The 230,686-nt window shown below is 39.7% G+C and carries 195 protein-coding genes and 1 tRNA gene (1 of these 196 only partly in view); 122 read left to right on the plus strand and 74 right to left on the minus strand.

Annotation, left to right across the window (positions count from 1 at the left end; translation table 11 throughout):
• Positions 1-72: 72 nt before the first annotated feature.
• From BUA60_RS10880 to BUA60_RS10910, 7 genes are all read left to right on the plus strand, one after another.
• The gene (locus BUA60_RS10880) at positions 73-600 is read left to right on the plus strand and encodes a sigma-70 family RNA polymerase sigma factor (RefSeq protein WP_245802530.1); all 528 of its coding nucleotides are present in this window, start codon (positions 73-75) and stop codon (positions 598-600) included.
• A 116-nt stretch (positions 601-716) separates the two neighbouring features.
• Complete coding sequence (locus BUA60_RS10885; protein ID WP_072861813.1) at positions 717-1,412, plus strand: VOC family protein; 696 nt, start codon at positions 717-719, stop codon at positions 1,410-1,412.
• A 7-nt stretch (positions 1,413-1,419) separates the two neighbouring features.
• Complete coding sequence (locus BUA60_RS10890) at positions 1,420-1,617, plus strand: hypothetical protein (protein ID WP_072861814.1); 198 nt, start codon at positions 1,420-1,422, stop codon at positions 1,615-1,617.
• A 119-nt stretch (positions 1,618-1,736) separates the two neighbouring features.
• Positions 1,737-2,546 carry an amidohydrolase family protein gene (locus BUA60_RS10895; RefSeq protein ID WP_072861815.1) on the plus strand — a complete coding sequence of 270 codons (810 nt, stop codon included), beginning with the start codon at positions 1,737-1,739 and terminating at the stop codon, positions 2,544-2,546.
• A 307-nt stretch (positions 2,547-2,853) separates the two neighbouring features.
• On the plus strand, positions 2,854-5,031 hold the full coding sequence (locus tag BUA60_RS10900) for an amino acid permease (RefSeq protein WP_072861816.1): 2,178 nt from the start codon (positions 2,854-2,856) through the stop codon (positions 5,029-5,031).
• Between the two features lie 178 nt (positions 5,032-5,209).
• Complete coding sequence (locus BUA60_RS10905) at positions 5,210-5,632, plus strand: DoxX family protein (protein ID WP_072861817.1); 423 nt, start codon at positions 5,210-5,212, stop codon at positions 5,630-5,632.
• 61 nt (positions 5,633-5,693) lie between these two features.
• Positions 5,694-6,605 (plus strand): metallophosphoesterase, encoded by a 912-nt coding sequence (locus BUA60_RS10910; protein WP_072861818.1) that lies wholly within the window; start codon positions 5,694-5,696, stop codon positions 6,603-6,605.
• A 139-nt stretch (positions 6,606-6,744) separates the two neighbouring features.
• On the opposite strand, the gene BUA60_RS10915 is transcribed toward BUA60_RS10910, so the two are convergent.
• The gene (locus BUA60_RS10915; RefSeq protein WP_072861819.1) at positions 6,745-7,224 is read right to left on the minus strand and encodes a Dps family protein; all 480 of its coding nucleotides are present in this window, start codon (positions 7,222-7,224) and stop codon (positions 6,745-6,747) included.
• 305 nt (positions 7,225-7,529) lie between these two features.
• On the opposite strand from BUA60_RS10915, the gene BUA60_RS10920 reads away from it, so the two are divergent.
• From BUA60_RS10920 to BUA60_RS10935, 4 genes are all read left to right on the plus strand, one after another.
• Positions 7,530-8,774 carry an efflux RND transporter periplasmic adaptor subunit gene (locus BUA60_RS10920; RefSeq protein WP_072861820.1) on the plus strand — a complete coding sequence of 415 codons (1,245 nt, stop codon included), beginning with the start codon at positions 7,530-7,532 and terminating at the stop codon, positions 8,772-8,774.
• Positions 8,775-8,778: 4 nt separating this feature from the next.
• Positions 8,779-10,149 (plus strand): ABC transporter permease, encoded by a 1,371-nt coding sequence (locus BUA60_RS10925; protein ID WP_072861821.1) that lies wholly within the window; start codon positions 8,779-8,781, stop codon positions 10,147-10,149.
• Positions 10,150-10,215: 66 nt separating this feature from the next.
• The gene (locus tag BUA60_RS10930; RefSeq protein ID WP_072861822.1) at positions 10,216-11,676 is read left to right on the plus strand and encodes a TolC family protein; all 1,461 of its coding nucleotides are present in this window, start codon (positions 10,216-10,218) and stop codon (positions 11,674-11,676) included.
• 139 nt (positions 11,677-11,815) lie between these two features.
• Positions 11,816-12,754, plus strand: a complete 939-nt coding sequence (locus BUA60_RS10935; RefSeq protein WP_072861823.1) for a LysR substrate-binding domain-containing protein — start codon at positions 11,816-11,818, stop codon at positions 12,752-12,754.
• Here the strand turns inward: BUA60_RS10935 and BUA60_RS10940 are convergent, their stop codons facing one another.
• Together BUA60_RS10940 and BUA60_RS10945 are read right to left on the minus strand one after the other, a co-directional pair.
• Positions 12,755-13,150 (minus strand): lipocalin family protein, encoded by a 396-nt coding sequence (locus tag BUA60_RS10940; protein WP_072861824.1) that lies wholly within the window; start codon positions 13,148-13,150, stop codon positions 12,755-12,757.
• A gap of 146 nt (positions 13,151-13,296) precedes the next feature.
• On the minus strand, positions 13,297-13,494 hold the full coding sequence (locus BUA60_RS10945) for a hypothetical protein (protein ID WP_031443636.1): 198 nt from the start codon (positions 13,492-13,494) through the stop codon (positions 13,297-13,299).
• An 87-nt stretch (positions 13,495-13,581) separates the two neighbouring features.
• On the opposite strand from BUA60_RS10945, the gene BUA60_RS10950 reads away from it, so the two are divergent.
• Positions 13,582-14,910 (plus strand): D-alanyl-D-alanine carboxypeptidase/D-alanyl-D-alanine-endopeptidase, encoded by a 1,329-nt coding sequence (locus BUA60_RS10950; protein WP_245802531.1) that lies wholly within the window; start codon positions 13,582-13,584, stop codon positions 14,908-14,910.
• Here BUA60_RS10950 and BUA60_RS10955 read toward each other — a convergent pair.
• The 5 genes from BUA60_RS10955 to BUA60_RS10975 form a co-directional block, all read right to left on the minus strand.
• Positions 14,904-15,413 carry a peptide-methionine (S)-S-oxide reductase gene (locus BUA60_RS10955; protein WP_072861825.1) on the minus strand — a complete coding sequence of 170 codons (510 nt, stop codon included), beginning with the start codon at positions 15,411-15,413 and terminating at the stop codon, positions 14,904-14,906. The genes BUA60_RS10950 and BUA60_RS10955 overlap by 7 nt on opposite strands.
• 15 nt (positions 15,414-15,428) lie before the next feature.
• Complete coding sequence (nudK, locus tag BUA60_RS10960) at positions 15,429-16,019, minus strand: GDP-mannose pyrophosphatase NudK (protein WP_072861826.1); 591 nt, start codon at positions 16,017-16,019, stop codon at positions 15,429-15,431.
• A gap of 121 nt (positions 16,020-16,140) precedes the next feature.
• Positions 16,141-16,794, minus strand: coding sequence for a DUF2461 domain-containing protein (locus BUA60_RS10965; RefSeq protein ID WP_072861827.1), 654 nt, complete (start codon positions 16,792-16,794; stop codon positions 16,141-16,143).
• 48 nt (positions 16,795-16,842) lie between these two features.
• Positions 16,843-17,640 carry a TIGR00266 family protein gene (locus BUA60_RS10970; protein ID WP_072861828.1) on the minus strand — a complete coding sequence of 266 codons (798 nt, stop codon included), beginning with the start codon at positions 17,638-17,640 and terminating at the stop codon, positions 16,843-16,845.
• A 154-nt stretch (positions 17,641-17,794) separates the two neighbouring features.
• Complete coding sequence (locus BUA60_RS10975) at positions 17,795-18,250, minus strand: DUF4442 domain-containing protein (RefSeq protein WP_072861829.1); 456 nt, start codon at positions 18,248-18,250, stop codon at positions 17,795-17,797.
• A 267-nt stretch (positions 18,251-18,517) separates the two neighbouring features.
• On the opposite strand from BUA60_RS10975, the gene BUA60_RS10980 reads away from it, so the two are divergent.
• The 6 genes from BUA60_RS10980 to BUA60_RS11005 all read left to right on the plus strand — a co-directional run bounded on the left by BUA60_RS10980 (position 18,518) and on the right by BUA60_RS11005 (position 24,262).
• Positions 18,518-18,994 (plus strand): DUF4870 domain-containing protein, encoded by a 477-nt coding sequence (locus BUA60_RS10980; RefSeq protein WP_072861830.1) that lies wholly within the window; start codon positions 18,518-18,520, stop codon positions 18,992-18,994.
• 118 nt (positions 18,995-19,112) lie between these two features.
• Entirely contained in the window at positions 19,113-19,448 is a 336-nt protein-coding gene (locus BUA60_RS10985; RefSeq protein ID WP_072861831.1) for a PadR family transcriptional regulator, read from the plus strand.
• Between the two features lie 3 nt (positions 19,449-19,451).
• Complete coding sequence (locus BUA60_RS10990) at positions 19,452-21,203, plus strand: PspC domain-containing protein (protein WP_072861832.1); 1,752 nt, start codon at positions 19,452-19,454, stop codon at positions 21,201-21,203.
• 144 nt (positions 21,204-21,347) lie between these two features.
• Entirely contained in the window at positions 21,348-22,073 is a 726-nt protein-coding gene (locus tag BUA60_RS10995; RefSeq protein ID WP_072861833.1) for a head GIN domain-containing protein, read from the plus strand.
• A 123-nt stretch (positions 22,074-22,196) separates the two neighbouring features.
• Positions 22,197-23,207 carry a dipeptide epimerase gene (locus tag BUA60_RS11000; protein WP_072861834.1) on the plus strand — a complete coding sequence of 337 codons (1,011 nt, stop codon included), beginning with the start codon at positions 22,197-22,199 and terminating at the stop codon, positions 23,205-23,207.
• Positions 23,207-24,262 (plus strand): PLP-dependent aminotransferase family protein, encoded by a 1,056-nt coding sequence (locus BUA60_RS11005; protein ID WP_072861835.1) that lies wholly within the window; start codon positions 23,207-23,209, stop codon positions 24,260-24,262. The genes BUA60_RS11000 and BUA60_RS11005 overlap by 1 nt, the downstream gene beginning before the upstream one ends.
• A 61-nt stretch (positions 24,263-24,323) precedes the next feature.
• Here the strand turns inward: BUA60_RS11005 and BUA60_RS11010 are convergent, their stop codons facing one another.
• Entirely contained in the window at positions 24,324-25,805 is a 1,482-nt protein-coding gene (locus BUA60_RS11010; RefSeq protein ID WP_072862063.1) for a SusD/RagB family nutrient-binding outer membrane lipoprotein, read from the minus strand.
• 11 nt (positions 25,806-25,816) lie between these two features.
• On the minus strand, positions 25,817-28,939 hold the full coding sequence (locus BUA60_RS11015) for a SusC/RagA family TonB-linked outer membrane protein (protein ID WP_072861836.1): 3,123 nt from the start codon (positions 28,937-28,939) through the stop codon (positions 25,817-25,819).
• A gap of 250 nt (positions 28,940-29,189) precedes the next feature.
• On the opposite strand from BUA60_RS11015, the gene BUA60_RS11020 reads away from it, so the two are divergent.
• Positions 29,190-29,636, plus strand: a complete 447-nt coding sequence (locus tag BUA60_RS11020; RefSeq protein WP_072861837.1) for a hypothetical protein — start codon at positions 29,190-29,192, stop codon at positions 29,634-29,636.
• Positions 29,637-29,798: 162 nt separating this feature from the next.
• Here the strand turns inward: BUA60_RS11020 and trxB are convergent, their stop codons facing one another.
• Positions 29,799-30,767, minus strand: coding sequence for a thioredoxin-disulfide reductase (trxB, locus tag BUA60_RS11025; RefSeq protein WP_072861838.1), 969 nt, complete (start codon positions 30,765-30,767; stop codon positions 29,799-29,801).
• Between the two features lie 257 nt (positions 30,768-31,024).
• Positions 31,025-31,873, minus strand: a complete 849-nt coding sequence (locus BUA60_RS11030) for a universal stress protein (protein WP_072861839.1) — start codon at positions 31,871-31,873, stop codon at positions 31,025-31,027.
• Positions 31,874-32,202: 329 nt separating this feature from the next.
• Here BUA60_RS11030 and BUA60_RS11035 point away from each other — a divergent pair, with 329 nt between their 5' ends.
• The 3 genes from BUA60_RS11035 (at position 32,203) to BUA60_RS11045 (ending at position 33,874) form a co-directional block, all read left to right on the plus strand.
• Complete coding sequence (locus BUA60_RS11035; protein ID WP_072861840.1) at positions 32,203-33,096, plus strand: DnaJ C-terminal domain-containing protein; 894 nt, start codon at positions 32,203-32,205, stop codon at positions 33,094-33,096.
• A gap of 67 nt (positions 33,097-33,163) precedes the next feature.
• The gene (locus tag BUA60_RS11040; RefSeq protein WP_072861841.1) at positions 33,164-33,451 is read left to right on the plus strand and encodes a chaperone modulator CbpM; all 288 of its coding nucleotides are present in this window, start codon (positions 33,164-33,166) and stop codon (positions 33,449-33,451) included.
• 207 nt (positions 33,452-33,658) lie between these two features.
• On the plus strand, positions 33,659-33,874 hold the full coding sequence (locus tag BUA60_RS11045; RefSeq protein WP_072861842.1) for a hypothetical protein: 216 nt from the start codon (positions 33,659-33,661) through the stop codon (positions 33,872-33,874).
• Positions 33,875-33,937: 63 nt separating this feature from the next.
• Here the strand turns inward: BUA60_RS11045 and BUA60_RS11050 are convergent, their stop codons facing one another.
• The 8 genes from BUA60_RS11050 to BUA60_RS11085 all read right to left on the minus strand — a co-directional run bounded on the left by BUA60_RS11050 (position 33,938) and on the right by BUA60_RS11085 (position 47,412).
• Positions 33,938-34,981 carry a UDP-glucose--hexose-1-phosphate uridylyltransferase gene (locus tag BUA60_RS11050; protein ID WP_072861843.1) on the minus strand — a complete coding sequence of 348 codons (1,044 nt, stop codon included), beginning with the start codon at positions 34,979-34,981 and terminating at the stop codon, positions 33,938-33,940.
• A 5-nt stretch (positions 34,982-34,986) separates the two neighbouring features.
• On the minus strand, positions 34,987-36,117 hold the full coding sequence (gene galK / locus BUA60_RS11055; protein ID WP_072861844.1) for a galactokinase: 1,131 nt from the start codon (positions 36,115-36,117) through the stop codon (positions 34,987-34,989).
• 172 nt (positions 36,118-36,289) lie between these two features.
• A complete protein-coding gene (locus BUA60_RS11060; RefSeq protein WP_072861845.1) occupies positions 36,290-37,423 on the minus strand; it encodes a formylglycine-generating enzyme family protein in 1,134 nt (377 codons plus the stop codon).
• A 44-nt stretch (positions 37,424-37,467) separates the two neighbouring features.
• The gene (locus BUA60_RS11065) at positions 37,468-38,454 is read right to left on the minus strand and encodes a M28 family metallopeptidase (RefSeq protein ID WP_245802532.1); all 987 of its coding nucleotides are present in this window, start codon (positions 38,452-38,454) and stop codon (positions 37,468-37,470) included.
• Entirely contained in the window at positions 38,444-40,066 is a 1,623-nt protein-coding gene (locus BUA60_RS11070) for a beta-N-acetylhexosaminidase (protein ID WP_072861846.1), read from the minus strand. The genes BUA60_RS11065 and BUA60_RS11070 overlap by 11 nt, the downstream gene beginning before the upstream one ends.
• Before the next feature lie 96 nt (positions 40,067-40,162).
• Positions 40,163-41,719 (minus strand): arylsulfatase, encoded by a 1,557-nt coding sequence (locus BUA60_RS11075; protein WP_072861847.1) that lies wholly within the window; start codon positions 41,717-41,719, stop codon positions 40,163-40,165.
• Between the two features lie 157 nt (positions 41,720-41,876).
• Positions 41,877-43,274: a DUF3472 domain-containing protein gene (locus BUA60_RS11080; RefSeq protein ID WP_245802533.1), complete on the minus strand. Its 1,398-nt coding sequence runs from the start codon at positions 43,272-43,274 to the stop codon at positions 41,877-41,879.
• 46 nt (positions 43,275-43,320) lie between these two features.
• Positions 43,321-47,412: an ATP-binding protein gene (locus BUA60_RS11085; RefSeq protein ID WP_143153173.1), complete on the minus strand. Its 4,092-nt coding sequence runs from the start codon at positions 47,410-47,412 to the stop codon at positions 43,321-43,323.
• Between the two features lie 224 nt (positions 47,413-47,636).
• Here BUA60_RS11085 and BUA60_RS11090 point away from each other — a divergent pair, with 224 nt between their 5' ends.
• From BUA60_RS11090 to BUA60_RS11115, 6 genes are all read left to right on the plus strand, one after another.
• Complete coding sequence (locus tag BUA60_RS11090) at positions 47,637-49,001, plus strand: Gfo/Idh/MocA family protein (protein WP_072861849.1); 1,365 nt, start codon at positions 47,637-47,639, stop codon at positions 48,999-49,001.
• Between the two features lie 208 nt (positions 49,002-49,209).
• Positions 49,210-52,401 carry a SusC/RagA family TonB-linked outer membrane protein gene (locus tag BUA60_RS11095; protein ID WP_072861850.1) on the plus strand — a complete coding sequence of 1,064 codons (3,192 nt, stop codon included), beginning with the start codon at positions 49,210-49,212 and terminating at the stop codon, positions 52,399-52,401.
• A 10-nt stretch (positions 52,402-52,411) separates the two neighbouring features.
• Complete coding sequence (locus tag BUA60_RS11100; protein WP_072861851.1) at positions 52,412-53,956, plus strand: RagB/SusD family nutrient uptake outer membrane protein; 1,545 nt, start codon at positions 52,412-52,414, stop codon at positions 53,954-53,956.
• 31 nt (positions 53,957-53,987) lie between these two features.
• The gene (locus tag BUA60_RS11105; protein WP_072861852.1) at positions 53,988-54,632 is read left to right on the plus strand and encodes a fasciclin domain-containing protein; all 645 of its coding nucleotides are present in this window, start codon (positions 53,988-53,990) and stop codon (positions 54,630-54,632) included.
• 22 nt (positions 54,633-54,654) lie between these two features.
• Entirely contained in the window at positions 54,655-55,746 is a 1,092-nt protein-coding gene (locus BUA60_RS11110) for a DUF5007 domain-containing protein (protein ID WP_178346991.1), read from the plus strand.
• Positions 55,747-55,881: 135 nt separating this feature from the next.
• Positions 55,882-58,500: an alkaline phosphatase D family protein gene (locus BUA60_RS11115; protein WP_072862066.1), complete on the plus strand. Its 2,619-nt coding sequence runs from the start codon at positions 55,882-55,884 to the stop codon at positions 58,498-58,500.
• A gap of 102 nt (positions 58,501-58,602) precedes the next feature.
• Here the strand turns inward: BUA60_RS11115 and BUA60_RS11120 are convergent, their stop codons facing one another.
• Positions 58,603-59,919 carry a Gfo/Idh/MocA family protein gene (locus BUA60_RS11120; RefSeq protein WP_072861854.1) on the minus strand — a complete coding sequence of 439 codons (1,317 nt, stop codon included), beginning with the start codon at positions 59,917-59,919 and terminating at the stop codon, positions 58,603-58,605.
• A 209-nt stretch (positions 59,920-60,128) separates the two neighbouring features.
• A complete protein-coding gene (locus BUA60_RS11125; protein WP_072861855.1) occupies positions 60,129-60,638 on the minus strand; it encodes a hypothetical protein in 510 nt (169 codons plus the stop codon).
• Between the two features lie 189 nt (positions 60,639-60,827).
• Between BUA60_RS11125 and BUA60_RS11130 the strand changes: the two genes are divergently transcribed.
• Both BUA60_RS11130 and BUA60_RS11135 read left to right on the plus strand, forming a co-directional pair.
• Entirely contained in the window at positions 60,828-63,464 is a 2,637-nt protein-coding gene (locus BUA60_RS11130) for an MGH1-like glycoside hydrolase domain-containing protein (protein WP_072861856.1), read from the plus strand.
• A gap of 7 nt (positions 63,465-63,471) precedes the next feature.
• Positions 63,472-65,460, plus strand: coding sequence for an amylo-alpha-1,6-glucosidase (locus BUA60_RS11135; protein WP_072861857.1), 1,989 nt, complete (start codon positions 63,472-63,474; stop codon positions 65,458-65,460).
• 8 nt (positions 65,461-65,468) lie between these two features.
• On the opposite strand, the gene BUA60_RS11140 is transcribed toward BUA60_RS11135, so the two are convergent.
• Positions 65,469-65,726 (minus strand): heavy-metal-associated domain-containing protein, encoded by a 258-nt coding sequence (locus BUA60_RS11140; protein ID WP_072861858.1) that lies wholly within the window; start codon positions 65,724-65,726, stop codon positions 65,469-65,471.
• 141 nt (positions 65,727-65,867) lie between these two features.
• Positions 65,868-67,598 carry an APC family permease gene (locus tag BUA60_RS11145; RefSeq protein WP_072861859.1) on the minus strand — a complete coding sequence of 577 codons (1,731 nt, stop codon included), beginning with the start codon at positions 67,596-67,598 and terminating at the stop codon, positions 65,868-65,870.
• A 111-nt stretch (positions 67,599-67,709) separates the two neighbouring features.
• Between BUA60_RS11145 and BUA60_RS11150 the strand changes: the two genes are divergently transcribed.
• Both BUA60_RS11150 and BUA60_RS11155 read left to right on the plus strand, forming a co-directional pair.
• The gene (locus tag BUA60_RS11150) at positions 67,710-68,420 is read left to right on the plus strand and encodes a DUF1003 domain-containing protein (protein ID WP_072861860.1); all 711 of its coding nucleotides are present in this window, start codon (positions 67,710-67,712) and stop codon (positions 68,418-68,420) included.
• Positions 68,421-68,534: 114 nt separating this feature from the next.
• Entirely contained in the window at positions 68,535-69,911 is a 1,377-nt protein-coding gene (locus BUA60_RS11155) for a Gfo/Idh/MocA family oxidoreductase (RefSeq protein WP_072861861.1), read from the plus strand.
• A gap of 39 nt (positions 69,912-69,950) precedes the next feature.
• On the opposite strand, the gene BUA60_RS11160 is transcribed toward BUA60_RS11155, so the two are convergent.
• From BUA60_RS11160 to BUA60_RS11175, 4 genes are all read right to left on the minus strand, one after another.
• Complete coding sequence (locus BUA60_RS11160) at positions 69,951-70,625, minus strand: ABC transporter ATP-binding protein (protein WP_072861862.1); 675 nt, start codon at positions 70,623-70,625, stop codon at positions 69,951-69,953.
• 9 nt (positions 70,626-70,634) lie between these two features.
• On the minus strand, positions 70,635-71,897 hold the full coding sequence (locus tag BUA60_RS11165) for an ABC transporter permease (protein ID WP_072861863.1): 1,263 nt from the start codon (positions 71,895-71,897) through the stop codon (positions 70,635-70,637).
• Entirely contained in the window at positions 71,894-72,976 is a 1,083-nt protein-coding gene (locus BUA60_RS11170) for an efflux RND transporter periplasmic adaptor subunit (protein WP_072861864.1), read from the minus strand. Before BUA60_RS11170 ends, BUA60_RS11165 begins: the two co-directional genes overlap by 4 nt.
• Positions 72,977-73,341: 365 nt before the next feature.
• Positions 73,342-73,851 carry a nicotinate-nucleotide adenylyltransferase gene (locus BUA60_RS11175; RefSeq protein WP_072861865.1) on the minus strand — a complete coding sequence of 170 codons (510 nt, stop codon included), beginning with the start codon at positions 73,849-73,851 and terminating at the stop codon, positions 73,342-73,344.
• Between the two features lie 274 nt (positions 73,852-74,125).
• Here BUA60_RS11175 and BUA60_RS11180 point away from each other — a divergent pair, with 274 nt between their 5' ends.
• The 5 genes from BUA60_RS11180 to glk all read left to right on the plus strand — a co-directional run bounded on the left by BUA60_RS11180 (position 74,126) and on the right by glk (position 80,844).
• Positions 74,126-74,578 carry a pyridoxamine 5'-phosphate oxidase family protein gene (locus tag BUA60_RS11180; protein WP_072861866.1) on the plus strand — a complete coding sequence of 151 codons (453 nt, stop codon included), beginning with the start codon at positions 74,126-74,128 and terminating at the stop codon, positions 74,576-74,578.
• 102 nt (positions 74,579-74,680) lie between these two features.
• Positions 74,681-77,089, plus strand: a complete 2,409-nt coding sequence (gene ppsA, locus BUA60_RS11185; RefSeq protein ID WP_072861867.1) for a phosphoenolpyruvate synthase — start codon at positions 74,681-74,683, stop codon at positions 77,087-77,089.
• A gap of 445 nt (positions 77,090-77,534) precedes the next feature.
• The gene (locus BUA60_RS11190) at positions 77,535-78,524 is read left to right on the plus strand and encodes a 2-hydroxyacid dehydrogenase (protein WP_072861868.1); all 990 of its coding nucleotides are present in this window, start codon (positions 77,535-77,537) and stop codon (positions 78,522-78,524) included.
• A gap of 218 nt (positions 78,525-78,742) precedes the next feature.
• The gene (locus BUA60_RS11195) at positions 78,743-79,687 is read left to right on the plus strand and encodes a 1-phosphofructokinase family hexose kinase (RefSeq protein WP_072861869.1); all 945 of its coding nucleotides are present in this window, start codon (positions 78,743-78,745) and stop codon (positions 79,685-79,687) included.
• 80 nt (positions 79,688-79,767) lie between these two features.
• Positions 79,768-80,844 (plus strand): glucokinase, encoded by a 1,077-nt coding sequence (gene glk, locus BUA60_RS11200; RefSeq protein ID WP_084532568.1) that lies wholly within the window; start codon positions 79,768-79,770, stop codon positions 80,842-80,844.
• A gap of 101 nt (positions 80,845-80,945) precedes the next feature.
• Here glk and BUA60_RS11205 read toward each other — a convergent pair whose 3' ends face one another.
• Positions 80,946-81,806: a universal stress protein gene (locus BUA60_RS11205; protein ID WP_072861870.1), complete on the minus strand. Its 861-nt coding sequence runs from the start codon at positions 81,804-81,806 to the stop codon at positions 80,946-80,948.
• 247 nt (positions 81,807-82,053) lie between these two features.
• On the opposite strand from BUA60_RS11205, the gene pta reads away from it, so the two are divergent.
• Both pta and BUA60_RS11215 read left to right on the plus strand, forming a co-directional pair.
• Entirely contained in the window at positions 82,054-84,147 is a 2,094-nt protein-coding gene (pta, locus tag BUA60_RS11210; protein ID WP_072861871.1) for a phosphate acetyltransferase, read from the plus strand.
• Positions 84,148-84,171: 24 nt separating this feature from the next.
• Entirely contained in the window at positions 84,172-85,353 is a 1,182-nt protein-coding gene (locus BUA60_RS11215; RefSeq protein WP_072861872.1) for an acetate/propionate family kinase, read from the plus strand.
• Positions 85,354-85,464: 111 nt separating this feature from the next.
• Here the strand turns inward: BUA60_RS11215 and BUA60_RS11220 are convergent, their stop codons facing one another.
• A complete protein-coding gene (locus BUA60_RS11220) occupies positions 85,465-85,674 on the minus strand; it encodes a YgaP family membrane protein (protein WP_031443584.1) in 210 nt (69 codons plus the stop codon).
• Between the two features lie 286 nt (positions 85,675-85,960).
• On the opposite strand from BUA60_RS11220, the gene BUA60_RS11225 reads away from it, so the two are divergent.
• The 3 genes from BUA60_RS11225 (at position 85,961) to BUA60_RS11235 (ending at position 88,938) form a co-directional block, all read left to right on the plus strand.
• Positions 85,961-86,347, plus strand: a complete 387-nt coding sequence (locus tag BUA60_RS11225; protein ID WP_072861873.1) for a hypothetical protein — start codon at positions 85,961-85,963, stop codon at positions 86,345-86,347.
• A 5-nt stretch (positions 86,348-86,352) separates the two neighbouring features.
• Positions 86,353-88,035, plus strand: a complete 1,683-nt coding sequence (locus BUA60_RS11230) for an ABC1 kinase family protein (RefSeq protein WP_072861874.1) — start codon at positions 86,353-86,355, stop codon at positions 88,033-88,035.
• A 138-nt stretch (positions 88,036-88,173) separates the two neighbouring features.
• A complete protein-coding gene (locus BUA60_RS11235; protein WP_072861875.1) occupies positions 88,174-88,938 on the plus strand; it encodes an exodeoxyribonuclease III in 765 nt (254 codons plus the stop codon).
• Here BUA60_RS11235 and BUA60_RS11240 read toward each other — a convergent pair.
• The 4 genes from BUA60_RS11240 to BUA60_RS11255 all read right to left on the minus strand — a co-directional run bounded on the left by BUA60_RS11240 (position 88,935) and on the right by BUA60_RS11255 (position 91,169).
• Positions 88,935-89,300 (minus strand): hypothetical protein, encoded by a 366-nt coding sequence (locus BUA60_RS11240; protein WP_072861876.1) that lies wholly within the window; start codon positions 89,298-89,300, stop codon positions 88,935-88,937. The two genes, BUA60_RS11235 and BUA60_RS11240, sit on opposite strands and share 4 nt — an antisense overlap.
• Positions 89,301-89,348: 48 nt before the next feature.
• Positions 89,349-89,744, minus strand: coding sequence for a hypothetical protein (locus BUA60_RS11245; protein ID WP_072861877.1), 396 nt, complete (start codon positions 89,742-89,744; stop codon positions 89,349-89,351).
• Positions 89,745-89,771: 27 nt separating this feature from the next.
• The gene (locus BUA60_RS11250) at positions 89,772-90,539 is read right to left on the minus strand and encodes an RNA polymerase sigma factor (protein ID WP_072861878.1); all 768 of its coding nucleotides are present in this window, start codon (positions 90,537-90,539) and stop codon (positions 89,772-89,774) included.
• Between the two features lie 138 nt (positions 90,540-90,677).
• Positions 90,678-91,169 (minus strand): hypothetical protein, encoded by a 492-nt coding sequence (locus BUA60_RS11255; protein WP_072861879.1) that lies wholly within the window; start codon positions 91,167-91,169, stop codon positions 90,678-90,680.
• Between the two features lie 163 nt (positions 91,170-91,332).
• Between BUA60_RS11255 and BUA60_RS11260 the strand changes: the two genes are divergently transcribed.
• The 3 genes from BUA60_RS11260 to BUA60_RS11270 are packed head-to-tail and all read left to right on the plus strand — an operon-like array spanning position 91,333 to position 92,236.
• Positions 91,333-91,662, plus strand: a complete 330-nt coding sequence (locus BUA60_RS11260; protein WP_072861880.1) for a YtxH domain-containing protein — start codon at positions 91,333-91,335, stop codon at positions 91,660-91,662.
• A gap of 6 nt (positions 91,663-91,668) precedes the next feature.
• Positions 91,669-92,013: a hypothetical protein gene (locus tag BUA60_RS11265; RefSeq protein ID WP_072861881.1), complete on the plus strand. Its 345-nt coding sequence runs from the start codon at positions 91,669-91,671 to the stop codon at positions 92,011-92,013.
• Between the two features lie 4 nt (positions 92,014-92,017).
• Positions 92,018-92,236 (plus strand): DUF6327 family protein, encoded by a 219-nt coding sequence (locus BUA60_RS11270; protein ID WP_072861882.1) that lies wholly within the window; start codon positions 92,018-92,020, stop codon positions 92,234-92,236.
• 35 nt (positions 92,237-92,271) lie between these two features.
• Here the strand turns inward: BUA60_RS11270 and BUA60_RS11275 are convergent, their stop codons facing one another.
• Positions 92,272-93,339: a response regulator gene (locus tag BUA60_RS11275; RefSeq protein WP_072861883.1), complete on the minus strand. Its 1,068-nt coding sequence runs from the start codon at positions 93,337-93,339 to the stop codon at positions 92,272-92,274.
• Positions 93,317-96,070 (minus strand): PAS domain S-box protein, encoded by a 2,754-nt coding sequence (locus tag BUA60_RS11280; RefSeq protein WP_072861884.1) that lies wholly within the window; start codon positions 96,068-96,070, stop codon positions 93,317-93,319. Before BUA60_RS11280 ends, BUA60_RS11275 begins: the two co-directional genes overlap by 23 nt.
• 260 nt (positions 96,071-96,330) lie before the next feature.
• On the opposite strand from BUA60_RS11280, the gene BUA60_RS11285 reads away from it, so the two are divergent.
• Entirely contained in the window at positions 96,331-97,170 is an 840-nt protein-coding gene (locus tag BUA60_RS11285; protein WP_072862068.1) for a patatin-like phospholipase family protein, read from the plus strand.
• Positions 97,171-97,399: 229 nt separating this feature from the next.
• On the opposite strand, the gene BUA60_RS11290 is transcribed toward BUA60_RS11285, so the two are convergent.
• Positions 97,400-97,864 (minus strand): Hsp20/alpha crystallin family protein, encoded by a 465-nt coding sequence (locus BUA60_RS11290; RefSeq protein ID WP_072861885.1) that lies wholly within the window; start codon positions 97,862-97,864, stop codon positions 97,400-97,402.
• A gap of 221 nt (positions 97,865-98,085) precedes the next feature.
• On the opposite strand from BUA60_RS11290, the gene BUA60_RS11295 reads away from it, so the two are divergent.
• Complete coding sequence (locus BUA60_RS11295) at positions 98,086-100,596, plus strand: cation-translocating P-type ATPase (RefSeq protein WP_072862069.1); 2,511 nt, start codon at positions 98,086-98,088, stop codon at positions 100,594-100,596.
• Positions 100,597-100,624: 28 nt separating this feature from the next.
• Here the strand turns inward: BUA60_RS11295 and upp are convergent, their stop codons facing one another.
• The 6 genes from upp to BUA60_RS11325 form a co-directional block, all read right to left on the minus strand.
• Complete coding sequence (gene upp, locus BUA60_RS11300; protein ID WP_072861886.1) at positions 100,625-101,278, minus strand: uracil phosphoribosyltransferase; 654 nt, start codon at positions 101,276-101,278, stop codon at positions 100,625-100,627.
• Positions 101,279-101,376: 98 nt separating this feature from the next.
• Positions 101,377-103,941 carry an alpha-glucan family phosphorylase gene (gene glgP, locus BUA60_RS11305; RefSeq protein ID WP_072861887.1) on the minus strand — a complete coding sequence of 855 codons (2,565 nt, stop codon included), beginning with the start codon at positions 103,939-103,941 and terminating at the stop codon, positions 101,377-101,379.
• Between the two features lie 174 nt (positions 103,942-104,115).
• Positions 104,116-105,204, minus strand: a complete 1,089-nt coding sequence (locus tag BUA60_RS11310) for a site-2 protease family protein (protein WP_072861888.1) — start codon at positions 105,202-105,204, stop codon at positions 104,116-104,118.
• A 199-nt stretch (positions 105,205-105,403) separates the two neighbouring features.
• Positions 105,404-105,919 carry a hypothetical protein gene (locus BUA60_RS11315; RefSeq protein WP_072861889.1) on the minus strand — a complete coding sequence of 172 codons (516 nt, stop codon included), beginning with the start codon at positions 105,917-105,919 and terminating at the stop codon, positions 105,404-105,406.
• A gap of 3 nt (positions 105,920-105,922) precedes the next feature.
• Positions 105,923-106,684 carry an SDR family NAD(P)-dependent oxidoreductase gene (locus tag BUA60_RS11320; RefSeq protein WP_072861890.1) on the minus strand — a complete coding sequence of 254 codons (762 nt, stop codon included), beginning with the start codon at positions 106,682-106,684 and terminating at the stop codon, positions 105,923-105,925.
• A gap of 1 nt (position 106,685) precedes the next feature.
• The gene (locus BUA60_RS11325; RefSeq protein WP_072861891.1) at positions 106,686-107,324 is read right to left on the minus strand and encodes a WG repeat-containing protein; all 639 of its coding nucleotides are present in this window, start codon (positions 107,322-107,324) and stop codon (positions 106,686-106,688) included.
• 385 nt (positions 107,325-107,709) lie between these two features.
• Between BUA60_RS11325 and BUA60_RS11330 the strand changes: the two genes are divergently transcribed.
• The gene (locus BUA60_RS11330) at positions 107,710-108,534 is read left to right on the plus strand and encodes a universal stress protein (protein ID WP_072861892.1); all 825 of its coding nucleotides are present in this window, start codon (positions 107,710-107,712) and stop codon (positions 108,532-108,534) included.
• Positions 108,535-108,567: 33 nt separating this feature from the next.
• Here BUA60_RS11330 and BUA60_RS11335 read toward each other — a convergent pair whose 3' ends face one another.
• The gene (locus BUA60_RS11335; RefSeq protein WP_072861893.1) at positions 108,568-108,972 is read right to left on the minus strand and encodes a hypothetical protein; all 405 of its coding nucleotides are present in this window, start codon (positions 108,970-108,972) and stop codon (positions 108,568-108,570) included.
• 92 nt (positions 108,973-109,064) lie between these two features.
• On the opposite strand from BUA60_RS11335, the gene BUA60_RS11340 reads away from it, so the two are divergent.
• From BUA60_RS11340 to BUA60_RS11375, 8 genes are all read left to right on the plus strand, one after another.
• Entirely contained in the window at positions 109,065-110,576 is a 1,512-nt protein-coding gene (locus BUA60_RS11340; protein WP_072861894.1) for a sensor histidine kinase, read from the plus strand.
• Between the two features lie 7 nt (positions 110,577-110,583).
• On the plus strand, positions 110,584-111,636 hold the full coding sequence (locus tag BUA60_RS11345; RefSeq protein WP_072861895.1) for a response regulator: 1,053 nt from the start codon (positions 110,584-110,586) through the stop codon (positions 111,634-111,636).
• Between the two features lie 101 nt (positions 111,637-111,737).
• Positions 111,738-112,574: a universal stress protein gene (locus BUA60_RS11350; RefSeq protein WP_072861896.1), complete on the plus strand. Its 837-nt coding sequence runs from the start codon at positions 111,738-111,740 to the stop codon at positions 112,572-112,574.
• A gap of 97 nt (positions 112,575-112,671) precedes the next feature.
• A complete protein-coding gene (locus BUA60_RS11355; RefSeq protein WP_072861897.1) occupies positions 112,672-113,517 on the plus strand; it encodes a universal stress protein in 846 nt (281 codons plus the stop codon).
• 18 nt (positions 113,518-113,535) lie between these two features.
• A complete protein-coding gene (locus tag BUA60_RS11360; protein WP_072861898.1) occupies positions 113,536-114,399 on the plus strand; it encodes a universal stress protein in 864 nt (287 codons plus the stop codon).
• Positions 114,399-115,250: a universal stress protein gene (locus BUA60_RS11365; RefSeq protein ID WP_245802534.1), complete on the plus strand. Its 852-nt coding sequence runs from the start codon at positions 114,399-114,401 to the stop codon at positions 115,248-115,250. The genes BUA60_RS11360 and BUA60_RS11365 overlap by 1 nt, the downstream gene beginning before the upstream one ends.
• 166 nt (positions 115,251-115,416) lie before the next feature.
• Complete coding sequence (locus BUA60_RS11370) at positions 115,417-116,277, plus strand: universal stress protein (RefSeq protein WP_072861900.1); 861 nt, start codon at positions 115,417-115,419, stop codon at positions 116,275-116,277.
• 134 nt (positions 116,278-116,411) lie between these two features.
• Entirely contained in the window at positions 116,412-117,251 is an 840-nt protein-coding gene (locus BUA60_RS11375; RefSeq protein WP_072861901.1) for a universal stress protein, read from the plus strand.
• A 44-nt stretch (positions 117,252-117,295) separates the two neighbouring features.
• On the opposite strand, the gene trxA is transcribed toward BUA60_RS11375, so the two are convergent.
• Positions 117,296-117,595, minus strand: a complete 300-nt coding sequence (gene trxA, locus BUA60_RS11380; RefSeq protein WP_072861902.1) for a thioredoxin — start codon at positions 117,593-117,595, stop codon at positions 117,296-117,298.
• Between the two features lie 114 nt (positions 117,596-117,709).
• Here trxA and BUA60_RS11385 point away from each other — a divergent pair, with 114 nt between their 5' ends.
• The 10 genes from BUA60_RS11385 (at position 117,710) to BUA60_RS11430 (ending at position 126,167) form a co-directional block, all read left to right on the plus strand.
• Entirely contained in the window at positions 117,710-118,546 is an 837-nt protein-coding gene (locus BUA60_RS11385) for a universal stress protein (RefSeq protein WP_072861903.1), read from the plus strand.
• A 10-nt stretch (positions 118,547-118,556) separates the two neighbouring features.
• Positions 118,557-119,402, plus strand: a complete 846-nt coding sequence (locus BUA60_RS11390; protein ID WP_072861904.1) for a universal stress protein — start codon at positions 118,557-118,559, stop codon at positions 119,400-119,402.
• Between the two features lie 62 nt (positions 119,403-119,464).
• Positions 119,465-120,310 (plus strand): universal stress protein, encoded by an 846-nt coding sequence (locus BUA60_RS11395; protein ID WP_072861905.1) that lies wholly within the window; start codon positions 119,465-119,467, stop codon positions 120,308-120,310.
• Between the two features lie 12 nt (positions 120,311-120,322).
• A complete protein-coding gene (locus BUA60_RS11400) occupies positions 120,323-120,736 on the plus strand; it encodes a hypothetical protein (protein WP_072861906.1) in 414 nt (137 codons plus the stop codon).
• 71 nt (positions 120,737-120,807) lie between these two features.
• Positions 120,808-121,707 carry a mechanosensitive ion channel family protein gene (locus BUA60_RS11405; protein ID WP_072861907.1) on the plus strand — a complete coding sequence of 300 codons (900 nt, stop codon included), beginning with the start codon at positions 120,808-120,810 and terminating at the stop codon, positions 121,705-121,707.
• A gap of 1 nt (position 121,708) precedes the next feature.
• Positions 121,709-122,554, plus strand: a complete 846-nt coding sequence (locus BUA60_RS11410; RefSeq protein WP_072861908.1) for an ATP cone domain-containing protein — start codon at positions 121,709-121,711, stop codon at positions 122,552-122,554.
• Between the two features lie 3 nt (positions 122,555-122,557).
• Positions 122,558-123,934 (plus strand): MBL fold metallo-hydrolase RNA specificity domain-containing protein, encoded by a 1,377-nt coding sequence (locus tag BUA60_RS11415; RefSeq protein WP_072861909.1) that lies wholly within the window; start codon positions 122,558-122,560, stop codon positions 123,932-123,934.
• A 61-nt stretch (positions 123,935-123,995) separates the two neighbouring features.
• Complete coding sequence (locus BUA60_RS11420) at positions 123,996-124,424, plus strand: hypothetical protein (protein ID WP_084532569.1); 429 nt, start codon at positions 123,996-123,998, stop codon at positions 124,422-124,424.
• A gap of 98 nt (positions 124,425-124,522) precedes the next feature.
• Complete coding sequence (locus tag BUA60_RS11425) at positions 124,523-125,179, plus strand: hypothetical protein (RefSeq protein WP_072861910.1); 657 nt, start codon at positions 124,523-124,525, stop codon at positions 125,177-125,179.
• A complete protein-coding gene (locus BUA60_RS11430; RefSeq protein WP_072861911.1) occupies positions 125,160-126,167 on the plus strand; it encodes a 2-hydroxyacid dehydrogenase in 1,008 nt (335 codons plus the stop codon). The genes BUA60_RS11425 and BUA60_RS11430 overlap by 20 nt, the downstream gene beginning before the upstream one ends.
• Here the strand turns inward: BUA60_RS11430 and cls are convergent.
• The 3 genes from cls to BUA60_RS11445 form a co-directional block, all read right to left on the minus strand.
• Positions 126,162-127,574 (minus strand): cardiolipin synthase, encoded by a 1,413-nt coding sequence (cls, locus tag BUA60_RS11435; protein ID WP_072861912.1) that lies wholly within the window; start codon positions 127,572-127,574, stop codon positions 126,162-126,164. The two genes, BUA60_RS11430 and cls, sit on opposite strands and share 6 nt — an antisense overlap.
• Positions 127,575-127,835: 261 nt before the next feature.
• Positions 127,836-128,387 carry a hypothetical protein gene (locus BUA60_RS11440; RefSeq protein ID WP_072861913.1) on the minus strand — a complete coding sequence of 184 codons (552 nt, stop codon included), beginning with the start codon at positions 128,385-128,387 and terminating at the stop codon, positions 127,836-127,838.
• A gap of 436 nt (positions 128,388-128,823) precedes the next feature.
• Entirely contained in the window at positions 128,824-129,369 is a 546-nt protein-coding gene (locus BUA60_RS11445; protein WP_072861914.1) for a hypothetical protein, read from the minus strand.
• 270 nt (positions 129,370-129,639) lie between these two features.
• Here BUA60_RS11445 and BUA60_RS11450 point away from each other — a divergent pair, with 270 nt between their 5' ends.
• The 8 genes from BUA60_RS11450 to BUA60_RS11485 all read left to right on the plus strand — a co-directional run bounded on the left by BUA60_RS11450 (position 129,640) and on the right by BUA60_RS11485 (position 139,541).
• Positions 129,640-131,052, plus strand: a complete 1,413-nt coding sequence (locus tag BUA60_RS11450) for an alkaline phosphatase D family protein (RefSeq protein ID WP_084532585.1) — start codon at positions 129,640-129,642, stop codon at positions 131,050-131,052.
• A 62-nt stretch (positions 131,053-131,114) separates the two neighbouring features.
• Positions 131,115-132,008, plus strand: coding sequence for a sugar phosphate isomerase/epimerase family protein (locus tag BUA60_RS11455; protein ID WP_178346992.1), 894 nt, complete (start codon positions 131,115-131,117; stop codon positions 132,006-132,008).
• A gap of 432 nt (positions 132,009-132,440) precedes the next feature.
• Positions 132,441-133,739: a mechanosensitive ion channel family protein gene (locus tag BUA60_RS11460; protein WP_072861917.1), complete on the plus strand. Its 1,299-nt coding sequence runs from the start codon at positions 132,441-132,443 to the stop codon at positions 133,737-133,739.
• Positions 133,740-133,788: 49 nt separating this feature from the next.
• Entirely contained in the window at positions 133,789-134,394 is a 606-nt protein-coding gene (gene kefF / locus BUA60_RS11465; RefSeq protein ID WP_072861918.1) for a glutathione-regulated potassium-efflux system oxidoreductase KefF, read from the plus strand.
• Entirely contained in the window at positions 134,391-136,277 is a 1,887-nt protein-coding gene (locus BUA60_RS11470) for a monovalent cation:proton antiporter-2 (CPA2) family protein (protein WP_072861919.1), read from the plus strand. Before kefF ends, BUA60_RS11470 begins: the two co-directional genes overlap by 4 nt.
• 464 nt (positions 136,278-136,741) lie before the next feature.
• Positions 136,742-137,842 carry a Re/Si-specific NAD(P)(+) transhydrogenase subunit alpha gene (locus BUA60_RS11475; protein WP_072861920.1) on the plus strand — a complete coding sequence of 367 codons (1,101 nt, stop codon included), beginning with the start codon at positions 136,742-136,744 and terminating at the stop codon, positions 137,840-137,842.
• Positions 137,843-137,853: 11 nt separating this feature from the next.
• The gene (locus BUA60_RS11480) at positions 137,854-138,162 is read left to right on the plus strand and encodes an NAD(P) transhydrogenase subunit alpha part 2 (protein ID WP_072861921.1); all 309 of its coding nucleotides are present in this window, start codon (positions 137,854-137,856) and stop codon (positions 138,160-138,162) included.
• Positions 138,162-139,541 (plus strand): NAD(P)(+) transhydrogenase (Re/Si-specific) subunit beta, encoded by a 1,380-nt coding sequence (locus tag BUA60_RS11485; RefSeq protein ID WP_072861922.1) that lies wholly within the window; start codon positions 138,162-138,164, stop codon positions 139,539-139,541. Before BUA60_RS11480 ends, BUA60_RS11485 begins: the two co-directional genes overlap by 1 nt.
• 208 nt (positions 139,542-139,749) lie before the next feature.
• On the opposite strand, the gene BUA60_RS11490 is transcribed toward BUA60_RS11485, so the two are convergent.
• Positions 139,750-140,208: an Lrp/AsnC family transcriptional regulator gene (locus BUA60_RS11490; protein WP_072861923.1), complete on the minus strand. Its 459-nt coding sequence runs from the start codon at positions 140,206-140,208 to the stop codon at positions 139,750-139,752.
• An 865-nt stretch (positions 140,209-141,073) separates the two neighbouring features.
• Positions 141,074-141,226: a hypothetical protein gene (locus tag BUA60_RS23035; protein WP_178346993.1), complete on the minus strand. Its 153-nt coding sequence runs from the start codon at positions 141,224-141,226 to the stop codon at positions 141,074-141,076.
• Between the two features lie 521 nt (positions 141,227-141,747).
• On the opposite strand from BUA60_RS23035, the gene BUA60_RS11495 reads away from it, so the two are divergent.
• The 4 genes from BUA60_RS11495 to BUA60_RS11510 all read left to right on the plus strand — a co-directional run bounded on the left by BUA60_RS11495 (position 141,748) and on the right by BUA60_RS11510 (position 147,718).
• On the plus strand, positions 141,748-144,684 hold the full coding sequence (locus BUA60_RS11495; RefSeq protein WP_072862071.1) for a TonB-dependent receptor: 2,937 nt from the start codon (positions 141,748-141,750) through the stop codon (positions 144,682-144,684).
• A gap of 27 nt (positions 144,685-144,711) precedes the next feature.
• Positions 144,712-145,212 (plus strand): hypothetical protein, encoded by a 501-nt coding sequence (locus BUA60_RS11500; RefSeq protein WP_084532570.1) that lies wholly within the window; start codon positions 144,712-144,714, stop codon positions 145,210-145,212.
• Between the two features lie 35 nt (positions 145,213-145,247).
• Positions 145,248-146,441 (plus strand): pyridoxal phosphate-dependent aminotransferase, encoded by a 1,194-nt coding sequence (locus tag BUA60_RS11505; protein ID WP_072861924.1) that lies wholly within the window; start codon positions 145,248-145,250, stop codon positions 146,439-146,441.
• A gap of 125 nt (positions 146,442-146,566) precedes the next feature.
• Positions 146,567-147,718 carry an AEC family transporter gene (locus tag BUA60_RS11510; RefSeq protein WP_072861925.1) on the plus strand — a complete coding sequence of 384 codons (1,152 nt, stop codon included), beginning with the start codon at positions 146,567-146,569 and terminating at the stop codon, positions 147,716-147,718.
• A gap of 189 nt (positions 147,719-147,907) precedes the next feature.
• On the opposite strand, the gene BUA60_RS11515 is transcribed toward BUA60_RS11510, so the two are convergent.
• Positions 147,908-148,264, minus strand: coding sequence for a hypothetical protein (locus BUA60_RS11515; protein ID WP_072861926.1), 357 nt, complete (start codon positions 148,262-148,264; stop codon positions 147,908-147,910).
• A 542-nt stretch (positions 148,265-148,806) separates the two neighbouring features.
• Between BUA60_RS11515 and BUA60_RS11520 the strand changes: the two genes are divergently transcribed.
• The 4 genes from BUA60_RS11520 to BUA60_RS11535 all read left to right on the plus strand — a co-directional run bounded on the left by BUA60_RS11520 (position 148,807) and on the right by BUA60_RS11535 (position 153,037).
• Positions 148,807-149,034, plus strand: coding sequence for a hypothetical protein (locus BUA60_RS11520; protein WP_143153175.1), 228 nt, complete (start codon positions 148,807-148,809; stop codon positions 149,032-149,034).
• 257 nt (positions 149,035-149,291) lie between these two features.
• A complete protein-coding gene (locus BUA60_RS11525; protein ID WP_072861928.1) occupies positions 149,292-151,661 on the plus strand; it encodes a TonB-dependent receptor in 2,370 nt (789 codons plus the stop codon).
• 41 nt (positions 151,662-151,702) lie between these two features.
• The gene (locus BUA60_RS11530) at positions 151,703-152,494 is read left to right on the plus strand and encodes a DUF4625 domain-containing protein (protein WP_245802535.1); all 792 of its coding nucleotides are present in this window, start codon (positions 151,703-151,705) and stop codon (positions 152,492-152,494) included.
• 63 nt (positions 152,495-152,557) lie between these two features.
• Positions 152,558-153,037 carry a DUF4625 domain-containing protein gene (locus BUA60_RS11535; RefSeq protein WP_072861930.1) on the plus strand — a complete coding sequence of 160 codons (480 nt, stop codon included), beginning with the start codon at positions 152,558-152,560 and terminating at the stop codon, positions 153,035-153,037.
• 487 nt (positions 153,038-153,524) lie between these two features.
• Here the strand turns inward: BUA60_RS11535 and BUA60_RS11540 are convergent.
• From BUA60_RS11540 to BUA60_RS11555, 3 genes are all read right to left on the minus strand, one after another.
• Positions 153,525-153,602: transfer RNA gene (locus BUA60_RS11540), tRNA-Pro, on the minus strand.
• Positions 153,593-153,832, minus strand: coding sequence for a GIY-YIG nuclease family protein (locus BUA60_RS11545; RefSeq protein ID WP_072861931.1), 240 nt, complete (start codon positions 153,830-153,832; stop codon positions 153,593-153,595). The genes BUA60_RS11540 and BUA60_RS11545 overlap by 10 nt, the downstream gene beginning before the upstream one ends.
• 288 nt (positions 153,833-154,120) lie before the next feature.
• The gene (locus tag BUA60_RS11555) at positions 154,121-162,559 is read right to left on the minus strand and encodes a T9SS type B sorting domain-containing protein (protein WP_072861933.1); all 8,439 of its coding nucleotides are present in this window, start codon (positions 162,557-162,559) and stop codon (positions 154,121-154,123) included.
• A gap of 134 nt (positions 162,560-162,693) precedes the next feature.
• On the opposite strand from BUA60_RS11555, the gene BUA60_RS11560 reads away from it, so the two are divergent.
• Together BUA60_RS11560 and BUA60_RS11565 are read left to right on the plus strand one after the other, a co-directional pair.
• Positions 162,694-163,815: a PQQ-dependent sugar dehydrogenase gene (locus BUA60_RS11560; RefSeq protein WP_072861934.1), complete on the plus strand. Its 1,122-nt coding sequence runs from the start codon at positions 162,694-162,696 to the stop codon at positions 163,813-163,815.
• Between the two features lie 37 nt (positions 163,816-163,852).
• A complete protein-coding gene (locus BUA60_RS11565; RefSeq protein ID WP_072861935.1) occupies positions 163,853-164,257 on the plus strand; it encodes a c-type cytochrome in 405 nt (134 codons plus the stop codon).
• Between the two features lies 1 nt (position 164,258).
• Here BUA60_RS11565 and BUA60_RS11570 read toward each other — a convergent pair whose 3' ends face one another.
• Both BUA60_RS11570 and BUA60_RS11575 read right to left on the minus strand, forming a co-directional pair.
• Positions 164,259-165,074 (minus strand): N-acetylmuramic acid 6-phosphate etherase, encoded by an 816-nt coding sequence (locus BUA60_RS11570; RefSeq protein WP_072861936.1) that lies wholly within the window; start codon positions 165,072-165,074, stop codon positions 164,259-164,261.
• Between the two features lie 289 nt (positions 165,075-165,363).
• Positions 165,364-166,113 (minus strand): DeoR/GlpR family DNA-binding transcription regulator, encoded by a 750-nt coding sequence (locus tag BUA60_RS11575; RefSeq protein ID WP_072861937.1) that lies wholly within the window; start codon positions 166,111-166,113, stop codon positions 165,364-165,366.
• Between the two features lie 258 nt (positions 166,114-166,371).
• On the opposite strand from BUA60_RS11575, the gene BUA60_RS11580 reads away from it, so the two are divergent.
• The 10 genes from BUA60_RS11580 (at position 166,372) to acs (ending at position 181,170) form a co-directional block, all read left to right on the plus strand.
• Positions 166,372-169,281, plus strand: coding sequence for a SusC/RagA family TonB-linked outer membrane protein (locus BUA60_RS11580; protein ID WP_072862073.1), 2,910 nt, complete (start codon positions 166,372-166,374; stop codon positions 169,279-169,281).
• Positions 169,282-169,297: 16 nt separating this feature from the next.
• Positions 169,298-170,641 (plus strand): RagB/SusD family nutrient uptake outer membrane protein, encoded by a 1,344-nt coding sequence (locus BUA60_RS11585; protein ID WP_072861938.1) that lies wholly within the window; start codon positions 169,298-169,300, stop codon positions 170,639-170,641.
• Positions 170,642-170,720: 79 nt separating this feature from the next.
• On the plus strand, positions 170,721-172,232 hold the full coding sequence (locus BUA60_RS11590) for a glycoside hydrolase family 10-like protein (protein WP_072861939.1): 1,512 nt from the start codon (positions 170,721-170,723) through the stop codon (positions 172,230-172,232).
• 72 nt (positions 172,233-172,304) lie between these two features.
• Positions 172,305-173,579, plus strand: coding sequence for an MFS transporter (locus tag BUA60_RS11595; protein ID WP_072861940.1), 1,275 nt, complete (start codon positions 172,305-172,307; stop codon positions 173,577-173,579).
• On the plus strand, positions 173,572-175,134 hold the full coding sequence (locus BUA60_RS11600) for a glycoside hydrolase family 3 protein (protein ID WP_143153177.1): 1,563 nt from the start codon (positions 173,572-173,574) through the stop codon (positions 175,132-175,134). Before BUA60_RS11595 ends, BUA60_RS11600 begins: the two co-directional genes overlap by 8 nt.
• Before the next feature lie 5 nt (positions 175,135-175,139).
• Positions 175,140-175,802: a class I SAM-dependent methyltransferase gene (locus BUA60_RS11605; protein WP_072861941.1), complete on the plus strand. Its 663-nt coding sequence runs from the start codon at positions 175,140-175,142 to the stop codon at positions 175,800-175,802.
• Positions 175,803-175,846: 44 nt separating this feature from the next.
• On the plus strand, positions 175,847-176,923 hold the full coding sequence (locus BUA60_RS11610) for an anhydro-N-acetylmuramic acid kinase (protein ID WP_072861942.1): 1,077 nt from the start codon (positions 175,847-175,849) through the stop codon (positions 176,921-176,923).
• A gap of 78 nt (positions 176,924-177,001) precedes the next feature.
• Positions 177,002-177,262, plus strand: coding sequence for a DUF4212 domain-containing protein (locus tag BUA60_RS11615; RefSeq protein WP_072861943.1), 261 nt, complete (start codon positions 177,002-177,004; stop codon positions 177,260-177,262).
• A gap of 105 nt (positions 177,263-177,367) precedes the next feature.
• Positions 177,368-179,065 (plus strand): sodium:solute symporter family protein, encoded by a 1,698-nt coding sequence (locus BUA60_RS11620; RefSeq protein WP_072861944.1) that lies wholly within the window; start codon positions 177,368-177,370, stop codon positions 179,063-179,065.
• A 197-nt stretch (positions 179,066-179,262) separates the two neighbouring features.
• Positions 179,263-181,170 (plus strand): acetate--CoA ligase, encoded by a 1,908-nt coding sequence (acs, locus tag BUA60_RS11625; RefSeq protein ID WP_072861945.1) that lies wholly within the window; start codon positions 179,263-179,265, stop codon positions 181,168-181,170.
• A gap of 414 nt (positions 181,171-181,584) precedes the next feature.
• Here the strand turns inward: acs and BUA60_RS11630 are convergent, their stop codons facing one another.
• Positions 181,585-182,001 carry a response regulator gene (locus BUA60_RS11630; protein ID WP_072861946.1) on the minus strand — a complete coding sequence of 139 codons (417 nt, stop codon included), beginning with the start codon at positions 181,999-182,001 and terminating at the stop codon, positions 181,585-181,587.
• A 7-nt stretch (positions 182,002-182,008) separates the two neighbouring features.
• Entirely contained in the window at positions 182,009-184,651 is a 2,643-nt protein-coding gene (locus tag BUA60_RS11635) for a PAS domain-containing sensor histidine kinase (RefSeq protein ID WP_072861947.1), read from the minus strand.
• A 473-nt stretch (positions 184,652-185,124) separates the two neighbouring features.
• Here BUA60_RS11635 and BUA60_RS11640 point away from each other — a divergent pair, with 473 nt between their 5' ends.
• Entirely contained in the window at positions 185,125-186,426 is a 1,302-nt protein-coding gene (locus tag BUA60_RS11640; protein ID WP_072861948.1) for an APC family permease, read from the plus strand.
• 157 nt (positions 186,427-186,583) lie between these two features.
• Here BUA60_RS11640 and BUA60_RS11645 read toward each other — a convergent pair whose 3' ends face one another.
• A complete protein-coding gene (locus tag BUA60_RS11645) occupies positions 186,584-186,820 on the minus strand; it encodes a hypothetical protein (protein ID WP_072861949.1) in 237 nt (78 codons plus the stop codon).
• A 633-nt stretch (positions 186,821-187,453) separates the two neighbouring features.
• Positions 187,454-187,690, minus strand: coding sequence for a hypothetical protein (locus BUA60_RS11650; protein ID WP_072861950.1), 237 nt, complete (start codon positions 187,688-187,690; stop codon positions 187,454-187,456).
• A 526-nt stretch (positions 187,691-188,216) separates the two neighbouring features.
• On the opposite strand from BUA60_RS11650, the gene msrA reads away from it, so the two are divergent.
• The 3 genes from msrA (at position 188,217) to BUA60_RS11665 (ending at position 191,825) form a co-directional block, all read left to right on the plus strand.
• A complete protein-coding gene (gene msrA, locus BUA60_RS11655; protein ID WP_072861951.1) occupies positions 188,217-188,882 on the plus strand; it encodes a peptide-methionine (S)-S-oxide reductase MsrA in 666 nt (221 codons plus the stop codon).
• 222 nt (positions 188,883-189,104) lie between these two features.
• Complete coding sequence (locus tag BUA60_RS11660; protein ID WP_072862075.1) at positions 189,105-190,496, plus strand: 3-keto-disaccharide hydrolase; 1,392 nt, start codon at positions 189,105-189,107, stop codon at positions 190,494-190,496.
• Positions 190,497-191,825: a Gfo/Idh/MocA family oxidoreductase gene (locus BUA60_RS11665; RefSeq protein ID WP_072861952.1), complete on the plus strand. Its 1,329-nt coding sequence runs from the start codon at positions 190,497-190,499 to the stop codon at positions 191,823-191,825. It abuts the gene before it with no gap.
• Positions 191,826-191,899: 74 nt separating this feature from the next.
• Here the strand turns inward: BUA60_RS11665 and BUA60_RS11670 are convergent, their stop codons facing one another.
• From BUA60_RS11670 to BUA60_RS11680, 3 genes are read right to left on the minus strand one after another with little or no spacing between them, the layout of a single operon-like run.
• Positions 191,900-193,414, minus strand: coding sequence for an OmpH family outer membrane protein (locus tag BUA60_RS11670; RefSeq protein ID WP_143153178.1), 1,515 nt, complete (start codon positions 193,412-193,414; stop codon positions 191,900-191,902).
• Positions 193,415-193,452: 38 nt separating this feature from the next.
• The gene (locus BUA60_RS11675; protein ID WP_072861954.1) at positions 193,453-194,049 is read right to left on the minus strand and encodes a hypothetical protein; all 597 of its coding nucleotides are present in this window, start codon (positions 194,047-194,049) and stop codon (positions 193,453-193,455) included.
• Positions 194,033-194,575, minus strand: coding sequence for an RNA polymerase sigma factor (locus BUA60_RS11680; RefSeq protein WP_072862076.1), 543 nt, complete (start codon positions 194,573-194,575; stop codon positions 194,033-194,035). Before BUA60_RS11680 ends, BUA60_RS11675 begins: the two co-directional genes overlap by 17 nt.
• 142 nt (positions 194,576-194,717) lie before the next feature.
• Here BUA60_RS11680 and BUA60_RS11685 point away from each other — a divergent pair, with 142 nt between their 5' ends.
• From BUA60_RS11685 to BUA60_RS11715, 7 genes are all read left to right on the plus strand, one after another.
• On the plus strand, positions 194,718-195,626 hold the full coding sequence (locus tag BUA60_RS11685) for an aldose epimerase family protein (RefSeq protein WP_072861955.1): 909 nt from the start codon (positions 194,718-194,720) through the stop codon (positions 195,624-195,626).
• A 28-nt stretch (positions 195,627-195,654) separates the two neighbouring features.
• Positions 195,655-196,215 (plus strand): DUF2911 domain-containing protein, encoded by a 561-nt coding sequence (locus tag BUA60_RS11690; RefSeq protein WP_072861956.1) that lies wholly within the window; start codon positions 195,655-195,657, stop codon positions 196,213-196,215.
• 2 nt (positions 196,216-196,217) lie between these two features.
• Complete coding sequence (meaB, locus tag BUA60_RS11695; RefSeq protein ID WP_072861957.1) at positions 196,218-197,258, plus strand: methylmalonyl Co-A mutase-associated GTPase MeaB; 1,041 nt, start codon at positions 196,218-196,220, stop codon at positions 197,256-197,258.
• A gap of 198 nt (positions 197,259-197,456) precedes the next feature.
• Positions 197,457-198,170, plus strand: a complete 714-nt coding sequence (locus BUA60_RS11700) for a glycosyltransferase (protein WP_072861958.1) — start codon at positions 197,457-197,459, stop codon at positions 198,168-198,170.
• Positions 198,171-198,809: a lipid-A-disaccharide synthase N-terminal domain-containing protein gene (locus tag BUA60_RS11705; protein ID WP_072861959.1), complete on the plus strand. Its 639-nt coding sequence runs from the start codon at positions 198,171-198,173 to the stop codon at positions 198,807-198,809.
• Complete coding sequence (locus BUA60_RS11710; protein WP_245802536.1) at positions 198,790-200,433, plus strand: ArnT family glycosyltransferase; 1,644 nt, start codon at positions 198,790-198,792, stop codon at positions 200,431-200,433. The genes BUA60_RS11705 and BUA60_RS11710 overlap by 20 nt, the downstream gene beginning before the upstream one ends.
• A complete protein-coding gene (locus BUA60_RS11715) occupies positions 200,430-201,122 on the plus strand; it encodes a hypothetical protein (protein ID WP_245802537.1) in 693 nt (230 codons plus the stop codon). The genes BUA60_RS11710 and BUA60_RS11715 overlap by 4 nt, the downstream gene beginning before the upstream one ends.
• Positions 201,123-201,155: 33 nt before the next feature.
• On the opposite strand, the gene BUA60_RS11720 is transcribed toward BUA60_RS11715, so the two are convergent.
• The 3 genes from BUA60_RS11720 to BUA60_RS11730 all read right to left on the minus strand — a co-directional run bounded on the left by BUA60_RS11720 (position 201,156) and on the right by BUA60_RS11730 (position 203,418).
• Entirely contained in the window at positions 201,156-201,725 is a 570-nt protein-coding gene (locus BUA60_RS11720) for a phosphatase PAP2 family protein (RefSeq protein ID WP_072861962.1), read from the minus strand.
• Between the two features lie 3 nt (positions 201,726-201,728).
• The gene (locus BUA60_RS11725) at positions 201,729-201,956 is read right to left on the minus strand and encodes a hypothetical protein (protein ID WP_072861963.1); all 228 of its coding nucleotides are present in this window, start codon (positions 201,954-201,956) and stop codon (positions 201,729-201,731) included.
• 73 nt (positions 201,957-202,029) lie between these two features.
• Positions 202,030-203,418 carry an MATE family efflux transporter gene (locus BUA60_RS11730; protein WP_084532588.1) on the minus strand — a complete coding sequence of 463 codons (1,389 nt, stop codon included), beginning with the start codon at positions 203,416-203,418 and terminating at the stop codon, positions 202,030-202,032.
• Between the two features lie 501 nt (positions 203,419-203,919).
• Here BUA60_RS11730 and BUA60_RS11735 point away from each other — a divergent pair.
• The gene (locus tag BUA60_RS11735) at positions 203,920-206,526 is read left to right on the plus strand and encodes a PAS domain S-box protein (protein ID WP_072861965.1); all 2,607 of its coding nucleotides are present in this window, start codon (positions 203,920-203,922) and stop codon (positions 206,524-206,526) included.
• A 90-nt stretch (positions 206,527-206,616) separates the two neighbouring features.
• Here the strand turns inward: BUA60_RS11735 and mazG are convergent, their stop codons facing one another.
• A complete protein-coding gene (mazG, locus tag BUA60_RS11740) occupies positions 206,617-207,390 on the minus strand; it encodes a nucleoside triphosphate pyrophosphohydrolase (RefSeq protein WP_072861966.1) in 774 nt (257 codons plus the stop codon).
• A 287-nt stretch (positions 207,391-207,677) separates the two neighbouring features.
• On the opposite strand from mazG, the gene BUA60_RS11745 reads away from it, so the two are divergent.
• Positions 207,678-208,715: a DUF3500 domain-containing protein gene (locus tag BUA60_RS11745; protein WP_084532573.1), complete on the plus strand. Its 1,038-nt coding sequence runs from the start codon at positions 207,678-207,680 to the stop codon at positions 208,713-208,715.
• A 70-nt stretch (positions 208,716-208,785) separates the two neighbouring features.
• Positions 208,786-209,682 (plus strand): SMP-30/gluconolactonase/LRE family protein, encoded by an 897-nt coding sequence (locus BUA60_RS11750; protein WP_072861967.1) that lies wholly within the window; start codon positions 208,786-208,788, stop codon positions 209,680-209,682.
• Between the two features lie 54 nt (positions 209,683-209,736).
• Here the strand turns inward: BUA60_RS11750 and BUA60_RS11755 are convergent, their stop codons facing one another.
• Positions 209,737-211,947, minus strand: coding sequence for a DUF5916 domain-containing protein (locus BUA60_RS11755; protein WP_072861968.1), 2,211 nt, complete (start codon positions 211,945-211,947; stop codon positions 209,737-209,739).
• A 115-nt stretch (positions 211,948-212,062) separates the two neighbouring features.
• Between BUA60_RS11755 and BUA60_RS11760 the strand changes: the two genes are divergently transcribed.
• From BUA60_RS11760 to BUA60_RS11780, 6 genes are all read left to right on the plus strand, one after another.
• Entirely contained in the window at positions 212,063-213,313 is a 1,251-nt protein-coding gene (locus tag BUA60_RS11760) for a serine hydrolase domain-containing protein (RefSeq protein WP_072861969.1), read from the plus strand.
• An 11-nt stretch (positions 213,314-213,324) separates the two neighbouring features.
• Positions 213,325-213,465 carry a hypothetical protein gene (locus BUA60_RS23040; RefSeq protein ID WP_178346994.1) on the plus strand — a complete coding sequence of 47 codons (141 nt, stop codon included), beginning with the start codon at positions 213,325-213,327 and terminating at the stop codon, positions 213,463-213,465.
• Between the two features lie 114 nt (positions 213,466-213,579).
• Positions 213,580-214,200 carry an alpha/beta hydrolase gene (locus tag BUA60_RS11765; RefSeq protein ID WP_178346995.1) on the plus strand — a complete coding sequence of 207 codons (621 nt, stop codon included), beginning with the start codon at positions 213,580-213,582 and terminating at the stop codon, positions 214,198-214,200.
• 119 nt (positions 214,201-214,319) lie between these two features.
• Positions 214,320-214,970: a GDSL-type esterase/lipase family protein gene (locus tag BUA60_RS11770; protein ID WP_072861970.1), complete on the plus strand. Its 651-nt coding sequence runs from the start codon at positions 214,320-214,322 to the stop codon at positions 214,968-214,970.
• A 45-nt stretch (positions 214,971-215,015) separates the two neighbouring features.
• Positions 215,016-216,635, plus strand: coding sequence for a family 20 glycosylhydrolase (locus tag BUA60_RS11775; protein WP_072861971.1), 1,620 nt, complete (start codon positions 215,016-215,018; stop codon positions 216,633-216,635).
• Between the two features lie 112 nt (positions 216,636-216,747).
• Positions 216,748-218,253, plus strand: a complete 1,506-nt coding sequence (locus tag BUA60_RS11780) for a S10 family peptidase (RefSeq protein WP_072861972.1) — start codon at positions 216,748-216,750, stop codon at positions 218,251-218,253.
• Positions 218,254-218,332: 79 nt separating this feature from the next.
• Here BUA60_RS11780 and BUA60_RS11785 read toward each other — a convergent pair whose 3' ends face one another.
• The 4 genes from BUA60_RS11785 to ruvX form a co-directional block, all read right to left on the minus strand.
• The gene (locus BUA60_RS11785; protein ID WP_072861973.1) at positions 218,333-220,912 is read right to left on the minus strand and encodes a carboxylesterase family protein; all 2,580 of its coding nucleotides are present in this window, start codon (positions 220,910-220,912) and stop codon (positions 218,333-218,335) included.
• Between the two features lie 213 nt (positions 220,913-221,125).
• Positions 221,126-221,554 (minus strand): DUF5606 family protein, encoded by a 429-nt coding sequence (locus tag BUA60_RS11790; protein ID WP_072861974.1) that lies wholly within the window; start codon positions 221,552-221,554, stop codon positions 221,126-221,128.
• 57 nt (positions 221,555-221,611) lie between these two features.
• Positions 221,612-222,202, minus strand: a complete 591-nt coding sequence (def, locus tag BUA60_RS11795; RefSeq protein ID WP_072861975.1) for a peptide deformylase — start codon at positions 222,200-222,202, stop codon at positions 221,612-221,614.
• Between the two features lies 1 nt (position 222,203).
• Positions 222,204-222,617: a Holliday junction resolvase RuvX gene (ruvX, locus tag BUA60_RS11800; protein WP_072862078.1), complete on the minus strand. Its 414-nt coding sequence runs from the start codon at positions 222,615-222,617 to the stop codon at positions 222,204-222,206.
• A 102-nt stretch (positions 222,618-222,719) separates the two neighbouring features.
• On the opposite strand from ruvX, the gene BUA60_RS11805 reads away from it, so the two are divergent.
• From BUA60_RS11805 to BUA60_RS11815, 3 genes are read left to right on the plus strand one after another with little or no spacing between them, the layout of a single operon-like run.
• The gene (locus tag BUA60_RS11805; protein ID WP_072861976.1) at positions 222,720-223,535 is read left to right on the plus strand and encodes a 2,3,4,5-tetrahydropyridine-2,6-dicarboxylate N-succinyltransferase; all 816 of its coding nucleotides are present in this window, start codon (positions 222,720-222,722) and stop codon (positions 223,533-223,535) included.
• A gap of 10 nt (positions 223,536-223,545) precedes the next feature.
• On the plus strand, positions 223,546-223,926 hold the full coding sequence (locus BUA60_RS11810; protein WP_072861977.1) for an HAD family hydrolase: 381 nt from the start codon (positions 223,546-223,548) through the stop codon (positions 223,924-223,926).
• Positions 223,927-223,939: 13 nt separating this feature from the next.
• A complete protein-coding gene (locus BUA60_RS11815) occupies positions 223,940-224,524 on the plus strand; it encodes a LicD family protein (RefSeq protein ID WP_072861978.1) in 585 nt (194 codons plus the stop codon).
• On the opposite strand, the gene BUA60_RS23195 is transcribed toward BUA60_RS11815, so the two are convergent.
• On the minus strand, positions 224,521-225,159 hold the full coding sequence (locus tag BUA60_RS23195) for an FAD synthase family protein (RefSeq protein ID WP_218587922.1): 639 nt from the start codon (positions 225,157-225,159) through the stop codon (positions 224,521-224,523). The two genes, BUA60_RS11815 and BUA60_RS23195, sit on opposite strands and share 4 nt — an antisense overlap.
• A gap of 390 nt (positions 225,160-225,549) precedes the next feature.
• On the opposite strand from BUA60_RS23195, the gene BUA60_RS11825 reads away from it, so the two are divergent.
• Complete coding sequence (locus BUA60_RS11825; protein ID WP_072861979.1) at positions 225,550-226,344, plus strand: glycosyltransferase family 2 protein; 795 nt, start codon at positions 225,550-225,552, stop codon at positions 226,342-226,344.
• On the opposite strand, the gene BUA60_RS11830 is transcribed toward BUA60_RS11825, so the two are convergent.
• A complete protein-coding gene (locus BUA60_RS11830) occupies positions 226,323-227,150 on the minus strand; it encodes a glycosyltransferase family 2 protein (RefSeq protein WP_072861980.1) in 828 nt (275 codons plus the stop codon). The genes BUA60_RS11825 and BUA60_RS11830 overlap by 22 nt on opposite strands.
• A 64-nt stretch (positions 227,151-227,214) precedes the next feature.
• Here BUA60_RS11830 and BUA60_RS11835 point away from each other — a divergent pair, with 64 nt between their 5' ends.
• The 4 genes in view from BUA60_RS11835 to BUA60_RS11850 are tightly spaced (at most 18 nt apart) and all read left to right on the plus strand, a layout consistent with a single transcriptional unit that may run on beyond the window.
• Positions 227,215-228,123, plus strand: coding sequence for an ATP-grasp fold amidoligase family protein (locus BUA60_RS11835; RefSeq protein WP_072861981.1), 909 nt, complete (start codon positions 227,215-227,217; stop codon positions 228,121-228,123).
• An 18-nt stretch (positions 228,124-228,141) separates the two neighbouring features.
• Positions 228,142-228,828, plus strand: coding sequence for a phosphocholine cytidylyltransferase family protein (locus BUA60_RS11840; RefSeq protein ID WP_072861982.1), 687 nt, complete (start codon positions 228,142-228,144; stop codon positions 228,826-228,828).
• A complete protein-coding gene (locus BUA60_RS23435) occupies positions 228,825-230,648 on the plus strand; it encodes a CDP-glycerol glycerophosphotransferase family protein (RefSeq protein WP_072861983.1) in 1,824 nt (607 codons plus the stop codon). Before BUA60_RS11840 ends, BUA60_RS23435 begins: the two co-directional genes overlap by 4 nt.
• Positions 230,649-230,653: 5 nt before the next feature.
• Positions 230,654-230,686, plus strand: the start of a protein-coding gene (locus tag BUA60_RS11850) for an L-threonylcarbamoyladenylate synthase (RefSeq protein WP_072861984.1). 537 nt of this gene lie beyond the right edge of the window; only the first 33 of its 570 coding nucleotides appear in the window; it begins with the start codon at positions 230,654-230,656; its stop codon lies beyond the right edge, outside the window.

Below are 230,686 nucleotides of genomic sequence, written 5' to 3' on the forward strand. Positions count from 1 at the left end.
TGCGATTGCAATAAATGTGAATGTTGTTAAAAAAAGGTTGGTCTTTTAAGGCCAACCTTGTATATTATATGCATGAAGATTGAAACGGCAGACATTTGGAAAAAGCACCATACTGAAATCTACTTTTTTATTTTAAAAAAAGTGAGGGGTGAAGAAGCTACGAGGGAAATAATCCAGAATGTCTTCCTAAAGATCCATCAAAGCATTGCTTCCCTGAAAGATATTGCCAAAGTTAGGGCTTGGGTGTTTGCAATTGTTAGGAATGAAATAGCCAATCACTATAACCTAGCTCCCACTACCATACCCTTGGCTTCTCATGAATTTTCACCCAATAACGATAGCTATCAGGGTTTCTGTTGTTTTGATCGTTTTGTAACCAATTTGCCTGAGCCGTATAAGGAAGTGGTGGAATTGGTCTACTTGCAGGGCAAGACCCAAATCCAAGTGGCAGAGGTGCTGAACATTAGCCTGGCCAACGTTAAAGCAAGAATTAGACGGGCCAAATCACTTCTTATCCATAATTTTAATGCTTGCTGTAAATTTGAAATAAACAATGATGGCAAGCTCGTTGGGGATTCCAATTGCAGTATTTGTAATTAGAGCTCACTATTTTCGATGGTCTCTAATAATGGACGAATGTTCAAGATTTGTTATCTTAGACAAAGCACAGATTTGATTTATGAGCAAATTATTTTGCTGGCTAAGATTACTTAATAATGAAGATCCAGGAACTTACCTTATATACTACCAACATAGAGAGCCAATCCGAGTTTTACTCTCAAGTTTTGGGATTGAAAATAGTGAAGAAATCGCCGAAAATTATTTCTTTTCAAGTTGGCAAAACCCTACTCCATTTTAAATTTAAAAAAACAGCTACCCCATACCATTTCGCTATCAATATCCCAGCAAACAAAGAGGAAGAAGCATTGCATTGGCTTAAGTCCAGACGTTCTATATTGAAGGACGGCCAGGATGAAATTATCGATTTTAGGGCATGGAATGCCAAAGCCATCTACTTCTATGATCAGGATCTAAATATTGTAGAACTTATAGCCCGCAAAAACCTGAAAAATGAATCAGATCAAAAATTTGGACCGGAGCAATTTCTGGAAATATCCGAAATTGGAGTGCCTACAAGGGATATTGAAAATGTATTTAGTATCTTAAGTGGCGTTATGGAAATTGAGATCTATGACGGAGGGTTTGGAAATTTTTGTGCCATTGGGGATGAAACCGGTTTGTTCATCTGCATTAACAGGGACCATAAAAAATGGTACCCTACCAACGATAAAGCCTTTGCTTCCAACTTTGAACTAGTATTGCAGGAAAAAGGTAAACAGTACCATGTAGAGTTCAACAATGAAAGCATAAAGGTCGCTGGCCTTAATAATCCAAACACCCAGAAAAAATGATAGGCCAATGCGAAAAATAAACTATCCCCTGCTTTTAATTATTGCCAGTACCATACTGATCATTGTGAATTTCATCAACTCTTGGGATAAAATGGACTTTGGATTTTGGGGCCGGATTATATCATTGATACTGTTGATTCTTGCCATGGTAATTACAATTCGCGAAACCAAAAAGAATAAGGAAAAAAGAGGATATAAGAAGTAGGACAAATAATAAAAGGGCCAAATACATAACGAGTGATGAATACTAAAAAACAAACTGTTACCTATTAAACCCTTTGAAAAAAATAGCAAATATCCCTAAAAACATATAACTAAAATTTTATGATCATAGACGTCCACACACATATCAACAACTACCATGAAGACCGGGTAGTCTCCTTGGAAGAATGCCTAAACCTACTAACCGAAACCATGCAGGAAAATAAGGTAGATTATTCTTTGGTACTATCTTCCTATAAAGTAAACGAACATAGACCCAGTACCAAGAAGGTCGTGGAAGCTATTAGTGGACGGGATAATCTTGGCGTGGTTGCTGGCATCAGTTATTTAAATTACACGCACAGGGACTTAAGGGAAATAAGTGAATTTTTAGATGAGGGCCTAATCAAAGGCTTAAAACTTTACCCAGGCTATGAGCCCTTTTACCCCAATGACAAAAGGCTGCAGGTGGTCTATGATATGGCGGTAGAATACGACATTCCCGTGATGTTTCATTCCGGGGACACCTATTCCCCTACGGGAAGGATCAAATACTCCCATCCTATCCACATAGATGATGTAGCCGTAGATTTTCCTGATCTTAAAATAGTCATCTGCCATGTAGGCAATCCTTGGATCAAAGACTGCATGGAAGTAGTGTACAAGAACAAAAATGTCTACAGTGATGTCTCTGGTCTAGTATTGGGCAATTTCTCCTATAAATTTGAAAGATTCATGAAAAACGAATTGGAGGAAATGATTACCTATGCCGGGAATCCGCAGTATCTGTTATACGGTACCGACTGGCCCATTTCCAATATGCACTCCTATCTCAACTTTATGAAGCAATTGGAACTTCCCGAAGAAAAAAAGGAGCTAATCCTATGGAAGAATGCTGCCGATCTTTTTAAAATAGATGTGTCCAAACTTTAAACAAGGCTACTACTCTATTGTTATCTTAAATTCCAGCTTTTACATTCGTAGATCACAAACAAGCACTACATAACACACCACCGAAAACTACAGCGCATCAAAAATGTTAAAACCAAACGGCCGAATTTGTGCTAAATCAAAAATAAATGAATATCTTATAGGTAGGTAATCGCTTTAAGAGATTGCGCATACATAAACTGCCAATAATTTTATTCATTTCCCTAAAGTGCAAATGGCAAGTTCTAAATTGCTCAGATCTTAAAGGCTTTAAGTCAATTCATTTCAGCCCTTTTAATAGAAAATAGGTATGGCCAAGAAAACTTTTGGGACTTTTGCAGGGGTCTTTACACCTACCACCCTAACCATATTGGGTGTTATTATGTATATACGTCAACCTTGGGTAGTTGGCAATGCAGGGGTTATGGGAGCCTTGGGCATAGTTTTATTATCCGTTGCCATCACCTTAACAACGGCCCTTAGTCTTTCTTCCATTACCACCAACATTAGAATAGGCAGTGGTGGTGCCTTTAGTTTAATTTCACAGTCCTTGGGACTGGAAATTGGAGGAGCTATAGGAATTCCTTTTTATTTTGCCCAATCCATAGCTGTAGCCATGTATATTTTCGGTTTCAGGGAAGGTTTACAAACATTAACCCCGGACATTAATCCATTAATACTGGATTTGGCCATTTTTGCGGTGGTAATGGGCATTGCCTTTATCAGTACCAGTTTCGCTTTTAAAATTCAATTCGTAATATTGGGCATCATTGTTTTATCCCTGGTTTCCATCTACGGTGCCCTATTTGTAAATGAATTGAATTTTAATATTGAATGGATAGGACAATATCCTGGTTCTGTAGAAAATGATTTTAGCGGATCTTCCTTTTGGATTGTATTTGCAGTATTTTTCCCAGCGGTCACCGGGGTTATGGCGGGGGCAAACATGTCCGGCGATCTTACCAATCCAAGAAAAAGTATTCCTGTAGGTACCATATCTTCCGTAATAATTACCACTATAATCTATATCAGCTTAATTTTTGTTGCAGCCGTCATCGCCTCCCCAGATGAATTGGCCAAAAATTATAATGTTTTTATAGACAAGGCCCTTTTTGGACCCATTGTCCTAGCTGGACTTTTGGGTGCTACCCTCTCCTCTGCCCTAGGCTCGTTTGTGGGGGCGCCAAGGATATTATTGGCCTTGGGAGAAAAAAACATACTTCCAAAAAGCAAGGAACTTGCCAAAAAATCCAAAAAAGGGGAGCCCGTCAATGCCATGTTAATTACTGCAGGATTGGTACTATTTGGTATCTCGCTTCGAAATTTAAATACCATTGCCCCATTGCTTACCATGTTCTTCATGATCACCTATGCTATGGTAAATATAGTGGCCCTGGTAGAACAGACTTTGGGATTGCCCAGTTATAGGCCTACCCTGAAAATTCCGATAATTATCCCAGCAATCGGGGCCTTTGGATCTATTGCCATTATGTTTGTATTGAATGTGATCGTAGCCTTGTTTTCCTTGATTTTTATAGTGATCTTCTATCTCTATCTGGTTAAAATGAACATTAAATCGGCGGCAGGAGACTCCAGGAGCGGTCTGTTTACGGCCTTGGCAGAATGGGCCACCAAAAAGACAAATAGCCTAAGACAGGAACGGGAAGTAAGATCATGGCGGCCCGATTTGTTGATTCCGGTCACCATGCCCAAAGAACTTAGAAGTTCCTTTAAGCTAATCCATTCCATAATATACCCCAAAGGCTCCGTAAAGATATTGGCCCTTAGAAATGAAAATGAGACGGATCAGAGAAACATGGAAAACTTTCTTAAAAACGCTGTGAAGAAATTTAAGGAGAGTGACCTGTCCGTTTCCTATTCCGTAATAGATAACACAGATTTCAATACCACCGTAAATGTGAGTATGCAATCCTTAAATGCCGCTTTCTTTAAACCAAACATTATTTTCATCAGTATAGACACCGCCACCTCCAATTTGTCCTATTACAACAAACTAATAGCCGATACAAAGAAGAATAATTTTGGGATGATTATTTACATTCCCTTTGCCACGGCAAGTCTGGCCATTGAAAAAAGTATCAATTTGTGGATGACCAATATTCCGGCGGACTGGAAGGAAACCTTTAGTGTAAATAACAATAACCTATCTGCCTTGACCTCCCTTCTAATTTGCCGTAACTGGAAAGGCAACATTGATGTGCATATACTAAATAATAATCCCAATTTGATATTTGGAGAGAATGATATTGAAGATTTAAAGACGATGGTACGGTTCCCAAAACGAACCACCATCAAAATACACGAGGGAAATCTACTCGAAAACGTAGCCAAGGAAAAAAATGCGGATGTCAATATTTTTAATATAGAGCCTGGTGTGACCATTGATGACATGGTCAAAATTGTAAATGATTCCAGAATATCGGCCGTTTTTTGTTCCGATTCCGATTTTGAAAATGTATTGGTATAGAAAAACCGACCACACTTTTTACAATACTTCATACAGACATCAAGCTCCAAAATGGAACCAAAATTGTTTGCCCCGACGCTGCCAATAGCTGTCACAGTGCTTAAATTGAAACCTTGAATTCTTTCACATTTCACTAAAAATGAGTATCTTAGAATAGGTAACATTTAATACAACAATTATGGCAACAATTAAATCTTTAAACAAATGGGCCAATGCACATACTTATTATCCCTTGGATTTGTTAAGAGTTGCATTGGGAGTATTTCTTTTTATGAAAGGAGTGGATTTTATGTCCAATCATCAGCAAATGGCAGAAATCATTAAACCCTTTCAAGACATTCCGGGAGGTATGTTGATTATTCATTATGTTGCGCCGGCACATTTTGTTGGTGGCTTTTTAATTGTAATAGGCTTATTGACCCGCTGGGCAGTAGTGGCACAATTACCAATCCTTATTGGTGCAATATTGGTTAATTTTTTGGGGGAAATGAATAGCAGAAATCTAGTTCTGGCTTCCATCACCTTATTGGCATGTATATTCTTTATGTTCTATGGATCTGGCAAACATTCCGCAGATTACTATTTAAAAATGCAGAAATAGGGCATTTAACACCGTATTTAAATTATATTTAATCCTTAATTGTTTACGGTTAAACCATATTATGCCTTATACCTATTCATCTATAACATCATTAAAATCCGAAGTAAAAAATTGGATTTTAATAATATCAACTTTATTATTTATTTCCTGTAAGGAGAGCAACGGTGCGGACTCTAATATGGATGATGCACCATCGGAAGAAATTACTCCTATCTCTTTTACTGCTATTGGAGACGTCCCTTACAACAACGAACAGCGCGATGGCTTGATCGATATTATATCCAGGCACAATGCAATTGATCCTTCAGAATTTGTTATCCATGTCGGGGACATAAAGCCAGGTGCCGCTGAATGTGATGAAACGGTCTACCAAGATGTTTCGGGCATATTACAGACCTTCAAGGCGCCGACCTTTATCGTTTTGGGAGACAATGAATATAATGACTGCGCTGACCCACAACTAGGATTGGAATACTGGAACAAATACTTCCTTCATTTTAATGAAAATTGGACGTTTGAACCTACTGTCGTCTATCAGCCCGAACGTGCAGAAAACTTTAGTTGGACAGAGAGGAATGTTTTATTTATAGGAGTTAATCTCGTAGGAAGTCAAGTTCATGACTCCTTGGAATGGCAGAACAGGTTGATCCAAAATGGCCAATGGGTAAAAAAACTCTTGGAAGAACAAGTAAACAAGGTAGACGCCATGGTAGTTTTTGGCCATGCCAACATAGTGGAAGCCGGTCCTGATAAATTTAAACCCTTTACCGATTTGTTTCGCTCTGCCGCCCTTACTTTTGGAAAACCAATTCTAATGGTTCAGGGAGATGGGCATTTTTGGATTAAAAATAAACCTTGGCCAGAACAAAACATTACCAGGCTACAAATAGATGGACGGGACACGGCCGTAAAAATTACCGTAGATACCTCACTCGACTACCCCTTTTCCTTCGATAGACATTTTTTGGACTGAACCACTCAAAAAAAATCATCCCCAATAGGGATAGTTTTGGTATTTGATTGCCAAAACATTGTCCGTATTGGGGATGATCTGTAACCTAATAATCCAATTAAAGACTATTGGTTAGTATAAAAAGTTCGATTTCTTTGGATTAAATTTCCTCGGCCAACCAAGCCTTCATCATCCAGACGGTTTTTTCCTGTTCGGTGATAAACTCGCTCATCATAGCATTGGTACCCTCATCCGAGGCCTCGTCCGAAGCTTCCAAAATAGCCCTTTCTATTACCAATAACTGGCTAAGCGACTCCACTATTAAACGAATAGCATCTTCATCCTTTGTAATATTTTTACCTACCGGTACCTTGGAATTCTCTATATAATCTTCAAAAGTGTGTAAAGGAACCCCACCCAAAGTTAATATCCGCTCCGCAATTTCATCAACCTTTAGGTTGGCATCGGTATATAATTCCTCGAATTTCACATGAAGATCAAAAAATCTTTTCCCTTTTATATTCCAATGGATTCCCCTGAGGTTTTGATAGTAGCGTTGAAAATTTGCCAATAATTGATTTAAATCCTTACTTAACGATTTTGATTTGGTAACATCCAAACCTATACTGTTTAATTGCATAATGTGTCTTTTTAATTATACCCCTAAATTACGGTAATCACAACCATTATGAAGCATTACTATATTGATAGATTTTATGCATGTATAGTATTATATGATTGAAAAAAAGTAAGGTGTATCAATGGTACGATTCTTGATAATAATATTAATAATTTAACATAAAATTTTAAATAAAATCCAAAAACCATCTCATTTGCATAATTATTTATGATTAATTAAGAAAACAATAACAAAATATTCTGTTGAATATTGAGGTACTAGCTTAAATTTGATTTACTCCCCCCCTTTAACTAAACCACCTAATAATGAATAAAAAAAAACTACTCCTATTCGGTATACCCGTCGTTCTTATTCTTGTGGGTTATACCTTGTTCGGCAACACCGCCGATGAAGATGTAGCCATTACCACCAAAGTGGTAAAGGGCGATTTTGTAAATGAAGTAATTATTTCCGGAGAAGCCCAATCCACCAGTTTGAAAAAAATTAATGGTCCCGATGACATCCGGAAATTTAAATTACGTGATGTAAAAATTCAAGATCTTATTCCTGAAGGTTCCCTGGTTAAGGAGGGCGATTACGTAGGGCGCCTGGATCCCTCGGAGGTAAACGAGCAGATTTTGGACGCACAATTAAATCTGGAAACCGCACAATCCAAATACACCCAAGAACAGTTGGACACCACCCTCACCTTAAAACAGGAACGGACAGCTATAAAGGATCTGCTATTTGATATCCAAGAGAATAAGTTGGAGCTCAAGCAGTCCATCTATGAGCCACCCGCCACAATTAAAAAGTTGGAAATAAATATTGAGCGTCTGGAACGTGATCTAAAAGAGAAAACCGAGGATTATAAAATAAAGGAACAAAAAGCCATGGCCAAGATGGTGGAGGTTGGAACCGAAGTGTCCAAAATTAGCAAAATGTTGGAGGAACTTAGAAATCTTCAAAAATCCTTCACCATACATTCAGATGCCAATGGCATGGTAACTTACGCCAAAAATTGGGATGGCTCTAAAAGAAAAGTCGGATCATCGATTAGTATGTGGGACCCAGCAATTGCAACCTTGCCCGACCTAACCAAAATGGAATCCAAGACCTATGCCAATGAGGTAGACATTAGAAAGATAAAAAAAGACCTTCCTGTTATTATTGGTTTTGACGCATTTCCAGATGTAACCGTAAAAGGAACCATCACCAATGTAGCCAATGTGGGGGAAGAAAAAAGAGGTTCGGATATTAAACTATTTCAGGTACTGGTAAACTTTGATGAAAACAATGAAAATGTTAGACCTGGAATGACAACCTCCAACAGAATACTTATCCATAAGGAAGAGGAGGTCCTCATGGTCCCCTTGGAAGCTATATTCTCCCAAGATTCCATAAGTTTTGTCTACGCCAAATCCGGCTTATCCATTGATAAAAAAGAAATTGAGATGGGCGAATCCAACTTGGATGTAGTAATTATTAAAAAAGGTTTAAATGAGAATGATGTTGTTTATCTGAGCAAACCCGAAGGACTTGAAGAAAAAGATATTCTGTCTATAAACTAGATTCATGATAGACAAGATACTTTTAGAACAGATTGTCTCTAATTTCAGGGAAGCCATACGCGTGGTGACAATCAACAAGGTTAGAACTTTTTTAACGGCATTGGGAATCATATTTGGCGTTGCAGCAGTAATAACCATGCTGTCTATAGGGAATGGAGCCGAAAAGGAAATATTGGCGCAACTGGAGCTGGTAGGGGTTAACAATATTGTGGTAACCCCCATACCTGACGAGGAAGATGAAAACACCAGTGAAGAAGAGGAAGGCGCACAGGAAACTACCCGATTTTCAAAAGGATTGGATCTCTTGGATGTAGCAAGTATAGCTAATAACATTCCCACAATAAAGGCTATTAGTCCGGAGATAATCCTAGAAACTTATGTGATCAATAAAGGAAGGCAAAATTCCGTGAAATTAATAGGGGTCACCAATTCCTTTTTTGAGACTTCCAATATACATATAGGTAAAGGAAGTAATTTCTCCGATGAACATATTACAAATGCCGCTTCAGTATGTATCATAGGTGAAAAAGTGGAAAAGAAACTGTTCCCTGGTGAGAGTGCCATCGGCAAACAAATTAAGGTAAAGGACGTTTGGCTCAAGGTAATAGGAATAATAGAGGAAAAACTAATTTCTGAAAAAGCACAGGAAAACCTAGGTATTAGGGATTTGAATCAAGATATATATGTTCCCGTAAAGACCTTTTTGGTCAGATATAAGGATAGAAAGATCATTTCGGACGAACCCCTCGATTTTAGTGGAGGTGGTATGATCATTATTGGTGGTGCCAATAATGGCCCCAAAAAGAGAATACCTAGGGGCAATTACCATCAATTGGATAAATTAACGGTCCAGGTAAATAATTCCAATGAGCTAAAAGCAACTGCGGAAGTATTGAGCAAACTTCTTAAAAGAAAACACAACGATGTGTTGGATTTTGAAATTACCATTCCTATTCAACTGCTAAAACAGCAGCAAAAAACGAAACAGATATTCAATATTGTACTTAGTGTTATTGCCGGGATATCCCTTCTTATAGGTGGCATCGGAATCATGAATATTATGTTGGCCTCCGTTTTGGAACGTACAAAGGAAATAGGCATCATGAGGGCCATTGGCGCCACCAAACAAGATGTTATTTTACAGTTTTTGTCCGAGTCCGTCCTTATAAGTTTAGGTGGAGGTATAATAGGTATAGTATTGGGAATTGTTGCATCCTATGGATTGGAAATGGCAACGGGTATAGAAACCATCCTTTCCTTGAACTCCATAATCCTATCCTTTTTTGTAGCCACTTTTATAGGGCTTGCATTTGGAGTACTACCAGCAAAATCGGCCGCAAACAAAAATCCCATTGAAGCCATAAGACGTGAATAGAAATATTTTTTAGATAACACCTATAACAATTACCCTCCCCCATTTTATCAATCAAAATAGTCCAAAATGAAAAAATGTATTGTGTTGTTATTCCTATGTTCAAATCTTTTTGTCCTGGGACAGTCCAAAAAGCTAACACTAACCGAAGCCATAGAAATGGCGAAAAAAAACTCCCCGGAATACCAAGCCGTCCTAAACCAATCCCAAGGTAGCTATTGGAGGTACAGGACCTATATGGCCGAATTTTTGCCCCAGTTTAGATTAATTGCTACTGTTCCGGATTACTCCAATTCCATTCAAAGGATTACCAACGACGAGGGCCAGGATATTTTCGTAAATCAAAATCAATCTAGAATTGATGGGCAACTTGCCATCACCCAGCAAGTACCATTTACAGGGGGAGACTTTTCCTTAATTTCCCGATTACAAAGAGTGGATCGTTATGGTGACATTGAATCCAGTAATTACTCCCTAACACCATTCTCCATAAATTACTATCAGAATTCCCTATTCTTTAATCCGTACAAATGGGACAGGCAAATAGAACCGTTAAGGTATGAGGAATCCAAACGCGAATTCATAGAACGAATGGAAGATATTTCCTTAAGTAGTTGCCAACGTTATTTTAGTCTTTTAACCGCACAAATGAGATTAAGAAATTCCCAAAATAATTTGGCAACACAAGATACCTTATTGCAGATTGCCAAGGGAAGGTTTGAAATTGGAAAAATAGCAGAGAACGAATTGCTGCAAATGGAACTCGGACATCTAAATTCACAAAATGAAGTTACTACCAATACCATCTCCCTTAAAAGAACTTCCCAAAATTTGGCCCGCTATCTGGAACTGGAAACAGAGGATATAGAACTTTTTATACCGGAGAAATTGGTAGATTTTGAGGTTAGCGTAGAAACCGCCCTGGATGAGGCTACCAACAACCGAAAATCCGTTATAGAGTTTAGAAGGAGACGTTTGGAAGCGGAAAGAAACCTTGCCCAAATAAAGGGTACCAATAGGTTGGAAATTAATGTCAATGCCAATTTTGGGCTAAACAAACGTGCAGATGAATATGACGATCTGTTCCAAGATTTTGATAGACAACAGAATGTATCCGTATCCCTAGGTATTCCCATTTTCGATTGGGGCGTATCCAAATCCAAAAGAAAAATGGGCGAGGCCGATCTTGGTCTGGTAGAAACAAATATTGAACAAGAACAACAAGCCTTTGAACAGGAAATTTACCTGCATATATTAAACTGGTCCAGCAAAAGGGATTTTCTGGCAACTTCGGAAAAAGCAAAAGAGATTGCCATAAAACGCTATCAAATTACTAAAGAAAGATATATACTGGGAAAAATTACAATTACGGACCTAAATCTGGCGCAACAGGAAAAAGACAAGGCAGAACTGGAATACCTCAATTCCTTACAAAATTTCTGGACGGATTACTATACGTTGAGAAAACTGACACTCTACGATTTTATCAATAACAAAAAAATTGAAGCTGAGAACATTATTATAGATTGAAAGCCCCATGATAATAAGTTACTGACCTAACAACCATAATTTGGAAAAATGGGCCGGTAAAAAGAATTTATAAGTAAGGGTAGATCTGCTTAGGTTTTGATAATAGTTTTCCTAATTTTATGACTTTAAATAATACTTCATGACCATTACACAATTGCAATATGTACTAGCCGTTGCCGAGTACCAAAATTTTACCTTAGCGGCCGAAAAGAGCTTTGTTACCCAACCTACTTTGAGTATGCAGGTCCAAAAATTGGAAGACGAGCTGGACATATTAATTTTCGACAGAGGCAAAAAGCCCATTACCATAACAGAAGTGGGCGCCAAAATAGTGGCCCAAGCAAAAAATATTGTCAATGAGGCCAACCGTATAAAAGATATTGTGGATCAGGAAAAGGGTTTTATAGGCGGTGAATTTACCCTTGGAATCATCCCTACCATTATGCCCACCTTATTGCCCATGTTCCTGAGGACCTTCATAAAAAAATACCCCAAGGTAAACCTGATCATTAAGGAGCAAAACACGGAAAATCTGATCCGTAACCTGCAAGATGGGCATATAGACGCCGCTATTGCCGCAACGCCGTTGGAAATAGAATTTATTAAGGAACGCCCGCTATATTACGAACCATTTGTGGGGTATGTACCTCCCAATCATAGACTGGGACAAACATCTGAATTGGTACCCGAAGATTTGGAAATTTCGGATGTGCTGCTATTACGGGACGGGCATTGTTTTAGGGATGGAGTAATAAACTTGTGCAACGCCTCAAAAAACTATCAGGAAGAGCATTTTCAATTGCAAAGCGGTAGTTTTGAAACATTGATCAACCTTTCCAATGAAGGATTGGGCATGACCCTCCTACCTTTCCTGAACACTATTGAACTGGATGATAAAAAGAAACAGAACCTTAAATTCTTTAAAAATCCGTCTCCTGCACGGGAAGTAAGTCTAATTTACCACAAAAGCGAGCTCAAAATACAAATTACAGAGGCATTATATGACGTTATTGCCAGTGTAGTAAGAGGTGCCATTGCTTTTCAGGATGTAAAAATTATAAGTCCGTTGAACAAATAATTATTCCATTTTTCGATATTTATAGGAACACTCTTCAATACAGCCAACATTGGACAAAATAAGTCGTCCTTCAGAAAAGCTCATATTAAAATTGGTCTCTATGGCATTGTTTTCACAATGATATCGTAAAGTCAATACACTTTCATTTGTACTGTAAATTCCATTTACAATCCCACCACAAGCCTTTTCATTGTGGGTATAGGAACCATTGGACTTAAATTCAAATATTGGTCCGTTCATTACTGTGGTCCAATTTTCAACAATATCGCCAGGGCTGATTTTGGTGGCTTCCAATTGCCATTTTCCTAAAAGTTCATTTGTAATTAAGGGTAAGGTATCCTCATCCTTCCCACAACTTAGAAGGAATAGGATACATAGGTAGGTTAATTGCTTCATTATATATAATATTGGGGGTCCGCCATTATATACGGTTGAATTAGCCTAAATAGTTGTTTTTAAAGTTAAAGAAGTCTTAAAAAAACAAAGTTGCCCAAAAATTCATAAGCAAAAAAAACCACCTTATATATGAAGGTGGCTTATATCTATGCTTTCAAATAAAGAAGGCTTTGTTGTAGTTCTGGTTTGTCATTAATAAATTGCTTTAACCAGAGTTTTAATTCTTCTATTTCAAATGGTAATAGTCTAGTCACTGCTTTTTCTAGTTCTTTGCAAAATAACTTTGTATCAAAACTAACCTTTTGCAGTACGGTTTTGGTGTACTCTAACATAGCTCTTGCCATATTTCAAAATAATTTTAGGTTGCTTGGACTAAGATAACCAATAAAAGGTATATATTATTGCCGTCTTTCCGTTAAATAATAGATAAAATGATGTTAAAGTCGATGAACGTACATTTTCAACAGCTTTTTTTAAATAAAAAAAGGACTCTTGGACAACTGATTTTGGTTGGGGCCTCAATAAGTTTAATAGGGTGCAAAACACTGAATAACAGTAAACTAAACAAGACCATTAACCAAAAGATAAGCTCTCGAACAACCAATAATTACTTTCAGGGTATATTAATTTATGATCCTGTAAAAAAGGATACCGTGTATAGCCATAATAGCCAAAAATATTTTACTCCGGCAAGTAATACCAAGATAATTACATTGTATACTTCCCTTAAAACCCTGCCAGAAAAGATCCCTTCCCTAAAATATATTGTTAAAAATGATACCCTCTATATGGAAGGTACTGGTGACCCAACTTTGTTGCATCCTTATTTTGGTGACAGTACCGCAATAAAATTTGCCATGAACTATAAGAACGTATCCCTTTATCTAAATAATTTTGAGGAAAGCAGGTATGGTCCAGGTTGGGCCTGGGAGGATTATGACTTATATTTTAGTCCTGAAAGAAATGGTTTACCCTTATACGGCAATGTTGTAACCATTACCAATAATGATAGTTTGGCAGTAAGCCCTACCTATTTTAAAAACCAAGTTGTGCCGATTAGTTATGGGGTAAATCGGGAATTGTACAGCAATACCTTTTATTATGATCCTCAGAGAAGGGATACCTTGGAGAGTCCGTTTATGATAGACAGCACCCTGACAAAAAGCCTCCTCGAAGAAGCCCTCCTTAAAAAGGTGAATGTTGTACAGAAAATGCCGAATGACGAAAAACAAATATTGTACAGTGTTGCTTCAGATTCCCTATATAAAAGAATGATGGAAGTGAGTGATAATTTTCTCGCGGAACAATTATTAATCTTAAGCTCCTCTACCCTTTCGGATACCCTGAACAGTGCAAAAGCCAGAAATTATATATTGGACAATTATTTACAGGAACTTGAGCAACCACCAAGATGGGTAGATGGTTCCGGACTTTCCCGATATAATTTGTTTACTCCTGGAACTATGGTCTATGTATTAAATAAAATGTACCAAGAAATACCAAGGGAACGCTTGTTCAATTTTTTCCCCGTTGGAGGCCTCAGCGGGACTTTAAAGGGAAGGTTTAATGGTGATGACCGCCCCTATATTTACGCCAAAACCGGATCACTTGGCAATAATTATTGCCTTAGTGGATATCTAATAACGCGGTCTGGAAAAACTTTAATATTTAGTTTTATGAACAACCATTTTACCAAAAGCAATAGTGAAGTAAAACAGCATATGGAGTCTATTTTTGAAATGATCAGGGACAATTATTGATCCAAGACCTTGACATGATCTACCTGGTCCGCAAATTTCAACAATAACAACTTAAGCTTTGGGGCAATATGTGTTGTGCAAAACGGCTTGTATGGATTTTTGAAGTAATAATTTTGAAACGCCTTATCGGAAATTTTAAATTCTTTGAACGGCAGGACTTTGGTTATTAAGGGACTTTTAAAATTCTCTTGAAATTTTTGTAGTGCCAAGGCGCACCTTTCAGCATCCACAGTTTCAAAAGTATAAATGGCAGAGCGATATTTTTTACGCATGCTATGGTTGGAAGTAGATTTATGGGTGTAAAGGTGTATCAAAATTAAATCTTCCAGACTTATGTTAATGGGATCATAACGAACAATTACAGCTTCGGAAAAGGAAGACTCCTCCCCCTCGGAAGCTACAAAACCCTGTTCCACACTTATTATCCCCTTTAAAGAGTTATAGACGGCTTCGGTACACCAGTGGCAGCCACCACCAAAGGCAATTCTATGAATAGTTTCCATAATGGGTTGGTCGCTTTAGTTGATGGAAAATAACCCATTAATTTTAGCGTATTGCAGTAACATTATGGTCTTGGCATCTTTTATTTCACCTGTATGTATCATTTCCATAGCTTTTTCAAAGTCCAACTCCAAGACTTCAATATTTTCTGTCTCCTCCTCGGCCCCTCCCCCATCGCCTATCTTCATTTTTTCTTCATATGACCCAATAAAGAAATAAAGGATCTCGGTAACCGAGCCGGGCGACATATAGGACTCAAAAACTTTCTCTACTTTTTCCAATTTATAACCGGTTTCTTCCTCGGTTTCTTTTTTTATACAGTCTTCAGGATGGTCACCATCCAGGAGTCCGGCACAAACTTCTATCATCATCCCGGAGTCATTGCCATTTATATAGGTAGGCATCCGAAACTGTCTGGTAAGTATAACCGTTTTGTTCTTTTTGTTGTACAGTAAAATGGCAGCACCGTTTCCCCGATCATAGGCCTCTCGGGATTGGGTCTCCCAGCTACCGTCATCCCTCTGATATTCAAAGGTTAACTTTTCAAGTTTATACCAGTTATCGGACAACAACTCCTTTTTTATGTTTCTTACTTTTTTGTTGTTCATTTATGGGAAGTTCATGTTTTCATACAAATCTAGGCATTTTTAGACCCTGGGAAACGGCAAAAATTAAGATGGATGGCGCCAAAAGAATTTATATTTACTTGAGGTAAGATATAAACCTACCTTATACCGTAACCGCATTGTTCAAATACCTCCTAAAGGGGAGCATTTCCATATAAACAGAGAGTATTTTCTCCTTAAAATCATCTTCTAATATTTCCTTTTGTGAAAGGGGATGCATAACGGCGAAGGTTTTATGCCGTAACAATTCCACATGCGGATGATCTTTAGAAAATCCTTTGGGAGCATTCTTTAGTGTCTCATCCACCACCAATTCCCCAAAAGTGTCCTTAAAGGATTTTTTATTCAGAATCTTTTTAAACTCTTCTCCGTCGTAGTCAATAGCTTCGCGAATACTGCGCAAGGTTTTGGGATCTGGTCTCCAAAATCCGCCGGCCAACATGGACTTGCCAAGACCTATCTCAATATAAAAATCGGCCGTATTGGGCGCCTTGTCCAACCCTGCTCCAAAATGGTCCTTATAGATAGGTTTGTTGGGGTGGAACATCAGATTATTATTAATTCTATTTATTCCCTTCTTCCCCGGTGTGCTGTAATATTCGTTGTCAACAGCCCCAAGTGCCACATCCAATTCATTCAACCATTCTATATAATCATCCCTTACCTCCTTGTACCATTTTCGGTTTCCATCCATCCATTCCTTGGAATTGTTCCGGTTAAGCTCAGTTAGAAATTGAAAAAGGGATTTAAAATTCATTAGTCGGTTTATGTGATTAAAGATAACTATTAGAGGTTCTTGGTTAAATTAAAATCGGTTATCCCCGTCCAATAGATCACCCAAGCCGCCTAAAATACTTCCTTCACCCTTGTCTTTTCCTCCTCGCGGAATGGACGCCAAGACCCTACCCGCCAATCTGCTAAAGGGTAGTGATTGAATATACACGGTACCGGGTCCACGGAGGGTGGCATAAAAAAGCCCTTCTCCCCCAAAGATGGTGTTTTTGATTCCCCCTATAAATTCAATATCATAGTCCACCTCCTTGGTAAAGCCTATGATACAGCCTGTATCCACTTTTAAGGTTTCTCCAGGACCTAGTACCTTTTTCGCCGTAGTTCCTCCCGCATGCACAAAGGCCATTCCGTCTCCCTCCAATTTTTGCATGATAAATCCTTCCCCTCCAAATAGTCCTCGACCCAATCTCTTTGAAAATTCAATTCCCACGGAAACACCTTTTGCCGCACACAAAAAAGCATCCTTCTGACAAATGAATTTCCCCTGAAATTCACTAAGGTCTATCGGAATAATTTTTCCGGGATAAGGCGAGGCAAAGCTTACCTGCTTTTTACCATTTCCTATGTTTAAAAATGCCGTCATAAATAGACTTTCGCCCGTTAGCAATCGTTTTCCTGCCGAGAATAATTTTCCTAGGACTCCCGTATCCTGATTGGAACCATCACCAAAAATGGTATCCATTTTAATATCGGAATCCATCATCATAAAACTTCCTGCCTCGGCTACAACGGCTTCTTGTGGATCCAATTCTATTTCCACATATTGCATTTCCTCCCCGTAAATTACATAGTCTATTTCGTGTGCGTTCATACTATAACTTTAATATTTTGATTTTTTTTTCAGACCATAAGTACCAAAAACAACCATTTTGTTACAACGTTCCATAAGTATATTGCTACATAGCCTCACTGGCAAATTGATCCATTAGTACATTGATTCATTGGTAGATTAGCACATTAAATCATTAAGCCTTAACCTTAAGGGTCCATTCAAAATTAAAGGTAGAAACTACAATACCTTCCTCGTTGACGCCGACCGATTTCATCCATATGGTCTGCCCCTCGCCCGTTTCAATGGTTTTTTTAATGGCGTCCGCTATAAGATGACCCTCCTCACAAGTAAAGGTAATTTTACCTGTCGCTTTTTTTGAAAAATTAGCATTGTTATTGGCCACCAGCATAGAAATATTCTTTCCGCTCTTTCTAATCTGATTCATGACCATAGCACCTGTGGTAAGCTCAGCGGCCATCCCTTGAACGGCCCAAAACAAGGATTTGAACGGATTTTGATTTATCCATCTATGTCTTACGGTCACTACGGCCTTTTTTTCATCAATATATCTTAAACGCACTCCTGTCCACCATACAGCAGGGAGTTTAAAGAAGCTGAACATGTTAATTTTACTTGCATCGGAAGCCATAGCTGTTGTTTAATGTGTATCAAAAGTATATAAAATGTATGAATCGACAATTGTTAATAAATTGTTAATTTTTAGTACTTTGTTTTGCATAGTACCTTCTTTTAGATATATATTTGCATAAGAAGTTATTAGGCTTAATAAGATCAGTCTGTAAAAATAGTCTGCATTAACCCTTAAAAATAGTTTTGGATGCAACCGAAAACTGTTTTATCCTAAGCCTATAATAAAATTGAGATAGTACGTAATGGTAACACTAATCATACAACAATGACCGAAACACTGAGCAAACACGAAAAAAATTTGGCGGCCATAATACATGCCTCCACCTTTTCCAAGTATTTTATACCTTTTGGGAATTTCCTTCTTCCATTAATTCTTTGGACAGCCAATAAAAAGGATCTTAGCTTCGTAGACCAAAATGGTAAACGTGCCCTGAATTTTCAAATCAGTCTATTATTATACTCTGTTATCCTAGGCATATTCACTGTTCCTTTTGTAATAGGGATTATACCGGAAATTTTTCATTTGGCAGATTTTAACTTTGCCAATTTTAACGAATTCAACGGCCTAAATTTCGATTTTCAATCCTTCCATCTGGGCAAATTGCTTTGGCCACTGGGAGTAGCAGGAGCTGCACAGTTGGGACTCTTCCTTGTAAATATAGTCTATACCATATTGGCCACCATTCGTACTAGTGAAGGACTGGATTTTCAGTACCCGATTAGCATACCATTTATTAAATAAGGATTAATACAATTAGTACTCATCACACTAATTCGAGAGTTTATTCATCAATTAATATCAAAAAGCTGCAATGCGATCATCAAAAAACGAACAGTAAAATTATTATAATCATGTAATTATGAATATTGAAAACACAAAAGCACAAATGCGCAAGGGCGTTTTGGAGTACTGCATACTTTCCATTCTCAATGGAGAGGACAAGTATACCTCCGAAATCCTGGACACCTTAAAGGATGCTAAAATGCTAGTAGTAGAGGGTACCATTTATCCCTTGCTTACAAGATTAAAAAATGCAGGATTGCTCAACTATCGTTGGGAAGAATCCACTTCAGGTCCCCCAAGAAAATATTACACATTAACAGAAACTGGAAAACTATTCCTAAAGGAATTGGACAGCACTTGGGATGAACTTAGAAATGCAACGAACCTTGTTACCAAAACAAAAAAAAGTTAAAAAATGAACAAGACAATAAATATAAATCTGGCCAATTTATTCTTTCACATAGATGAACAAGCCTACACTAAATTGCAACGTTACTTAGAGGCCATAAAACGTTCCTTTGCCAACACCAATGGTAGCGAAGAGATCATAGCCGATATAGAGGCCAGAATAGCCGAACTTTTCCATGAAAAAATGGAAAACGAAAGACAGGTAATTACCGAGAAGGAAGTGGACGAGGTTATAGGGATCATGGGACAACCCGAAGATTACATGGTTGACGAGGACATTTTTGAAGACCAACCACAATCAACAAAAAAATCAACTAGGGTAAGAAAATTATACAGGGACATAGACAATAAATATATTGGGGGTGTGTCTGCCGGTCTAGGACATTATTTTGGAATAGATGCCCTCTGGGTTAGACTTATATGGATTCTGCTTACCATATTTAGCTGGGGAGGATTTGTATTTATCTATATTCTCCTATGGATCTTAATTCCGGAGGCCGTAACTACGGCCCAGAAGCTGGATATGCGCGGTGAGGCCGTTAACATCAGCAATATCGAAAAAAAAGTAAAGGAAAGTTTTGACGATGTAGCGGAAAAGGTCAAAAATGTAGACTATGAAAAAGTGGGAAATAAGGTAAAGGATGGTAGCCGCGGTTTCTTCAATGCCATTGCCGATATTATCATGTTCTTCTTTAAGATCATTGGCAAATTCATAGGAATAATCTTGATAATTATTGGGGCTGCGGGAATAGTTGCCCTATTGGTAGGTCTTTTTACTGTAGGTATATTGGATATAATACACTTACCAGGTGTAGATTTTTATAATCTAGTCAACTCCACCAATACTCCGGTATGGGTGGTTTCAATTCTGGCATTTTTCGCAATTGGAATTCCCTTTTTCTTCCTAATGTACCTAGGCCTAAAGATTTTGGTGAACAATTTAAAATCCATCGGCAATGTTGTAAAATTTACGCTACTGGGGTTGTGGTTGATCTCTATAATATTATTGACCGTTTTTGGCATACACCAAGCAGCTGCCCATGCCTACTCAGGTAATGTGGCCATTGAAAAGGAATTGGTTTTTGTCCAACCTTCGGAACCGGTTAAAATAAATTTAAGGTCAACTGACAGGGACAAACAGGAAAACAACATGCGTATTAATGGGATTGTATTGGATTATACTGAAAATGGGGAAGAAATTCTCATTTCACGGGATTTTCGTATGTACTTAAAAATGTCGCACGATTCCATAGCCCGAATCGAAGTGAGGAAAAACGCCAATGGGAATTCCTTTAAGAATGCAACAGAGACAGCAGGCAAGATCAACTACAGTTATTTGGTGCAAGGAAACACCATTCTATTGGATGACTATTTATCAACCGGTAGGGAAAATAAATTTAGAGACCAAGATGTAAGGGTATATCTCTACCTTCCTATGGGGACCAAAGTAGAATTCGGAAGTTCTCCAGAAAACTGTTGGATCATCAGGGCGAATAATGACCGGAATATGAACGGTTGTGAAATAACAAAATATGCCTGGATGATGAATAAGGATGGTGAAATGAAATGTGAAAACTGTCCTGAAATTGAAGAAGTCGACGACGACAAGAATGGCAAAATTATAATTAATGAAGATGGGGTGGATATTGACATAAAGGGCAACGGTGATAATTTTAAACTTAAAATAGACGATAAGGGGGTACAGATAAAAACCAACGAAACCAATCGTACCTATTTAAAAGAGGATACCGTTCAGTAGGCTCTTTTAACAACTCGGTAATTTATAATATGGCCAAAGCAACCTAATTGATAATTTTAAACAAACCATTAAACAGTAACATTAATCAATCCTTGAAATACTCTGTCCCCCGAGAGATCATTACAAGACTCAAAAACAACAATCATGACAACACTAGCAAGAATTACCATCACACTAATCTTGGCAATCCTATTTTCTTCATGCGGTTTCGATATCAACATTGGACCTGGCAAGAAAGGAAATGGAATTGTGGAAGAAGACAACCGAAGGGTGACTTCGGATTTTACCGCCATTTCAGTTTCCGAAGGCTTGGATGCCTACGTTACCCAAGGCGATGATTTCGAAATTGTAGTGGAGGCCGATGAAAATATCATAGACCTAATTGGGACCGATATCAAAAATGGAACCTTACGGATCCATGCCATTGAAAATATTGGTAGGGCTACCAAGAATATCCATGTAACCCTACCTGTAATTACAGCCTTGGAAACTTCCAGTGGTGCCGCCCTGACTACTAAAAACACTATAGAGGCCGAGAACATTGAATTGAGCTCCAGTAGTGGTTCCAATCTTCAAATTGAAGAACTAAAGGCTTACAATGTAATAGCGGAATCCAGCAGCGGTGCCCAAATTAGGGTGGCCGGAGAAACAGAAACACTCAATAGCAGTGCCAGTAGTGGTTCTGGAATAAAAGCCGAAAACTTGAACTCTGCCAAATGTAGTGCCAGTGCCAGTAGTGGTGCCGGTATTACGGTAAACGCATCCGAATCGTTAATTGCTAAGGCCAGTAGCGGCGGAGACATCCGCTATACTGGAAGTGCGAAGGTAGAACATAAAAAATCGAGTTCCGGAAGTGTCAGCGCATTATAAATGTCAGACCCTGTATTAATTAGGATTCCACTGTCCTAAAATATTCAAAACCCATTGACATTTCAATGGGTTTTCATTTTCCAATACATCATCTTTCTTTATATTCGTTCAATAAATTATGTTATGAAAATAAAGATCAAAAAATATGTACTTCCGCTAAAGCACACTTTCAGTATTTCCAGGGAATCCCATGATTTTCAAGATTCTATGATCGTTTCCCTTGAACGGGATGGTAAAACGGGCTACGGTGAAGCAACATCCAACCCCTACTATAAAATAACCTTTGAAACCATGAAGGCGGAGATTGAAAATGTCAGGGAAGAAATTGAGGGTTTTAATTTCAAGGAGCCGGAGGCCTTCCATGCATTCTTGGTTTCCAAGAAATTGAGCAATTTCGCTATCTGCGCATTGGATCTTGCTGCCAACGATTTGTACGGAAAAATCCTTGGCAAACCATTGTATGAAATATGGAATACGGACAACAGTAGTTATCCCATAACCAATTATACCATTGGTTTGGATTCCATTGAAAAAATGGTGGCCAAGATGAAAGAAATGCCTTGGCCCATATACAAAATAAAGCTAGGTACCGATAAAGATGTTGAGATAGTAAGGGAACTTCGCAAACATACCGATGCCATATTCAGGGTAGATGCCAATTGTGCATGGACGGCGGAGGAAACCATTGTCAACGCCCCTTTATTGAAGGATTTAGGCGTTGAGTTTTTGGAACAACCTCTTAAAGCGGATGATTGGACAGGAATGGAAGCAGTAATGCACCAAAGCATTCTGCCAGTAATTGCGGATGAAAGCTGTATAGTGGAAAGCGATGTTGAGAAATGCGCGCTTCATTTTAACGGAATCAACATAAAATTGACAAAATGTGGCGGCCTCACCCCAGCACGGCGAATGATCAAAAGGGCCAAGGAATTAAATCTACAAGTAATGGTGGGGTGTATGACCGAATCCACTGTTGGCATATCGGCCATTGCACAACTAATTCCACAATTGGATTATGTGGATATGGACGGCGCCATGTTATTAAAAGAAGATATTGCCGACGGGGTAATCATTGAGGGTAACGGCAAGGTAATCTTTCCTACCTCTGGTGGAAGCGGAATAAGTTTACGTTGATGACTATTTATACCGATGGGTTTCCAGGAAGGGAACTGGAGTTGGACCAAAAGAAATTTTTGTATTTTGGTGGTACTTCCTATCTGGGGTTGCAGACCGACGAAGCTTTTCAAGAAATCTTCATATCCAATATCAGGAAATACGGCACCAATTATGGAGCTTCCAGAAAATCGAATGTACGAATTTCCGTTTTTGAAAAAGCAGAACAGTTCCTATCCCAATTGGTGGGGTGTGAGTCCAGCGCCATATTGTCCTCCGGTTATTTGGCAGGACAACTGGTTAGGCAAACTATGGATACCAAGGAGCATAGACTGTTCTATGCCCCCAACACCCATTCTGCCCTCTATTCCCCTACCCCATCCACAAAGTTGAAACCATACATCACTTTCACGGCCTTGAATATAGCCGTTAGAGCCCATTTGGAAACTAATGAAACAACAACTCCTGTTGTGTTTTTGGATGCCATTGATTTTTCCGGGGCCAATTATCCCGATTTTGAGGGATTAAGAACGCTACCATTGGAAAAGATAATCCTAGTGGTAGATGATTCACACGGAATTGGCATTGTAGGTGAAGATGGTGGTGGTATTTTTCGAAGGTTGATAGAATTAAATCCTAAAGAACTTATTGTTTGCTGTTCATTGGGAAAAGGGTTCGGGATTCAGGCGGGGTCCATTTTTGGAACTGAAAAGAGAATTGGACAGTTCATGGACACTCCTTTTTTTGGAGGGGCAAGTCCGGCGTCACCTGCGGCCGTGGCCTGCCTAATGGACGGAAAGACACTCTTTCTTGAAAAAAGGGATATTCTAATTAACAATATTGATTTATTCAAGTCCAATATTAAAAATTTGGATAGGTTTAAATTTATGGAGGGGCATCCGGCCTTCAGCTTTACTGATGAAAGGCTTGTAGATTACCTGGAACGGCAAAATGTTTTGGTAACCAGTTTTCGTTACCCCGATGAGGATTCCCACCTTATGAGCAGAATTGTAATAAGTGCCCATCACAACAGTGAGGATATCCTTTTATTATGTAATATTATTAATTCCTATTAATAAAACGAAACGGCCATCCGTTGTGGATGGCCGCTCTATTTAACATTTACCTTGTATAAAATTAATTATCCCACCACACTGGCGTAACCGGGGATTGTTGGTTTGCCAAAACATTGGCCTCATTTCTGCTCAACTCGGTTGAAGGATAAATGGCCCTTCTGAACCATTGTCCAGCAAACTCACTGTCATCACTTGCTTCCTCCAATCTTATTTGTAGACCTGTGAAGACATCATCGGAAAAATCATATCTTCTATAATCCACAAAAGTCTCTGGATTCAAAAAGTTATTTATATATTTTTCCTTCATGATATGATGTAGCATTAGCCCGGCTTCACCCACGGCAATGGCCCCATCGGTCAAATAATCGGAACCATCCACATCATACATATCCATACTGGCTTGAATCCCTTCCAAATAAGCGGTGTACGCCTCGGCACTAGATCCAGTACTTGTAGTGTTTCCTCCGTTGGCCAAAAAAGCAGCCTCTGCCTCTATAAATTTGGCTTCGGCATAACTGATCAACAATAAAGGAGAATCTACACTGGTATAATATCCATCGGTCTTGAAACGGGTATTGGCATCGCTACCGTCCGGCGCTATACCGGCACCTCCACTCACAAAACCTTTCCATTCCGCCTCGTCTCCATTTTCGGCAAACAAGGGCAATCTTGGATCTATGGCAAGTGCACCACTTTCAAATGGATAATAATCCCCGTTCATAGAACTTACCAACTGGCTAGCTATATCGTTGCTCAGGTTACCTGTAGACCTAGCCAAAATTTCTGCAGAGTACCAAGGATTGATGTTTTTCTCATTGTAGGACATCTGAAAATTATCATCATTTGAAGTAAAACCGTTGGCAATGGAAGTTAAAACCTCGCTGGCAGTAACAGTACCTTTGTTAACCAAATGCAACTGATATCTTGCTTTAACAGTATAGGCCGCCCTTAACCATTGATCGGAATCACCCCCGTAGATAAGATCCGAGCTTCCCAAATTAAAGCCCGAGTTATCTGGACCTTCCAACGCAGTAATGGCGGAATTTAGGAGCGTGAATATTTCCGTATAAATCGATTCTTGGGTATCAAAGGTTGGAAAATTATTATCCGGGCCGTCTGTAGCATCCGAATAGGGTATATTATCCCAAGTATCGGTAGCTATTCCAAGATTTATGGCAATAAGAATATCCGAGATAGCTCCAATGTGTGTAGCGTTGTTCTCAGCAGCCTTCTCCTTAATTGCCTTAAGATTAGGCAAAATATAAAGGTAAACCTGACTCCACAATCCACTTGCTTCTGTTTGTCCTGCAGCTCCTCCTCCGGTAGATACAAAATTCTGTACATAATTTCCAAAGGCCAATTCGGCAGATCGCTGACCTTCCATGGTGCTATGAATTACCGGTGCCATTAAATCCTGCATTCTCAACTCCTCCAAAGTTGCTGTATTGGAAGGGGTATTTACATCAAAATAATCATCACTACACGAAATCTGCGCAACTAAAAGAAGTGATAAAATTCCTGTTTTTATAATATTGTTTTTCATGTTTATCATATTTAGAATGAAATATTTAGACCGAAGGAGTAGCTTTGGCTCAACGGAACACTAAGTCCTGTAAAACCGTAAACGTTACTACCAGCACTGTACTGGTTACCTTCTGGATCGAAACCATCAAATGGAGTCCATACAAGAATATTGGATGCACTAACGGAAAGACTTAGCTTCTCCATTTTAAGGTCGCGGGTAAATTTGTTATCCATGTCGTAAGTCAAACTAACATTACGCAATTTAACCCAAGATGCATCCTGTACGAGTATTTCTGCGGCCCTATTGTAGACATTTGAATTTCTATAGTAATCTTGATCTATCAAGGCTGGTGTAGTGTTGGTGGTAAAACCTCCACTTCCATCATCCATTACCCCCTCCAGGACCACTTCTTCATCCCTGACCAAAGTACTCAAAGGATTACCGTTCCTGATAGAATTTCTAAGTCCGGAATCATAAAGGTCTCCACCTTCCTTATATTCCAATAAGAAATTGAATCCAATACCCTTCCATTTAAAATTACTGCCCAAGGAAGATATGAAATCTGGAAAGGCGTTTCCAACCTTTACCCTTTCATCCAATACGATTTCTGGAAAGCCATTGGCGTCCAAATACCTTTCACCATTTTCGTACCTCCATTTATATCCGTAAAGATTCCCCATTTTATCACCTGCCCTAATTTCCGAAGTAATTCCGGCAAAACCAGAATCTGCAAAAATAATGGACTCTATATCATCGGGGATTTCCAACACCTTACCTTCACTAGTAGACCAGTTAAGAATTAACTCCCATCTAAAATCGTTGCTTCTTATGATGTCCGCACTAACCAACAATTCATGTCCAAATACCTCGTAATCCCCGGCATTCCTTGTAATTCCAGAAAGTCCGGAAGAATATGCGGTTCCAACGGTAAATATTTGATCCTTAACACGTGTTTTGTAGTAGGCATAATCCAATCTTATCCTATCTTTCATAAATCTAAGATCCGCACCAAATTCTGTGGATTGGTTACGTTCCGGAACTATATCCAAATCTCCCAATAAGGTACTTCTTCTATATCCACCGGCACCGCCGAAAGGGAAATCCCCATCTACCACAAAATATTGTCCAACATCCCCAAAACCTGGCCCTTTACCTACCTCGGCCCAAGAAGCCCTAAGTTTACCAAAAGTAAAGACATCATTATCTCCAAATACATCGGAAACATCATACGCCAAACTTGCTGATGGATAAAAGAATGATCTATTTTCTTTGGGCAAGGTGGACAACCAGTCATTTCTACCTGTTAAGGTCAAAAACAATTTGTCTTTGTAACCCAATTTTAATTCTCCAAAGGCGCCAACGTTACGCAGTTGTGTTACACTATTATTCAGAAAATAATTAATGGTGTTTCCTATTTCGTTAATTCCAGGAACGTTCAGGCCTTCTCCCCTTGCCTCGTCATAATCCCTTTTGGTATCGGAGATCTGATGTCCCAATGTAAGGTCCGTAGTAAAATCGTCCGACCAATCCTTGGTAAATGCTACCAAAAGATTGGATTCCAAACCGGTAAAATTGATATTTTGATTTAAGACAAATCCACCAACCTGGGAACCTCCATCCAAATCTGCACCAACAAATCGATTTCTTTGGTCCGAATAATTATCTATTTGGGCAGCGTAAGTAACATTTACCCATTCCTTAGGACTCCAGTTCAGGGTAGCATTACCTATCCATCTATTTACATCATCAATTAGGCTACTTGTTTCCATTAAATACCTTGGGTTGTCAATTATCCCAAAAGAATAATCCCTTTCGGTACCATCGGCATTCATATAATCATTTATTGGAAAGGTCCCTGAGTAATAGGAAAGGGCACTCATAACGGATTTATCCCCTCCATTGGCTCTACGTCCGCCCGATTTAGTATAGGCAATAGAGGAATTCAATGTCAATTTATCAGAAATCTTATATCCTGCTTTTAACCTAAAATTATTCTTGCCGTAATCCGTGTTAGGAAGTACGCCATCTTCTTGGTCTTTTCCCATGGAAAAGAAATAATCCAATTTTTCATTGGCCCCACTAATACTCAAGTTTACTTGGGAGTTGAAGCCCGTTCTAAAGATATCGTAAGGACTGTAAAAACGATCCCCTGTTAGATCCACCACTGTGCCATTAGACAAGGTATAGGAATCATCAGAATATTTAGGTCCCCAGCTATAAAAGGAGGTGGCATTTTGAACTCTATTGAAACCAGTTTCGGAGTCTGGATCGTAAAGTGTCCTTGGAGCGCCACTAAATCCTTCCCTATAGGTAGTTTGTAAGGAAGGGGTTGTTTGTATATCCCTAAAGGTGGTTGAGGCCGTTAAATTAATTTTGGCCTTTCCTTGTTTACCTTTTTTGGTAGTAATGATAATAGCCCCATTGGATGCACGTACACCGTACAAAGCCGTTGCGGCCGCTCCTTTAAGTACGTTGAAACTTTCAATGTCCTCAGGGTTGATATCCCCGGCTCGGTTGGAAAACGCAAACTGTTCGGAACTGCTGGCTGAATTGGACCCTGCACTGGGCCTTACCTCACCTGAAAAAGTATCATTGTTCAATGCAATCCCATCAACAACAATTAAAGGCTGATTGCTCCTACTAGGGTTAACGGAAGTAATACCCCTTATCAAGATATCTACCCCTCCACCTGAGGACCCGGATGTTCTATTGATTTGAACCCCTGCAACTCTACCTTGCAAACTTTCCATGGGATTTGATTGTCCCGCTAAATTGAGGTCTTCAGTGTTGACTTGGGTTACAGAGTATCCTAGGGATTTCTGTTTCTTCTCCACACCAAAGGCTGTAACCACAACTTCGTCCAATGCACTGGCATCTTCCGAAAGAACAATACTTAATTCAGTATTTGTTGAAACCCTAACATCCTGCGATTTCATTCCCAAATACGAAAATCGGACAAGGTCGCCCTGCTTGGCTGCGATTGCAAAATTACCATCAAAATCGGTCGTGGTTCCTGTATTGGTCCCAACAATTAAAACAGTAACCCCAGGAAGTGGCATACCACTTTCATCTTTCACGTTACCGGTAACATTTTGCGCAAAGCCATGCCAAGTGAGCATGAAGGTGCACAACAACAATAGTTTTTGTATCATATTAGTTTGTTTTTATTAATCTAAGTTAAAAATCATAAAAAAATCATAAAAATCAAACATCAAGGGAGCGAAATGTGATTTATACAATAATAGCGCTACTTATCAAAGTTTTTATCACAAAAAACAGACTATAAACTACTATTACTTAATTCTTTTTGAAAGGATTTTTTTAACATATTCTCAGTTTCATATGTTAATATTCTAAAAAAGTCGTAACTTATAAGTATCTAAACTCATAAATGAAATCGCCATGAAAAAAATACTTGGAATAGTTTTCTTGATGTTGTTTTTGGTATCCGCAACCGAAATTACATCTACAAAAATTCAAAACCCCAACACCTTGGAAGGTACTTGGGAATTAGTAAGCTTTAACAATTACGATGGTAACGATGTTGTAAAAACCATACCTCCTACAGATGGTTACCGTCAAATTAAAATGTTTTATAATGGAAAGGTAATGTGGACCCGATATGTGCCCACAGATTCCATTGAATGGTTTGGTTATGGCTCTTATAAAGCCACAGACAGTACCTTGACCGAAAAATTGGAATATATGTCCGCTTCCATGAAGAAAGTTGCCAATGAAAATATGGAATGGCATATGGAACTCAAATTGGAGGGGGATAAATACAGCCAAATTTTTATTGATGCGGATGGGAACCGAATAAATTCTGAAAACTACAAACGTCTAAACTAGATTGAGATTCTAGTCTGACTTTCCAGTGGGATATAACAAATTTACACTCCATGACTAAAAAAACGATCTGTACCCGGAACCTAAGTTCCTCGTACAGATCGTTTCTAATTGCCCTTAATTCATGTATTATATAAATTTTGGGCATTTCTACTTTAATGCCGTTTAAGACGAAACTTCTTGATGGCTTTCAATGGTTGCCAAATATCGCTCCGCATCAAGTGCTGCCATACAGCCAGTTCCGGCAGCTGTAACAGCCTGCCTATATTCCTTATCCTGTACATCACCACTTGCAAAAACACCAGGCTTACTAGTTTTGGTAGTTTTACCTTGGGTAATTATATACCCAGTTTCATCCATTTCCAGTTGTCCCTTAAAAATATCGGTATTTGGTTTATGCCCTATGGCAATGAACAATCCGGTAATGGCAATGTCCTCTTTTTCTCCGGTAACATTGTTCACCATTCGTAAACCTTCCACTACCTGATCGCCCAAAACGGTATCCACTTCCGTATTGTAACGAATTTCAATATTGTCCAAGCTGTTTACCCTATGTTGCATGGCCTTTGAAGCACGCATTTCGTCCCTTCTCACCAACATAGTAACTTTTTTACAAATATTGGCCAAATAAGAAGCTTCCTCAGCAGCAGTATCCCCTGCCCCTACAATTGCTACTTCCTGCCCTTTATAAAAGAAGCCATCACATACTGCACATGCCGATACACCGCCCCCACGAAGTTTTTGTTCGCTAGGGATACCTAAATATTTCGCGGTAGCTCCGGTTGAAATAATTACAGTTTCCGCTTCTATATGCTTGCTGTCGTCTACGGTAACCTTGTGTATACCGCCTACTTCATTACTAAAATCTACAGCGGTAACCATACCAATACGTACCTCAGTACCAAATCTTTCGGCCTGTTTCTGTAATTGCATCATCATTGTAGGTCCATCAACTCCATCTGGATATCCAGGAAAGTTATCCACCTCTGTTGTCGTGGTCAATTGTCCACCAGGTTCCATTCCAGTATACAGTACTGGCTTTAAATCTGCCCTAGATGCATAAATAGCTGCAGTATAGCCTGCAGGTCCCGAACCAATAATCAACGTTTTTAAACGCTCTACTTTATCTGCCATAATAAAAACCTTCTATTATTCTTGTTAGAAAGCAAAAGTAGGATTTTCAATAAAAAACTTACGCCAAAAGTTATAAAAAGTTATTATAAAACTAGTTGCACAAGCTATGGTTGTCACCACATTTAACGTTAACGCTCCTTTTTGTTGTGAAATTGGAAATACTACGTGGAAAGATTAATGGCATTAGATTTATTCAAAGTTAATCAGTGTCATCAGCCAAGGGAAATACCAAAGCCCATCAGTAGATAATAGCATGGCTATCCCAACAACTGATAAGGCAAAACCATAAAAGGGATATTTGAATGAAAACCAATTTGATTTATTACCGGTTTTAAAAAAAGATTCTCCAAAAAACTGTGCTTGTTCTTTACCATAACCAACATCTGGTGATTCAGTTCTGCTTGAATACTATTGATAGCCTCGATGATTCCCTGATCCGGTAATTCATGAAACTTATGTTTAGTTTCCGCTAGTAAATGGTCCAACTTGCCTTTGTTCTTTTTCTGTTCTTCGCTGAGTTCATAACCGGAACGTACATGCATAATATCCATTGTTGATTTATGCACCTTAGCTATAAACAATACCTGCTTTATCAATTCAAAATTGTACTCTATTTCATAGTCGGTTGGAAATAGGATTTTTGTGGGCATCTCAATATCAAAATCAAAGGGGATGGCCAATACAGGGCATTTTGCCCTTTTTATGGTATGCACCGTGCTACTGCCCAAAAATATTTCCTTTGCCCCCGTGGCCCCTTGGGTCCCCATAATTAAGAGGTCTATTTTTTTACTTTCTACGAGTTCGTCAATTGCCTCCATTAGAACACTGAAGGCACTATAGGTTTTAAAAATATGCTTAGGGTTATTGAACTGCGAAATTACCTTTTGTTTTAGATCTTCCAATTTTGTTTCGGAATCTGTTCGATAAATATCCCCTAACCCCAATTGCCCCGGACTGTGCAATAGATACTCGGACTGATAAATAGCTGGAGTATAGGTATGCAACAAATGAAAGGTACAAGTTTCATCTTTAAGTAAACGAACGGCATAGGAAATGGCCTTATAGGCATTATCCGAAAAATCCGTGGGTATCAAAATATTTTTCATATAAATAATTTTTTATTGACCAATAGTGTACTAGTACCGAAATTTAAAGGAACAGTATTAATAAGTACCGCTTGAATAAATTAATTATTATCGTAATCAAAGTAATATTCGATTACATTTTTTAATAAGTTACACCGAAATTTAGTGAAATAAAACAGATCGATTCATGATTTTAATCAGTTGGATCCACAACTGATTTGGATAATTTTGCGGAAGGTATCTTTAACCCAGAAATATTTTATGACCTAGGGTTGATATAAATTCAATTATAATAATCGCTAATTGAAGTTTCAAAAATCGAATATGTATAAAGCATAAATAACTTCCAGGTGAAATTTATAGACTACTACAAAATCTTGGGATTGGACAAAAGCGCCAGTCAGAGTGAAATTAAAAAGGCTTATCGGAAATTGGCTAGAAAACATCATCCAGATGTTAACCCCAATGACAAGGAAGCCGAAAAAAAGTTTAAGGAAATCAATGAAGCCAATGAGGTACTTAGCGATCCTGAAAAACGTAAAAAATACGACAAATACGGAAAGGATTGGGAGCATGCAGAAGAGTTCGAAAAAGCTAGGGCGTCCCAACAATCAGCATATGGAAGGGGCGGGCAAAGTTATTCCCAAAGTTATGGGGAACATGATTTCTCTGATTTTTTCGAATCCATGTTTGGAGGTTCCGGTGGGTTTTCAGGAAGAGGCAAGGCCCGTTTTAGAGGCCAGGACCTAAACGCGGAGTTAAAATTGCACCTTAGGGATGTATTTACGACACATAAGCAAACACTGAATGTGAACGGTAAAAACATCAGAATTACCGTCCCTGCCGGAATTGAAAATGGGCAAACCATAAAAATTAGTGGTCATGGAGGGCCGGGCCATCAGGGGGGGCCTAGGGGCGACCTATATATTACCTTTGGCATCATAAACGATACGGCCTTTAAAAGGGATGGCAACAACCTATACACTACTGTAAACCTGGACTTATATACGGCTCTTTTGGGCGGTGAAATAATGGTGAACACCTTTGACGGACAGGTAAAATTGAAGGTTAAACCGGAAACTCAGAACGGGACCAAAATCAAATTAAAAGGCAAGGGCTTCCCCGCCTATAAAAAACCGGACGTTTATGGAGATTTGTTTATTACCTACAATCTTGTGACCCCTACCAATTTAACGGCAAAAGAAAAAGAACTTTTTAAGGAATTGGCTAAACTTAGAAAATAATTTTATCTATGAAAAGAGAAACCTTCGCTAGGGTGTTGAACCAACACATTCATAAAATTTAATCCATATGGAACAGGAATATATACTGATTACCGACTTTTGTATGAGTCACAATATAGAAACCCATTTCGTGATGGAGCTTTACGAATACGGATTGGTAGATGTTGTAGTTAAAGAGGATACACACTATCTTCCCATTCAGCAATTACCAAAAGCGGAAAAAATACTTAGACTTCATTCCGATCTCGACATCAACCTGGAGGGCATAGCGGTCATAACCCGACTTCTAAAAAGGATGGAAAAAATGCAAAATGAAATTACCCAACTAAAAAATAAATTGGATCTATACAAATAGGTTTAATTGGCCTCATGAGATGTAATTATACCACGAAATAAAGCAGATAATGGGAATCTAAATAGGTTTGTATCACCAGTAATCAAATTCATTTTAATTGCAGCTCTAAATGGAATAACATTATAATTACCAAAACTGATTTATATCATTTTGGTTAAGGTCCTGGATGCCTAATTTAGTCTCGATTATTAAATAAACCTTGATTCCATGACGACACTGCTTAAAGTTGAACAGCTTATATCCGAAGAAAGTAAAAACATTATTTCCAGAAACCTTAGTCGGATTTTAGATTTAAGAATATTGGATATTGATGTTATCAATAAAACTATAGCGTTGGTCTACAACAACCCCTATGTATTGGACAAAGCAAAAAAAGAATTGGGACGGGTTGGGTATTCCCTACAACCCCAACACTCCCTTTAATCTCCATTGTACAAGTTCCCCCTGGGGATTATCATAATTCCCAAATGTTAGAATTTAATTCCTCTATCCCAGCTGACTATAGTGAACATTGGATAACGACTTCATTGTTTCTGCTGCCTGTTCTGCCGTGATATCGCGTTGTGGATTGGCAAACATTTCATAACCTACCATAAACTTTTTTACTGTAGCCGATCGCAACAAGGGTGGGTAAAATGACATATGAAAATGCCATTCCGGATGTTCTTTACCGTCTGTTGGTGCCTGATGTATTCCTGCCGAGTACGGAAAGGAAGTATTGAAAATATTATCATACCTAATGGTAAGTTGTTTAAGGATTTCAGCGTAGGCCAACTTCTCGGACTCCGAAAGTAAACCAATATGTGCCAATTTTCTTTTGGGAAGGATCATAGCCTCATAAGGCCACACTGCCCAATAAGGAATAAGCGCTACAAAATGTTCATTTTCGACTATTATACGCTCGTCCAACTGTAATTCCTGTTCTAAATAATCCTCCAAAATGCTTCTACCATTCTTTTCCCAATATGCCTGCTGATTTCCAATTTTCTTATGTACTTCTTGTGGAATTTTATTCTGTGCCCAAATTTGTCCATGCGGATGAGGGTTACTGCACCCCATAATGTCCCCTTTATTTTCGAAAATCTGAACGTGATTAATGCCATCTAACGCACCCAATTCCTTATATTCCTTTTGCCAAAGTGAGATTACGTCAACAATGTCCGAAACAGTCATTAAAGGCAATGTAAGGGAGTGGTTAGGTGAGAAGCAAACTACCTTACAGATACCTGATTCGGATTCGGCATATAAAAGGCCATTTTTATAGGACTCTTCCTTTACATTGGGCAATAGGGCCGAAAAATCGTTGACAAAGGAATATGGCTTTTCATAGCTGGGATTGAACTCCCCTCCCATTCTTTCATTTGTGGGGCAGAGATAACATGAAGGTTCATACACCGGCAAGTCTGTGGCAGCACTTTTTTCGGTCTTTCCCTGCCATGGCCTTTTGGTCCTATGGGGAGAAACCAAAATCCATTCTCCCGTCAAAATATTTAATCTTCTATGCGGATTATCATTAAAACTATTTGTCATTACGCCTAATTTTGTATGTAAGTACCAGCACTAGGTTGTACCTCAAACGCCTCCAATTCTATATTGAAAGCCTCCTTATATGCCTTAGTGGCTTCCTCCACAAAAGCGTTAACCTTGTCTTTATGTACAATGTTCAAGGTACAGCCTCCAAAGCCACCACCGGTTTGTCTTGCCCCCAACACAGCATTGTATTGCTTGGAAAAATCGACCAAGAAATCGGACTCCGGACAGCTCACTTCATACAATTTGCTTATTCCTTCGTGTGCCTCGTAAAGTAAGCTCCCAAAGAGTTTTAAATCATTAGCCTTTAGAGCATTTGCCGTTTTTAACACCCTATCATTTTCACTTACAATAAAACTACATCTTTTAAAAAGCGTGGCGTCCATTGTCTCCTCAAATTCCTGAATCATGGTAGCTGTAACATCCCTTAAGGACATTACTTCCGGATATTTTTTCTTTATGATGGCTACTCCTTCCTCACATTCCCGCTTCCTCGTGTTATACTCACTGGACGCCAAGTTATGCGACACCTTTGTATTCAACATTATCATTTTGTATGGGGCTATATGTATGGGGATTTGCTGATGCTCAAGAGACTTGCAATCCAACAAAATAACATGTCCCTTTTCGCTCATTACGGAAGCAAATTGGTCCATGATTCCACATTGGGTTCCTACAAAGGTATGCTCTGCCTTTTGCGAAAGCTGCACTATATCCATTTTGGAAAGTCCCAGATCAAACAATTCATTAAGCCCAAAGGCCAGTCCACATTCCAAGGCTGCTGAAGAGCTTAGACCCGAACCCATTGGTAATTTACTTTCAATGGTACAGTCGAACCCCCTTAACTTATCCGTTCTCAGCAAAATTTCATTTAAAACGCCAAGAATATAGTTTTCCCATTCCACATTGCTCCTGGCAATTTTATCCAATTGAAGGGTGAACCCGGTATTATACCCCAAACTATAAAGGTTACATTCCTTTTCTGTATGGTTTCTTTTGAATTTAAAAGTGATTTTCTTCTCTATGGCCGTGGGCAATACATATCCAAGATTATAATCTGTGTGTTCCCCTATCAAATTGATCCTTCCTGGGGATTCAACAACTAGTTCAGGGGTGAAATTTTCCGGAAACGACATATACTTTAAAGTGAATTAGACGGCAAATATAAAAAAATATCTTTTATAAATGTAAATTTTACGTTTATAGTAATTATATATATAACTCAAAACGTCTTATTAAATCGTCTACAAAAAAAAATCCCCTTTGGCTTGCCAAGGGGGATTAATGAAATAATTTGAAAAATATAATTTATTCCGTCAGCATATCCACAGTAGCTACCGTCCTGAATCCCAAATGCTCCAAGGAAGAATCCAAGCTGGAAGCCATTCTGGAAGAGATCCTATAACTGGCACAATAGGAAGCATTACATAAAAAAGATCCACCCCTCATTACCTTCTCCTTGGCATAGGGCATATTTGGATTATATGGAGTGGAGGCTCCTTGGGGATTTACCACCGGACCATTTAAGGCTCCCAATTCGTTGTAATAGTTGGTATTGTACCAATCACTGGTCCATTCCCATACATTACCCGCCATATCGTAGAGGCCAAAATCATTGGGAGGATAGGATTTAACTTTGGCGCGCTGTTCATAACCATCAGCTTTGTTATTGGTAACCGGAAACTCACCTTCCCAGGTATTTGCCATTTGTGACAAAATGGAATCGTCATCGCCCCAAAAATAGATACTTTCGGATTTATTGCCTCTTGCAGCCCTTTCCCACTCAGCCTCTGTTGGCAACCTTCTGCCGGCCCATTCACAATAAGCCAGGGCATCCTCATAGGCCACTTGCACCACAGGTTCATTGTCCTTTCCCTTAATGGTACTTCCAGGTCCGTTGGGTTGTTTCCAATTGGCCCCGATAGTCCAATTCCACCACTGTGAAAAGTCGTACAGGTTGGGTACAGAAGTTTTCGTTTTTTTAAAGGTCAAAGAGCCAGGTTGCAAAATGGAATCATGGGGCTTGGGAGTACCTTCCGGGACTTGGGTTTTCATTTCCTCCCAATCTATTGCCCGCTCGGCTACAGTAACATAGCCCGTTTCCTTCACAAATTTTGCAAATTGGGCATTGGTCACCTCGGTAACATCCATAAAAAAACCATCCACTTTTACCTTATGAGCAGGTTTCTCATGGTCCATTGCCATCTTGTCCTGGGGTACGGCACCTTGGATAAATTCGCCACCAGGAATCCAAACCATGCCCTCCGGTACTTTTATATTTTCTGGCTTCTCTATTAAAATAGGAGTTGTGTCTACCACAGATTCGGCAACCTCCGTTATTGGGGCACTACTTTCAACTTTGTTTACCGACTTCTTATCCTCCTTGCATTGAACCATCAACCCCAATACAAGAAGGGCACCTAAAACATTAATTTTTTGCATTCTATAGTTTTTAATCCTTACAAATGTAAAGAACCAAAACGATTCTATTCCCCTTGTGGAATAAATTTCATGTCATATGTTGATGATGCCACTTTCATAATAGCATTAAATATATATTGGCAAACCTGTTTTTGTCCTTCAAAGTTAATCAGCTCAACCGTATCTTCAGGAGTATGGTATTGTGGATGCCCACCTGTATGAATTCCAAGGACGGAAATATTCTTTTTATAAAAGGAAACATGATCCGAACCTCCTACAGATCCAGCATGTACTACCGGAGACAAGCCCAATGGCGGCCCTAATTCCTTCATCAACTCCACACCGCCCGGAAAGGTTCCTGCTCCACCCATATAGACCTGCTTGGCATCGTTTAACCTGCCAACCATATCCATATTGATCATTAATTTAATCTGTGATAATGGAACAACAGGATTGTCCACAAAATATTTACTGCCCAAAAGCCCTTGTTCCTCGGCCCCAAAAGCGACCAACAAAACACTTCTTTTTAACTCGGTCTTGCGGGCCATTAGCATCTCCCCTATTTCCAATAATGCAGAGGTGCCACTTGCATTATCATCCGCACCATGGTGAATTCCAATTTTATCGGATTTTGATGATGGTCCGCCCCCCATACCCAAATGATCGTAATGGGCGCCTAATACAATATATTCATTCTTTAATAGCGGGTCATTGCCCTCTATAAAGCCAATAACGTTCCAAGTCTCCACGGCGCTTTTTGGCGTCTCTCCTTTCTTCACCCTTAATTGGGCCACAAATGGTTGCTTATAGGATTTCAAAAAGGGTGGTATTCCCGACTTTTTAAAATCCTTCTTAATATACCTAACAATCCTATTGTTAATTTTACCTCCGGGGTATCTACCCGAATTTTTGTCGGACGTTAAATAAGTAATATGTCCCTTAAGTTCATTGGTAGTAATGTCTTCCTGTGCTTGACATATATTTAGCAGCCCACACAACAAAAAACAGCTAACGCATATTTTCATGAAGGAGTTTCTGTTTTTATTTTTCATCAAAATCCTGTTTCTCAAATTTCTGTGGCAATACAATTCCATTCATTTTCCATTTTTCCAATAAATAACTAAGATTGGATCTAAAAACAGTGTAATCCTTTCTTTTCAAGGAAGACCAACCCACCTCTGCGTAGGCCGCTAACCTAGGAAAAACCATTCTGTCCATATCCTTAACCTCTGGTATCCATTCCCCCCACATTTGGCAACCGCTACCAATAACCTTATTATGAAAACTGTCTTCCAACCCTTCGGGAATGGGATCGAAACTATAGGCCTTTTCCAAAGGAATGTATTTATAGGAATAGTCCAAATAGGTATATTCATGATAGGAATTAACTATTTCATATCCCTCTCGAACAGCTTTGGATACCAAATCCAAATTTCCTTTCCAAAAATGGACCAAGGTATTCTGCGCCAAATTTTCTTTTACCTCCATATCCGTATCCTCCTGCCATTCATGTACATTTTCTCCCAAAATTTCATTCCAGCCCATCATTCTATGGCCATTGCTGTTTAAAAAATTCGATATTTTGTTAGTAAAGAAAATATGCATATCCCCAGGTGTCGCCAAGTCGTTCTGTTTCATAAAATCCTGAATTTCAGTTGAAGTTTTCCATGCATCAAATTTAACTTCATCCCCACCAATATGAATAATATTGCCGGGGAACAAGTCCATCACTTCCGTAAGAACGTTTTCAAGAAATTCATATACCCTAGGATCGGATACATTATAGGAGTCAGGCAACTTTCCAAACACCGTGGGAACCTCCTTGAGCTCCCCAATAGTACCCAACCAAGGATATGACGCAATTGCTGCCGATGCATGACCTGGCATTTCAATTTCGGGAATAATGGTGATTTGTCTTTCACTGGCATAGGCAATTATTTCCTTCACCTCTTCCTGTGTATAATATCCGGAATGGGAAACCTTAGATCGCTCCGGACTATCCCAACCACCAATTTGGGAATCGGACCTAGTGGATCCCACTTGCGTTAATTTAGGATACTTTTTAATCTCCAATCTCCAACCTTGATCATCGGTCAGGTGCCAATGGAAAATATTCATTTTTAAAAGTGACATCTGATCCAAAAGCTTTTTCACCTGTTCCTTTCCTTTAAAATATCTTCCTTCATCCAGCATAAAAGCCCTCCAAGCAAAACGAGGGCGATCTTCAATTTCGATTCCAGATAAAACCATATTTCTACCCTTGGAATTGGCAGTATCCATTAATTGCTGAAGGGACTGTATGCCATAGAAAACACCCGTAGTTGTGCCGGCCATAATGCTTATGGATTGGTCCCCAACATTCAGGGTATACCCTTCTTCGCCCAAGCTCGCTGTCAATTGTGGGTTTGTACCCAGTATAATTCCTTTATCCCCTTTTCCCTTGATGGGAAGATCTTTATGAAGTTTATCCTTTAGTATTTTCTGAAGAAAACTTGCATTTCCACAATTGGTATCGTCAGCTATAATTGGTGTCTTTGCCGTAATGCTAAACACCTCCTTCTTTATTACAACCTTCAATGGTTGGGGAATAATACCAGCATTTTGCCCAATACCAAGGAGGGGCAATAGAAAAATTAAGGACAAAACTGTTTTAAAATTATTCATACTTTAATAATATGTTTTTAACCAATATTGCATATTCAACACCAAACGTTACTTGGTAAGGTTATATTTATTGGGCAACATTCAACTTATTGTCCTCTAAAGGCCCTCACTAAGGACCGGAATCCTAAATTTTTCAATAGTTGGCTCCCTGTGCTGACTTTCCAAAATCTTAGCGGCTTTTTCCAGTATCTCAGGGTGTTGATCCGCCACGTTTGTAGTTTCCTTTAAATCAGTCTTAAGGTTGTAAAGTTCTAATGTAGGCTCATTTTTTTTATCCTTCAGATGAGTTTTTACCACTTTCCAATCGCCCATTCTAATGGCCAACTGTCCCCCATATTCAGGAAACTCCCAATATAGAAAATCATGTTCCTTTTGATTTTCTTGCGAAAGCAAGGTAGGTAAAAAACTAAGTCCATCCGTATAGCTTGGTTTTTCATAACCAGCAACATCCGCCAGCGTAGCCATGACATCATAATGTGCAGAAATATGATCCGTTTTACTAGCCGCCTTTATTTGTCCAGGCCAAGTTGCAATCATAGGTACCCTAATACCCCCTTCATAAACAAAGCCTTTTCCTCTACCATATTCACTTTTAAAAGGTTTTGCACTATCAAACCAAGGCGAATCGGTTCCACCATTAAAAGTTGGGCCATTGTCTGAGGTAAATATAATCAGTGTGTTTTCATAAAGTCCGTCCTCCTTCAACTTGGCAACCAGTTTGCCTATGTTCTCATCCAGATAAGAAACCATGGCGGCGTAACCGGCACGAGGGTTTTGATGTGGAAAATAACCTCTTTCCCCTAAGTAAGGCTCTTCCTTCCCGAACTTATTCTTATAATACTCCACCCAATTTTGTGGAGCTTGTATGGCGGCATGCGGTATGGGCGTAGCCCAGTAAATAAAAAATGGGTTCTCCTTATTTCTATCCACAAAACCTTTAAGCTCGTTAAACATAAGATCGGGGGCATAGTCGTTTAATGTATAGGCTGCATAACTCTTAGGATCGTTGTTATCTGCTCCTTTGGTCAATTTGGTATTCGGGGCAATGGTATCATTATTCAAATGAACCCTATTTTCATTCTTGTACAAATGCAATGGATAATAGGTGTGGGCCTGTCGCTGGCAATTATAACCAAAAAAGAAATCGAAACCCATTTTTGTAGGAATGGAATTGGTATGTGGAGCCCCCAATCCCCATTTACCGAACATGGCCGTACCGTACCCCACTTCCTTTAATTTTTTGGCAATGGTAATGGTGCTGTCCGGCATAGGACGTTGTCCCTCTAAAACAGAATCTTTGGCCATGGCCCTATAATTCCATACCTCCCCACGTTCTCCCCATTCCTCATTACCACGGATATGCGCATGCCCGGAATGGGTCCCGGTCAATAACATATAGCGTGCAGGAGCACATACAGGTGCACTAGTATAATGTTGGGTAAACAACATTCCATCCTTTGCCAAGGCATCAATATTAGGGGTCTCAATTTTTTCCTGACCATAGGCACCCACTTCGGCATATCCAAGATCATCGGCCAAAATGTAGATGATATTAGGTTTTCGGGATTCACTGGAAAGGACATCTTTTTTACTTTCATCCTTACAAGACAGTAGTGCTAATGGAATTAGGATTAAATAGCTTATTTTTTTCATTCTTAGTTTATTTCTGGTTTCTGGTTTCTGGTTTCTGGTTTCTGGTTTCTGGTTTCTATGTAATCCATTCTACTCAGGACAACCAACTTCTATTATCTTTTTTAATCGGTCACTTCTGAAATATTTCCAATTAACACATTTCCAAATTATATAATATCTATTGTATTGGTTTCTCCAGCAATGAAAAATCTATCACAGGAGGTACTCCGTTGGCCGTTCTTTCATGAAAAGTGTCTATGGTGGTCATTTCATTAAAAAAACCACAATTCTTCATAAAAAATTTGTTTCCAATAGCCCCACCGGCATAATCTTCCCTAGAACCCTTCCTAGCGGTTGCATCCGCAGTGAATTTAGCCTTGGTAAGTTCGTGCCACTGCCCTTTGGTGTCCATTATCCATTGGTTGGTATATTCCCCCATTCTGGAAATATGGCCCACTTCTGTCCTAAAATTCTCTAAAAAGGAATGTGGTCTTTTTAAATAGGTAGACGTATGTGGTCTTCTAAAACTGGCTATTAAATTCCATTTTTCAGATTCCACATCATAGAAATAGGCAGTATAATCGGTAGAATTATTTACAGAAGGCTCTCCCTTTAATAAAAATTTATAGGTATTGCCAGCTTTCCAATTGAACACCTTATAGCTTTGTCCTCCGGAGCCTTCGTTACCAAATTCACCTGTGGTTACCCCTTCTCCTTTGCCTAACAAAATTATTCTGTATTCTTCAGGAATACTTTTGGGGTCCTGGGTTTCAAATGGACTCCAAACCGAAAACAGGATCCTTCTTTCTGTTTCAGAATTTACCTGCATTCCAAAATAGCCCTCTCCGAAGCCATTCGCCATATAATAAGACCCGATAACATCCTCTTTTTCAGGGACCGTTATTTCGTTATAAAACCAAAGAATGTCCATATTTTCGGGCGTGGTGTAGCTTAAATGCACGGATGGTCCTCTTCTGCCCCAATAAAAATCTTCCTTTACATAAGTAAGCTTCCCATTGGCCGCCTGACCCCCAATAAGCACCTCAATGACATCCGCAAAATTATTGGCCGATTTTTCCATTCCCTGTAGTTCCACATAGTGATAACCAGGTGTGGAAAGCTCAAACACGCCTACGTCCACTGTTTCAAAATCCTGGTTGGACACTTGGATCTCTTTGGTGGTTCCGTCCAAGGAAACCCTGAGTTTGGAAGTACCATCGGTCACTTTAAGATTCAATCCTACATTTAATTGACCCGCTAGATCTGTTTTAAAATAGGTCCTAATAATTGTATTTGTATCGTTCCAATCCCGTATCCCCTTGTCTGAAATAAGATGGCGATTGTCCTTAACCTCATTTACGACCCAACTATTGCCTCCGGGCTTAATACTATCTGTTAGGCTCAATTTTTCCAAGGACATTCCTTCTGTTTTGTCCTGCTTGGATAAGGTTGTACAAGAGCCAAGAACTAATAGTAGCCCAAGTCCCATTATATTTTTGTATCCCATGCCTTTTAGCACAGTCTTTTTTGTAGCCATTGTAGCAAACTTGGCTTCAGCATTGGTTTTTATCATCATGTTGATCATTGAAATTTTACAGTTATCCTTGAATGTTTTGTCTTGTTCACTTTAATTTAAACCCCTCGTTGTGGCCTACTTTTCCCTTTAGCTTTCTTGGGCTCTTACCAAACTCCCTTTTAAAGCATTTTGAAAAATATTTGGGATCGTTAAAACCTACCAAAAAAGCCGCCTCGGATACGGAATAATTACAATCACTAATTAAAACAGCTGCCTTTTTTAGGCGCATGGTCCTAACAAAATCCACTATTTTCTTCCCAGTTAACCCTTGAAATTTTCTATAAATAGCAGAATAGCTCATGTTTAGATCCTGAGCGAGATCTTCGGTCTTAAAATCTGGATTACTAATCTGATTTTCCACAAGATTCACCAGATTTTCCAGAAAAACTTCATCTTGGGACCTATTTCCTCCATTTTTGGGCGCCGTGATTAGGTCGTTCTTATATTTCATTATTAACCTATCACTACGGGTAATGATATTATTCACCTTTAAAACCAGTTCATTAATATTAAAGGGTTTGTTTATATATTCCACAGCCCCAGCCCGTAGGCCCAGAATTTTATTCTTTGCTGCCTTTTTAGCGGTAAGTAGAATAATTGGAATATGGGTAGTGAGCTCATTTCTTTGAAGCATTTTACTCATTTCGATACCGTCCAATTTTGGCATCATAATATCACTTATTATTAGATCCGGGTTATGCTCCAGGGCCAGGGCATAGCCTTCTTCCCCATTTTCTGCCAAGAGAACATTATAGTAATCTGCAAAAATATCTTTCAAGGATATTTGTAGTTCATAATTATCCTCGACCACCAAAATGGTCTTAGCCAATTTAGCGGTAGTCGTACCTAAATTTTCCTCCTTCAATTCATATTCAACATCATCAACTTCCATAATAGCCTCTTCCAAGGTTACTTCATTTTGTACATTTTCATTCCTGTTTTTATCAATAGGAAAGCTTACGCTAAAACAGGTTCCCTTCACCGGGTCCGATTTTACATCGATCTTTCCATGGTGCAGGTCCACCAGTTCCTTAGTAAGGGCCAAGCCTATCCCCGTTCCTATTTTTTGCTTCCCTGTATCTGCCTGATAAAATAATTGGAAAATATTTTCGAGCTCCTCATTGGGAATACCAGGTCCTGAATCGGTAACGGATATTTTTACGTTCCTATCCCAATCTTCCACAATTACGTCCAACGTAATAGATCCCCCTTTAGGTGTAAATTTGAAGGCATTGGATAGAAGATTAAAAAAAATATGTTCCATTTTATCTTTATCATACCACATTTTCAATTCATCACTAGGGTAACTACATTTAAAATTGATACCCTTGAACATGGCCTGCTCCTCAAAGGAACTGGTTATTTCCGTTAGATCTGCAACGATATTGTGTTCGGCTGCCCTTAATACCAGTTTCTCCAATTCCTTGTCCCGTAGGGAGGTCAGTTCAAATACAATTCGGGACAATCTATTGGCATTGTTGGAAATTAACTTGAGCCGTTGTTGCAGCAGTACATTACCACTTTTTACCGCACGTTGCAACATGTTCTCCAAGGGAATCAAAATCAAGGTCAAAGGGGTCTGTATTTCGTGGGACATCTTGGCGAAGAAATCCATTTTTAAAGCATATAGCTCCCTTTCATGTTTGTGTTCCAGTTCATCTGCAATTACCCTGTTCCTTAGTCTTATCCAGATGACCATTCCATATAGGAGGCCGCCAAACAGAAGTAAATAAATCAGCTGGGCCGGTTGTGATCTCCAAAATGGCCTTAAAATACTGATGGCAACCGATTTTTCTTTTATGTCCCATTCCCCATTACCAGTACTGGCCTTAACTTCAAAAACGTAATTCCCTGGAGGAATATTGGTATAGGTTGCCAAACGTTCCTTTTCGGAATCGATCCAGTTATCATTAAACCCTTTAAGTCTATACGCATAAGTATAATTGGAAAACAGCACATTATCTATTGCCAAAAAACGAAACGAAAAAGATGATTGGTCATGATCCAGTTTCAACACCTCCAACTTCTCCACCCCCTGTTCCACTTGTTCGGGAATGACGTTGATAGCGGGTTGATTTAAGATATCGATATCTTCAATAAATAATTTAGCTACTGTTTCTTCTTTCTTAATCTGATTGGGTTTAAAGTAACTTACCCCATTTAACCCTCCAAAATATATATTTCCATCCCAACCCATATGGGCACTTCGCTGCATAAAGGAGTCATCTTGAAGTCCATCTATTTTTTGAAACACCCTCGATATAGAATCCCTTACATTTAAATGCCAGATTCCATTAGTTGAACCCAACCATAAATTATCCTGGTTCTCCAATATTACGGACCTAAAGATGGTGTTGTCATAGGTTCCGTTTATATCTATTTTCTCAACTTGTTGATCCTCAATGCTAAATCTAATTAATTCTCCACTAACCATTACCAACCAAATGGCATCAGCATTGCTGGCGGCCATGGACCAGATATCATAATTCCTATTGGTAATGAGAGTATCGGTTACATGTTGAAACCGGGTAAAATTGGATTTGGAAACATCACTCCCATCTTCGTTGAACCTAAATAAACCACCTCCATTGTAAGATAGCCAGACCGTCCCGGAAGCGTCTTCCACAACAGACTGGGAAATGGACCCCACCAATCCGGCTGTACCATTTTCGAAGCGTGCCAACAATATGTTTCTGTCCGAAAATAAATAAACTCCCATGTCGGTCGTTACCCATAATCTACGTTTGGAGTCCTTAAAAATAAAACGAACGTCCATTACCATATTATTTTTGGAATTGCTCAAGGGCAGCTTGGAGAACGAATTTCTTTGGGCATTATAAACCCACAGTCCATTTTTATAGGTCCCCATCCATATATTGCCACTATTATCCTCATTTATAGAGTGGATATAAAATCCTTTAGTTTGGGCGGAATTGTTAAAAAATTGCTCTTCCTTTCCGTTGGCAGCTACCTTGGTAATTCCGTCCCCGTCCGTCCCTATCCAAAGTGTTCCATCCTTTGCCCTATAAGAAGACAACACTCTGGCAGGGCTTCCCTGCACCGCACCGGAGTGATAATTTATCTGATTATTCTTATTGCGAAGTATGTTTATATCCCCATAATTGGTAAGTACCCATAAATTATTCTTTAGGTCTTCATTTATTCCAATTACCGTATTGGTGCTCAGGGAAAACCCATTAAGATGATTGTGCTTATATATCTTCAATTCCCCGGACTCGGTATCCAGCCTATACAGGCCATTGCCATCCGTTCCCAACCAAATAAAACCATTTACATCGCAATACATTGCTGTAAACAATTCATTTAACTGACTACTCCATCGCTGATCTATGATCTCGTCTTGAACAAAGGATTCTTTGTCAAAATCATAAACCATTATTCCATGCCCTACATAGGAGGAACCTATCCATAGTCTATTTTTTTTATCCAGCAGTAGTAAATTGTTATCGGCCAAGGTATAGTCATAGGGCACCTCCAATTTTTCCAGACGCTTGGTTCCCAAATAATAAATATAAATGGGTCCCTTTAAAGTACTTACTATAAGTTGATCCGATTTTCTAACGACCAAAGAATTAATTTCTTTAATTCCTGAAGCATTAACAGGAATAGTAGTTATACTATCCACAATTCCCTTACCGTGGTCATACGCATATATGGAACCTTTATCCGTAGCCAACCAAATAATACCATTATCCTCGTTGACAATATTGACCTTGTGCTTTTTCTGGAAACCCTTTACGGAGTTATCTATGGATGAAAAGGTTCCATTTTTTTCCAAATAGGATATTTGCCCATTCATGGATAGGACCCAAATTACCCCTTTCGAATCCCTCAATATTTTTTTTACCTCATCCGAAGCGGTATCCTCCTTAAAAATTGATCCTTTGGGCGTGAATTCAAAATTGTAACCATCGTATTTGGAAATTCCTTCCGAGTGGGCCAACCAAACAAATCCAAGGCTGTCCTGCACAGTATGGGTAACCTTAATATTTTGATTGTCCAGTTTACTGGAAAGGTGGATAAAATTGGCGGAATGCTGCCCAGATAAATAAGAACAGCAAAACAGCCCCAGCACATAAAGAGTGTATATTTTATTCCTATTTAATTTCTTGCTCAAGGCGCTTAATTTACTGTTAATCCTTTCTTTTTCTGTTCGAAACAAATGTACCCATAATTGGTGTCAACTTAAAGGAGGTGTTTTTTGCAAAAAGGTGGAAAAAAACTTCAAATATCGAAATTATCCGAAAATTTACCCCTAGAACGCAAAAAAAGGACACCTAAATAATTAACACAATATTAATATTTGCGAAACATTAATAAGAAGTAGCTATTAAAGTAAATATGAACCAGAGAAGAAATTTTATTAAGAAGACCGCCATTACGGGAGCAGGTATAGCCTTGTTGCCTAATCTCAGTTTAGGAAATGGTTTCGCAAAAGACTCCCAAAAAATAAAAGTTGGGGTAATTGGTGTTGGACTAAGGGGGACCAATCATTTGGACAACCTACTAAAGAGATCTGATGTTTTAATCACGGCCATTTGTGATATAGACCAAAACAGAATTGATATTGCACAAGATCATATACTAAAGGCAGGTCAGAAGAAGGCCAAAGCTTTTGGGAAAAATGAGCAGGACTACAAAAATCTTTTGGCACTGTCGGAAGTAGATGCCGTGGTCATTGCAACACCTTGGTTATGGCATACCAAAATGGCCGTAGATTCAATGAAGGCCGGTAAATATACTGGTCTTGAAGTATCGGCCGCCAATACCCTTGAGGAATGTTGGGACTTGGTAAATACTCATGAAGAAACCGGTTCCCATCTAATGATATTGGAAAATGTTAATTATAGAAGGGATGTACTTGCCGTATTAAATATGGTAAAACAGAATGTCTTTGGAGAACTTTTACACTTCAGATGTGGATATCAGCATGATCTGCGTGGGGTAAAATTCAATGACGGAAAAACGGCCTACGGAAAAGGTGCCGAATTTGGCGACAAAGGCATCTCCGAATCGGCTTGGAGGACGCAACACTCTTTATTGAGAAATGCGGACGTCTATCCAACACACGGTCTTGGACCTATCGCTGTTATGGCAGATATAAACAGGGGCAACAGATTTTTATCACTTACCTCCCATGCTACCAAAGGTGTTGGTCTGCACAAATATATTGTGGATACGGCCGGTGAAAATCATCCCAATGCCAAATTAAAGTTTAAGCAGGGAGATATCATTACCTCTACTATAGAAACCTCCAACGGGGAGACCATCATAGTTACCCATAATGTGAACAATCCCCACCCCTACTCCTTAGGATTTAAAGTTCAGGGAGCCCAAGGACTTACGGATTTCGACTACCACACGCAACGAATCCACATAGAAGGTACTACTGAGGGACATGGATGGGAAAATATGGATTCTTGGTTCGAAAAATATGATCACCCTCTTTGGAAAAAATTTGGAAGCAGCGCTACTGAAGCTGGTCACGGGGGTATAGATTTTTATGTAATGAATGCCTTTATAGAGTCGGCCAAGGAAAATATTGCCCCACCGATGGATGCTTATGACGCTGCGGCTTGGAGTGCGGTTACTCCACTTTCCGAACTATCTATAGAAAATAATGGCGAACCACAGGATTTCCCCGATTTCACCAGAGGCACGTGGATCAAGAGAAAACCATATAACTGGATAAAGGACACATATTAAGAAGTGAATATTGAATTACTTATTGAGTTGTTTGAGTGAGTTGTTTTTCAAAACCCATTTCATGAAAATGGAATGGGTTTAAAAAAGTAGCCAACTCTACATCAACACTAAAACCTTAAAAAATATGGATAGAAGCATTAAAAAAAATTAGCTCGAAAAGAATTTTTCAAACATTAACATCAACCGATTATTAATTTAAACTAGATCAATGAAAAAACCATTTTTTTATTTACTAATTCTAATTTTGAGCGTAGGTCATTTTGCCCATGCCCAAAATATAACGGTCCAAGGAACCGTTTTCGATGACAATGGAGTACCATTACCGGGTGCTTCTGTCGTAGTCAAAGGAACCTCTACCGGTACACAAACCGACTTTGACGGTAATTTTTATATAAACGTACAGGGTCCACAGTCCATTTTAGCAGTTTCCTATCTTGGCTTTAAGCCACAGGAAATCCTTGTGGGAAACCAAACACAGGTCACTATCACCCTGGCTGCAGATGCCACACAATTGGACGATGTAGTTCTGATTGGGTACCAAAAGGTATTTAAAAGGGATGTTACCAGTGCCGTTTCAAGTATTAAGAGCGATGATATTGAAGGAATACCTGTATTGGATGTATCAGGACTAATAGCTACCCAAGCTACCGGAATCCAAAGTGTGAATATGACAGGTGCACCCGCAGGTCGTGGAGCTCTAATTATTCGTGGTAATACAAGTATAGGTGGGGATATTGACGCCGATTTGGCATACAGTAGTCCATTATATGTAATTGATGGGGTTCAGACAAGTCTTGAGGATTTAGCAGGTTACGGTGTTTCCAACGTTGACTTTTTAGCTTCACTTAACCCTAACGACATAGCGAGTATAGATGTACTTAAAGATGCCTCCGCTGCGGCCATTTACGGATCCAGGGGAGCCAATGGAGTTATAATTATCGAAACCAAGAAAGGTGTAGCACTGGACAAACCGGAATTTTCGTTTTCCACCAGTTTAGGCTTACAGCCAAAACCCAACTTGGTCCCCATGTTGGTAGGAGGTGCTGAACGCCAAGCCAAAATGGAAATGATCCAAAGATGGTGGCATACGGATGAATTACAATCCGGACAAACACCAATGGTATTGACCGATAGTATAAACCCTGCCTTTAATAATAATGTAGATTATCAAGGTCTTTTTTATAAAACCGGTATTGATCAGCAGTACGATTTTAGTGTCCGCGGGGGTAGTGAAAAAACCAACTATAGGGTTTCCTTAGGTTATGATAACCAAGAAGGTGTTATAAAAGGTACCGGGGTAGACAGGGTTACCTTTTCCTCCAACCTTAATTTTAAGGCAGGGGAAAAATTTCGCAACCAATTAATTACCAGGTTTACACATACCGATCTACAAACTGGACAAGGAAATCCTTATCAAGGAAGTTTCAACCTTAACTCATCCCTACCAGTAGATCCGGCCGGACTTCAATCTTCCCTATTTTATATTACGGACGAAAGAAAACAGTCCTTAAGTGGGGAGCTGGAAGGCAAGTTAAACGAGGATAGGACCGTAAACTTTACCATCTCCAACTTTGCTACGTTTGATCTTCTACCTAGTCTAAGCCTAAATTCACAACTAAGCTTTGTTTATGACAGCAATAAAAAGAACTTTTATGAGCCGTCTACTATACGAACGGAAGGAGATGGCTTTGCTAGTTACGCTTTGTACAACAGGAAAAACTTGACCGCTGAAACCTATTTAAGCCTCTTTAAAAACATAGGCGCCAATAACGATCATGAAGTAACTGGAGTATTGGGAAATAGGGTAGATTATAACCAATACGAAGACATGGCCATGACCGCCTTTGGTTTTGGTAGTGATGCTATTCAAACAATTAACAACAGGTACACCCAAGACCAAATAAGTGGATATACCGATATTAGTGCCAATGCCCTGGTATCCTATTTTGGACGTGTGAGCTATAAGTACAAAAATCGTTATATGGTGGGTGGAAACTTCAGTATTGATGGTTCTTCCAGGTTTGGTAAAGATGTACGTTGGGCCAAGTTCCCTTCCCTAAATGCGGGTTGGGTCATTTCGGATGAGCCCTTCCTTAAACCCCATATTTCCAGTTTTATAGATTATTTAAAGATCAGGGGTAGCTGGGGTATTAACGGGAAGCAGTTCCCAGAAAATTACCTACGTTTCGGAAAATACAATTTAGGTTATGGTGGAAATCCTTACTGGGCCAACCAAATGAGCGTTTCCAGTTACGGAGGTGTTACCGGGGTTATTCCAAATTATGACCAAATTGGAAACGCATCACTTTCTTGGGAAGAAACTGAACAGTGGAATGTTGGTTTTGATCTGGATATGTTCAACAGAAGGGTAAGTTTGGCTTTTGATGCGTATAACAAAAATACAGATAAACTATTTTTTGACGTAGCTTTCCCTGCTTATTCAGGCTACAACTCGGCCCCTACCAACGTGGCTGGTGTTATTAATTACGGTTGGGAATCCATGCTACGTTACCACGTTTTCCCTAGGGAGAACGACCTTAGAATGGAATTGTCCGTTGGTTTTGCCCAAAACAAAAACTACGTTTCCAAATTGCCAAATGGCAACCAGGATTATATAGGTGGAGATTATGGTTATGTTGTAGGTCGTCCGCTTAACCTGTACAAGATGTTCATTAATGATTATATCATTGATGATCTAGATCAATTGCCTGTAAATCCATTTACTGGAGAACCTTTGCAAGGAAAATCCGCTTGGGCCAATATCCGTCCAGGTTTTCCAATATGGCAAGATCTTAACGGGGATTACTTACTTAATGAAGAGCACGATCTAAAATTAACTACAGACTACTCTCCTATTCCCGATATAACCGGTTCTTTCAATATAAACTTGCAGTACAAAAAATGGTACTTCCAGGCCTATAGTCAATTCTCCTTTGGTGCCGATATAAAGAATACCGTATTAAACAGTTATATGGATAGCTACGATAGGGGTGGTGATGATTGGGCCAGAAGAGGACTTGCCGACCTAAGTGAATATACATTCTGGCAACAGCCTGGTGATGGTGCTGCCGGTGTGGACTTTCCTGCCATGTACCCACAGAGTCCAACACTTGGAGCATTTTACGGCTTCAGGGGCAATCAGACCCTTTGGATAGAAAGTGGTGATTATTGGAAAGTTAACAATGCTTCCATTGGATACACTTTTGATCAGAACGATAACTTCATGAAGAACATTGGCCTATCCCGTTTAAGAATCTACGGAGCAATGTTGAACCCATACCAATGGCAGAGATCCAAGAAGGTAGTAGATGCCTCCATGGTTGATGCCAAAGGACATACCTATGGAAATGGATATCCACAAGCTAGGACAATTACCATTGGAATTGATACTAAATTTTAAATTATAAACGATGAAACAGATAAAGAGTTTTAAAATATATATCATGGTCCTGGGCTTACTAGGTGTAGCCAGTTGTTCCGATTTACTGGACCAGGAGCCGATAAGCATAACCCATCCAGACGTCTTTTGGGATAGCCAGGCCAACGCTGAACAGGCTGTTGCTGGTGCTTATGGCCTTTTTAAGGAAGCTATTATGACTCAATCCAATTTTCTATATTGGGGTGAATGGACCGGAATGACTTTTATGAACAGTCGCAACTGGATCGTTAACTACATTGAAGGTAGTGGCAATTACGTATTGGCTTACCGAGATGCTTCCATGAATTGGAAAAACTTCTATAGAGCTGCCAACTGGGCTTATACCATTGAACAATATATAGCGGATATGCCCGTAGATATGTTCGATTCCCAATCTGAAAAAAATCGTCTTTTGGGAGAAGCTGCCTTCATTAGATCACTGACCTATTTTTATATGGCCCGTATCTGGGGAGATGTGCCTATTGTAGAGCAATCCATAGAAAGCTCCGATCAGCTTATTTCTGAAGACGGGTACATTGTGGAAAATCCAAGGGTTGATGAATTGCAAGTATTGGATTATGCCCTGGAAGCCGCCAATAAATCTATTGGATTATTGCGGTATTCCACTCCAGGAGCCTCCAATTGGGCCATAACCGCCAACAAGGCAAGCGCAGAGGCCTTAAAGGCCCACATTACACTTTGGTATGCAGGAAGGGACAATGACAATCCCGAGATGTTACAGCAAGCCATTGACGCAACTACATCAGTTATCAATAATAGTGGTGCCAGTTTAATCGATTATGTGAACGAGGGAAAAGAGGGGTTTGATGAAATGTGTATTGGTCAATCCAAGACTGGGCTTTTCGAAATCAATATCAGCTCGGATATGAACGAATCCTTTAGGTTGCTTCAATATGATGATAACCATACTGGACTAACCTTAAATTACCCTGTTTGGCAAAGTGTTAATACTGGAATAAGTCCTTATATGGATCCAGATTTCTACGGTAATGAGATGATGGCTACAGATGCCGATAGAGCCAACGATGTTCGTAAGGATCTTTTCTTTTATGAATATGGAACCAATGCAGACTACTCCTACCTACAGAAATACTCCCATTCTGCACAGGATGAAGCTTCCGAAGATGCCTATGCCCAATTTTCTGAATCCAATATCTTAATATTCAGGTTGGCAGATATGTATTTATTAAGAGCAGAGGCCAATGCCAGAAAAGATCTATCGGGTCCTGCCATTTCTGATTTAAATGAGATTAGAAGCAAAGCCAATGTTCCAGATTATACAGGAGGAACAGACCGCGAATCCCTAATGAAGGCCATATTTGATGAACGCGCAATTGAATTTGTAGGTGAAGCCCAATCTGGTTATGATAGAATACGTATGGATTATTACGATGGAGTGCCATGGGTAAACCAAGCAAGAAATGCCAAAAAAGGATATTTTTGGCCTGTCCTTCCTTCAGTAATTTCGAGGAATCCTTCCATTCTACAAACAGAATACTGGAGAGGTAAATTGTAGACTAATTTTAGAACTAAAGAAAACAATCACGATGAAAAAAATAATAATCATACTAACAGCCGTAGTAGTCCTTTATTCCTGTGATAAGGATGGAAACTACCTTGTAGATGGAGGTATTAGCAGTCCAGAGGTGGGAACTACCACCATGGAATTTTTTAAAGCCCACAGTCAGTTGGATACTTTGGCCCTATTAATTGAAAAAGCGGGAATGGCCGATTTGGTGAATGGAAACAACACCATCTTTGCACCCAATAATCTTTCCATTAAGAATTATGTCAACGCTATATTGGCCGATATGAGGGAAATAGATCCGCAAGCAGAATATACCATCAACGATATTCCTTTGGATACCCTTACCAAATATATGGGAGGTTATATTTTTTCCGGAAAAATAAGAAGGGAGAACATGACCAAGGACCAAGGAAAAATCTATACTGCTGTAAATGGTGAAGAAAAAAGAATTTCCTTGGAACCAACAGATCAATATAATAATGAATTGGATTCCAAACCCGAATATGTTTATTTCACCTATAAACAAGGTGATGACTGGGACGAATGGGACAACATAGATGATGATGATAAGGTGGTGGTAAAAACTTCAAATTTAATCTCTACCAATGGCGTTATTCATGTCCTACAAGGAAACCATACTTTATTCAATTTCGAAAGGGACTAATAAAAACCATAAAAACAAAAAGATGAAAAATATATTATATTCCATACTGATCATTATCGTAATGGTTGCATCTTGTCAGCCACCCGAAGTGGGTTATATCAGTGACAATATCCACGCTCTGGAAGACACTATTGCCGTTCCACGTGGGGTGTTTAAGGTTGGGGCCGCTCCAGCCATAGAAGGATCAACCTACCCTTTAAAATGGGAGATTACTAGTATCACGGATGCCGAGGGCAACCCTACCAACGATTTGTTCGACGAATATGAACTTTTAACTTGGAAATCCGCCTTTAATGCCGAAACCGATACTACCTTGGCATTAGTGGAAGAAAAGTTGGAACTGGGGGATTATCCAACTATTATGATCAATGAAGTGAGTGGACAGTTGGCCTTTACCCAAGCGAGTAAGTTTGTAACAAATAATAACATTTACAAGGTAAACGTTAAAGCTAGCAACGTAAGGGGTGAGCGTCAATTGGATGACTTTGTAATAGTAAAATTGGATGATTTTCAACCGGTTGAATTCCCCACAGAAATGCGTTCAAGACTCCAATTGGGCAAAGGTGGCGGCGCTTATGACATTGCCTATACCTCCACCATTATGAACGATTTTGATGATGGTGTTCCTAGTGTTTTGGATGGTACCCATCCTTATATCACTGTAACCAAGGTAAGTGAAGAACCAGCTTTGGGGGTTAAAGTGAAAATGATCATCGCGGACAGTTATGATAAACCATTAAATCCAGAAAAGGTGGTTTTCTATCCATCCGGGTCAACCTTCTTGCAAAACTATCATGACAATTCTGTAGATACGGAAGTTGATGCAACTGGTTCAACATTCTCACTACCTGCACCACCGTTCCCTCAGTACGGAAGAACGTATGCTACAGGGACCAATTCTTATTTAATGTATTACCTGACCACAGATGATGCCTTTACAGTGGACACTGCAGCCTTTGAAGCGGATAATGGACCTAAAGATTGGACACCTTATATAGATCCAGACACTGGAGAAATTAGAAATAGGGCCTATATACGCTGGGGAATCAAAATAAATGATTCCGGTACCTGGGAGATAAAAATGAAAATACCATATACCAAGATAAAGGAATAATATAAACTAGTTTGGTATACCTTAAAATGGTTTGTTTTGGCGCAACTTTGGTTCCCATTTCAAACCATTTTTTTATTTATTTTTAGCCATAATGACAACGATTATACTACTTTGCACAACTTGAAGTTAACCAGCATGAACAGAAGAAAATACATCAAGACCATAGCGCTCGGAACCCTATTGCCCAGCTTTTCCACTTCGGCATTCCCTTTTGGATTAGTCGGCCACAATAAAATACTTGAAACAATACAATTTGAGAGCAATTGGCACAACTGGCCAGATATGAAATGGGTAGGTCCGGAATACTGGGGAAACCGATTGCAGGATTGGCGACTTAAAAATGGGACGGTCGTTTGCAGCATTAGTGCTGAAAATAGAAACCTTCAATTATTGACCGTTCAAAAAACAGAATATCTGTCACCATTAAAGGTAAGCTTGGAAATAAACTTATTAAATAATAATATATCACCTACCGATAAAGGTTGTTTGGGAATACGACTGGGATGTAAAGGTCCCTTCGAGGATTACCGATCCGCTGCTGTTTTTGGTAAGGGACTGGATATAGGACTTAACCCTAGTGGCACCCTTCTGGTCGGAAATCAAACCTTTGAAACCAAGCTTTCACAAATTCCAAATAACTACAAATTGGTGGCAGAGTTTAGGCCTTCCGAAAACAAATACCTATTAAAGGTTTTGATACAGGATTCCATAACCGATCAATTAATTCATACCCAGGAAAACATAGCAGTTGAAGGTACCAGTGTTGAAGGCAATTTTGCCCTGCTCGCAGATTTAATGACGGCTAAGAGTAACACATCCCAACCTTCGGCCGGTTTTTCCAACTGGAGTATATCTTCAGACAATTTGGTTTCTAACCGCGATCAACTTTATGGTCCTATTTGCTTTGCACAATACACCCTTCACGACAAAAAGCTAAAACTCACCGCACAATTAGCGCCTATAGAAGAAATTAAAGGTCATTCCGTGGTGCTACAGTTCCAAGAACAGGGCGTTTGGAAAACCACAACCAATACCAAGTTGGAACATATCGGCAGAGCGGTAAACTTCGCAGTTGAGAATTGGACCGCCAATTCGGATATTCCTTACCGAATATTGGTGGAAATTCCTCTAAAAAATGAAATCCACCAATACACTTATGAAGGTACTATAGCCCAAGAGCCATTAAATAAAGAATCCGTTTCAGCAGCTGTTTTTAGTTGTAATTTTCATTACGGATTCCCTGATAATGACATTTCTGAAAATGTAGCCAAATTAGACCCGGACATCATTCTTTTCCTTGGGGATCAATTTTACGAAGGCACAGGTGGATTTGGGGCAGAACGCGATGGTGACCTGGACGATCTATGTCTGGATTATCTGCGAAAATGGATGATGTTCGGTTGGTCTTACCGCGAACTCTTTAGACATAAACCCTGTGCCATAATCCCAGATGACCATGACGTGTATCACGGAAACGTTTGGGGTGAAGGTGGTAAAAAAGCCGATACCAGTGATGGCCATGGCATGTTGGCACAGGATTCCGGAGGATATAAAATGCCTGCGGAATGGGTAAACATGGTGCAATTTACACAGACCAGCCATTTACCAGATCCCTTCGATCCTAGCCCTGTTCAACAGAATATCGGTGTCTACTACACTCACTGGAACTACGCAGGCATTAGTTTTGCCATCCTAGAGGACCGAAAATTTAAATCGGCACCCAAGCATGTTTTGCCTCCAGAGGCCCAGGTAAGGAACGGTTGGATACAAAACAAAGATTTCGATATAAAACAGTACAGGGATCTAGATGCCGAACTTTTGGGAAAAAGGCAGCACGATTTTATAGATCACTGGATCCAGGATTGGAATAATGGGGCCGAAATAAAAGTAGTGCTATCACAGACCAATTTTGCCACTGTGGCCACCTTGCCCAAAACAGCCTTAAATGATGACGTGGTCCCCTCCTTACCTATTCCTAAAAAAGGAGAATACGTACTTGGGGATGTCCCTACCGTGGATATGGATTCCAACGGTTGGCCAGCTAACGAAAGGGATAAGGCCGTCGAAGCCATCAGAAAATGCTATGCATTTCATATTGCTGGCGACCAACATTTGGGAAGTTTTATCCAATATGGCACAGACGAGCATGGAGACAGCGGTTATGCCTTTGCTGGTCCTGCCTTGAACAATATTTGGCCCAGAAGATTCTGGCCAGAAGTAAATAGTGATTCCCATACCTATGAAAACCCGGCCTATGTAGGGGACCATATGGACGGATTTGGCAACAAACTATCCGTACATGCCGTGGGCAATCCGTTCGATACCGGGATTGAGCCGGCCATTGTACATAATAGGGCAACTGGTTATGGATTAGTAACCTTCAACAAGAAAGAAAGAACCATAACCACGGCCTGTTGGCCCAGATATGCCGACCCAGGTAGTACAAAAAATGAACAATTTCCAGGGTGGCCCATCACCATAAAGCAAAAAGACAATTATGGTAAAAAGGCAGTAGCCTGGTTGCCTACCATAAAGGTTGTCGACGCAAGCAAACCCGTTATTTCAGTTTTCGACAATAATAATCAGCTGGTTTATTCCATTCGTATGGCAACCAATACTTTTGCCCCCAAAGTATTCGATAAAGAAAAATATACCATTGTAATCCTGGATGTGGAAAACAATAGAAAAAAAACAATAAAAAATATTAGGGCCAAGACCGTTAACAAACAACTATTGCAAATTAGCCTTGTTTAAATTGGCTCGGTAGTTCTATTAACGCTATATGGACCAACAAAAAAATCCCAAACTTTCTTAGTTTATAGAAAGTTTGGGATCAATTATTATTGTATTTAAAACTTAAATCACAACCGTCTTCCCTGGAGTTGGTATGTTATAAGTACCATCAGCATTTGGCTGCACCGGTGCTGGGGAATCCCAGGTTAAATTGTCCGGAGCCAGGTCAATATTGGAAGTCATAGCCTCTTCCCATTTAATTACTTGACCGGAATAGGTAGCCATTCTGCCAATAATGGCACTCATAGTGCTAAAAGCTCCATTCTCCGCATCGGTAATAACACCTTTGTTTCTGATAGATTCGAAAAGTTTAATATGCTCTACTTGATAAGGGTTAGGATCATCCTTTCCACGATGGGTAAATATTTCCCCACCGGCATAATCCTTAATAAAGGTATTGTCACCATAGGTCTCAATAGTACCCTTGGTACCTTGGAATGTTTCGGCTACCCTACTCATGGTTTCCGGCATATGGCGGCACTGACTGGCGATTACCGCACCACTTGGGTAGGTGTATTCTACAAAGTGATGATCAAAAATTTCCCCATGGTCCTTTCCAGTCCTTACTTGCCTTCCACCAAATCCCTGTGCCGATACTGGGTATTCCCCAATAAACCAGTTGGCAACATCTATATTATGGATGTGCTGTTCCAAGATATGGTCTCCGCACAACCAGTTGAAATAATACCAATTGCGCATCTGGTATTCCAGCTCGGACTGTCCAGGCTGTCTTTCCCTTACCCATACACCACCACTGTTCCAATACACCTGCCCAGAAACTATCTTTCCTATCTTATTATCCTTAATATGCTTTATTCCCGCCAAATAGTTGTCCTGATAATGTCTTTGAAGACCAACCACTACGTTTAATTTCTTTTCCTTTGCCACTTGCGCCGCTGCCAAAACCTTTCTTACACCTGGTACGTCTGTAGCCACTGGCTTTTCCATAAATACATGCTTTCCTGCATTAACGGCATATTCAAAATGCTGTGGTCTAAATCCTGGAGGAGTAGCCAAAATTACTACATCGGCCATGTTTATGGCCTTTTCAGCACCATCAAAGCCAACAAACTGATTGGCCTTGGGAACATTTACCTTCTTAGTATCCTTAAACTCCTTCTGCAAATTCATAAGACTTCCCTGCAACCTGTCCTCGAAAGCATCTGCCATAGCCACCAATTCTACATTGGGATCCGCCTTTAAGGCATGTTGTGCCGCACCTGTACCACGACCACCACAACCAATTAAGGCTATCTTCAATTTCTTGTCGTTAGCTACATTTACCATAGCATCCATCTGCATGGTAGGTAAAATCAATGCTCCTGTTACTAGAGCACTGCTCTTAACAAAATCCCTTCTACTGTTTTTAATATTGGTCATGGTGTTACTTGTTTGTTTAGTTATTTCTGTTTTACATTAAAATTGGTTGGTCAAGATAGAGATTTATTTGGAAACGTACAATGTACATTTTTGCAGAATAGCACAATTACTGTTAAAAATTCTGCAATATCCCAAATTGCAACAAGTTAATTTCACTTACAACGAAAGATCTATTGTATTTATTAGGTTTCTGCAAAAGGGTTATTTGCCTACATTTTAGACTTTTCCTCTATAGCCTCCGGTTTAAAACTCCGATGCCTTTCCATCATCAAATTTTGAAGGGAATCAATTTGTTGAAACAGTTCTCGCATGTCCGAAAAGTTATTGCCGTGCTGTCTTTCAAAGAAATCATTAAAATATTGGTTGCCGTTCAGCAGGGAATCGATATCCATAAACTGCCCCGAATTATGGTCTTTTATAAAAGAGGATAAATTATCATGCGATAAAAACTTCATAGACTCCATAATACTATCCAAATCCATGTCCTTTGGCAAGTTCTTGAAATTGTCGTAAGAATAGGAATATATGGAGTCATATCCTATAACATTACCTGCCTCATCATATTTCTTATTAACCTTCCAGCTAATTTTCGGTTTATCTACAGAAATACTGTCCTTATTTTCTTCCGCCAGATCAACCTTGGATTTGCTGCGGTCGTCCTGCCCATGGGATACGGTTAGAAACAAACCCAACAGCAGGGTGAACACAATTTTTTTCATCTCAAAAGATTTTAATTAAGCCTCCATTTGTTTATCATTAGCCTCAAAAAAAATGCCATCCAAGTTATCATTTAAACGATTGACAGGTTAAATATGTGTTAAACATATCCTATCTTTAATTATAGAATTCAAAGGTACCGGATGCGCAAGACACTAAGCAACCGCATAACCTTTTTTTGATATTACGGAATGACTAAAGAAAGAACAGCTCAAGAACAAAAACGATTGGACGATTCCCGATCGAAAACGAAGGATTGGCATAAATGGGGGCCCTATTTGAGTGAGCGGCAATGGGGCACGGTTAGGGAAGATTACAGTCCGAATGGAGATGCCTGGAACTACTTTTCCCATGAAGATTCCCGCAGTAGGGCTTATAGATGGGGAGAAGATGGTATTGCAGGTATATCCGACCGATATTGCAATATATGCTTTGGAATAGCTCTTTGGAACGGTAAGGACCCAATTCTGAAGGAGCGACTTTTTGGCCTAACAGGGCCTCAAGGGAATCACGGGGAAGATGTTAAGGAGCTTTATTATTATTTGGAGAATACCCCTACTCATTCCTATATGAAGCATTTGTACAAATATCCACAAAACGAATTTCCCTATGTACAATTAGTGGAAGAAAACAGGAGGCGGGGAAAGAACGAATTTGAATATGAGCTTTTGGATACCGGCATTCTAGATAACAATGAATATTTTGATGTCATAACCGAATATGCCAAGGCGGATAATGAAGATATTCTTATAAAGATTTCCATTGTCAACAGAAGTTCAAAGTCTGCTGCCCTACATGTCCTTCCTACCCTTTGGACCAGAAATCTATGGAGCTTCGTTGGTATGCCGGAAAAACCCATCATAAAAAAACAGATCCTTAAAGACCAGACCTTTGTCTCCATAAACCATATTTATGTTGGCAAATACAACCTATATTTTGAAGAGCCAAGCCGACTGCTGTTTACCGAGAACGAGACCAATATGGAAAAGGTTTATGCACAGCCCAACGACCATCCCTTTAAAAAGGATCTTTTTCACAACTCTGTGGTGAACAACGATTATTCCATAATTTCCAAAAATACTCAGGGCACCAAATTCGCACCTTTATATGAGATGAACCTTAAGGGCGGGGAAACAAAAACGATTAAATTGAGATTGACCGCCTCTACCTTGGAATCCCCCTTCGATAAGGGTTACGAAACTGCTTTTACTAAAAGAATCCAAGAATCGCAGGAATTTCTGGATGCCACATTTAAATCGGCCTCTAAAGAATCCAAAGAAATACAGAAACAGGCTATTGCCGGTCTATTATGGTCCAAACAATATTACAATTACGAAGTGGAAAGGTGGCTGAACGGTGACCATGAAGAAATGCCCCCACCAAAAAGTAGATTTAACGGTAGAAACAAGGCATGGAAAACACTAAGGAACCACGATATCCTTGCTATGCCGGACAAATGGGAATACCCCTGGTTCGCAGCCTGGGATACCGCCTTCCATTGTGTTAGCTTGGCTTTGGTTGATTCCAGTTTCGCCAAGGATCAACTGTTGTTGTTTACCAAAGAATGGTATATGGCACCTAACGGACAGATACCGGCATATGAGTGGAATTTCAGCGATGTTAATCCACCCGTACAGGCTTGGGCCTCCATACAGGTTTATCAAATGGAGAAAAAGAAGACCGGTAAAGGGGACCTTGTATTCTTAAAACGGATGTTCAATAAATTGGCCCTTAATTTTACCTGGTGGGTGAACAGGGAAGATAGTCTTGAAAACAACGTTTTTGAGGGTGGATTTTTAGGCCTGGACAATATTGGGGTCTTTGATCGTAGTCGGGATATTCCGGGAGGAGGTATCTTGGAACAAGTAGATGGAACCTCGTGGATGGCACTGTATTGCTTAAACATGTTGGAAATGGCTTTGGAAATAGCCCTGGAAGACAAATCTTTTGAGGATATGACCATGAAATATTTCGGGCATTTTGTTTTTATTGCAGAAGCTTTAAACAATATTAGTCAGGATTATAATGGTTCTTGGGATGAGAATGACGGATTTTTCTATGACAAGTTGGTGTTTCCAAATGGCGATTCCACACCTATTAAGGTGCGCTCCATTTCAGGATTGTTATCCCTTACGGCGGTATTGAATATCAAAAAAGAATACTTGGACAAACTTCCTCGGTTTAGAAAAAGTATGGAGTGGTTTCGTAGACACCGCATAGAAAACGCAAAATATCAGGTAATGGAGGAGTACTTCGAAGATAAGGATGTATTATTATCATTGGTGCCAAAAGAGCGTTTGCAAAAACTGATAGGAAGCATTTTAGACGAAAATGAATTTCTTTCCCAATATGGTATAAGGTCCCTATCCAAGGTTCACGAAAACCCTTACACCATTCAGATAGATGGAAAAACCTATGGGATAAATTATGAACCAGCGGAGTCCACCACTGGACTTTTTGGAGGAAACTCCAACTGGAGGGGCCCTATTTGGATGCCCATGAACTATTTGTTCATCAATTCCTTAAGGGAATATCATAGCTACTACGGAAATAAGTTGAAATTTTCTTATCCAACAGGTAATGGCAATATGATGAATTTAAAGGATATTAGTGATGAAATTGGGAAAAGACTGATTCTACTTTTTGAAAAGGACGCGAACGGCAACAGACCTATTCACCAATTACACGAAAAAAAATATCAGGACCCACATTTTAAGGACCTGATCCTGTTTTATGAGTATTTTCACGGAGACAGTGGTAGAGGTGTAGGAGCTTCACATCAAACCGGATGGACCGCTTTGGTAGTAAACTTAATGGAAGAAATATAACTGTAATTTGGAAAATTTATTTAAAAAGGAATGGTTGGCTACCAACGGATTGGGAGGTTATGCCTCAGGTGCTGTTAACGGTGCCAATACAAGACAGTACCACGGTCTATTGGTCGCTGCCCTTGAGCCACCTACAGACCGCACCGTGGTTGTGGCTAAAATTGAAGAACGCGTTCTAATAGATGGCCATTATCATAATATTTCCACCAATCAATATCCCAAAGTGGTATTTCCCGATGGAGGAAAATATTTAAAGAATTTTGATGTTGACCCCTCTCCTACCTGGAGATTTGCCGATAGTGATTGGGAATTAGGTAAAACCGTACAAATGATATCGGGATCCAACACCACGGTACTTACCTATACCAACAGTGGAAAGAGGGCATTGGTCCTGGAATTGCATCCTTTGTATGCCTACAATGATTTTCATACCACTTTTCACGAGGCTTCATGCTATAATTTTTTTACCGAGTTCAATAATAACCACTTAAGAACCTACCCGAAATACGGAAGTAATCCAGTTTTTACCGGATGGACAGCTGGACATTATTTTGAGGCCCGATGCTGGTTCAAGAATATCATCCTTTCCAAGGGTAAAGCCAGAGGCCTGGGTTCGGTCTGCGATTATTACAGGATTGGATATCTAGTACATGAACTGCAGCCAGGGGAAGAACTTACGCTGTACTTTACCATAGAGGAGGAAATAGTCGGGAAAGGAATTAAAGAAATCCTATCCTTAGAAGGTAAAAAAAATGACCTTGACAAAGATAAGCTCCCATCTGGATTCTTTAAGGATCTTATGATATCCGGAGACCAATTTATGGTCCAAAGAAAGTCTACCAATAGCATGTCCATCATTGCCGGCTATCATTGGTTTACGGATTGGGGAAGGGATACCATGATCGCGATGCGCGGACTAACCATAGCCACGGGCAAAAAGGAGCTGTCCAAATCCATTTTGAATACTTTTTTTAAAAGTGTGGATCAGGGGATGATTCCAGACAGATTTCCGGATAACTCCAAAGACCCGGTTCATTACAATACCATGGACGCCACGCTTTGGCTTTTCGTGGCCAGCTATGACTACCAAAAAAAATTCGAGGATATTGCATTCTTAAAAGATCATATTGAAATATTAAAGAATATATTGGACCAGCATATTGCGGGTGCCCGCTATAATATTCACATTACGCAGGAAGGATTTATCTACGGTGGGGAATGCAAGGTACAGCTGACATGGATGGACGCCATTGTAGGTGGCAAAGTTATTACCCCAAGAATTGGCTGCCCTGTGGAAGTCAATGCGCTTTGGTATAATGCCCTTAAGATTTACGAAAATTTCTGCGAAATTCTTGAAGTTAAAATTGAATCCCCTTACCTTGAACTAATTGCCAAATTTGAATCCAATTTTACCAAATTTTTCACCAATCCACAAGGGACCTTATTTGATGTGATCATCCCTGGGATCTCACAGGACGATACCCTGCGTCCCAATCAAATTTACTGTCTTAGTCTGCCTTTTGGCGTTTTGGACAACGAACAACAGAAGACCATTTTTGAGGCTGTGGAAAATAAACTTTATACCCCCTATGGACTTAGAACCTTGGATCCTGATAGCCCTGAATATAAACCGAACTATGAGGGTAACCAATGGTCTCGGGACCATGCCTACCACCAAGGAACGGTATGGCCTTTTCTACTTCATGAATATTTTCAAGCCTATTTCAAAATCTATGGTACTTCCCAAGATAATAAGAAAAAAGTAATGCTGGAATTGGAGCCTTTACGTGAACATTTTTACAAGGATAATGGCATTCATTGCATATCCGAGATTTTCAATGGTAGCGACCCACAAGAGGGAAAAGGTTGTATTCATCAAGCTTGGTCGGTAGCGGCCATTATAAAATTATATATTGATTTTGGGCTGGACAAAATTGAACAGGAAATATCGTCAGAAAAGGAACACCCTAAGGTAAAAACTAAAAATGAAATTTAGTTAATCCCTTATAAAGCAAACAGCCCCTTCGGTATGGCATGAAACCCTAGACCCTTAACCATCTTTTCAATCTCTTTTATTTCAACCATTTTAGTGGTATGTACCGTGAACTCAACAGGGAAGTCATCACTAAAAATTACATTTTTTACACCTTCAATCTTTAATAGATTCTCCTTAATCCTCCCAAGATCATTGGCCTCCTTGGCATTGGTTCCAAAAACTTTTCCGTGATTGCCGGGAATTACATTTTCTGACAGAATACTCATAATATTTTTTAATTAACAATAATTAATTGACCTACATATTTTGCAAACCTAGATTTTACCCAATTACGTAAGCCGCTCATAAATTTACAAAAACAAGGAAATACAAAAGTTATAATTATCATAACTTTAAAAGCGTTAGCCTTAGATAATGAGTCTAACATCTCCTAATTCCTGGATTTTATAGGGAAATTTATCGCCTGGGGAGCCAATAAACATAAAATTGGTAGGGATTCCCCATCGTTTCGAAAGTTCCTTTATTTTTTCTGGACCAAACACTCCCTCTTCCTCAATAAAGTGGATATGAATGTCTGGATAGGCCCTATTCAAAACCTCTATATCCTTTTTTAAATTGGGCGTAACAGTATGTTCTTCATTCACTACGGCAACAATTTTAAGGATTCTAGTGGGCTCATTATTTTTAATGTAAAGCATCACCTTATTTAAGGTGGCCACGTCATCATGATTAGTAAAAAAAACAAACTGTTGTCTATTTATTGCCGCAAGTAATTTCTTGGTATGTAGATTCAAAGTTTTAAAAAGTTGTCCCCTTTCTGGAAATATATAGCTCAGAATATCAAGAAAACCTCTAAAAATATAAGTCCGGTACAACATGAAAAATATAACGATGAGCGTTGGGATTAAATACTCTGTAAATATGGCCAAATAAGAGGGATTTAATAAAATGTTCCCAGCCATTGCTACCATCACCGCCAAGATGGCCACCGCTAGGCCCAACCAACTTGATCTTTCCGGCCGTGGTAGTTTGGCCCTATTTATTTTAAGCATCATATTTCCCAACCCGAACAATACCATTACCGATAAGAAGGCTATGGTGTAAACTCCGGCCAATTTTGCCAAATTACCTTTTGTGGCCAATAGTATGGATACACAAAGTATAAAGAAAAGCGAATAGATCAGATAGGAACTGCCCGACTTATTTTTCTTCAATAAAAATTTGGGAAGAATCCGGTCCAGGGCCATGCGCTCCATAAGTCCCCCAACTCCAACAAATGACGTAAGTACAGCTCCGCTCAATACCAATGCTGCATCTATGCCCACAAGAATGGAGAGCCAATTACCCCCTGATATACTGGCCATGTGGGAAAGAAGAGCGTCTTGATTGGATTCAATTATATGTAGCGGAATAATAGCAAGGGCCAAAAATGCGATCAAGGGATTAAAAACAGTAACCACTACCCACATATTGCGCAAGGTCTTGGGAAAAACACCCGCCTCTTGCTCTTCGACATAATTAGCGGAACTTTCAAAGCCACTTATCCCCAACATGGCTGCAGAAAATCCCAAAAACAAAGCACTAAAAACACTTCCCTCCACCGGAACCTTATAATTTAACATTAGGGTTTCAAAACCATTCTGCGCAAAAAAAACCACACAAAAAGCGCATAATAAGGTCAAGGAAAAAAGATGAAATAAAAAAATAACTATTGCTACCTTGGAAGATTCACCAATTCCAATAATAACCAAGGTCATAAAACAAAACATCAAGGCTATGGTCACCGGCAAAACAGGAATAAAGTTCCATATACTATAAGCATATTTAACCGCCTCACTAGCCGATATCACTGCCGTTGCCATATATGACAAAACAGTCAATGCCGCAGCTAAGGATGCAGTGGACTTTTTAGTAGTATTCAATAATGCATTATATGCTCCTCCATTCAAAGGCAGAGCTCCCACAACTTCACCATAAATTTTTCTAAAGAGAAACAGGACGAATGCCACTACCAAAAGGGAAATCCAGGCATACTGCCCAGAGTAAACTATGGCCAATGCAGATACATATAAACAAGAGGAACTGATGTCATTTCCACAAATGGCCGTTGCCTCCAGTTGGTTCAATTTTTTTTTCATCCTAAAATTATTAGGGATGGTATTCTTACTTAAAGATAAGGGTAATAACACAATTTTATCTTCAAATGGGATAGAAAATAACTTACATTTATTAGAATAAACGCTATAGACATGAAGACTTTTGTAAGCGCCATATCATTGAAGGAATATCCGATCAGTGAGGAGATTCCCTTAAAAACTATAAGAAAATCCATTATGGATCTTATACACAAGGAACATCCAAAAATAAATTCGAAAAAATCTATTTCCGTTTCCGAACTTAATCTATACCGGCAAAAATACCTATCGGACTATCTTATTCATGAGGTAGGTGAGTTGTCCGCATTGGAAGAGGATGTACTAAGGACGATACAGCAGGAAAAAATAATTACATCGCAAAGGGAAATATTGGATGAACCAAGTGAAATTTCTTTTGGACAACGCCTGGCAGATAAAGTGGCCACCTTCGGCGGAAGCTGGAGATTCATAATCCTTTTTGCCATTTTCATAATGGTCTGGATGGTCATCAATATTGTATTTCTATTGGATAAGGGTTTTGACCCCTACCCCTTTATACTTCTAAATTTGATTCTTTCCTGCTTGGCGGCATTACAGGCTCCAGTAATCATGATGAGTCAAAATAGGCAAGAGGAAAAGGATAGGGAGCGTGCCAAACAAGATTATATGGTTAATTTAAAAGCCGAACTTGAAATTCGTGTACTGCACGAAAAATTGGACCACCTTATTATGCATCAACAGCAAGAATTATTAAACATTCAGCAAATTCAAGTTGAAATGATGGAAGACATTATGAAGCAAATAAAAGGTCAACAGAAAACCTAGTTGTTATCGCTGCAATAATCACATCTCAAAATTTTATACAGAATTTTAGTCGAGGATTGAAGTTATTTTGTATTTTTTGAAAACCTATAAACCCATCAAATAAATAAACTAACCATGGATACCAAAATTTTCAACATCAACAGAAGACATTTTTTAAAAGGGGCTGCGGCATCCCTGGCACTCTCCTCTTTTGGATCCTATGGCATGGAACTTATTTATAGGGATAAACCGCTTCGTGTTGGACTTATTGGTACGGGTTGGTATGGAAAAAGCGATCTTTTTAGGCTTATGCAAGTCACCAAAGTGGATGTGGTATCTATCTGTGATGTGGACGACAATTTACTAAAAGAAGCAGCAAACCTCATCAGTCTTAGACAGACTTCTGGAAAAACCCCGAGAACTTATAGGGATTATAGAAAAATGCTCGCAGAAAAAGATTTGGATATTGTGCTTATTGGTACCCCCGATCATTGGCATGCACTGCAGGCCATTGAGGCCTTAAAATCCGGGGCCCATGTTTATGTGCAAAAGCCAATAAGTGTTGATGTAATGGAGGGTGAAGCTATGGTAGCTGCCGCCAGAAAATATAACAGGGTAGTTCAGGTAGGAACCCAGCGTAAGAGTACCCCGCATCTTATAGATGCGAAAAAAAATATAGTGGACGCAGGCTTATTGGGAAAAATTTCCCATGTGGAAATGTGTTGCTATTACCATATGAGGGCCAATGGCAATCCTCCTATAGAAAAGGTTCCTGATTTTTTGGATTATGAAATGTGGACCGGACCCGCTCCCCTGCGTCCTTATGATGGAATTCCCCACAGACGATGGTGGCGAACCTTTATGGAATACGGCAATGGCATTATGGGCGATATGTGCGTGCATATGTTGGATACCGTAAGGTGGATGCTAGAGTTGGATTGGCCAAAAAGAATAAGTTCTACAGGGGGAATCTATGTACAAAAAGACGGGAAATCCAATATTGCCGATACCCAAACCGCCATCTTTGAATATGAGGAACTCAACTGCGTATGGCAACATAGAAGTTGGGGAACCCCTGCAGACCCGGATTACCCATGGTCGTTTAAACTTTATGGGGAGAAAGGCACATTGTCCGGAAGCACCATGAGATATGATTTTGTTCCGCATGGGGGTGGGGAAAAGATCCATATGGACGTTATTTATGAAAAAGAAAAATATCCAGAGGACCTCACCGAAAAGGATATAGAACTAAATGCTGCTCCTGCGACCAGATTACATATGTTGGATTTCCTTGCGGCCATTGATAAAGGAACTTTGCCTATTGCCGATATCCGGGAAGGACATGTATCCACGGCAAGCTGCATTTTGGCCAATATGGCTATGGCCATCGGAAGACCGTTGATCTATGACCCTAAAAATATTGTGGTAGTAAATGATGCGGAGGCAACGGCGCTTTTACAAAGGGATTATCGTGCCCCTTGGAAACATCCTCATCCCAATGATTTTAGATAGAATTATACTGGTTCACAACGAGTTGTAACTAATAAATATTTAATCCAAAATTCGCCCATCCTCCATCTGGATGATGCGATCGGTTCGTTTGGCAAAGTCCTCGTCATGCGTCACGATCAAAAGGGAGAGTCCTTCCTCCTCCTTTAGCCGTTTAAATATACTGAAGACATTTTCGGAATTATGGCTATCCAAATTCCCAGTAGGTTCGTCGCCCATCAGAATAGAAGGATTGTTTATTAACGCCCTTGCTATGGCCACACGTTGTTTTTCTCCACCGGATATCCTTGATGCCCTTTGGTGGGCCAACTTTTCAATGTCCAACATTCTTAGTTTCTCCATTGCATCATGTTCTATTTCCGCTAGGGACTTCTCTGCCAATTTTTTGGCCGGTAGCATCACATTTTCCAGAACACTAAACTCCGACAACAAATAATGAAATTGGAACACGAATCCAATATTCTTATTTCGGATTTGGGACAGTTTGCTATGTTTTTGACCCGTAATCAACTCGTTGTTCAAAAATAGTTCTCCGGTATAATCCGTATCCATGGTAGACAGAATATAAAGCAGGGTAGACTTCCCTGATCCAGATTTACCCATGATAGAGGCAAATTCGCCCTTTTTTATGCTGAAAGAAATATCCTTTAGCACATGAAATTTCACAGGCTTTTCAAAGTATTTATTGATATTTTTAGTCTCTAAAACGAAGTCCATTTTTCTAGGTTAAGTTCCCCTAATAATTCGCACAGGGTCTATGCGCTTTGCTTTGTTGGAAGGCAACCAACCGGCAACGAAAGTCGAAATCAGTGCAAAGGAAATGCCGATGATATAATACCAAATATTATAGTTTATGGGATAGGTGGTAATGGTTGGCAACGCCTCGGTTTCGAAAGCCACGTTATCTATTAGTTTGGAAAGAACAAATCCAACAAATAGCCCGAGAATTCCTCCTACTGCCCCAATGATCATGGCCTGACTCATAAATATAAGTTGTACATCGGTACCCGAAAACCCTGTAGCTTTTAATATGGCGATATCCTTCATTTTTTCATAAATAAGCATGTTAAGGATATTATAGATTCCAAAACCGGCAACGATCAATAATGTTATGGAAACGGCATAGGTAATCAGGTTACGGATATTGGATCCAGTTTCAAATTGGGCATTGGCCTCATTGATACTTGTGGCCTTTACTTGAAACTTTTTACCCAAACTACTTGCCATGGCGGTGGCTTCGTTAATATCATACAATTTTACATTGATATCAGTGACGTAGTTCTGGGCCTCCCCCAAAATACGTTGAACCGTCTTTAGATTGGCATAACTTTGAATATTATCTATATCCGCAATACCACTTTGGTATATCCCCACAATTTTTAGTGGGAAAACATCTCCCTTTATGGTGCTGACCTGTACACGATCCCCCTCTTTTAGCGACATTTTTTTGGCGAGGCCTGCTCCTAAAAGTATTCCATTTTCACTGTTTTTTAAATCCTGTGCTGTTCCCTCTACTATATAATCATCAATATTAGAGAGTCTTGCCTCTTCCATAATATCCACCCCAACCAAGTTCCCACCCAATTCTATAGATCCCGAAAGATAAAAGATCTGTGCCCTAAGTTGGGGTGTTGCACCATAAACCTTTTTGTCCTTTTTTAGATAATTCAAGATGGGTAGACCATTATGGATTTTCTTCTGACTTTGTTTTGGCTTAATGGAATTAACCACATTAAAGGCATCCTCAAATTCCTGGTATAGGGCAATGGGCTGTTTTTCTGAAGGCTCTATCTCATTGTAGATATGGATATGGGGCGTTTGGTTTAAAATAAGGCTATCCAGCATTTCATTGAGCCCCGTCATAAAACTAACCAAAGTAATATAGGCACCAATACCAAAGGTAACCCCTAGGGAGGCGGTAACCGTAGATTTCATCTTTGTGAGCAGATGGGTTTTGGCGATGTTCAATATGACCTTCCAATTGATCATTCTTCCGGTTTTAAAATTTCCGTGGTCTCATTGATGCCATTGATAATTTCTACACGGTCCAAATTCTGCAGCCCGGGAATCACGTCGACAAGTCCATCCGGGGTCTTTACCTTGTTCCCTTCCAACAAATATTCCTTGGGAATGGTCAAGACACTTTCCTTTTCAGAAATAATTATATTTCCTTCCCCTGCCAAACCTGGGTAAAGTGCTTTTGGTGGATTAATAAAAATGGCCTCTGCCTTAAACGTCTGGGAGCGCTCATCCTTTTTGGGATATATTTTACTTACTTTGGCATCAAAGACCTCATCCCCATAAGCATCCAAAGTAATAAGGGCTTTTTGGCCCACCTGAAGTTTTACGATATCCACTTCGTCTATCAACAATTCAATTATAAAATCCGTAGCACTGCCCACGGATGCCAAGGGCTCCATAGTATTTACTATTTCCCCAGGATTCTTGTATAAGGCGTACACCTTTCCGTTGATCTTGCTACTAACGGTAAAATCTTTGGTAGAAAGCTGCGAGGTATTATAATTGTTGAGCGCTTGCTGCACTTGGGTGGAAAGTTCGTTCTTGGTCTGGACATACTTATTTTTAAGTTGCTTTAAATTATTCCCTGAAATTTCATAGGCAAGTTTACGGTTCTCATACTCCACTTTTGAACCAATATTTTGATCCCAAAGTCTCTTTTGCCTCAAATAATTCATGGAATCGTTTTTAAAGGACAAGGTTGCTGATTGGATCTCATCTTCCAACGAACCTAAAACCGCCGAACTTCCGTTGTAATTTTCCTGTGCCAATTGAAGTGCTAATCGGGCATTTTCCGCGTTGAGTTTTGGGGTACTGTTCACAATCTGGATAACTGGTGTTCCCTGACTCACCAAATCCCCTTCCTCCAACAAATTACGGTCCAAAATACCTGCAACAGGGGCATACGCCTGATACAGACTGTCTGGCTGCACGGTTACGGAGGCATATACCGATTCCGTTAAATGGATTTTAGTGGGAAATATCTTTTCTTGTTTTTCTCCGCAGGATAAAAAAAGAACTAGACAATGGATCAATACATAATTCCTCATAGACAATAGTAACTAAGATAGCCCAAAATAAAGGGAAATATACATTAAAGAATATGAGGAAAATCATATAAATACTTCGTCTTTATTAATCTTGCCTTCTTAAAATAAGAGTGTCGTGTTTGATAAAATTATCACTGGTATTGGCCTACTTGGCCTGGTTACAACGCTCCAAAAAAAAACAATTACCAGCATTTCCATACTGATATGCCCAATTATTTCCAACTCAAAGGATTGTAACCAACCCATAGCAAAAAGGACATCCGTATAGCGCCTATATAATCCCAACGCTATAAAAATGTCCTTGAACCAAATTTAGGATTTATTCCTACCTATTATCTAACAAAAGGTAGGGTCTTTTGTTAATCCTAAAGAAATTTCCCTGTTTCATCCATCTTTACCCTCAACATTTTATCCCCGTTTTCCAATTTAACCTTATAGGTTTTCTTAGCTCCTGTGGCATCGGTAAAGGAGACCAAATAAATATCTTTGGTAATAACCCATTCAGGAAAACGATCTGCAATGGCCTTCTTTACAGCGGTAGGCAGATTAATGTCCTTAAACTTTTCAGCTGTACGCAATAACTTCCCTTCGCCATCATAAGCGGCTAGAATTTTACCTTCGGGAATAAAAAACGTAATGTTGTAAAGGTCATAATCGTCCTGATAAAATTCGGAGCTTTTAACATCATAGGTCGCCACCTTTTGCTGCAATAGCTTCACTGGTATGGAGGCTAGCTCCCCAGTGTTTATATCGTTAAGATACTTATAATTGGTAGCATAGACCGTTACCTCCGATAGTTCTACCGTAGGAATAATTTGAGAAAAGGCTTGGGTGGTTAGTCCAAAAGCTAATAAACCAAATAGAATTTTTTTCATGATCATTAAGTTTAAAAATTAATTAGTGTTAACATGGATTTTCGTTGTCCATTGGTAGCAAATTATCCCAACTTCAAGGCTTCTACAATGACCTAAGTCATTCTGCTACATTTAATTAAGAAAACCCCCACACCCACAAGTCAGAACTGACCAATATCATATTTTACCAGCTTAGAAGGAACTAGATTTGATCTTATCAAGGATTTATGCGAAATGCCCTATAGGTGATTCCATAGAACTGTCACAGAATAGTTTAAAGATTATAAAGCGGAATATGACAAATTTGACCACTAGCGAAAGTATTCGTTTACTAAAAGGCAACTACACCGGACACTTGGGATATATATATCAGGATAAGCCTTATGTCCTCCCTATTACCTATTATTATGACAAGGATGATCATTCCCTAATAAGTTATTCAGCAGACGGACATAAGATAGATGCCATGCGCGAGAATACCGCGGTAACATTACTGGTAGAGGAAGTAAAATCATCCAATAATTGGCAATCGGTTATGGCCCATGGCACCTATGAAGAACTTCAAGGAACCGATGCCAAATTTAAGTTGCATCAATTTACAGAAGGGGTAAAAGGTCTTATCCTAGAGAAAGAGCATCGGGAAACCGAATTTATTAGTGAATTTTCAAGCAAATTGTACTCTCGCGGAATTCCAACGGTATATCGTATCAAAATAGTAGAGATTACTGGAAAAAGAAAAGAAACCTAGAAAAGTAGTCAACAAGGTTAGTTCCCCCAATTTTCCAGCTAATGGCAATTAGACCTACATCTCTATTTAAATAATTTCAATAACCCATTCAATATATTGGAGATGAAAAACTACATAAGACTCTTTAACGAAATAGACATAAGTGATATTCCGGAAGTGGGTGGTAAAAATGCCTCATTAGGTGAAATGTATCAAAACCTAACTTCTAAGGGCGTACAGGTCCCTGACGGGTTTGCCACTACCTCTGAGGCCTATTGGCTTTTTCTGAAAGAAGCGCACTTAAAGGAATCCATATTCCGGGAAATTGAAAAATTGGATAAGAAAGATTTTTCCAATTTACGGGAAGTAGGGAGTGCTATAAGAGCAAGTATTGCCAATGCGGATTTTCCACAAGCCATTAAATCTTCCCTAGAAAAAGGATATAATGCACTAGTTAAAAAATACGGCTCACAAATCTCATTGGCGGTCCGCAGTAGTGCTACGGCAGAAGACCTTCCCAATGCCAGTTTTGCAGGACAACAGGAAACCTATCTCAATGTAAAGGGCTTTGATGAATTGATTGCCGCCAGTCATAAATGTTATGCTTCCCTGTTTACGGATAGGGCCATAAAATACCGCGAGGACAATCATTTTGACCAGACCAAGGTGGCGCTTTCCATAGGCGTTCAGTTAATGGTGCGCTCAGATTTGGCCTGTTCCGGAGTAAATTTCACCTTGGATCCGGACACTGGTTTTGATAAGGTAGTTCTTGTTACCAGCACTTGGGGTCTAGGTGAAAATATTGTTCAGGGCAGTGTTAATCCGGACGAATATTTTGTATTTAAACCTAGTCTAAAACAAGGTATTCAACAGCCCATAATTTCTAGGAAATTGGGAAGTAAGGAAAAAACCATGATTTACGATAGCTCTGGCAGTGGTACGGTTAACCTTAACACCAAAATAGAAAAACAGGGAAAATTTGTACTTACCGATGCCGAGGTGATAAAACTTGCACAATGGTCCATGATCATTGAAGAACATTATGGACGTCCAATGGATATTGAATGGGCAAAGGACGGAGCTACCAATGAATTGTTTATAGTCCAGGCCAGGCCGGAGACGGTACAAAGTGCTAAAAAAGATAAACTTAAAATAAGCACCTATACCTTACTGGAAAAAGCTAAGGAAATTACTAGAGGAATGGGTCTGGGCAACAAAATATCGGCCGGAAAAGCAAGGATTATCCATAGTCCACTGGAATCGGACAAGTTACAAGCTGGAGAAATACTTATCACGGAAAAGACCGATCCTGATTGGGATCCCATCCTTAAAAAAGCTGCGGGGATCATTACGGACCAAGGGGGACGCACAAGTCATGCCGCCATTGTTGCCCGAGAGGTAGGCGCTGCGGCCATTGTTGGTACCCTGAATGCCACAAAAACCATCAAGGACGGCCAGGATATTACCATATCCTGTGCGGATGGGGACAGAGGGGTGGTCTACGATGGAATATTGAAATGGGATGAAAAAGTAGTGGATATCAAATCACTTAAGAAACCCGCAACCCAGCCCATGCTTATTTTAGCAGATCCGGAGCAAGCGTTTAAACTGTCTTTTTATCCCACAGCCGGTGTTGGTCTAATGCGATTGGAATTTGTCATCAATAATTCCATACAAATCCATCCCATGGCCTTAAAACATTTTCACAAATTGAAAGATACTTCGGCCAAAACGCTAATTGAAAAACTCACCCACCACTATCCGGACAAGGCCAATTATTTTGTGCATAAACTGGCTGAGGGCATTGCTACCATTGCAGCTGCCTTTTATCCCAAAGATGTTATTGTGCGTACCAGTGATTTTAAATCCAATGAATATGCCAATTTAATAGGTGGCAAGGAATTTGAACCATTGGAGTCCAACCCCATGATCGGTTTTAGGGGAGCATCACGCTACTATCATCCCAAATATCAGGAGGCCTTTGAATTGGAGTGCAAGGCCATGAAAATGGTCAGGGAGGATATGGGTTTTAATAATGTTAAGATTATGATTCCCTTCTGCCGCACCCTTAAGGAAGTAGAAAAAGTAATTGACCTTATGGCAGATTACGGATTGAAAAGAGGCGAAAACGGCTTACAGCTCTACATGATGACAGAAATTCCGAACAACGTAATTCTAGCCGAGGAATTCGCACATTTTTTTGACGGCTTCTCTATCGGCTCCAACGACCTTACCCAATTGACCTTGGGTGTGGATCGCGATTCTGAGCTCTTAAGCGATATTTTTGATGCCAATGACCCGGGAGTAAAAAAAATGATCGCCATGGTCATTGCTTCGGCCCGTAAAACCAATACAAAAATTGGACTCTGCGGACAGGCACCAAGTGATTATCCGGAGTTTGCCCAATTTCTTGTAGAACAAGGTATCAACTCCATATCTTTTAACCCCGATGCACTTATTGACGGAATTAAAAACATTAACATGGCAGAGGAAAGTCAGGTCAGTTTCGGAATGGCAGAAAGCAGTAATTAATGTAATGAAACACTTTAAGACCTAGATCACCAATTTAGTTTCTGAACTTGTTTTTTTAGTAAACCAAGGGGTTTTCATACCGGGCAGTAGTTCTGTGTAAAAAGGTGGCCTTGGCTAAGCCTGGCTCCTCTAAACGATGGTACACTGTACCTTCGCTTATAAGCCCTGGTCGTTTTTTATTCATCGGCTGGTCTATTGATTTTTAATGGTATTCATGAAATCGATGATTTGCAGCCAAATTGAGTTTCGGCGTAGCCAATGCTACGCATTTGGGCAATGCAAAAAATGAACAGAACACCTAATCTAGGATTGCTTTTTCTCTTGCACACACAACGATTAAGATTGATCTATGGGTATAATGATTAATATCATATTAGATATGCCTCTTAATTACTTCCTTTGGGATTGCAATTAGAACACTTATTAGTACTCTGTAATCCAAATAATGAAAGTAGCGGTTTTTAATACACATAAATTTGAGAAGGAATATTTAATCAAGGCCAATGCAAATAAGCATGATTTAAAATTATTGGATTCCTATCTTACCCTAGATACTACAGTTTTGGCCGAAGACTGTGAAGGCATTTGCATCTTCACACAGGACAACGGCTCTGCTCCTGTTTTGGACAAGCTGCATGAAATGGGGATTAAATATATTGCATTACGATCAGCTGGATATAACAACGTGGATATAGCCCATGCCAAATCCTTAGGTATTAGGATTGTCCGGGTACCGGACTATTCCCCCAATGCCATAGCAGAATTTACCGTAGCCATAATCTTGGCCTTGAACCGTAAATTGATACGAAGCCATTACCGCATTATGGAAATGAACTTTTCGTTGGATGGCTTGGTAGGCTTTGACATGCACGGAAAAACCGTAGGAATTATCGGTACCGGAAAAATTGGAAGAATCGTGGCCAAAATTCTACATGGTTTTGGATGTCATATTTTGGCATACGATGCCATGAAAGACCAAAACCTGGTAAAAGAATGTAAGGCCACCTATACCGATTTGGATACCTTGTGCAGCCAATCCGATATTATTTCCTTACATGTCCCCTTAATGGAACAAACACATTATCTTATAAACGAAGCCCAGATAGCCAAAATGAAAAAAGGGGTAATGCTAATCAATACCGGTAGAGGAGGATTGGTAAATACCCAGGATGTGATTAATGGCCTTAAATCCCAACAAATCGGCTATTATGGAATGGATGTTTATGAAGAGGAAGAAGGCTTATTTTTTGAAGACCATTCCGAAGATATATTGCAGGACGATATGATAGCGCGTTTAATGACGCTCAGAAATGTAATGATTACCAGCCACCAAGCCTTTTTAACAAATACCGCCTTAGGCAATATTGCACAAACTACGGTTGAAAATCTGGAATGCCTAGAGCAAGGCCTTCCTTGTAAAAATGAGGTGCTTTAATTAATTATAAATGGGGGAATTGATTCGTATAAGACATGGACAAAGTCTTTGGAACTTGGAAAATATCTTCACAGGTTATACCAACATTGACCTTTGACCACAAGGAAAAGCGGAAGCTAAAAAAGCTGACGCAATCATTAAAAACAATAACATCGATATATGTTTTGTAGGTAATACAAAATTTAAAGAACGGAAAGCAATTATAAACTTAGACTAAGATGCGCAAGAAAATAGTAACACTTACCTTAAATCCTGTAATAGATAAAAGTGTCTCGGTAGCAGGTATCAGCCCCAATACCAAACTACGCTGTACCTCACCAACTTACGATGCGGGAGGTGGCGGTATCAATGTATCACGCGCCCTTAAAAAATTGGGGAAGGAATCACTGTGTATGTATTTGGCAGGCGGACCTACCGGAGAACATTTACATCAAATATTGGACAAGGCAGGTATTAATCAATTGGTAGTGCCCATTAAAGGATGGACAAGGGATAATCTTGCGGTTACCGATACCACAACCAACTTACAATACCGCTTTGGAGTACCAGGACCACAGGTTGCCAAGGAAGAGTGGGAAACCCTACTTATAGAATTGGAAAAGAATCTGGAAGAAGGAGATTACTTGGTGGCCAGCGGTAAATTACCTCCGGGAATGCCCGATGATTTCTATGTTCTGGTGGCCGAAATAGCCAAAAGTAAAAAGGTGCGCTTTATTTTGGACACTTCTGGGGAGGCTCTGATCAAAGCTACCAAATCCAAAGTATTTATGCTAAAGCCCAACCTAGGGGAATTGAGCACTCTATGTGGGGTTACATCAATTTCAGCAATGGAATTGGAACCCCTTGCCAAAAAGTTCTTGGAAGAACATGATTGTGAGATACTAGTGGTATCCTTAGGTCCGAAAGGAGCCCTATTAGCGACCAAGGATCTCATAGAACATATACCGGCGCCTACCGTGCTCCAAAAAAGCACCATTGGGGCGGGTGATAGCATGGTGGCTGGTATGGTCGTTAGTTTGCTTAAAGGCAAAACCTATAGCGAAATGGTAAAATACGGTGTAGCCTGCGGTACTGCGGCTACCATGCATGAGGGCACCCAATTGTGCAACAAGGATGACGCCGAGAATTTGTACAAATGGATCCAAGCACAAACAAACGCTTGAAAGTAAACTCCAGATTACTTAATTTGATCCAGAATAAACCACAGAAATAGAACATAAGCATGTTATAAAAGATAGAATTTATGGACAATATTCAAAAATTCTCATTACCCGCCATCCATGAAGGAGAGATTCCCTTAGCTTTTATGAATACCCGTATAACCCGGGATAAGGGTGTTATTTTGGCCGCCGATATTGGAGGTACCAAAACAAATTTGGCCCTTTTTCAAATCCAGGATGGGAATCTGGTTCCTTTGAAGGAAAAATCATATCCCACTAAAAAATATAAATCCTTTTTGGAGTTGGTATCTACATTTCATACAAAGGACATGCCCAGAATAGATGGAACGTGTGTGGGTGTTGCCGGACCTGTTACCCAAGGCAAGGTATTTGGTACTAATTTTCCTTGGGCAATAGACAGTGAAGAAATTGGTAGGGAACTTCATATTCGTTCCGTTTCATTGATCAATGATATGGAGGCCAATGCCTACGGACTTGCCGCATTACAAGAAAAAGACTTCGAAACGCTTAAACATGGATCAAAAATACCGGGCAACGCCGCACTTATATCTCCGGGTACAGGACTTGGGGAAGCAGGAATGTTCTGGGACGGATCACACTACCACCCTTTCGCCTGTGAAGGCGGCCATTGCGATTTTAGTCCGCGCAATGAATTGGACATAAAAATTCTGGAACACTTCCAAAAAAAATACGAACACGTCAGTTGGGAAAGGTTGTTATCAGGCCCTGGAATCTTGGATCTATATGTGTTCTTGAGGCAAATAAGCGGTATAAAGGAGCCACAATGGCTAAGTGATCAAATGTCCAAAGGCAATCCTTCTGCGATAATTACAGGGACAGCAATGGAAGGAAAAGATTCGGTTTGTGTTGAAACCTTGGATATGTTTATCCGGTTCTTGGCTATAGAAGCGGCTCAGCTTGCCCTAAAATTCAAGGCTACTGGGGGAATTTTTATAGGCGGGGGTATCTTACCAAAAATCATAACAGGTATTAAAAGCGACGTTTTTTACAACAACTTTGTGCAATCCGGGCGGTTAAACGCCCTCTTGGAAATGGTACCTGTAAAAGTAATCCTCAATGAAAAAACGGCACTTCTTGGAGCCGCTTATTATGGAGCAATGGCACTGCAAGGGGATTAAGATATGATGCTTTTCGGTTATCAAAATACAAGTAATTCATACTTCTATAGCATCAATCTAAAATTCCTTGCCCTACAGCCATAAACCAACAAGGGATATCCCTAGAAAAACAGGGTTTTATGGTTGTGTTCATTAAAGCTCATCAAAATTATTTCGCCATAATCCTCCATTTTTTTTACCAGATCCCTATGGAACCATTTTTTTAGAAATCCTTTCTTTTCCCTTTCCAGCATCACTACCATATCTGCATTTACTACCCCAAGATAGATTCTAAGGGTATCAAATACATCTTCGGAAAACAATAGTTCGAACTCGATATCTGGATAATCTACCTTGGACTCTAGCATGTCTTTAAACCACTCCATTAATAAATCTCCCGCATATTCCTCGGTCGTTGAAATATGCACTACCTTGATTTTGGCTTTTAATGGCTTGGCAATTTCCGTAAGTTTTTGGATGGCATGTATATCCTCCTCCTCAAAATCGGTGGCATAGACCATGGTATCCATATTTCTAGGCAATACATCATTGGGAATTGCAATTACGGGACAAGGTGCTTTTTCTATAAGTTTCTTGGTGGTACTCCCCAAAATAATTTCCTCAAGACCACTTGCTCCTTTGGTCCCCACCACAATTAGTTGGGCATGATATTCTTCCGCCTTCGATATAATTCCTTTGATTACCGAACTGTTCTGTACAGGCTCCAATTGTATTTTGGGATCATCCCACTTATTTCCAAGGTGTTCCGTGCAGAATTTTTCCAGCTGGGCACGGTGAATTTTAAACGGATTTCCTTCAAGGATAGGCCGGTCGTCCTGTCCCTCCACACCCAATACGGTAGGGAAATTAAACGTATGGGTAATAACCAGTCGAGTTCCCAGGGTCTGACTCAAATTATAGGCCAACTGCAAGGCAGATACCGAGTTTTTAGAATAATCCGTGGCATAAAGCAATGTTTTCATTTTATAATGTATTGTAATTTATCAGCAAAACTTGCAAGCAACCAACAGATCCGATTGGAGTAATTCCTAAGATACTTGCTATTTTAAGAAGTTAAATTGTTAATGGAATAAAGTTGATTGGTTAAAATTAGAACCTAATGTTGTATCCATAAATGACTTCTATCATATATGGTAATCTTTCTAAGCCCGAACTTCGCAACTGGAAAAAGAATCGTTTTTATATAAATTCAAAGAATATTAATAATTCATGAGTAAAGCCATATACCTTGCCACTACAGAACCCAATAGCGGAAAATCTATCGTATCCTTGGGCATGATGCAGTTATTGTTGGGAAAGACCGCCAAGGTGGGTTATTTCCGCCCCATTATCGACGACTTTGAAAAGGGCAAGATCGATGACCACATAGATACTGTACTAAAACATTTTGAAGTAGACCAAACATTTGAGGATTCCTATGCCTATACCCGTAGCCAAGTGGTACAACTTAAAAATATGGACAAGGATGATGAAATTATAGGCAATATCATCAACAAGTACAAGGCCATTGAAGATAGGTTCGACATTGTAGTAGTGGAAGGAACGGATTTTTCTGGGGAGGGCGCCATTATAGAGTGGGACATTAATGTACTTATTGCCAAAAATTTGGGGATTCCGGCCATTATTATAGCCAACGGAATGGGCAAATCCCTTCAAGAATTGGTCGGAAATATATACATGGCCTATGACTCCTTTAGGGAAAAGGGCGTTGAAGTTCTACTGACCGTTGCCAATAAAGTACAACCAGGGAATTTGGAACAGGCAGTATCGGGTCTCAAGACAAAACTGCCAAAAAAAGTATTAATAGCTGCAATCCCCGTGAATCCTGTTTTGGGAAATCCGACCGTAAAGGAAATTGCACAGGCCCTATCGGCCAAGGTTTTGTTCGGAGAAGATTTCATAAACAATCAGGCCGGTGAATTTAGCGTGGGCGCCATGCAGCTCCGCAATTACATAACCCATTTAAAAAAGGATAGCTTGGTAATCACCCCTGGAGATAGGGCCGATATTATTTTAGGGGCTTTACAGGCCAATATCTCCAGTAATTACCCCAATCTATCTGGTATTGTCCTAACAGGCGGTCTATTACCAGAGGATTCCATTATTAAACTTATTGAGGGCCTTTCCGATATTATACCTATCATCTCGGTTGCGGATGGCACCTTTTCGGTAACCAACCGCATTGGAACTATTAAACCCAGGATCTATCCCGAGAACAAGGAAAAAATAACTACCTCTATACAGGAATTTGAAAAATATGTCCCCACAAATGAATTGGCCGAGCGACTTATTACCTTTAATGCTGAGGGAATTACCCCTAGAATGTTCCAATACAATCTTCTTAAACGGGCAAAATCGGCCAAGAAGCATATAGTACTCCCGGAAGGAAACGATGAACGCATTCTAAAGGCTACTAAAAAACTTCTGGACACCAATGCCGTTACTATTACATTGTTGGGGGACAAGGAGCAAATAATGGCAAAAATATCAGAATTGGATATCGATTTGGATTCCAGTGGCTTCGATATTATAGATCCCACATCATCCCCCAATTTCATGGATTATGCCACCACGCTATACGAACTGAGAAAAGAAAAAAATGTTAATCTTGCCATGGCGAAAGATCTTATGGAAGATGTTTCCTACTTTGGAACCATGATGGTCTATAAAGGCCATGCCGACGGAATGGTTTCAGGAGCGGCACATACCACACAACATACCATAAGACCGGCATTACAATTTATCAAGACCAAACCGGAGGTCTCCATTGTGTCCTCCGTGTTCTTTATGTGCCTCCCCAACCGTGTCACCATATTTGGGGACTGCGCTATCAATCCAAATCCCACCGCTGAACAATTGGCGGAAATTGCCATTTCTTCCGCGGCCACCAGCCAAGCGTTCGGCATTGAACCAAAAATTGCCATGTTATCCTATTCATCAGGGGCTTCGGGAGTGGGCGAAGACGTGGATAGAGTGCGTAAAGCCACAGAAATTATAAAAAGAAAACGACCCGGTTTAAAAGTAGAAGGCCCCATTCAGTACGATGCTGCTGTAGACATAAATGTAGGCAAGAGCAAATTGCCGGATTCGGAAGTGGCGGGACAGGCCAGTGTATTCATTTTTCCAGATCTAAATACTGGAAACAATACTTATAAGGCCGTTCAAAGGGAAACGGGTGCCCTAGCCATTGGCCCCATGTTACAAGGTCTGAACAAACCTGTTAACGACCTTAGCCGTGGCTGTACGGTGGAGGATATCTATAACACTGTAGTCATCACCGCCATACAGGCACAAGGCCTATAATTTTAATCCAATAAAACAAAAGCTATGAACATACTGATCATAAACGCAGGTAGTTCTTCCATTAAATATCAATTGATTCAAATGCCTTCGGAGCTTATAATCGGAAAGGGATTGATAGAACGCATCGGCTCAGAAAATGCCACAGTGAAATATAAAACCAACTCAGTGGATACCGAAGAGGTGATGCTGATTCCAAACCATAGTGCCGGATTCAAGAAAATGGCCACACTCCTGATGGATCCTGACCAAGGTGTTATAGCAAATGTCAATGATATTTCGATCGTAGCCCATAGGGTAGTACATGGTGGAAACACCTTTTCCGATACTACCGTGATTACACAAGAGGTTAAAGATAAGATAAAGGAACTTTCTATCTTGGCTCCTTTACACAACCCCCATAATTTGGAAGGCATCTTGTTGGCAGAGGCAGCTTTTCCCACTGCCAAACAAATTGCCGTTTTTGATACCGCTTTCCACCAGAGCATGCCCGTGAAGGCCAAGAAATATGCCTTGCCAAATGAGTTGTATACAGATCACCGAATCCAAGCCTTCGGTTTTCATGGTACCAGTCACAAATACGTGTCCGAGAAGGCAATTTCCTTATTGAAAATAAAATCTTCCAAAATAATTACCATACATCTGGGCCATGGGTGCAGTATCACTGCCGTAAGGGATGGAAAAAGTGTTGATCATTCCATGGGGTTTACCCCTGCCAACGGACTTATCATGGGCTCTAGAAGTGGGGACATAGATCACTCCCTTATCTTTTATTTGGTAAATAATTTGGGCTATGGTCTGGAGGAAGTCAATGCTTTACTCTCCAAAAAAAGTGGTATGCTAGGGCTCACAGGCCATAGGGATTTAAGGGACATTGAAGCCAAAGCCAAAACTGGAAACAAAGAATGTATCTTGGCCTTGGAGATGAATGCCTACCGCATAAAAAAATATATAGGCGCCTATACAGCAGCCATGAACGGCTTAGATGCCGTAGTCTTTACAGCCGGCATCGGAGAAAATTCCAGTACCCTTAGGAGCCTTGTATGCACGGATATGGATTATCTGGGCATAACACTGGACCCTGCCAAAAATGAATCAAAATCTTCCAACATAAGGGAAATTTGCAGTACCGAGGCCAAAGTTAAAATCTTGGTAGTACCTACCAATGAAGAACTGGAAATTGCGAAACAGGCCTTCGGTCTATCCTAGAACCAATAATTATGGTATAGATTTTTAGTCAACGTTGGGAGAAATCAAATTTTCCATGATGACCAATGACTGGTATAACCAGACCAAATTACCGTTTGTCATAAACCAGGGTTACTCCTTTTTTGCCTTACATGTTTTTATTCCAAAAGGGAGGTACAACGGACAAAAGCCCATAAAGCTGGTAAGGAAAAAGATAATGGCCAAAACCACCAATACAATACCCAACACCCCGGAAATAGTACCGTTATAATAAAGAGCGATCAATGCCGCCGCTATCACAAAACGCAAGGTTCTGTCCAAATTACCCATATTTTTCTTCATGATTATAAATTTAAGTTATAGAACTTTTAAAAACCCCACAAGGCACTTTCAATGCCATTGTTAAGGAATACTTTTTTATATGTAAACATCAATCTGTGAAAAGCATCCTTTTGCACTTCATTCCCAACGATTCAGACAACTTTCCGCTTTTTCCAATTTTTTTACTTGATAAATCAAAGTAAATGGATATGTATTCCTATTCAAATGATATATGTCATTTCAGGGACCAATACCTTTAAATAATTTTGTAGTACGCCAAGTATTATAGTACTTAAAGCAAATTATCATGGAAAAACAAATCATATATAACTCAAATCTGCATTTTGAACACGAAATTTGGAGGCGGGAACTCTTCTTTTGGCAGGATGAACTCATCATTTTTAATAACAGGCTTAGTGAACTGGTTACTAGGTGGACCAAAAAAGAGGTATTAAAGCAATTGGACCACTTTCAGAACGAATTTATTCTACATGGTGGAGTAATCGAGGATTTATTGGAAGAAATGGAAATCCATGAATCCCGAATGGCCGATCAAGATTTGTTGTCACATGATGCCATGGATACCATGATGGTGAAAAAACATATGGAGTTCCGAAAAAAAATGGAAATACAGGAAGAGATCTATACAGCTCTTAAAAGGGAATTCTTCCGTTTTTTGACCAAGCACCTATAAATCATATGTTTGGTATAAAATTTCCACAAAAACAAAATCTTAAAAGATACAACGCCCTATTTGTAGTACTTACCAAATATGGGTTTGAGGATGTAATGGCCAGTAGCAAGGCAAGAAAATTTATCCCTAAAAATTACCTTTTAAAACACCCTGATAAGGCAAAGAAATTATCAGAATCCACTTTTGAGCGCATCCGTATGGTGCTAGAAGAATTGGGCCCTTCCTATGTAAAGATGGGGCAAATTATGAGCAACCGTGACGATATGTTGCCCCCAGACCTGGTTAAAGAACTAGAAAAACTACAGGACCATGCCCCTTCCCTACAGAATTTTGACGTAGAAAAAGTTTTGTTGCAAGAACTGGATATTGACTGTTCCCAACATTTCCTTTCCATAGACCCCAAACCTATGGCGGCAGCCTCTTTGGCCCAAGTTCATAAGGCACAGCTCTCCAATGGGGATTGGGTGGTATTAAAAATACAGCGCCCCAATATAGCCGAAGTCATTGCGTCTGACATTTCCATTATGAAAGAAGTTGCGGAAGCAATGGAAAAATATAGTTCACAGGTAAAAGCCTTTCAACCTGTAAAATTGGTGGAATCCTTTGAAAAAAGCATTAACGAAGAACTTAGTTTTCATAGGGAAATGGACAATATGGAACATTTCGCCAAGAATTTCAAGGACAACGAGGCTATCTATGTCCCCCATCTATATCGCGAGCTTAGCAACGACCATATCATATGTATGGAGTGGATAGACGGAATCAAGGTTTCCGAGCTGAATAAATTAAAGGAAAGCAATATTGATTCCAGCGCCGTAGCCAAAGTTGGGGTAGATCTATATTTGGAACAGGTTTTGGAACACGGCTTTTTTCACGCGGACCCACATCCAGGAAATCTATTTGTGTTACCCGAGATCCAAAAAATCTGCTTCATAGATTTTGGCATGATGGGCACCATTATGCCCAATGACAAGGAGGCACTCATAGAACTGCTGCTTTCTTTTTTAAAAAAGGACGTAAGGAAAATCATCTCCGTCCTAAAAAAAATAGCCTTAAAAACCGAGATTCCCGATGAAAAAAAGTTGGAGTACGATTTGTACGAATTGATTGAAGGCATAAGCAATACCTCCATCCGTAACATTAAGTTGGGGACCACCTTGAAACAATTTAAAAATGTGCTTTATGAAAATAAGATTACCATACCGCATTACTTGTATATTCTAATACGCGCTTTGGTAATAATTGAGGGTGTAGGACTAAAATTGGATCCAGAATTCAACATAACGGATAATCTAGAACCATACATGGCCAAGATAACCCGTAAAAGGTTTGGCCTAAAACGACTTTTTCAAAAGAACCTAAATAGATTTCAAGATTACAATGCGCTGCTGGATAAATTGCCGACAGACATTAATGAAATAGTAGATAAGATCAAAGATGGAAAATTGGTCATTGTGCATGAGCACAAAGGCTTGAACGAGTTTAGAAAGTCTCTAAAAACTGCCTTTAACCGTTTGGTCTATGCGGTTATTATTGCAGCCCTCTCCATTGGCTCTGCCCTTTTAGTAATGGCCGATATGCCTCCAAAGATTAGCGGAATACCCGTATTGGGCGCAATAGGTTTTAGTCTTTCCGCCATTATTGGACTGGTTATTCTAATCTCAATTTATAGGAATAAGGAAGATTAAATCTTATTCCATTTCTATGAATAGTTGATAACAGTTTGGGCAAAACTATAAGTGATCGTTTTATAAAAACAGTTCGGAATCATTATCTTTATTCCGAATTGTATTTTTCATAGCATTGTCCAAAATAATATCCAAACAATGAGAATAATTTCATGGAATGTCAACGGCATTAGGGCCGTTGCAAAAAAAGATTTTTTCGAATCCATAAATAAAATGGAACCTGATATTCTATGTCTTCAAGAGACCAAGGCTCAGGACCATGAGGTTGAGGAGACCTTGTCGGCAATGGAACATTATACCATGCATTACAATTCGGCCGATAAGAAAGGATATTCTGGTACTGCACTTATCAGCAAAATAGATCCTATTGCCGTAACCAAAGATATGCAGGTATCGGAACACGATAGCGAAGGTAGAATACAGTGTGCTGAGTATAATGATTTTTACTTGGTAAATGTCTACGTGCCCAATTCCGGACAGCAATTGGATCGTCTGGACTACCGTAAACAATGGGATACCGATTTTTTAAAGTACCTGAAAAACCTTGAAAAGACAAAACCTGTAATTGCTTGTGGGGATTTTAACGTAGCACATAGGGCAATAGACCTTAAGAACGATAAAAGCAACTATAACAAAACTGCAGGATACACCCAAATTGAAATTGATGGCATGGACAATTTTATTGAAGCCGGTTTTGTGGATTCGTTCAGGCATTTTCATCCAGATACCATAGCATATACCTATTGGAGCTATCGTTTCAAGTCCAGGGAAAGAAACACGGGCTGGAGAATAGATTATTTCTTGGTAAGCAAGTCTCTGGTAGATCGCATAAAGTCTGTAGATATCCTATCGGATTATTTTGGTTCCGACCACTGCCCTATCTCCTTGGAAATAGAATTCTAGAAAGACCCGTAGTGCCCTATATATTCCTGTAGGACACTAATTTGAAAATCCCCAACCACCCTAAGTTCGGCATCCGCGTTCATAAGTACCAATCCATATGCCAAATGCGATAGCTTACAGTCGCTTACAACCTGTTTTTGGATTCCAGTAAAAACCGGCCTAAAATGTTGGTCTATATCCAGACCGGCAGATTTGCCAACCGTCATGGCCTTGATGACAGCCTCGGTAATTTGTTTTGGTGATAATCCTTGATCCAACAAATCGCTGGCTAGATGCTTTAATCGAAGACTGTAGTAGAAATCCATAAAATGGGCTATACTATCTACAGTCTTATTATCCGTGTTATAAATAGAGATTTCCATAAATTTTATTCCTAACAGATTAGATAGTGATATTGGGCAAGCTAACGGTCATAATTTCTTGGCATACCCAAAAACCATTTTTTTAAATTCCATAAAGTCTTTGGTAAACAAATCCATTTGGTCCCTGATATTTGCATGTTTTTCCCTGTAATCCTGATCGGATAGTCCCTTCTCTCCCTTTATTAAACGGGACAATAGACTTTCATGGGCTACAATATCTTCGGCCAAATAATCAAATAAGGTTTCGTGAATCTTATCCAGATATTGTAGCATCTGTCCGTATTCAGAAGCTTTTACCTGTTCCTTATCCAGCAAATCCGTAAAGAACCTGGCTTCGTCCTTCCAAAAGGCAATGATGTTCAACCATTCCCTACTTTCCTTATGTAACGCATCAAGCCCTTCACCCAACAATATTTCTTTTTTTGACTTTGGTCCAGTGCTCATAGTTCTATAAATTAAAATTCCTTGTTATTAGTCCAAATATCTTTTGATGAAGCTGGCCCTTAGACTTTTTCTTGCAGTCTTCAAAAGCGATTCTATTTCCTGAACGGTACTATTGTGTATTTTGGCAATTTCCGTAATATCGAATTGATGTTCCGTAAATAGTTCAAATACCCTTCGCATTTGCTCGGGCATATGATATAAGACCATTTCCGAGTGTTTTCTAATGTTCTCCGCTCCCAATTCCTTATCCAATTGGAGTATCACTTTTTGATCGTCATCGCCAACAAAAATATGGTTAAGCACATAGTCGTCCTTGGCATAGGAAATATCGTCCAATTCTTCGTTCATGATTAAATCCCCATCTCCATCCGTAGTAAATTTTTCCTGCATGCTATCCCATTCAGGTTTGGAGTAGGTATCTATATTTTCAAGGAACAAGGCATCAAACTCTTCATCCACAAAGATCGTCTCCAGCAATTCATCCACTTTCTTGAACATCCATGGATGCAGCTCATTTTTATTATTTATCTCATCCAAATGGTCATATACCTCTATAAAAAGCTGATCAATAATATCATCCGCCTTATACCTGTTCCTATCAATCTTACCCTTTACCACGGCACGGTTGAGATTCTTTTGCACATATCGCCTTACTTCGGGCATGGCCTTTAACAATAACTGATTGAATGCCTTAAGATCTCCTTCCTTTTTTAACCGTCGTAAATCAGAAAAGGAATTGGCTACAAACACATGAAATTCCCTTTGACTTTGAAATATATTGACTGACTCTTTCATACTTTATATAATTATATTTTAAATAGTTGTACTTCAAAAATGCCAACTTCCTTCTTCTAAAAAAATGATTTTAATCATCTATCCCGAATCGATCCAGAGAAATAAATTTTGATAGTAATCCTAGACGTTCACTAGTGCTTAACTTAATTTGTCCAACTTTTCTTCTATCAGCTGAATTTGCGGCAAAGTGTGGCGCACCAAAAGAATTAAGTGTCCTTTTTTTAATGCTTTGAGATAAGAATTAACCTTATCCTCCGTTATGCCCAATCCCCTTAAAATTCCATACGGTCCGGCCGACATAGATCCCAGTGGTCTCCCCGATATATCAAATAAAAATTGGGAGGCCAAGGCACCTGCAATAAAGAGAGTCCCAAACTCTGTATGGGGAAATACGCCAAAATTTACCTTTTCTCTTAAAACCTTGTTCCAATAAGCATTCCAGTCCGATTCTTGAAGTAAATCCTTTTTGTCATTGGCAACAAGGTTGTTTCCAAGTTTTCCCAGGACAGATATTTGCGGCCTTTCCATATCTTCCTCAAGAATAATTTCAATGGCCTTACGCAACATCTTTAGATGCTCATAATCCCTCAAAATAAAATTATACACAGCTTTATTTACCCTAGTATTCATTTGATAAAGAATGATGAAATGGCTAGGTTGGTATATTCGTCCAACCCTAATTTAAGAACTAATGCCTGTAAATGATATGATTTATATCATTTCCAAAGCATTTTAATAGACTTATTTTTGAGTATCATTTTAAAATATGTAATAATCAAAAAAATCAGTAATCATGACAAACAACGACGGAAATATTCTTTTAGCTTTATTGACAGGTGCTGCCATAGGTGCAGGAATTGGAATCTTGTATGCGCCGGATAAGGGCACAGAGACTAGGCACAAAATAAAGCAAAAGGTGGGGGAGACCACGCACGACTTATCTGAAAGAATCTCCCATGCCAAGGAAGAACTTACCAAAACTGCCAATGAGAAAAAAGATGCCTTTGACCGTAAGTTGGATGAAGCTATCTCCACTATGAGCTACAAGGCAGATGACATTATTGCTACCTTGGAGCGCAAATTGGAAGACTTAAAAAAGAAAAACGCCCAATTTCAAAAATAAGGTAATATGGCCTTGGAAGAACTTAAGAGAGACCTTACAGAGGCAGAAGCCGATGTAAGGTCTTATCTAGAAAATAGCGAGGAATATGCCAAGCTGAAAATATTTAAGGTACTTATGGAGCTTGTAACCGTATTTGCCCAAACCCTTTTAATTGGGGCCTTGGCCCTACTTGCCTTGGTTTTGATATCTTGGGCCGCATCCAATGCCCTAAATGAAGCACTGGAAAGTGCCTACCTTGGTTATTTGCTTATAGGTATGGGCTATGTACTAATAGCCATCATTTGTTATTTTCTAAGGAATAGGCTCAATAGGCCATTACTGCGTACATTTTCCAAACATTATTTTGATTAAGACCATGGGGAAACAATACAACTCTTTTAAAGAAATTGATGAAAGACTAATGGTCTTAAAGCTACAGCGCAAAATTGAAATTGAAAGTCTTAAACTCAATATCAATCAGGCAAAGGCAAATCTAAGACCTCTGCAATTGGCGGGGAGCCTTAAGGGTAGCCTTCAGCAAATGCTGTTGATCTATGCCATAAGAAAATTAAAGTCCATTTTTAATAGAAGGTAGCCACAAAGCGCGTCAAGCTTTTGCCCATGTCCACCTTAAAAATCTGCTACCTCCCTGAGTCCCTTTTCATTTAAAATAATGATCCTTCTTCCTTGGTCGGTGGCAATAAGGCCTTCGTCCTTAAAATCGGATAGGGTTCGAATAGCTGTTTCAGTAGCGGTACCGATCATACCGGCAAAATCCTCCCTTGGAATTCCTATTCCGCCCATGGGTTTGTCCTGTATAACATGTTTATCATAAAGTTCCAAAAGGGCCTTTGCCGCCCTTTGCCTTACCGAGGCAAAAGCCATATCCACCAATTGCTCCTGTAGGTGCATTAAATTATTGGATATCATTCCTATGAATTTCTGTGAAACGGCAGAGTTGCCATAGATTAATTTGGTAAAATCCTTCCTAGGTATGGCGCACATTTCGGCATCCTCCAACACAGTGGCATTTTCAACATAAACTTTATCGGAATTCAATAAAGATATTTGTCCAACAAAATCTCCCGGACCATATATTCCGGTTACAAATTCCTTTCCGGATTCCGTACTCTTGTAGGTCTTTACACTACCCTTTTCTATAAAATACAAGGATTTTGCGTTATCGCCTTCCCAAAAAATAATATCCCTTTTATGATAGGTTTTTAGGGGATAATCCTTGGGTAGACTTTTCAAATCGTGGTATTGGGAAGCCTCGTCCAGAAATTTATTGAGGCCTTCCAAGTTTTTGGCAATCTCTTTTTTTAGAAAGTCGCTCTTTCGTAAACGGGAGGATATGGCTTCGAGTAATTCCTTTTCCTCAAAAGGTTTCGTCAGATAATCGTCCGCCCCCAAATTCATTCCCAACCTCACCTCTGCCCTATCGGTTTTTGCCGTTAGAAATATAAAGGGTATGCTGGAGGTGGCACTATTTTTACCCAACAGTTCCAAGACTCCATAGCCGTCCAGTTCTGGCATCATGATATCACATATGATTACGTCTGGCTTAAATTTTTCTGCAAGTTCTACCCCTATTTTTCCATTCTCGGCAGTAGCTACATCGTAATTGGCCAATTCCAATATGTCCGCTGTATTTTCCCTTACATCCTTGTTATCCTCAATTAATAGAATTTTTTTCATTTTCGTATATATTTACCGGAAGCATTAAACTGAATGTGCTACCCACTCCTAATTCACTGTTAAAGCTAACACCACCGCTTAAAAGCTCCGTATACTGTTTCACAATATGAAGTCCAAGACCTGTGCCCTGAATATTGGTGGCGTTCTCTGCACGAAAAAAGCGGTTAAAAAGATTTTTTTGCTCCTCTTTGGGTATCCCAATGCCTTTGTCCTTAATATTTATGGATAAGTCTTTACCATTAACCTTAATTTCAATGATGATCTCCTTTTGCTCCTCCGAATATTTTATGGCATTGGAGAGAAGATTTATAAGGATATGATTCAATAGTTTCGGATCCAGATAAACCGATATTGAAGGTTGGGAATGCTTTAATACAATGTCCTGGCCTTCTTTTTTGTTCGGCTCCAATTCATCGACCAACATTTTAACAAACTGTATTAACTCAAAAGACTTGGGTTTTACCTGCACTTTGCCCTCTTCCAATTTGCTCAAGGACAGAAAATCATTAAGAATAACAACTAGATCCTTTACATTATTTCTAATTCTGGAAACGTGCTTCATCCTCCTATCTTCCTTACCAGGTTCATTTTGTTTTCCTATTAGGATTGCAGAAGATAGAATGGCACTTAGTGGGGTTCGGAATTCATGGGAGGCCATCGAAATAAAACGGGATTTCAGCTCATTTAGTTCCTTTTCCACCTTGAGTGTCTTTTCCAATTTATGCTGAACCTCTTTCTGCTCGGTAACATTGTTGTAAACGAACAAGGCCCACTTTATTTCCTTTTCATCGGAATAGAGCGGTGTAGAATTTACCGCATAACACTGATTTTGAAAATCCACTTCAAATGAAATATTGCTCCCCCTTAATGTTTTTCGAATATCGGATTTAATTTTATTGATCTGCCATTTTGAAAAAACCGGGATATGATCAATGGGTATTCCTTCAAATTCTGACTTATTAATATTGATCCGGTCCATTTCCTCCCCTTCCACATAAACCAGTTCATAATCGGAATTAAAGACCATAATTACCCCATTGGGGAAATTGTGCGCTATCGCGGTAAACAATGCCCTACTCAGCTTAGCCTTCCTTTCCGCTCTTTGTGTCTCTACCAACTGATCTTCCAGGCTTAAACTGGTAGAAACCAATTTTCGCACAGTGGATTGAACCTCCCTAGTACGTTCTTCCACGGTATTCTCTAAATGAAGGGCATATTCCTCCAATTTTTTCTTGGCATCCTGAATTTCTGTTACATCGTTCAGAACCCCTATAAAATGGGTTAATTTTTCGTTTTTATCATATAGAGGGGTAATGAACAGATCGTTCCAAAAGAGGGCGCCATCCTTTCTATAATTTCTTACCAACACCCTACAAGGCATTCCCTCCTTCACGGCTCGGGCCAATTGGGCAATTCCAAGCTGATCACGATCGTCGTTCTGTAAAAATCTACAGTTTTTGCCCGTCACTTCCCCGGTCCCATATCCGGTAATATCTGTAAAAGACTTGTTGCAATAAATTATAGGCTGATCAGGAAGTTTGGCATCCACAATAATGATACCGTTCCCGACAGCTTCCAAGGCCCTATTTCTAATATTCAAGGTGTCCTGTAAGAATGTGGTTTCGGTAATATCCAAGCCCGAGCTTACCACCCCAATAATTTCATTATTTCCATTCCTCAAAGTAGCATTGCTCCATTGAATCAGTCGCTCTTCCCCACCTTTGGCAACTATATGGTTTTCGTAAATATTGGGCACTTCCAACTTCTCCTGGAAAATGTCTTCAAAGAGTTCTGTTATTCGCTTTTTATCCCTGGCCGGTATAAAATTTCCAAGCCAATTTTTATTCAAAATAGCATCTTGTTCCAATCCCAAAATTTCACAGGTCCTTTTATTGACAAGTTCAACGGTATGGTCCTTACTGATCACTAGAAACATTGTAGGAGAAGAATCCATATATTGACGGAGCAATTTTTTCTCCTTGTCCAGGGCCATTTCTATTTCCTTCCCCTTTGTTATATCCTGCATAAAACCTTCCAAACCGCAGACATTTCCCTGCTCGTCCATTACGCAGGAAACCTGTTCCCATATCCATTTTATTTGCTTGTTTGCAGTAGTGATCCTATAAGTGAGTTGATACTGTTTCTTATCCGCCATTCCCTTCTCCACCTCAAGCAAAATCCTGGACAAATCTTCAGGATGAATTAAGGTATCCCAACTTATATCCGGGCTATCATAAAATTGTGCCGGAGAATATCCAGTTATGTTTAAGCAGGCTTCACTGATAAATTCAATGTTCCAAGGTCTATCAGTTTTAGAGCGATATACAATTCCGGACACATTGGAAATCAACGTTCTAAACTTTCTATCACTTTCAAATACTGAAATATCGGCCGGTTTACAATAAATAACTTTTAGGTTCTGAGATTTTACTACAGTTGGGACGATCCTGATATCGATTGGAAATTTTACGCCATTCCTGTCCCGGCCATAGAACTGATTGGGGCCCACGACAACCTTATTCATCTCTGCACCAACAGCATTTAGCTTCCAATCAGGAATAATCAATTGGATATCCCGCTGTACCAACTCCCCTTCAACATATCCGAACATCTTTTGGGCAGACATGTTGGCAATGAGAATAGATCCATGTTGATCCACCACAAATAATCCAGCTAAGGAAGATTCAAAAATGGATTGAAAGAGATCGCTATTTGTTAATTGTTCATTCATTGTACTTTTGCTGTTCTTTACTAATTGGTCCTGACGAAACCAAAAGGAAGTGCTGCTAAGTTGTTTCGTTACATATCTACTGCCAATTGAAGCCTATGTTCCGGTAATATGGCACTCAGTTACACAAATGTATTGTGCACTACATCCGAAAGAAATGATATCGGTCATAACCCCTACCTAGATTGTAAAAACCTGACAATGGTCATATGCGTATTTCTTTAGATGGAATAATTTTGATTCAAATTCTAAATAAAAGGTTTATGACAACAGGGTTGGTCCTTTCTGGTGGCGGTATACGGGGTGTTGCCCATATTGGGGCCATAAAGGCGTTGGAGGAATACGGTATTTACCCTTCACATATTGCAGGCACTAGTGCAGGAGCCATAGTTGGTGCCTTGTACGCTTCTGGCTGTACTTGGGAGCAAATGTTGGATTTTTTTAAGACTACAGAGATTTTTAGTTTTAATAAGTATGCCATGGGAAAACCTGGTTTCCTGGACACGGAAAAATTCCATGATCAATTTAAGGCCTACATACCCCATGACACCTTCGAATCTTTGGAAAAGCAACTTTATGTAACAGCTACCAATTTGCTTGATGGTACGCTAAATGTCTTTAATCAGGGCGAACTTATAAAACCAGTTTTGGCATCAGCAGCTGTTCCCGGACTATTTGCGCCAGTACAAATCGACAAAGGTTATTACGTAGATGGTGGCACCTTGAACAATTTTCCGGTAGACCTAATAAAAAAATACTGTGATCGGATTGTGGGAGTTTATGTAAATCCGTTCAATCATGTAAGCATCAAAGAACTGAATCATGTAAACAAGGTTTTGGAAAGGGCATATCATGTAATGGTAGCCAATGAAACGACCAAAAAATTTATAGACTGTGATCTATTGATCCGTCCGGAGAAAATGGATCAGTATAGCATGTTTACCCTGAAAAATTTGGACATCATTTTTGATTTGGGCTATAATGCCACCATAAAAGCACTGGACAATAGTCCCCTGGCCTCCGAATTATTATCTGCGGCAGAATTGGAAGCTATGAACGGTTTTTCAATGGATCCTGCTGTAATTAAGAAACCACAGGAATAAACACTTTCTGTAAATTCTTTTAATACCCATAATCGTGCAATAAAGAATTCTGCAAGGGTAAGTATACTGGCGTATCCCCAATAAGATTCACATTCGTCCTAGAGACTTTTATCAGGGTAGACCTTTGGTGGTTTTAAAATGCAAAAGCCCTCCCGTCTGGACCACCCATATGGACTTATATTGGGTTTTGACGGGAAGGCATTGCTACTAACAAATAACCAACCAATAATTATCCGATTTGTACTTTTTTAGGAGGTGCCTTTTTAGCTTCCTCTTTCTTGGCAAGATTAAAGCTAAGGATACCATCCTTGTAGGCGGCCTTAATTTCTTCCTGTTTTACATTCTCAGGTAGCTGCAAGGACCGTTCAAAGGAATTATAGCTAAATTCCCTACGCGTAAATTTGTCCTCCTTTTCCTCCTTGGATTGCGACTTCTCGGCAGCAATATTTAAGCATCCATCCTCAATGGTTACCTCAAAGTCCTTTTTTTGAAAACCTGGAGCGGCAAGCTCTATCTCAAAATGGTCGCCGGTTTCCTTAATGTTTAAGGCTGGCTCCGACCTTTTCCCATTCCAGAAACTATCAGGTAGCATGTCCCTTACCCAAGCACGATTATCAAAAAAATCGTCCATATCAAAAAAATCTTGGGTCATAAGATTTCTAAATGGTCTTCTTTTAAATTTTACAAGTGTCATAGTATTTTGTTTTTAAGGGTTATATATTTATTGTGCCTCTAAAGTACATCCAACAAGCCTTGTACAAAATGATTTAGGTCAGTCTCTCAAAATTTCTTTACGTTTATTTTTACCATATCAAATCATTATATCAAAACTGTGCTAACCTTATACCAATTTGAAAGAATACGAAAGTTGGATTACCATATATGGTTAACTTCAATTTTGTTAATTTAGACAACATGATCAATCCACTCGATTTTGGCATTAAAGGCCTAACTGATGAAGCAGTAAAAAGCTCAAGAAAAAAACATGGCGAAAATAGCCTTAGCTATAAAAAGGAAAATGGGTTTTTGGACGCTTTAAAAAGTGTTGCCCAGGAGCCAATGGTCATCCTATTAATGGTGGCTTCCTCTATCTATTTTATAACAGGAAATAATGGTGATGGAATATTTATGGTCGCTGCCATTATCCTGGTTGCTTCAATATCCCTTTATCAGGATTCCAAAAGTAGGATGGCCCTGGAAAAATTAAAAAGTCTTACCCAACCCAATAGCCAGGTCATTAGGAATGGAGAAGTGGTAGATATTCCCAGTGAGGAGTTGGTAGTTGGCGACAGCCTAATGGTTGAGGAAGGCAACACCATTCCTGCCGATGGCACCATTGTTCATTCCAACGATTTCTCCGTAAACGAATCCATACTTACGGGAGAATCCCTTTCCGTTTTTAAGGATGCATCAAAATTGGACAATAAGATATTTGGTGGTACTACCGTAGCCAGTGGACTGGCGATCGCCACCATTACAGAAATTGGCAACAGCACCCAGTTGGGTAAAATTGGAAAAAGTCTCGAAGGAATCCAGGAAGAAAAGACGCCTTTGGAAAAACAGATATCCAATTTCGTAAAACATATGTCCATTTGGGGCGGTATCATTTTTCTTTTGGTCTGGGGTATCAATTACCTTCAATCACGGGAGGTATTGGATAGTTTGTTAAAAGCCTTAACCTTGGCCATGAGTGTCCTGCCAGAAGAAATACCTGTAGCCTTTACCACTTTTATGGCCTTAGGTGCCTATAGATTGATGAAAATGGGCATTGTGGTAAAACAAATGAAAACCGTAGAATCCTTGGGAAGCGCTACCGTAATTTGTACGGACAAAACGGGCACCATTACCCAGAACAAGATGGAACTTGCCAAACTCTTCACCTTGGATACGGGAGAGGTAGTTTCTGCAGATGCCCCCCTTAATAATTCCCAAAAAGAATTGGTCACTATAGCGATGTGGGCCAGCGAGCCAATTCCTTTCGATCCTATGGAAAAGGCTTTGCATGAGGCCTATGCCAGAATTGCCCATGTAGACCAGCGGCCGCATTATAAAATGATACACGAGTATCCGCTAAGCGGGAAACCGCCTATGATGACCCATCTGTTTCAAAATAGTGAAGGTAACCGTATCATTGCAGCCAAAGGGGCGCCTGAAGCCCTTTTGGCAACTTCCAAACTTACCGATTCCCAAAAAGAACAGATTACGGATATCTTGACCAATTTAGGGCAGGAAGGATACCGAATGTTAGGAGTGGGTCAGGCCAATTTCCAAGGGGTTGATTTTCCCGAAAAGCAACAGGATTTTCAATTTGCCTTCAAGGGATTGGTGGCCTTTTATGACCCCCCTAAAGATAACATCCGCCAGGTGTTGAAAGATTTCGACAAGGCTGGAATACAGGTAAAATTGGTTACAGGTGATAATCCAGCCACTTCCATGGCCATTGCCAAACAAATTAATTTTCCCGGCTATGAAAAAAACATGACCGGGGAAGAATTAATGCAATTGAAGGATGAGGAATTACAGCAAAAGGTAAAAAGCACACAGGTCTTTACCCGCATGTTCCCCGAAGCCAAATTAAGGATTGTAAACGCCATTAAGGCCAATAACGAAGTAGTGGCCATGACAGGTGATGGGGTCAACGACGGGCCAGCGCTCAAGGCATCTCATATTGGTATTGCCATGGGTAAAAAAGGAACTGAAATTGCCAAGCAGGCAGCCTCCTTGATCTTAGTGGACGATGACCTTTCCAAAATGGTAGATGCCATTGCCATGGGCAGAAAAATATATGGCAACCTAAAAAAGGCCATCCAGTATATCATATCCATTCATATCCCAATCATATTAACGGTATTTATCCCCTTGGCATTAGGGTGGGCCTATCCCGCTATATTTTCACCCTCCCATGTTATATTATTGGAATTGATCATGGGCCCCACCTGCTCCATTATTTATGAAAACGAGCCGATGGAGAAAAATACTATGATTCAAAAACCAAGGCCATTTACCACAACTTTTTTTAAGTTCAAGGAACTGATAACCAGTATCATTCAAGGACTAGTGATTACCTTGGGATCTTTATCCGTATACCAATACGCCGTTTTAGAAAGTCACAATGAATCCGTAACAAGAACTATGGTGTTTATGGTCTTGATATCTTCCAATATTTTTCTGACCTTGGTAAACCGCTCTTTCTATTATTCCATTTGGACCACTTTAAAATATAAGAACAACTTGGTGCCTTTGATCATTGGAATTACTTTGATCTTATCGGCATTGTTGCTCTTTGTGCCCCCATTGACAAGCTTCTTTCAATTTGAAACCTTAACCTTCAAACAGCTGGGAATTGCCGTCATGGCAGGCATGATGTCCGTACTATGGTACGAAATTGTGAAAGGGATTAAACGAGCCAGGTTAAAATTAAGATAGTGCAATAAATGTCCGGATGGTGAGCAGGCTAGAGTTTCACTCCAAATGCCAAATCCCCAGCATCCCCTATACCGGGAACAATATAGCCTTTGCTATTTAATTGGGTATCAATGGCCGCTATCCACAATTGGGTATTCTTTGGAAAAACTGTCTTGATATGGTCTATCCCGGATTGGGAACCAATTACCGATATAATATGGATCTGCTTGGGTTTACCATGGTTCTTAAGTGCATTTAAAACATTCTCCAACGTTTTTCCAGTGGCCAGCATTGGATCTGTAAGAATTAGGGTTTTATTTTCCAGAGAAGGGGCGGCAAAGTATTTTACTATAACTTCAAAAGCATCTTCATCTCCACGGTGATGCCTATATGCAGAAATAAAAGCGTTCTCAGCGTTGTCAAAGTAATTTAAAAGACCCTGATGTAATGGGAGTCCGGCGCGTAAAACGGAACACAGCACCAGATCATCCACTGGCATGGACATTTCCTTGGTTCCCAAAGGAGTTTCAACCATTTGGTTCCTATAGTTAAGGGTCTTGCTAAGTTCATAACCCAAAATTTCCCCAATACGTTCAATATTACGCCTAAAGCGCATACTATCGCGTTGAATATTGGCATCCCTAATTTCGGCTACAAATTTATTTAACAGTGAATTTTCTTCCCCTAGACTATGTACTATCATTGTTTATCCTTTTAGATTCAAGATACAGAATTCCCGTTACAATCCCTATAAAATCAGCAGCACCTGCCTCATAGCGTAGTCTTTTTTCTTCAAAATAATTATCGTTGCCATAAAATCAAATTGTTTTCCAAGGGCACAAAAATATTCTCGTAGCAGGGAACTATCCGGGCCGTGTAATGACTCGCCGGTCTACTCGTCCTAACACTAGCCTGGAACTCATGATCCGACCCATTCTTTGCAAGCCCCACAATCTCCATTTTAATTATTTCGTTTGGGCCTCCATGTAGGCCTTCGGCAAAAAGCTCAACAGAAATTTTGTCAGGGCCAAGGTGGTTTAACCAGACCAATATTTTATATTGATATCCTCCCGCAATATTTTCAATTTGGGTTTGGACAAAGCGCATTTGCCACCACTTATTTTGTAGATCAAGGTTGGTCTCGACTATTTTTTTTCCTACCATTCCTTTTTTGGACGATCTTTTTTTGTAATTATTGGCTGCCGGGAGGTAATATTTCTCCGTGTACTCACGAACGGCACGGTTTGCCGAAAACTTTGGGGTTAAGGTGGACATACTATTTCGCATTTTTGCCACCCATTTTTCGGGTATCCCCTCATCATTGCGGTTATAAAACTCCGGTACAACTTTTTGTTCCAATAACTCGTACAATTCGTTGGCCTCGATAGCATCCCAAGACGGGTCCCCACCATGTTCATTTCCATCGCCCAATGCCCACCCCACTTCCGGAGTATAGGCCTCTGCCCACCAGCCGTCCAGCTCCGATAGATTGATACCTCCATTTACCAAAACCTTCATACCACTGGTACCACAGGCCTCCCACGGACGCCTAGGTGTATTTATCCACACATCTACCCCTTGCACAAGGTGTTCTGTCAACAGCATATCATAATCGCTTAGAAAAACTACGTGATTATATAGGCCATGCCTGTCAATAAATTGCACCCATTGTCTTATCAACGCCTTTCCGGACTCATCATAGGGAGGAGACTTTCCTGCAATTACCAATTGAACTGGCTGTTGGGGATTTGTTAGAATGCGAATAAATCTTTCCGGATCATGTAAAAGTAGGTTTGGCCTCTTATAAGGAACAAATCGACGTGCAAAACCTAGAGTCAATGTTTCCTTATTAAATATATGCTTGGCCATTTCCACTATTTCTGGAGACTGGCCGGCGTCTTCGGTCTGTCCTTGGAACCTTTCGCGGATAAAATTTATCATGTGATGTCTGGAAGCGTTCCGGAATTGCCATAAAGCAACATCGGAAACACAGTAAATGTCTTGCTCAACAGATTCCAAATGACCTCTCCAGCGATCTTTTCCGCAGGAATGTGTCCAGATTTTATCGGCGTATATCGAATCCCAGCTGGGCATGTGAACTCCATTCGTGACATGTCCTATCGGTACTTCGCTGTTAGGCCACCTTTTAAACAAATTTCCAAAAAGAGTGCGACTTACCTCTCCATGAAGCCTACTTACCCCATTTACGGCACTACTGCCATGAATGGCCAGATAGGCCATATTAAAATACTGGGATAAATTAAGCGGGTTTTCCCTACCCAAAGCCAACAGGTCGTTAAAATCCAAATTTAAATCCTCTTTGGCATAATTGGCAAAGAACTGCCACATTAAAGACGGACTAAAATTATCAAATCCGGCTGAGACCGCGGTATGGGTGGTAAACAAATTTCCTGCACGGGTAACCGCCAATGCTTCCTGAAAGGATACGCCATTCTCCCGCATAAAATCGGCCGCCCTTTCCAGTACAAGAAAGGCGGAGTGACCTTCGTTCATATGACACACTTCCGGTGCAATATTCATGGCTCGGAGCAATCTCCACCCCCCTATACCCAATATAATTTCCTGCTGAATTCGAAGATCCGCCCCACCACCATATGCTGCACTGGTAATTCCCCTGTGAAGCGGCATATTAACTGGATCATTACTATCCAAAAGATAAAGTTTCACCCGGCCCACCTGTACCTGCCATGTACGCAACCAAACGGTATGCCCGGATAAGGAAATATTGATCCTCAACCATTCCCCATTGGGCAACCTGAGCGGCGAAATAGGCAGTTGCCCGGGATCATTGTACGGAAAAAGCGCCTGTTGGGTACCAAATTGATCTATCAACTGTCTAAAATATCCCTGTTGGTAAAGTAGCCCCACGGCAATAACGGGAATCCCTAAATCACTGGCCGATTTTAATTGATCCCCAGCAACATTGCCAAGACCGCCAACATAAATAGGCAATGCTTCGCTCAGCATGAATTCCATACTAAAGTAAGCTACACATTTTAAGGAGGATGAGGGATATTTCCTTTGGAACCATGCGGGGTCGTTTTGGGATTTCTCCTTAAGTTTCATCATTTCATCCAGCTTAGCCCTGAAGGCTTCATTGCCCATTTGAAATAGGAGTTGGTCCCGGGACACGTTCTGTAAAACTACCCACGGATTATGGGTCTCCATCCATAGTTCGGGATCCAATTGGTACCAGATTTCATCTACGGCATGGTTCCAAGACCATCGTAAATCAAGGGCCAACTCCGCAAGATCGTCAACCCCATCAATATCCGTTGGAATAAAACCATAAACCTGGTTGTTTACTAGAGGTTGTTGCGAACTATTTTTTTCTTTTCCTGCCACGTTTAGTTTTTATTACCATTAAATAATGGGAAGTTGTATACGGATAAAACAAAGGTTATTAAACGGCAATTGGAGCATGTACTTTAGGTAGGAAGTCTTCCCTAGAAGTATTATAACTTGGCTCCAATGACAATAACCTTCCGGAACATATATTGCACTTGAATTCATAAATCCCTAACTGGCCGATACCGTTTTCAACAATATAAATTCACTAATATTTACCATATCTATAGCACCGATCAATTTTTCGTTACTTGTTACCGGAAAAAAACTCTTTTTTTCCTTACCAACAAGTTCCAATACCTTGGTGATCTCTGTAGATTCATCGATCACAAGGAAGTTCTTATCCATAATATCCCTGACTAAAACAGAGGGATTCTTGGCATGTTTTATAACATCCTTTTGGGTCACTATTCCCTTTATTTCATTATCGAGAGCTACTACAAAATCTTTTTCCGTACTGGCCAAAAGGATATCTATAACCTCTTGTACATTATTATCCGGACGTAGTACCTTTATATTGGTCAAGGTGGCCTCCTTTACCAGATGCCCCTTTAAAATGAAGTTTTGCCTAACCATTTGATTCTCACCATACGCCCCGAAGAAAATAAAAAAGGCGATCAGGATTAAAAAGGGGTTTACAAAAAATCCTAGGATAAAAAATACTACGGCCAATGACTGCCCAATGCTGGCTGCAATGTTCGTTGCCTGCACACGACTTAATCTAAAGGCCAACAAGGCCCTAAGCACCCGCCCGCCATCCATAGGAAATGCAGGAATGAGATTAAACACAACCAACATTATATTGGCTATAAAAAGATAAAAAAGAAAATTCTGTAGGTTGGGTGCATAAAGCATCTCTTCTACCATAATATTATCGAAATTAAAATAGCTTTTAATAGGTATTATAAGCGACAAAAATATAGCGATCACAACATTAACGGCCGGACCGGCCAAGGCTACCAAAAGTTCCTGTCCCGGTTTTTCAGGCATTTTGTCCAAAGTGGCAACACCGCCAATGGGTAGAAGTATAATTCTTTGGGTCTTGATACCAAATTTTCTAGCGGTCAGGGCATGACCCAATTCGTGCAGTACCACACAGGCCATCAACACCAATATAAATCCTTGGTTAACGGCTACCCTTTCGAAGTTTCCGCTATTCTGAAACTCAATAAAACCTGCCCAAATCAATAATAGTGCAAAAGTCCAATGGACCTCCAATTGAATACCGGCAATCTTTCCCAACCTTAAAAAACCTTTCATAAATAATATTTTGCTGAAGATATTTCCACAGCACGACATTGACAATGACAAATGTCATATGTGGTAAAATTGCCCCGTGCAAATACCTAGGGGAGCAAACCCATAATCTTCAAACCTGAAAAACTATAGTACGGTAATAATAAATTTAGAAAGGCCTAGCGGTAAAAACCGCTAGTATTAGAAGAAAAAAGTGGTAATATCAGCTTATTTTTAATTTTCGTATCCTGGCATTTATCGAAGCTATTTCCTCCTTTTGCAATTTTCCGATAAGAGTCCTAAAATCCTTTTCCAATCCTGGATCTTGGTCTTTAATATCACAAAGGGCCTGTAAGGCATTCACCCTTACAATTCTACTTTCGGCAGGATCGCTTGCCCACTCCTTTAGTTTGGCCAAGACTAATTCCAGCTCCTGGTCATTAAGGAACAACCTGGACACCAACAAGGACAGATGCCACTTCAATTCCTTGTCTTCGGCACTTTGGATCAATCCCAATAAGTGACCTTTGTGACTTTCCAGATATTCCGGATGCCGTAGCGTAATTTTTTCCACGGCATCCGCAGCCCTCATTACTATATGCCTACCCTTGGAGCGGAGATAATGGAATAAAAGGTCGAAGTCCTTTTGATCCCGTATTAAAGGAACAAGAAAATTTACCCCTCCTATGGTCCTTAGGTCTCCACCCTCCAAATATTTTCTTATATCTTCCTTATCCATATCTCAAGAACTTAACATACCGCCATCTACCACATTGGTAGTACCTGTAATATACTTACTCTCGTCCGAGGCCAAGAAAAGTGCCATCTCCGCAATTTCATTGGATTCTGCATATCTACCCAAAGGTACAGCGGCCTCAAAGCCTTTCATAACCTCATCAGGACTACTGGGCGACATATCCACTTCTATACGCCGCATCATGTTATTGTTAACGGGACCCGGATGAATGGTATTCACGCGGATTTTACGCTCGGCATTTTCTTGGGCCGCAACCCTCATTAAACCAACCACCGCATGTTTGCTGGCCACATAGGCTCCCAACCCAGCAAAACCCTTTAAACCGGCTACTGAGGAAGTAATAATTACACTTCCACCGCGCTGCATTTTCGGAATTACATGCTTGCACCCCAGCCAAACTCCTTTTAGGTTTACCCCAATTACCTTATCGAAAATCTCGTCCGGATATTCCGTAATTGGTTTGGAAACACCTTCAATTCCGGCATTGGCGAAAAATATATCGATCTTTCCATGAACCTCTAGCGTGGTCTCGACAAACTTTTCGGTATCCGTGGCTTTTGAAACATCGGCAACACAAATGGACAGATTCTCGTGATCTATGGCCAAAATCGCCTTTTCCAAAACTTCCCTATCAATATCCACGATAACCACCTTGGCACCTTCCTGTAAAAACAGTTTTGCCGTGGCCAATCCTATGCCCCCTGCACCGCCCGTTATAACGGCTACTTTACCCTTTAGTCGTAACATCTTAATTATTTAAAGTTATCTTTCTTACTTCCCAACCTTGATCTTGGGTATGTACCCCAACCAAGCCTTTCGATAAATGTTTCACCCCTACTGAAGGCCTTTGATACCTCTTCTTGGTCATTTGGATATTATACCTTCTATTAAAAAACTCCACAATTTCCCCAGAGGTATCCAGCATAACATCGTGAAATTTAAATTCGTAAATATCTAGATTGAATTCGTTTTTCCCCTTCATGGATTTCTCAAAAAGGACAGCCGTAGTAAAGCCATTCTTAAAAGGATAAACATTTAATAACTGGGGTTCAAGTACTACATTACCCTTGGTATCTATAAACCCATAAACGGGAACACCATCCTCCACAATCTTGGTAATCAGGCAGCGTCCTTCATTGAACATAGGGTATTTTACACCGGAAATATCCTTTTTTGAGGTATCGGCATCCTTGTTCCAATAAATATCGTTACGAAAATCAATTACCATTTGACCCTCTTCATTAATAAATCCCCATTGATTCCCTTGTCTAACGGCCGCCAACCCTTCGCTAAACGGAGCTATCTCATCAATGTTTTTAACAGTTTGGGAATGGAATACGTTCGGAAGCATTAGCATTACGAATGCTGTGATAATAATATTTTTCATGACTTTGATTTTTATTTCTACTAAAGTAATGTTTGGATATGCTGTACAAAATGACCAAAGTCAGTAGTCCACAAATAATAAACCCCATCTTCGGACTTTCAGACATGTTCAGGGTATAGAAGCTTTTGAAAATATTAAAATGGAAATGAATTTTTCCCAAGGTACAGAGGGTCCTAGAACGGTATTTAATAAAAGCTGGATATTGTGACCAATATCATTTTAAATGGTAAAGCAACTGTATATTTTTGTTTCAGAACATTCTGTCCTTATAACAGAACCTGGGCCCGGCCTAAACAGAAATGGAAATTTTGTATTGGGGAACCAGCGAATTGAAACCGCTGCCAAAAAGTAAGGCCAAGATGACCACAACCATAAAAAATATACAATGAAACACATATTGGTACCTGTTGATTTTTCCGATTACTCGGCCTACGCGCTGGAGGCCGCTGCCGGCATAGCAAAACAGCAGAACGCGGATATTACCGTATTACATATGCTGGGAATTTCGGAGGCAGCATATGCCGAAGAGGAATTTTTGGAGTACGAAGAAGCCAAATACTTTATGGGGCTTGCAAAGAAAAAATTTAAGACCTTTCTGGACAAACCCTATTTAAAGGACATTACTATTCATAAAATAGTACAGAACTACAAGGTGTTCAGTGAGCTCAACAATGTGGCCAAGGAACAAAATATAGACTTGATCGTTATGGGTTCGCATGGAAGTACTGGCTTCAATGAAATTTTTATTGGATCCAATACCGAAAAGGTAGTGCGCACTTCCGATGTCCCTGTTTTGGTTATAAAAGAGCAAAATTCAAAATTCACTATAAACAATATCCTTTTCGCCTGTAGTTTTTCAGAGGATATGATACCGGCATTTAAGAATGTTAAGTTGATGGCACAAAAATTTTCGGCCAAATTAAAATTGGTTTACATCAATACCCCTTATCAAGATTTTTTGAGTACTCCGGAAGCCGATGATCGCATTGCCAAATTTATGAAGAAGGCCGAGGACACCAAATCCAAAGTTGAAATATACAACGACCGCAGTGTGGAAAATGGGATTCTTAATTTTAGTAAGACCGAAAAATTTGACCTCCTTGTACTTCCTACACATGGAAGAAAAGGCCTTTCACATTTCTTATTGGGTAGTGTAGGTGAAGATATCGTCAACCACGCAAGATTGCCGGTAATGACATTTAAGATCTGATCAATGATCAGGGTCCCGACCAATTCTGCATTATTATTCCTTTAGTAAAAGTTCCAGTTTGCCCAGCATCACCAATTCTGCCTTATTCTTTCCTGAAAAACTATTGGAAATGGCATTTGCAGTATCCAAAATAAGCACCTTTATGAATGCACTCAACATACCTTTATTGTCTTTATAGAAATCCTTAAAATCGTCGTAACAGGCTTCACTGTCCAGATCATTGTCCATTGACCAATCAAATACCGATTCGATCTGAAAAGCTGCGTCGGTCCCATATTCGTCCTCCAGCTCATCTACCTCCAACCAATATTTTCTAATAAAGGACCTAAGTTTACTTACCTCCTTACCATGTACACGGGAGTCTGCCATGGCAATGGCGTAGAATAATTTTCCCAAGTTTTCGTACAATTCCTTACCTACTTTCTTTGTATTTTTCATTTCTATATTGTTGAAGAGTATGAGTTAAAAATAGCGAATAGACCAAGTTTTTTATATGACAATAATCAGTTTAAAAATTTTATCTTTGGCTTATGCAGGCCTTTCAAAAAAACAGTGAAATATTCAATCTACTTTCCGAAGGGGTATCCGAAGGAATTATAGTTGTCAATACCCAACAGATTATAGTAGCCACCAATTCCTCGGCTGGGAGAATGTTTGGTTACCAAAAGGGCGAGCTCCTTGGAAAACCCCTGGACACCCTTATACCAAGAAGGTACCACGGACATCACGGTCACCATGTGGAGGACTTTATTGATAAAAGTGAGCGTAGGCAAATGGGCCGGGGAAGGGATTTGCACGGGGTACGAAAAAACGGTGAGGAATTTCCGGTCGAGGCGGGTCTTAATCCGTTTAAGCTCTATGACGAAACCTATGTCATGGCTCTAGTAATTGATATTACCCAACGTAAGATCAAAGAAAAGGAACTAAGCCATTGGGCCAAGATATTTGATGAATCCCTTAACGAAATTTACGTTTTCGACGCCAACACACTGCATTTTGTGAACGTAAACAAAGAGGCCCAACGAAATATGGGCTATAACTTGGAAGAATTTAAGGCCATGAAGCCATTGGATATAAAGCCCAACATGGATTCCCCTCAATTCCAGTTACTAATAGAACCCCTGCTCAATGGAAAAAGGGACAAGGTAAAGTTTGAAACCGACCATCAAAGAAAGGACGGGTCCATCTATCCCGTAGAAGTACACTTGCAACTATCAACATTTGGTGAAAATGATGTTATTGTTGCTATAATACTAGATATAACAGAGCGTAAAAATTATACCGAAAAATTAGAAAAAAAGGTCCAAGAGCGCACCAAACAACTCACGGAAGCCTTGGCCAAGGAGAAGGAATTGAACGAACTAAAAACACGCTTCCTTTCTTTGGTTTCCCATGAATTTAAAACCCCTTTGAGCAGTATACTTACCTCTATAACCTTATTGGCCAAATATACCGAAAGCCACCAACAGGAAAAGCGGGACAAACACGTAGAAACTATAAAGAACAAAGTAAGGTATTTGGACACCATATTAACCGATTTTCTTTCGGTGGAACGATTGGATTCCGGAAAGGTGAATTACAAGATCGAAACTTTTCCCCTAAGTAAAATTGTAAACGAAGTAGTCTATGGTGCCAACATGCTCCTTAAGGCGGGCCAAACCATTAAATATCCGGAGAATATTGATGATATTTTCATCAGATTTGACGAAAAAACCTTGGAACTGGCCTTGTCCAACCTAATACACAATGCCATTAAATATTCCCCTGAGGATACCATCATAAGCCTAGAGGTGAATAGAACCCAGGACACCATTTTAATAAAAGTCATTGATCGTGGTATAGGTATACCTGCAGCGGACCAAAAACATATTTTTAATCGTTATTTTAGGGCGGAGAATGCATTATTAAACCAAGGTACAGGTATTGGGCTTAATATTGCAAAACAGCATTTGGAAAATCTTGACGCCACCATTGAATTTACCAGTAAAGAAAACAAAGGATCTATTTTTACTATAGTTATCCCATTAGAAAACGTAAATTGAGAGAACAATGAAAACAATTCTTTTAATCGAGGACGATAGGGCCTTACGTGAAAACACCGAAGAGCTTTTGGAGCTTTCTGGTTATTCCATGATTACAGCCCCAAACGGAAAAATTGGTATTCAAATGGCCAAGGAAAAATTACCGGATATTATCGTATGCGACATTATGATGCCGGAGGTAGATGGTTATGGCGTTCTTAAGGAGTTATCGTCGAATGAAAAAACCAAACACATTCCCTTTATATTCCTATCTGCCAAAACGGAACATAAAGAAATAAGAAAGGGAATGGATCTGGGCGCCGACGATTACCTTACCAAGCCTTTTGAAGAGGAAGACCTCATAAATGCCATTGAAAGTAGATTGGCAAAGGTGGAACTTTTGGGGCGTATGGCTCAGGAAGGATCGTTGGACCCTGCGCACCCTGAAGATCAGATACGCACCTTGAACGAGTTGAAAAATTTTTTTGACGACAATGGCGAACCCACCAGTTTTCTCCAAGGTAGTATCATCTACCAAGAAGGCACCTATTCGCATAAAATATACCTTATCCTTAAAGGGGTAGTAAAATGCCATACGATGGACGAGGACGGAAAAGAATTGATTACTTCGCTTTATAGGGCAGACGACTTTTTGGGATTTACCTCCTTTATAGAAAATATTCCTTACCAAGAATCGGCAACTGCCATTGAGGACGTGGAACTGGCCGGGATATCCAAGGAGAATTTGAAGCAGGTATTGGAAAAGAACCACAATATCTCCCTGGAACTAATGGAACTGCTTACTGGAAATATTAAGGACATAAAACAGCAATTGTTGCAAATGGCCTATAGTTCCGTTCGTAAGAAAACCGCCCAAACCTTGTTACAGTTTGCAGAAATAATGAACAAAAAAACCGAGGACCCGATTAAAATTTCCCGGAACGATTTGGCCAGTGTAGCCGGTATTGCAACGGAAAGCCTTATACGAACACTCTCCGGTTTCAAAAAAGAAGGGCTTATAGACATTGAAGGTAGAAATATCCGTATCAAGGAATTAAAGGCCCTGCAGTACATCAATTAAGTATATTCTTAAAAATTAATTTTTATGCAAAACTGACCAATGTCATATTACAGCTATGACCATAAGTCTAGTTTTGTATTGATGTATCTATTTAATGTAGAATGAAAAATATACTGTTCCCCACCGATTTTTCCGAAAATTCTTGGAACGCAATTGAATATGCCTTAAAGCTTTTCAAGGATGCGCCCTGTAATTTTTACGTTCTCCATGTTGATTCCTTGAGTCGATCGGGTGTAGAGAGCAATTCCTTCGTTATGCCATCCAAAGGCATCACCATGGCACTCAGGGATAATCTTACGGATACCTTTGCCCGCATAAAGACCATTACCACCAACAAGGACCATCACTTCATTGCCCTGCATGAATATGGAAATCTCATAGATATTATTCGAAAGACCGTATTGGATAAAAAGATAAATTTAATTGTCATGGGGACCAAAGGGGCTTCTGGTATAAAAGAAACCATTTTAGGCAGCAATACCGGGAATGTCATGACTAAAGTACCCTGCAATCTATTGATGATTCCAGAAAAAGCCGAACAGTGCATCCCCAAGGAAATTGCCTTTCCTACCGATTACAATATTTTCTATTCCTATTCCATATTGGAAGCAATTTCAAAAATGCTCCGTATTACCAAGGCTAAGTTAAGAGTTGTTAATGTCACCAAGCCCGGGGTACAATTAAACGAAACCCAAAATCAGAATATGGTCTATCTACAGGACTATTTGCTGGAACTTTATGAAGAATCGCATAGCATCCACAACTTAAAACATGAAAAGGCCAAAAATGCCATTGAGCAATTTGTGGTGAGCGAGAAAATAGATATGGTAATCATGGTGGCCAAAAACCTTAATTTTTTACAACAACTGCTGTTCGACACCTCCATTAAAAAAATCAGTTTTCAGACCAGTATTCCTTTATTGGTCATGCACGAATAAACCTCCCGCCCCCTATTTTGATATTTGGCTACTGATAAATGTCATAGGTTTTGTAGGTCGCTACCGATAACTTTGGTAGGTATACAAAAGAAAACCTATGAGAGCAGTTTTAATTCCTACCGATTTTTCCAAGAGTGCTATGCATGCCATAGATTATGCACTTAATCTATACAAATGTGAACGCACCAATTTCTACTTTTTACATGCCTATGCAGACGAGGTTTATGGCCCTTTCAAGACCAATGGGGAAACCTCTTTTGAAGATCAAAAGGAAACTGTTAGGAATAACACGGATAAATCCTTAAAAGATCTCATCCAAAAACTAGCTGCCAGGGAACACAATCCAAAACATAGTTACGAAACCCTATCGGCATTCGACACTTTGGTCGATGCCGTTAACGACTTTGCCAACCAAATAAATGTTGACCTAGTAATAATGGGGACAAAAGGACAGACAGCGGACAAAAAAATTACTTTCGGCAGCCATACGGTACAGGTTTTCAAATACGTACAGTGCCCAGTACTCGCAGTTCCTTTGGACTATAAGTACCATCAGCCAAAAAAGATACTGTTTCCCACAGATTATATGCTGCCTTATAAACGTAGGGAATTGAAGTTGCTGAACACCTTGGCCGCCGAATTTAAATCGGAAATTCACTGTCTTTATATTTCTGACTTTGAAGATTTAAGCAACCGACAGATAGACAACCAACGTTTTCTTAGGGAATCATTGGCAGAAGCCTTCCTGTTTTTTGAAAGACTCCCCACAAAGAATAAGGCGGAAGCCATAATGGATTACATTAAAAAGAACAACATAAATTTATTGGTCATGGTAAACTCGCGCCACTCATTCTTGGAAGATATGCTTTACAGATCAACGGTAGACGAAATTGGACTACGTTTAAAGATTCCCTTTTTAGTGATGCAGAATCTACCCCGATAAATCAAAAAAGATACAAGGATGAAAAAAGTTTTATTGCCCACCGATTTTTCCACCAACGCATGGAACGCCATCGCGTATGCCGTGAATTATTTTCAAAATGAAAAGTGTCTTTTCTATATACTTCACACCTATACGCCCACTTTTTATAGGGTAGATTATATGATGGGCGGTCCGGTGAACAGTGCTATTCCGGACAAGGGAGTCGAGACGGCCCAGAAAGGTTTGGAAAAAACACTTAGGGACATTAGAAAGCATTACCCAAATAAAAACCATCAATTCAAGACCATTTCTTCTTTTAACATTCTGACCGATGAAATTGAAGAGGTTACAGCACGGGAAGGATTGGACATTATTGCCATGGGAACCCAGGGGGCTACAGGTGCCAAGGAAATATTTTTGGGAACCAACACCGTCCATGTTATCAAAAAAGCCAAGATTCCGGTATTGGCCATTCCCAATGGTTATGCCTTTAAGGAAATTGACACCATCGTCTTCCCTACAGATTACACCAGGCCTTATGACCCGGAAGCTTTAAGTTTTCTAGCTGAAATTTGCAAATGGCACAAGGCTAAATTGATTGTATTGAATGTTAAGGAAGATTTTGTGCTTAATGAGCAACAAAATGCCCATAAAAAAGCCCTTGGCGCTTTCCTTCAACCCATGGACCATAGCTTTGAGCAGGTGAAGGGCGAATTAATGCCCAATGCCATACATGAATATGTGGAAAAACACAGAATTGGGCTACTGGCCATTATGAACCGCAAACATTCCTTCTTACATCGCCTGATCAATAAATCTACCATAGACTCCATTGGATATCATTCCAGGATACCTTTTGTAGCCATACCGGAAAGTTGGGAAGAACCCCTTAAAAAAACCTAATGATGAAAAATATATTGTTGCCGACAGATTTTTCCGATAATGCTTGGAATGCCATATTCACAGCGTTAAAACTCTATGCCGACGTACAATGTAAGTTTCTCATTCTACATGCCTATGAACCAAAGGCCATGAACATGCTGGGGCAAAAAAGTCAACAGCGATTAGGTGTAATTTATGACTCATTGGCTCAAAATTCGGTACAGGAACTAGATAAGATTTTGTCTTACCTCAACCAAAACCACAACAACCCGAACCATAGCTTTGAAATCATTTCCAGATCCGACACCTTGGAAGGATCGGTCAAGGAATTGGTTAGGGTCAAAGATATAGACCTAGTTGTTATGGGTACCCAAGGTGCTACTGGAGCTAAGGAAATCTTTATGGGCAGTAATACGGTAAAAGTCTTAAAACAACTTAATAATATTTCCATTTTAGTAGTTCCCAATGACTTTAACTTCCAAAAGCTAAAAACACTCGTATTTCCAACAGATTATACAAGAAAATATGAAAAGTTTGAGCTATTGCCCATGCTAGAACTTACAGAACTTTGGAACACAGCAATTCAGGTGATACATGTGGCGGTAGAATTTATTCTCACCGATGCCCAGAAAACGAACCTGAAAATTTTGGAAGAACGGTTGGCCGCTTATACATATTCCCTGCATGATATTAACTTCGATGGCAATATTGCGCAAAGTGTTGAGCAGTATGTTAATGAAACCAGGGCTGATCTCCTTACCATGGTGAGATACCAGCATAGCTTTTGGGAAAGAATTATAGATGAGCCTATTATTAAAAAAATAGCCTTCCATTCCATGGTACCGGTCTTGTTCCTTCCTGGGCAATCCTAGAAGAAGCAATTAAAAGACGTTCAACCATTATTAGAGATGGACCCACATAATGCCGAATATTATTATGCACAAAGGGTCCTAACATTTTTTAATCATCCAAGGCTACGCCTCAAAGAATGAAACTTTCAGACAGGTGTTACCCCTTAGGAGCAATAACAACAAACTCATGAAAGCAAAGCATATACTCCTTCCCACAGACTTTTCCACAAACGCCCGAAATGCCATAGACTATGCCATTTATCTATTTGAAAAGGAGAATTGTGTATTCCATATTTTGCATGCCTTTGAAGTAGGGGCATCCAATTTAAGCAGTACAATGGGCAAGGCAAAGGACACCCGCCTATTTAGGGCTGTAAAAGATGAATCCGATAGAGACATAAAATCCCTAATAGGCGAATTGGAATCCAAAAACAAAAACAGTAAGCACTCCTTCAATGGATTAAGCATTGCCGATTCTTTGGTAAATGCCATAGGAAGAACCACCATAGATAAGGGCATACAATACATTTTTATGGGAACCAAAGGTTCCTCTGCATTAAAAGAGGTATTCATGGGCAGTAACACCGTAAGGATCATTCAAAAAATAGACTTCTGCCCTATCATTGCCGTTCCGGAAAATTATAATTTTGACCTTCCGGATGAAATAGCCTTTGCCACAAATTTTGAACATATCTACAGTGAAGTAGAATTAGTACCACTTATAGGACTGGCTAAATTATGGGACTCCAAAATTACCATTGTGCATATTGATATGGGCAAGGAATTGCAAGCCCATCAAAAAACTGCCAAGGATACATTGCCCGAACGGTTCTTTGGCCTAAAACACCGTTTTGAAGAGGTTAAGGGACATAGTACTATTTCTGGGGCCATAAATGGCTATACCCATGAAAATGAAAATATAGGAATAATCGCCATGGTAAACTATTGGCATAGTTTCTTCGAGAAGCTTACCAAGGAAAATGTGATCAAGCGGGTAGCCTTCAATACGGAAGTACCTTTTCTAATATTTCCACTTATAGAGCCCTAAACACAACTGTCATTTTGCAGCTATTAGAGCCAACATGATATATGTCATTCTGGAACAATTAAAGAACAATTAATTTTAGTTCATTATAATACGCCAACCATACCAAACCATATTGAACCGTTAAAAAAACTTTTATGAAAAATATATTGATACCTACCGACTTCTCTGACAATGCTTGGAATGCCATTAAATATGGTACGGCATTGTACTCTAAAACCAGATGTACTTTTCATATCGTCCATATAAATCCTATTTCCTACAATTCCGGTGGCGAAGCCGCCATGTATGTCTCTCCGGAAATATTGGAGGAAACCATCCTTAAGGAAAGTAGGGAAAAATTGGAAAAATTGCTTAAAGAGATTGAACGCTTGCCGCTAAACACAAAACATACCTTCAATATAACGGCCTTATACGGATTTTTTACCGATCATATTAAGCAAGAAGTAAAGGATAAAAATATAGACCTGATCATTATGGGAACCAAAGGGGCCACCGGCCTTAAAGCTGTTTCCATGGGAAGCAATACGGGCAACGTATTGACCAAAGTACGATGCGCGGTTTTGGCAGTGCCGGAAGACGCCGAATACAATACCCCTCGAGAAATAGGGTTTCCTACCGATTTCCAGTTGAGCTATGACATTAAGGTCCTTAACCATATAAAGGAACTTGCAATTATGCACAATGCTGCACTACGCTTTCTGTATGTGTCCCAAAAAGGAAAGGACCTTACGGATCTACAGATGAAGAACAAGGAATTTATAAAGAATTATTTCAGTGAAAACGAGCATTCCTTTCATACCCTTACTATAAAGAACCTCGATGACGCGGTGCAAGCTTTCGTAGAAAGCAGGGATTTGGATATGCTGATCATGGTAGCAAAGAACCTAAACTTCCTGGAACGCATCCTATTTAAACCGGCGGTGGAAAAAATTAGTTACCATACCAAGATTCCATTTCTAATAGTACATGAATAAGAATGATGGTTCTTGATTGCAGGGCGAGTCCATAGGATCGCCCTTCAAATATGCTGCTGAACAACCTGTAGTATGTCGTTCTTTTGAAGCACACCGGATTGCCTCCATACCTGCTTCCCGTTTTTAAACAATATCATGGTAGGCACCCCCCTTACCTGATAAGTACTGGCCAAGGATTGATTCTTATCCACATCGATCTTTACGATTTTTAGGGCATTCCCCATTTCGTCCTTAACCTGTTTTAATATAGGTGCCAACATTTTACAGGGTCCGCACCAATCTGCGTGAAAATCAACCAGAACAGGGGTTTCTGAATTGATAATGTTATTAAAACTATCCTTCATAATCAAATTTTTGAAAAGTAAAATTACCTAAACAAAGAGAAAATGAAACTGACGAATATCATGGTTTTCAAAATTCTTCCGCTTTAGATTTACTGTACTAATGTAATAAACACTATGAAAAAAATATTGCTTCCTACTGATTTTTCAGATAACTCCATTCAGGCCATTGGCTACGCCTTGAAGATTTTCAAGAATGCCAAATGTAAATTTTACCTTATGCATACCTATATGCCGCCGGTGTACAACGCGGAATATTTGGTTGGAAGTCCTGGACTCATAGGTTTGGGCGATGTAATGCAGGAAACATCCATGACCCAACTGGAAAAACTAAAAAGCCGTTTGGAAAAGGAATACAGCAACCCTAATCATAGCCTGGTTATACACACTGCCTTCAACACCTTGGTGAATGAAGTTATGGAAACGGTTGAATCCGAAGGCATAGATTTGGTCGTAATGGGCACCAAAGGGGTCACAGGGGCCGAGGAAATCCTCTTTGGGACAAATACGGTACACGTTATAAGAAAAGCCAATTGCCCTGTCCTGGTGGTACCGCCCAATTTTGAGTACGAGAATCCTATGGAAATATTATTTCCTACAGACTATGAAATTATATACAAAAAGGAGAAATTGAGTCCACTGTTGGACATAGCCAATGAATACGGGTCCCAAATAAATGTTTTGCACGTATCCACAGGATATGAACTTACTCCAGATCAAGAAAAGCAAAAGAAGGGCCTTGAAAAGATTTTGGGTAACAAGGCATTATTCCACAATGTTCCCAATAATGAAATCATAGACGCCATCAATGCATTCCAGGCTAAGGAAAAAATCAACATGCTGGTCATGGTTCAGAACAAACATACATTTATGGAGCGACTTTTTATTGAACCTGTCATCAAAAAAATAGGTTTCCATGTTACTATTCCTTTTTTGGTAATTCCACAATTTTAATTCGTAGATAATGAAGAATATTCTTGTTGCCACCGATTTTTCCAATAATGCCTATTGCGCCCTGTTCTATGTAACAAAACTATTGGCATCGGAAAAATGTACTTTTTACATGCTTAACACCTATTCGGAACTTACCATAGCCCCGGGCAAAAAACTTCCAATACTAAATATCAAAAAACATCTGAAAGAACTGGAAGCGGAGTCCAAGGAAAAATTAACGCATACCAAGCACAAAATAGTCTTGGACAATGAGAATCCTCTACACACCTTTAAGACTATATCCCAAAAAGGGGACTTGGTAAATATCATAGCCCAAAAGATAGAGGAGCTTAAGATTGATTTGGTAACCATGGGGAACAAAGGACTCACCGAAGCTACCGACGTGTTTTTTGGGAGCAATACCATAAAAGTGGCAGATAATCTTAAATGCCCTTTATTGGCCATTCCGGGCGAAATGGATTTCCACCCTATAAAGGAAATTGCTTTTGTCACCGACTTGAGAAAGGATTGTGGCCAAAAAACAATAGATCAATTGCTATACATGGCTTCTTTGTCCAAGGCTTCCATTAGGGTCGTACATGTTCAGGAACAACATATTCTAAACAAGACCCAGGAGGAGAACAGAAAGAAATTGGAAGATGGTCTAAAAAATGTAGGCCATTCCTTTCAATGGATCAAAAATTTTGACGACAAAGCCAAGGTAATAGATATCTTTTTGGAAAAACTCAAGGTGGATTTGTTCGCCATGGTACATGAAAAACGCAATCTTTTTGAAAAACTTACCCGTGAACCAGTGGTAAAAGACTTAAGTATGTATTCCGATATCCCATTCTTAATTCTCCCCTCCCAAGAATGACCATTGTCATAGAAACTGTCACCAAAGCCTATTATATTTAATAAAACTAAAGAAGTATTGTCATGGACAAAAGAATATTAATTCCTACTGATTTCTCCAAAAATGCGCTGAACGCCGCACGCTATGCCTTGGACCTTTATGCTAAGCTCAACTGCGAATTCTATTTTTTGAACGTCTTCCGGCTGACTAATTACACTACAAATACCTTAATATTGCCAGAACCAGGCAGTGCGGAATACGAAGCCGCCAAAGGGGCATCGGAGGAAGCTTTTGCCAAGCTATTGGACATGCTGGAGCTACACCATGACAACCCAAAACATAGTTATTACACCATTTCTTCCTTCAATTTTCTCTCAGAGGCTATGAAACAGACCATAGACAATAAGGATATAGACCTTGTTGTAATGGGTACACAGGGAGCTACTGGCGCCAAGGGAATCATTTTCGGAAGCAATACGGTAAATGCTATGGAGAAAATAAGGGAGTGTCCAGTACTGGCAGTTCCAGATGAACTGCGGTTTTCCATTCCCAAAGAAATTGTCTTTCCTACGAATTATAAATCCAGCTTTAGCCGAAAGGAATTGAATTATTTGATAGAGATTGCCAAGATGCACAATACCTCCATAAAGGTTGTACACTTTACTAAAAAAACCACGCTTACCGAAGACCAAGAAAAACACAAACAACTCTTGGATGACATCCTCCAAGGTGTAGACCATAGCTTCCACACCCTGACGGATAAGGATGTTGCCCAGGGAATAACCTCTTTTGTTCAAAGTAGGAATAGCGACATGATCGCGTTCATTAACAAAAAGCATTTCTTGTTCAATAGTATATTTTCTAGACCATTGGTCAAAGAAATTGGTTATGATGCCACAGTGCCAATTTTGGCTTTGAACGAATCTTAAAAACACTGTATTATGAAAAATATTGGAATATGGATGGACAGGGAAAAAGCCCATATCATTCGTTTGGACAACAAAGAAGAGAAATTGGAAACCATTTTTTCGGAGATGGAATTTTTTAATCGCAAGGGGACCTCTGGACCTAGGGTAAAATCTGGTGCAACCCAAGACGTTACACATGAGCGCACCTATCTGGAAAGGGAGAAAGCACAATTAAAATCATATTTTAAAAAACTTGCAGATGCCATAGGCGATGCCGATTCTATAGCGCTTTTTGGCCCGGCAGACACCAATGAAAAATTTAGAAAAGAACTGCTGGAACACCACAAAGGCTTGGCAGAAAAAGTAAAAGCCGTCACCAAAGCCGATAGCATGACCGAGAACCAGACCAAGGCCTTGGTCAGGGACTTTTTTGGCCAAAAAAAATAGTTGGTTAATTTTTAATTGGGAGACCGCCTAAACAAAAATTGTTCTGGCGGTCTTATTTAAATCCATTGCCCATGAACAGTCCCTTGGACTTTATTAACGACCCCGTAGTATTACGGATTGCCAAACTTTTATTGTGGATACTGGCCATAGTAATTTTCATTGGGTTTCTTCGGAGGGTCCTAAAAAAAAGAATAGATAATGTCTCTGTTAGATATAAGGCTCAAAAAGGAGTTGAGATTATTGGTTACGTGCTAATTACGCTCTTGATCCTAATGGCATTTACGGTAGAAAATATAAAGGACTATACTATTATTATAGGACTATTTACTGCTGGTATAACATTTACCCTACAAGAATTGATCCTAAGTATTGCGGGATCATTCTATATCTTTTTTGTAAAGGTCTATAAACCTGGGGACCGTATTGAAATAAACGGAATTAAAGGGGATGTCATTGATATTGATAGCATCTATACTACCTTAATGGAAATTGGGGAATGGGTCAGTAGTGACAATTATTCGGGTAGGATCGTCAAGATAAGCAACGCCTTTGTTTTTAAGGGTCCAATAAAGAACTATTCCATGGATTTCCCTTTTGTTTGGGACGAGCTCAATATACTTGTCACCTATGATTCGGATGTTGCCTTGGCAAAAAAACTGGTCCTGGAAAAGGCCACGGAATACCTTTCCGAATACACTAAAAGCTCATTGGCCAAATGGGAGGAAATGGTGGAGCACTATTATATAGAAAATGCCAAAATTGCCCCTACCCTGGCCATTAATCCAACCGACAACTGGATTGCGATAAACTTAAGATATATCACGGATTATAAATTAAGGCGTATTACGAAGCACGAATTGTTCGAGCAGATAGTACAGGCCCTCATGGCTACGGATGACAAAGTAAAACTTGCTTCCACCACCTTGCAACTACTAAAAATACCAGAATTGGATATTCATCTAAAGCAATGATATGGAAAAGGAATTGGACATTGAAATTCTAAAATCCTCTGGGGAACGTGCCAAATTTTCCTTGGACAAACTGCGTAAATCCCTAAAACACAGTGGGGCCGACCATAATCTAGTGGAACAGATCGTAGGACAGGTGAAGGATGAACTCTATGAGGGCATCTCTACCAATGAAATCTACAATAGGGCCTATGCCCTCCTGAAAAAGAACAAATCGGTCTTTGCTTCAAAATACAAACTAAAAAAGGCCATTTACGAATTGGGACCAACAGGCTTTCCCTTTGAACGTTTTGTGGCCGCCATCCTGGAATATTCCGGCTACCACACTAGTGTGGATCAAATAATGAACGGTATCTGTGTTACCCATGAAATTGATGTAGTTGCAGAAAAAAATGGAACCATTACTATTATAGAATGTAAGTTCCACTCTGAAGAAGGTCGTAACTGCAACGTTAAGATTCCCCTATACATCCATTCCAGATATAACGATGTAAAAGCACATTGGGCTACCAAGAAAAACGAAAGTAGGGAACTGGATAAAGGTTGGGTAGTAACCAACACACGGTTTACCAGCGATGCCTCAACCTACGGAAAATGTGTAGGGCTGAACCTCTTAAGTTGGGACCTACCCTTAAATGATGGACTTAAAGACCGCATAGATCGTTTAGGGCTTTACCCCATTACCGTATCCACCCTACTTAGCAATAGGGAAAAACAGTTTTTGTTGAGTAGGGATGTGGTCTTATGCAGGCAGCTTTGGAAGGATAAGTTTTTTTTGGATCATTTGGGAATCTCCAATACTAGGAAAGAAAAAATCCTGAATGAAATTAAACAACTTTGCAATCATTAGATCATGAATACTATCAAAATACATTTCCTAGGTGCTTCCGGAACCGTAACAGGATCTAAATTCTATTTGGAAACCCCTGAATTGAATCTGATGATAGATTGTGGCATGTTCCAAGGACTAAAGGAACTACGACAACAAAACTGGAATCCCTTGCCCATAGATGTCTCTAAAATAGATTTGGTCCTATTGACCCATGGACATCTGGACCATACAGGATACCTGCCCAGATTATTAAAGGAAGGCTTTAAAGGAAAAATTGTTGGCACAGCCCCAACTTTGGCTATTACTCGAATAATTCTTTTGGACAGTGCCAAGATACACGAGGAAGAAGCTGAGCAGGCCAATAAGGAAGGATATAGCAAACATAACCCCGCACTCCCTCTTTACACGGTAAAAGACGCAGAGCGTACTATAGATTTATTCCAATCCAAGGAAAAGGACCAATGGATAAGCCTTACGGAACACATTCGCTATAAATTTAGATATAATGGTCATATCATTGGAGCCACCTTTATAGAACTGGAAATCTTCGGAAAACTGTTCGTTTTTTCGGGAGATGTTGGCCGATTGCAGGACAATCTATTGGAAAGCCCGGAACGTCCAAAATGGGCCGATTATCTTTTTGTGGAAAGCACTTATGGAAATAAATTACATCCTGAGGAAGACGTGGAAGGGATACTTAGCGATCTAATAAAAACAACCATAAGGGAGAGGGGAAATCTGATCATCCCATCCTTTGCCGTGGAACGACTGCAATCGCTAATGTATCTACTTTGGAATTTGTATAAAAAAAACAAGATCCCCAATATCCCCATTTTTATAGATAGCCCCATGGGCAATAATGTATTGTCTGTATTTGAACAATATCCACATTGGCATAAACTGCCTATGAACGAGTACCGTGCCATGTGCAATCATTTTAATATTATCACTTCCTATGGCGATACTTGGAAGACCATAGACGATCCAAGGTCTAAAATTGTAATTGCCGGAAGCGGAATGGTTACGGGAGGCAGGGTCCTTACTTATCTAAAACAGCTGATAGACATACCATCAACGGCAATTTTATTGGTGGGTTTCCAAGCGGAAGGAACCCGCGGACGCCAACTGTTGGAAGGGGCCTATGAACTAAAGCTGTTTGGAAAATATTATCCAATTAAGGCAAAAATCCATCATTTGGAAAGCTTATCTGCACATGCCGATCAAAGCGAGTTGTTACATTGGATGGAGGATATAGAAAATATTCCCGAAACAGTGTTCCTTATCCATGGGGAATCTACTTCCCTTGATGCCTTTAGGGTAAAGATCAAGGATGTTCATGGTTGGAATGTCCAAATTCCCAAACTCAACGACATACAAGAAATAATTATCTCAAATTGAGATGACAAATCTCATTGCGAAGGTTTTTAAAAGTTCTTAACTTTATCCAAGATCCAAAAAAATGGAAAAGAAAAATACGGCCACAGATAACGGGAGGCAAGTTGCCCTGATGCACTGGAAAATCCAACAATGGAAATTGAGGTTTCAATTGATGGATGACGAAATTGTTTTTATAAAAAATTTATTGGATTCCAATGCCTTTAAACCCAACATCCCCAACCTTTTTGAGCGCCTTCAGGACTACAAAACCCGCTTGCAGGATATTGAAAATAGAAATGCGGACGTACGATCAAAAATTTCATTGCACGAAAACAGTTTAGGCAGTGATCTGGATATAGCTGATAGCTCCATTAGTGCTGCGGACGTTAAAAAGAATGATAGTCTTCAATTAGAGGTCGATGAATGTCAGGGGGATTACCAAAATTTGAAAAGCGAGATTTTCAATTATACAGGGAGCATTCTTATCATGAACAAACCTGAGGTGAAATAATGGTGTAACTGACCAACGTCATATTATTTCATAAGCACAACCGCTACCTTCGCATCTATTCCTGAAATTAAAAAACTATTATTACAAAGGCTTATACCATGAAAAAAATATTACTTCCAATCGCAATATTACTAGCAGGATGCTCTTCCACTAGTTTGGTTGAAAACTGGAAAAACCCAGACACCGTACTGTTCCATGCCAATAAAGTGTTGATAGTAGGAATGGCATCAGACGAGGAAGCCAGGACAGATTTTGAAACCAACATGCAGAAAGAATTCAGTAAACGAAATATTGAAGCCATGCGAAGCCTTGATGTTTTTGATGTTTCCTTTACCGATACCCGTAAAACCGAAAAAGAACTGGATGATGTGGAACAAAGCCTATTGGACAAGGATTTTGATGCCATACTATTTACTAAAGTTGTTGGTTCGGAGGATAAGGAAAGTTTTTTGAAATCCATTTCCAGGTGGAACAATTACCAAGGAAGATTTAATGACGATTATCTAAGTCACCAAGATATCTATTACGACCAAGGATATTATGATAAATTTACGGTATACCATGCAGAGACTACACTGTACTGTATTTGTGAAGGCAAGGAAAGGTCAATGATCTGGAGGGGAAGTATAGACATCTCCGACCCCAAAAACATACAAAAAACCATAAAAGATTACATAAAACTTGTTGTAACTGCCATGGAAGACCAAGATCTAATTTTTATCAAAGAAGAAAAAAATGAAATTACTGGTCTATAGTGCTAAAGATTTTGAAATACCCTTTTTAAATGATGCCAATAACAAGATTCATAAGGTAAGTTATACAAAAGATGCTTTGAATTCCGAGACGGCCATCCAAGCTGTTGGGCATATGGCTGTTTCCATATTTTCCGGTGATGATGCCTCTTCTTTAGTGTTGGAAAAATTATCGGATCTTGGAGTACGTTATATTAGCTTGCGATCGGCCGGGTATAACAACGTACACCTAAAAACAGCACAAAAGTTTGGGCTTAAGGTAGCCCATGTTCCCGAATATTCCCCCTACTCCATTGCCGAACATGCGGTAGCCCTATTGCAGGCACTAAACCGGAAGATTATTTTGGCAGATAGGCAGGTACACTCCTATAATTTTTTGCAAAACAACCTGATGGGTTTCGATTTGAACGGAAAGACCGTAGGTATTGTCGGAACTGGGAAAATTGGCAGTGTAATGGCCAAGATTATGAACGGTTTTGGTTGCAAGATATTGGCGAACGACCTTAAACCTGATTATAGACTTGTTCAATTATACGATCTTACCTACACTTCCTTGGACGAGATTTGCAAACAATCGGACATAATAAGCCTTCACATACCACTCACCCAAGAGAACTACTATTTGATAGACAAACAAAAACTAGCCCTAATGAAACCGGAAGTTTTATTAATAAATACGGCAAGAGGGGCCTTGGTGGAAACTAAAGAATTGATAAATGCCTTGGAAAAAAACGCAATTGGTGGCTACTGCACAGATGTTTATGAAAAGGAAATAGGATCGTTCTTTAAGGACAATTCTACACAAGGAATCAAAGACCGTCTATTAATAAAGTTATTATCCTTTCCTAATGTACTGCTTACGCCCCACCAAGGTTTTATAACCAAAGAGGCGTTGACCAATATTGCCGAAGTTACTTTTGAAAATCTAAATAGTTGGGAAGAAGGTAAACCGTCCAAGAACGAACTGGGTCTTGAAACGATCAATTCATAGTAAAGGACTAAATAATTTTCCAAATCCTTCTTTTAGCTTTTCCCCCCAAGGTCTTTTTATATGATCTTCATAGGTCAGCATTCTACTTGAGTAGGCATCCTTAAGAAAATCTTCCTTCAACAATTGTGCAAATTCGGCATCATAAACAATGGCATTTACTTCATAGTTCTGTTCAAAACTCCTATCATCCAAATTGGCCGTACCTATGGTAGCAATGCTATCATCACTAACAATAATCTTACTGTGCAAAAATCCGTCTGGAAATAAATAGATCTTGATCCCCGATTTAAGAAGGGGTTCAAAATAAGACCGTACACTCCAACTTACTATTTTATTGTCCGCATTTTCCGAAACCATCAAACGCACATCCACACCTCCCAAGGCAGCGGTCTGTAAGGCCTCCATTACGGCCTGACCGGGAATAACATAGGGATTGGTAATAAAGAGATAATTTTTGGCCTTATTAATTATTGTAAAATAAGTTTGTTCCAACGAAGGAAAATCATCATCCGGTCCGCCGGAGACGATTTGTACAAGTTTACCTACTTTTGTATCAACGGCCGCTTTATCCATATCCAAGGGCAGTACGGGAATAGTCTTTTGACAAACCAAATACCAATCCATTGCAAAAACAAAATCCAAGTGGCTCGCTGCATTGCCCTCCAATCTTAGGTGCATATCGTGCCAATTGCCCAGTTCCACATCGCCTTTCAAGTATTTATCCGATACGTTTATTCCTCCGGTAAATGCCACCTTGCCATCTACTACAATAATCTTTCTATGATTTCTATAATTCAGGGAAGAAAAAAAACGTCCGAATTTGAACGGCAGAAATGGATATACCTCAACACCAATGGCCGTTAATTTTTTTATATAAGCCTTACTTAATGAAAAACTACCTATACCGTCATAAATCATTTTTACCTCCACCCCATTCATAATTTTACGTTCAAAAAGCTGTAACAACTTTTGCGCAAGTTCTCCTTCTTCAAAAATGTAGTATTGTAAATGTATTCTGTGTTGGGCACTTTCAAGAGCCTCAAAAATGGATTCGAAGGTCGTTTTTCCATCCTTTAGTAGCCGGAGTTCATTATTGTCCGTGGGAGGAAAATGTGAATTTCGGTAAACCAAGGTCATTAGTTTTTGGTACTTTCCACTCATGGAAGCCATGTGCTCCATTAAGGGTTCCGGCAAATTTAAAAAGGCTTTCTTTTTTAATTTTAGCAACTTATTTTTTCTCCTATTTCTTCCCAGAAGTAGATAAAGAAACATTCCGCCCACGGGTATGGTAAAAATGGCCAGAAGCCAAGCCAAACTTTTTGAAGGTTTGGCACCGTGCAAAAGAATACTTATGATAATGGCTAAGGCAATAAGTAAATAAAGACTAAGAAAAATAGCATTCCACATATTTTCTTTATAATTAATTGACTGGGATAAGTGCAATTAACAAAGTTCGGAAATTGCGGTGTTTTATCTATGATAATTATCAGCTAATGATAGCATGGAGCTAATTTCAGCTAACTCCTATAGCGGAGAATGGAAAATACAAAACCCTTAAAACAAAATATTTATGCTTTAAGGGTTGTATGCAGTCCTTATTATGTTGTTTCCAGGAATTCTGAAAACTAGTTTTAATCCAGAATCAACTGGATTTTTGGGTTACTATACCTACGAATGGGCCAGCTTGCCCGCGAGGATGCCCGGGACTTTAAATAATTGTGCAATTGACTTAAAAAGTCCCATTGATTTAAAGGGTACAAAATCAAACCTGAGAATAGTTTCCGGAGATTCATCACCTGCAATGGTTAGTCCGTTCACTATCTCAAAGTCCAAAAACTTAATTCCGTCTGCACGTTCTTCGTATCTATCACTATAGATTATTTTACTCCCAGATTTTCCAAGATAAAATCTGAATGCACTGTAAGAACCTGTTTCCAAGCTAAGAACGCTTTTGGATTTTAGAAAAAGTCCTGTATGCATACCTTTGATAGGTATGGCAGCCTGACCCGGGAAGTCCGCAATAAAATGCTCCTGCCCCTTAGTATCTATAGCAGAAAACTTAGTAATGTTCAAATTCATTTCGGACACTTTCATATCCTCGGCGTAGCTGTTCCTTAGTACCAAATCCTTTATACATTTTCCTTCTGAATCCAATAGGTACCTATCGGAAAGCTGCGGTACCACTTGCCAAGTCTTGGGATAAAAATTCATTTTTTTCATAACGGAGTATTTAAAGAATACGCCTACAAATTTATAGCCATACACTTCCTCATGAAACAGCAGGATTTTCCAATTTATATGCTATTTTAACCACATGTTGAATATGATTCTTTAAGCAATGCTAATATTTAGCATACTTGGACCAATACCAATACAGAGTACTTTACAAGTTCCTAAAGTTGTTGCGATATCCAAGAGGTTAAACTGTAGGAAATAATAATTGTAAATGCAATTATTCTGGAATTCGCTATTTGGATAAAAGTGATTTTCTAAAGCCTTTATTGGGTAGTATGAACGAAACTATCTTCAAAAAAAGTTCGGTATTATTTGGATCCTAGTTTCTTTAAATGATCGTAATACATGGTCTAAACATAATTACACTAGTGTTTGCGCTAGCATTATTACATCTTGGGTGCAACCCTTAGCCACCTATCTTCTAGAAGGTAATATTTACGAATGGAAGTATGGGACTGGTATATACACTTTCATCTTCCTTATACAGCAAATTGTACTTTGCCCCTACCGATATTTTTTCGTTTATATTCCACCCTAAACCTACAAAGAGTGCAGAGTCCCAAAAATCATCGGTAACTTTTCCCGTGGGGGTCTCGGTTTTGGTATTCACCTTAAGCTGGGCAAATTCCAACAAGGTGGTTAGTTGTCTGATAGGCCTATACTGGGATATGATGTTAGCTCCAAAAGTAGTGGTATTCTGCAAATCCTTGATGGAGGTATAACTGCCCTGAATTCCTCCACCTAGACTCACTTTATTGCTTACTGCATATATTAAATTTGGAGCTAAACTAATATTGGTGCCCCCAACAAAACTCAATCCAAACCCAAAGCCAAATTTTAATCTGTTTTCAGTTTTGGAAGTACTATCCACTACCGCGATATCTGTAGTCTGGCAAAATAAATTTTCACTGTATAGGAACACTACAAGAACAGTGGTCATGGTTAAAAGGAATCTATTCAATTTCATATTTGTGATGTTAATGGTTGGTTCTATTTAAAAGCTATGTTTAGATTATTCAAGATATGGCTTTTTTTAACATAATTCAATATTTATTTTGCTGCATGGAACCATCAAGATGAACCCGTTTCTATTAAATCCGGAGTCTTTGCCATATATTAACCAAGGAAAGTAGCATCTTACAACCACAAAAGGGGAAGTGCTTATATACTATTAGGGTTTTAATAAATAGCATATATTTGATTTAGAATGTTATTTAAAATGATCAAAAAATACATCTTGAAAAAGAATATTATTGCCTTAATAGGAACTTTTGTTGTACTGATTTCCAATTTACATGCACAAAATAGTGACCACGTATATTTTACCAACGGTTTTAAGATTGGGGAATTAACCCATAGCTCTGCAGTAGTATGGACCAGATTGTGTAAATCCGAAAAACCGGTACCCATAAAACATCAACAAAAAGGGGCTCCCTTTAGAAGTCCCATCGACTTTGACAATAATATGCCGGTAAATGAAATGGACGGGGCCGTGGAGGGTTCCTTCGGGCAGATAAGCATAGAAGTGCGTTCTAAAGATACGGTAATAAACACTCCTTGGGAATATGTTTCTGAGTATAAGGACTTTACTTTAAAACGCAGGATTACAGGCCTAAAATCCAATACTGAACATACAGTGACCGTTAAGGGCAGAAAATCAACTGAAGCGCCCATTACCGAAATACAGGGAAGGTTTACTACAGCTCCGCTGGCAAATGAGGTAACACCGGTACTTTTCACCTCTTCCACTTGTCAGTATTTTTGGTCTTATGACGATCCTGAAAGAGGGTTTAAGATATATGATAATATGCTTAAATTAAATCCGCTGTTCCACTGCCAAACGGGAGATTACGTTTATTATGACAAAGCCGGACCCATGGCCTACAATATGGAATTGGCCAGACATAAATGGCACGCCATTAATTCCTGGCCATCATTGAATAATTTCTACAATAATACCCCCCTTTACTTACAAAAGGACGACCACGATGTATTAAAGGATGATGCCATGCCCAACTCTACCCCTTTTGGAGAACTGAGTTTTGAGGATGGCCTGTTAATTTGGAACGAACAAGCCCCGATTATGGATAAATCCTATAGAACCTTTAGGTGGGGAAAAGATCTACAAATTTGGATGGTAGAAGGCAGGGATTATAGAAGTGACAATAAGGCCCCGGACGGGGAGGACAAGAGTATTTGGGGCAAGGAGCAGATAGAGTGGTTTAAGCAAACGGTGGAAGCCTCAGATGCTACATTCAAAATCCTTAGTTCTCCCACTCCTGTGGTGGGGCCCGACAGGGCAAAAGGAAAAATTGACAACCACTCCAATGATTCATTTAAAACAGAGGGAAATTGGTTGCGCAAATACCTTTCCGATCAAAAAATGTTCGTTATCAATGGGGATAGACATTGGCAATATGTGTCTGTTGATCCTGATACTGGACTGATGGAGTTTAGTCAAGGCCCCTCCAGCGACTCCCATGCCCAGGGATGGGATGCCAACGACATACGCCCAGAGCATAAATTCTTAAGGGTCAAAGGTGGTTTTTTGGCCGTAAAAGTACATCGGGAAGGGAATACCCCTATGATAGAGTTTATTCATTATGATGTTGATGGCAATATTGTGAACAAGGAAACCATAAGTAGGTGAAAATTAACTAACTTCATACATAATTAGGCCATTCTACATCCTACGACTTAAAATATTGCTAAATGAACAGGAGAAATTTTATTGGGAGAACAGCAGTCCTTAGTGCCGCGACTTTATTACCCATGAGTTCTTTTTCCCTATTGGGACAATCGAAATACAAGATGGGCTATCAGCTATTTTCGGTACGTACAGATATGGCAAAAGATCCTCTTGCCACCATAAAGGCCTTGAAGGAAATGGGCTATGAAGACTTTGAATTCTACGGTTTTGATGCGGATAAAGGCCTTATTTATGGCTATACACCCTCCGAATTGAAGCACATTTTGGATGACCTTCAATTATCAATTACAAGCGGACATTACAGCTTTTCCCCCTATTTGGAAAAATCCGAGGACGAGCTTAAACACTATGTAAACCAATATATTATAGCGGCAAGGGCATTGGACAGCAAATATATCACCTGGCCCTATATAGCTCCCGAACAAAGGACCTTGGACAACTTTAAATTAATGTCCTACAAACTTAATCTCATAGGCCAACAAGTAAATGAGGCCGGGTTAGGATTCGCCTATCACAATCACGGCTACGAATTTGAAGATTACGGTGGACAAACGGGTTTCGATATTATTATCAATGAAACCGATGCCAAGCTTGTAAAACTTCAAATGGATATGTACTGGGTAATGCATTCCTCCAAACAGACTCCAAAGGAATTAATAGAAAAACAACCAGGACGTTACGTAATGTGGCATATCAAGGACATGGATAAAATTAGTAGGGACTATTCAGAATTGGGCAATGGATCCATTGACTATCATTCAATTCTACCGGATCCCAAAGCATCGGGATTGGAGTACTATTATTTGGAGCAAGGGGGAAATTTTACGAACAGTCCAATGAAAAGCGCTGCGGATAGCGCCGAATATTGTAAAAAACACCTGCGCCAATATTTGTAAACCTTTCCCAAGATATTATTAGACCTGAACCTTTTTATTGAATAACATTTTTGATATAGGTAAATTACCTCATTAAGGCATCGGAAGGAAAGTAGTGTACTGATCATGCAATGATGGACATTTTAGTAATTCGGCTCCTAACATTCTTTTGACTCTCGAAATTTCAAAATAAAAGGTATTAAACCTCAGGGCAAGCCCTGAACCCAATCATAGGAATCGACCCAAGGGTCGAGGTATTGAACCTAGATCCCGCCGAAAAAGGTGGGATTAGTTCAACTTGCAATTTTCAGTGCGTCTTACTGACTTCTCAAAATTGAGTTTCACTAATAAACAATAAATCAATGGTCAACAATCCATACTTTTTTTATATCTACTGCCACAACTGAACCTCAATCCTTATTTTTGCCAAATATTCATTATTGCATTCTGGTCATGAACAACGGTTTAAGACGATTACTTTACGATTACCTTATCCAATCTGGTCTGGAAGCCAATGCGGCTGCCTACCTAAATGCCCTAATTCTGTTCATTGGAATAATTTTAGTGGCTTTACTGATGGATTATATTCTTTGGAAACTATTCCGTTTCTTGTCGGTGAGGTTCGCCAGGAGATCCAAGACCAATTTTGATGATTTTTTAGTATTCAATAAAGTACCGCGATATGTGGCACATATTATTCCTTTAATATTGTTGTACAGGTACCTTCCCTTGGCCTTCCTAGATTTCGAAAATACGGAGGGCATTATATTGAAGTCAATCGAAATACTTGCCGTAATCCTGGTTTTGGTGCTGATTAGAAGCTTGCTCCTAAGTATCAAGGACTATTTAAAAACCTTGCCCCATATGAAGGACAAGCCGTTGGATAGTTATATTCAGGTATTTATGATATTCGCTTGGATCGGGGGCATCCTAACTCTTTTTGCCGTATTGACAGACACTACCATTTGGAAATTCTTTACCGCCTTGGGTGCTGCTTCGGCAGTGATTCTTTTAATTTTTAAAGATACCATTTTGGGTCTTGTAGCCAGCATTCAGGTAAGTATCAATGACATGGTCCGGATTGGGGATTGGGTTACCTTTGAAAAATTTGGAGCCGATGGCAATGTTACCGAAATTTCACTTGCCACGGTAAAAGTCCAGAATTTTGACAAGACCATTACTACAATTCCTACCTATTCACTTATTTCGGATTCGTTCAAAAACTGGAGAGGAATGCAGGCTTCCGGAGGTCGTAGGATTAAACGCGCCCTGCTTATAAAACAGAAAAGCATCAAATTCCTTACTGCAGATAATATTGAAACCTTAAAAGGTATTCAGATAATTGCCAAATATGTAGAAACTAGAAATAGCACCATAGATACCTATAACAAAGAGCACGATATTGATAAACAATTGGCCATAAACGGAAGGAACTTGACCAATATTGGTGTTTTTAGAAAATATGCGGAAACTTACTTAAAAAACCATTCTGCCATAAACCAGACGATGACCCTAATGACCAGGCAGTTACCCCCTACTCCTCAAGGCATACCTTTGGAAATCTACGCCTTTAGCAGTGATAAGCGTTGGGAAAACTACGAATATATAATGGCCGATATTTTTGACCACTTGTTGGCGGCCCTGCCCTATTTTGAATTGGAAGTATTTGAACTCCCTACCTCTTTTAACGATGGTTTGCATAAAGTGGAAAATGGAATGGAAGGGCCACATTTCAAAGATGGAATGCCATAATTATTGGAAATGAAACCTTGGTTTCGATGTTTTCCATTAAATTAAAAGTATGAATCGAATATTAATTTTGTTTGCACATCCAAAATTTGAACAATCCAGAGCGAACAAAGCTCTGGTCGAAATGGTGGAAAATAAAGAGGGGGTTACCTTTCATGACCTGTATGAGCGCTATCCTGATTTTAACATAGATATCATAAGTGAAAAAAAACTTTTGACCGACCACGATGTTATTATTTGGCACCATCCCTTTTATTGGTACAGTTGTCCGCCCTTGATGAAACAATGGATGGATGTTGTCCTGGAATTCGGATGGGCCTATGGCGCAAATGGTAAGGCCCTACAGTCCAAAAAATGTTTAAATGTTATTACCACAGGTGGAACCAGGGCCGTTTACTGTTCCGAAGGAAGCAACAACTATTCTGTAAATGAATTTTTACGACCCTTTGAACAGACCGCTAGACTCTGTAATATGGAATACCTTCCCCCATTTACGGTTATGGGAACCCATAACATGTCCGATGAAGAGCTGGAAGACTATACCTTAAAATATGAACAATTGATATGCGAATTAAGGCAAAGCCTTCCTTTTGACAAGATCAAAAACTGTGAATTCTTAAATGACGCCCCCCAACTTAAAAAAGTAACCACCAAATGAGCGGTAGCATTCTTTTTGCAGCGATAGTTTTTCTAACCGGTGCCATTATTTGTGTTCCTATAGCCAAAAAGTTTGGATTAAGTTCCGTTCTAGGCTATCTCTTGGCCGGAATATTGATAGGGCCTTATATTTTGGGCTTTGTTGGGGACGAAGGTCAGGACATACTTCACTTTGCCGAGTTTGGTGTAGTCATGATGCTTTTTCTCATAGGCCTTGAAATAGAACCAAAGAGTTTTTGGCAAATGAGAAAAACCATAATTGGTATGGGAGGCGCCCAAGTTTTGGGAACCATGATCGTCTCCTTCCTTTTATTTACCACTATTGGATTTGATTGGAAAGTTTCGCTAATCATATCCATGGCAGTTTCCCTCTCTTCCACGGCCATAACCTTACAGACTATTAAGGAAAATGGATTGATGAATACTACCTATGGTGCCTCATCTTTTTCCATTCTTCTTTTTCAGGATATTATTGTTATTTTGATGTTGGCAGTTATCCCTTTACTTACGGATTCTGAAAAAACTGCGATTGCCGACGACCATTCGGATCATATCTATCTACTTGAAAATTTGCCCTTAGGTTTTCAAGCTTTGGCCATTTTCCTTTCAGTCGTTACCGTGGTTCTTGCCGGACGTTATTTTTTTGTTCCCATGTTACGCCTAGTAGCCAAAACCAGACTAAGGGAACTATTGTCCGCCTCCGCACTGCTCATCGTTATTGCCCTAGCCTATCTTATGGAACTGGTTGGGTTAAGTCCGGCCTTGGGAGCCTTTCTAGGTGGGGTGGTATTAGCAACCAGTGAATTTAAACATGAACTGGAAAGCAATTTGGAACCCTTCAAAGGCCTATTGTTGGGCTTGTTCTTTATGGCCGTAGGCGCCTCCATTAATTTTATTGTTATTGGGGACAACCCCTTAATGATTAGTGGGCTGGTAGTAGCCGTAATAGTTTTAAAAGCCCTAATCCTATTCTTGGTGGGGGCCATTTTTAAGCTTAAGGCCGATCAAAGACTGCTGCTAACTATTGGGCTGGCCCAAATTGGGGAATTTGCTTTTGTTCTACTTTCCTTTGCCTTTCAATTGAATATTCTGGATAGGGTTGAATTGGATATGATGTTGGTAGTAACGGCACTGACCATGACCCTAACGCCTATACTTGGAATTATAAATGAGAGATTGATCCTACCTCGGGTAGGAACCAAAAAAGCGGAAACCAGACCAGTGGATCACATTGCCAAGACCCACAAAGTAATTTTGGTAGGTTTTGGCCATTTCGGTAGTACGGTGGGAAGGTTCCTCAGATCCTATGGCATTGAAGCCACTATATTGGACAACGATTCCAACCGGGTAGACCTTCTAAGGAAAATGGGATTTGAAGTATATTATGGGGATGCCACCCGTATGGATCTATTGGAATCTGCAGGTATAGCAGAGGCCAAGATTCTAATATCGGCCATTGACAATAGCGATAACGTAATCCATTTAACGAAAATGGTTAAGGAGAAATATCCCAATGTGAAGTTGATGTTACGAGCAAAAAATAGATATGATGCTTACGATTTACTAAATATGGGTGTTGAAGATGTGTACAGAGAATCTTTGGAAACCTCCGTTAAAATGGCTGGCGATGCTTTAAACTATTTAGGATTTAGAAAATACACCATATACAGACAGGCACAAAAATTTATTCAATACGATGAGGACAGCCTGAGACGATTGTCCAATAAACCCAAAACCAGGGAGGAGTATATTTTTAAGGCCAAAGAAGAGATCAAACAACAAGAAAAACAGTTAGAGGAAGATTTAAATAGGGGTATTATTGAATTTGACAATCATTGGGACAGCGAACAAATGAGAGCGGCCCATAATGCTCCCGAAAAGTAATTATGAGATTATACCCTCTCTAAATGCTCCTTAGCAACTCATGAATTCTTTCTGCCATTAACCGAAATCGTTGTTTTACCCTATAAATAGCAATTCTGAGTTAAGTTATCCATGTCTTTTGGAGCTGTTGAAGGCTCCATTTCCTTGAGAACTACTCAAACAAAAAATCACCAAAATTACATTTTATTGTACTGCCAATAACCAGACAGTACAGGATACCCAATACCCACTTTAGGCTTATTATTGTAGTACTTAAAAAAATGGTAAAAAAAGGAAATTCAAGAGACCGTTAAAAAAAGACCGTTCTTGTCAGTTTTACAAATTATTAAACAATTAACATAAAAATTGTAAACTTTATTATAAACAAACCTTTATGCGCCCTCAATTCTCTAATTTTGCAACTTTTCAATTATCATAACCAATAAGTTAATTCTACTTTATAAATAACCAAACCATTAACCAAAATGAAAATAGGCATATTAAAAGAAACCTTGGATGGCGAAAGACGTGTTGCCATTACGCCGAATATTGCCAAACAACTAATTGCCTCAGGCTTTGAACTTCTTGTAGAGGAAGGTGCAGGTGAGTATTCTTCCTTTTTGGATTCGGATTACAAAAATGTTGGGGTGGCCGTAGAAAAAAGAGCCGTCATTTTCCATGAAGCCGAAGTACTTCTAAAAATAAACCCCTTTGATGAAGAAGATTTAAAACTAGTGGACGAGGGACAGGTTTTGATCAGTAAATTGTACCACAAATCCAGCCCCGAACTAATCAAAGCGATTGCCAACAAGGGCGTTACTGCATTTTCCATGGATGCTATCCCTAGAATATCAAGAGCCCAGGATATGGACGTATTGAGTTCGCAAAACAATTTGGCAGGATATAAAGCGGTGATTTTGGGAGCCTTTGAAATGACCAAAATCTTTCCCTTAATGATGACATCCGCCGGGACCATTGCCCCTTCTAGAGTACTTATTTACGGTATTGGTGTTGCTGGCCTGCAGGCCATAGCCACTGCCAAAAGATTGGGTGCAATTGTAGAAGCTACGGATATAAGATCGGAAACCAAAGAGCAGGCAGAATCCCTAGGGGCAAAATTCATTTCGGTGGACAATACGGGAGAGGAATCGGAAGGCGGGTATGCCAAGGAAGCTTCGGCAGATTATCAAAAAAGACAAAAAGAGGCGGTAAACAAATCATTGTTCCAAGCAGACTTGGTTATTACCACGGCCAATATACCCGGTAGAAAAGCACCTGTTTTAATTACGGAAGAACAGGTAATGCAAATGAAAAATGGCGCTGTAATCATAGATTTGGCCGCTGCCCAAGGAGGAAACTGCGAAGTAAGCGAGATCAACAAGACTATCGTAAAAAATGGAGTAAAGGTCATTGGGACCAGTATTGATCCAAGAAGCGTATCAACAAATGCTAGTGATCTATATGCCAAAAATATCTACAACTATATTATACATTTAACCGAAGGGACCAATTTTAAATGGGATCTGGAGGAAGAAATTACGGATGAGACCTTGATCGTCCAAAATGGAACTATTAGAAAAAATTAAAAAATTGAACCATGAATGAGTTATTGGAATTTATAGAGAACAACCTACAAATTACCTATATCCTTATCCTTGCCATATTTGTTGGGATAGAGGTTATAAAAAGCATTCCTGCAGTTTTGCACACACCGTTGATGTCTGGGGCAAATGCCTTGAGCGGTGTTGTAATTGTGGGAGCTATATTAGTGATGTTGCACGCGGATCCAACCGATTATATAGCCTTGTCTTTGGGCTTCGTTGCAGTGGTCTTGGGTGTCTTAAATGTAGTTGGTGGCTTTGCCGTCACCGATAGAATGTTACAAATGTTTAAAAGAAAAAAATAATGGGAATTTTACTAAATATTATATATCTCATCGCCACAGTTACATTCATAGTAGGCCTAAAAATGTTGGGCCACCCGGAAACGGCGAAAAAAGGTAACTTAATTGCGGCCGCCGGAATGGGATTGGCCATTGTAGGTACCATTTTTGTTCATGAACAACAGGTTTCCCCTATTATTTATATCCTTATTGGTGCGGCAATTCTAATTGGTTCCATAATTGGCTGGCTTATAGCGATAAAGGTGGAAATGACCAAAATGCCGGAACTGGTCTCTTTGTTCAATGGCTTTGGAGGTGCCAGTGCAGCACTTATCGGGTTGGTGGAATACGGTAAAAATGTAAACAACGCCACGCAATCCACCACCATAGTTTCAGGTATAATAATCGGGGCCATTACTTTTTCAGGTAGTTTAATTGCCTGGGGCAAATTAAACGGCACCTTAAAAAGTGTGGTAAGGATACCCTACTACAACATCATAAACAACCTTGTAATTATCGCCATTGTCATTTTTGCAGCATTTATGGTCGCTTCTGGCGTAGATAGTCAGTTATTGTTGTACGTTCTATTGGCCACTGGTCTGATCTATGGAATTCTATTTGTGCTTCCTATTGGAGGGGCCGATATGCCAGTGGTAATCTCTTTGTTGAATTCTTTGACAGGTATTGCCGCGGCAATAACAGGAATTTTATACAATAATATGGTAATGCTCGTAGGGGGTATATTAGTAGGTTCTGCCGGCATCATATTAACGGTAGCAATGTGCAAGGCCATGAATAGGACTTTGGGGTCTGTAATTTTTGGTGCTTTTGGTGGAGCAACCGCAACGGAAGGAGAAAACAAGGCTTTGGGATCCATTAAGAGCACTAACCCTAGCGATGCCGCCATTATGATGAATTATGCAAACAATGTGGTCATAGTTCCTGGATATGGCTTGGCAGTTGCACAGGCGCAACATGTAATTCATGAGCTTGAACAGATGTTGACGAAAAAAGGGGTAAATGTAAAGTATGCAATCCACCCAGTAGCAGGACGTATGCCTGGCCATATGAATGTGCTTTTGGCCGAATCCAATGTTGAATATAACATGCTCGTGGAAATGGAAGATATTAATCCCCAGTTTAGCAATACCGATATAGTACTGGTTGTTGGAGCCAATGATGTTGTTAATCCTGCAGCCCACAACAATCCAGCAAGTCCCATTTATGGTATGCCAATTTTGGATGTTGAAAATGCCAAACATATTATCGTAAACAAGCGCGGTATGAACGCAGGTTATGCCGGGATAGAGAATGAATTATTCTATAATTCAAAAACTTCAATGCTTTTCGGAGATGCTAAGGCAGCCTTGACAGATCTAGTGGCCGAATTGAAAAATATGTAATAATCCAAACAGGCATAAACACCCAATTTATTGAGACCTATATTGACAGAGGTTATAGGATGTCTCCACCATTTTTGCATTAAAAAAATCTATAATTCCTTGAACGCTGACTGCTGCCGAAATGATTAGGATGATTTTGAATGGAAGACGGACATAGGTCTCCCCTTCATGAGCATTAATGGGTACTCAAAAGATGAATAAATTCAAATCACTCAAAAGCAATGTGCCTGCTCATGTTTTCCTCAACGGACATAAAAGATTCTACCCCTTTAATGCCTTCTATTGTTAATATGGTATCTTGGTATACATCCCTATAGTGCATACTATCCCTGGCATGCATTTTAAGAAAAATATCGTATTTACCCGTACTGTGGTGAATTTTGACTACCTCCGGCACTTTGCGCAAGGCCTCGATAACTTGTTTGTACATAAAACTTTCACGTAGATAAACCCCTAGAAAAATGGTCATTTTCCATCCTATCTTGCTGTAGTCCAGATTTAAGGTTGCTCCCTTTATCAGCCCCAAATTTATCATTTTCTTGGTCCGGGCATGAACTGTACCCGGGGAAATACCTGCCTTTTTGGCCACCTCGGTATAGGGCATCTGTGCATTGTCTGCCAGCAAACTTAAAATTTTGAAATCCATTTCATCTATTCTATCTTTCATATTGTTCAATTTTAGATTATCTAGACTATTAAAAATCTGTCACCTATATAATATCAATTATAAAATGATGTGTTTTATTCTGATAATTATAAGTTTCAGTAAATTTAATTCATCATTTAGCGAAAAACACTAATAATATGATAATAAAAAGATGAAAAAATAATTTTATGTCATTTTTCAGAAGTAGGATTTTTCATATTATTAAAAATCATTTTTTCGGTTTTTTGATTGTTGCACTACCCATTGAACATTGAATTTAAAATTCTAACAATTCATATAAAAAAATAAAATAAATCTATTCATACGACATATAATTGGTGTTTAAAATATCAATTACATAGATATGAATAAAAACAATCGCCTTGATTGATATCTTTGGGCCAACTAATGGGAACTTTCCTATCTAACTACTGCTTCCTTTAAGAATAGAATATTTTATACCCAAACTTCACTGTAGCTGGGACCACATACTTTTTCTAAATATAGCTTTGGCAACCTTTAACTGTAAGCTTTAAAGCTTTAGTAAGGTTTCCCCTTTATACCATTACTTGATCCGAATAATTGACTAAAATCGATACGACTTTACGTATTTGGCCTATGGTACTTTTACCAATCTTCAATGGCACGGTTCAATAGAAATATCAACTACTATATATAATAGGTATACATTTCCTAAAATTGTTAAAGTTGAAATTTAATAATACACATATATAGTAGGCACCTCTAAACCATAATAGCATTACCCATTACCTAATTAGTATATTAGCGATAATCCATATTGGAATTCTTATTACCCTATTCTGACCAAGAATCAATTCATTGTCGATATCCTTTAAGGCAATTAGGATATCGAAGCCCCCGTTGTTTATTTGCCCCCCCAGATAAGCTGTGGACCAAAAGTTGCTTCAATGGTGTTATCTATATATAGGAAACCTTGAACCGCAGTACTTAAATTAAAAATACTTCCATCCAAGACCAACTTCCATTGTTCTAGCAGTTTTTTGGTGATAAAAAACATATTAGTCAGTTTTTGCATAATTATCACTGAAGAATCTTCAAAAAAATCCTTTTTACGACCAATTTTAACATATTTAATTTATCATTTTATAAAAAACACCAATAATATGATAAGAAAAATGACCAAATACTGATTTTAATACATTTTGCACAAGAGGCTTTTTATCATAATGATAAAAATGAATTATCTCGACAATTCATCATTATGTCAGCTTTTGTTTTATGAAAACTTCAAAAGCTGTCATTTCGTTAGAAAATGAATAAATATTTGGTTATTTGATCAATAATAACACTACAACTACCTATAATTCAGTGTTTTACAAAGAGGTCATAATTTTATTTATCCTAATGTATCGTTAAATTTGTAATGTCATTTAACAACAAAAGTAGAGTTGTTTTTTGATGGTTAAGTATCCGGAACTTTCCTTTTACCAGGTGTACAGTTGATTTTCCATGGCCATGGAAACGATTGGAATTGGTACACCTAAAACATTGTTTACTAACTACCTTAAACTATTGTATATGAAGAAAGCTCTAATACTATCACTCGCACTATTCAGTATGCTAGCGATGAACGCCCAACAAATTACTGTCTCTGGAAAAGTTACAGATGAAGTCGGTACCCCCCTACCAGGCGTGAATGTAGTAATCAAGGGTACCACTAAAGGAAGTATCTCGGATTTTGACGGAAATTTTTCAATTGACGCGGAATCCGATGCAGTTTTATTATTATCATCCTTAGGTTATGCAAATAAGGAGATTCTAATTGGAGGAAGAACCAATATTACGGTAACCCTCCCCGAAGCTGCCGAAATGTTAACGGAAACAATAGTTATTGGCTCCAGAAGTAAAGGTAGGACCAAATTGGAAACTACCGCCCCCGTTGATGTTATAAGTATAAAGGAACAGGCTATTAATATGCCTCAAATGGACCTGGCGCAAATGCTGGTGGCTTCGGCCCCCTCATTTAGCGCCTTTCGCTCCCAGGGTGGTGACCTTTCATCTGCGGTAGACCCCCCCACCCTCCGTGGGCTTGCCCCGAACCAAATGTTGGTACTTGTAAATGGTAAAAGAAGGCATACTTCGGCACTATTGGCAGGATCACAGACAGGATCGGCTGCTAATGCCACGGATATGAGCTTCATTGTACCCGACGCTATAGACAGGGTAGAAATTTTAAGGGACGGTGCCTCGGCGCAATACGGTTCCGATGCCATTGCCGGTGTAATGAACGTTGTATTAAAAAAAGGTACAGGAGAGTTTAGCGGAAATTTTACTGTGGGCGGATTCCCAAATTCCGCCCCAGATCTTAGCGGAACCGATGTAAGCGAAGAAAATCAGGCTTTGTTGAAAGATACAGAACCAGATGGCATTAATTATCAATTGGCAGGAAATTATGGAATCTCCTTTGAAGAAGGTGGCTACTTAAACCTTACTGGACTTTACCGCCAGGCGGAAGCAACAGTTCGTCCCAATATAAGTAATGCCACGCCTTATGGAGATGCATACCTAAATAACGAGCGTACAGATGCCCAGGGAAATATTATCATAACCAACCCAGAACTAGTAGCGGCGCAGGCTTCGGGCAATACAGCACTTGCCGATGAGCTTAGGACCGATACCGGACTTATGTCCGCAAGAGGCCTTACCTATAAGGATTTCTCTACCTATGCAGGTACTGCAGCATCCAATCTAGGAGTGGTGGCCTACAATATGGCATTGCCCCTTAATGAGGATTTGGAATTTTATTCCTTTGGAGATTTTGGATATAAATACGTTTCTGGCTACAGCTGCTTTTACCGCAGACCTGCCCAAGCCGATCGTGCCAACTTCGACCTGTTCCCCAATGGATTTAGGCCCCAGATTGCCAGTACCCAGACCAACATAGCCTTTACAGGTGGAATTGATGGTACCCTGGGCGATTTCAATTTTGATTTCAGCAACACCTTTGGTCGAAACAAAATGAATTATGACATGTTCAATACCTTCAACGCAAGTTTACAATCCGAGTCTCCGACTACAATGGATTTGGGAACTCACAGTTTCTACCAGAATACCACCAACTTTGATGTATCCAAATATTTTGATGATGTATTGTCTGGACTAAACGTTGCAGTAGGAGTAGAATTAAGGGTAGAAAATTACCAAATTGAGGCTGGTCAGCCAGAAAGTTATTCAATAGGTGATGCGGGTATTTATACAGCAACTACGGACAACGAAGCACTATTGGGCCCTGATGGTTTTCCCTTGGAAGATCTTAACTCCGAGCCTATTGTGAATGCAGATGGTAGCCCAGTTGTTCTGCCTTATGGCGAAGCCAGTACCAACATAAATAAGTTCTACAGCCCCAACTGTCAGTGTTTTAGAGGCTTTGCTCCTGAAAATGAAGCCAATGAATTTCGTTCGGTTACCGCTGCTTATTTGGATGCGGAACTTGATGTTACAGAAAAATGGCTCTTAACTGGTGCCGTACGTACAGAGAACTATTCAGATTTTGGTGATGTCTTTACAGGTAAAATAGCTACTAGGTACTCTATCTTGGACAACTTTGCTTTGAGAGGATCATTAAGCACAGGCTTTAGAGCTCCTTCTCTACAAGAATTGAATTATTCGCACACCTTTACCTTCTTCGTAGGTCTTGATCCTTTTGATGGAACACTTTATCCAAATACAAGTAGTGCTGCAAGGGCTATTGGCATAGAAGCTTTAAGACAGGAACAGTCCACCAATTTAAGTATAGGTTTCACTACCCGTCTCTTCAACAAAATAGACCTAACGGTAGATGCCTATAAAATTGATATTAAAGATCGAATCTTCGAAACCGACAATTTTGATGCTAGCGAAGCTCCTGTATTGGCTCCGATTATTGGTTCCGGATTGGCTAGTTTTAGAATTAATGGAGGCGACATAAGCACCAAAGGTGTTGAGATAGTGGCCAACTATAGGGAAAAAGTTGGCGAAGGAATGTTGGGCCTAACTCTTTCAGGTGTACTACGTGAAAACACTTTTGAAGGGGCAAGTGTTCCAGATTTAAACACATTGTTGTCCGATGAGGAATTGGAAACAAAATATGTAAACAGGTCTTCTATAGGTCAATTCGAGTCAGGTACTCCAAACACCACTTTTATTGGATCTGGAACCTATACTTGGGGTAAATGGTCAGGTATGCTTAAAGGGTCTTATTTTGGAGAAGTAACTTCTTTGGACAACACTTTCCGTACCCTAAATGATGGTACTGAAGGATATTCAGATCAAACCTTCTCTGCTCAATTTGTTACCGATATAGGAGTTACCCACAACTTTACAGATAAGCTTGCATTGACTGTAGGGGGCAATAACATCTTTAATAAATACCCAGATATTCTAAGAGCTGAAGAAAGAGGGTTCTACCTCTACTCCAATTATCAGCAAGGTTCTAACGGAGCATATTATTTCGCTAGGCTAACTTTTGGATTTTAATCTGTTAACGCTATAAATATAAAAGATATGACACATACATCTATAAAAATAATTAGTTTGCTATTTCTTGTTTTCTTCACTGCTTCCTGTGAGCAAGAAATGCCAGAAGCTGCACTAGAGGTCGCCGAAGGCGGAGGTACTTTAAGAAATTACACTGCCTATACCATAGATGCTGCCGACCCTAGCGGGTCCAATGTATATGGGCGCGTGGTTTTTTGGAAAGGCACACTTGACAGAACCCTTGTTCAAATTTCACTCTACAACACCATTGAAGGCCAACAACACCCTGCAATCATTTTAGAGGGGGTTACAGGAGTTGAAACAACTACCCTACTAACTCTGGATACCGTTTCCGGAGATACGGGCGAATTAAATGACAACAAGTTTTACGTCATTAGCGACACCTCCTTTTATGATGGGCTTTTGGATCTGGATGCCCATATCAACATCTACCTGAGCGAAACAGATAATACTATAGTAGCTTCAGGAAATATAGGCGGAAATTCCGACCCAGTTGAAAGTAACTAAAAATTTAAACTCAAAAACTTAAATACAATAACATTATGAAAACATTAGACAGAAGAGCATGGTTAAAAAGGGGTGCCTTGACAGCAGCAGGCGCCATGGTAATGCCTCAATTGAGTTTTGGAATCTCTGAGATGCCGAAAGCACCTTTGACACTTGATGCCCAGGGCAATGCTATCTACACTCCATTTTTTAAGGAGTTTTTACCAGACTATAGTCGTGAAATGCCAGTATTGGAGGCTAAATTGAATGCCAACGAAAATCCATACGGTCCATCTCCTAAGGCAATTACCGCCTTACAGAAAGTGGCATTTAAAGGCAATAGATATGCTTGGTACGAGCTTTTTGACCTAATGGGAAAAATAGCTAAGGAAGAAGGTGTGGACATCAAGAACATTATGATGGGACCTGGATCGTCCGATCTCTTGGAAAAAACAGCAATGGTCCTATTTGCCAATGGTGGCAATGTAGTATCCGCAGACCCCACATATATGTCATTGATTCGTGTAGCCGAGGCAACAGGTGCTTCCTGGAAAGCCGTTCCCTGTAAGGCAGATTGGTCCCATGATCTTAAAGCTATGGAAGCTGCCATTGACGCAGATACAAAATTGGTATATATCTGTAATCCCAACAATCCTACAGGAGCCATGACCGATAGTGCAGAATTGATAGATTTCTGTTCCAGGGTTTCAGAAAAAGTCCCTGTTTTTGTTGATGAGGCCTATATGGGCTTTTTAGAGGATGCCGACAAAAATAGTATGGTGTCTCTTATAAATGAGGGCAAGGACGTAATAATAGCCCGTACATTCTCTAAAATACACGGTATGGCCGGCCTAAGAGTAGGATATATCGTAGCACAGGAATCTACACTGGCCAAACTTGAAAAAGTTACCCGTGGAGGTATGGGTATTGCTTACACCTCCATTTTTGCAGCTACTGCCAGTATGGATGATGTAGCCTTTCAGGACAAATCCAGAAAGCTTAATGCCGAGTGCCGCGAATATGTATACCAAAGCTTGGATAAAATGGGCTTTGAGTACATTCCATCATCCACCAGTTTTATAATCTTCCCGATAGAAATGGAGGGAAAGGCCTTCCTAGAAAAAATGACCGCCCAAAAAGTTGGTGTTCGCGCCTTCGAGATTATGGGCAAGAACTGGTGCCGTGTAAGTATGGGTACCATGGAGGAAATGAAGCTTTTTACAAAAGCGCTGGAAAAAGTATTGGTTTAAGTTGAGTTTGCCCACGAGTTGGATCAATAGGAGGGCCGTCTCGACCTTTCTTTGATCCAACTATTGGTGGGTTTTTGAGTACTGATACATCCAAACGGAATAGCGAATTATTAAGAACTTATAATATGAATTATGCTTTACAAAAAACATTAGAACTCCTACTGATAATAGGTCTGGGTCTATTGCTACAAAAAAAGGTAGCAAAGGAAGACCTAAAAGGGATTAAGACCCTGATACTGAGCGTGGCCTTGCCAGCTACAATTTTTGTAGCCCTATTAAAAATAGAGCTTAAGGGGTCATTGTTGATTTTCCCCCTTATGGCTTTGGTGTTTAATTTTATAATGGCCATAGCCACTAAGTATCTATTGGCCTCGTCTCTATCCAACAATGAAGGTGCAAAAAAAAGAACATTAACAATGCTCCTACCTTCTTTGGCCCCAGGACTTTCCTGTTTCCCCTTTATCATAGTCTACTTGGGCGATGAATATTTGGCCCTGGCCGCATTGGCAGACGTTGGAAACAAAATCTTTGTCCTTATCCTATTGTATATGTTGGGAATGCACTGGTATCATGCCAGGGCGGTCAAAGATTTGGTTGCAACTACATCGAGTAAGTTAAAGGGCCTATTTCTTTCAATGCTGAATGAGCCTATCAACCTGGTTATAATAATAGCCATGGTATTATTGGGGTTTGGACTAACCCTTAGTTCCTTTCCTGAGTTCCTGGAGAATACCATAGTTAAAATGAGTTTAATTATGACACCTTTGGTACTCCTTTTTATTGGTATGGCTGTCCGCATAAAATTCAGGGAATTCGGCTTTATCTTTTCACTTTTGATGAGACGCGCCGGTATCACCTTTTTGCTATCGGCTATTTTTGTTTTCCTGTTCCCTGCCTTGGCTGCACCAATGATTTTATTTATTGTGGTATTCCCACAGAGTGCCTGTAGCTTTTGGCCTTTTGCCCATATGAGTGCGGTAAGCACATTGGAGGAAAAGGACGAACAGAAAAAGCCCACTTTCGATATTAACTTTGCCGTTAATATCTTGGCTTGTTCCATGCCGTTTTCCACCATTTTGATCATTAGCATTTTTTCTTTCAGCGAATTTTTTGTGAACCCAGTGGTGCTGGTGGTTACAGGAATTGTTATGATGGCTGTCACTTACATCCCTTATTTGATAAGTAAATTAAAAAGGAGCAATAAATCTGAGGAAGTCGTTAATTACAATACTTTTTTTGGAATAAATACCAATGCACATTCATCGGAAAATCAATAATACCAAATTAAGGTTACAGGCCATCAATTGGCTTTATTAAGAAGCTATGATGAGAAGACCAGAACTTATTAAATAAGTCTCGAACAATAGCAGAAGTGGCCTTCAAAAAAGAATTATAGTTCTCCGTAAAAATCAAAAGGCCCCTGAAATATTTTCAGGGGCCTTTTTCTATTATTTTACTGGATCAGCTTACAGGATACTACCCTTTTTACTAACCTCTAAAGGAATACGATATATAACTCCTTGCTCGAAGGTTCCTTTAGAAACTTTCTGAAAATCTATACTATTGCGAATATAGGTCTCTAGAGCTTCGTTTTCTGTTTTAACACTGAGAACGCGTAAATAGTCGCCATTGTCCAATGCAACACGTACTTCAGCCGTTGCGCCCCGAATCTCATCCGGAATAATATTATCGCTCAACAATTGGAAAATTTGGGTCGTAACCGCCTTCGCAGGTTTTGCCTCCCCTTTTTGTGGGTCGCTAGCAAATACTTGAACCACGTTCAACAACATTGCAGCCATTAAAATAAATACTGACTTTTTCATATTTTAGGATGTTTTAGATTTGTTTTTAACTAATTCCAATCAAACTTATTAAATATATCGCAATATAGACCCCGTATATTATAGATTTAATAAATTTTAACATTACAAAATACGAATATGCAAAATATAGCCAAAAAGCTAACGAATCGTCAGGTTTTCTTAGGATTCTTACAGTCGGTAGACATAAACTTTGAAGGGAAATATATGAAAAGAAGGATCTGAAAATATAATCTATCAAATCCTTGAAATTAACTTGATGGGTTTTATGATGCAGTAGCAATATCGTATCGTTATATATTGGCCATAGGTTGTCGCCTCATCGCCATTATTGTTTTCCTTCACTAAAGTGCTTGTCGGTATTTTAACTGGAGATTACTATCTACCATAATTCACCAAAAACATTAATTAAGTTAAGATTATTTTAACACTGTATTTCCCTTGTATTATTATGTTTGCATTTGATGAAAAATAGTCGTCTAAAAAATAGCATCAGCATTCTATTCCTTGCTCTTTTCCTCTCGATGAAAATGGCAGGGCTTCATATGCTTTCCCATACAGACGATAAGGAGCATGCACTGCATTGTTATATATGTGACCATGCCGTTTCCCATAATTTAACTCCGGCTATTTCAGCAGATATACCGGAATACGGGATTAAAAACACAGAATCCATTCCTCAGATAGAGAATTCTGAACATTACGATTTTGTTGTTTCAAGTACTATTGCTACTGACCAACTCTTTTCTCGACCTCCTCCTGCCCTACTGTAAGTTTCCCTTGCACTTAATTCTTTCTGGATTTCCTTGATGATTCCAATGCATAATTGTTATACCCATTTCATAACGGAGAATGGTATATAGGTTATTTCATAAAATCACTCTTTGCAATTAGCAATAGTAATTTTCACGGTCTTTTGGCTAGCTGCTAAAAACCAAGACGGCGTTATCAATTTCCAAATAGGATTAGTTGTATAGGTTTTGTAATGCCCCCTCCGTGGGCAATTGTCCAAACTTATAGTAATTATATAATGATCCATAAAATGTTGGGCGTATGGCTATATTTTAGCCTATGCTCCATAACGTTTGCTCAGGATTCTTTCCAAATAGAAGGATCCGTTGTAAATGCCAACACCTTACAGCCTCTAGAAGGCGCCAATATTATTGGTAAGGGCCTTTTTTCAATTTCATCTGCGACTGGGACATTTACCATAAAAAATGTAGTTAAGGGTACATACTCCTTGACTATATCCCATATTGGTTACTCGTCCGAAACAGCAACTATTACGGTAGGACCAAAAATGGACACCTTAAAGGTCTACTTAAGGGACACTGTCACCGAGCTTGAAGATGTGGAAGTCAATGGTAAAACCCACAAAAGGAAGGCCCAAGAATTGGCTACGGTATCGCACACGGTCTCTAAAGATTTCCTTGACAAAAACAGGGAAAACAGTTTGATGCAGACTTTGAAAAATATACCAGGCGTAAGCACCATCAATATTGGTTCTGGGCAGTCTAAACCGGTAATCAGGGGCTTGGGGTTCAATAGGGTAGTCGTAGTCCAAAACAGTATAAAACACGAGGCCCAACAGTGGGGCAATGACCACGGCTTGGAAATTGACCAATACGGAGTTGAAACTGTAAAGATTATAAAGGGTCCCGCCTCATTGCAATATGGTTCCGATGCCATTGCGGGTGTGGTAGATATTCAGGCTTTGAAATTGCCAGGTCAAAATTCGTTGAAGGGAGAGGTAAACTTGTTAGGAGAAACCAATAATGATCTATTGGGGGTTTCGGCGGGCATACAAGGGCGTAAAAACAAGTGGTTTTATCGCGGGCGATTAACATATAGGGATTATGGCGATTACAAAGTACCAACGGATAGAATCAATTATGAGAATTACATTTTTGAACTACATGACAATAACTTAAGGAATACGGCTGGGAAGGAAGCTGATGCAAGCTTGGGGATAGGTTTTATTTCAGGCAACCTTAAGTCTGAAACTAATTTTAGCAATGTAAATGCTAAAAATGGTTTTTTTGCCAATGCCCATGGCTTGGAAGTCAGAAGTTCCAACATTGATTACGATAGTTCCAACAGGGATATCGATTTACCCTATCATAAGGTAAACCATTTTAAAATTACGAACAATACCTCCGTAGGTATTGGAAACCATACCCTTCAACTGGACCTGGGATATCAAAACAACCATAGGGAGGAACTTTCAGAACCTGTTCCACACGGATATATGCCAACGCCACCAGATAGCAAGGAACGGATATTTGATAAAAATACCTACACCTTAAATATAAAGGACTCCTTTAGCCCCAATCAAAGGCATGATGTTGCAGCAGGAGTAAATTTGGAATATCAAGACAACAACATAGGGGGATGGGGTTTTTTGATTCCTGCGTATAACCGTTTTACCATTGGAGCTTTTGCCTATGACCAATTCGAGGTTCATCCAAATCTCCATGTGTTAGGAGGCTTGCGTTATGACTATGGGGTGCTGGATAGTAAATCCCATTATGACTGGTATCCCTCAACAGTGAACAACAGTGATGGATCTACGTCCTACGTCTATCTTCAAAGGGCTAAAAACAAAACATTGGATTTCGGCAATATCAGTGCTTCGCTTGGAATAAGTTACATACACAAAAATACTACCTATAAAGTCAATTTAGGAAAGAGTTTTAGAATGCCTTTGGCGAACGAACTGGCCTCGGACGGTGTAAATTATCATATGTATCGGTACGAAAGGGGAAATCTGGATCTTGACCCTGAATCCTCTTATCAATTGGATCTTGATATAGATCATACCACTGCTTCATTTAGTTTTGGAGCCAGTCCCTTTGTAAATCTTTTTGAGAATTTCATCTACCTAAATCCAACTTCAAATTATTATGAAACCCTTCAGATTTATGAGTACACGCAGAGCAAGGTGTTTAGGGCCGGGGGAGAGATCAGGGCAAGTACCACCGTATTAAAAAATCTACAATTGGATGCTTCTGCAGAGTACGTTTATTCTAGGCAGACAAGCGGACCCAAGAAGGACTTTACTCTTCCGTTTTCACCCCCATTGTCGGGATTGTTCTCTGCCAGCTATCAATCGAAGGACTTTCTCTTTCTTGGAAGACCTCAAGTAAGAGCGGACTATAGGATTACGGCAGCACAAAATGAAATAGTACCTCCCGAAGAAGTAACGGAGGGATATCAGGTGCTCAACATGTCCTTTACAGCTCAAATGAACCTTTTTAAAAGCGCCAAGCCTTTTGACTTGCGGGTAAAACTCAACAATGTGTTGAATACACACTTTTATGACCATACCAGTTTTTACCGGTTGATAGATGTGCCTGAACCCGGCAGAAACCTATCCATTTCATTGACAGTACCTTTTTAATAAATAGTAAACATAAATTAATAACAATTAAAATCAAACACATGAAAACAAACATTATGAAATCAAATTTTAAATTTTTGGCCATTGTTACCTTTTTAGCACTTGTTTTACACTCTTGTACCAGTGACGACGACGGAGTTTCTGATGCATCGGCCCCGGTAATTACCAATTTCGAATTTGGGGAGGGAAGCGATCATTCCACGGAACCATACGCTTATAAGGGTTCCGACCTTCATTTGGAAGCGGAAATAAACGCGGAAGGAATAGTCAGCAGTATTTCCATAGACATACATGCCGATGATGTTCAGGTTGGAGAAGGCGAAGTTGAATGGGATTATGAAAATACCTACACAAATGCCTCCTACCTGGTAATTAATCCGACCTTTCATGAACATATCGATATTCCCTCGAACATTCCGGCAGGTGAATATCATATTGTGTTAACGGTAACCGATGAGTTGGGAAATAGTACGGAGGTTGAGGGTCATCTAGAAATTTTGGATCCTATTGTGATAAGTGATTTTTCTATGGATACCACCGTCCAAAGAGGAAGTGATTTTCATGTTGAATTTATGATCGATGCCGTTAATGGCATACACAACATTACGGTAGATATCCATGCACATGACCTTACAATTGGCGAAGGGGAAGTAGAATGGGACTATGAAGAGATTTTTGAGGACGGATTCCATGAGGAGATCGAAGCGGAGTTCCATAAACATATCGATGTTCCCGTTACTGCTCCTGCCGGCGAGTATCACGTCCTATTTACAGTTGAAGATGAAGATGGAAACACAAAAGAGTATGAAACGCATATAGACGTTACTGCATAATAATATTATAACTATACCGCATGACATAGACACATTTATGTCATGCGGTTTAAAATTTAAATTATGGGATTTTCAACAAAAATTTTTTTCATTACAATACTTATTCTAGTTGTCGCCTCCTGTACCACCGATGACAATGCAGCTAAGGACGAACAAAAACCAACCATTGATATCAATTATAATGAAGGGTTTCCACAAGCCTGTTCACAACTTGTAAGAGGGGAAACCTATTCTTTTAAGGCGATGGTCTCTGATAATGCGGAATTGGCCTCTTATAGCCTGGATATCCATCACAATTTTGACCATCATACCCATGATGATCAGGATGGGGAGTGCAGTATGGACCCTAAAAAAACAGCCATAAACCCATGGATTTTTATTGAAAATTATACCATTGAAGACGGGTTGACTACCTATGAAATAAACATCGGTCTGACAATTCCCAACGATATTGATACCGGAGACTACCATTGTTCCTTTTCGGTAATCGATGAAACAGGATGGCAAAGCAGAACATCGGTAGATATAAAAATTATAGAATAAATGGAAAGCGATGACATTACTTTATAAGCGCACATTTGTAATCCAAGTTGTTCTTTTATAAACCTGCACCTATTACAATCCCGGGATCTAACCTGAATTACATAATGGAACGACCCATCAATACGGTCAAAAATATATTCAGATCTGCTTTTTGATAACAGTAACAATCTACTTGCTTTCATTCCCATTCCAGAAATTAGGCATAATCCCATGTGATATCATTTGATATCAAACAAAATTTCTTAAAACAAAAAAAACACCGCTAATCAATTGATAATCGGTGTTTTAACTATTACCTATTTCTAGATTTGTCGGGGTGGCAGCATTACCTCACTGTGCTCGGTGAGCCTGTTTAGGGTTCGGTGCTCAAAATAATCCGACACCGGCTGATGCCTGTACGTCTTTTTTGTTTTCCGACGCTTAAGTGCCCAGTGGCACTACGCGTCGGAAAACAAAAAATCCGATCACTTACATGATCGGATTTTCTTGGTCGGGGTGGCAGGATTCGAACCTGCGACCTCCGCGTCCCAAACGCGGCGCGATAACCGGGCTACGCTACACCCCGAAATGGTCATCTATAAATCGTTTTGCTCCTCTTTTCTTTATACGTTGCTCCAAAATTAGAGCTTCCGAGCGAGATAATACTTCCAGTTGCAAAACTAATTTCCAAGGGGCCCCATTCTTGGTAGAAGGGACAATCCCAAGGTTATGTCTTTTCAATCTTTTTGTCATATCCGTAGTCTGACCTACGTAATACCTTGAACGTTTCTCGCTATATAGAATATAAACGAACATATACTAACTTCTTTGGGGTGGTCACGCCCAAAGCGTGACGACCTCCGCGTCCCAAACGCGGCGCGATAACAATGCCTTTGGCTTTGCAAGCCGGGCTAGACCTGCCACGCCATCAGCGTGGTACACCCCGAATTTTAATAGAACTGAATATTTTAATTGGGAATTCAATCCTATTTTTTCGGACTGCAAATATAGTATAATCCTTCGAAATAAAAAGTTCTGGTACATAAAAAAGGACACTAATCTATTTAGTGCCCTTTTTATGGAAAAATACAGGTAATAATTCTGTTATCTATATAAGGTAAAATGCCCCATAAACTGCTGTTTATCCTCGTCGTTGGCGTTAACTTCATACCAATAATCCCCGGAAGGCACAGCCTTACCATCGTAATTACCGTCCCAGCCGGATACTTGGTCCAAAATTGCCACTACCCTACCATATCTATCATAGATCTTAACTTCTATATTGGGGAAATAATCCCTGTTTCCAGGGAACCATTCATCATTCATGTTATCCCCATTTGGAGTAAAGAAATTAGGTATTACCAACATACCCGTAAATTTGAACGGAATGGTAATGGTGGCCTCGCAACCCATACGATCCACTACCCTAACCGTTACATTGGCATCCTGGTTGGATAAATACACATTCACTGCGCCATAAGAATCCCCTTGGAAGAAATATTCATAATCCCCGAAGCCTCCCGTAGCCGTTGCCGTTACCTCATTGGGACCAGTTTTTATCGCAGTCAAAGTCAATGGTTCGTATGCATCCACTGTAAAGTCTACCGAAGTGGCACATCCATTTTCATGATAGATATAAACAGTATGATCACCTGCCGCCAAATCTCCAAAAACAGTCTGGGTATTGGCCAAAGTCATATCATCCACATCCAAGGAAAATAGTAGCCTTGACATTAGGCTTGTATCCGTCATGCGAATAGTAACGGTACTGTTCGGAAAAATTCCCTCACATCCATATTCAACAATTGGCTCGGCACTTAGATCAACTCCAATCATGATCGGGACAACTGCATTTGTCTCACAACCCATAGAATCGCGGATGAACACTACATAGGTTTCACCGCCCATTAGGTTATCGAAAAACAAGGCATCGTTTCTCACAAAAACTTCGTCACCCACTGAATTAGGTCCTATGATCTTGGTTTCATAATATTCCACACCACTTAATATATCCACAAATGGCGTTCCACCCATCATGGTCAGCTGTGCCGAACCGTCGGAAGCCATAATACAGGTTTCCGGGGTGGTATCCACGTTGGCCACTACCAATTCTTCGGGCTCCGTAATGGTCACTTCCTGCAAAATATTACAACCCAACTCGTCCTGAACTATTATTTCATAGGTACCGGGTGGTAAATCCGTAAAAGTGAAAGAATTTGGATTTGAAGGATCTTCCCCTTCAAAGAATTCACTTAAGGTATCGGATATGGAGAAACGAATTTTTCCGGTTCCACCACTGGCTTCTATAATGACCTGACCGTCTACATCACCATAACAACTAACAGGTACCATTTCCAAACGATCCAATATCAATGGATCCTTTGGGGTTATCAGAATTTCCCCGGAAATGGCAGTACATCCCAGACTAGTAGCATAAACATAATACGATCCCGGTGGCAAATCCCTAAATATACCAGAGCTTTGAGGTCCCCTCACTATATCAGTAGCAACAGGAAGCCTAGGAACACCAGGTGTTCCACTATCCAAAATATTGTTTACCAGGGTATAAATATAATTTCCTACCCCACCGAAGGCTTCAGATCGCACTATACCTGTTGGTTGACCTGCACATTTAATATTGGCATCTACAAGATCCAGGGCTATCACCAAGGGTAAAGCTGGATCAAGATTAATTTCATTCGACTTCTGTTCCGGACAACCATTGCCATTTTGAACATCAAATTGATAGGGTCCTGGATTAAGGTTTACATTGGGTATAATAATCTCGACCGTAATTACACCAATTCCACCAAATGAAACAAATGGATCCGTGGTACCAGATCTGCGATAGAAATACTCCATCCCAGGTATAGGGTTAACAATAGTGAGTTCCATACGTCCTTCGTCCCCACAACCAGGTGCCAAGGTTTCCAACAAATCGGCATCGACAGGAAGTGGATCTTGTATGAAAATTGGCAATGTGGTAAAACTACATCCCCAACCATCATAGACCACTATGGTATAATTTCCGGTGGGCAGGTTAGGGAAGACAGGAGATTCCTGTAAACCACTGGTATTTAAAATATTACCAGAGGTATCCAACCTATTCAACTGGAACAGATACTCTTCCCCATCCCCATTAATATCTTCTCCTCCACTTATGTTATAAGCTTCAATTATTCCATCATTTGATCCAGGACATAGCAAAGGCTGTACAATTCTAATATCGGCGGCAATCGGCACTGGCGGACTTATAATAAAATCCTCCATCACCACACAACCTCCAGAGTCACGGATGCCTACACGATACGTACCGCTTGTTAAATCACTAAATACATTATTAGCAGAAAAGGAAGCAATCATAAGATATAACCCTGGAGCAGTTTCCATTTCCAATTGATACTCGTAACCTCCCCAGCCACCATCACCTGAGACCGTTATTTCACCCCTACCTGGGATAAAACAGGTAACATCCGCGGTTTGAGCCGGTGTAGGATCTAATGGTCTATCCGGTCCGTGTACCGTTGTTGTATTACTAACGGTATCACAAAATGGACTATCAACTGCCTCTACACGTACCAATAAGTTTCCTGCAGGCACCCCTGTAATTATTTCAGGGCTGTTAATCGGATTGGCCGTATCAAAACTTCCGGTAACTCCTGTGCTGGTCTCAACACCGGCGGCATCACGGGAAAATACTTCATAGTTATAAACACCTGTATAATTATTGAGTTGAATACTAATTTCCCCATCAGATCCGTTAAAACAAGTCACTGGTTTCACCTCATTAATAACAGCCTCTATTAGGTTGTAATCAGGTACATTATACGTAGGAGTAACAAACAAACAGCCACCATTGGCAATATCCCTTACAGCAAAAATATAGTCTCCTGGCGTATCCAAGTCCCAAATAAGCCTATCCGACCCACCGGTTAAACGTTCAGGCTGGGATCCTAAAGGCAATATTTCAACACCATAGTCTCCAGGACCCTGATCTATAATAATCTCAACGGTACTGGCCATTACACCAGATCCCGAAGCATCGCAGGTAATAGGGGTAAGTTCGTTAAAACTAAAGGTTAGTCCGGAGGGAGGAGCCAAATTTACCGTATCGGTAATTTCGCAACCATTATTATCCCTTATGGTAACAATTATGGTTTGAGGTCCTCCATTATCAATAATTTCAAAAGTATTGCTACTCTGAAAATTAGTTCCATCAAATACTGGGGTACCATCATTGATGCTATAAGTATATGGTCCTGTTCCCGTTAGGTTACCCGTACCATCTCCATTGTCATCCGCATAAGCCGTAATTATTGTGGTATTAAAGGTATTGCTGGAAGGATTACAGGTAAATGGAGGAGCTGAAGCCGCCCCCATTAAAGCCGTGGGCTCTAAAATATTTGCAGGTACACGTGGTGATGTACACCCTCTACTGGACACTACCTCAACCTCATAGTTGTCGGCGGTTAAATTATCGAAAATGGCATCGGCCTGGCTCGTTACCAAAACACCGCCACTATCATACAAATTATAAACAAAAGGTCCGTCCGTAGCGGATGCCGCTACCAAATCCACCGAAATACTACCATCAGCACTTCCGAAACACGAAATATCTTCGGTCAACACAGTATCTATAATTGGTTGATCTACCGTAATTATTTCCACAACCGCAGTATCCTCACATAATGGAGAAGTATTGGAACTTCTATCCGTAACGGTTATAGTATAATTCCCAGGAGGTAAGGCGGTAAACACTGGATCGTCCGATTGATTTACAACAAAACCTGCCCCATCGTCCAAAACATAATCAAAATCCCCGCTACCTCCTGAAGTCACAACGGTAATAGAACCATCTGCATTGTTACAGGAAGGCTCCGCCGTTGCACTGGCCGTTATGGAAAAGAAATCAAACACCTCAAAAGTATTGGTAGCAGTACATCCGTTACCATCCCTTACCGTCATAGTATAAGTACCTGGATTGGGAACCGTAAAAAATGGACTATCCTGAAATCCACTACCCATATCGTATTGAAAAGTCGTCTCCGGCGCGGGTCCACTATTTACCGGGCTCGTAACCTCCACATTATAGGAGGCCACCACAAAACATTGATTGGTAACATCAATGGTTGGTGCTGCAACTCCCGGATCCTCCAAAATGGTCACCGTCGTGAAAGAACTACAACCACTGGCATCCTGAACATATACATCATAATCTCCAGGAGCCAAATCATAGTCAGTTGTACCCGAATATGCCCCTACTGCCGTTGTGGTGGGCACCACATCGTATTGGTATGGTCCCGTTCCTCCTACCCCACGTATCACCAAATGTCCAAAAGGATCATTACAATTGGCATTGGTATTACTATCAACGTTAATTGTGGGTATATCTTGGGCTATAATTGCCTGTGCGCTGGTAGTACAACCGGAAGACACATCCTCTACCAAAACACGGTAGTTGCCAGGAGGCAAGTTGGTTATTTGCCCTGCATAAGGAGTACCCGGAACGTAAGCTGGTACGGTAATAGTTGTTGCTGGTGCCACAATTGCGCCTGTAGTAACATTGATTACTGTAATTTCCAACTGTGTGCCAGTATATTCCTCAACTTCATAATTGAATATACCGTTTCCTGAAACGTCACAGGAGGCCGAAGTCGCAGAAGCTGTTGCAACAAAACTAGGCATCGGACCACTTATAGGAGGAATTTCCTGCTGATAAATACAGCCGGTAATCAAATCTCTTACCTCAACCGTATAGGCCACTCCATAAATAATACCGTTAGCTGCATAACTAAAAGTATGGGAATTGGGTCCTGGAACCAAGGCATAAAAACTGGCCTCACCAACTAATCTAATCTCATAAGATCCAGATCCGCCTGCAACATTAACTGTATAAGTAAAGCCATCCCCAGCAGGATCACAAGTTGCTGGCAATGGTGGTGGCACTGGGGTTATGGTTACACCTGTGTGCCCCAAGGTGACTGCGTCCCTATCTTCACAACCAGATGCATCCCTTGTAATTACGGTATATTCCCCTTCTGGTAAATTGGTAAAACTATGAGTGTCACTTGCCGTATTTACAACTGAACCTACAACGTTTCCGTTTACATCCAATAAAGTATAGGTATAAGGAGCTACTCCATTGATATTACCAGTAACGTCGATGCTTCCCGTAACCACTCCCGCGGCGCAGGTAGCATCATTTGGCACTACTGTGGCATCAACTCCGGGATCTGGACCTCCTACCGTAAAATCGACATCTATAAAACACCCCCTACTATCCCTAACATAATAGGTATAATTTCCAGGGGAAAGATTTCCGTATACGGCCTGACTTGTATAGGTAGAACCATCTGTACTATATTCATATGGTGCCACCCCTACCGTGGTATCAGGTATCAAGCGGACTACCCCAGTATTGGGATCGTCACAACGGGGGTTCGTAACATCTGCCGATGCTGCTATTACATCCGTAGGGCTTATGGTAACCACATTGGTTTCCACCACACATCCATTACCGTCAGTAATTTGGAACTGGTAGGTACCAGGACTTGGGGTTGTATATACAAAACTACTTCCTGAAATTGGGGTTGTTAGACCATATCCCCCTCCGTTAATATTTACTGCATAATTGGCATAGGGTGGATTACCATTACCAATATTTACCCTAATATCCGCATCACCTGCACCGGGTACAAGGCTACAGGTAAGTTCCTTTTGAATACTCACGGTAGAGGTAGTCTGTGGCCTAATATTCCTAACAACATCATCCATACAGTTATTTCCATCCCTTACCTGAACGGTATGGTTGCCAGGGGTAAGACCACCAAAACTTGCACTGGCACCACCAGCTACCCAAGGTCCATTGTCTATGCGGTACTCGTAGTTTCCATCTCCACCACTGGCGTTGACCACCATGGTTGTGGCATTGGAACTATCGAAACAAAAATCTGAAGCGGCTGTATCCAAAACCAAAGTAGGTGCCGTTAGAGAAGTAAAAGTATAACTTGCAGATGCCGTACAACCACCACCATCTTCCACGCTAATAGTGTAAGGTCCAGAGTCATCGGTTAAACCTGTAAAATTGGGATTGCTCCTTGGACCAACACTAGTACCGTTTGGTCTTGTTAGGGTATATTGAAATCCGCCCCATCCACCGGAAGCATTTCCATTAACCGCACCCCTATTGTTGTTCTGGCAACTCATATCTGTCCATATTGGAGATATGGCCAAGGGAGCTGTTGGTTCTGCAATAGTAAGGGTCGCCGTATCAACGCAATTGGTATCCTCATCTGTAACCGTTATGGTATAGGAACCGGCACTTAGTCCGCTTACAGAAACAATATTGGAGGTCTGCCCCGTTACTACAGGATTTGCATCTATTTGATACCTATAAGTACCATTAAATCCGTCCACTATAAATCGGCCTGCCCCATCACTATCCCCAAAACAGGTTACATTGGTCAGCAATTGACTGGCAACCCCAATAGAACTAATATCGGTTATGGCAAAACTTTCTGTATAATTACAACCCGCAGAATCGGTCACTCTAAAGGTATAACTGCCTAAGCCCAATCCTGTGAAAGTATTGGACCCTCCATTATTTACACTGGTTGGGGCAATAATTTCATAAGTACTTATGGCCGCACCTCCTGTTACCGCTAAGGAAACGGATGCCGTACCTGTAGCACAATCTATACTGGATACTGTAAAATCGATATCCGTAGGTTTATTCAACGGACTAAAAACTATGGCAGGCAAGGTAGAAACACAGCCATTGGCATCACGTATCTGTGGGGAATAGGTCCCTGCGGAAATACCATTAAAGACGGTGTTGTTCAAAATGAAGCCAGACCCAATACTATATTCATATGGACCTACACCTCCACTGACCCCAGAAAAAGTAATCTGGCCACCACTTTCATTTAAACAAGTTGGGGTTTGGGTAGCATTGGCATTACCTAAAATCGTAGAAGGAGTTCCTATGGTTCTACTAACCGCTGGAGTAGTACATGAAAAAGTATCTTGTTGATACCTTATTACTACATTATAATTTCCTGGTGCCAGATTGGAGAAAACATTACTATTTTGGAAGGTTCCACCATTATTAATACTGTATTCTAGATTATACCCATTACTATTGGTAACATTTACGGTAATACTTCCGTTGTTGGAGCCTCCGCAATTGGCATCTACAGAACTGATATTGTAGACAGGGGGCGGAATGTTCTCAACATCTACCGCCGCATTTTTGGTACATCCATTGGCATCCCTTACCACTATATTATAGGTACCTGGACTACTTACCGTATGTGTAGTGGAAGTTGCGAAACTTCCCCCGAAGGCTCCTCCATTTACGCTATACTGATATGGCCCCGTACCACCGCTAGCATCTATGGTGATATCCACAGATGTGGCACCGCAGCCAAAACTGTCGGTCGCAAATGCAGTAGCATCAACAGGAACAAGTCCAGCACCTATTGTAATTGGATTTCCATTAATAGTACTAATTGTTTGAGTACAACTACTGCCCGCCTGAACTGATACGGAATAGGTACCGGCACCTAAATTATTAAAGGTATGTGTATTGGACCCATTAGGTCCAAAGGTGTTCATGGTAACACCGTTTCTAATTAACCTATAGCTATAAAATCCCGGTACACCCGAAATGTTGATGCTTATACTACCCTTATCACCACTACAGATAATGTCTACCTTAGAAACCGCCACCGTCATATCCACCTCGCTTATGGTTACGGTTTGCGAAGGAAAAACACATGCACTGGGCGAAGCGTTCTTTAAACGTGTATACACCTGATAATTCCCTGGTGTGAAGATATCGAAATACGGATTGTCCTGATAGGGACCTGCAGCAGAATTAAGACTGTATTCGTAGCCAGCAGGTACATTGGTTACCTCTACCCTTCCTGGATTACCACAAATAATGTTTTGGGTACTAAGTTGGGGATTCAAGGGGTTGGAGGAAACCCTGAAATAATAAAAAGCACCAGAGCCTACCCTAACGCGATATTCCCCTGCAACGGAGGGATCACTGGCATCAAGGAAATAAGTTGGACTTGTTACTGCTGGTCCATAACAACTATTATCCTTTACCGGACAGGTGTCTGTTCCCACAAAAACACAGCTTGATGAAAGCTTTTGCCAAGTTATGGTGCCGGATCCGCTAACGGAAATAGTTCTATCATCGCCCGTACCACACAGGAAAAATTTTGCCAGGGTACTCCCGTCATTGGTACAGGTTACCTCTTCATTGGCCCCGTTGATGATTGTTGCAAACATCATTGGACTGGAGGTAACATCTATTTGGACCTCTTCGTTGGGATTGGTGTATGAACTCTCCAGAGAACTATTCTCTAAGGGTTGTTCAACAGCAATTCTCGTCGAATTAATATTTTCGACCGCGGAAGAAACATCCGCAATAAGCTCATAAACTATTGAGTTTGCCTTCGTTGCACTAAACACAACGCTCAGTGCTAGCAGAAGTAGGGCATAATAAATATGCCGTGGTTTTTTCGGGAGCATAGGTTAAGTAGGTTTTACAAAATATAATCGGACTTGGGGAGGTCTAAGTATATTTTTAGTGTAATAGTTTTGCTTATATTTTATATTTATCTTTAGCGTTCTAAGCTACATTATTAATTATTTAACGTTGAATTATGAAAAATAGTATCCTAATTATATTCATCGCCTTTGCTTCATTAAACATATCTTGCGCACAACAAACTGAAAATGAAGTAAATAACGTAGAAAACCCACCGTTCACTGCCGAGCTAATAATCGATGAACTACAAATACCATGGGGATTTACCTTTCTTCCAGATGGCAGTATGCTCATTACGGAAAAGACAGGTCAATTGATCCATTACAAGGATGGTAAAAAAAATATGGTGGATAATGTCCCTGCGGTATATGTTAGGGGCCAAGGAGGGCTTTTGGATGTTGTTCTACATCCCGATTATGCCAATAACAGATGGATCTATATATCCTACGCCTCCGAAGAAGGTGATGATAAAGGTGGAAATACTGCCATTATCAGGGCAAAGTTGAATAACAATAGCCTTACCGATATCCAATTATTATACAAGGGTACCCCCAACACCACCAAAGGTCAGCATTTTGGCTCTAGAATCGCCTTTGATGATAACGGTTATCTTTTCTTTTCCATTGGAGATCGTGGAGACCGTGACGTTAATCCTCAGGATATTACCAAGGATGGCGGCAAAATATATCGTTTAAACGCGGATGGGAGTATCCCCTCAGACAATCCTTTTGTAAATACTGAAGGTGCTAAAACAGCTATATACAGTTATGGCCATAGAAATCCCCAAGGTCTGGTAAAAAACCCTATGACAGGCGAAATCTGGGATAACGAACACGGCCCACAAGGTGGCGACGAAATCAATATTATTGAAAAAGGCAAAAATTATGGATGGCCGGTAATTACCTATGGTATCAACTATAGCGGCACCCCCATTACGGACAAAACCGAAATGGAAGGCATGGAACAACCAATACATTATTGGGTACCATCCATAGCTCCAAGTGGAATGGCTTTTGTAACATCTGACAAATACCCGGAATGGAAGGGTAATTTATTAATAGGCTCCCTGAAATTTCAATATTTGGAAAGACTGGAATTAAAGGGCAACAAGGTTGTTTACAGAGAAAAACTTATGCCCGACATGGGACGTGTTCGAGATGTAAGACAAGCACCGGACGGTTTTATATATGTGGCCGTGGAAGGCAAGGGAATTTATAAACTGGTACCCAAAAAATAATACTACGTGCATTACGTATCATCTTAAAGAATAACATATGAAGCTCTTGCTTTTAACTTATATTTTAACCATTTCATTATTGTCCTATTTATTGTTCCAAGATAAAGAATTGGAAGAGAGTATCAATAGAGGTGCGGAGATTTATTCGGACTTCTGTATAAACTGCCATATGGCGAATGGGGAGGGCGTTGAGAAAACGTTCCCTCCATTGGCAAAGTCAGATTTTTTATTGAACAAAAGAGAAGAAAGCATAAGAGGTGTAAAATACGGCCAACAAGGCTATATATTGGTCAACGGGGTAGCCTATAACAACATTATGCCCCCAATGGGATTGGAAGATGAGGAAATTGCAGATGTAATGAACTATATCCTAAACTCCTGGGGGAATAAAAGCGACAGCATAGTAACCCCCGAAGAGGTTTCTATGAATGTCAACAAATAGTCTAACCTTTGCTGGCGTCTATAGCATTCTTAACAGAACCGTATTTCTTTAATAATTTTTCGGCCTCGGCATAATCTATCTTCAATTCCTCTACCAAATATCGGGTTCCACGATCCACCAACTTTTCATTGGTAAGCTGCATATTTACCATCTTATTCCCTTTTACCCTCCCAATTCTGATCATTAAGGCAGTGGAAATCATATTGAGCACCAACTTTTGCGATGTTCCACTTTTCATACGTGTACTTCCCGTAAGAAATTCCGGCCCCACATTTACTGCGATGGGAATCTCCACAGCCTGGGTCAATGGAGAACCTGGATTATTGGTGATACATGCGGTGAGCAATCCTCGGGCTGCCGCCTCCTTTACCCCACCAATAACATATGGCGTGGTACCTGACGCCGCTATCCCTACCACGGTATCGTTCTTTGTTATATCAAATGCCTCCAAATCCTTCCATGCCTGAACGGTATCATCCTCGGCATTTTCAACTGCCTTTCTAATTGCAACATCCCCTCCGGCGATAAGTCCTATAACATGATCATGGGACAACCCAAAAGTTGGAGGGATTTCCGAAGCATCCAAAATACCCAATCGGCCGCTGGTTCCTGCGCCTATATAAAATAGTCTACCCCCTCTGTCAAATCTTTCTTTAAGGGCATCTACCAATTTGGTCACCTCCGGTATCACCAATGCTACTGCATCAGCAATCAATTTATCCTCCTTATTCATATTGGTAAGGATTGTCTCGGTATCCATCAACTCCAAGTCGTTATATTTGGATGGCAATTCGGTTATCTTTTTATAATCTTGCATATATTATGGTTGGTATTTGATTTTAATAGTTCTTTATATAAGTTTCAAAAATTGGAGTTCACTAAAAGGAATTGGTTAATTACATAAGTCTATATAGCGCGTCTTTACCTTTAATATTCTTGGAAATAATGTATAGATTAAACTTACCTCTTCTTCATAAATCAAAGAATACTTTTAAAATTAGGGCAAACTTAGGAAATTTTAGTTTTTTGCATTGTCCAAAACCATCAGTGGTTATTAAAAAGTATAGCCCATAAAAAAAATCTACTTCAATAATAAATAAATAGTGCTATAGTAATTTTACTTTGGCATCCCTAAAATCCCTTAATTTATCGTCCTCTGGTTCCAGTTCGGTAATTAATACATCTATAGTGTCCAAATCACATATTTTAAATCGTTGTGTAGAATTTAATTTCTCGGAAATTGACGGGGCCACAATTTTTTTAGAGGCATTTATCATAGCCTTTTTTATTTGAACAATATCCCAGTCGAAGTCGGTTACGCCATTTTTTACATCGATGGAATTGATTCCCAAAAAACAGATATCAACCTTAATATCATTCAACATGTTTATTGCACAGCCTCCAATCGCAATTTGGGAATCCCTGGATAATTTTCCTCCTACCAATATCACTTCCACATCCGATTTGGCCATCAATTGTACGGCAACTGGTAAACTGGGGGTAAAACAGGTAATTTTTAAATGGGGTGGAATCATTCTCGCAATTTCCATATTGGTCGTTCCACCACTTAGTAGTACCACCTGTCCACTCTTTAATAAGGTTATTGCCTTTTTGGCAATCCGTGACTTATTCTCAAGAGCATATATCTCATGGTTTTCAACATGGTAATTATTAAATCCCAATGAGATGGCCCCGCCATGTACCTTCTTTAATTTTTTGGCAGCACTTAGCTCTTTGATATCACGGCGTATGGTATCTACCGAAACACTCAAAAGTTCGGCAATATCTGTAAACAAAACCCTATTATGAATCCTAACCTCGTTTAAGATTACTTGTTGTCTCTCTGCTTTTAACATAAAATTATCACATTAACAGAATGTAGTCAATATTAGCAAAATACTGCAAACAAACCTCATGTAGTTGATTATTTCAATAATTATTGCAATATATTGCAAATAATTGCAAAAGTTGCTGTTTTTTGCATATTTTTGAAAATATCAATTATACTATTTCTAATTTAATTTACTAAAAATTAACTCTAAAAGCCGATGAAAAAATTTCAAACAATTAGAGGAAAGTTACCCAGCCATTTATTCCTTTGGCTACTCCTGGTAATGAGTACAAACGTATTTGGGCAACAATCCCCAATTACAATCAGTGGAAACATTACTGAAAGCGGTTCAGGGATACCAATAGCCGGGGCTTCCGTATTTATTGCCAATACCTCTTTCGGTGCAGTTTCGGATTTCGATGGAAACTACAGTTTCAAGGCTACCCTTGAAAACGGGAACTATGTTCTCACCGCTAGCTATCTAGGATTTAGTACTCAAAAAATATCCTTCACTGCCTCGGGCGGAGATATCACACAGGGTATTGTTTTGGCAGAAGACCTTTTAAGCTTGGACGAGGTAGTAGTTACCGGAACGGGAACCGGAGCCAACAAAAGGTCATTAGGAAATGCCATCTCTTCAGTAAAGTCTGAAGAATTGACCAATAATGGCGCTACCCAAGTAGACCAAGCTATTGCCGGAAAAGTTTCCGGTGCCTTGGTGCAACAAAACTCAGGTGATCCGGCGGGTGGTATCAGTATAAGGCTTAGAGGTCCTAGCACCATTGCAGGTAGTTCCGACCCATTATATATTGTAGACGGAATCATTATTAGCAACTCCAGTAACGAGCTAATAGATCTGGGCGGTAACTCCCAAAACAGACTGGCCGACTTAAACCCAAACGATATTGAAAAAATAGAAATTATCAAGGGTGCGGCAGCAGCAGCTATCTATGGTTCAAGAGCCAGTAACGGGGTAGTCCAAATTTTTACCAAAAAAGGAAAGAGCGGTGAACCAAAGTTTACCTTTATGACGAATGCCAAGCTTAACGAGCTTAGAAAAAAAATCGACTATAATACGGTTCCCCTAGCCTGGGAAGTAGCCACAGACAGAAACAATTTGGCCACAGTTGCAGTAGAACGATATGATTTGCAAGATGTTATTTTCGATACTGGTTTCGGTTTGGAAAATTACTTTTCGGTAAACGGAGGCAATGAGAAAACCTCCTATTTTCTTTCTGCCTCACATTTGGATAATGAGGGAATAGTAAAGAATACCGACTTTAAACGCTACGGATTTAAGGCCAACATTACCCAGAAGGCATTTGATTGGCTGGACATCACTGGTGGCTTTAACTATGTAAGAAGTATTAGCAACGATGTTCCCAACGGAGGAATCAATTCTGCCTATGGATCCATTACAGGTTTCTTATTCAGTGACAACTCCATAGATCCAACCCCTGATGCATCAGGAGTTTATCCGATAACCTCTCCTGTAGTGGCCAGAACAAACCCATTGGAAGCGGTAGACCGATTTGATTTCGGACAAAAAACCAATCGCTTTATCACTAGTATAGCCTTGGACAGTAAATTTAACGAACACCTTTCCGCAAAATACACCTTGGGGATGGATTATTACAACCAGTCCGCATTTGCCTATATTCCTATCAACAACACCTCAACATTACCCGATGGGTTTGCCAGAAGATCGGATTTAAACAGTTTTCAATACAACAGCGATCTTAATGTAACCTATAGGACCGATATATCCGAAAATGTGAACTCCACTACAACGGCAGGAGGTTCATGGCAATATGAAGAGAGGGACAGAGTAGGCATCAGTGCAACCGGACTTCCACCTGTAGTGGAAACGGCAACAGGAGGTAGTTTGTTGGAGCAAGGCGAGACAAGATCCCAAATATCTTATTGGGGAGCATTTCTACAACAGTCTTTTTCCTTTATGGACAAACTATATATAAACGGAGCGGTAAGAATGGACGGAGCCTCAACCTTTGGCAAGGATGAACGCAATCAACTTTATTTTAAGGCCAGTGCTTCCTATGTCCTATCCGATGAAGATTTCTGGAAAGATGCCTTCTCAGACACTTTTAACTCCTTTAAATTAAGGACCTCATGGGGTCAGGCCGGTAACCTAACAGCATTGGGTGCCTTTGATAGGTTTTCTGTATATACTCCATCCGCTATTGGTGGAGCGGTAAGCCTTATACCCTCTACGGCTCAAGGAAACGAAAACCTTAAACCAGAAAGACAGGATGAAATTGAATTAGGTTTTGATGCCGGTTTTCTTAACAACAGGCTAGGCTTGGAATTCTCATACTACCATCAAAAGGTAACAGATCTATTGCTACCAAGGGTATTGGCCCCATCAACCGGTTTTAGTTCTAGATTCGAAAACGTAGGAAACCTAGAGAATAAAGGTGTAGAAATACTACTTAGGGCTGCGCCCATAAAAAATGAAAACTTTTCATGGGACGTAACTGCCTCCTTCTCCAAAAACAAAAATGAGGTTACCAACGTAGCCGGTGGTGGCCGACTAACACTTGATGGAAGCTTCTCTACCAACTATGTAATTGAAGGTGAACCTTTAGGCGTTTTTTACAGACAATTTTATGCTAGAAACGAAGATGGCAGCATCGCCCTGGACGCCGATGGCTATCCATACAGAGGAACTACAGAGGATGGTGAATCATCCAAAGTATTGGGCGACCCAAATCCAGATTGGTTTGGATCCCTGATCAACGAAGTATCTTATAAGAATTTTTCTTTAAGAGTACAGTTGGACGCGGTTCAAGGTTATGAAGTATTCAACTGGAACCGCAGGTTGCTGGACAATGTATTGTTTGGCGGTGGATATAATGTAGGTCAAGAATTGTTGGGGAACCTTCCTAAAGGTTATGGAGGAGCACAGGCCAATATCTTTGAAGAGTTTGTAGAGGATGGATCTTTTGTTAAGTTAAGGGAGGTAAGCCTAAGCTACAATTTTGCGCCTAAATGGGATTTCATAGACAACGTAGCATTGAGTTTGGTAGGTAGAAACCTGGTTTCATGGGACAATTATTCCGGATGGGACCCAGAAGTAAGTGCCGCAGGTCAAAGTAACGGGGTAAGAGGATTTGATTTTGCTACAGTTCCAATCCCAAAAACCTATCAATTTGGAATAAATGTTAGTTTCTAAACTTAAAAAAACAACGATGAAAAAATATCTAAATTTTAATATAAAGGCTATTGCACTATTGATGACCGTTTTGGCGGTATCATCTTGCGAAACCGATTTCGACAATCCTAATGCCGCTACGGACGCCCAAGTTTTTTCTTCTAGGGAAGGCATATTGGCAGCAACCATAGGAATGCAACAATTGTATTCCACCACAGGTTTGAGATGGATCGTAGAAACACCAGCGGTCACCACTAGGGAGGCAGGTATTACCACTACGTTCCAAAATATGATCGATCTTGAGGACGGTGGGGACATTCCAAATTCTACCTCCAATATAGTCGGACTCTGGTCCACTATGCTCAGGGTAATGTCCATTTCAGAAGATATTGCAAAAAATGCACCTGATCTGAACATTAATGATGGCACCAAAAGTGGTTTAATTGCATATGCCAATTTATTTAAGGCAATGGCAATAGGCAGTATGGCTCAAAACTACGAACAAGTAATTGTAGAAATCAGTCAAGATGGGGATGCAGCATTCGTAACCAGGACAGAGGCCTACAACACCGCAGTTGCCCTACTCAATGAGGCTCAAAACTTAATTTCGGCCAACCCAATATCAGACGAATTCAGTTCAGAGATTCTAAGGGGAAATATAGATTTGGAAAACACCCTACAAGCCATGTCGGCCAGATACAACTTATTTGCAGGGAATTATGACGCCGCCATCACTGCTGCAGGTTCAGTAGACCAATCTTCCGGCTCGGTATTTACCTATGATTCACAGAATCTTAATCCAGTTTGGAGCAGGGTATTTCAAAACGGCCTTCCCAATTTCAAACCTAGGGATAATTTTGGTTTGCCAGCCTCATTTTCAATAGACCCAGCGGATGGTCGTATTGATTTCCATTTGGTTCCTTTGGATGAATTGAACCTTAATCAACTGCCCATAGAGGACCTTGCAGGATTCTTTGATGAGGAAAGTGGTACGGAATCCATTCCTGTTTATCTACCAGACGAAATGAACCTGATTATTGCCGAGGCCAATCTTAGAAAAACTTCAGCAGATATTACAGCTGCCGTTACCGCCATAAACGATGTTAGGACGGATAATGACGATGTTTTTGGTGTAAATGCCAATATTACGGCTTATTCCGGTGACACCTCCGTTGACGCATTATTGGACGAAGTATACCTTAACCGCAGGCTGGAACTGTTTTTGACGGGAACCAGTCTGGAGGACAGCAGAAGGTTTGAAAGACCCGAACCCAGCACTAGTGCCAAAGTCTTTACCGATGAAAGGAACAGGAACTTCTATCCTTACCCCAACACGGAAAGGGACAACAACAGCAATACCCCTGCCGACCCATCAATTTAAAGGAAATATTGTTATAGTTTACAAAAGGCCTACATTTATGTTTAAATGCTAGGCCTTTTGTTTAAATACTCGATTGCATATGCTTAAAAGAATTGCCTTTTTACTCATTTTAACACTTACCTCCTGCACGGTATTTAAACCTTCCATACCAACGCCCAAACATGAATTTAGAGGGGTATGGATAGCCACTGTGGTCAATATCGACTGGCCAAAAAGCGGCCTCGATGATATCGAAAAACAAAAACAGGACTATCTGAAAATCCTTGATTTTTATAATGACTTAAATTTTAATGCCGTAATTGTGCAAATTAGGGCTGCTGGGGATGCCTTCTATCCATCCCAATACGCACCCTGGTCAAGGTTTTTGACCGGCAACGAGGGCGTTGCCCCAGAACCTTATTACGACCCATTACAATGGATGATACAAGAAGCACATGCCAGAGGAATGGAATTTCACGCTTGGCTTAACCCCTACCGGGCCACATTTGATGAAAAATTGGAAATCTTAAGTAAGAACCATGATTACAACCTACATCCAGGTTGGATACTGAAATATGGAAAAAAATACTATTACAATCCCGGATTACCAGAAGTGCAACAGCATTTAACAAATATCATGGGTGAAGTAGTGGCCAATTACGATGTAGATGCCGTTCACTTTGACGACTATTTTTACCCTTATAAAATAACGGGTGAAACGTTTGAAGATACAGAAGCCTTTACCAAATACGCCCAACCACAACAATCCCTTGAAGATTGGCGAAGAAGCAATATAGATAGTTTGGTGCACAAGGTGCACAACACTATAAAGAGCACAAAACCCTGGGTTCAGTTCGGTATAAGCCCATTCGGAGTTTGGAAAAACAAGAGTACCGACCCCTTAGGTTCGGATACCAAAGCCGGGCAGACCACCTATGAGGATCTGTATGCCGATCCCTTATTATGGATGAAAATGGGGTGGATAGACTATTTGGTGCCCCAAGTATATTGGAGCATGGATCTACCCGTAGCATCCCATAAAAAAATAGTGGACTGGTGGTCCAAAAACAGTGACAACACCAACCTATATATTGGCAACGGACCGTATAAAATAAGAAACAATAGTGACAAAGCATGGGATAAGAAAATAGAGCTTCCGAATCAATTAAGGTTCGCAAGGGAAAACAACAATGTAATTGGCAATGTATTTTTTAGTGCCAAATCCCTGATGTCCGATAAGGAAGATGTGCTTAAAATATTGAAGAAAAAATACTACCATAATATTGCATTGCCACCCACTTCACCTTTGTCAAAAAATGAATTTCATAATGAAATTATTGAAACACAATTTGAAGAAAAAAACGGACTTTTACATTTCAGCATTCCATCCGAGGAAAGACAAAATTTAAGATATGCCTTGGTGTATGTAGTAAAAAAAGAATCAAAATTAAACTTGGAAAACACGGATAAATTAGTGGCAAAAATACCGCTATCGAACTCCGGTAATTTTAGTTTTGACAGTTCAAAAATCAAAGGAAGAAAACTTTTGGCATTGACGTTTATAAATAATTTTGGACAGGAAAGTCAACCAAAAATAATCAGTATAAATTAATGTCAAGGAAGATTTAACATCTTCAAAAATGACAAATTAAAAATAAATTATAGATAACAAAAAGCAGATAAAATGATTCAAAAAGACAAGTGGGCATGGGCATGGGTTCCTGTTTTATACTTTACACAAGGCATTCCATACATACTTGTAGTAACGGTTTCAGTAATAATGTATAAAAAACTGGGTATCAGTAATTCAGATATTGGTTTATACACGAGCTGGTTGTACCTTCCATGGGTCTTAAAACCATTATGGAGTCCGTTTGTAGACCTCAATGGCACTAAACGAAAATGGTTTTTGAGCATGCAGCTAATAATTTCACTTGCCATCTTGGGAGTGGGTTTAACCGTGCCGACATCCATATTTTTCACCACTTCTTTGGCTTGTTTTTGGATGGCAGCTTTTGCTTCTGCAACCAACGATATTGCATCGGACGGATATTACATGTTGGGCCTGACGGAAAAAAAACAGGCCTTCTTTGTAGGCATGAGAAGTACCTTCTATCGACTGGCTATGATTACCGGTCAAGGACTAATTGTTATCCTCGCTGGATTCCTGGAAAACTATTATGGAGACAACACAAAGGCATGGTCCGTCACTATGATCGCCGCTGCCATTTTAATGTTGGCCTTGACCATCGCTAACTTTTTTGTGACCCCAAAATATGAAACCTCCGAAGCCATTGTTCAAGTAAAACCTGAAGGGTTTATGGACGTATTTATTTCCTTTTTTAAGAAGCCCAATATTGGAATTGCCCTGGCCTTTATTTTAAGTTACCGCCTCGGGGAATCCCAGTTGGTAAAAATGGCCGCTCCCTTTTTGTTGGACAAAACCTCAGCGGGCGGATTGGAATATTCCACCGAGGCGGTAGGAACCATTTACGGAACGGTGGGGGTAATTATGTTATCCTTGGGAGGAATACTTGGTGGCATCCTTATTTCCAAGGATGGATTAAAAAAATGGATGCTACCCATGGTCTTGGCCCTAAATGTACCCAACGCCATGTACGCTTTTTTGGCCTTGACCAAAACCACTAGTATAGTTGCTGTTGTGGCAACTGTGGTTTTGGAACAGTTTGGCTATGGCTTTGGTTTTGCTGCCTTTCTGATCTTCTTGATCTATATTGCCGAGGGAATCTCAAAAACCTCGCACTATGCCATCGCCACCGGATTTATGGCCTTGGGTATGATGCTGCCGGGAATGGCAAGTGGCTATATCCAGGAATGGCTAGGGTATGGCGGGTTTTTCGTTTGGGTCGTCATTGCCGCCCTTCCCGCCCTCTTTCTTTTAAAATATATTAAGTATCCCGCCGATTACGGTAAAAAAACAAATACCGAAGATGTTTAAAATTGCACCCTATAATATGGCCACTACCCAGCTTGACCTAAAAGAAAAAGTTGGTCAATTGTTTATGCCCGCGGCCTTTATCAATGATACCGAGGAAGAAATTCAGGAATTGGAAAAACTCATTGGCAAATATCACATAGGCGGCCTCTGTTTCTTTCATAGTAGGGCCAGCGCCGCGACCAATTTTGAAGGAAAAAAGAAGATTGTTTATAATGAACAAAGTTTAACCACGCTAAAGAACCTTATCCGTCGATACCAAAATGCGGCAAAATATCCACTGCTCATTAGTATTGATGCCGAATGGGGATTGGCCATGCGAATTGAAAACACCCCACAATATCCGTATGCCATCACGCTAGGGGCCATACAAAACAAAGAAGATTTAATTTTTAAGGTAGGACAACAAATAGCTTTGGATTGCAGAAAAGCAGGAATTCATTGGAATTTGGCACCGGTTGTGGATATAAACAACAACCCCAACAATCCGGTAATTGGCTATAGATCGTTTGGAGAAGACAAACTGAATGTCACGCAAAAAGCCATATCCTTTATCAAGGGTACCCAGAGTGTTGGTATTTTAAGCTGCATCAAACACTTTCCTGGCCACGGGGATACGGCTACGGATTCCCATCTTGGCCTTCCAATCATTAAAAAGTCCAAGGAAGCCCTTATGGCAAACGAACTTTATCCCTTTAGGGAAACCATTAAAAATGGGGTGGATAGCGTTATGGTAGGTCATTTATCCATACCCTCTTTGGATAATGGTGAGGGTACTCCAGCAACGATATCCAGCTCCATCATAAAAGGCCTCCTTCGCAAAGAATTAAATTTTAATGGCGTAGTGATATCCGATGCCTTGAACATGCATAGCGTAAGCAAAATGTTCTCCCAAAAAGGGGAACTGGAATGGCGTGCCTTTGATGCAGGCAACGATATCCTTTGTTTTGCAGAGAACACGAAGGAAGGCATTCAAAAAATAATGGATAATGCAGACCCCAATGAAATTGAAGAGCGTTTTAATCGCGTATGGAAACTAAAGGAACAAGCCTTTGCCTCCCATTCCCCATCAGCGAAGGACCAACAGGAAACCTCTGCCCTAAATAAACAGCTAGCTACAGAAAGCCTTACCTTATTAACCGGGAACGATAGTATTGTTAGCAATTTTACAAGAGAAGGCTTTAATTGCCTTTCCTTAGGGGAATCCACCGATAAATCTTTTGTAGAAACTACCTCGGAGATTGCCGATAATGGGCCAAAAAATAGGGATAATGTCTTAATAGCCCTTTACCCACCAAAAGTAAAGCCCCAAAACAATTTTGACCTCAAAACTGAAGAACTGGACCTGCTTCGGCAATTGCTCAATACAAAGAGGGTTATTCTATATGTGTTTGGAAACCCTTATGTACTCAACCTCATCAATTATAAAGCGGCCAAAGCAGTGGTATTGGGATATCAAAATTTTAAAGAGTTTCAAGATAATGCCCTAGCCCATTTTAAGGGCGAAATCATAGCTAAAGGGACATTGCCGGTTACCATTAATCTAATTGAACCTTAAAGACAATGGAGAACAACATTATCAAATCCTGGAACAAAAATGCCCTTGAATGGATCAAGGTAATTGACAATGCCGATATTGAATCCAGAAAATTCACCAATAAGGCCATACTGGAACTTATTGGTAATTCACCTGCCATCAAAATATTGGATGTAGGCTGCGGGGAGGGGTGGCTCACGAGGAGCCTTGGTGATATGGGTAAATTTGTGGTAGGCCTGGATGCCATTCCGGAATTATTGGAAAATGCTGAAAAAAAAGGCCAAGGTACCTATTATCAAATGTCCTACGAAGATATCATATTGGGAAATCCTATCCCGGAAGTACCTTTTGATGCAGCTGTTTTCAACTTTTGTCTTTATCAAAGGGAAGGGCTCAGCCAACTCCTAAGACAAGTAAAAAAATCGCTATCGGAAAATGGTTATATCGCCATCCAGACCCTTCATCCCTTTTTCCTTTTACAAAATGATTTGGGGTACAAAAGTCAATGGATCAACGATTCCTGGAAAGGACTTCCCGGCAATTTCACAGACGGCCACTCTTGGTACGCCCGTACTTTTGAATCATGGATATCCGTATTTAAAAAAGCCGGACTTCAATTACACCAATTACAGGAAGTGACCAATGATGACCACAAACCCATTTCAGTAATTTTTATTTTGTCCGAATAATTCCAAGTCCACCTTATGAACCATAACAAAATCAATAATTAAAAATGAAAATGTATAAAGTCATTGGACTAATGTCGGGAACCTCCTTGGACGGATTGGACCTGGCTTACTGCCATATATGGGAAACCGTCAGTGGATGGGATTTCGAGATTAAACAAACGCACAGTATTTCCTATAGTGAAGAATTGCAGACTAAACTTAAGAACTCCATTTACCTTCCGGCCGACCAATTGCTTCAATTCCACAATACCTATGGCAGCTGGCTTGGGCTACAAGCCAAGGATTTTATCAAAGTCCATACCCTGGAAGTTGATTTTATTGCCAGTCATGGTCACACCACCCATCACCAGCCCCAAAACGGACTTACTTTTCAAATAGGTTCCGGTCAACACCTGGCCAACGAAAGTGCCACCAAGGTAATATGTGATTTCCGTACCAACGATGTAGCCCTGGGCGGACAAGGAGCTCCTTTGGTGCCCATTGGGGATCAACTCTTTTTTGGTCAGTACGATTATTGCCTAAACCTTGGTGGTATAAGCAACATATCCTTCGAACAAAATGGCAAAAGATTGGCCTATGACATTGGCCTGGCCAATATGATCCTCAACCATATTACCAAAAAAATAGATCTGGAATATGACAAAGGAGGTGCTCTGGCAAGGACCGGAAAGCTAAACCGGGGCATGTTGGACCAACTCAACGACCTGGAATTCTATAAACTGCCCTTTCCCAAATCAATTGGATTTGAATGGTTTGTAGAGAAGGTGGTCCCCATTGTTGAGGATACCAAGGACAGTATTGAAAATTTACTACATACTGCCGTTCATCATATTTGCGATCAGATAGCCCTTCAGGTATCAGCTCAAAAGAATAAAACAAATAAGAGTCTATTTGTTACCGGAGGTGGCGCCCTAAACACTTTCTTAATGGATTGTTTACAGGAAAAACTTGGAACGGAAACAAAAGTTATTTCACCCTCAAAAACCTTGATCGAATTTAAAGAGGCCTTGGTATTTGCACTTATGGGGGTTTTAAGGGAGGAACAGAAAATAAATTGCCTTAGTTCCGTGACAGGGGCCAAAAGGGACTCATTTGGAGGTGTTATTTATTTACCGGCTTAAAACATATCGTTTGGTATATTAAATCAAAACCTTATCTTGGTTACTTAAATATTACCTCTTTACAAAACCAAAGATATAATGAGTGAGAAACAAAAAAAGGCAACTGCCTATTGGAAGGAAAATGTGCGCTATTTATTTATTCTGTTATCCATATGGTTTGCCGTTTCATTCGGGGCCGGGATATTATTTAAGGATGCCCTGAACACTATAAAAATAGGTGGTTTTAAATTAGGCTTTTGGTTTGCACAACAAGGGTCTATCTACGTTTTTGTAATCTTAATATTCGTTTATGTACGCCTTATGAACAAGTTGGACAAAAAATATGGTTACAACGAATAGCCGCTTCGAATTTTCCATTTCCGATTACAAATACCGAAATGCCATTGGACTTACCACCCAATTGGCCAAAACACAATCCAAAATATCAACCAAAAAACTTAAAATATGAGTGTTCAAGTCTGGACGTACCTTCTTGTAGGAATCACCTTTGCCCTGTACATAGGAATAGCCATTTGGTCCAGGGCAGGATCAACCAAGGAATTTTATGTTGCCGGTGGTGGGGTATCCCCCTTGGCTAACGGAATGGCCACTGCGGCCGACTGGATGTCCGCTGCTTCCTTTATCTCCATGGCCGGAATTATTGCCTTTGCAGGTTATGACGGTTCCGTTTACCTAATGGGCTGGACGGGTGGCTATGTGCTCTTGGCGCTGCTCCTTGCCCCCTATTTAAGAAAATTCGGAAAATTTACGGTCCCCGATTTTATAGGGGACCGATATTATTCCAATACGGCCCGTATGGTGGCCGTGTTCTGCGCATTGATTGTTTCCTTTACCTACGTAGCCGGACAAATGCGAGGTGTTGGTGTGGTCTTCTCTAGGTTTTTACAGGTAGATATCAATACAGGGGTAATCATTGGAATGATCATAGTTCTCTTTTATGCTGTTCTAGGCGGTATGAAAGGAATTACCTATACTCAGGTGGCACAATACTGTGTACTTATATTTGCCTTTATGGTTCCTGCCATATTTATTTCCTTTCAAATGACAGGCAATCCCATACCTCAATTGGGAATGGGCTCTACCCTTAATGACGGTTCAGGAACGTTTCTAATGGACCGGTTAAACGGACTCTCCACAGAGTTGGGCTTTGCCGAATATACGGATGGTACCAAATCTGTCATAGACGTCTTTGCCATTACCTTGGCCCTTATGGTAGGTACGGCAGGACTACCCCACGTTATTGTAAGGTTCTTTACCGTAAAGAGGGTCAAGGACGCAAGGAAATCTGCCGGACTGGCCTTATTGCTAATAGCGATTCTATACACTACCGCTCCAGCAGTTTCCGTTTTTGCAAAAATGAACTTGATAGATACTGTAAGCAACGAAAAATACAGCCTTATGCCCGTTTGGTTTAAAAACTGGGAAGAAACCGGGTTATTGACCTTCGACGATAAAAATAAAGATGGAATAATTCAATATGTCGCCGATAAGGATAAAAACGAATTAACAGTAGATAACGATATTATGGTCTTGGCCAATCCGGAAATTGCCAACCTTCCGGCTTGGGTAATTGCCCTAGTGGCCGCAGGAGGATTGGCAGCTGCACTAAGTACGGCAGCAGGATTGTTGTTGGTCATCTCGGCCTCTGTTTCCCATGACCTCATCAAAAAAGTTTTTAAACCCAATATCTCCGAAAAAGGGGAGTTATGGGCTGCAAGGGGAGCTGCAACGGTAGCCGTTGTTATTGCAGGGTATTTTGGAATTCACCCGCCGGGATTTGTGGCAGCGGTGGTTGCCCTTGCCTTTGGACTTGCAGCAGCCTCGTTCTTTCCTGCCATTGTACTAGGCATTTTTTATAAGAAAATGAACAAGGAAGGCGCCATTGGCGGTATGGTAGTTGGGATAAGTCTAATGCTGTTCTATATGGCCAAATTTAAGTTGGGCTGGTTGGGCGAAATTCCGGATAAGTCCGAATGGTGGTTTGGCATATCACCGGAAGGCTTTGGAACAGTGGCTATGATCGTCAATTTTATAGTTGCCTTGGTCATCAATAGATTTACACCAGAACCTCCAGAGGAGGTGCAGGAAATAGTGGAGAACATTAGGATTCCCAGTGGTGCAGGAGAGGCTGTAGACCACTAATCCAATAGTTTATCTTAAGGTTGGCGGCTTAAGAAAAGTGAATGGCCACTTAGTACCTCTATAGGAACAAACCGTCAATCTTCTTACTAGGGTTTTAACACATTCTCATAAAATTGGCATTTCAATATTAAATTCATATTAGGAAACCTTCCTTTTATGGATGATTTATATAAATTTATAGAAATTTTAAAAACACGATGAGCAATTATCACATTAAGCATTTAGAAGAATACTATCAGGTTTATCGAAAATCGGTTCGCGAACCAGAAAATTTCTGGGGAGAAGTAGCTGAAGAGCATTTTTTGTGGAGAAAAAAATGGGACAACGTTCTAAGTTGGGATTTCGAAAAACCTGAAATAAAATGGTTCGAAGGGGCACAATTAAATATTACCGAAAACTGTATAGATAGGCACCTACTTGCCAGGGGAGAAAAAACGGCCATTATTTTTGAGCCCAACAACCCGGAAGAGGAAGCCCAGCATATTACCTACCGTCAGCTGCACGAGCGAGTGTGTCAATTGGCCAATGTTTTAAAAGACCAAGGTGTTAAAAAGGGGGATCGTGTTAGTATCTACCTTCCCATGATCCCGGAATTGTCCATTGCCCTCTTGGCCTGTGCCAGGATAGGGGCCATACATTCCGTGGTGTTTGCAGGATTTTCATCCACTGCCCTGGCTACCCGTATCAATGACAGTGATTGTAAATTGCTAATAACGTCCGATGGATCCTATAGAGGATCCAAATCCATTGACCTAAAAGGAATTGTGGACGAAAGTTTGGAAGATTGCCCAGGAGTTAAAACAGTGTTGGTCGTAAAACGAACCAATGCAAAAATAAATATGAAGGAAGGGCGCGACCAATGGCTACAGCCCTTACTGGAAAATGCTTATCTGGATTGTGTTCCGGAAATAATGAACGCTGAGGATCCTTTGTTCATTTTGTATACCTCCGGCTCTACCGGTAAACCCAAGGGAATGGTACATACCACCGCCGGCTATTTGGTGTACACCGCCTATACCTTTAAAAATGTCTTTCAATATACAGAAAACGATGTCTATTGGTGTACCGCGGATATAGGCTGGGTAACCGGCCACAGTTATATTGTTTACGGGCCCTTGGCCAATGGCGCCACCACCCTAATGTTCGAAGGGGTACCCAGCTATCCTGATTTCGGAAGGTTTTGGGAAATCGTGGAAAAACACAAAGTAAATCAGTTTTATACCGCTCCTACCGCTATTCGTGCCCTTGCAAAGCAGAATATTGCCTTTGCCGAAAACCACGACCTGTCCTCATTAAAAGTATTGGGCTCCGTAGGGGAACCCATTAACGAAGAGGCTTGGCATTGGTACAACGATATTATTGGAAAAAAGAATAGTCCTATTGTGGATACTTGGTGGCAAACAGAAACAGGAGGCATTATGATAACGCCCATTCCTTATGTAACGCCCACCAAACCCACCTATGCCACCCTACCCTTTATAGGAGTACAACCGGCATTGATGGACGAACAGGGCAAGGAACTCAAGGGCAACCAAGTAGAAGGTAGACTATGTATCAAGTTCCCTTGGCCAGGAATGGCTAGGACCATTTGGGGCGATCATGCCAGATATAAGGATACCTATTTCTCGGCCTTTCCCAACAAATACTTTTCCGGGGACGGTGCCCTAAGGGACGAAGTAGGATACTATAGGATTACCGGTCGTGTAGATGACGTAATCATCGTGTCTGGCCACAACTTGGGTACGGCCCCAATAGAAGATGCCATAAACGAACACCCAGCAGTGGCAGAATCGGCTATAGTGGGCTTCCCTCACGATATTAAGGGCAATGCCCTTTACGGCTATGTAATCCTTAAGGAAACCGGGGAATCCCGTAACCACGATAACTTAAGGAACGAAATTAACCAGATTATCACAGAGCATATTGGCCCAATAGCCAAACTGGATAAGATTCAGTTTACCTCTGGCCTTCCAAAGACACGTTCCGGCAAGATCATGAGGCGTATCCTGCGCAAGATTGCCAGCAGGGACATGAACAATTTAGGAGATACCAGTACACTGCTAAACCCTGAGGTAGTAGAAGAGATTAAAGACAACGTACTTTAATTTATTTTGTGGGGCATTGCCACTTTATAGAAAAGCATAAAGTGGCCGTGCTTTCCGCTATATCTTTTTTATGCCCAGAACATCATAGATGTTTTTAATACTTTACTTTCCCATCGGCCTAAAAAAGGATGCCGCTGCAATCACTAATGCGGGTTGTTCCAATAGACCCCTATCCCCTATTTAGATAGTATCGTTAAAGATTCCTATCCTCAAAGACTCCTCAAGAAAAAATAAAAAGTCCATGGACTCAAACCTATTGGCAATTAAATACACCGAGTAAAAAGCTGCATGAATATGGTAATCTACAAGTGCTTAATTTCTAGGGATTGACAACTTTATAATTTCCAGAGGAAGATCAATTTACTTCCCTTAAAAATATTATGGGTACTCAAAAAACGATTTAGTTTAATCGTACTATAAACTTCCGTTACTGTCCAATTCCTGAATAATAGACGTTAACTGATCGTGGGTAATTGGCTTCACAATATAATCGGTGATTTCGCTTATTTTCTTTGCCCTATCAATATCCACAGGGTCTACAGATGAGGAGACCATATATATCGTTATTTTCTTTCCCAGCTTTGGCTTTATCTTTACATATTCTTCCATGAATTGAAATCCGTCCATGATAGGCATATCTATATCCAAAAAAATCACATCTGGAAGCTCCTTGTCATTGTGTAGATTATCCAACATAAAATCCAAAGCCTCTTCACCATCCGAAAAGACCATAATCTTATCGGTCAAATTAAGTGCTTTCATGGTCTTGACCATGGTAAATTGATATATATCGTCATCATCAACAATACAAACATTTAAAGAACTACTCATTTACTATCTAATTAAAATTAATATTAAATGTGGTGCCCACATTTACTTCACTTTCAGCCGAAATAGACCCACCATGCGCTTCTATTTGTGTTTTGGTCATGAACAAACCAATTCCTCTGGCATCGGGATGCCTATGAAAGACCTTGTTCAAACCAAATAATTTATGGCCATGCCTTTTTAAATTTATTCCCTGCCCATTATCAGTAACCTTCAAGAATTTTTTACCATTTTCAATTCCAGATGAAACATATATTTCAGGTACTCTATCCGCACTCCTGTATTTTAGGGCATTTCCAACCAAGTTAAGAAAAATACTTTCTAAATAAATTTTATTGTATGCAATATAAGGCAATTTTGAGAAATCGCTTTTAATTACCGCTCCAGTACCCATAATTTCACCTGCAAGTATTTCCTGTGTTTTAACCATCACCGAATTAAATTCAATTTCCTCTAGCCTATCCTCATTATTATTTTTCCTAATGTTTAAAGCCTCTACCAAGGTATTGAGCGTTAGCGTAAGATGATCGATAACTGATTCAAATTTTTGGAACAGATCCTCACGCTCCTCCTCACTTTGGGCAAGTTTATAAAACCCTAAAAGTGAATTCAGGTTGCTCACCGGAGCTCTTAAATTGTGCGAGGTGATCTGGGTAAAATCTGCCAGCTTGGTGTTTTGGGCCACTAATTTTTTTGCAAAGACCTCTAACTCTTCCTTGGCCTTCAGTATTTTTCCCTCAGCTATTTTTTGGGAAGTAATATCCCTTATAGCGGCAGATACCAATACACCTTCTTTGGTTTTAAGGGGACTTAGACTTATTTGTATAGGAATTAATTTACCTTTTTTATTAATGGCGAATAATTCTCTTCCCTCCCCCATATGCCGTGTTTTGGGGTTGGCAAAGAAACCTGCCCTATGGCCTGGATGTTTGGCACTATAAGCTTCAGGAATAAGAATTTCTACGGATTTACCTTTCAGTTCCTTGGCACTGTATCCGAACAATTTTTCCGCCTGTTTGTTGATCATATTAATTTTTCCGGCTTCATTGACGATCACCATGGCATCTGGAGCCGATTCCAACAGTCCCCGAAATTTTATTTCTTCCAGCCGCTGTTCCGTTACATCCTGGCAGGTACCCACCAACTCAATTACCTCACCAGCGTCATTGGTCATAATTTCTGCTAATAGCTGAATATTCTTTACCGTTCCATTCCTCAACTTAATCCGATGCAATAAATCCGGGAATTTTTTTTCCTCCAAAGAATATTGCACATGATTTGTCACCATTTCCTTGTCCTCTGGATGCACAAATGAAAAATAGGTATCGTAAGTCAAACGAGTCTCTATATCAACATTAAAAATCTTATATAAATTGGAAGACCATGTCACCTCATTCGTAATCGTATTCCATTGCCAGTTTCCGATCATGGATAGACGCTCGGCAAAATTAAGGACCTGATTTTTTCGCAATAGCTCGATTTCCGCATTTTTAATGGCAGTAATATCAGAGGCTACGGTTAAGGATCCGGTTATTTCCCCATGCGTATCTTTAATGGCCGATATAGTAACCTGGACCGTAATTTTAGAACCATCTTTCTTTATATAGGTCCATTCCCTTACATCAAATTCGTTATTTTCCGCCAACCCCTTTAAGGGATCCTTACCATATTTTTGGGACAAATCCTGCCTAAACCTTTCCACCTCCTCCATTTTTGCAAATAAACTAGGTATCTGTGTGCCAATAATTTCAGAAGTCGAATAACCCAATAAATACTCAGCTCCATGGTTGAAATGATTTATAATCCCTTTTTCGTTGGTAGTGATAATGGCAACTGACTTGGAATTGAATATGGCCTTTAATTCGGCATTAGCATTACTCAACGCCTGTTCCGCTAGTTTTCCTTCATTAATATCCTGGAAAATCCCAAAAAGGCCTACGCATTTTCCATCTTCAAATTCCCCACTTCCAATGGCGCGGGTCCAAAGGGAAGTCCCCTTTGCAGTTACAAGCTCAACCTCAACATCATAAGGTTGCCCTGTTAGCATAGCCTCGTTAACCACGCGCTGGATGGTTTCACGACTTTCCCCTTCTTTATAGAAATTAATGGCGGTTTCCAATTGAGGTCGATAATTTTCAGGCACCTCATGTATTTCACATACCATCTTGCTCCAATAAACTTCATTGGTTGAAAGATTAACCTCCCAAGTGCCAATTCGGGCCACTTCATTGGTCTTATCCAATATTTGAATCATACGTGCCCGTTCTTTTTCCCTTTCTTTCTGAGGTGTTATATCTCCGGTATGCATTAGCAAACCTCCTATCTTTCCTTCCGAAACATACCAGGGACGTACATCCCAATAGATCCATTGTATTGTTCCATCTGCACGTTTAAATGGTGCCTCCTCACAAATATCAATGGCGCCCTTAAGGCATTTTTGATGGTTGGCTTTCCAATCTTCACCTATTTCAGGGAATAGTTCATAATGCGACCGACCAATTATTTCCTTGTCTTCCATTTTATAATCCGTGATCCAACGTTGGGATACTGCTATATATCGCATGTCCTTGTCCAACATAGCAATGGCCGTGGGTGCCTGTTCAATAAAGATTTTATTATACTGTTCACTCAGTTCAGAATCCTTTGTAGACATATTCAACTCCCTAAGATTTACGGAAAATTCCTAAAGTTAATATTTTATGGTCCTAGCATTTAAACTTCACCGGTACCAACGATTACACTCCCATACAATTAAAGGCCCAAATAGCGGTGTATGACCATAAATTTCACGCACTTGATTCAAAAATTCAGGTGCATGTGTTAAATTTAGTATATTTTTCCTACATAAGACCAAGACAACCAACCTTAACTAGCATTACGGTTTTTAGAAGATTATCTAAAAAGCAAAAGGATTCCCAAGCCCATTTCAGTAAATACGATGAAATTAATAGGTAATCACCCTAAAAAGGGAGCAAACTATTAATTCCGGAAATGTACGTACACCAAAGAAAGGGCAACATTTTTGTACTCCTCAGTAACCCAAGAATTTAATATAAACTAAATCATTATATTAGCTCTCCCCTCCTTTTTATAGCCTAAACATATTTCCCATTAAACGATCCACCTATGAAGGAAACCAATGAACACTTAAAAAGGGAGGTCGGAGTTATGGGCCTTAGTGCCAATCTTGTCAATATTATAATCGGCGCCGGTATCTTTGCCTTACCTGCCATTGTTGCGGCGGGACTAGGCTCTTCAAGTATTTACGCTTATTTATTCTGTGGCCTGTTAATTACCTTGGTAATGCTCTGTTTTGCCGAAATTGGCAGTAAAATAACCACTTCGGGTGGGGCCTACACCTATATACAATCCTCGTTCGGACCCTATTTTGGGTTTCTAACGGTTATTTTGTTCGTTCTTTCCGCAACATCGGCAGATGCAGCGGTAGCCAATGCCCTTGTGGACATCATTGGAACTATCTTTCCAGTATTTAAATCGGGCACCCTTAAAATATTTATTTTCTTTATCCTATTTGGCACCTTGGCCTTTATCAACGTAAAGGGAATAAGAGAAGGAATGTTTGTGGTGAAGACTATAACCATTACCAAACTAATCCCGCTTTTACTGTTGGTTATTTTTTCATGGGGAGAGGTATCCTTGGACCATCTAGCTATAAATTCGGTACCTACCATAGAAGATATTGGTAAAATATCGCTCATTCTTTTTTTTGCCTTCCAAGGTGCGGAGTCGGGTTTATCCATTAGTGGGGAGGTTAAAGATCCGACCAAAAATATCCCTAGGGCCATATTTATAAGTGTAGTTGGTGTTTTGATCCTCTACATCCTTATTCAAACGGTTTCCCTTGGCGTATTGGGAGCATCATTGGCTACCTATAAGGAAAACCCCCTTAGCTTTGTTGCCCATCAGGTCTTCGGACCTGTAGGCTTTACTATAATAACCATTGGCGCGGCAATTTCTATGCTCGGAAATTTAAGCAGTGAGATTTTAAGCATACCCAGGGTATTATTTAGGGCTTCAAAAGATAAAGTCATTCCTATAAATTCACTCTCTAAAGTCCACCACAAATTCTCCACACCCTACATTGCAATAATCGCCTATTCCATATCGGGATTTTTACTAGCCACCTTTGGCGGATTTCAACAAATGGCCATTATCTCCAGTGCATCCATTTTATTGGTCTATTTGGGAGTAACACTTGCGGTAATCAAGCAGAGAAGAAAAAAGTTGATACGGACCAAAAATGAATTTAGGATACCCGGAGGCTATCTGGTCCCGATACTATCGGTAATGATTATAGTTTGGCTACTATCCAACATGGAACGCCAGGAGGTTATCGGGTTTGGGGTCTCTTTAACGATCCTAACCTTTATCTATTTCCTAAAGGGCATCATTTGGAAAAAAAAATAATCTTCCCAATGTCATTGGATTCAATTTAAGTAAACTACCTCTGGGAAAGCCCTCGAGGCATTCGTAGGAAACGAACTTAAAATTTCGAGGCAAGCCTCGGTGTATTATACCTTTTGGCGGTGCCAATAAAGATGGTGTTTGAAAGTAAGTGATTGGTTTAAGCCAATTTAGCTTTGTTCAATTTAGTAGAGAAAGACAATTCTTTTTTAACCCTAGAATTTTTGAACATGTACAAACGAGCTACTTTGTTTTCGTTTTTGACAGAAACCTCATTTTGGGTAGAAGTAACAATACTCATGCTAACAGTTTCAACTTTCACTTCTTGACCAACGTTGTTTGCTTGTGCAGCTACTCCGATAAAAAGAACAAAAATTAAAGTTAAAAGCGTTTTCATGATGCGTTGTTTTGTTATGTAAATTTAACGCCACATGCACCTTGGCATAGGTCACAAATCGTTTAAACCCCCTTATTTTTCGGTATCTGACAAATCTCCCGATAAAATGTAGAAAATGCTCGGTGAGTGAAAACCTACCCAGGAAACGGTAATCGATGTTAATGGTATTTAATCGGTAATTCTTACAGTATTTTAGTTCACCAAAACCATATTCACTCAATTTTTGTAGTATAAAACCTATAAAAAACAGATGTGCTTTGGATAGACTTCCGGGCAAAGCGATTCCATAAATTGTCGATGTTCAACAATCCTTCCCATTTAAAGATGTTTTTGGTGCACGGTCCACGGCCTTCAAATACTGGGCAAAACCTAAAAACAACCAATTGACAAATGATGCGAACTACAAAACTTATTTAAATAGGCCAAACAATTCCATGATTACAGGTTTACAACAAGCTTCATTTAGCCAGCCTATATTGAAAGCATCTAAACATTTACCTAGACCACTTTATAATTACCTTCTACAAATGCTTTGTTGATCAGATAATTGTTGGCAACTAAAGTTTGGTTGGATAGGATGTAATTTAGGTCGGGGAGATTTCCATTCCTTATGAATTCTAGAGGACCTAAAGATTAAGCCAATTTAGCTTTGTTCAATTTGGTAGAGAAAGACAATTCTTTTTTAACCCTAGAATTTTTGAACATGTACAAACGAGCTACTTTGTTTTCGTTTTTAACAGAAACCTCATTTTGGGTAGAAGTAACAATACTCATGCTAACAGTTTCAACTTTTACTTCCAGCCCAACGTTGTTTGCTTGTGCAGCTACTCCGATAAAAAGAACAAAAATTAAAGTTAAAAGCGTTTTCATGTTGCGTTGTTTTGTTATGTAAATTTAACGCCACATGCACCTTGGCATAGGTCACAAATCGTTTAAACCCCCTTATTTTTCGGTATCTGACAAATCTCCCGATAAAGTGTAGAAAATGCTCGGTGAGTGAAAACCTACCTAGGAAACGCTAATCGATGTTAATGGTATTTAATCGGTAATTCTTACATGGTTTTAGACAAAACCATTCACCTACAATCAAAAATTGTAGTAAAATATCTACAAGTAATTTATGAATCATATACGCCATTTCCGTTACCCGCAGCCTTATATAATTCCATCCATACCACTCAAAACATATATTAACATGATATTTTAAAACTTTTAAGCTACTTATCCGTAAGTATTTTGGAATAACAAGCACTAAAGGATTAAGTATTTGTCATCGACATTTTTGATAAAACTGTTTTACCTTTATAAAGGCAAGATTTTTGTAGCCCTATTATTTGGCAGCTCCCATGTAGGTGCAACAGAAAAATAGAACATATTAACGTTAAGAAATTTATTTATGAAACTTTTACAGATTACCCTATTTACCATTTTAGGATTTTCCGCCATCAACTGTCAATCCAAAACCAAATCCGAACAAAAGCATGAAATAATTGCCGAAGTCAGCCCACAAGAACTCCAGAAATATGAAACTGCCTATTTTGCCAGCGGTTGCTTTTGGTGCGTGGAAGCTATTTTTGAAAGTGTAAAAGGAGTAAAGGAAGTGGTCTCCGGTTATTCTGGTGGTAAGGAAAAAAATCCCACTTATGAACAAGTAGGCTATGGCCGCACCACCCATGCCGAAGCTGTTGAAGTTTATTACGATCCCAAGATCGTTTCCTTTGAAACCTTGGTTAAGGTATTTTTTGGATCGCATGACCCCACCACCTTAAATAGGCAGGGGCCAGACAAGGGTGCCCAATACAGGTCTATAGCCTTTTATAAAAATGAATCCGAAAAGAAAATAATTAACGACTACATTTCCGAACTGGAGAATAAAAAAGTTTATTCTGCACCCATAGTTACGGAGGTAAAACCTTTTAGTGTTTTTTATGATGCCGAAGACTATCACCAAGATTATGAAAAAAACAATCCCAACAACTCCTATATTAGAAACGTATCGGTGCCTAGGTTAAAACGCTTTCAAGCCAAATTTCCGGAATTATTAAAGAATCAGCCCCATTAGTACATAAACCTCATAAAGTAATAAGTCAATTCTTATAAAATATAATCTGTCCTAAAGGGAAGGGTTAATATATACAATTAGGCCGACAGCATAAAGCGTGTCGGCTTTTTATTTTATGCCATTTTAATATAACAATTGGGCTAATTTTAGTGCAATAGGGTAATGTTTAATCACTTTTTTATACCTTTCAAGCTCACATTTAAAAAAAATAAGATTAAAAAAATGAAAGTAAGATCAAAACTCCCAACTACCCTATTCTCGGCCATACTGTTGGCTTCTTTTTTAATAGGTTGCGCAGGGAAAGAAAAGGACAACACCCCATGGGTAAATCTTTTTGATGGAAAGACCTTGAACGGTTGGAACCAAAAAGGTGGAGAAGCCAAATATGAAGTCGTTGATGGCACAATTGTTGGAACTACTGTTCACGACACTCCCAACTCCTTCATGACCACCAACGAAATGTACAGGGATTTTATCCTGGAATTGGAATATAAGGTTGATTCCTCCATGAACTCTGGAATTCAGATTAGAAGTAACAGCATCCCAGCCTATAGGAACGGAAGGGTACATGGATACCAAATAGAAATTGACCCTTCAGAAAGGGCTTGGAGCGGTGGTATCTTTGACGAAGCTAGAAGGGGTTGGTTAAATACATTGGACAATAACCCTAAGGCACAGCAAGCATTCAAACAAAATGATTGGAATCACTACAGGATTGAAGCCATTGGCGATACCATTAAAACATGGATCAACGACGTACCAGCTGCCTATCTAATTGATGATAAAACAGCAAGTGGCTTTATTGCCCTACAGGTACACAGTATAGGAAAGAACAAAAAGGAAGGAACCCCAATTGTTTGGAAAAACATTAAAATACTTACGGACAACTTGGAAACCTATTCAAGAAAATCTCCTTTAACACCAATAGTTACCAAAAACAAGCTTACCGTAGGCGAAGAAAAGGATAACTGGAAACTACTTTGGGACGGTGAAACTACCAATGGCTGGAGAGGTGCCCGTTTGGACGGTTTTCCGGAAACCGGATGGGAAATAAAGGATGGTGTGCTTACCGTATTGCCTTCCGGTGGTGAAGAATCTGCGGCTGGTGGAGATATTGTAACTACCGACCTCTATGGCGATTTTGAATTAAAAGTAGATTTTAAACTTACCGAAGGTGCCAACAGTGGAATAAAGTATTATGTAAATACCGATCTTAACAAAGGTCCTGGTTCTTCCATTGGTCTGGAATATCAAATTCTGGACGATGCTCGCCACCCCGATGCCAAGTTGGGGAGTCATGATGGCAGTAGAACAGTAGCCTCTCTTTACGACTTAATACAGGCAGACCCAAACAAACCTATTAATCCTATTGGGGAATGGAATACCGCCCACATCAAATCCATCAACAACCATGTTGAACATTGGTTAAATGGAACCAAAGTTTTGGAGTATGAAAGAAAGAGTGATGACTACCGTAAATTGGTATCCGAGAGTAAATACGTAAAATGGCCCAATTTTGGGGAGGGAGACGAAGGACACATCCTTCTTCAAGATCACGGAGATCTGGTAAGTTTCAAAAACATCAAAATTAAAAGCATAAACAAAAGCGAATAAATGAAAACTAGAAGAGACTTTATTAAAAAAACGGCAGCGGGCAGTGCTGCCCTTAGCTTGGGAGGATTGGTAATGCCAAGTATGGGCTACAGTAATATTTTAGGAGCCAACGACAAAATCAATGTTGCGGTAATTGGGGTAAGAAGCAGGGCCAAGGCCCACTTCGTTGCCATAAGCAAAGACCCTAATGCCAAGGTGCTATATAGTTGCGATGTGGACGACAAAATTCTGGAGGAACACAATGTTTGGTGCAAAAAGAATATTGGTTATATCCCAAAAGTAGAAAAGGACTTTAGGAAGATTTTGGAAGATAAGAATGTGGATGCTGTTTTCATTGCTACACCGGAACATTGGCATGCCCCTATGGCCATCATGGCCTTGCAAGCAGGCAAACATGTTTATGTAGAAAAACCGTGTAGCCACAATCCACACGAGAATGAGCTCTTGGTTGCGGCACAAAAGAAATATGGCAAAAAGGTACAAATGGGAAACCAGCAGCGTTCCTCCCAAAGTTCCGCTTTGGCCGTTAAAGAGATACGTGAAGGAATTATTGGAGAAGTCTACAAAGGCGAGGCCTATTATTCCAGTAATAGGGGCTCTATCGGTATTGGGAATAAAATAGAGGTTCCCAACACATTGGACTGGGATTTATGGCAAGGACCGGCACCTAGGGAATCCTACAGGGACAATGTACATCCATACAACTGGCATTGGTTTCGTACCTGGGGTACAGGGGAAATTCACAACAATGGTACCCATGAAATTGATATTTGCCGTTGGGCATTGGGTGTGGACCTACCCAATAGCGTAACTTCCTTTGGTGGAAAGTACACCTTTAAGGATGATTGGGAGTTCGTGGACAACCAACAGGTAACCTATAAATATGATAATGATAAATTCATTACCTGGACCGGACACAGTAGAGGTTTGATAAAACCTGAGCAACCTGGTAGAGGGGCTACCATCTACGGAAGCAAGGGAATGATAACCATGAGCAGAAATGAATACAACCTTTATAATCTGGACGGCAGTTTAATTAAGAAAGTTGAAGAAGGGGTAAAAAGCGCTACCACCAATACTATGGGTATGGGCGGTTTGGATGTAAATCACGTACACAATTTCTTCAGTGCCATACGTCAGGACACTTCCCTGAATTCGGATATCAAAGATGCCAGTATTTCTACCATGCTATGTCATTTAGGGAATATTGCCCAAGATGTAGGTAGAACCATTCATATCAACCCTACCACAGGAAAGGTAAAAGATGATGATGAGGCCATGTCCTACTGGAAAAGGGAATACCAAGAAGGCTGGGAACCAAAATTATAGTTCTTGGATTTCAATGATTAAAGAAGGGGATTTTCTATCGAAAATCCCCTTCTTTTTTTGAATAATAATTCCCATTACCGCAGAACAACTTCCGTAAACTTGGAATTAATAATGATAGATTTACCACTAGTTTTGTTTATATGATATCCCTTGTTCAAAGTATTATAGCCGTTCTTTGTTTTTACCATGTGCAGCTCCTTTGGATGGACCAATTCTGAATTGGTACCATTGACGGCTATATTAAATGCTGTTTTTGGCAATACGCACCTAAATTCGGCATTTTGTAGATTGATATCCAAATCCGTAAAATCCTTGGAAATAGAATTGATAGCCAAAGGACCAAAATTGTTTTTAATAAACGCTTTCTGCATTAGATTTTCAATTGTAACATCCGAAAAAGTGGCATTTAAGGTCAGGTTTTCAACTTCCTTGATATTTACCTTCTCAGAATAATCGGCCTTAAGTTGACCATAGTTCCATTTTTGGACACTTACCGGTGAATAGGAAGCATCTATATAGGTTTTATCACCATCAATGGTCGACGCCAATAAGGTGGAATAGGATAAAGTGGCACTTAGGTTCTTTGTGTTTTCTGCCAAAATAACTTCTCCATGTCTCACGTTCATTTTAATTTTGGTAGATTTTGGCAATTTGATCTTTATCGTTTTCTTGACCTTTAAATTTTTATCCCCTCCCTTTTTTATCGAATAAAAAACATTGGGTGCCGTAGGGTGACGTTCCTCCATAAAGATAAATTCCCTACTTTTCCCATCCGCCGAGTCTATCTCTATTGTAATGGTCTTCATATCCTTCTGTATTTCCCGCAGCTGTTTGCCGGAAGTTATGGATTTGGCCATTTGTTCTTGTGCCTTCCCTGTGATTTCCATTCTTTGACTTTGTATTTCTTGCAACTTCTCCAATCGTTCTTGATGGGCCTCCTCCCTTTTCTTTTCCATTTCAAGTCTTCTTTTATCGCTTTCCGCCCGCTTCAGATCCATTTTTTTGCTCCACTCTTCCATTTTGCTTTCATAATCCTTCCCAAAACCCTTTGCAAATTCTTCCTTCCATTCTTTTAAATAAGCTTCCCCATCTTTTTTATAAGCTTCGTAATCAAATGGTTGTATGTTCATTGGGGGAAGCGGTGGCAATTCCATCACTTCTGGCAACTCTGGCAGCTCTACTAGTGGTGCTATGTTATGGGCTCCCCCTACCCCATTGAATTGATGTAAAAAATCGATATCGATATCCTCTGTATTGTAGGTGACAAACTCTCGGTGTCCCAATGCCGTGCTGATACTGATATTTTTGCTATTTCCCACAATTTTTACAGGCTCCCTTTTAAAATAGTTGTTCGCCTCCTCCTCGGAAACATCCTCCAATTCCACCACAACAGTGATGTCCACTTGATTCTTGTTCCAAGTTTCAAATTCTATATCGGCATAACTGGTGTTCAATTCCAAAACCACCTCATTGGTTACATTAAAATTCTCATGAAAGGTTTTGGTCTTTTTTTGTCCCCAAACAACACTAGTACACATTAATAATATTACCGTTGTAATGAAGCCTATCTTTCTCAATATTGTTTTCATCTATTTTATTTATTTTCTTGATTTAATATTTTCACTTATCATACAGCCGTAAGCAAGGTATTTTTATCCGCCTCCGTGCTTTGGGTCTGTAATTCCTTTAACTTGTCCCTTAGTTTATGTAACAGCTGTAGTCTAAGTTGCAAGTTCTTTATCAGGGCAGTTATGGTCTGGTCATTGGGACCGATCTCGTTTAATTCGGCATTCAGCTTTTTATATTCCCCATTCAATTCCTCCAGGCGTTCCATAAAGCTATCGATGAGGGTTTTGTTCCTATCGGAAATTTCCAATTGGGACAATTCCATATTTATACTCACCATATAATAATCTTCCACCTTCTTTAAATCCGGGGAAAGGTCACCTAGGGAAATCCCCCTTTCTTCTGGGGCAGGATTGTTTTTTTCAACTATGGTTGTTTCAACAGGTTCTGGCTTATTCCAAATCATAAAAATGTAGGTGCCCAAACCAGCCAGAATTATAAGCGAAGCAGCAATTCTGAACCATGGGTAGGATGGCCCCTTAGCAAACGGTAGTTCCACTTCCATTCTTTTCAAAAAACGCTGCTCATGCCCATCCTTCATAGTTGGCACAACTTCCTTATCGGAATTCTTGAACATTTCTCTAAGATCTTGCGACATACTTATTCGATTTTAAAATTTCCTTTAATTGTCCCTTACCCCTTAATAACCTTGTTCTGCAGGAGGTAGTGCTTATGCCTAGTATTTCGGATATCTCGTTGTGATCGTACCCTTCCACCAAAAACAACTGTACCACATATCTATATTTTTCAGGTAATTTCCCTATAGCCTGTTGTACTTCCATTACAGTGACCGTATCATCTACCGTCCAATCTTCATCTTCAGCAACATGCATATACCCTTCATTTAGTTCCACCGTCTTAAGTTGTTTCGATTTTAAAAAATCAATACACTTGTTTACTACTATCCTTTTTAACCAGGCCCCGAAAGTTACCTCGCCCCTGTATTGACTTATTCTTAAAAATGCCTTGATAAACGATTCCTGAACTACATCTTCCGCATCATCTTCATTTTTTAAGAATCGCATGGCAACACAGAACATGCCATGGCAATACTGATTGTACAGTTTCAATTGCGCTTTGCGATCGTTACGTTTACATTGTTCTACAATATCAATCTGAAACATTTTGGCCAGTTTCTTTGGTTGATGGAAGGGTAAGTTGTCCTTAAAATCATTCCCGTTTAATCCCAATTACCTAAAGGACGATGAAATGATTGTAATGTTGCAAAAAATAGTATTTTTATCTTAAATCTTAAAAATAACCATCTTGAATCAAGTTACAATTAAAAATAATTTCATCACCCTGACCGTATTGGACTATGGGGCCATCATCCAAAAATTGATAATAAAAAATAAGGACGGGGTGGATACCAATGTGGTTGTAGGATTGGAGGAACCCGAAAAATATTTAACGGACAATAAGTCTCTTGGGGCGTGTATAGGTCGTTATGCCGGTAGAATATCCAATGGTGGATTTCATATCAATAACGTGCACTATCCCATTTTTGCCAAGGATGGGGTTCATCTCCACGGCGGACAAAAAGGCTTTGGAAAGAGGTATTGGACCATAGAGCAGGTACATGATGGCGAAAACCCATTTGTAAAACTAACTTACCTTAGTCCGGACATGGAAGAGGGCTATCCTGGAAATCTAAAATGCACGGTGACCTATAAACTGGTAGGGCCATCCCTATTCATAATTCATGAGGCCACCACTGATAAGGCCACACCGGTAAATCTGACCAACCACTCCTATTTTAATTTGGATGGTGAAGAAACCATAGACCATTGGAACCTAAGGTTGTCTTGCCCGGAATACTTGGAAACAGATGCCAAATTACTGCCTACCGGAAAAATACTTTCCGTAAAAAATTCGAAATACGATTTCCTGGAAATGAAAAAGATAGGGCAAGTGCGTTTGGACACCCCGTTTGTGATGGACTCCAGTCTTAAAAATGGTACCGTACTGACTTCAGACAAATCAGGTTTATCTATGGAAGTAGTAACCAATCAACCGGGAGTGGTAGTCTATACGCCACCCGCTTTTGCCGCCATCTGTTTTGAAACCCAAAATTTCCCGGATGCTCCCAACCAGCCCCACTTTCCCAATAGCATTCTGCAGCCAGGAGAAACCTATCTAAATGAAAGCGAGTTTAGGTTTAGTTTCGTAAATTAGAACAATTAACTAAGTAAAATTCAAGGAGATGAAATTTCTTAAATGGTTACTGGCAATTATCGTAGTGTTGGTATTGGCCTTCTTTTTGTTCGGAAAATCCTATTTAAGGGAGCAAACCAAAAAAAATAGTCCAGAGAAAACAGCTACCTATAGTAAAAATGGATTGGACCTTTCGGTACAATACAGCAGTCCCTTTAAAAAAAATCGGGTTATTTTTGGCGAATTGGTACCCTATGATGTGGTTTGGAGAACCGGTGCCAACGAACCTACCACCTTTACCACGGCCAGCAACATTAACATTGGTGGCAAAAGCCTTCCCGCTGGAAGCTATTCCTTTTGGACAGTACCCGGCAAAGACAGCTGGAGCTTTATTTTTAATAGTGAAATTCCCGGCTGGGGCGTAACTATATTAAGTGGTGGCAAAGAAACTACTAGAAATGTCGACGCAGATATACTACAAATAAATGCCATACCACAGAAATTGTCCCAATCCATTGAAAGTCTTTCCATAGATTTTGAAGAAAACGACCAGCTTTACCTGAGCCTTGCCTGGGATAAAACAAAGGTTAGCGTTCCCATTAATAAATAAGTTTGGCCTCAAAAAAAAATACGGACGGAAATCATAATTCTAAATCGAAAGCTTTTAGAAAAAAAGACCCATCCACAACGGAATTGATCGATGGTATTTTAAACGGCGACATAGCCACCTTGGCTAGGGCAATTACATTGATTGAAAGTACCAAAAGTGAACATTTTCAAAAATCCAATGATATTATAAACCAATGCCTGCCCCATAGTGGTAAGAGCATACGTATTGGAATAACCGGAGTTCCCGGGGTAGGTAAAAGTACCTTTATCGAAACTTTTGGCTCCTTCCTTACTGCAATGGATAAAAAAGTGGCCGTACTGGCGGTAGATCCCACCAGCACCATTAGCAAGGGAAGTATTTTGGGGGACAAGACCCGAATGCAGGAACTGGTAAAGGATAAGAATGCCTATATCCGTCCTTCCCCTACCGGATATTCTTTGGGAGGAGTTGCCAGAAAGACCCGTGAAACCATAATCCTTTGCGAAGCGGCCGGCTTCGATACCATTTTAGTGGAAACTGTTGGTGTGGGCCAAAGTGAAACCGCAGTACATGGGATGGTGGATTTCTTTCTATTATTGAAATTGGCTGGTGCCGGAGATGAACTTCAGGGCATTAAAAGGGGCATCATGGAAATGGCTGATGCCATTGTCATCAACAAAGCGGATGGCAACAACATTGAACAGGCCAACTTGGCCAAAGTTGAGTTTTCAAAAGCAGTACACCTCCTTACGCCCAAAGATAATGGTTGGACCCCTAAGGTCCTTAGTTGTTCTGCTACCCAAAAAACAGGGATATCGGAAATCTGGGAAGTTATTAAAACCTACATAGACGATAAACCAGGCCTGGACGGAATAATCGCAAAAAGGAGAACACAAAACAAATACTGGCTACTACAGACCATTGAAGACCGACTAAAGCAACAGTTTTATGAAAACAAAAACATAAAAAATAATCTGGATAAAATGATACAATTGGTTGTAGATGGGGAAATTTCCCCTTTTAACGCCGCTGAAAAACTATTAAGACTAGCCAAGGAACCATAAGCCCTAGTAATTTTTTGCGCCATGGCCCTTTAAGAATAATAACGGAGGGAATTGGTGATTACTACTTCAGAAATATTTTGAAGCCATTCCAATTACACCTCCACTATAAGATGTACGCACCAATACCATATAGGTTGACAAAGTTGATTATCTTTGGCCCTAAATTGTATTATACAAAAGTATTCACCCTTGCATAAAATGAATTACGAATTCACCATAATTATACCGGTCTACAATGAAGAAGATAATTTGGAACGTGTGGAAAAGGAGCTTAAGGACTACATGACTATATGCACAAAAAAGGCCAAGGTATTATTCGTAAATGACGGTTCCAAAGATAGGAGCCAACAATTGATAGAAGCTATTTGTCTGAGAAACGAAAATTTTAGTTTTGTAAAATTCGCCCAAAACAAAGGCTTGAGTGCAGCCATCAAAGCAGGTTTCGACTATGCCGATACTCCTTTGGTAGGTTATATAGATTCCGATCTACAAACATCCCCTGAAGATTTTAACCTCCTTTTGGAACATATAGATAAGTACGACCTAGTCACAGGAGTAAGGGCAGACAGAAAGGATTCCTTCGTCAAGAATGCCTCTTCCACTATCGCCAATGGTATACGTCGCGCTTTTACTCATGACGGTATGGACGATACAGGCTGTCCGTTAAAGGTTATAAAAACGGATTTCGCCAAAAGAATACCCATGTTTAAAGGTTTGCACAGATTTTTGCCCGCCATGATCCTATTGCAAAATGGAAGCATTGTGCAAATTCCAATTCGCCATTTTCCACGTATGGCCGGAACTGCAAAGTTTGGTCTTTGGAACAGATTATTGGGACCACTCATGGATTGTTTTGCCTATTTGTGGATGAAAAAAAAATACATTAACTACCAGGTGGATAAAATAGGGTAAATGGCAGATTGGATGGTTTATGCAATTGGCTTTATTGCCCAAATTCTATTTTCCAGTAGAATGGTGGTACAATGGGTCATATCGGAAAAGAACAAAAAAGTACTTACCCCTAGACTGTTCTGGCAATTAAGTTTATTGGCTTCATTTCTATTATTTGTTTATGGGTGGTTAAGAGACGATTTTGCCATAATGCTGGGACAGGCAATTACCTATTTTATATATATCCGCAATATCCAATTACAGGGTGAATGGACTAAATTGCCTAGGGCCTTCAGGGTTTTTCTATGGGTTTTTCCAGTAATAATTATTGTATACGGGTACAATAACAATGCCTACGACCTAAGGCAATTCTTCAACAATGAAAACATTCCCATCTGGTTGATACTATTGGGTAGTATAGCACAGGTTATTTTCACCTTTCGCTTTGTATACCAATGGATATATTCCGAGAAAAAGAAAACCTCAAGTCTTCCCTTCGGTTTTTGGTTACTAAGTTTAATTGGGGCCTCCCTAATACTAACCTACGCCATTTTTAGGAAGGACCCGGTCCTTTTTGCTGGCCATTCACTGGGGATGATCGTTTATTTAAGAAATCTGTTTATCCTTAAAAATGAAGAACATGAGGTGGTTGAAAAATAATCCTATTGCCCTGATCTTCTTGGCGGGAATCTCCATTTATTTATTTCATTTAGACGTTATCCCGGTCACAATCATGGAGGCCAGAAATTTTATTACGGCAAGGGAAATGATTACGGAAGGAAACTGGTTGCTGACTACAATGAACGACCTTCCACGATATGAGAAACCCCCCTTACCAAGTTGGATCACTGCTATCTTTGGATTTATTTTTGGCTTGGACAATGTTGCCACACTTCGAATGCCAACTATGTTAATGGCCATAGTTTTAGGGTATGTGGGATATTTGTTTTCCATAAAAATACTCCACAATAAATTACACGCACTCATAAATGCCCTTATATTATTAAGTTCGTTCTACATCATTGCAATTACGGTTGAAGCACCATGGGACATATACACCCACGGATTTATGTTGACCGCCATCTATTTTTTATATAGTTTTTTTAATCTTCCGGACAACAAATGGAAGAACAGTCTACTTGCCGGACTATTTATAGGCCTGTCCTTTATGAGCAAAGGACCAGTTTCACTTTATGCGCTTCTCCTGCCCTTTCTCTTGGCCTATGGATTTGTACATAAATATAAAGGTTTTGGTACTGACAGGAAATTCCTCCCCTTATTGGTCATGATCCTATTGGCCACGGTTATTGGCATATGGTGGTTCCTTTACGTGCGACTTGCCGACCCCAATGCCTTTTTGGCAATCACCAAAAAAGAAACAGCTAATTGGTCTAGTTATAATGTGCGCCCCTTCTATTATTATTGGAGCTTTTTTATACAAAGCGGCATATGGACCATTCCCGCCTTGTTAAGTCTAATATATCCATATCTAAAGAATAAGGTAAGTGATAAAAAGACGTACCGCCTTACCTTGCTATGGACTATATTTTCGGTGATTCTACTTTCTATCATCCCCGAAAAAAAGGCTAGATATCTTGTTCCTGTGCTTATTCCCCTAGCCCTCAACACTGGTTTTTATTTGGAATATATCATTAACAATTTTAAAAGTTCGCTAAGCCCAAAAGAGAAAATACCGGTATATTTTCATTTTTCCCTAATAGGATGTATCGGAATAGCCTATCCAATTATCGCCTATTTTCTTCTAAAAGATGGTTTGAACGGTCTTTGGGGCTACTATGCTTTGTCCTCCCTTGCTCTCTTTGCTATTGGTTTATTACTTTTTTTACAACTAAAAAAACAACAACTTTTTGGCTGCTTTATACTCACTATTGCCTTGGTAGCTGCCATAAAAACATTGGCTATGCCCTTGGCGGGGGCAATGGAAAAAAATGCAGAGTACAGGAGTATATCAGACTTAAAACACACTATGCAGGAAGAGGGACTAAAAACCTATTGCTTTGGTGAAATTGCCCCTGAAATGATCTGGGACTATGGCTCAGCAATTCCCGTACTTAAAGGAGAAGAGGAAATCTTAATTCCAGAAGGAAAAAAGTTTGGGGTACTGGTAATTCCAGCAAATGAAAATGAATTTAAACGTATCTTTGACCCCGAATATAGCTATACCTTAGATAACGTATACGATCTAAACTATAATGCCAACCCAGGAACCAAAGGACATAAAGACCGTTTGATAAGTAAATTATATATAGTTCAAAAACGATGATGAATATCTTTTCCAAAATTGAAAAAATAGGCTACAGTATTTTATTGGCAATTGTATTGATCGGCCTCTATTTGGGCCTCAGGGACGACATTTATTTTGATGTTAATTATGCCCAAGAAGATGGACCGGTTGAATGGGGTACGGCCATAATGCTATTTGGAATATTCGTACTTTCCCTATACCACTTATTAACTTTGTGGAACGGCAAAAAAATATTGTGGAAATTGGGTACCTTCCTTTTTGTAATCTTGTTCCTTTTCGCCGCGGGTGAAGAAATCTCATGGGGTCAACGAATATTCGGGGTGGAATCCAGTGAATTTTTTATAGAAAACAACGCCCAGGGCGAAACCAACCTACATAATCTGGTAGTAGGTGAAAAGAAAATAAACAAAATTATCTTTAGCCAGTTATTGTTCCTAGTGATGTTTATTTACCTAATTATTACTCCTATCCTCTTCAGAAAATTTAAGTGGTTTAAGGATTTGGCCAACAATTTTGCCGTGCCCATTGTAAAGTGGCATCATACCATCGCCTTTTTAGTGGCAACCGTTTTGGTCGCCCTTAATCCGGCCAGCCGAAAATGGGAGGTGTACGAATTGGCTTTTGGCGCAATCTTTTTCTTGATTTTTCTAGGTCCCCTGAACAAGGAAATTTTTGAACGGGAACAGCCCAAACAAGATGTGGTATAGAAGCACAACTCTAACCAGTTTTGGATGCCAGAATCAAGGATTGTATTTGGAAACGGCCTTTAAAAAAAGCTGCATAAATAATCCTCCCAAAAAAATTCCTATAATCATTCCCGTCAATACGTCCAAGGGAAAATGTACCCCAATATATATCCGGCTATAGGCGACCACCGAGGCCCACATTATTAAAATCAACCCGATATATTTATACTCCTTTCGTAATAGGGAGGTAAAGAAAATGGCTACGGCAAAGGAATTGGCGGCATGGGCGGAGAAATAGCCGAATTTTCCACCACAGGAACTTTTCACCAATCGCATCAATCCATTTATTTCGTCATCATGGCAAGGCCTCAAGCGCTGTACACCGTACTTGAAAAAATTGGCCAATTGGTCCGTTACCAAAATGAGCAACGCAATGGCCACCAATGTCATTAAAAGCCGCTTTAGACCAAATGCCCTATAGGTTAAAAATGCCAATAAGGCATAAAGGGGAATAGAACTCCATTTATTGGTCATAAAAAGCCAAAAACCGTCCCACTTGGCATTGCCCAAATTATTTAGGAACAAAAACAATTCCTTGTCGTAATGTACCAATTGGTCTAACATAGACTATTCTTCGTAACGAGAAATTTCCCGGTCATAGAAAGCCGTAGCCTGTTCAATTAAATTCTCGACTTCGGCCTCCAGCTCCTTTTCGTCCTCCTGTGTAAAATCCTCCAACCACTCTACCTCATCGTTCTCCAGATTTATAATAAATCTAGGGTATTCTGTATGTACCACAAAAATTGCCGTTGGGTAATCCGTATTGTCTCCTAATAAAAACTTTGGAAATTCCATAATTCAACTTTTTATATAATTATCAATATCCCCAAAACTTTTCCTCTATTGGGGATAAGGATTTGCTTTAATATCAATCTATCTCCTTTAACGCCTTTTGAGCAATTAGTTTTTTGGTCAAATAATTAAATCGAATATACAACATTATGGCAGAGGCTGTAAGCCCGGACAATAAGCCGATCCAAATCCCTGTACTCTGCAATGGCGTATATAATCCCAGATAAAAACTAATGGGAAAGCCAATTATCCAATAGGCTACAAAGGTAATCATAGTGGGTATCCTTACATCCTGAAGCCCCCTTAGTGCTCCCAATACCACGACCTGTAAGCCATCTGAAATTTGAAATACCGCCGCAACCAAAATTAGTTCTGCGGCCATTTTTATCACTTCCATGTTATCTGCCAGATTGTTGGCATCCCCAAGATCCAGATAAATTGTTGGCAGAAAATCATTTAGAACAACAAAAGACACGGCAAAAATAACTTCCAACACAAAAGTGAGAAGAAAAATAGATTGTGCAATACGCCTTAATTCTTTAAAATTCATTAACCCCTTTTGATTTCCTACACGTATCATAGCGGCAACGCCCAGCCCCATTCCCACCATAAAGGTCATACTGCTCAAGTTTAATGCAATCTGGTTGGCGGCTTGTGAATTCTTGCCCAAGACACCACTTAACCATACTGCCGCAGTAAAAATGGCCACCTCAAAAAACATCTGTAAAGCCGAGGGAAATCCGAGGTCAATGATTTTTTTCATGACCTTTTTCTCTATTATCCCAAAATTGAATCCGATAATATAGTCGTGAAATTTCTTTTTGTTCTTGAGTAGTACCCAAAGAAAAATCACCATAATAATACGGGAAATCAAGGTTCCCCAGGCCGCCCCCACAATTCCCATTTTGGGAAAACCCCAAGAACCAAAAATTAGAAGATAGTTCAAAAGGATATTTACAAAATTGGCAATTACAGTAGCATACATAGGGTACTTGGTCTGGGACAATCCCTCGGAGAACTGCTTAAAAGCTTGAAAAATGATTAACGGAACCAAGGAAAATGCCACTAAATCCAGATATGGCATAGCCAATTCCACCACTTCGGGAGGTTGCTTCATAAGGTACATGAGTGGCTTGGCCAATAGTATTATCCCAAAGAGTGAAATTCCCATTAGTGTGCACAACAATAGACCATGTTTAAAAGCACTTTTTCCCGCACCAACATTACCGGCACCATCGGCCTCGGCTACCAGAGGCGTAATGGCAGTAGAAAATCCTATACCCAAGGACATGGCTATAAACACAAAACTGTTCCCCAAAGAAACCGCAGCCAACTCTGCCGTACCCAATTGCCCCACCATAATATTGTCAGCAAACTGTACGAACGAATGGCCCAGCATTCCAAGAATTACGGGAAATGAAAGGGATAAGTTATAACGAAACTCCTTTGTATATTTATCTAACAACACACCTTAATTTGAAGGGGCAAATATAAGGGTTAGCTTTGGTTTTAGATAAAGGATTTTTCAATTTAAACCATGGTTGTCAAAACCGACCGGAATGGGTCCACGGTAAATTATAGAAGGGCAGCCTTATAAGAATTCCAAAGTAATATACGGGCAATGTCTAAACACCCGTCCCAACAGAACGCATGTTCCGTTTAGGCAAGCAAGCTTCAGAGCATTCAAATCCCAACACCTGGGTAAATTGGTGGTACACCCAAATATATACTTGAAATGACATTTATCACCATTTCTTCTATTTTATATTATTAGCTTTCCAAACTATATATTACTTTATAATTAGTGCATGAAAAGTATTTTAATATGCAAAAATATTATCTATATTTAGAAATCAAAGTCAAAATAGGGTAAACTAAATAATAATCGGACTTGTATAAAAGTATTATTTCTTCTTCTTGCCATTTCCTAGATGGCCCCTGAAGAAGGCGTACAAACACCCCATAAATGGAAGAACTTGAAAAATCTACAAAAAAAAGATACCTCCTTTTTATTGCCACCATTATTCTAATAATTATTGCTGCGGTCATATTCTACCAGAATAGAATCAATATTCTAACTTCGGAATTAAGCATAATCAACATTGCAGGTAAACAACGCATGCTAAGCCAGCGTATCTCCAAACATGTATTTTCATGGGACTTTAAACAGAGCGACAAAGCCAATAAAATTTATCTGGATAGTTTAAGCGCTTTAACGAATGAATGGCAGAAAAATCAGAACTTTCTTATTTTGGCCAATAAACAGGTTGAGAATTCTGAAAGACTAGATTCCCTGTTCGCTGCCGCGCAGCCAAAGACTACAGCATTATTGAACGCTGCCCTTCAAATCCTGAAGGACCCCAGTAATCCAGAAGTATTTAATACCAATACCGAAATCATAAAAAAGGTAGAATCTTCTGTTCTGACCATTACTGATAACATTGTATCGGAATACCAAAACATGGCAGAGAAGAACCTGAATAACCTTTACAGGGTCACCTACCTTATTGCAATAATTGTTGCGCTGGTGATCATTGGTCAATTTAGCTTTCTTTTGTTGCCTCTGATAAAAAATCTTAGAAAGAAATCACAATCGCTACACCTTGCCAATGAGGAATTAGCCAATTCCAATAGGGCTATACAAGAAAAAATGGCAGAAGTAAAGGCCTTACAAGCCGATTTACAGCTAAGGGATGAGTACAATAAAATATTTATAGACCAAGCACCCAACGCCATGGCCATGTTCGACAGTGACATGAAGTTCCTTGCAGCATCAGAACGATGGCGGAGCGATTACAATCTTGGTGACCAAGATATTATCGGAAAATCACTTTATGAGGTATTTCCGGCAATAGATGAACATTGGAAAAAAATTCACCAAGAATGCCTTTCCGGGTCCCTTCACCACGAAGATGAAACAGCATATAAATGGCCCGATGGTAGGGTCCAGTGGCTTAGCTTTGACATTAGACCCTGGTATATTTCCCCTGATAAAATAGGAGGACTATTAATTTATACCTTGGACATCACCAACATTAAGGAAAATGAAAATGAAAAACTCCGCATTGAGGAAATCCTGGACAAAACCAACCAAGTAGCCCGTATTGGAACATGGGAAGTTGATCTCATTAAAAACAAAATCCAATGGAGCAAGGTAACTTGTGAAATACATGAAGTGCCACATGATTATGTGCCAGAACTTGAAACAGCCATTAATTTTTTTAAAGAAGGGAAAAGCAGGGATAAAATTCAAATGGCGGTAAACAATGCAATCGAAAAAGGAATCTCCTATGATGTAGAAGTTGAGCTGATTACAGCAAAAGGGAATAGCCGTTGGGCAAGGGCCATAGGCCAGGCGGAAATGGTAGACGGGCAGTGTGTAAGATTATATGGGGTATTCCACAACATCAACGATATTAAGGTTACGGAAAATGCCTTAAATAAGGCCAATGAGGAACTAAGCGCCATTTTTAATGTTGGCCCAATCTCCATTATCGGAACGGACATGAATGGATTAATTACCCATTTTAATAAAGGTGCCGAAAATTTATTGCAATATTCAGCTGCAGAGATGATTGGAAAAATGACCCCAGAGGTTATACATCTGCCCGAAGAGGTAGAACAACATGGCAAAGAGTTGTCAAAATTATTTGGCCAAACTATTAGCGGCTTCGACGTTTTTGTGGAACATGCCAGGCGCGATAGCCATGAATCCATGGAGTGGACCTATGTTCGCAAAGATGGTTCACATTTCCCTGTGCAGTTAATTACCACTGCGATCAAAGATAAAAATGGAGAGATCCACGGGTTTTTGGGTGTTGCCACGGATATTTCCGAAAGGGTCCACAACCGTAAAAAACTAATTGAAACGAAAGAAAATCTTGAAGCCCTCACCGCAAAACTTAAAAACCAAAACCGACAATTGGCAGATTTTGCCCATATAACCTCACACAATCTTAGATCCCCAGTAGGCAACCTCCAAACCTTATCCCGTTTCTATAAAGAAGCCAAAAGTGAGCAAGAGCGCAGTGAACTATTTGAGAAATTTGAAATTGTAATAGACCACCTCTCCTCTACCTTAAACACCATGGTCGAAGTAATTCGGACTACGGATGACAGTTCCAAGACCACCCAGGAATTATCATTCCAAATTACATTGAACAAAACCCAGGAGATCATCTCTAGTCAGATAACCCAATCGGGTGCCATATTAAAAAGCGATTTTACAAAGGCGCCTACCGTGGTATATAATGACATTTATCTTGACAGCATTTTTCTCAATTTAATTTCCAATGCAATCAAATATAAATCCAAGGATAGGATTCCAGAAATTTATTTGAAATCCAAAATTGAAAATGGCAAAACTATACTGAGCGTAAGTGATAATGGCTTGGGCATAAATATGGAAAAACACGGTCATAAACTGTTTGGCCTGAATAAGGTATTCCACAGTCATCCCGAAGCAAAGGGAGTTGGGCTCTATATGACCAAAGTACAGATCGAGGCTATGGGAGGCTCAATTTCCGCTTCCAGCGAAGTGGGGGTAGGCACCACCTTTACCATAACTTTTTGATAGGAAACAAGATTAAAATTTAGCAAAGCGACACTTGTTTGGTATTACCAAAGGCATTAAGCCCATTGCAGAACAATCTTTCCAAAAAGATTAAATGGTCTTGGCCTCCTCCCAAAAAACATCCATTTCGGTCAAGGTCATATCCTTTAAGGCCTTACCCTGTTCCTTGGCCTTGTTTTCCAAATACTGAAATCGTTTAATAAACTTCTTGTTAGTACGCTCCAAGGCGTTTTCTGGATTAATATTCAAAAATCGGGCATAATTTACCATAGAAAATAGAACATCCCCAAATTCGGACTCCATAGCGTCCGTATTTCCTTGTTTAACCTCATCTTGGAATTCTTCCAGTTCCTCCTGCACTTTTTCCCATACCTGTTCTGGTTTTTCCCAATCGAACCCTACTCCTGCCACCTTATCCTGAATACGGTTGGCCTTTACCAAAGCCGGTAAACCCTTAGGAACACCTTCCAAGACACTTTTTTTACCTTCCTTTAATTTTATTTTTTCCCAATTCTGCTTAACCTCCTCTTCATTTTCCACAACTACATCCCCATAAATATGAGGATGCCTATTGATGAGCTTATCACAGATATCATTGGCAACGTCCGCTATATCAAAATGCTTGGTCTCACTCCCTATCTTGGCATAAAAGACAATATGCAGGAGAACATCGCCCAATTCCTTTTTTATTTCCTCTAGATCATTGTCCAATATGGCGTCTCCCAATTCATAGGTTTCCTCAATGGTCAAATGACGCAGTGTTTGCATGGTTTGCTTTTTGTCCCACGGACATTGGGTTCGCAATTCATCCATTATAGTAAGAAGACGATCGAAGGCCTGTAATTGGGATTCCCTAGAATTCATAAAGTTTACTTTTCAACAAAAATACAAAGACCGTACGGTTTCAACTATCGTATGTTCCGAGTTTTTTAGCTAACTTTAGTTCCTTGCTTATCGGACCAAACCAATATGACCAACATAAAATTACTTCTCCCTTTTGCCTTTATTGGCCTTGACCTTATGCCACGGTATATCCTAAAGGATTTGGGAGTAATGCAACACCATTGTTATATAACCGTTGATTATGCATCGGTTATCGGCTAAAATAAAATTTGATCAAACCATAGATAATTATAAACCAAACTAGAAAAATGAAACTTAAATTGAACTTAAAAAAAATAATTTTATCCTCCATGCTCCTCTTATTTTTTGGTATGCTTCCCGCTCAGGTATTGGAAAAAGCGAATGTGTTTTTAAATAGTTTGTCCGACGAAATAAAGGCAAAAACCCTATTCACCTTGGAGGATACGGAGCGTTTTAATATGAATTACGTCCCTATTCCAAGGGCAGGAGCCAGATTCCATGATTTTAACGAGACACAAAAAAAGGCGGCGCTCGACCTCCTGAGGGCTTCCTTGAGTGAAGAAGGTTTTCGCAAGTCACAGGAAATAATAGAACTGGAAAAAGTATTGAGAATTATAGAAAATGACGATAACGATAAAATGCCCGACGGAAGGCCTAGGCGCGATCCTTTGAATTATCACTTTTGTATTTTTGGCAAACCATCCAAGGACCAACCTTGGGGATGGCGATTTGAAGGTCACCATCTCTCCTTAAATTTTACCTCCACCGACGGGATTATTAGCTCCTCTACCCCTACTTTCTTTGGAACCAACCCGGGCATTGTACGCAGTACGGAATACAAGGGCAAGGAAGTATTGAAAAAAGAAGCGCAATTAGGTTTTTCCCTTCTCCACTCCATGACCCAGGAACAATTAAAAACAGTGGTATTTACAGATGTTGCCCCACACGATATCATTACCACGACCAAAAGAAAGGTAGAGCAACTGGAGTCCTTAGGGATTGCATATCGGGACCTGTCCAAAAACCAAAAGAATATGTTTATGGAACTTTTGGAGCTATACATCAATAATTACGAACATGGATTTGCCGAAGGATTTAGGGACAAAATAACCAAAGCCGGCATAGACAATTTAAAATTTGCGTGGGCAGGAAGCCTTCAACCGGGCAAAGGTCATTATTTCCGTATTCAGGGTCCTAGCCTACTCATAGAATACGATAACACCCAAAACAATGCCAATCATGTACACACTGTAGTAAGGGATTTAACCAATGATTATGGGGAAGATGTATTAAAGGCCCACTATGAAAAAGAACACCAACATTAATTCACAACATATAAGCCTTACCCCCCACCGGCAATGATTCTCAATTAGTTTTAAGTTTCAAAATTATTAAATGAAAAAAGTATTAAATGTCTTTTTGGTAATACCGATTTTGCTGTCCCTGTCCTGCAAATCATTACAAACATCCTTAATTGCCAAGGATGCCGAAGTACAATTGGTGTCATCAGGTTATTCCTTTACGGAAGGCCCCGCCGTGGCGCCCAACGGGGATGTGTTTTTCACAGACCAACCCAACGATCGTATTTTAAAATGGACTGCCAAGGACAATACCGTATCGGTCTATATGGAACCCTCAGGTAGATCCAACGGACTATATTTTGACCATGATGGAAACCTTTTGGCCTGTGCGGATGAAAAAAATGAACTTTGGAGTATAGATCCCAATAAAAATGTGACCGTACTAATTGAGGATTTTCAAGGTAAGAAATTAAACGGGCCCAACGATTTATGGGTAGACCCAAAGGGAGGAATTTATTTTACCGACCCCTTTTACAAACGTCCGTATTGGAGTCGCACCGAACAGGAATTGGAAAAACAAAATGTCTACTATCTTACCCCGGATAAAAAGGACATCATTACTGTAGCAAATGACTATGTAAGGCCTAATGGCATTATTGGCAATAAGGAGGGAAACCTTGTATATGTAGCCGACATAGGCGATAAAAAAACCTATTCGTATACCATAAATCCCGATGCCAGTCTTGGCAATAAAACCCTTTATACCAATATGGGCTCGGATGGCATGACCATGGACAACCAAGGTAATGTTTACCTTACAGGGAACGGGGTTACCGTTTTCAATCCCAAAGGTGAACAAATATTACATATTCCAATAGATCAGAAGTGGACGGCCAATGTCACTTTTGGAGGAAAAGACCAAAAGACATTATTTATTACCGCAATGAATTCTTTGTATTCCCTCAAGATGAATGTAAAGGGAATTAGGTAGGACTGTAGGCCAACTAGATTGTTTTTACAGCTAAAGCTTAAGTGTAACCTGGACCTAATTGATCAAATCGAACATTCGGCTATATTTAATAATAATACTATTATTTAAGGGATCGCCCTCCCTTACATTGTAATTATAGACCACAAATAGCCCGGTATTGGCACGTTGCAACCAGCCCAATCGTAAATTTACCGCCCAAAGTTCATTGGCCGAGTTGTTCTGCACCAAACTCTGTACATATAAATTGGGTCTAAAGGAATAGGTCATTTGACTGCGGAAAATATTAGCCGTAAAATCGCCAACCGGCAATTGATAATTGTTGTAGAGATAAATAAAATCTGAATTGAACCTATCGCCCAATCGTACACTTAGAGTGCCACTTTGTTGATATCTTTTGCCCCCAAAAGAACCACCGATCACGGAGCGAATATTTATGGAGACGGGCTTACTCTTATTGGTGAAGAAAACCAACTGGGATTCCGAGTGCCTATAGGTACCGGGCAATACTGTAACCCCGTCCGAAATCTCAAAAGGATCCAGAACCCCTTCGGTAGTAAGGTTTAGACCGGTATGGATTTCCATCCCGCTTTTAAACTCCCAGTGGTTATCTATATGTGTAAAGCTGGTTTCCTGAAAGCCCTCAAAATTCCAAAAACTGTTGTAGGAGATGTGGGGCCTTAATTCCAAGATGACCGAGTTTTCATTCTTTGGCCTGTAATGATATAAAACCCTTGCTTCCGGTTTTCTGAAGGCAGAACGTTGTAAAAATCCAACTTCCGGATTAAAGCCTTCCCCAACTTCCGTATACCCCCCTCCTATTTCCCAACTATTCCAGACATAATCTGTTTTTAACCTGAAAGAATGTTCATTTATGGTATCCATTGGACCATTGGTCTGAGCATAAAAACCTGTCATTCTAGCCTTGCGGCCCAGACCCAATTTTCCATCGATGGCTATGGTACTATTAAAATCATCTTGGATACCTATCCCCGAACGGTTAATAAAAGCTGCCCCCAAGGCCGATCGCCCTTTAAATTCATGGTTAACGCGTGCTACCGTAAAATTATTCTTATGTATCCCAGCATCTTCAACCTCATCGGTAAACATGGTCAAAAGTCCAACATTGGTCCGGTCCAATTTTCCGGATAACCTGGCCCCTCCAATTATAGGGACTATGTTTCCGTCATCCCCTATGCCAATTCGTCTACTAAAAAACAGGTCTACTTCCCCTGGACTCCCCACACTGAACAAGCCTGCATTCTCCAAGAAAAATGGTCGCTTCTCGGGAAAAAATAAATTAAAACGATCCAGGTTTACCTGTTGCTCATCAACCTCCACTTGGGCAAAATCGGTATTATAGGTAAGGTCCAAGGTAAGACTAGGTGTTATACTGAATTTTATATCCCCACCAACCTCGGGGGTAAATTTTGCCTTCGGATTAATGGCCTCATAATCTTTGGCCAACTGCCCCAACACATAAGGAATAACCTTTAAATTCCTGGGAGTTTTAAGCTTTAGACCAGTGAGCGTACCGGCCAAGGAAAGTCTATTTAAATTAAAGCCTATGGGCATTGGCGACCAATAAGCAATTTCATTGGTCTTCCTGATATTCCTGCGAAAATTAATGCCCCAATCCTTTCCAGGCTGAAATCTTAAGGTACGCAATGGAATGGCAAATTCCGCACTCCAACCTTCATTATGAACCGAAGTCCTAACTTTCCACGAGCCATCCCAGTTTAGATTAAAACCTCCTATGGTTCCGCCTTGCTGCCTGTTTGTATTCTGATTGCCCTGACCTTCATTATCTACTTGGGCATCATATTCAACTCCGAGCGAATTGGTTCCAAAAATAAAACCATTCTGATTATCCTTATAGGTATCCACTATAAAAAGAAAGGCATCGGTGTTGTCCAACAAAGCATCCCTCCTAGCATCGGAGACTACAAGCCCATCAGGATCCGAATCATAACATACTACTGCCACATAAAAAGTGTGTTCGGTATAGGCAATTCTTATATCCGTACGTTCACTGGCTGCTTGCCCGTAATTGGGCTGACTTTGTAATAAGCCCCCAAACGGTTTTATCTTTTGCCAAACCTCATCTTTTAGAATATTCCCATCTACCAGGGGTTCGGATTCAATAGGAACTGCAACAGCAGTTGGTCGTGTTTGGGTGTCATTGTTCAAATCGGGAGTTTGGGAATAACCAATTGTTGACAAGCATAAAAAGGCAAAAAGAGCAAAATAGAATTTCTGGATGGACATGGTATTTTTGGTTTGTTGGTATTGGTTTGGCGTATTACCCTAATATAATAACAATTAAGGAGTTAATGGAACAATTTTTTAATCTTATCTTTAATAGATCCAATCTATAAACATCATGAAAAATATAAAATCATTAAGTACACTATTGTTCCTTTTACTTATCCTAGTGATGCCCGCCAACGGGCAAACCGGTACCACTGCACCACCAAGTGTAACCATATCGGGAATTGATAAGGCAAGGTTAAACCGATATGACGATTTTCTTAAAAAAGAAATAAACGAAAGGAGAATTCCAGGTGCCGTTTCCTATATTATGAGAAGGGGAGAAATAGTGCACGAAGCCGCTTATGGATATAGTAATTTGGCAGATAGGGCCCCTATTCAACAGGATCAGCTGTTTCATATCATGTCCATGACAAAGCCCATCGTAACCGCGGCGTTTATGATGTTATATGAAGAAGGATATTTCCTGCTTACAGATCCGGTTTCCAAATATTTATCCCAGTTCAAGGATTTGAGGGTAGCCAAGGATTTGGATCAAGGGACAAATGGGGAAACCGAACCGGCCAATAGTGAAATTACCATAACGCAACTATTGACCCATACTGCTGGATTTTCACATGGCCTAGGACGTACCAAATTGGACAACGAAATTGCTAAAGCACTATATTCCGAACCACATAAGGATATAGAAAGTAGGGTAAATGCCATGATAAAATTGCCTTTGATAGGGCACCCAGGTGATCAATGGAACTACAGTGCATCCCCGGATGTCCTTGCACTGCTTATTGAACATTTCTCGGGTATGACCACTGCCGAATTTTTAAAAGAAAGAATATTCGATCCCTTGGAAATGAAAGACACAGGGTATAACATATCCAAAGAAAACAAGGGGAGATGGATGCCTGTTCATAATTTGGACAAACAAGGGAACCTGGTAAATTCCAAAACCCAATTACCTACAGAGGGCAATACCATTTATGGTGGTACGCATGGCCTTTTTTCTAGCGCCTCCGACTACATGAAATTTTGCCAAATGCTTCTTAACAAAGGGCAATATAAGGGCAAACATTTACTTAGTCCCAAAACCGTGGATATCATGACCATGAACCAAGTGGGTGACCTTTACGAAGCCCCTGGACAAGGTTTCGGACTAGGATTTGGTGTTACCACCGATCTAGCTGCAAGCAAAACATTGGGCTCTGTGGGTCAATACTATTGGAGCGGTGCCTACTGCACCTATTTTTTTATAGACCCAAAAGAAGAACTCATAGTAATCCTAATGAGTCAGCTACAACCTTACAGCAATTACTATGGGGATAAAATGAGACAAATGGTTTACCAATCTCTCATTACAAAATACTAATCAACGCATTAATGAAAAACACTATACTTTTTCTAATTGCCATACCAATTTCCCAAATATTATTTTCGCAGGAGATGGTTATATTGCCACATGAGAACCCAACAGAACTAGAATGGCTGGGAGGTGAAAAGTCAACTTATTCCGAACAATAGCAAACCCAATTAATTTCAAATGTTTCCATACCTACCCTTCAAATATTTAGACCGGAGCCCTCCGCAAATACCGGAACCTCCGTTGTAATAGCACCTGGTGGTGGACTTCGTGTGTTGAGTATCAATAGTGAAGGCGTTGATGTAGCAAAGTGGTTGAATACCAAAGGCATTACGGCATTTGTCCTCAAATACAGATTATTGCCAGAGAACAACAATGCACTCCCCAATGAAACCGAGGAAAATCAAAATGCTTCCTCGGCAATGACAAAAAAAATGTCCAAGGTCCTTGAACTGGCAACATCCGATGGTTTAAATGCCATGGCCTATGTTAGGGGCAACGCAAAGGAATTGGGAATTGATCCAAACAAAATAGGATTTATGGGTTTTTCTGCAGGGGGTGCGGTAACCATGGGGGTTACTTTTAATTACACCAAAAACAATAGGCCAGATTTTATAGTTCCAGTCTATCCTTGGATGACCGTTTTAGGCAACTATACCGTTCCTTTGAATGCGCCACCTATGTTTATAATCTGCGCTTCCGATGATCAATATGATCTGGCCCATGAAAGTGTTGAGCTTTATTCCGCCTGGTCAAAATCTGGAATGAACGCCGAATTGCATATGTATTCCAAGGGTGGTCATGGTTTTGGAATGAAAACCCAGCACTTGCCTTCGGATAATTGGATAGAACGGTTTTACGAATGGGCAGTGGCCGAGAAAATTGTAGTTCAGTAACGGCTACCTTAATCCAACACCGACCAATGTGGGATTTTACCATTAGCGTACAACCAATGTTCCCGGTCGAAAATTATTTGTCATGAACAATAAATATTATAATTTAAACCTTTAATTTAATGACATTGAAAAAGCTCACTTATTTATTCCTTTCTTTGGCGTTCCTTGGTTATGGCCAAAAAACCCCGGCCTTTCAAAATGAGGTGAAGGCCATACAGAAAAAATATGAATCCCTTTGGGACTCCTCCAAAGAAACCATTGTGTTTACTGGTAGTTCCAGCATCAGGATGTGGAAAAACTTGGAATCCATGTTCCCCAATCACCAAATTATCAACTCTGGTTTCGGTGGATCACAATCTTCCGATCTCTTCCAGTATTACAATGAGCTCATATTACAATATAATCCTAAGAAGGTTTTTATCTACGAGGGTGATAATGATATTGCTTCCAAGAAAAGGACCAAGGATATTATAGACACCACCCGTGAAATCATTAATAAGATTAGGGAAAGAAATAATGCAACCCAGGTGGTGATCATAGCTGCAAAACCAAGTTTGGCTAGGTGGAAGCTAAAAAGAAAATACATGAAATTGAACAGGGCATTCGAAAAGTTATGTGAAGAGGACAGTGCCTTGCAGTTTGCCAATGTGTGGGATGTGATGATGGATGGAAAACAGGTAAGAAAGGATATCTTTATAAGTGACGGACTTCATATGAACAGTAAAGGGTACGACCTTTGGTTTTCGGTCATCAAACCTTATATGAATTGACCCAAGGACAGGAATAAGCAAATAATACTAACACAATCCAACTAAATGAAAAATTCAATTCTTTTTAAATCACTGGTAGTACTAACAGTTTTTACTGCCTTCGTTGCATGTCAACAGGAAAAAAAGAAAGTAATCAATTTTCCAACAACAGATCTAAAGGCGGAAAATTTTGTTCCAAAACCGCTAAAAATAATCCCTACCAATAGTGCTTTTGGATTGGATAAAAATACCATCATCTATACCTCCCAAAATGCTACGGGCTTCCCTGAGGTCGGCGAATTCTTATCGGAAAAAATAAAATGGCAGACCGATTTGGACTTGGCGGTAAATTCTTCGACCAATACCAGTGCGGAGCGAATTATTTTTATCAACCAATCCGACAGTACTGCTTTTTCATCCAAAGAGGGTTACGACTTGCACATAACCCAGGATTCCATTATCCTTAATGCAAAAACGGCCGAAGGCGCCTTTAGAGGTGTACAGACTATAAGACAAATAATTCCGGAGACCAGTAACGATACCCTTTCCGAAAATAAAATGTGGTTGATTCCAACTGGTAAAATCATAGACAATCCGAATTTTGAATACAGGGGGTCCATGTTGGATGTGGCCAGGCATTTTTTTAGTGTAGAGGATGTAAAAAAGTATATTGATATCCTGGCATATTACAAAATTAATATCCTACACCTACACCTTGCGGATGACCAAGGCTGGAGGATAGAAATTAAATCATGGCCCAAACTTACCGAAATAGGTGGTAGTTCTGAAGTGGGTGGTGGACCAGGTGGCTTTTATACCCAAGAAGAATATAAGGATATTGTGGCCTATGCCGCCAAGCATTATATAACCATAGTTCCTGAAATAGATATGCCAGGGCATACCAATGCGGCATCAGTTTCCTATCCCATTCTAAATGGAAATGGAAAAACGCCAAAAATTTATACGGGCACTGAAGTTGGGTTTAGCACCTTTGACACGCGCAAGGATACTGTTTATGCCTTTATAGATGATGTTGTAAGGGAAATATCGGCTATTACTCCCGGTCCGTATTTTCATGCTGGCGGAGATGAAAGTCATGTTACCAAGAAAAAGGATTTCATCCATTTTGTTTCCAAAGTGGACAAAATTGTAAAAAAATACGGCAAAAAAATGATCGGCTGGGATGAAATTGTGCATGCCGATATTGATACCAGCGCCATAGCACAATTTTGGGCCAACGAGGAAAATGCCAAACTGGCTGTGGAAAAAGGGTTAAAAATAATATTATCCCCAGGAAAAAAGGCCTATCTGGATATGCAATATGACACCCTATCTAAATACGGACTTCATTGGGCAGGCTACATTCCCGTGGATACAGGATATATATGGACACCAGAAAGATATGTAAAGGGAATCAATAAGGAAAATATTCTGGGCGTTGAAGCTCCATTATGGTCCGAGACCATAAGCAATATGGAGGAATTGGAGTATTTGGCATTTCCTAGGATGATAGGATATTCCGAGCTTAGCTGGAGCGTTGAAGAAAATAGAAATTGGGAAAATTACAAAGTAAGGTTAGGCAACCAGGCACCGTATTTGGACAAAATGAATGTAAAATACTACCCGTCCGAACTAATAGATTGGAAAAAAAGCAAGTATACCTACAAAACTATCGATAAGGACTAATTGTTCATTAAACATTACTGTCGGCTATAATCCGTATATTTAATATATTGTAAGCCCCTAATTATCAGACTTTACCTGTTTAGCTATTTAACCAAATTTAAATACTGAACAAATGAAAGCCTTTATTCTAATCACCACCCTTCTTTTGGGACAATTCTGCTATCCCAACAAGGAAAACGATTCTATACCCAAAGCCGAGGTAGCTACCACCATGCAAAGCGTTACCATAAATGGCAATACCATTTATTTAACTGCAAAGGCAGGAACTTTTGAGGTAAAGGATGAAACCAACAAGCCCATTGCCTTAATGGGCTTTACCTATTACACTAGGGATTCCAAAAGAGGATTGGCAACACAGAGGCGCCCAATAGTTTTTGCCTTCAACGGTGGCCCGGGCTCATCGTCTTTTTGGCTGCATATGGGAATTTTGGGGCCTAAAAGAATTGTAGTGGACGACCCTAAATCTACCCCAGCTGCGCCCTATAAAATTGTAAACAACAATTACTCTATCCTGGATGTTGCAGATCTTGTAATGATAGACCCCGTAGGTACCGGTCTAAGCATACCTATAGGAAAAGCCAAGTTCAAGGATTTTTGGGGTGTAGATCAGGATATCAGGAGCCTCTCCCTATTCATAACACAATTTCTAATCCATAACGATCGTATGAACAGTCCCAAATTTCTATTGGGGGAAAGTTATGGCACCTTTAGAAACGCAGGTTTAATGAATACCCTGTTAAACCAAGGGGTGGCCATGAACGGAGTAATAATGGTATCGGCTGTTTTCGATCTAAGGACCCTTCTCTTTCCGCCAAATGACGACCTACCATATATAGTTCATTTTCCTACCTATGCCGCCACGGCATGGTACCATGATAAAATAACGGACAAACAGGAAAACGTTTTTGAATTCCTCAAGACCGTTAGATCCTTTACCGAAAATGAGTACACCCCTGCCCTATTTAAAGGAGATCAAATTTCGGAAAATGAAAAAGCCAACATTGCCTCCAAATTAGCGTACTACACTGGTACAGATACGGACTATTGGTTAAAAGCGGATTTAAAGGTAACGGCATCTGAATTTTTTGCTGAATTTTTAAGGGACAAAGGCGAGATTGTAGGAAGGTTGGATTCTCGCTTTACAGGAATCAATGAAGATCTCCTTGCCCAAGAAGGAAGCCATGACCCCCAAAGTATGGCCATTTCCCCCGCCTACATTAGTGGGTTTCTGGATTATTTTTATGGCGACTTAAAAGTGAATAAAAATTTGCTATACTCCATAACAGCAGGCAGAAGGGATGGATTTAAATGGGATTGGACGCATAAAGGAAATACCAGATGGGGCACCTCGGCGGCGATCAACACCGGTATTGATATGGCCACGGCCTTATCCAGAGATCCTAACATGAAGGTCTTGATCTTGAACGGCATCTATGACCTAGCCACTGTTTTTTATGGGGTGGAACACAGCATCAATCATTTGGGCCTTAAAAAGGAAATCAAGGATAATATCACCATGGAATATTATGAGGCGGGACATATGATGTATACCCATAAACCCTCCATGGAAAAATTCAGGAAAGATGTTTCCAGTTTTATCCTTAACACATCAAAATAATAGGTAGATAATCGTCCAAATAGTATACCTAATCCATTTATAAACGAATTGTGATATTCGTTATTTGGACGATGTTTCCTTATTTCCATTCAAAATCACCATTTTCAATAGTCCAATCATTACCAAAAAATCCAGCACATTTTACTGCAGAAGTTCCTTGTGCCAATACAGTTTCATCAAAGAGCATCAAATCCGGAAAAGTAGTTCCGTTCACCAAATAATGGTTGGCATAGGCGGCTTTCATTCCCAGAAGCCCCGTAGCAGTTACCACCCCAACACTGGCCACATCGCTATCCGCTCTCGGAACTATAAAATACATGCCCCAATTGTTGCCGCTGATACTTCTACTGCCAAAATTTAATTTATTATTGAATACTTGGACGGGGCTATCTTTTAATAATTTATCCCAGGCAGCATTATTGTTTTTATTACCATAAACAACAACATTTTGGTTAGGATAATCTCTTAAGGAAAAGTCGATATCCGCAACCAATTCTATATTGCCATTGGCCTTGTACCAGAAAGTATCCGCATCAAACCTTGCCTTATTGTAATACCAATCATTCTCTTCTTTGGAACCTTTTGTAGCATATACAAATACTACATCATTTCTAAAGGCATCTTTAAACCCTCCGTTTCTATGAGGTCCTTTTTCCTCCAATGAAGGTTTATCTACAATATTCCAATCCCCATCCTTTTCCTTAAAGTAGATATTTTCCTTGGATGTAATACCAATCTCCTTTCCGTTAAGTTCAATACTATGGATATCCCCGGGCAATTTTGTAAAATCTACCTCCAACAGAGACACATTTTTGGTCTCTATTTTAATAATGGAATCCCACGTAAAATCAAATGAACTTACTTCAAAAGGTATTTGTTGCTGATGGATGGTAATAAAATGCGAGGTCGCTGAAACTCCTGGCGACCCTGTACTGAACTCCAGCTTCTTTATATCCTGTACCTCGGGAATCGTTCGTTGCTTAAACAGATTAAAAATGGGTTCCCAATCTACACTGTGGTCCCCATACCAATGCGTACCGCCTGGATACTCATAATAGGTGAAATCCGGATGGAATTTTCCCAATCTCTCCCTCATATCGCGCGCTAAACTAGTAGGTACAACGTTATCTTTTTCACCGTGCAGCACATATACTCCGTGATGCAGATAATTTCGAATCAATTTTAAGGTTCTGCTAGGGGTTCCCGCTCTTTCTACAATGTTTTCGACCGCAGTAGGGACATACTCCGCCGTCATACGTTCGAACATTTTAGGAGTAATACCATAGTTTGCCCTCTGTTCCTCACTCATTTCCAGAAGCCTCTCAGACCTACTTCCACGGTACAACAACAAATCTGGGTATCCGGCACATGGTGCAATAGCGGCAAAATGGTCTGGATAAGTTGCCCCCAAATACCATGTTCCATGTCCTCCCATGGAATGCCCTGTTAGATAAATTTTGCTGCTGTCCGGTTTAAAAATCCTCTTACTGTCCGCCAATACTTCCAAGGCATCCAATCTTCCCCAATCTTCCCAAGCAAACCCGTAAGGTCTTCTATTCGTTGGGGCAACAAGGTTACCCCAATCTTTTTGCTTATAGGCGTTAGCTTGATTTACGGCCTCTACAGAAGCTCCGTGTACCGAAAGGAAAAGTGCTGCGCCATCAGTTTGGCCATTGCTATCCGGTGCTACACTGTAATACTGTACACTTTTATCTATATCACTTATAAAAGTTCTCTTATGATGTTTATTTTTCGACTTCACATTTAATGCCAAGGTTTCGGTAGAAACCTGTTGCCCGTTACTTTGTATCAAACCTAGATCTACATTCACCTTTTCGAGGGAGGTATCCAAGGTGGACGAGGGAATGGAAAAAGGAATTTTATAAACCGTAAAAGGTGGAATATCGTTTATTTTGGTAGTAAGCTCCCTATCATTGACCTTGGCCACAATGGCATACTTCCTGATCCACTTATCAGAAGCATTTATAACCCTTATTGCAGCCTTATATTCCATGTCCTCCTCCAATAAAAGATCGGGAACCGTTACATCTCGGGTAGTAAATTGAACCTCGGCTTTAGGCTCCAATAAGCGTGCACGAATTCTTGGAAAACGGCCTACCTTTAAAACAAAAACATTATTCCCCTTTTTCAACTTTAAAGGGATAAGGTTCCAACCAAAATCGTAATGGTCACCTTCATAAGGATAACCATTAATGGAAACCAAAGAATGCCCGGAAGCTTCGAACAAAACCGTTTTTTCCGATCCCGAATTATACGTGAGATATACATAACCCGACCTAAGGTCTCTCCCGGAAAAGCTATTGGTACTATCCACCTTTATGGCGTTCCATTTTAATTCCCTTCCAAAGAAATCTATATCAAAAACTTCGCCCTCCTTGACCTGGGTACTCGGTTCCATCAGAAATTTGTCAAAAACTGGATCTACTGGAAAAGATGAAGATTCAAATCCGAAACTGGGAATGGACAAAGCCAAGGCCTTATTAAATACATGGATTACTTTTCCTTCATGAATATCCTCCACTTTTTCCTTACCAAAATACTCTACTATATTTCCGGTACGTTGCTGCCCGATAAGTACAAAGGGAAGGACAAGGAGAATTAAAAAAACAATTGCACTTTTTTTATAAAATTTAGCCATGACAAAACTGATTAAGGAATTAAAATATTAATTTCCATAATTAGTAGTCCGCTGCCCAACAATTTAGACCAATAACAAAAGCCTGAAGCTAAATGGAGAATAATTTTGCCATAGAGGTGATGGCTACCCTAATTTATTGGAAGGGAAACTTATATTTTGGGATAAAAAAAAACCTTCGTAAACGAAGGTTCTAATGTTGTATATATGTAAAATCTATTTTGTTTCCTTGGAAGCCTCTTCTTTTTCCTCCTCGTCCGCAAACTCTGTAATACCATGCTCATGTAACAAATTATACCATTGTATAATCTTTTTAATATCGCTGGCATAAACCCTATCCTCATCATAATTGGGTAGCACTTCAAACAAATATTCCTCCAATTTCATCTTATCCTCTTTATGGCTCACTGCTGTTTTACCACCATCTTCCTTTTCTTTGATCTTTTCGAACACCACTTTTAAAGGCACTTCCTCTTCCAAAGTGTAGATTGCGATCTCAGACAAGACACTAACATTGTTCTTAAAACTTACGGTAACTTTTTTTCCATCCAATAAAGATTCGGCTACAAAACCTGAACGCGTTTGCGTCAATAATTTAAAAAGTCCCGGCTTACCTGCAATCGATAATATTTTATTTAAACCCATCTGTTTTTTTAGTTTCAGCGGCAAATATGCTACTTTTTGTTTATAATAGAAATAGTTTTAACGTGCTTTTTTAATGTTGGGAAATCGCATTCTATATTCCACCTTGATCTTTCCCTTGGAAATATTGGCCAACCTTCCTTTTAAAAGGCGTTTTTTTAAGGAGGATAATTTATCGGTAAACAAAATACCCTCTATATGGTCATATTCATGTTGGATTACCCTGGCCAATAGACCATCATAGGTTTCCTTATAGGATTTAAAATTCTCATCCATATAGGATATGGTAATAGTATCTTTCCTGGAAACATCTTCCCTTACATCTGGAATACTAAGACAGCCTTCGTTAAAAGCCCATTCTGTTCCAGTTTCTTCCTCTATTTTTGCATTAATAAAAACTTTCCTAAACCCTTTTAATGCGTTTTGCTCTTCTTCCGTAAGCTCTTCGTCATCCGCAAATGGTGTGCTATCCACAACAAACAACCTTATGGGCAGCCCAATTTGAGGGGCGGCCAAACCCACACCATTGGCATTGTACATTGTGTCCCACATATTGGCCACCAACTCTTCAAATTTTGGAAAATCCTTGTCTATATCATCCGCCACTTTCCTAAGTACCGGGTCTCCATAAGCAACTATAGGTAATATCATACTATTGTTTTCTATTTAAATACGCCTGAAGGATAATAGTGGCGCTAATTTCATCGACTAAGGCCTTATCCCTTCTTTGTTTTTTATTAAGGCCACTATCTATCATGGTCTGAAATGCCATTTTAGAAGTAAAGCGCTCGTCCTGGCGCTCTACTGGTATCTTTGGAAAAACACCTTCCAAAGTTCTTAAAAAAGGTTTGATCAATTCCTCGGATTCGGATGGAAGATTGTTCATTTGCTTTGGTTCACCGATCACAAATTTTTCTACCTTCTCCTCTTGGACATACTTCCTAAGAAAATTCAAAAGGTCCTTGGTATCAACAGTAGTTAGGCCAGAAGCTATTATTTGCAACTCGTCCGTAACGGCAATTCCCGTCCGAACCTTTCCATAATCCAATGCTACAATCCTTCCCACACAAATTTTTTGCAAAAATAAGGGATAAATTGTTATAAGTGCAAAAACAAAAGGTTAATTACCTACTAGCCCTTATATTTGCTAAAATTTGAATTATTAAAGATGAAAGAACTAAGAAAAACAATAGAAACTGCCTGGGAAAATCGAGACTTACTTAAAGAAATTCCAACTCAGACCGCCATTAGGGAAGTCATAGATCTTTTGGATAACGGCAAATTACGCTGTGCCGAACCTACTACAGACGGTTGGCAGATCAATGAATGGATAAAAAAGGCAGTGGTACTATATTTTCCGATTCAAAAAATGGAAACCTTGGAAGCGGGTATCTTTGAATATCACGATAAAATGCCACTTAAAAGAGGCTATGCCGAAAAGGGTATACGTGTTGTTCCCAATGCAGTTGCCAGACACGGGTCTTATATTTCCGCGGGTACAATTTTAATGCCCAGTTATGTAAATATCGGAGCCTATGTAGATGAGGGAACCATGGTGGACACATGGGCCACCGTTGGTAGCTGTGCCCAAATTGGGAAAAACGTCCATCTTAGTGGTGGTGTTGGAATCGGCGGAGTCTTGGAGCCATTACAGGCAGCACCGGTTATCATTGAGGACAATGCCTTTATTGGATCCAGATGTATCGTTGTGGAAGGTGTACGTGTAGAAAAAGAAGCGGTATTGGGTGCAAACGTGGTACTTACCGGCTCAACAAAAATCATAGACGTTACTGGTGACAAACCTATAGAGAGAAAAGGATTGGTCCCAGCAAGATCTGTTGTTATCCCGGGAAGTTATACCAAAAAATTTCCGGCCGGAGATTATCAAGTGCCCTGTGCCTTAATCATTGGTACCCGAAAGGAGAGTACCAACAAAAAAACTTCCCTAAATGATGCCCTAAGGGAATACGACGTAGCGGTTTAAAAGCTATAAAATGAAAACTATTCTTGTTGATGCTTGGAACACCTTTGTTACTGAAAAGGGAATGGATATGGATCTATTAGAATTATTGGACTCCTATCCCAATCCTAAAATCATCCTAACAAATGCCAATAAACAGGAATGTATTACCTATAGAATTATAAATATGCCTTATCAGGTTTTTAGTTTGGAACATAATCCCAACAAGACCGATAAGGCATATTACCTTAAAATGTTAAGCCATTTTAATTTAAAACCTACTGAGGTCGTTTATTTTGAACACAATTCAGAGGCCTTAAATTCTGCCACCTCTGTTGGCATAAAAACCTTTTCTTACAATAAGGAAGGGAGTTTGGACGGACTTCGCATTTTCCTAAAAAATAATTTGGATTAAACCTTTGTAAATCATGGCATATAACATAACCCTTGAAGGAAAGAATAAAGTTATTGCCGAAAGAATGCTGAAGAATGTGGCTATCCTTTTTGACCGTTGTAATATTGATTACTGGATAGAAGGAGGTACCTTATTGGGCATAAAAAGGGAAAACAGACTATTGCCTTGGGATAACGACGTGGATATGTCCATTAACCAAGACCAATTGGATAAGTTGGACCAATTTTATGCAGCATTAAAAAAAGCAGGTTATAGGGTAAGGACCAGGCGCTTTAATGAAACCTCCGAGTTATTTATTAAAGGCAATATCCGAATGATAAAAATAAGGGAAAAGCGATTTTTCGGAATGATTAAAGGGGCAGTTTGTCTAGATGTTTTTATCAAATACCAACATGGGGAAAACAGTTATTGGGAAATAGACAACAAAACAAAGTTTGTCCCTAGCAAGTTTTACAGCACTTTTGCGTCTATTTCATTTAAAGATTTCGACTATAAAATCCCAGCACTGACGGATGAATATCTAACTTATAGATATGGAGATTGGCAAAAACAGGTTAAGGATTGGGATACTTCCAAAGATGACAATGCTATAGCCTAATTCTCTTGAGGTTGCAATTGTAATGTTTCCTTCAAGATGGTGCTACTTACATTTTCTGTATAGGCCACGTATTCCACGGGACATGTCGTTTTTGGAAATCTGCCTTTCCAATCGTCTCCAACGGAAATGGCGTCTATATTATACTCATCCACTATTCTTTGCTTATTTTTATCCGTCTGGGGAATAACTTCATCCACATAATTTATTGCCTTGACCAATTTTATCCTTTCTTCAAAAGGAATAATGGGCAGTCTCCCTTTTTCTTTCAAAATAAGTTCGTCCGTAGAAACGCCTACAATTAAATGACCACACATCTGTTTTGACCTTTTGAGAATGTTAAGATGCCCAAAATGAAAAATATCAAAACAACCGGAAGTATACATTTTATTATATTTCTTGGCCTTTTTACTGTGCTTTACTTTTATAGCAAGGGTATTCCCCTTTTTAAGTTTAATGATGTAATCTTTATTGTCAAAAAAAATGCCGATATTTTTAACGATTTCCAACATCTCAGACAAAGCATCATCAAATTCACATTTACAACTTATATACAATTTCACCTGATCGTCTGGATCCGTGACAAAGTTCCAGTTTGGATATTTGGACTTTAAAATATGTAGATAAGCCTCTGTCATATTTGAAGAATACAATTGTTAGTATATAATGCGTAAAGGTAGTAAACGCTAACAGACATAATTTATTATACCCTAATTTTTATATATAGCCTTGGTCGATCCACTTATTTATGAAGTTATCTTAAATAAAACCTTAATAAATTATCAACCCTACTATACTCTATGGCCAATCCCTTGTCCATACCAGTTAAGAAAAGCCCTATAAACCAAGGCAATAACCAAAATTAAAGGACCTTTTTGGGCACATTCTTGGAAAAACTACTTATAATTTGATATACTATTATCCATTTTTAATTGTTATGTATTAAGTAATATCCTATTAAATTTTAGTGATTTCAACGCAACTATTTCTATTAAAACTATCTAATAAGTGGTAAAATTTTCGATTGCATGATAGAACAGAGTGAAAAAATATCGGCTTTAATAATCACTTATAACGAAATTGGATATATTGAAAAATGTATCGATTCCATAGAATTCGCAGATGAAATTATAGTGGTGGATTCGTATAGCACAGATGGCACCTACGAGTATCTTAACAGTCATCCCAAGGTTAGGGTTATTCAACACGAATTTGAAAATTATACGGCCCAAAAATCATTTGCCCTAAAACAAGCTTCCAATGATTGGGTCCTTTTCTTGGATGCGGATGAAGTGGTTACTGACCAGTTGAGAAATGAAATAAAATGCAAGGCAAAAAAAGATTCTGAACATTGTGCATATTGGTTCTACCGTAAATTTATGTTCAAAAACAGTCGCCTGCGCTTTAGTGGGTGGCAAACCGATAAGAACTACCGGCTTTTTAGAAAAAGTAAAGCTCAATTTTGCAAGGAAAAAATAGTACACGAAACCCTTATTGTAAAAGGTACCTCTGGAATATTGAAGCAGAAGTTAATGCACTTCTGTTACAAAAACTACGAAGATTATAAATTTAAAATGCTAAGATACGGGCGTTTAAAGGCCAAGGAGGCCCATCAAAAAAACAAGAAGTTTAATTACCTTTTGTTAGTTTTTAAGCCTTTTTGGAAGTTTTTTAACCACTACATAATTAGATTGGGAATACTTGATGGAAAAAAAGGGATTACCATCTGCTATTTAAATGCCTTGGGTGATTTTGAAAGGTATATGGAATTAAAACGCTTGGGCAAAAAGGAAAAATTGAGCTATTTTTTGGTCAAGCCATAATCCGTCCAAGAACTTCTGGTCTTCTTTACCTGTTTCCTGATGTATTTGTTCTTTTGTATGGAAACTTCCGTTTTGTAGCCTCTCTTGTGATCCAAATGCACACAGATAGCACTATACCTTAATTGTATGGATTTGATTCCGCTGTTAACCAGTCTTTCCCCAAGTTCCCTGTCCTGTCCCCCGTACTGCATTCTTTCATCAAAACCATTTACCCTTAGAATATCCTTTTTCCAACCGGACGAGTTATGTCCGTTCCAGCTGGCCGTTGTAGGTGTCCAGGAATTTAGGAATTTTGAAACATGCCCCTTTGCCGTCAATTTTGTTCTTTTAAACTTTTTGGCTATTCCATGGGTCTCCAACCACTTAATGTTAAAACAATTTTGTTCCTCAATATCCTCTTTAGTTATTAATTGCGAAATATTCATGGGTAACATAAAATACCCCCCAGAAATAAAGTGGCCGGCCGCTCTATTTAGATAATGCACTTCAACAAAATCTTTTCTTGGAATACAATCGCCATCCGTCATAAGTATGTATTCCGCACGGCATGCCTTTAAGGCCTTATTCAATATTTTGGACTTCTGAAATCCATCATCCTCCTGCCAAACATGTTGAATTTCATAAAAAAAGGTATTTTGCATGGACCTAATCAAGTCCTTGGTTCTGGGTCCCGAACCATCATCGGCTATAACTACCTCAAAATCGGGATAACTTTGTTGATGAAAACCCCAAAGAACCTTTTCCAACCATTCTTCGGAATTATAAGTACTTACAATAACGGATATTGAAGGGCTGCTGTTCTCCACCCGACAAATTTATCAACCTTTAATTACATATCTTTGCCTACCTACTTTATCTTTGCATTAGGTTATGGTTAAAAAAATATTATACGGACTTCTTAAGAAATTTAAATTTCTACCCCAGAAGACCTTCATTAAAATATACTACGAATATTATTCGGGCAAGAAATTGGATCTCGACAATCCGGTTGAATTTTACGAAAAGATATCTTGGTACAAAGTTTTTTTTAGACCTAAAATATTAAATCAGCTGGTAGACAAATATGCTGTTAAGGCCTATGTGGAAGATAAAATTGGTAAACAATATTTAAATGAAACCTTGGCGGTATATGATAGAAGTTCCGAAGTGGATTTTGACAAATTGCCGGATCAATTTGTTATTAAGGGGGTCCATGGCTACCATTTCAACCTAATTGTTAAGGACAAAAAAAAACTGAACAAAATCAAATCGAGATATTTACTCAAGAAATGGATGTCCAAGAACCAATACTATAGGGGTGGTAAAGAATGGGCCTATAAAGATGTTAAGCCCAGATTAATAGCCGAAAAATACCTGGAAGAAATGGGGAAAGAGGTCTTAAACGACTACAAGTTCTTTTGCTTTGATGGCAGCCCTAAATTTGTACAGATCGATATAGATAGAGGTTCAAAAAACTCTAGATGTTACTACGATATGGAGTGGAACAAACTAGACCTGTACACCCAAAAGATTCCTTACTATGAAGGTGAAATTGATAGGCCTGAAAATTTTGGGGAAATGAAAATAGTAGCCCAAAAATTAGCCGCTAACCTTCCGTTTACGAGGGTAGATCTTTATTCCATACAAGGAAAAACATTATTTGGTGAAATGACCTTTTATCCCTCCGATGCCAGGAATAGCTTTTTACCAGAAAAATACAACAAAATAATTGGTGATTACTTTGTTCTACCAGAGATTCCAAAAGGACAAAAATATATAACAAGTCTAGTTACGGACTAGCATTTAACGAAAAAACTCATGAAAATTGTCATTTTAGCAGCGGGTATTGGATCAAGACTTGGAAACCCATTTCCTAAACCTTTGACACCTTTAAAAAATGGAAAATGTATTATGGAGATGCAGGTCAACAATTTGGAAGAAACCTTTGATATAGACGATATTAACGTTGTTGTTGGTTTTAAAAAAGACCTAATAATGGAACGCTTTCCGGAACTCACCTATATATACAACCCATTTTTTGATCAGACCAATACTTCCAAAAGTCTTTTAAAAGCCCTAAGAAAAAACAGGGACAAATCCGTGCTTTGGCTAAATGGCGATGTTGTTTTTGATGTAAGTCTCCTATCCGTCCTAATACCCTACATTAATAAAAATCAATCATTCGTAGCCGTAAACACCAGTAAGGTGGCAGATGAAGAGGTAAAGTACACATTAAAGGATAATTATATTGATAAATTGTCCAAGACGGTGAAAAATGGACTTGGTGAAGCAGTAGGTATTAACTTCATTGCTGCCAAGGATATAAAAAGTTTTATCACTAGACTTGAGGAATGTGATGACAATGATTATTTTGAAAGAGGTCTGGAGCTGGCCATAGAAAAAGACGACCTTAAAATTAGTGCCGTGGACATTTCCGATTACAATTGTATGGAAGTTGATTTTAAGGAAGATTTGGAAAATGCCAATACCCTATTTCGCAAATGAAAGTAATTTTATTTTGCCAAAATGCATATGCCTTTGGCATCCTTGCTCCCATCCGGGATGTACTTCAGGAACAGGGACATGATTTTCTTTGGTATATTTCTGGTAAACTCTTGGTTAATTTTCCATATAAAAATGAGGATTACACCCTTAGTACTTTAGATTTACAACTGTATAAAAGCGATGCCATTTATGTGCCTGGAAACGAAGTACCCTATTATATCCGGGGGCTAAAAGTCCAAGTTTTTCATGGACTTGCAGGTGAAAAAAAAGGACATTTCAGGATACGGCACTACTTTGATCTTTATCTTACCCAAGGCCCCTATTTCACTGATAAATTCAATGAGCTAAAAAAAGTACACGATAATTTTGATGTGATAGAGACAGGGTGGCCAAAATTGGATGTCTACAGCACGGAAAAAAACAAATATGATTTTGAAAAGAAAGCCATTTTGCAGCAGTTCAACACGGATAAAATTGTTCTTTACGCCCCTACCTTCTCCCCTAGCCTAACTTCTGCCCCATATCTATTAAAGGAAATAAGAAACCTTGCCGAGACTACGGGATACGTAATCTTTATAAAGTTCCATGACCTCATGGACCAAAAATGGATAAAGGAATACAAAAGGCTGTCCAATGAAATTCACAATGTAATTTTCAAAGAGGACAAAAACATTATTAAATCGCTCTTACAGGCAGATATATTGGTTAGCGACACCTCATCCGTAATATACGAATTCATTCTCTTGAACAAACCAGTAATATCCTTCAAGAATATTGCCGAAAAGGTGTTGTGGGACAACTCAAAAACTTATAGTGGTCTTACCGAGAAAGTTTTGGACAATTTTCACTTGGATCCCCACGCTGCGGAAAGAGCATACATAAATATGCAATTTCACCCATATCAAGATGGAAAGTCTGCAGTTCGCATGGTAAACGCAGTTAAAGAATATATTGAAATACATGGGGTGCCGGAAGAAAGAAAACTATCCCTAGCAAGAAGGCTTAAAATTAATTCCATGTTCGGAAAACCAACCAAGAATCCCTTTGTTGGTGAAAAAATAAATAAAATCTCTGCAATTCTCATTACCTACAATGAGGATATCCATATCAATGCTGTTTTGGAAAATGTAAAGTTTGCAGACGAGATTATCGTAGTGGATTCCTTTAGCACGGATGGCACAATCGAAAAAATCAAAGAGCATCCTGAGGTTAAATTAATCCAGCGGCCATTTGTAAACTATACAGACCAAAAATCCTATGCCTTAGAGCAGGCAACCAATGATTGGGTACTTTTCCTTGATGCCGATGAACGAGTTCCAGATGGACTAAGAAATGAAATCTTGGAAACCGTAAATTCCTCCAATCCAACGGCAGATGCCTATTATTTTTACCGAACCTTTATGTTCAAAAATAAGGTTTTGCGCTTTAGTGGTTGGCAAAGGGATAAAAATTATAGACTGTTCAAAAAAAGTAAGGTTCATTTTACGCAGGATAGGATAGTACACGAAACATTGGTTGTGGACGGACAGTCTGAGGTACTTAAAAACAAACTAATCCATTACTCCTATAAGGATTATGAAGACTACAAGGGCAAAATGATAAAGTATGGACAAATGAAGGCGGTAGAGGAACTTAAAAAGGATTATGACCCCAACTTCTACCACTTTGTATTTCGCCCATTTTACAAATTTTTCAATCATTATATTCTACGATTCGGAATACTCGACGGAAAAAAAGGGCTAATCATATGTTATCTTAACGCATTGGGAGTATATTCCCGATACAAGGAACTAAAGAGATTAAGAAATTTAAGACAATAAGTGTTATGAAAGATTTGCTTTCCGAGGTAAACAAATGC

This window comes from Arenibacter palladensis, from assembly GCF_900129275.1.
Taxonomy (GTDB): domain Bacteria; phylum Bacteroidota; class Bacteroidia; order Flavobacteriales; family Flavobacteriaceae; genus Arenibacter; species Arenibacter palladensis.

Coding starts and splice junctions, on each gene's coding strand:
- BUA60_RS11715 (WP_245802537.1), top strand. CDS start 200,430: ATGATGAATATCTTTTCCAAAATTGAAAAAATAGGCTACAGTATTTTA.
- BUA60_RS10985 (WP_072861831.1), top strand. CDS start 19,113: ATGAATATTGAAAACACAAAAGCACAAATGCGCAAGGGCGTTTTGGAG.
- BUA60_RS11570 (WP_072861936.1), bottom strand. CDS start 165,074: ATGCAAGATTATAAAAAGATAACCGAATTGCCATCCAAATATAACGAC.
- BUA60_RS11275 (WP_072861883.1), bottom strand. CDS start 93,339: ATGAAAAAAATTCTATTAATTGAGGATAACAAGGATGTAAGGGAAAAT.
- BUA60_RS10905 (WP_072861817.1), top strand. CDS start 5,210: ATGGCAACAATTAAATCTTTAAACAAATGGGCCAATGCACATACTTAT.
- BUA60_RS11560 (WP_072861934.1), top strand. CDS start 162,694: ATGAAAAATAGTATCCTAATTATATTCATCGCCTTTGCTTCATTAAAC.
- BUA60_RS10980 (WP_072861830.1), top strand. CDS start 18,518: ATGACCGAAACACTGAGCAAACACGAAAAAAATTTGGCGGCCATAATA.
- BUA60_RS11110 (WP_178346991.1), top strand. CDS start 54,655: ATGAAAAATATATTATATTCCATACTGATCATTATCGTAATGGTTGCA.
- BUA60_RS11350 (WP_072861896.1), top strand. CDS start 111,738: ATGAAAAATATACTGTTCCCCACCGATTTTTCCGAAAATTCTTGGAAC.
- pta (WP_072861871.1), top strand. CDS start 82,054: ATGAGTAAAGCCATATACCTTGCCACTACAGAACCCAATAGCGGAAAA.
- BUA60_RS11505 (WP_072861924.1), top strand. CDS start 145,248: ATGAAAACATTAGACAGAAGAGCATGGTTAAAAAGGGGTGCCTTGACA.
- BUA60_RS11165 (WP_072861863.1), bottom strand. CDS start 71,897: ATGATCAATTGGAAGGTCATATTGAACATCGCCAAAACCCATCTGCTC.
- BUA60_RS11290 (WP_072861885.1), bottom strand. CDS start 97,864: ATGACACTTGTAAAATTTAAAAGAAGACCATTTAGAAATCTTATGACC.
- BUA60_RS11600 (WP_143153177.1), top strand. CDS start 173,572: ATGTTTAAAATTGCACCCTATAATATGGCCACTACCCAGCTTGACCTA.
- BUA60_RS11400 (WP_072861906.1), top strand. CDS start 120,323: ATGAAAAATATTGGAATATGGATGGACAGGGAAAAAGCCCATATCATT.
- BUA60_RS11665 (WP_072861952.1), top strand. CDS start 190,497: ATGAAAACTAGAAGAGACTTTATTAAAAAAACGGCAGCGGGCAGTGCT.
- BUA60_RS11680 (WP_072862076.1), bottom strand. CDS start 194,575: ATGTTTCAGATTGATATTGTAGAACAATGTAAACGTAACGATCGCAAA.
- mazG (WP_072861966.1), bottom strand. CDS start 207,390: ATGAATTCTAGGGAATCCCAATTACAGGCCTTCGATCGTCTTCTTACT.
- msrA (WP_072861951.1), top strand. CDS start 188,217: ATGAAACTTTTACAGATTACCCTATTTACCATTTTAGGATTTTCCGCC.
- BUA60_RS11675 (WP_072861954.1), bottom strand. CDS start 194,049: ATGTCGCAAGATCTTAGAGAAATGTTCAAGAATTCCGATAAGGAAGTT.
- BUA60_RS11430 (WP_072861911.1), top strand. CDS start 125,160: ATGAAATTACTGGTCTATAGTGCTAAAGATTTTGAAATACCCTTTTTA.
- BUA60_RS11750 (WP_072861967.1), top strand. CDS start 208,786: ATGAAAAAAGTATTAAATGTCTTTTTGGTAATACCGATTTTGCTGTCC.
- trxA (WP_072861902.1), bottom strand. CDS start 117,595: ATGAAGGATAGTTTTAATAACATTATCAATTCAGAAACCCCTGTTCTG.
- BUA60_RS11345 (WP_072861895.1), top strand. CDS start 110,584: ATGAAAACAATTCTTTTAATCGAGGACGATAGGGCCTTACGTGAAAAC.
- BUA60_RS10925 (WP_072861821.1), top strand. CDS start 8,779: ATGATAGACAAGATACTTTTAGAACAGATTGTCTCTAATTTCAGGGAA.
- BUA60_RS11395 (WP_072861905.1), top strand. CDS start 119,465: ATGGACAAAAGAATATTAATTCCTACTGATTTCTCCAAAAATGCGCTG.
- BUA60_RS11175 (WP_072861865.1), bottom strand. CDS start 73,851: ATGAAAAAAATTCTATTTGGTTTATTAGCTTTTGGACTAACCACCCAA.
- BUA60_RS11040 (WP_072861841.1), top strand. CDS start 33,164: ATGGAACAGGAATATATACTGATTACCGACTTTTGTATGAGTCACAAT.
- BUA60_RS11495 (WP_072862071.1), top strand. CDS start 141,748: ATGAAGAAAGCTCTAATACTATCACTCGCACTATTCAGTATGCTAGCG.
- BUA60_RS11005 (WP_072861835.1), top strand. CDS start 23,207: ATGACTATTTATACCGATGGGTTTCCAGGAAGGGAACTGGAGTTGGAC.
- BUA60_RS10965 (WP_072861827.1), bottom strand. CDS start 16,794: ATGAATTTTAAATCCCTTTTTCAATTTCTAACTGAGCTTAACCGGAAC.
- BUA60_RS11095 (WP_072861850.1), top strand. CDS start 49,210: ATGAAAAAACCATTTTTTTATTTACTAATTCTAATTTTGAGCGTAGGT.
- BUA60_RS11565 (WP_072861935.1), top strand. CDS start 163,853: ATGAAGCTCTTGCTTTTAACTTATATTTTAACCATTTCATTATTGTCC.
- BUA60_RS11140 (WP_072861858.1), bottom strand. CDS start 65,726: ATGAGTATTCTGTCAGAAAATGTAATTCCCGGCAATCACGGAAAAGTT.
- BUA60_RS11170 (WP_072861864.1), bottom strand. CDS start 72,976: ATGAGGAATTATGTATTGATCCATTGTCTAGTTCTTTTTTTATCCTGC.
- BUA60_RS11735 (WP_072861965.1), top strand. CDS start 203,920: ATGGAAGAACTTGAAAAATCTACAAAAAAAAGATACCTCCTTTTTATT.
- BUA60_RS10880 (WP_245802530.1), top strand. CDS start 73: ATGAAGATTGAAACGGCAGACATTTGGAAAAAGCACCATACTGAAATC.
- BUA60_RS10995 (WP_072861833.1), top strand. CDS start 21,348: ATGACAACACTAGCAAGAATTACCATCACACTAATCTTGGCAATCCTA.
- BUA60_RS10970 (WP_072861828.1), bottom strand. CDS start 17,640: ATGAACGCACACGAAATAGACTATGTAATTTACGGGGAGGAAATGCAA.
- BUA60_RS11745 (WP_084532573.1), top strand. CDS start 207,678: ATGAAACTTAAATTGAACTTAAAAAAAATAATTTTATCCTCCATGCTC.
- BUA60_RS11605 (WP_072861941.1), top strand. CDS start 175,140: ATGGAGAACAACATTATCAAATCCTGGAACAAAAATGCCCTTGAATGG.
- BUA60_RS11370 (WP_072861900.1), top strand. CDS start 115,417: ATGAAAGCAAAGCATATACTCCTTCCCACAGACTTTTCCACAAACGCC.
- BUA60_RS11455 (WP_178346992.1), top strand. CDS start 131,115: ATGAACAGGAGAAATTTTATTGGGAGAACAGCAGTCCTTAGTGCCGCG.
- BUA60_RS11490 (WP_072861923.1), bottom strand. CDS start 140,208: ATGAAAGATAGAATAGATGAAATGGATTTCAAAATTTTAAGTTTGCTG.
- BUA60_RS10895 (WP_072861815.1), top strand. CDS start 1,737: ATGATCATAGACGTCCACACACATATCAACAACTACCATGAAGACCGG.
- BUA60_RS10915 (WP_072861819.1), bottom strand. CDS start 7,224: ATGCAATTAAACAGTATAGGTTTGGATGTTACCAAATCAAAATCGTTA.
- BUA60_RS23035 (WP_178346993.1), bottom strand. CDS start 141,226: ATGTTTTTTATCACCAAAAAACTGCTAGAACAATGGAAGTTGGTCTTG.
- BUA60_RS23195 (WP_218587922.1), bottom strand. CDS start 225,159: ATGACAGAGGCTTATCTACATATTTTAAAGTCCAAATATCCAAACTGG.
- BUA60_RS11670 (WP_143153178.1), bottom strand. CDS start 193,414: ATGAAAACAATATTGAGAAAGATAGGCTTCATTACAACGGTAATATTA.
- BUA60_RS11515 (WP_072861926.1), bottom strand. CDS start 148,264: ATGAAAAAGTCAGTATTTATTTTAATGGCTGCAATGTTGTTGAACGTG.
- acs (WP_072861945.1), top strand. CDS start 179,263: ATGAGCAATTATCACATTAAGCATTTAGAAGAATACTATCAGGTTTAT.
- BUA60_RS11295 (WP_072862069.1), top strand. CDS start 98,086: ATGATCAATCCACTCGATTTTGGCATTAAAGGCCTAACTGATGAAGCA.
- trxB (WP_072861838.1), bottom strand. CDS start 30,767: ATGGCAGATAAAGTAGAGCGTTTAAAAACGTTGATTATTGGTTCGGGA.
- BUA60_RS11220 (WP_031443584.1), bottom strand. CDS start 85,674: ATGAAGAAAAATATGGGTAATTTGGACAGAACCTTGCGTTTTGTGATA.
- BUA60_RS11280 (WP_072861884.1), bottom strand. CDS start 96,070: ATGAATGAACAATTAACAAATAGCGATCTCTTTCAATCCATTTTTGAA.
- BUA60_RS11250 (WP_072861878.1), bottom strand. CDS start 90,539: ATGAAAGAGTCAGTCAATATATTTCAAAGTCAAAGGGAATTTCATGTG.
- BUA60_RS11070 (WP_072861846.1), bottom strand. CDS start 40,066: ATGAATAATTTTAAAACAGTTTTGTCCTTAATTTTTCTATTGCCCCTC.
- BUA60_RS10890 (WP_072861814.1), top strand. CDS start 1,420: ATGCGAAAAATAAACTATCCCCTGCTTTTAATTATTGCCAGTACCATA.
- BUA60_RS11810 (WP_072861977.1), top strand. CDS start 223,546: ATGAAAACTATTCTTGTTGATGCTTGGAACACCTTTGTTACTGAAAAG.
- BUA60_RS11580 (WP_072862073.1), top strand. CDS start 166,372: ATGAGTACAAACGTATTTGGGCAACAATCCCCAATTACAATCAGTGGA.
- BUA60_RS11365 (WP_245802534.1), top strand. CDS start 114,399: ATGATGAAAAATATATTGTTGCCGACAGATTTTTCCGATAATGCTTGG.
- BUA60_RS11835 (WP_072861981.1), top strand. CDS start 227,215: ATGGTTAAAAAAATATTATACGGACTTCTTAAGAAATTTAAATTTCTA.
- BUA60_RS11840 (WP_072861982.1), top strand. CDS start 228,142: ATGAAAATTGTCATTTTAGCAGCGGGTATTGGATCAAGACTTGGAAAC.
- BUA60_RS10920 (WP_072861820.1), top strand. CDS start 7,530: ATGAATAAAAAAAAACTACTCCTATTCGGTATACCCGTCGTTCTTATT.
- BUA60_RS11060 (WP_072861845.1), bottom strand. CDS start 37,423: ATGCAAAAAATTAATGTTTTAGGTGCCCTTCTTGTATTGGGGTTGATG.
- BUA60_RS11310 (WP_072861888.1), bottom strand. CDS start 105,204: ATGAAAGGTTTTTTAAGGTTGGGAAAGATTGCCGGTATTCAATTGGAG.
- BUA60_RS11525 (WP_072861928.1), top strand. CDS start 149,292: ATGATCCATAAAATGTTGGGCGTATGGCTATATTTTAGCCTATGCTCC.
- BUA60_RS11720 (WP_072861962.1), bottom strand. CDS start 201,725: ATGTTAGACCAATTGGTACATTACGACAAGGAATTGTTTTTGTTCCTA.
- BUA60_RS11000 (WP_072861834.1), top strand. CDS start 22,197: ATGAAAATAAAGATCAAAAAATATGTACTTCCGCTAAAGCACACTTTC.
- BUA60_RS23040 (WP_178346994.1), top strand. CDS start 213,325: ATGAAAAACACTATACTTTTTCTAATTGCCATACCAATTTCCCAAATA.
- BUA60_RS11785 (WP_072861973.1), bottom strand. CDS start 220,912: ATGGCTAAATTTTATAAAAAAAGTGCAATTGTTTTTTTAATTCTCCTT.
- BUA60_RS11475 (WP_072861920.1), top strand. CDS start 136,742: ATGAAAATAGGCATATTAAAAGAAACCTTGGATGGCGAAAGACGTGTT.
- BUA60_RS10950 (WP_245802531.1), top strand. CDS start 13,582: ATGATGTTAAAGTCGATGAACGTACATTTTCAACAGCTTTTTTTAAAT.
- BUA60_RS10930 (WP_072861822.1), top strand. CDS start 10,216: ATGAAAAAATGTATTGTGTTGTTATTCCTATGTTCAAATCTTTTTGTC.
- BUA60_RS11335 (WP_072861893.1), bottom strand. CDS start 108,972: ATGAAAAATACAAAGAAAGTAGGTAAGGAATTGTACGAAAACTTGGGA.
- BUA60_RS11590 (WP_072861939.1), top strand. CDS start 170,721: ATGCTTAAAAGAATTGCCTTTTTACTCATTTTAACACTTACCTCCTGC.
- BUA60_RS11585 (WP_072861938.1), top strand. CDS start 169,298: ATGAAAAAATATCTAAATTTTAATATAAAGGCTATTGCACTATTGATG.
- BUA60_RS10885 (WP_072861813.1), top strand. CDS start 717: ATGAAGATCCAGGAACTTACCTTATATACTACCAACATAGAGAGCCAA.
- BUA60_RS11100 (WP_072861851.1), top strand. CDS start 52,412: ATGAAACAGATAAAGAGTTTTAAAATATATATCATGGTCCTGGGCTTA.
- ppsA (WP_072861867.1), top strand. CDS start 74,681: ATGAAAAACTACATAAGACTCTTTAACGAAATAGACATAAGTGATATT.
- BUA60_RS11510 (WP_072861925.1), top strand. CDS start 146,567: ATGAATTATGCTTTACAAAAAACATTAGAACTCCTACTGATAATAGGT.
- BUA60_RS11710 (WP_245802536.1), top strand. CDS start 198,790: ATGAGGTGGTTGAAAAATAATCCTATTGCCCTGATCTTCTTGGCGGGA.
- BUA60_RS11260 (WP_072861880.1), top strand. CDS start 91,333: ATGACAAACAACGACGGAAATATTCTTTTAGCTTTATTGACAGGTGCT.
- BUA60_RS11225 (WP_072861873.1), top strand. CDS start 85,961: ATGGAAAAACAAATCATATATAACTCAAATCTGCATTTTGAACACGAA.
- BUA60_RS11555 (WP_072861933.1), bottom strand. CDS start 162,559: ATGCTCCCGAAAAAACCACGGCATATTTATTATGCCCTACTTCTGCTA.
- BUA60_RS11320 (WP_072861890.1), bottom strand. CDS start 106,684: ATGTTACGACTAAAGGGTAAAGTAGCCGTTATAACGGGCGGTGCAGGG.
- BUA60_RS11775 (WP_072861971.1), top strand. CDS start 215,016: ATGAAAAATTCAATTCTTTTTAAATCACTGGTAGTACTAACAGTTTTT.
- BUA60_RS11160 (WP_072861862.1), bottom strand. CDS start 70,625: ATGGACTTCGTTTTAGAGACTAAAAATATCAATAAATACTTTGAAAAG.
- BUA60_RS11825 (WP_072861979.1), top strand. CDS start 225,550: ATGATAGAACAGAGTGAAAAAATATCGGCTTTAATAATCACTTATAAC.
- nudK (WP_072861826.1), bottom strand. CDS start 16,019: ATGAACAACAAAAAAGTAAGAAACATAAAAAAGGAGTTGTTGTCCGAT.
- BUA60_RS11010 (WP_072862063.1), bottom strand. CDS start 25,805: ATGAAAAACAATATTATAAAAACAGGAATTTTATCACTTCTTTTAGTT.
- BUA60_RS11315 (WP_072861889.1), bottom strand. CDS start 105,919: ATGGATAAGGAAGATATAAGAAAATATTTGGAGGGTGGAGACCTAAGG.
- BUA60_RS11190 (WP_072861868.1), top strand. CDS start 77,535: ATGAAAGTAGCGGTTTTTAATACACATAAATTTGAGAAGGAATATTTA.
- BUA60_RS11790 (WP_072861974.1), bottom strand. CDS start 221,554: ATGGGTTTAAATAAAATATTATCGATTGCAGGTAAGCCGGGACTTTTT.
- BUA60_RS11130 (WP_072861856.1), top strand. CDS start 60,828: ATGACTAAAGAAAGAACAGCTCAAGAACAAAAACGATTGGACGATTCC.
- BUA60_RS11460 (WP_072861917.1), top strand. CDS start 132,441: ATGAACAACGGTTTAAGACGATTACTTTACGATTACCTTATCCAATCT.
- BUA60_RS11635 (WP_072861947.1), bottom strand. CDS start 184,651: ATGTCTACAAAGGATTCTGAACTGAGTGAACAGTATAATAAAATCTTT.
- BUA60_RS11375 (WP_072861901.1), top strand. CDS start 116,412: ATGAAAAATATATTGATACCTACCGACTTCTCTGACAATGCTTGGAAT.
- BUA60_RS11780 (WP_072861972.1), top strand. CDS start 216,748: ATGAAAGCCTTTATTCTAATCACCACCCTTCTTTTGGGACAATTCTGC.
- BUA60_RS11075 (WP_072861847.1), bottom strand. CDS start 41,719: ATGAAAAAAATAAGCTATTTAATCCTAATTCCATTAGCACTACTGTCT.
- BUA60_RS11115 (WP_072862066.1), top strand. CDS start 55,882: ATGAACAGAAGAAAATACATCAAGACCATAGCGCTCGGAACCCTATTG.
- BUA60_RS11725 (WP_072861963.1), bottom strand. CDS start 201,956: ATGGAATTTCCAAAGTTTTTATTAGGAGACAATACGGATTACCCAACG.
- BUA60_RS11355 (WP_072861897.1), top strand. CDS start 112,672: ATGAGAGCAGTTTTAATTCCTACCGATTTTTCCAAGAGTGCTATGCAT.
- BUA60_RS11385 (WP_072861903.1), top strand. CDS start 117,710: ATGAAAAAAATATTGCTTCCTACTGATTTTTCAGATAACTCCATTCAG.
- BUA60_RS11230 (WP_072861874.1), top strand. CDS start 86,353: ATGTTTGGTATAAAATTTCCACAAAAACAAAATCTTAAAAGATACAAC.
- BUA60_RS11645 (WP_072861949.1), bottom strand. CDS start 186,820: ATGAAAACGCTTTTAACTTTAATTTTTGTTCTTTTTATCGGAGTAGCT.
- BUA60_RS11480 (WP_072861921.1), top strand. CDS start 137,854: ATGAATGAGTTATTGGAATTTATAGAGAACAACCTACAAATTACCTAT.
- BUA60_RS11705 (WP_072861959.1), top strand. CDS start 198,171: ATGGCAGATTGGATGGTTTATGCAATTGGCTTTATTGCCCAAATTCTA.
- BUA60_RS11545 (WP_072861931.1), bottom strand. CDS start 153,832: ATGTTCGTTTATATTCTATATAGCGAGAAACGTTCAAGGTATTACGTA.
- kefF (WP_072861918.1), top strand. CDS start 133,789: ATGAATCGAATATTAATTTTGTTTGCACATCCAAAATTTGAACAATCC.
- BUA60_RS11125 (WP_072861855.1), bottom strand. CDS start 60,638: ATGAAAAAAATTGTGTTCACCCTGCTGTTGGGTTTGTTTCTAACCGTA.
- BUA60_RS10945 (WP_031443636.1), bottom strand. CDS start 13,494: ATGGCAAGAGCTATGTTAGAGTACACCAAAACCGTACTGCAAAAGGTT.
- BUA60_RS23435 (WP_072861983.1), top strand. CDS start 228,825: ATGAAAGTAATTTTATTTTGCCAAAATGCATATGCCTTTGGCATCCTT.
- BUA60_RS11145 (WP_072861859.1), bottom strand. CDS start 67,598: ATGAAAAAAAAATTGAACCAACTGGAGGCAACGGCCATTTGTGGAAAT.
- BUA60_RS11080 (WP_245802533.1), bottom strand. CDS start 43,274: ATGATGATAAAAACCAATGCTGAAGCCAAGTTTGCTACAATGGCTACA.
- BUA60_RS11090 (WP_072861849.1), top strand. CDS start 47,637: ATGAACCAGAGAAGAAATTTTATTAAGAAGACCGCCATTACGGGAGCA.
- BUA60_RS11330 (WP_072861892.1), top strand. CDS start 107,710: ATGAAACACATATTGGTACCTGTTGATTTTTCCGATTACTCGGCCTAC.
- BUA60_RS11205 (WP_072861870.1), bottom strand. CDS start 81,806: ATGAAAACATTGCTTTATGCCACGGATTATTCTAAAAACTCGGTATCT.
- BUA60_RS11045 (WP_072861842.1), top strand. CDS start 33,659: ATGACGACACTGCTTAAAGTTGAACAGCTTATATCCGAAGAAAGTAAA.
- BUA60_RS11265 (WP_072861881.1), top strand. CDS start 91,669: ATGGCCTTGGAAGAACTTAAGAGAGACCTTACAGAGGCAGAAGCCGAT.
- BUA60_RS11155 (WP_072861861.1), top strand. CDS start 68,535: ATGGATACCAAAATTTTCAACATCAACAGAAGACATTTTTTAAAAGGG.
- galK (WP_072861844.1), bottom strand. CDS start 36,117: ATGTCGTTTCCGGAAAATTTCACCCCTGAACTAGTTGTTGAATCCCCA.
- BUA60_RS11530 (WP_245802535.1), top strand. CDS start 151,703: ATGAAAACAAACATTATGAAATCAAATTTTAAATTTTTGGCCATTGTT.
- BUA60_RS11215 (WP_072861872.1), top strand. CDS start 84,172: ATGAACATACTGATCATAAACGCAGGTAGTTCTTCCATTAAATATCAA.
- BUA60_RS11065 (WP_245802532.1), bottom strand. CDS start 38,454: ATGAAAAATAAAAACAGAAACTCCTTCATGAAAATATGCGTTAGCTGT.
- BUA60_RS11610 (WP_072861942.1), top strand. CDS start 175,847: ATGAAAATGTATAAAGTCATTGGACTAATGTCGGGAACCTCCTTGGAC.
- BUA60_RS11595 (WP_072861940.1), top strand. CDS start 172,305: ATGATTCAAAAAGACAAGTGGGCATGGGCATGGGTTCCTGTTTTATAC.
- BUA60_RS11420 (WP_084532569.1), top strand. CDS start 123,996: ATGGAAAAGAAAAATACGGCCACAGATAACGGGAGGCAAGTTGCCCTG.
- upp (WP_072861886.1), bottom strand. CDS start 101,278: ATGATAGTACATAGTCTAGGGGAAGAAAATTCACTGTTAAATAAATTT.
- BUA60_RS11815 (WP_072861978.1), top strand. CDS start 223,940: ATGGCATATAACATAACCCTTGAAGGAAAGAATAAAGTTATTGCCGAA.
- BUA60_RS11410 (WP_072861908.1), top strand. CDS start 121,709: ATGGAAAAGGAATTGGACATTGAAATTCTAAAATCCTCTGGGGAACGT.
- BUA60_RS10940 (WP_072861824.1), bottom strand. CDS start 13,150: ATGAAGCAATTAACCTACCTATGTATCCTATTCCTTCTAAGTTGTGGG.
- BUA60_RS11030 (WP_072861839.1), bottom strand. CDS start 31,873: ATGAAAAATATTTTGATACCCACGGATTTTTCGGATAATGCCTATAAG.
- BUA60_RS11470 (WP_072861919.1), top strand. CDS start 134,391: ATGAGCGGTAGCATTCTTTTTGCAGCGATAGTTTTTCTAACCGGTGCC.
- BUA60_RS11770 (WP_072861970.1), top strand. CDS start 214,320: ATGACATTGAAAAAGCTCACTTATTTATTCCTTTCTTTGGCGTTCCTT.
- glk (WP_084532568.1), top strand. CDS start 79,768: ATGGACAATATTCAAAAATTCTCATTACCCGCCATCCATGAAGGAGAG.
- BUA60_RS11535 (WP_072861930.1), top strand. CDS start 152,558: ATGGGATTTTCAACAAAAATTTTTTTCATTACAATACTTATTCTAGTT.
- BUA60_RS11500 (WP_084532570.1), top strand. CDS start 144,712: ATGACACATACATCTATAAAAATAATTAGTTTGCTATTTCTTGTTTTC.
- BUA60_RS11700 (WP_072861958.1), top strand. CDS start 197,457: ATGAATTACGAATTCACCATAATTATACCGGTCTACAATGAAGAAGAT.
- BUA60_RS11760 (WP_072861969.1), top strand. CDS start 212,063: ATGAAAAATATAAAATCATTAAGTACACTATTGTTCCTTTTACTTATC.
- BUA60_RS11620 (WP_072861944.1), top strand. CDS start 177,368: ATGAGTGTTCAAGTCTGGACGTACCTTCTTGTAGGAATCACCTTTGCC.
- BUA60_RS10900 (WP_072861816.1), top strand. CDS start 2,854: ATGGCCAAGAAAACTTTTGGGACTTTTGCAGGGGTCTTTACACCTACC.
- BUA60_RS11390 (WP_072861904.1), top strand. CDS start 118,557: ATGAAGAATATTCTTGTTGCCACCGATTTTTCCAATAATGCCTATTGC.
- BUA60_RS11240 (WP_072861876.1), bottom strand. CDS start 89,300: ATGGAAATCTCTATTTATAACACGGATAATAAGACTGTAGATAGTATA.
- BUA60_RS11020 (WP_072861837.1), top strand. CDS start 29,190: ATGAAAAAAATACTTGGAATAGTTTTCTTGATGTTGTTTTTGGTATCC.
- BUA60_RS11235 (WP_072861875.1), top strand. CDS start 88,174: ATGAGAATAATTTCATGGAATGTCAACGGCATTAGGGCCGTTGCAAAA.
- BUA60_RS11690 (WP_072861956.1), top strand. CDS start 195,655: ATGAAATTTCTTAAATGGTTACTGGCAATTATCGTAGTGTTGGTATTG.
- BUA60_RS10990 (WP_072861832.1), top strand. CDS start 19,452: ATGAACAAGACAATAAATATAAATCTGGCCAATTTATTCTTTCACATA.
- BUA60_RS11755 (WP_072861968.1), bottom strand. CDS start 211,947: ATGTCCATCCAGAAATTCTATTTTGCTCTTTTTGCCTTTTTATGCTTG.
- BUA60_RS11640 (WP_072861948.1), top strand. CDS start 185,125: ATGAAGGAAACCAATGAACACTTAAAAAGGGAGGTCGGAGTTATGGGC.
- BUA60_RS11650 (WP_072861950.1), bottom strand. CDS start 187,690: ATGAAAACGCTTTTAACTTTAATTTTTGTTCTTTTTATCGGAGTAGCT.
- BUA60_RS11660 (WP_072862075.1), top strand. CDS start 189,105: ATGAAAGTAAGATCAAAACTCCCAACTACCCTATTCTCGGCCATACTG.
- BUA60_RS11285 (WP_072862068.1), top strand. CDS start 96,331: ATGACAACAGGGTTGGTCCTTTCTGGTGGCGGTATACGGGGTGTTGCC.
- BUA60_RS11120 (WP_072861854.1), bottom strand. CDS start 59,919: ATGACCAATATTAAAAACAGTAGAAGGGATTTTGTTAAGAGCAGTGCT.
- BUA60_RS11630 (WP_072861946.1), bottom strand. CDS start 182,001: ATGAGTAGTTCTTTAAATGTTTGTATTGTTGATGATGACGATATATAT.
- BUA60_RS11245 (WP_072861877.1), bottom strand. CDS start 89,744: ATGAGCACTGGACCAAAGTCAAAAAAAGAAATATTGTTGGGTGAAGGG.
- BUA60_RS11150 (WP_072861860.1), top strand. CDS start 67,710: ATGAAGACTTTTGTAAGCGCCATATCATTGAAGGAATATCCGATCAGT.
- BUA60_RS11520 (WP_143153175.1), top strand. CDS start 148,807: ATGCTTTCCCATACAGACGATAAGGAGCATGCACTGCATTGTTATATA.
- BUA60_RS11255 (WP_072861879.1), bottom strand. CDS start 91,169: ATGAATACTAGGGTAAATAAAGCTGTGTATAATTTTATTTTGAGGGAT.
- BUA60_RS11180 (WP_072861866.1), top strand. CDS start 74,126: ATGACAAATTTGACCACTAGCGAAAGTATTCGTTTACTAAAAGGCAAC.
- BUA60_RS11195 (WP_072861869.1), top strand. CDS start 78,743: ATGCGCAAGAAAATAGTAACACTTACCTTAAATCCTGTAATAGATAAA.
- BUA60_RS11015 (WP_072861836.1), bottom strand. CDS start 28,939: ATGATACAAAAACTATTGTTGTTGTGCACCTTCATGCTCACTTGGCAT.
- def (WP_072861975.1), bottom strand. CDS start 222,202: ATGATATTACCTATAGTTGCTTATGGAGACCCGGTACTTAGGAAAGTG.
- BUA60_RS11425 (WP_072861910.1), top strand. CDS start 124,523: ATGAAAAAAATATTACTTCCAATCGCAATATTACTAGCAGGATGCTCT.
- cls (WP_072861912.1), bottom strand. CDS start 127,574: ATGTGGAATGCTATTTTTCTTAGTCTTTATTTACTTATTGCCTTAGCC.
- BUA60_RS10935 (WP_072861823.1), top strand. CDS start 11,816: ATGACCATTACACAATTGCAATATGTACTAGCCGTTGCCGAGTACCAA.
- BUA60_RS10975 (WP_072861829.1), bottom strand. CDS start 18,250: ATGGCTTCCGATGCAAGTAAAATTAACATGTTCAGCTTCTTTAAACTC.
- BUA60_RS11615 (WP_072861943.1), top strand. CDS start 177,002: ATGAGTGAGAAACAAAAAAAGGCAACTGCCTATTGGAAGGAAAATGTG.
- BUA60_RS11360 (WP_072861898.1), top strand. CDS start 113,536: ATGAAAAAAGTTTTATTGCCCACCGATTTTTCCACCAACGCATGGAAC.
- BUA60_RS10955 (WP_072861825.1), bottom strand. CDS start 15,413: ATGGAAACTATTCATAGAATTGCCTTTGGTGGTGGCTGCCACTGGTGT.
- BUA60_RS11440 (WP_072861913.1), bottom strand. CDS start 128,387: ATGAAAAAAATGAATTTTTATCCCAAGACTTGGCAAGTGGTACCGCAG.
- BUA60_RS11270 (WP_072861882.1), top strand. CDS start 92,018: ATGGGGAAACAATACAACTCTTTTAAAGAAATTGATGAAAGACTAATG.
- BUA60_RS11575 (WP_072861937.1), bottom strand. CDS start 166,113: ATGTTAAAAGCAGAGAGACAACAAGTAATCTTAAACGAGGTTAGGATT.
- BUA60_RS11340 (WP_072861894.1), top strand. CDS start 109,065: ATGCAGGCCTTTCAAAAAAACAGTGAAATATTCAATCTACTTTCCGAA.
- BUA60_RS11325 (WP_072861891.1), bottom strand. CDS start 107,324: ATGAAAAATATTATTATCACAGCATTCGTAATGCTAATGCTTCCGAAC.
- BUA60_RS11415 (WP_072861909.1), top strand. CDS start 122,558: ATGAATACTATCAAAATACATTTCCTAGGTGCTTCCGGAACCGTAACA.
- BUA60_RS10910 (WP_072861818.1), top strand. CDS start 5,694: ATGCCTTATACCTATTCATCTATAACATCATTAAAATCCGAAGTAAAA.
- BUA60_RS11050 (WP_072861843.1), bottom strand. CDS start 34,981: ATGACAAATAGTTTTAATGATAATCCGCATAGAAGATTAAATATTTTG.
- BUA60_RS11485 (WP_072861922.1), top strand. CDS start 138,162: ATGGGAATTTTACTAAATATTATATATCTCATCGCCACAGTTACATTC.
- BUA60_RS11805 (WP_072861976.1), top strand. CDS start 222,720: ATGAAAGAACTAAGAAAAACAATAGAAACTGCCTGGGAAAATCGAGAC.
- BUA60_RS11405 (WP_072861907.1), top strand. CDS start 120,808: ATGAACAGTCCCTTGGACTTTATTAACGACCCCGTAGTATTACGGATT.
- BUA60_RS11445 (WP_072861914.1), bottom strand. CDS start 129,369: ATGAAATTGAATAGATTCCTTTTAACCATGACCACTGTTCTTGTAGTG.
- BUA60_RS11105 (WP_072861852.1), top strand. CDS start 53,988: ATGAAAAAAATAATAATCATACTAACAGCCGTAGTAGTCCTTTATTCC.